198 protein-coding genes, 2 tRNA genes and 2 pseudogenes (2 of these 202 running past the window's edge) are annotated in these 227,851 nt (G+C 71.8%); 117 read left to right on the top strand and 85 right to left on the bottom strand.

What is annotated here, in order from left to right:
- Positions 1–284, top strand: the final stretch of a protein-coding gene (locus ACFYS8_RS09265; RefSeq protein ID WP_387637983.1) for an NAD(P)/FAD-dependent oxidoreductase. 1,081 nt of this gene lie to the left of the window's left edge; only the last 284 of its 1,365 coding nucleotides appear in the window; its start codon lies off the left edge, out of view; it ends in the stop codon at positions 282–284.
- A 175-nt stretch (positions 285–459) separates the two neighbouring features.
- On the opposite strand, the gene ACFYS8_RS09260 is transcribed toward ACFYS8_RS09265, so the two are convergent.
- Positions 460–903 carry a DNA-binding protein gene (locus ACFYS8_RS09260; protein ID WP_387637980.1) on the bottom strand — a complete coding sequence of 148 codons (444 nt, stop codon included), beginning with the start codon at positions 901–903 and terminating at the stop codon, positions 460–462.
- Between the two features lie 124 nt (positions 904–1,027).
- The gene (locus ACFYS8_RS09255; protein WP_387638870.1) at positions 1,028–1,879 is read right to left on the bottom strand and encodes an IS5 family transposase; all 852 of its coding nucleotides are present in this window, start codon (positions 1,877–1,879) and stop codon (positions 1,028–1,030) included.
- 132 nt (positions 1,880–2,011) lie between these two features.
- Here ACFYS8_RS09255 and ACFYS8_RS09250 point away from each other — a divergent pair, with 132 nt between their 5' ends.
- Positions 2,012–2,194 carry a hypothetical protein gene (locus tag ACFYS8_RS09250; protein ID WP_387637978.1) on the top strand — a complete coding sequence of 61 codons (183 nt, stop codon included), beginning with the start codon at positions 2,012–2,014 and terminating at the stop codon, positions 2,192–2,194.
- Positions 2,195–3,052: 858 nt separating this feature from the next.
- Here ACFYS8_RS09250 and ACFYS8_RS09245 read toward each other — a convergent pair.
- Positions 3,053–3,134: transfer RNA gene (locus ACFYS8_RS09245), tRNA-Leu, on the bottom strand.
- Between the two features lie 337 nt (positions 3,135–3,471).
- On the opposite strand from ACFYS8_RS09245, the gene ACFYS8_RS09240 reads away from it, so the two are divergent.
- Positions 3,472–4,245 carry an ABC transporter ATP-binding protein gene (locus ACFYS8_RS09240; protein WP_043915787.1) on the top strand — a complete coding sequence of 258 codons (774 nt, stop codon included), beginning with the start codon at positions 3,472–3,474 and terminating at the stop codon, positions 4,243–4,245.
- Positions 4,246–4,291: 46 nt separating this feature from the next.
- A complete protein-coding gene (locus tag ACFYS8_RS09235) occupies positions 4,292–6,847 on the top strand; it encodes an ABC transporter permease (protein WP_387637975.1) in 2,556 nt (851 codons plus the stop codon).
- Between the two features lie 83 nt (positions 6,848–6,930).
- On the opposite strand, the gene ACFYS8_RS09230 is transcribed toward ACFYS8_RS09235, so the two are convergent.
- The gene (locus ACFYS8_RS09230) at positions 6,931–7,455 is read right to left on the bottom strand and encodes a peptidylprolyl isomerase (RefSeq protein WP_387637972.1); all 525 of its coding nucleotides are present in this window, start codon (positions 7,453–7,455) and stop codon (positions 6,931–6,933) included.
- A 172-nt stretch (positions 7,456–7,627) separates the two neighbouring features.
- Between ACFYS8_RS09230 and ACFYS8_RS09225 the strand changes: the two genes are divergently transcribed.
- A complete protein-coding gene (locus ACFYS8_RS09225; protein ID WP_387637969.1) occupies positions 7,628–8,512 on the top strand; it encodes a Bax inhibitor-1/YccA family protein in 885 nt (294 codons plus the stop codon).
- A gap of 89 nt (positions 8,513–8,601) precedes the next feature.
- Positions 8,602–8,940: a hypothetical protein gene (locus ACFYS8_RS09220; protein WP_387637965.1), complete on the top strand. Its 339-nt coding sequence runs from the start codon at positions 8,602–8,604 to the stop codon at positions 8,938–8,940.
- A gap of 95 nt (positions 8,941–9,035) precedes the next feature.
- Here the strand turns inward: ACFYS8_RS09220 and ACFYS8_RS09215 are convergent, their stop codons facing one another.
- From ACFYS8_RS09215 to ACFYS8_RS09205, 3 genes are all read right to left on the bottom strand, one after another.
- A complete protein-coding gene (locus ACFYS8_RS09215) occupies positions 9,036–9,947 on the bottom strand; it encodes a hypothetical protein (RefSeq protein WP_387637962.1) in 912 nt (303 codons plus the stop codon).
- 289 nt (positions 9,948–10,236) lie between these two features.
- The gene (locus tag ACFYS8_RS09210) at positions 10,237–11,508 is read right to left on the bottom strand and encodes an acetyl-CoA C-acetyltransferase (RefSeq protein ID WP_387637960.1); all 1,272 of its coding nucleotides are present in this window, start codon (positions 11,506–11,508) and stop codon (positions 10,237–10,239) included.
- Positions 11,509–11,565: 57 nt separating this feature from the next.
- Positions 11,566–12,675, bottom strand: a complete 1,110-nt coding sequence (locus ACFYS8_RS09205) for an SGNH/GDSL hydrolase family protein (protein ID WP_387637957.1) — start codon at positions 12,673–12,675, stop codon at positions 11,566–11,568.
- Between the two features lie 324 nt (positions 12,676–12,999).
- Between ACFYS8_RS09205 and ACFYS8_RS09200 the strand changes: the two genes are divergently transcribed.
- The 5 genes from ACFYS8_RS09200 (at position 13,000) to ACFYS8_RS09180 (ending at position 18,941) form a co-directional block, all read left to right on the top strand.
- Complete coding sequence (locus ACFYS8_RS09200; protein ID WP_387637955.1) at positions 13,000–14,400, top strand: cystathionine beta-synthase; 1,401 nt, start codon at positions 13,000–13,002, stop codon at positions 14,398–14,400.
- A gap of 472 nt (positions 14,401–14,872) precedes the next feature.
- A complete protein-coding gene (locus tag ACFYS8_RS09195; protein WP_387637952.1) occupies positions 14,873–15,202 on the top strand; it encodes a hypothetical protein in 330 nt (109 codons plus the stop codon).
- A gap of 155 nt (positions 15,203–15,357) precedes the next feature.
- Positions 15,358–16,623, top strand: coding sequence for an Ig-like domain-containing protein (locus ACFYS8_RS09190; protein WP_387637949.1), 1,266 nt, complete (start codon positions 15,358–15,360; stop codon positions 16,621–16,623).
- A gap of 110 nt (positions 16,624–16,733) precedes the next feature.
- Complete coding sequence (locus ACFYS8_RS09185; RefSeq protein ID WP_387637946.1) at positions 16,734–18,095, top strand: hypothetical protein; 1,362 nt, start codon at positions 16,734–16,736, stop codon at positions 18,093–18,095.
- 354 nt (positions 18,096–18,449) lie between these two features.
- Entirely contained in the window at positions 18,450–18,941 is a 492-nt protein-coding gene (locus ACFYS8_RS09180; protein WP_387637944.1) for a DUF1203 domain-containing protein, read from the top strand.
- 7 nt (positions 18,942–18,948) lie between these two features.
- Here ACFYS8_RS09180 and ACFYS8_RS09175 read toward each other — a convergent pair whose 3' ends face one another.
- From ACFYS8_RS09175 to ACFYS8_RS09165, 3 genes are all read right to left on the bottom strand, one after another.
- Complete coding sequence (locus ACFYS8_RS09175) at positions 18,949–19,314, bottom strand: cupin domain-containing protein (protein ID WP_387637941.1); 366 nt, start codon at positions 19,312–19,314, stop codon at positions 18,949–18,951.
- 115 nt (positions 19,315–19,429) lie between these two features.
- The gene (locus ACFYS8_RS09170) at positions 19,430–20,545 is read right to left on the bottom strand and encodes a hypothetical protein (RefSeq protein ID WP_387637939.1); all 1,116 of its coding nucleotides are present in this window, start codon (positions 20,543–20,545) and stop codon (positions 19,430–19,432) included.
- Between the two features lie 19 nt (positions 20,546–20,564).
- Positions 20,565–22,214, bottom strand: a complete 1,650-nt coding sequence (locus ACFYS8_RS09165) for a M48 family metalloprotease (protein ID WP_387637937.1) — start codon at positions 22,212–22,214, stop codon at positions 20,565–20,567.
- 166 nt (positions 22,215–22,380) lie between these two features.
- Between ACFYS8_RS09165 and ACFYS8_RS09160 the strand changes: the two genes are divergently transcribed.
- Positions 22,381–23,535 carry a cystathionine gamma-synthase gene (locus ACFYS8_RS09160; RefSeq protein WP_387637934.1) on the top strand — a complete coding sequence of 385 codons (1,155 nt, stop codon included), beginning with the start codon at positions 22,381–22,383 and terminating at the stop codon, positions 23,533–23,535.
- Between the two features lie 100 nt (positions 23,536–23,635).
- Here ACFYS8_RS09160 and ACFYS8_RS09155 read toward each other — a convergent pair whose 3' ends face one another.
- On the bottom strand, positions 23,636–24,076 hold the full coding sequence (locus tag ACFYS8_RS09155) for a MarR family winged helix-turn-helix transcriptional regulator (RefSeq protein ID WP_387637931.1): 441 nt from the start codon (positions 24,074–24,076) through the stop codon (positions 23,636–23,638).
- Positions 24,077–24,165: 89 nt separating this feature from the next.
- Here ACFYS8_RS09155 and ilvA point away from each other — a divergent pair, with 89 nt between their 5' ends.
- The 3 genes from ilvA to ACFYS8_RS09140 all read left to right on the top strand — a co-directional run bounded on the left by ilvA (position 24,166) and on the right by ACFYS8_RS09140 (position 27,473).
- Entirely contained in the window at positions 24,166–25,377 is a 1,212-nt protein-coding gene (gene ilvA, locus ACFYS8_RS09150) for a threonine ammonia-lyase (RefSeq protein ID WP_387637928.1), read from the top strand.
- Positions 25,378–25,600: 223 nt separating this feature from the next.
- Complete coding sequence (locus tag ACFYS8_RS09145) at positions 25,601–26,611, top strand: ATP-binding cassette domain-containing protein (RefSeq protein WP_387637925.1); 1,011 nt, start codon at positions 25,601–25,603, stop codon at positions 26,609–26,611.
- Position 26,612: 1 nt separating this feature from the next.
- Positions 26,613–27,473 (top strand): ABC transporter permease, encoded by an 861-nt coding sequence (locus tag ACFYS8_RS09140; protein WP_387637923.1) that lies wholly within the window; start codon positions 26,613–26,615, stop codon positions 27,471–27,473.
- 78 nt (positions 27,474–27,551) lie between these two features.
- On the opposite strand, the gene greA is transcribed toward ACFYS8_RS09140, so the two are convergent.
- The gene (gene greA, locus ACFYS8_RS09135; RefSeq protein WP_387637920.1) at positions 27,552–28,049 is read right to left on the bottom strand and encodes a transcription elongation factor GreA; all 498 of its coding nucleotides are present in this window, start codon (positions 28,047–28,049) and stop codon (positions 27,552–27,554) included.
- Positions 28,050–28,351: 302 nt separating this feature from the next.
- Positions 28,352–28,774 (bottom strand): DUF4307 domain-containing protein, encoded by a 423-nt coding sequence (locus ACFYS8_RS09130; protein WP_387637918.1) that lies wholly within the window; start codon positions 28,772–28,774, stop codon positions 28,352–28,354.
- A gap of 160 nt (positions 28,775–28,934) precedes the next feature.
- On the opposite strand from ACFYS8_RS09130, the gene mca reads away from it, so the two are divergent.
- Together mca and ACFYS8_RS09120 are read left to right on the top strand one after the other, a co-directional pair.
- The gene (gene mca, locus ACFYS8_RS09125; protein WP_387637915.1) at positions 28,935–29,804 is read left to right on the top strand and encodes a mycothiol conjugate amidase Mca; all 870 of its coding nucleotides are present in this window, start codon (positions 28,935–28,937) and stop codon (positions 29,802–29,804) included.
- Positions 29,805–29,862: 58 nt separating this feature from the next.
- Positions 29,863–30,054 (top strand): hypothetical protein, encoded by a 192-nt coding sequence (locus ACFYS8_RS09120; RefSeq protein ID WP_387637913.1) that lies wholly within the window; start codon positions 29,863–29,865, stop codon positions 30,052–30,054.
- A gap of 3 nt (positions 30,055–30,057) precedes the next feature.
- Here the strand turns inward: ACFYS8_RS09120 and ACFYS8_RS09115 are convergent, their stop codons facing one another.
- On the bottom strand, positions 30,058–30,621 hold the full coding sequence (locus tag ACFYS8_RS09115) for a Uma2 family endonuclease (RefSeq protein ID WP_387637911.1): 564 nt from the start codon (positions 30,619–30,621) through the stop codon (positions 30,058–30,060).
- Positions 30,622–30,915: 294 nt separating this feature from the next.
- On the opposite strand from ACFYS8_RS09115, the gene ACFYS8_RS09110 reads away from it, so the two are divergent.
- A complete protein-coding gene (locus tag ACFYS8_RS09110) occupies positions 30,916–31,272 on the top strand; it encodes a hypothetical protein (RefSeq protein WP_387637909.1) in 357 nt (118 codons plus the stop codon).
- A gap of 40 nt (positions 31,273–31,312) precedes the next feature.
- Here ACFYS8_RS09110 and ACFYS8_RS09105 read toward each other — a convergent pair whose 3' ends face one another.
- On the bottom strand, positions 31,313–32,266 hold the full coding sequence (locus ACFYS8_RS09105; protein ID WP_387637906.1) for a hypothetical protein: 954 nt from the start codon (positions 32,264–32,266) through the stop codon (positions 31,313–31,315).
- Positions 32,263–33,675: a phenylacetate--CoA ligase family protein gene (locus ACFYS8_RS09100; protein ID WP_387637903.1), complete on the bottom strand. Its 1,413-nt coding sequence runs from the start codon at positions 33,673–33,675 to the stop codon at positions 32,263–32,265. The genes ACFYS8_RS09105 and ACFYS8_RS09100 overlap by 4 nt, the downstream gene beginning before the upstream one ends.
- A 398-nt stretch (positions 33,676–34,073) precedes the next feature.
- Here ACFYS8_RS09100 and ACFYS8_RS09095 point away from each other — a divergent pair, with 398 nt between their 5' ends.
- Together ACFYS8_RS09095 and ACFYS8_RS09090 are read left to right on the top strand one after the other, a co-directional pair.
- Positions 34,074–34,931 (top strand): helix-turn-helix domain-containing protein, encoded by an 858-nt coding sequence (locus ACFYS8_RS09095; protein ID WP_387637900.1) that lies wholly within the window; start codon positions 34,074–34,076, stop codon positions 34,929–34,931.
- Positions 34,932–34,967: 36 nt separating this feature from the next.
- Positions 34,968–35,095 (top strand): annotated as a pseudogene (locus tag ACFYS8_RS09090) (DUF255 domain-containing protein); the annotation flags it as partial.
- A gap of 51 nt (positions 35,096–35,146) precedes the next feature.
- Here the strand turns inward: ACFYS8_RS09090 and ACFYS8_RS09085 are convergent.
- Positions 35,147–36,145 carry an ArsR/SmtB family transcription factor gene (locus ACFYS8_RS09085; RefSeq protein ID WP_387637898.1) on the bottom strand — a complete coding sequence of 333 codons (999 nt, stop codon included), beginning with the start codon at positions 36,143–36,145 and terminating at the stop codon, positions 35,147–35,149.
- A gap of 68 nt (positions 36,146–36,213) precedes the next feature.
- On the opposite strand from ACFYS8_RS09085, the gene ACFYS8_RS09080 reads away from it, so the two are divergent.
- The 4 genes and pseudogenes from ACFYS8_RS09080 (at position 36,214) to ACFYS8_RS09065 (ending at position 42,908) form a co-directional block, all read left to right on the top strand.
- Entirely contained in the window at positions 36,214–37,467 is a 1,254-nt protein-coding gene (locus ACFYS8_RS09080) for an MFS transporter (RefSeq protein WP_387637895.1), read from the top strand.
- 43 nt (positions 37,468–37,510) lie between these two features.
- Positions 37,511–37,669, top strand: a pseudogene (locus tag ACFYS8_RS09075) (DUF255 domain-containing protein); the annotation flags it as partial.
- Positions 37,670–38,206: 537 nt separating this feature from the next.
- Positions 38,207–38,971 (top strand): DUF3800 domain-containing protein, encoded by a 765-nt coding sequence (locus ACFYS8_RS09070; RefSeq protein WP_387637893.1) that lies wholly within the window; start codon positions 38,207–38,209, stop codon positions 38,969–38,971.
- 490 nt (positions 38,972–39,461) lie between these two features.
- Positions 39,462–42,908: an AAA domain-containing protein gene (locus ACFYS8_RS09065; protein WP_387637891.1), complete on the top strand. Its 3,447-nt coding sequence runs from the start codon at positions 39,462–39,464 to the stop codon at positions 42,906–42,908.
- A gap of 113 nt (positions 42,909–43,021) precedes the next feature.
- Here ACFYS8_RS09065 and ACFYS8_RS09060 read toward each other — a convergent pair whose 3' ends face one another.
- Both ACFYS8_RS09060 and ACFYS8_RS09055 read right to left on the bottom strand, forming a co-directional pair.
- The gene (locus ACFYS8_RS09060) at positions 43,022–44,836 is read right to left on the bottom strand and encodes a UvrD-helicase domain-containing protein (RefSeq protein WP_387637889.1); all 1,815 of its coding nucleotides are present in this window, start codon (positions 44,834–44,836) and stop codon (positions 43,022–43,024) included.
- Complete coding sequence (locus ACFYS8_RS09055; protein ID WP_387637887.1) at positions 44,833–46,968, bottom strand: ATP-dependent endonuclease; 2,136 nt, start codon at positions 46,966–46,968, stop codon at positions 44,833–44,835. The genes ACFYS8_RS09060 and ACFYS8_RS09055 overlap by 4 nt, the downstream gene beginning before the upstream one ends.
- A 307-nt stretch (positions 46,969–47,275) precedes the next feature.
- Between ACFYS8_RS09055 and ACFYS8_RS09050 the strand changes: the two genes are divergently transcribed.
- Both ACFYS8_RS09050 and ACFYS8_RS09045 read left to right on the top strand, forming a co-directional pair.
- Positions 47,276–49,312, top strand: a complete 2,037-nt coding sequence (locus ACFYS8_RS09050; protein ID WP_387637885.1) for a thioredoxin domain-containing protein — start codon at positions 47,276–47,278, stop codon at positions 49,310–49,312.
- 66 nt (positions 49,313–49,378) lie between these two features.
- A complete protein-coding gene (locus tag ACFYS8_RS09045) occupies positions 49,379–50,230 on the top strand; it encodes a GNAT family N-acetyltransferase (RefSeq protein WP_387637883.1) in 852 nt (283 codons plus the stop codon).
- A gap of 136 nt (positions 50,231–50,366) precedes the next feature.
- Here ACFYS8_RS09045 and ACFYS8_RS09040 read toward each other — a convergent pair whose 3' ends face one another.
- Entirely contained in the window at positions 50,367–50,903 is a 537-nt protein-coding gene (locus tag ACFYS8_RS09040) for a MarR family winged helix-turn-helix transcriptional regulator (RefSeq protein WP_387637881.1), read from the bottom strand.
- Between the two features lie 95 nt (positions 50,904–50,998).
- Here ACFYS8_RS09040 and ACFYS8_RS09035 point away from each other — a divergent pair, with 95 nt between their 5' ends.
- Both ACFYS8_RS09035 and ACFYS8_RS09030 read left to right on the top strand, forming a co-directional pair.
- On the top strand, positions 50,999–51,715 hold the full coding sequence (locus tag ACFYS8_RS09035; RefSeq protein ID WP_387637878.1) for a DUF4386 domain-containing protein: 717 nt from the start codon (positions 50,999–51,001) through the stop codon (positions 51,713–51,715).
- 5 nt (positions 51,716–51,720) lie between these two features.
- Complete coding sequence (locus ACFYS8_RS09030; protein ID WP_387637876.1) at positions 51,721–52,485, top strand: SDR family NAD(P)-dependent oxidoreductase; 765 nt, start codon at positions 51,721–51,723, stop codon at positions 52,483–52,485.
- An 18-nt stretch (positions 52,486–52,503) separates the two neighbouring features.
- On the opposite strand, the gene ACFYS8_RS09025 is transcribed toward ACFYS8_RS09030, so the two are convergent.
- On the bottom strand, positions 52,504–53,433 hold the full coding sequence (locus ACFYS8_RS09025; protein WP_387637873.1) for a hypothetical protein: 930 nt from the start codon (positions 53,431–53,433) through the stop codon (positions 52,504–52,506).
- Between the two features lie 238 nt (positions 53,434–53,671).
- Between ACFYS8_RS09025 and ACFYS8_RS09020 the strand changes: the two genes are divergently transcribed.
- Positions 53,672–54,340 (top strand): papain-like cysteine protease family protein, encoded by a 669-nt coding sequence (locus ACFYS8_RS09020; protein ID WP_387637871.1) that lies wholly within the window; start codon positions 53,672–53,674, stop codon positions 54,338–54,340.
- Positions 54,341–54,351: 11 nt separating this feature from the next.
- Positions 54,352–55,170, top strand: a complete 819-nt coding sequence (locus ACFYS8_RS09015) for a hypothetical protein (RefSeq protein ID WP_387637869.1) — start codon at positions 54,352–54,354, stop codon at positions 55,168–55,170.
- On the opposite strand, the gene ACFYS8_RS09010 is transcribed toward ACFYS8_RS09015, so the two are convergent.
- Complete coding sequence (locus ACFYS8_RS09010; RefSeq protein ID WP_387637866.1) at positions 55,167–56,165, bottom strand: GlxA family transcriptional regulator; 999 nt, start codon at positions 56,163–56,165, stop codon at positions 55,167–55,169. The two genes, ACFYS8_RS09015 and ACFYS8_RS09010, sit on opposite strands and share 4 nt — an antisense overlap.
- A 43-nt stretch (positions 56,166–56,208) precedes the next feature.
- Here ACFYS8_RS09010 and ACFYS8_RS09005 point away from each other — a divergent pair, with 43 nt between their 5' ends.
- Complete coding sequence (locus ACFYS8_RS09005; protein ID WP_387637863.1) at positions 56,209–57,153, top strand: NADP-dependent oxidoreductase; 945 nt, start codon at positions 56,209–56,211, stop codon at positions 57,151–57,153.
- Between the two features lie 4 nt (positions 57,154–57,157).
- On the opposite strand, the gene ACFYS8_RS09000 is transcribed toward ACFYS8_RS09005, so the two are convergent.
- Both ACFYS8_RS09000 and ACFYS8_RS08995 read right to left on the bottom strand, forming a co-directional pair.
- Positions 57,158–57,805, bottom strand: coding sequence for a TetR family transcriptional regulator (locus tag ACFYS8_RS09000; protein ID WP_387637861.1), 648 nt, complete (start codon positions 57,803–57,805; stop codon positions 57,158–57,160).
- Positions 57,802–59,445 (bottom strand): MFS transporter, encoded by a 1,644-nt coding sequence (locus ACFYS8_RS08995; RefSeq protein ID WP_387637859.1) that lies wholly within the window; start codon positions 59,443–59,445, stop codon positions 57,802–57,804. The genes ACFYS8_RS09000 and ACFYS8_RS08995 overlap by 4 nt, the downstream gene beginning before the upstream one ends.
- Before the next feature lie 213 nt (positions 59,446–59,658).
- Between ACFYS8_RS08995 and ACFYS8_RS08990 the strand changes: the two genes are divergently transcribed.
- Entirely contained in the window at positions 59,659–59,931 is a 273-nt protein-coding gene (locus tag ACFYS8_RS08990) for a hypothetical protein (RefSeq protein WP_387637856.1), read from the top strand.
- 42 nt (positions 59,932–59,973) lie between these two features.
- Here ACFYS8_RS08990 and ACFYS8_RS08985 read toward each other — a convergent pair whose 3' ends face one another.
- Positions 59,974–60,630, bottom strand: a complete 657-nt coding sequence (locus tag ACFYS8_RS08985) for a hemolysin III family protein (protein ID WP_387637853.1) — start codon at positions 60,628–60,630, stop codon at positions 59,974–59,976.
- 272 nt (positions 60,631–60,902) lie between these two features.
- Between ACFYS8_RS08985 and ACFYS8_RS08980 the strand changes: the two genes are divergently transcribed.
- Positions 60,903–62,729 carry a phosphoenolpyruvate carboxykinase (GTP) gene (locus ACFYS8_RS08980; RefSeq protein WP_387637851.1) on the top strand — a complete coding sequence of 609 codons (1,827 nt, stop codon included), beginning with the start codon at positions 60,903–60,905 and terminating at the stop codon, positions 62,727–62,729.
- A 129-nt stretch (positions 62,730–62,858) separates the two neighbouring features.
- Here ACFYS8_RS08980 and ACFYS8_RS08975 read toward each other — a convergent pair whose 3' ends face one another.
- The gene (locus ACFYS8_RS08975; RefSeq protein ID WP_387637848.1) at positions 62,859–64,073 is read right to left on the bottom strand and encodes a pyridoxal phosphate-dependent aminotransferase; all 1,215 of its coding nucleotides are present in this window, start codon (positions 64,071–64,073) and stop codon (positions 62,859–62,861) included.
- A gap of 119 nt (positions 64,074–64,192) precedes the next feature.
- Between ACFYS8_RS08975 and ACFYS8_RS08970 the strand changes: the two genes are divergently transcribed.
- Positions 64,193–64,861, top strand: a complete 669-nt coding sequence (locus tag ACFYS8_RS08970; protein ID WP_387637845.1) for a prepilin peptidase — start codon at positions 64,193–64,195, stop codon at positions 64,859–64,861.
- A gap of 88 nt (positions 64,862–64,949) precedes the next feature.
- Here ACFYS8_RS08970 and ACFYS8_RS08965 read toward each other — a convergent pair whose 3' ends face one another.
- Positions 64,950–66,557, bottom strand: coding sequence for a chitinase (locus ACFYS8_RS08965; RefSeq protein WP_387637843.1), 1,608 nt, complete (start codon positions 66,555–66,557; stop codon positions 64,950–64,952).
- A 338-nt stretch (positions 66,558–66,895) separates the two neighbouring features.
- Here ACFYS8_RS08965 and ACFYS8_RS08960 point away from each other — a divergent pair, with 338 nt between their 5' ends.
- The 4 genes from ACFYS8_RS08960 to ACFYS8_RS08945 all read left to right on the top strand — a co-directional run bounded on the left by ACFYS8_RS08960 (position 66,896) and on the right by ACFYS8_RS08945 (position 72,155).
- Positions 66,896–67,690, top strand: a complete 795-nt coding sequence (locus tag ACFYS8_RS08960; RefSeq protein ID WP_387637841.1) for an isoprenyl transferase — start codon at positions 66,896–66,898, stop codon at positions 67,688–67,690.
- A 212-nt stretch (positions 67,691–67,902) separates the two neighbouring features.
- The gene (locus ACFYS8_RS08955; protein WP_387637838.1) at positions 67,903–69,234 is read left to right on the top strand and encodes a PhoH family protein; all 1,332 of its coding nucleotides are present in this window, start codon (positions 67,903–67,905) and stop codon (positions 69,232–69,234) included.
- A gap of 405 nt (positions 69,235–69,639) precedes the next feature.
- Positions 69,640–70,314, top strand: coding sequence for a transglycosylase SLT domain-containing protein (locus tag ACFYS8_RS08950; RefSeq protein ID WP_387637835.1), 675 nt, complete (start codon positions 69,640–69,642; stop codon positions 70,312–70,314).
- 413 nt (positions 70,315–70,727) lie between these two features.
- Positions 70,728–72,155, top strand: coding sequence for an AI-2E family transporter (locus ACFYS8_RS08945; RefSeq protein WP_387637832.1), 1,428 nt, complete (start codon positions 70,728–70,730; stop codon positions 72,153–72,155).
- Between the two features lie 170 nt (positions 72,156–72,325).
- Here ACFYS8_RS08945 and ACFYS8_RS08940 read toward each other — a convergent pair whose 3' ends face one another.
- Both ACFYS8_RS08940 and ACFYS8_RS08935 read right to left on the bottom strand, forming a co-directional pair.
- Complete coding sequence (locus ACFYS8_RS08940; RefSeq protein ID WP_387637829.1) at positions 72,326–72,856, bottom strand: alkyl hydroperoxide reductase; 531 nt, start codon at positions 72,854–72,856, stop codon at positions 72,326–72,328.
- A 5-nt stretch (positions 72,857–72,861) separates the two neighbouring features.
- Positions 72,862–73,413: a peroxiredoxin gene (locus ACFYS8_RS08935; RefSeq protein ID WP_387637826.1), complete on the bottom strand. Its 552-nt coding sequence runs from the start codon at positions 73,411–73,413 to the stop codon at positions 72,862–72,864.
- Between the two features lie 177 nt (positions 73,414–73,590).
- On the opposite strand from ACFYS8_RS08935, the gene ACFYS8_RS08930 reads away from it, so the two are divergent.
- The 3 genes from ACFYS8_RS08930 to ACFYS8_RS08920 all read left to right on the top strand — a co-directional run bounded on the left by ACFYS8_RS08930 (position 73,591) and on the right by ACFYS8_RS08920 (position 77,408).
- Positions 73,591–74,562 (top strand): LysR substrate-binding domain-containing protein, encoded by a 972-nt coding sequence (locus ACFYS8_RS08930; RefSeq protein ID WP_387637823.1) that lies wholly within the window; start codon positions 73,591–73,593, stop codon positions 74,560–74,562.
- 1,200 nt (positions 74,563–75,762) lie between these two features.
- Positions 75,763–76,686, top strand: coding sequence for an AAA family ATPase (locus ACFYS8_RS08925; protein WP_387637821.1), 924 nt, complete (start codon positions 75,763–75,765; stop codon positions 76,684–76,686).
- Positions 76,683–77,408 (top strand): HNH endonuclease, encoded by a 726-nt coding sequence (locus tag ACFYS8_RS08920; RefSeq protein ID WP_387637818.1) that lies wholly within the window; start codon positions 76,683–76,685, stop codon positions 77,406–77,408. The genes ACFYS8_RS08925 and ACFYS8_RS08920 overlap by 4 nt, the downstream gene beginning before the upstream one ends.
- A gap of 6 nt (positions 77,409–77,414) precedes the next feature.
- On the opposite strand, the gene ACFYS8_RS08915 is transcribed toward ACFYS8_RS08920, so the two are convergent.
- The 3 genes from ACFYS8_RS08915 to ACFYS8_RS08905 all read right to left on the bottom strand — a co-directional run bounded on the left by ACFYS8_RS08915 (position 77,415) and on the right by ACFYS8_RS08905 (position 83,325).
- Entirely contained in the window at positions 77,415–79,133 is a 1,719-nt protein-coding gene (locus ACFYS8_RS08915) for a SpoIIE family protein phosphatase (RefSeq protein WP_387637815.1), read from the bottom strand.
- Between the two features lie 57 nt (positions 79,134–79,190).
- Positions 79,191–79,928, bottom strand: a complete 738-nt coding sequence (locus ACFYS8_RS08910) for a methyltransferase (RefSeq protein WP_387637813.1) — start codon at positions 79,926–79,928, stop codon at positions 79,191–79,193.
- A gap of 424 nt (positions 79,929–80,352) precedes the next feature.
- Complete coding sequence (locus ACFYS8_RS08905) at positions 80,353–83,325, bottom strand: BTAD domain-containing putative transcriptional regulator (protein WP_387637810.1); 2,973 nt, start codon at positions 83,323–83,325, stop codon at positions 80,353–80,355.
- Positions 83,326–83,533: 208 nt separating this feature from the next.
- Between ACFYS8_RS08905 and ACFYS8_RS08900 the strand changes: the two genes are divergently transcribed.
- Complete coding sequence (locus ACFYS8_RS08900; protein ID WP_387637807.1) at positions 83,534–83,734, top strand: hypothetical protein; 201 nt, start codon at positions 83,534–83,536, stop codon at positions 83,732–83,734.
- 66 nt (positions 83,735–83,800) lie between these two features.
- Here ACFYS8_RS08900 and ACFYS8_RS08895 read toward each other — a convergent pair whose 3' ends face one another.
- On the bottom strand, positions 83,801–85,462 hold the full coding sequence (locus tag ACFYS8_RS08895; protein ID WP_387637805.1) for a fumarate hydratase: 1,662 nt from the start codon (positions 85,460–85,462) through the stop codon (positions 83,801–83,803).
- A gap of 234 nt (positions 85,463–85,696) precedes the next feature.
- Here ACFYS8_RS08895 and ACFYS8_RS08890 point away from each other — a divergent pair, with 234 nt between their 5' ends.
- Together ACFYS8_RS08890 and ACFYS8_RS08885 are read left to right on the top strand one after the other, a co-directional pair.
- Positions 85,697–86,434, top strand: coding sequence for a DUF1707 domain-containing protein (locus tag ACFYS8_RS08890; RefSeq protein WP_387637801.1), 738 nt, complete (start codon positions 85,697–85,699; stop codon positions 86,432–86,434).
- A 244-nt stretch (positions 86,435–86,678) separates the two neighbouring features.
- Positions 86,679–87,032: a WhiB family transcriptional regulator gene (locus tag ACFYS8_RS08885; protein WP_387638868.1), complete on the top strand. Its 354-nt coding sequence runs from the start codon at positions 86,679–86,681 to the stop codon at positions 87,030–87,032.
- Positions 87,033–87,180: 148 nt separating this feature from the next.
- Here ACFYS8_RS08885 and glpX read toward each other — a convergent pair whose 3' ends face one another.
- Positions 87,181–88,221 carry a class II fructose-bisphosphatase gene (glpX, locus tag ACFYS8_RS08880; protein ID WP_387637798.1) on the bottom strand — a complete coding sequence of 347 codons (1,041 nt, stop codon included), beginning with the start codon at positions 88,219–88,221 and terminating at the stop codon, positions 87,181–87,183.
- 183 nt (positions 88,222–88,404) lie between these two features.
- Between glpX and ACFYS8_RS08875 the strand changes: the two genes are divergently transcribed.
- Positions 88,405–88,932, top strand: coding sequence for a DUF4245 domain-containing protein (locus tag ACFYS8_RS08875; protein ID WP_387637796.1), 528 nt, complete (start codon positions 88,405–88,407; stop codon positions 88,930–88,932).
- 70 nt (positions 88,933–89,002) lie between these two features.
- Here the strand turns inward: ACFYS8_RS08875 and ACFYS8_RS08870 are convergent, their stop codons facing one another.
- Together ACFYS8_RS08870 and ACFYS8_RS08865 are read right to left on the bottom strand one after the other, a co-directional pair.
- The gene (locus ACFYS8_RS08870; RefSeq protein WP_387637794.1) at positions 89,003–89,596 is read right to left on the bottom strand and encodes a malonic semialdehyde reductase; all 594 of its coding nucleotides are present in this window, start codon (positions 89,594–89,596) and stop codon (positions 89,003–89,005) included.
- A gap of 129 nt (positions 89,597–89,725) precedes the next feature.
- Positions 89,726–89,956 (bottom strand): exodeoxyribonuclease VII small subunit, encoded by a 231-nt coding sequence (locus tag ACFYS8_RS08865; RefSeq protein ID WP_387637792.1) that lies wholly within the window; start codon positions 89,954–89,956, stop codon positions 89,726–89,728.
- Positions 89,957–90,017: 61 nt separating this feature from the next.
- On the opposite strand from ACFYS8_RS08865, the gene ACFYS8_RS08860 reads away from it, so the two are divergent.
- Positions 90,018–90,506, top strand: coding sequence for a GNAT family N-acetyltransferase (locus ACFYS8_RS08860; protein WP_387637789.1), 489 nt, complete (start codon positions 90,018–90,020; stop codon positions 90,504–90,506).
- 4 nt (positions 90,507–90,510) lie between these two features.
- Here ACFYS8_RS08860 and xseA read toward each other — a convergent pair whose 3' ends face one another.
- Together xseA and ACFYS8_RS08850 are read right to left on the bottom strand one after the other, a co-directional pair.
- Positions 90,511–91,725, bottom strand: coding sequence for an exodeoxyribonuclease VII large subunit (gene xseA / locus ACFYS8_RS08855; protein WP_387637787.1), 1,215 nt, complete (start codon positions 91,723–91,725; stop codon positions 90,511–90,513).
- 76 nt (positions 91,726–91,801) lie between these two features.
- Complete coding sequence (locus ACFYS8_RS08850) at positions 91,802–93,199, bottom strand: APC family permease (RefSeq protein ID WP_387637785.1); 1,398 nt, start codon at positions 93,197–93,199, stop codon at positions 91,802–91,804.
- 73 nt (positions 93,200–93,272) lie between these two features.
- Between ACFYS8_RS08850 and ACFYS8_RS08845 the strand changes: the two genes are divergently transcribed.
- Together ACFYS8_RS08845 and ppgK are read left to right on the top strand one after the other, a co-directional pair.
- Positions 93,273–94,247, top strand: coding sequence for a 4-hydroxy-3-methylbut-2-enyl diphosphate reductase (locus ACFYS8_RS08845; protein ID WP_387637783.1), 975 nt, complete (start codon positions 93,273–93,275; stop codon positions 94,245–94,247).
- A gap of 177 nt (positions 94,248–94,424) precedes the next feature.
- The gene (ppgK, locus tag ACFYS8_RS08840; protein WP_387637781.1) at positions 94,425–95,171 is read left to right on the top strand and encodes a polyphosphate--glucose phosphotransferase; all 747 of its coding nucleotides are present in this window, start codon (positions 94,425–94,427) and stop codon (positions 95,169–95,171) included.
- A 29-nt stretch (positions 95,172–95,200) separates the two neighbouring features.
- On the opposite strand, the gene ACFYS8_RS08835 is transcribed toward ppgK, so the two are convergent.
- Positions 95,201–95,788 (bottom strand): DUF6542 domain-containing protein, encoded by a 588-nt coding sequence (locus ACFYS8_RS08835; RefSeq protein ID WP_387637778.1) that lies wholly within the window; start codon positions 95,786–95,788, stop codon positions 95,201–95,203.
- Between the two features lie 179 nt (positions 95,789–95,967).
- Between ACFYS8_RS08835 and ychF the strand changes: the two genes are divergently transcribed.
- The gene (gene ychF / locus ACFYS8_RS08830) at positions 95,968–97,041 is read left to right on the top strand and encodes a redox-regulated ATPase YchF (protein WP_387637775.1); all 1,074 of its coding nucleotides are present in this window, start codon (positions 95,968–95,970) and stop codon (positions 97,039–97,041) included.
- 63 nt (positions 97,042–97,104) lie between these two features.
- Here the strand turns inward: ychF and ACFYS8_RS08825 are convergent, their stop codons facing one another.
- The 3 genes from ACFYS8_RS08825 to ACFYS8_RS08815 all read right to left on the bottom strand — a co-directional run bounded on the left by ACFYS8_RS08825 (position 97,105) and on the right by ACFYS8_RS08815 (position 101,453).
- Positions 97,105–98,985 carry a DNA/RNA helicase domain-containing protein gene (locus ACFYS8_RS08825; RefSeq protein WP_387637773.1) on the bottom strand — a complete coding sequence of 627 codons (1,881 nt, stop codon included), beginning with the start codon at positions 98,983–98,985 and terminating at the stop codon, positions 97,105–97,107.
- A 113-nt stretch (positions 98,986–99,098) separates the two neighbouring features.
- On the bottom strand, positions 99,099–101,162 hold the full coding sequence (locus tag ACFYS8_RS08820; RefSeq protein ID WP_387637770.1) for a DNA/RNA helicase domain-containing protein: 2,064 nt from the start codon (positions 101,160–101,162) through the stop codon (positions 99,099–99,101).
- A 162-nt stretch (positions 101,163–101,324) separates the two neighbouring features.
- The gene (locus ACFYS8_RS08815) at positions 101,325–101,453 is read right to left on the bottom strand and encodes a DUF6408 family protein (RefSeq protein ID WP_387637767.1); all 129 of its coding nucleotides are present in this window, start codon (positions 101,451–101,453) and stop codon (positions 101,325–101,327) included.
- A gap of 257 nt (positions 101,454–101,710) precedes the next feature.
- On the opposite strand from ACFYS8_RS08815, the gene ACFYS8_RS08810 reads away from it, so the two are divergent.
- From ACFYS8_RS08810 to ACFYS8_RS08795, 4 genes are all read left to right on the top strand, one after another.
- Positions 101,711–102,292, top strand: a complete 582-nt coding sequence (locus ACFYS8_RS08810; protein WP_387637765.1) for a TetR/AcrR family transcriptional regulator — start codon at positions 101,711–101,713, stop codon at positions 102,290–102,292.
- Positions 102,289–103,632, top strand: a complete 1,344-nt coding sequence (locus tag ACFYS8_RS08805; protein WP_387637762.1) for an MFS transporter — start codon at positions 102,289–102,291, stop codon at positions 103,630–103,632. Before ACFYS8_RS08810 ends, ACFYS8_RS08805 begins: the two co-directional genes overlap by 4 nt.
- A gap of 569 nt (positions 103,633–104,201) precedes the next feature.
- Positions 104,202–104,585 carry a VOC family protein gene (locus ACFYS8_RS08800; RefSeq protein ID WP_387637760.1) on the top strand — a complete coding sequence of 128 codons (384 nt, stop codon included), beginning with the start codon at positions 104,202–104,204 and terminating at the stop codon, positions 104,583–104,585.
- On the top strand, positions 104,582–105,301 hold the full coding sequence (locus ACFYS8_RS08795; protein ID WP_387637758.1) for an alpha/beta hydrolase: 720 nt from the start codon (positions 104,582–104,584) through the stop codon (positions 105,299–105,301). Before ACFYS8_RS08800 ends, ACFYS8_RS08795 begins: the two co-directional genes overlap by 4 nt.
- Positions 105,302–106,213: 912 nt before the next feature.
- Here the strand turns inward: ACFYS8_RS08795 and ACFYS8_RS08790 are convergent.
- From ACFYS8_RS08790 to ACFYS8_RS08780, 3 genes are all read right to left on the bottom strand, one after another.
- A complete protein-coding gene (locus ACFYS8_RS08790; RefSeq protein WP_387637756.1) occupies positions 106,214–106,873 on the bottom strand; it encodes an HAD-IA family hydrolase in 660 nt (219 codons plus the stop codon).
- 74 nt (positions 106,874–106,947) lie between these two features.
- Positions 106,948–107,394, bottom strand: coding sequence for a deaminase (locus ACFYS8_RS08785; RefSeq protein WP_387637754.1), 447 nt, complete (start codon positions 107,392–107,394; stop codon positions 106,948–106,950).
- 31 nt (positions 107,395–107,425) lie between these two features.
- On the bottom strand, positions 107,426–108,013 hold the full coding sequence (locus ACFYS8_RS08780; protein WP_387637752.1) for a pyridoxamine 5'-phosphate oxidase family protein: 588 nt from the start codon (positions 108,011–108,013) through the stop codon (positions 107,426–107,428).
- A gap of 84 nt (positions 108,014–108,097) precedes the next feature.
- Between ACFYS8_RS08780 and ACFYS8_RS08775 the strand changes: the two genes are divergently transcribed.
- From ACFYS8_RS08775 to ACFYS8_RS08695, 17 genes are all read left to right on the top strand, one after another.
- Positions 108,098–108,955: a methyltransferase domain-containing protein gene (locus ACFYS8_RS08775; protein ID WP_387637749.1), complete on the top strand. Its 858-nt coding sequence runs from the start codon at positions 108,098–108,100 to the stop codon at positions 108,953–108,955.
- 61 nt (positions 108,956–109,016) lie between these two features.
- A complete protein-coding gene (locus ACFYS8_RS08770) occupies positions 109,017–109,226 on the top strand; it encodes an SPOR domain-containing protein (protein ID WP_387637746.1) in 210 nt (69 codons plus the stop codon).
- An 80-nt stretch (positions 109,227–109,306) separates the two neighbouring features.
- The gene (locus ACFYS8_RS08765) at positions 109,307–109,777 is read left to right on the top strand and encodes a CYTH domain-containing protein (protein WP_387637743.1); all 471 of its coding nucleotides are present in this window, start codon (positions 109,307–109,309) and stop codon (positions 109,775–109,777) included.
- A gap of 45 nt (positions 109,778–109,822) precedes the next feature.
- Positions 109,823–110,218, top strand: coding sequence for an NUDIX domain-containing protein (locus ACFYS8_RS08760; protein WP_387637740.1), 396 nt, complete (start codon positions 109,823–109,825; stop codon positions 110,216–110,218).
- Positions 110,219–110,434: 216 nt separating this feature from the next.
- Positions 110,435–113,245, top strand: coding sequence for a SpoIIE family protein phosphatase (locus ACFYS8_RS08755; RefSeq protein WP_387637738.1), 2,811 nt, complete (start codon positions 110,435–110,437; stop codon positions 113,243–113,245).
- Positions 113,246–113,320: 75 nt separating this feature from the next.
- Positions 113,321–115,861: a SpoIIE family protein phosphatase gene (locus ACFYS8_RS08750; RefSeq protein WP_387637735.1), complete on the top strand. Its 2,541-nt coding sequence runs from the start codon at positions 113,321–113,323 to the stop codon at positions 115,859–115,861.
- Positions 115,862–116,062: 201 nt separating this feature from the next.
- Positions 116,063–117,967 (top strand): translational GTPase TypA, encoded by a 1,905-nt coding sequence (gene typA, locus ACFYS8_RS08745; protein WP_387637733.1) that lies wholly within the window; start codon positions 116,063–116,065, stop codon positions 117,965–117,967.
- Between the two features lie 345 nt (positions 117,968–118,312).
- Complete coding sequence (locus ACFYS8_RS08740; protein WP_387637730.1) at positions 118,313–119,938, top strand: ABC transporter substrate-binding protein; 1,626 nt, start codon at positions 118,313–118,315, stop codon at positions 119,936–119,938.
- Between the two features lie 138 nt (positions 119,939–120,076).
- Positions 120,077–121,003 carry an ABC transporter permease gene (locus ACFYS8_RS08735; RefSeq protein ID WP_387637728.1) on the top strand — a complete coding sequence of 309 codons (927 nt, stop codon included), beginning with the start codon at positions 120,077–120,079 and terminating at the stop codon, positions 121,001–121,003.
- Positions 120,996–121,919, top strand: coding sequence for an ABC transporter permease (locus tag ACFYS8_RS08730; RefSeq protein WP_387637725.1), 924 nt, complete (start codon positions 120,996–120,998; stop codon positions 121,917–121,919). The genes ACFYS8_RS08735 and ACFYS8_RS08730 overlap by 8 nt, the downstream gene beginning before the upstream one ends.
- Positions 121,920–121,936: 17 nt before the next feature.
- On the top strand, positions 121,937–122,989 hold the full coding sequence (locus ACFYS8_RS08725; protein WP_387637722.1) for an ABC transporter ATP-binding protein: 1,053 nt from the start codon (positions 121,937–121,939) through the stop codon (positions 122,987–122,989).
- Positions 122,982–123,998: an ABC transporter ATP-binding protein gene (locus tag ACFYS8_RS08720; RefSeq protein ID WP_387637719.1), complete on the top strand. Its 1,017-nt coding sequence runs from the start codon at positions 122,982–122,984 to the stop codon at positions 123,996–123,998. Before ACFYS8_RS08725 ends, ACFYS8_RS08720 begins: the two co-directional genes overlap by 8 nt.
- 234 nt (positions 123,999–124,232) lie before the next feature.
- Entirely contained in the window at positions 124,233–125,855 is a 1,623-nt protein-coding gene (locus ACFYS8_RS08715; protein ID WP_387637716.1) for an ABC transporter substrate-binding protein, read from the top strand.
- 78 nt (positions 125,856–125,933) lie between these two features.
- A complete protein-coding gene (locus tag ACFYS8_RS08710; RefSeq protein WP_387637714.1) occupies positions 125,934–126,860 on the top strand; it encodes an ABC transporter permease in 927 nt (308 codons plus the stop codon).
- On the top strand, positions 126,853–127,866 hold the full coding sequence (locus tag ACFYS8_RS08705) for an ABC transporter permease (RefSeq protein ID WP_387637711.1): 1,014 nt from the start codon (positions 126,853–126,855) through the stop codon (positions 127,864–127,866). Before ACFYS8_RS08710 ends, ACFYS8_RS08705 begins: the two co-directional genes overlap by 8 nt.
- A gap of 16 nt (positions 127,867–127,882) precedes the next feature.
- Positions 127,883–128,935, top strand: coding sequence for an ABC transporter ATP-binding protein (locus ACFYS8_RS08700; RefSeq protein WP_387637708.1), 1,053 nt, complete (start codon positions 127,883–127,885; stop codon positions 128,933–128,935).
- The gene (locus ACFYS8_RS08695; protein ID WP_387637705.1) at positions 128,925–130,007 is read left to right on the top strand and encodes an ABC transporter ATP-binding protein; all 1,083 of its coding nucleotides are present in this window, start codon (positions 128,925–128,927) and stop codon (positions 130,005–130,007) included. Before ACFYS8_RS08700 ends, ACFYS8_RS08695 begins: the two co-directional genes overlap by 11 nt.
- 54 nt (positions 130,008–130,061) lie before the next feature.
- Here ACFYS8_RS08695 and ACFYS8_RS08690 read toward each other — a convergent pair whose 3' ends face one another.
- The 10 genes from ACFYS8_RS08690 to ACFYS8_RS08645 form a co-directional block, all read right to left on the bottom strand.
- Positions 130,062–131,126, bottom strand: coding sequence for an ABC transporter ATP-binding protein (locus tag ACFYS8_RS08690; RefSeq protein ID WP_387637702.1), 1,065 nt, complete (start codon positions 131,124–131,126; stop codon positions 130,062–130,064).
- 10 nt (positions 131,127–131,136) lie between these two features.
- On the bottom strand, positions 131,137–132,210 hold the full coding sequence (locus ACFYS8_RS08685; RefSeq protein ID WP_387637700.1) for an ABC transporter ATP-binding protein: 1,074 nt from the start codon (positions 132,208–132,210) through the stop codon (positions 131,137–131,139).
- Between the two features lie 64 nt (positions 132,211–132,274).
- Positions 132,275–133,252, bottom strand: a complete 978-nt coding sequence (locus ACFYS8_RS08680; protein ID WP_387637697.1) for an ABC transporter permease — start codon at positions 133,250–133,252, stop codon at positions 132,275–132,277.
- 81 nt (positions 133,253–133,333) lie between these two features.
- Complete coding sequence (locus ACFYS8_RS08675; RefSeq protein ID WP_387637694.1) at positions 133,334–135,097, bottom strand: ABC transporter substrate-binding protein; 1,764 nt, start codon at positions 135,095–135,097, stop codon at positions 133,334–133,336.
- 89 nt (positions 135,098–135,186) lie between these two features.
- On the bottom strand, positions 135,187–136,224 hold the full coding sequence (locus tag ACFYS8_RS08670) for an ABC transporter permease (RefSeq protein WP_387637692.1): 1,038 nt from the start codon (positions 136,222–136,224) through the stop codon (positions 135,187–135,189).
- Positions 136,225–136,708: 484 nt separating this feature from the next.
- Positions 136,709–138,436: an ABC transporter family substrate-binding protein gene (locus ACFYS8_RS08665; RefSeq protein WP_387637690.1), complete on the bottom strand. Its 1,728-nt coding sequence runs from the start codon at positions 138,434–138,436 to the stop codon at positions 136,709–136,711.
- Between the two features lie 193 nt (positions 138,437–138,629).
- A complete protein-coding gene (locus tag ACFYS8_RS08660) occupies positions 138,630–141,011 on the bottom strand; it encodes a hypothetical protein (RefSeq protein WP_387637687.1) in 2,382 nt (793 codons plus the stop codon).
- 300 nt (positions 141,012–141,311) lie between these two features.
- Positions 141,312–141,767, bottom strand: a complete 456-nt coding sequence (locus ACFYS8_RS08655; protein WP_387637685.1) for a DUF6113 family protein — start codon at positions 141,765–141,767, stop codon at positions 141,312–141,314.
- Entirely contained in the window at positions 141,764–142,651 is an 888-nt protein-coding gene (gene mshB, locus ACFYS8_RS08650) for an N-acetyl-1-D-myo-inositol-2-amino-2-deoxy-alpha-D-glucopyranoside deacetylase (protein WP_387637682.1), read from the bottom strand. Before mshB ends, ACFYS8_RS08655 begins: the two co-directional genes overlap by 4 nt.
- A gap of 67 nt (positions 142,652–142,718) precedes the next feature.
- On the bottom strand, positions 142,719–142,913 hold the full coding sequence (locus ACFYS8_RS08645) for a DUF2304 domain-containing protein (protein WP_380487809.1): 195 nt from the start codon (positions 142,911–142,913) through the stop codon (positions 142,719–142,721).
- A gap of 229 nt (positions 142,914–143,142) precedes the next feature.
- On the opposite strand from ACFYS8_RS08645, the gene ACFYS8_RS08640 reads away from it, so the two are divergent.
- The 5 genes from ACFYS8_RS08640 (at position 143,143) to ACFYS8_RS08620 (ending at position 148,935) form a co-directional block, all read left to right on the top strand.
- Complete coding sequence (locus tag ACFYS8_RS08640) at positions 143,143–145,260, top strand: alpha/beta fold hydrolase (RefSeq protein WP_387637678.1); 2,118 nt, start codon at positions 143,143–143,145, stop codon at positions 145,258–145,260.
- Positions 145,261–145,381: 121 nt separating this feature from the next.
- Complete coding sequence (locus ACFYS8_RS08635; protein WP_387637676.1) at positions 145,382–146,335, top strand: ABC transporter ATP-binding protein; 954 nt, start codon at positions 145,382–145,384, stop codon at positions 146,333–146,335.
- Positions 146,332–147,054 (top strand): ABC transporter permease, encoded by a 723-nt coding sequence (locus tag ACFYS8_RS08630; protein ID WP_387637673.1) that lies wholly within the window; start codon positions 146,332–146,334, stop codon positions 147,052–147,054. The genes ACFYS8_RS08635 and ACFYS8_RS08630 overlap by 4 nt, the downstream gene beginning before the upstream one ends.
- Positions 147,055–147,062: 8 nt before the next feature.
- The gene (locus tag ACFYS8_RS08625; protein WP_387637671.1) at positions 147,063–148,295 is read left to right on the top strand and encodes a sensor histidine kinase; all 1,233 of its coding nucleotides are present in this window, start codon (positions 147,063–147,065) and stop codon (positions 148,293–148,295) included.
- A 67-nt stretch (positions 148,296–148,362) separates the two neighbouring features.
- Complete coding sequence (locus tag ACFYS8_RS08620) at positions 148,363–148,935, top strand: response regulator (protein ID WP_387638866.1); 573 nt, start codon at positions 148,363–148,365, stop codon at positions 148,933–148,935.
- A 241-nt stretch (positions 148,936–149,176) separates the two neighbouring features.
- Here ACFYS8_RS08620 and ACFYS8_RS08615 read toward each other — a convergent pair whose 3' ends face one another.
- Positions 149,177–150,046: a transglutaminase family protein gene (locus ACFYS8_RS08615; RefSeq protein ID WP_387637669.1), complete on the bottom strand. Its 870-nt coding sequence runs from the start codon at positions 150,044–150,046 to the stop codon at positions 149,177–149,179.
- Positions 150,047–150,096: 50 nt separating this feature from the next.
- Positions 150,097–151,008, bottom strand: a complete 912-nt coding sequence (locus tag ACFYS8_RS08610) for a GNAT family N-acetyltransferase (protein ID WP_387637666.1) — start codon at positions 151,006–151,008, stop codon at positions 150,097–150,099.
- Positions 151,009–151,228: 220 nt separating this feature from the next.
- Between ACFYS8_RS08610 and fdxA the strand changes: the two genes are divergently transcribed.
- A complete protein-coding gene (fdxA, locus tag ACFYS8_RS08605; RefSeq protein ID WP_350511846.1) occupies positions 151,229–151,555 on the top strand; it encodes a ferredoxin in 327 nt (108 codons plus the stop codon).
- Positions 151,556–151,572: 17 nt separating this feature from the next.
- Positions 151,573–152,718, top strand: a complete 1,146-nt coding sequence (gene dapC, locus ACFYS8_RS08600; RefSeq protein ID WP_387637663.1) for a succinyldiaminopimelate transaminase — start codon at positions 151,573–151,575, stop codon at positions 152,716–152,718.
- Positions 152,719–152,774: 56 nt separating this feature from the next.
- Here dapC and ACFYS8_RS08595 read toward each other — a convergent pair whose 3' ends face one another.
- A complete protein-coding gene (locus ACFYS8_RS08595; protein WP_387637660.1) occupies positions 152,775–153,503 on the bottom strand; it encodes a hypothetical protein in 729 nt (242 codons plus the stop codon).
- A gap of 347 nt (positions 153,504–153,850) precedes the next feature.
- Positions 153,851–154,804 (bottom strand): hypothetical protein, encoded by a 954-nt coding sequence (locus ACFYS8_RS08590; RefSeq protein WP_387637658.1) that lies wholly within the window; start codon positions 154,802–154,804, stop codon positions 153,851–153,853.
- 156 nt (positions 154,805–154,960) lie between these two features.
- Here ACFYS8_RS08590 and dapE point away from each other — a divergent pair, with 156 nt between their 5' ends.
- Together dapE and ACFYS8_RS08580 are read left to right on the top strand one after the other, a co-directional pair.
- Positions 154,961–156,034, top strand: a complete 1,074-nt coding sequence (dapE, locus tag ACFYS8_RS08585) for a succinyl-diaminopimelate desuccinylase (RefSeq protein ID WP_387637655.1) — start codon at positions 154,961–154,963, stop codon at positions 156,032–156,034.
- 81 nt (positions 156,035–156,115) lie between these two features.
- The gene (locus ACFYS8_RS08580) at positions 156,116–156,898 is read left to right on the top strand and encodes a TIGR00730 family Rossman fold protein (protein WP_387637652.1); all 783 of its coding nucleotides are present in this window, start codon (positions 156,116–156,118) and stop codon (positions 156,896–156,898) included.
- A gap of 16 nt (positions 156,899–156,914) precedes the next feature.
- On the opposite strand, the gene folP is transcribed toward ACFYS8_RS08580, so the two are convergent.
- Positions 156,915–157,727, bottom strand: coding sequence for a dihydropteroate synthase (gene folP / locus ACFYS8_RS08575; RefSeq protein WP_387638864.1), 813 nt, complete (start codon positions 157,725–157,727; stop codon positions 156,915–156,917).
- A 207-nt stretch (positions 157,728–157,934) separates the two neighbouring features.
- Between folP and ACFYS8_RS08570 the strand changes: the two genes are divergently transcribed.
- Positions 157,935–158,390: a DivIVA domain-containing protein gene (locus tag ACFYS8_RS08570; RefSeq protein ID WP_387637649.1), complete on the top strand. Its 456-nt coding sequence runs from the start codon at positions 157,935–157,937 to the stop codon at positions 158,388–158,390.
- The gene (locus ACFYS8_RS08565) at positions 158,387–158,953 is read left to right on the top strand and encodes a DNA-3-methyladenine glycosylase I (protein ID WP_387637647.1); all 567 of its coding nucleotides are present in this window, start codon (positions 158,387–158,389) and stop codon (positions 158,951–158,953) included. The genes ACFYS8_RS08570 and ACFYS8_RS08565 overlap by 4 nt, the downstream gene beginning before the upstream one ends.
- A gap of 102 nt (positions 158,954–159,055) precedes the next feature.
- On the opposite strand, the gene ACFYS8_RS08560 is transcribed toward ACFYS8_RS08565, so the two are convergent.
- Positions 159,056–159,856, bottom strand: coding sequence for an enoyl-CoA hydratase/isomerase family protein (locus ACFYS8_RS08560; RefSeq protein ID WP_387637644.1), 801 nt, complete (start codon positions 159,854–159,856; stop codon positions 159,056–159,058).
- Positions 159,857–160,148: 292 nt separating this feature from the next.
- Here ACFYS8_RS08560 and ACFYS8_RS08555 point away from each other — a divergent pair, with 292 nt between their 5' ends.
- Positions 160,149–160,316, top strand: a complete 168-nt coding sequence (locus ACFYS8_RS08555; protein WP_014137929.1) for a DUF3117 domain-containing protein — start codon at positions 160,149–160,151, stop codon at positions 160,314–160,316.
- Between the two features lie 105 nt (positions 160,317–160,421).
- Here the strand turns inward: ACFYS8_RS08555 and ACFYS8_RS08550 are convergent, their stop codons facing one another.
- The gene (locus ACFYS8_RS08550; RefSeq protein ID WP_387637642.1) at positions 160,422–161,099 is read right to left on the bottom strand and encodes an O-methyltransferase; all 678 of its coding nucleotides are present in this window, start codon (positions 161,097–161,099) and stop codon (positions 160,422–160,424) included.
- A 247-nt stretch (positions 161,100–161,346) separates the two neighbouring features.
- Between ACFYS8_RS08550 and sigE the strand changes: the two genes are divergently transcribed.
- The 4 genes from sigE to ACFYS8_RS08530 all read left to right on the top strand — a co-directional run bounded on the left by sigE (position 161,347) and on the right by ACFYS8_RS08530 (position 164,307).
- On the top strand, positions 161,347–162,054 hold the full coding sequence (gene sigE / locus ACFYS8_RS08545; RefSeq protein WP_387637639.1) for an RNA polymerase sigma factor SigE: 708 nt from the start codon (positions 161,347–161,349) through the stop codon (positions 162,052–162,054).
- Entirely contained in the window at positions 162,051–162,887 is an 837-nt protein-coding gene (locus ACFYS8_RS08540) for an anti-sigma factor family protein (protein WP_387637636.1), read from the top strand. The genes sigE and ACFYS8_RS08540 overlap by 4 nt, the downstream gene beginning before the upstream one ends.
- Positions 162,888–163,018: 131 nt before the next feature.
- The gene (locus ACFYS8_RS08535; protein WP_387637633.1) at positions 163,019–163,441 is read left to right on the top strand and encodes a sec-independent translocase; all 423 of its coding nucleotides are present in this window, start codon (positions 163,019–163,021) and stop codon (positions 163,439–163,441) included.
- Between the two features lie 209 nt (positions 163,442–163,650).
- Positions 163,651–164,307, top strand: coding sequence for a hypothetical protein (locus ACFYS8_RS08530; protein ID WP_387637631.1), 657 nt, complete (start codon positions 163,651–163,653; stop codon positions 164,305–164,307).
- 79 nt (positions 164,308–164,386) lie between these two features.
- On the opposite strand, the gene ACFYS8_RS08525 is transcribed toward ACFYS8_RS08530, so the two are convergent.
- The 4 genes from ACFYS8_RS08525 to ACFYS8_RS08510 all read right to left on the bottom strand — a co-directional run bounded on the left by ACFYS8_RS08525 (position 164,387) and on the right by ACFYS8_RS08510 (position 168,172).
- Positions 164,387–165,547 (bottom strand): Mrp/NBP35 family ATP-binding protein, encoded by a 1,161-nt coding sequence (locus ACFYS8_RS08525; protein ID WP_387637628.1) that lies wholly within the window; start codon positions 165,545–165,547, stop codon positions 164,387–164,389.
- Between the two features lie 56 nt (positions 165,548–165,603).
- Positions 165,604–166,233, bottom strand: a complete 630-nt coding sequence (locus ACFYS8_RS08520; RefSeq protein WP_387637625.1) for a DUF1003 domain-containing protein — start codon at positions 166,231–166,233, stop codon at positions 165,604–165,606.
- Positions 166,223–167,506 carry a magnesium transporter MgtE N-terminal domain-containing protein gene (locus ACFYS8_RS08515; protein ID WP_387637622.1) on the bottom strand — a complete coding sequence of 428 codons (1,284 nt, stop codon included), beginning with the start codon at positions 167,504–167,506 and terminating at the stop codon, positions 166,223–166,225. Before ACFYS8_RS08515 ends, ACFYS8_RS08520 begins: the two co-directional genes overlap by 11 nt.
- Before the next feature lie 135 nt (positions 167,507–167,641).
- A complete protein-coding gene (locus tag ACFYS8_RS08510; RefSeq protein ID WP_387637620.1) occupies positions 167,642–168,172 on the bottom strand; it encodes a hypothetical protein in 531 nt (176 codons plus the stop codon).
- A 120-nt stretch (positions 168,173–168,292) separates the two neighbouring features.
- Here ACFYS8_RS08510 and ACFYS8_RS08505 point away from each other — a divergent pair, with 120 nt between their 5' ends.
- Positions 168,293–169,210 (top strand): DMT family transporter, encoded by a 918-nt coding sequence (locus tag ACFYS8_RS08505; protein ID WP_387637618.1) that lies wholly within the window; start codon positions 168,293–168,295, stop codon positions 169,208–169,210.
- 18 nt (positions 169,211–169,228) lie between these two features.
- On the opposite strand, the gene ACFYS8_RS08500 is transcribed toward ACFYS8_RS08505, so the two are convergent.
- Complete coding sequence (locus ACFYS8_RS08500) at positions 169,229–170,344, bottom strand: magnesium and cobalt transport protein CorA (RefSeq protein WP_387637614.1); 1,116 nt, start codon at positions 170,342–170,344, stop codon at positions 169,229–169,231.
- A 436-nt stretch (positions 170,345–170,780) separates the two neighbouring features.
- Here ACFYS8_RS08500 and ACFYS8_RS08495 point away from each other — a divergent pair, with 436 nt between their 5' ends.
- Positions 170,781–171,431: a suppressor of fused domain protein gene (locus ACFYS8_RS08495; protein WP_387637612.1), complete on the top strand. Its 651-nt coding sequence runs from the start codon at positions 170,781–170,783 to the stop codon at positions 171,429–171,431.
- Between the two features lie 40 nt (positions 171,432–171,471).
- Here the strand turns inward: ACFYS8_RS08495 and ACFYS8_RS08490 are convergent, their stop codons facing one another.
- From ACFYS8_RS08490 to ACFYS8_RS08465, 6 genes are all read right to left on the bottom strand, one after another.
- Positions 171,472–172,089 (bottom strand): MarC family protein, encoded by a 618-nt coding sequence (locus ACFYS8_RS08490; protein WP_387637610.1) that lies wholly within the window; start codon positions 172,087–172,089, stop codon positions 171,472–171,474.
- A 53-nt stretch (positions 172,090–172,142) separates the two neighbouring features.
- On the bottom strand, positions 172,143–172,991 hold the full coding sequence (locus ACFYS8_RS08485) for a PHP domain-containing protein (RefSeq protein WP_387637607.1): 849 nt from the start codon (positions 172,989–172,991) through the stop codon (positions 172,143–172,145).
- 46 nt (positions 172,992–173,037) lie between these two features.
- Positions 173,038–173,676: a DUF6758 family protein gene (locus ACFYS8_RS08480; protein ID WP_387637604.1), complete on the bottom strand. Its 639-nt coding sequence runs from the start codon at positions 173,674–173,676 to the stop codon at positions 173,038–173,040.
- Between the two features lie 259 nt (positions 173,677–173,935).
- A complete protein-coding gene (locus ACFYS8_RS08475; RefSeq protein ID WP_167349416.1) occupies positions 173,936–174,079 on the bottom strand; it encodes a hypothetical protein in 144 nt (47 codons plus the stop codon).
- Between the two features lie 418 nt (positions 174,080–174,497).
- On the bottom strand, positions 174,498–175,352 hold the full coding sequence (locus ACFYS8_RS08470) for an alpha/beta fold hydrolase (RefSeq protein WP_387637601.1): 855 nt from the start codon (positions 175,350–175,352) through the stop codon (positions 174,498–174,500).
- A 192-nt stretch (positions 175,353–175,544) separates the two neighbouring features.
- Entirely contained in the window at positions 175,545–178,280 is a 2,736-nt protein-coding gene (locus tag ACFYS8_RS08465; RefSeq protein WP_387637598.1) for a DEAD/DEAH box helicase, read from the bottom strand.
- Positions 178,281–178,517: 237 nt separating this feature from the next.
- Between ACFYS8_RS08465 and ACFYS8_RS08460 the strand changes: the two genes are divergently transcribed.
- Positions 178,518–179,243, top strand: coding sequence for a ferritin-like fold-containing protein (locus ACFYS8_RS08460; RefSeq protein WP_380487407.1), 726 nt, complete (start codon positions 178,518–178,520; stop codon positions 179,241–179,243).
- A 7-nt stretch (positions 179,244–179,250) separates the two neighbouring features.
- Here ACFYS8_RS08460 and ACFYS8_RS08455 read toward each other — a convergent pair whose 3' ends face one another.
- From ACFYS8_RS08455 to ACFYS8_RS08445, 3 genes are all read right to left on the bottom strand, one after another.
- Positions 179,251–179,532 carry a hypothetical protein gene (locus ACFYS8_RS08455; protein ID WP_387637594.1) on the bottom strand — a complete coding sequence of 94 codons (282 nt, stop codon included), beginning with the start codon at positions 179,530–179,532 and terminating at the stop codon, positions 179,251–179,253.
- 121 nt (positions 179,533–179,653) lie between these two features.
- Positions 179,654–179,881, bottom strand: a complete 228-nt coding sequence (locus ACFYS8_RS08450; protein ID WP_387637592.1) for a DUF3107 domain-containing protein — start codon at positions 179,879–179,881, stop codon at positions 179,654–179,656.
- A gap of 141 nt (positions 179,882–180,022) precedes the next feature.
- On the bottom strand, positions 180,023–180,679 hold the full coding sequence (locus tag ACFYS8_RS08445) for a TetR/AcrR family transcriptional regulator (RefSeq protein ID WP_387637590.1): 657 nt from the start codon (positions 180,677–180,679) through the stop codon (positions 180,023–180,025).
- 226 nt (positions 180,680–180,905) lie between these two features.
- Between ACFYS8_RS08445 and ACFYS8_RS08440 the strand changes: the two genes are divergently transcribed.
- The 6 genes from ACFYS8_RS08440 to ACFYS8_RS08415 all read left to right on the top strand — a co-directional run bounded on the left by ACFYS8_RS08440 (position 180,906) and on the right by ACFYS8_RS08415 (position 188,100).
- Positions 180,906–181,823 (top strand): alpha/beta fold hydrolase, encoded by a 918-nt coding sequence (locus ACFYS8_RS08440; RefSeq protein ID WP_387637587.1) that lies wholly within the window; start codon positions 180,906–180,908, stop codon positions 181,821–181,823.
- A 316-nt stretch (positions 181,824–182,139) separates the two neighbouring features.
- A complete protein-coding gene (locus ACFYS8_RS08435; RefSeq protein WP_387637585.1) occupies positions 182,140–183,672 on the top strand; it encodes a DUF3492 domain-containing protein in 1,533 nt (510 codons plus the stop codon).
- On the top strand, positions 183,669–184,742 hold the full coding sequence (locus ACFYS8_RS08430; protein WP_387637582.1) for a hypothetical protein: 1,074 nt from the start codon (positions 183,669–183,671) through the stop codon (positions 184,740–184,742). The genes ACFYS8_RS08435 and ACFYS8_RS08430 overlap by 4 nt, the downstream gene beginning before the upstream one ends.
- Complete coding sequence (locus ACFYS8_RS08425; protein ID WP_387637580.1) at positions 184,739–185,683, top strand: NAD-dependent epimerase/dehydratase family protein; 945 nt, start codon at positions 184,739–184,741, stop codon at positions 185,681–185,683. Before ACFYS8_RS08430 ends, ACFYS8_RS08425 begins: the two co-directional genes overlap by 4 nt.
- A gap of 161 nt (positions 185,684–185,844) precedes the next feature.
- A complete protein-coding gene (moeZ, locus tag ACFYS8_RS08420; RefSeq protein ID WP_387637578.1) occupies positions 185,845–187,023 on the top strand; it encodes an adenylyltransferase/sulfurtransferase MoeZ in 1,179 nt (392 codons plus the stop codon).
- Between the two features lie 150 nt (positions 187,024–187,173).
- Positions 187,174–188,100, top strand: coding sequence for an NAD-dependent epimerase/dehydratase family protein (locus ACFYS8_RS08415; RefSeq protein WP_387637575.1), 927 nt, complete (start codon positions 187,174–187,176; stop codon positions 188,098–188,100).
- Here the strand turns inward: ACFYS8_RS08415 and ACFYS8_RS08410 are convergent.
- Positions 188,097–190,904 (bottom strand): lysylphosphatidylglycerol synthase domain-containing protein, encoded by a 2,808-nt coding sequence (locus ACFYS8_RS08410; RefSeq protein ID WP_387637573.1) that lies wholly within the window; start codon positions 190,902–190,904, stop codon positions 188,097–188,099. The two genes, ACFYS8_RS08415 and ACFYS8_RS08410, sit on opposite strands and share 4 nt — an antisense overlap.
- 143 nt (positions 190,905–191,047) lie before the next feature.
- Here ACFYS8_RS08410 and ACFYS8_RS08405 point away from each other — a divergent pair, with 143 nt between their 5' ends.
- The 4 genes from ACFYS8_RS08405 (at position 191,048) to ACFYS8_RS08390 (ending at position 199,331) form a co-directional block, all read left to right on the top strand.
- Positions 191,048–191,386 carry an MGMT family protein gene (locus ACFYS8_RS08405; RefSeq protein WP_387637571.1) on the top strand — a complete coding sequence of 113 codons (339 nt, stop codon included), beginning with the start codon at positions 191,048–191,050 and terminating at the stop codon, positions 191,384–191,386.
- A gap of 111 nt (positions 191,387–191,497) precedes the next feature.
- Complete coding sequence (locus ACFYS8_RS08400; protein WP_387637568.1) at positions 191,498–194,770, top strand: ATP-dependent helicase; 3,273 nt, start codon at positions 191,498–191,500, stop codon at positions 194,768–194,770.
- Complete coding sequence (locus ACFYS8_RS08395) at positions 194,757–197,945, top strand: UvrD-helicase domain-containing protein (RefSeq protein ID WP_387637565.1); 3,189 nt, start codon at positions 194,757–194,759, stop codon at positions 197,943–197,945. The genes ACFYS8_RS08400 and ACFYS8_RS08395 overlap by 14 nt, the downstream gene beginning before the upstream one ends.
- Positions 197,946–198,143: 198 nt before the next feature.
- The gene (locus tag ACFYS8_RS08390) at positions 198,144–199,331 is read left to right on the top strand and encodes a PP2C family protein-serine/threonine phosphatase (protein ID WP_387637563.1); all 1,188 of its coding nucleotides are present in this window, start codon (positions 198,144–198,146) and stop codon (positions 199,329–199,331) included.
- 4 nt (positions 199,332–199,335) lie between these two features.
- Here the strand turns inward: ACFYS8_RS08390 and ACFYS8_RS08385 are convergent, their stop codons facing one another.
- A complete protein-coding gene (locus ACFYS8_RS08385; protein WP_387637561.1) occupies positions 199,336–200,247 on the bottom strand; it encodes an endonuclease/exonuclease/phosphatase family protein in 912 nt (303 codons plus the stop codon).
- A gap of 78 nt (positions 200,248–200,325) precedes the next feature.
- On the opposite strand from ACFYS8_RS08385, the gene ACFYS8_RS08380 reads away from it, so the two are divergent.
- The 6 genes from ACFYS8_RS08380 to ACFYS8_RS08355 all read left to right on the top strand — a co-directional run bounded on the left by ACFYS8_RS08380 (position 200,326) and on the right by ACFYS8_RS08355 (position 208,029).
- On the top strand, positions 200,326–200,940 hold the full coding sequence (locus ACFYS8_RS08380; RefSeq protein WP_387637558.1) for a PadR family transcriptional regulator: 615 nt from the start codon (positions 200,326–200,328) through the stop codon (positions 200,938–200,940).
- Between the two features lie 16 nt (positions 200,941–200,956).
- Positions 200,957–201,721: an ABC transporter ATP-binding protein gene (locus ACFYS8_RS08375; RefSeq protein WP_387637555.1), complete on the top strand. Its 765-nt coding sequence runs from the start codon at positions 200,957–200,959 to the stop codon at positions 201,719–201,721.
- Positions 201,718–204,558, top strand: a complete 2,841-nt coding sequence (locus tag ACFYS8_RS08370) for an FtsX-like permease family protein (RefSeq protein ID WP_387637552.1) — start codon at positions 201,718–201,720, stop codon at positions 204,556–204,558. Before ACFYS8_RS08375 ends, ACFYS8_RS08370 begins: the two co-directional genes overlap by 4 nt.
- 84 nt (positions 204,559–204,642) lie before the next feature.
- Positions 204,643–206,040, top strand: coding sequence for a dipeptidase (locus ACFYS8_RS08365; protein WP_387637550.1), 1,398 nt, complete (start codon positions 204,643–204,645; stop codon positions 206,038–206,040).
- 55 nt (positions 206,041–206,095) lie between these two features.
- On the top strand, positions 206,096–207,037 hold the full coding sequence (nudC, locus tag ACFYS8_RS08360) for an NAD(+) diphosphatase (protein WP_387637547.1): 942 nt from the start codon (positions 206,096–206,098) through the stop codon (positions 207,035–207,037).
- A 212-nt stretch (positions 207,038–207,249) separates the two neighbouring features.
- Positions 207,250–208,029 carry a GntR family transcriptional regulator gene (locus ACFYS8_RS08355; RefSeq protein WP_387637544.1) on the top strand — a complete coding sequence of 260 codons (780 nt, stop codon included), beginning with the start codon at positions 207,250–207,252 and terminating at the stop codon, positions 208,027–208,029.
- Between the two features lie 22 nt (positions 208,030–208,051).
- Here the strand turns inward: ACFYS8_RS08355 and ACFYS8_RS08350 are convergent, their stop codons facing one another.
- On the bottom strand, positions 208,052–208,303 hold the full coding sequence (locus ACFYS8_RS08350; RefSeq protein WP_387637542.1) for a mycoredoxin: 252 nt from the start codon (positions 208,301–208,303) through the stop codon (positions 208,052–208,054).
- Between the two features lie 158 nt (positions 208,304–208,461).
- Between ACFYS8_RS08350 and ACFYS8_RS08345 the strand changes: the two genes are divergently transcribed.
- From ACFYS8_RS08345 to ACFYS8_RS08325, 5 genes are all read left to right on the top strand, one after another.
- Complete coding sequence (locus tag ACFYS8_RS08345; protein ID WP_387637539.1) at positions 208,462–210,768, top strand: ATP-dependent DNA helicase UvrD2; 2,307 nt, start codon at positions 208,462–208,464, stop codon at positions 210,766–210,768.
- Positions 210,769–210,927: 159 nt separating this feature from the next.
- The gene (locus tag ACFYS8_RS08340) at positions 210,928–211,347 is read left to right on the top strand and encodes a hypothetical protein (RefSeq protein ID WP_387637536.1); all 420 of its coding nucleotides are present in this window, start codon (positions 210,928–210,930) and stop codon (positions 211,345–211,347) included.
- A 171-nt stretch (positions 211,348–211,518) separates the two neighbouring features.
- Entirely contained in the window at positions 211,519–211,884 is a 366-nt protein-coding gene (locus tag ACFYS8_RS08335; RefSeq protein WP_387637533.1) for a WhiB family transcriptional regulator, read from the top strand.
- The gene (locus ACFYS8_RS08330; RefSeq protein WP_387637530.1) at positions 211,881–212,291 is read left to right on the top strand and encodes a hypothetical protein; all 411 of its coding nucleotides are present in this window, start codon (positions 211,881–211,883) and stop codon (positions 212,289–212,291) included. Before ACFYS8_RS08335 ends, ACFYS8_RS08330 begins: the two co-directional genes overlap by 4 nt.
- Positions 212,292–212,469: 178 nt before the next feature.
- Positions 212,470–213,543 (top strand): phosphotransferase, encoded by a 1,074-nt coding sequence (locus ACFYS8_RS08325; protein ID WP_387637527.1) that lies wholly within the window; start codon positions 212,470–212,472, stop codon positions 213,541–213,543.
- 43 nt (positions 213,544–213,586) lie between these two features.
- On the opposite strand, the gene ACFYS8_RS08320 is transcribed toward ACFYS8_RS08325, so the two are convergent.
- The 3 genes from ACFYS8_RS08320 to ACFYS8_RS08310 form a co-directional block, all read right to left on the bottom strand.
- Positions 213,587–214,726 (bottom strand): hypothetical protein, encoded by a 1,140-nt coding sequence (locus tag ACFYS8_RS08320; protein WP_387637525.1) that lies wholly within the window; start codon positions 214,724–214,726, stop codon positions 213,587–213,589.
- Positions 214,727–214,763: 37 nt separating this feature from the next.
- The gene (locus ACFYS8_RS08315) at positions 214,764–216,098 is read right to left on the bottom strand and encodes an ABC1 kinase family protein (RefSeq protein ID WP_387637523.1); all 1,335 of its coding nucleotides are present in this window, start codon (positions 216,096–216,098) and stop codon (positions 214,764–214,766) included.
- A 320-nt stretch (positions 216,099–216,418) separates the two neighbouring features.
- Positions 216,419–217,528, bottom strand: coding sequence for a ThiF family adenylyltransferase (locus tag ACFYS8_RS08310; protein ID WP_387637521.1), 1,110 nt, complete (start codon positions 217,526–217,528; stop codon positions 216,419–216,421).
- A 229-nt stretch (positions 217,529–217,757) separates the two neighbouring features.
- On the opposite strand from ACFYS8_RS08310, the gene ACFYS8_RS08305 reads away from it, so the two are divergent.
- Positions 217,758–218,417: a M48 family metallopeptidase gene (locus ACFYS8_RS08305; RefSeq protein ID WP_387637518.1), complete on the top strand. Its 660-nt coding sequence runs from the start codon at positions 217,758–217,760 to the stop codon at positions 218,415–218,417.
- A 102-nt stretch (positions 218,418–218,519) separates the two neighbouring features.
- On the opposite strand, the gene ACFYS8_RS08300 is transcribed toward ACFYS8_RS08305, so the two are convergent.
- Together ACFYS8_RS08300 and ACFYS8_RS08295 are read right to left on the bottom strand one after the other, a co-directional pair.
- On the bottom strand, positions 218,520–219,083 hold the full coding sequence (locus tag ACFYS8_RS08300; RefSeq protein WP_387637516.1) for an NUDIX hydrolase: 564 nt from the start codon (positions 219,081–219,083) through the stop codon (positions 218,520–218,522).
- Positions 219,080–220,636 carry a zinc-dependent metalloprotease gene (locus ACFYS8_RS08295; RefSeq protein WP_387637514.1) on the bottom strand — a complete coding sequence of 519 codons (1,557 nt, stop codon included), beginning with the start codon at positions 220,634–220,636 and terminating at the stop codon, positions 219,080–219,082. The genes ACFYS8_RS08300 and ACFYS8_RS08295 overlap by 4 nt, the downstream gene beginning before the upstream one ends.
- 202 nt (positions 220,637–220,838) lie before the next feature.
- On the opposite strand from ACFYS8_RS08295, the gene ACFYS8_RS08290 reads away from it, so the two are divergent.
- From ACFYS8_RS08290 to ACFYS8_RS08275, 4 genes are all read left to right on the top strand, one after another.
- On the top strand, positions 220,839–221,987 hold the full coding sequence (locus ACFYS8_RS08290; protein WP_387637512.1) for an NAD-dependent epimerase/dehydratase family protein: 1,149 nt from the start codon (positions 220,839–220,841) through the stop codon (positions 221,985–221,987).
- An 87-nt stretch (positions 221,988–222,074) separates the two neighbouring features.
- Positions 222,075–222,515 (top strand): molybdenum cofactor biosynthesis protein MoaE, encoded by a 441-nt coding sequence (locus ACFYS8_RS08285; protein ID WP_387637510.1) that lies wholly within the window; start codon positions 222,075–222,077, stop codon positions 222,513–222,515.
- Between the two features lie 160 nt (positions 222,516–222,675).
- Positions 222,676–222,855, top strand: coding sequence for a hypothetical protein (locus ACFYS8_RS08280; RefSeq protein WP_387637507.1), 180 nt, complete (start codon positions 222,676–222,678; stop codon positions 222,853–222,855).
- An 82-nt stretch (positions 222,856–222,937) separates the two neighbouring features.
- Positions 222,938–224,020 carry a PDZ domain-containing protein gene (locus tag ACFYS8_RS08275; RefSeq protein WP_387637504.1) on the top strand — a complete coding sequence of 361 codons (1,083 nt, stop codon included), beginning with the start codon at positions 222,938–222,940 and terminating at the stop codon, positions 224,018–224,020.
- 93 nt (positions 224,021–224,113) lie between these two features.
- On the opposite strand, the gene ACFYS8_RS08270 is transcribed toward ACFYS8_RS08275, so the two are convergent.
- The gene (locus tag ACFYS8_RS08270) at positions 224,114–224,674 is read right to left on the bottom strand and encodes a PPA1309 family protein (protein ID WP_387637502.1); all 561 of its coding nucleotides are present in this window, start codon (positions 224,672–224,674) and stop codon (positions 224,114–224,116) included.
- Between the two features lie 169 nt (positions 224,675–224,843).
- On the opposite strand from ACFYS8_RS08270, the gene ACFYS8_RS08265 reads away from it, so the two are divergent.
- Together ACFYS8_RS08265 and ACFYS8_RS08260 are read left to right on the top strand one after the other, a co-directional pair.
- Positions 224,844–227,759 carry a UPF0182 family protein gene (locus tag ACFYS8_RS08265; RefSeq protein ID WP_387638861.1) on the top strand — a complete coding sequence of 972 codons (2,916 nt, stop codon included), beginning with the start codon at positions 224,844–224,846 and terminating at the stop codon, positions 227,757–227,759.
- A gap of 65 nt (positions 227,760–227,824) precedes the next feature.
- Positions 227,825–227,851, top strand: a tRNA-Met gene (locus ACFYS8_RS08260) (it continues 147 nt past the right edge of the window).

Genomic DNA, 227,851 nt, shown 5'->3' with positions numbered 1-227,851 from the left:
CCGGCCTCGGCCTGCACAAGGGTGTGGCGATCCTGTTCGGCAAGGTCAAGCTCAAGGGCCGCCTCGCCTGGTACTTCCACCGCGCCTACCACGGTGCGATGGTCCCCACCATGAACCGCAAGATCCGGGTCTTCACCGACTGGACGCTGGCGATGTTCCTCAAGCGCGAGACGGTCGGTCTCTCCGAGATGGAGAAGCCGTTCGACGCGTTCCAGGAGGCCACCGCTCCGCCGAAGCCCGCCGCCGCCGCGGAGCCGAAGAAGGAGCTCGCCTCCAGCAAGTAAGCGACGAGACCCGTCACTTCGGGTTACGAGTCGGAGGCCCTCCGCCCGGCAACGCCGCCGGACCACGTCCTCCGTGGTGCTCAGCCGGCCTTGCTGTCGGGCGGAGTACAGCACTCAGTTGACGAAGGCCCCCACCCCCGCCGGGTGGGGGCCTTCGGGCTTTCCCGGGGTGCCGTCAGCCCTGGTCGGTGGGCGTGGTGCGGTCGCTGAGGCGCTCGTGGCGCTGGCGGGCGGCCTGCGGGGTGCCGAGGCCGAGGCCGAAGGCGATCTCCTGCCAGGTCATGCCGCGGCCGCGGGCCATGGTGAGCAACCCGGCCTCCAGCTCGTCGAGTTCGGCGCGGACCAGGGGGAGCAGGGTGAGCGCGGCGGTCAGGTCGGCGCGGTCCACCTCGGGTTCGCCGTCCTCGGCGAGAGCGGCGCCGCTGAGCAGGAAGGCCACCAGCCGGACCGCCTCGTGCGGGGCGAGCATCGCCGGGTTGGTCTGGCGGCGGCGCTGCTCGTCGGTGGCGGCGTGGCGCTCGGCGATCCGGAACAGCGAGGCGTAGACGCGCTGCGTGCGGGCGGCCTCCGGGTCCGGCGGGGAGAACGGGTCGGCGGGCTGCGAAGGGGTGTCGGTCATGGGGTCAGCATGCTCCGGTGAACGGGGCGGCGTCAACGGGATTCGTTGAACGAAGTGTTCATAATCGGGCCCGGGAAGTGGATTGATCATGCGAATCCGGCCGCTTAGGGCGTCCGCCGGTAGGTCATCGGATGCGGGGACTTTGAGGGCGGGTGTTCCAGCGGTAGAGGGTCCAGGCACGTCGGATCAGGCAGCGGACCGTGATGACGGTGGCGGCCAGGGCGAGGAAGAACTCGACGGCCGCTCTCCGGCGTTCGGTGCAGCGCCGAAGCTTGCCGAAGTTGTTCATCCACGAGTTCGTGCGTTCGACGACCCACCGGCCGCCGGTCTGGATCGGGGTCTTCGTGCCGCGCGGGGCGATGCGGGCCTCGATCCTCCGGTCGGCCAGGTCGCCGTGGACGGGCCGGTAGTCGTAGCCCGCGTCCAGGACGAGTCGCGGGTGCTCGGGCAGCGGTCCGAGGGCCGTCTCGAGGGCGGTGAAGCGGTCGAGGGTGGCGGGAAGCAGGGTGTGGTCGGGGGTGTTGGCCGGTGCGGGCTCGGTGACCAGGGGTATGCCGGTGCCGTCGGTCAACTGCGAGCGTTTCAGGCCGAGTTTGGCGCGGTCGACCGGGCTCTTGCCGGCGCATTCACCCCCGGAGGGCGCCTTGGTGATGCAGCCGTCGGCGTTCAGGCGGTCGAGTTCGAGGCCGATCATGCGGTCGTAGGCGGCGAGTGCGAGCAGACGCAGGCTCTCCATCACGCCGGCGGCGATCCACTCGTCCCGGCGTCGGCGCAGAGTGGTGGCCGAGCAGTGCTCGTCGGCTGCGCGTTCGTATCCGCAGCCGAAGACCAGGACCTGTACCAGCCGGTCGAAGACGACGGCGTCGCTGATCCGCGGGTTGTGGCAGCCCAGCGGGTGCCGGTCCTCGCGCAGGGGCAGGAGCGCGAGGAACTGGTCGCGGATCGGGTCGAGAATGCATGATGGGACGGCAGGCACGGATCCCCCGGTGATCATGAAGCGTAGAGAACTCCATGATCGGGCGAGCCGTGCCTGCCCTGCTGCCAGCACCTAATGGCGGACGCCCTTAGCATGACGATCACCAACCACGCTCAATCTGGGGGAACCGCAATGGAACTGACCACTCGTCAAGCCGCCCTGATCGCCGCCGCCACCACCGCACTCGCCGCCGCGGCCGTCGTCGGCACCGCTGCCACCGCCACCGCCGCCGAGCGCCCCGTCGACCAGGCCGCCGGCCAGGTCGTGGTGCCCGACCACATGGCGCTGGTCACGCCCGACCACATGGGGCTCTGACCCGCCGTGCGGGCAGCGGCCGACGACCCGGCGGCGAGCCTGGTCGCGCAGACCGCCGAGCGCCTGATCCGGCTCTGGGCCGAGCGCGGCGAACTCCACCACCCCGGCTGGGGACGGCCGTTCCGCCAGCTCGCCGAGCTGCTGCCCGCACCGGACGTCGAATTCGCCGTCCACAACCCGCAGATGGTGCCACTGCTCTGGTACCCGGCGCTGCGTCGCGAGGGCCCGCACGGCACCGTCGTCGAGGTGTTCGACCACCTCCCGGCGGACGCCGGCCCGCCGCTGCCGCGCCGGCAGGAGCTGTCCCGGATCTACAGCTGGGCGCCCGTCACCCGCACCGCCCTCGACTGGATCGCGGAGCGGCTGGCCGGCCGCGGACTGCTCGAAGTCGGCGCCGGCAGCGGCTACTGGGCCGCGCGGCTGCGCGCCCGCGGCGTCGACGTGCTGGCCACCGATGCCGAGGCCCGCACCGAACTCAACGGTTGGACCGACCGGTTCCGCTGGACCGACGTGCGCCCCGGCCGGGCCGCCGAGGACGCCGCCGCGCACCCCGACCGGGCCCTCGCCCTGATCTGGCCGCCGTACCGCGATCCGATGGCCCTGGACGCCCTGCGGGCCTACCGCGGCGATCATCTGATCTATCTGGGCGACCGCCCGGGCGGTCTCTGCGCCGACGACGCCTTCTTCGCCGAGCTCGCCACCCACTGGCACCCGGCCGCCCGCTGCCCGCTCACCCTGCGCTGGCTGGGCAATCACGACACCCTGACCCACTGGATCCGCAGGGAATCCGCGGGGGTAGGTCGGGGCATCGGTCGTGATCGGGTCATTACCGCAGGTCACGATGGGTGGGCAGAAGAGTGCCCAGAGCCGGACTCGAACCGGCACGACCTTCCGGCCAAGCAGTTTTAAGCTGCCCGTGTCTGCGTTCCACCATCTGGGCCTGGGAGCGCGTGAACTCGGTTACTGAGCCTAGTCGGCCGGGCGAGGGTTTCGCATAATTCTCGGGACGGAAGTTGTCATGCTTCCATGCGATCTGACGAAGCGTCTGTCATTTCGGCCACCCTCCGACAGTTCTCGGCCACCGCCGGCCCTCGGGGTGCGGGTCATACCGAAGGAGGAGAGGGCGGCGGCGGCCGTACATCTCGGGGCGGGGCGGCAACCGTTCGGCGGGGCGACGAATTCCATGATCATCGAGGAGAGGATGGGATAGCGGTCGCAGGCACGTCCCGGCCGCAGCCCAGTGACGAGCCAGCACCTCCCCGACAGGAGTCCCCTTCGTGAGCACCTCGACCGCGTACGCAGCCCACACCGGTCTGGCGGCGGCCCGCGCCACCGGTCTCAACAAGGTCTACGGCGAAGGCGACACCCGCGTCGTCGCGCTCGACAACGTCTCGGTCTCCTTCGGCCAGGGCGAGTTCACCGCGATCATGGGCCCGTCGGGCTCCGGCAAGTCCACCCTGATGCACTGCATGGCCGGCCTGGACACGGTCAGCTCCGGCTCGGCGACCATCGGCGAGACCGAACTGGTCGGACTGAAGGACAAGCAGCTGACCAAGCTCCGCCGCGACAAGATCGGCTTCGTCTTCCAGGCGTTCAACCTGCTGCCGACGCTGACCGCGCTGGAGAACATCACGCTGCCGATGGACATCGCCGGCCGCAAGGTCGACAAGGCCTGGCTCGACCGCGTGGTGGAGACGGTCGGCCTGTCCGGCCGCCTCTCGCACCGCCCGGCGCAGCTCTCCGGCGGCCAGCAGCAGCGCGTGGCCTGCGCCCGCGCGCTGGCCTCCAAGCCGGAGATCATCTTCGCCGACGAGCCCACCGGAAACCTGGACTCCCGCTCCGGCGCCGAGATCCTCTCCTTCCTGCGCAACTCGGTGCGCGAGCTCGGTCAGACCGTGGTGATGGTGACGCACGACCCGGTGGCCGCGTCCTACGCGGACCGCGTGGTCTTCCTCGCCGACGGCCGGATCGTCGACGAGCTGACCAACCCCACCGCCGACTCGGTCCTCGACCGGATGCGTCGTTTCGACGCCAAGGGCCGCACCAGCTGACGGCCCCTCAGCAGCCGACCGTCCACACCACCCCAGGACTGACCCCATGTATCGCACCGCACTGCGCAACGTGCTGGCCCACAAGGGCCGACTGCTGATGACGGCACTCGCCGTCATGCTGGGCACCGCCTTCGTCGCCGGCACCCTGGTGTTCTCGGACACCATGGGCCAGGCCGTCCGCAACAGCTACTCCAAGAGCTACTCCGACGTCTCCGTGCTGATCTCCGACAGGTGGTCCCGGAGCGCCGACGAGGGCCCCAAGGAGGCCGGCCAGAAGAAGCGTGACGCGCTGACCGACGCCACCGTGAAGGACCTCGCCGCCCTGCCGGGCGCCGAGCGGGCCCGCGGCGTGGTCACCGGCTTCACCGCCGTCGCCGACAAGAAGGGCAACCTGATCGGCGAGGCGTGGAGCGCCCAGGGCTCCAACTTCGCCCCGGACGCCTCCGGCAAGGACCCGCGCTACCCGATGGCGGAGGGCCGCGGCCCGAAGGCGGCCGGCGAGATCGCGCTGAACAAGCAGGCCGCCGACAAGGCCGGCTACAAGGTCGGCGACAAGGTCCGGGTGGCCGGCAACGGCGCCGCCGAGGACACCACGCTCACCGGTGTGTTCACCTCCGACGACCCGCAGGTCACCTCCGGCGGTTCGCTCGTGCTGATGGACACCGCCACCGCCCAGCAGCGGCTGCTGGAGCCCGGCCACTACAGCTCGATCGCGCTGACCGCCAAGTCCGGCGTCTCGGAGGACGCGCTGCTAGACGCGGCCAAGGCGAAGCTGCCCGACACCTTCGACCTGGAGACCGGCCAGAAGCTCAAGGACGAGCAGTCCAAGATGGTCGAGCAGTCGGTCACCGGCATGAAGAGCATGCTGCTGGTGTTCGCCGGCATCTCGCTGTTCGTCGGCATCTTCATCATCGTCAACACCTTCACCATGCTGATCGCTCAGCGCCTGAAGGAGCTGGCGCTGCTGCGCGCGGTCGGCGCCAGCCGCCGCCAGGTCACCAACTCGGTGCTGATCGAGGCGCTGCTGATCGGCGTGATCGCCTCCGTGTCCGGTCTGCTGCTCGGCATCGGCATCGGCGCCGGCATGCAGTCCCTGCTGGCCGGCATGAACGAGGGCATGCCCACCGGTTCGCTGGTGATCGCCCCGGCCACCATCATCGGCACCCTGGTGACCGGCATCGTGGTGACCGTGCTGTCCGCGCTGATCCCCGCGATCCGCGCCTCCCGGATCCCCCCGGTGGCGGCGATGAGCAGCGGTGACCTGCCCAGCACCCAGCGCGGCCTGGTGGTCCGCAACTCGATCGGCGCGGTGCTGGCCGGCGGCGGCATCGCCCTGATCCTGGCCGGCGCGTTCAGCAAGGGCACCGGCGGCCGGACGTACCTGGAGCTCGGCGCCCCGCTCACCCTGATCGGCGTGTTCGTCCTGCTGCCGCTGCTGTCGCGCCCGGTGGTCGCCCTGGTCGGCCCGCTGCTGGCCAAGGTGTTCGGCACTCCCGGCAAGCTGGCCCGTCGCAACGCCGTCCGCAACCCGCGCCGCACCGCCAGCACCGCGGCCGCGCTGACCATCGGCCTGACCCTGGTCACCGCCGTGACGGTGATCGGCGACTCGGTCACCAGCACGGTCACCCGCCTCGTCAGCGGCTCGATGAAGGCCGACTACACGGTCTCGATGGCCAACCACCACTCGCTGTCGAAGGACCTGGCGCCGCTGATCGCCAAGGCGGACGGCGTGACCGCCGTCAGCCCGGTCAGCAACGTGATGTGGACGATCAACGGGGACAGCCGGGCCGTCGAGGGCTTCGACGCCGCCGCCTTCGACCAGCTGGTCACGGTGAAGATGGCGTCCGGCTCGACCGGCGCGCTGAAGCAGGGCCAGATCCTGGTCAACGACGAGTACGCCGCCAAGCACAACCTCACCCAGGGTGCCACCGCCAAGGTCGAGGTGGCCGAGGGCAAGACGCTGGACCTCACCGTCGGCGGCGTGTTCGAGCACAACGCCACCCTGTCGAACGTCATCGTGCCCAACGCGCTGATCGACCAGCACGACCCCGACTCGTTCATCAGCGAGATCCTGGTCAAGGGCAAGGACGGCGAGACCGCCGCGCTCAAGCAGTCCGTCAAGGCGGCCACCGGCAGCAACCCGGTGATCGAGGTGCTGACCGAGAAGGACAAGGTCGCCGAGTTCAGCCGGATCATCACGACGATGCTGAACATCATGTACGGCCTGCTCGGCATGGCGGTGCTGGTCGCCGTCCTCGGTGTGATCAACACGCTGGCGATGTCGGTGTTCGAGCGCAAGCGCGAGATCGGCATGCTGCGGGCGATCGGCCTGGACCGGCGCGGCATCAAGCGGATGGTCCGCATCGAGTCCGTGGTGATCTCGCTCTTCGGTGCCGTGATCGGCGTGGGGCTCGGCGTCTTCCTGGCCTGGTCCGCCGTCCGGGTGCTGGCCGCCGACCTGACCGGCCTGACCACCTCGATCCCCTACGGCAGCGTGCTGCTCTTCCTGGCCCTGTCCGCGCTGGTCGGCGTGATCGCCGCCCTCTGGCCGGCCCGCCGGGCCTCCCGGATGGACATCCTCGCCAGCATCAAGACCGACTGACGTCCGGTCGGCAGAACGCCGCGCCGCCCGTTCCCGGAGCAACCGGGGACGGGCGGCGCGGCGTTTGCGTGGGGCGGCCCGGGTCAGCGGGTCTCGATCGCGACCTTCTCGATCTTCACGTCCTGCAGCGGGCGGTCGTTGCGCCCGGTCTCGACGCCGACGATCGCGTCCACCACACGCTGGCTGGGCGCGTCCACGACCTCGCCGAAGATGGTGTGCTTGCCGGTCAGCCAGGTGGTCGGGCCGACCGTGATGAAGAACTGCGAACCGTTGGTGCCCGGGCCGGCGTTGGCCATCGCCAGCAGGTACGGCTTGGTGAACGCCAGGTCCGGGTGGAACTCGTCGGCGAACTTGTAGCCCGGGCCGCCGGTGCCGTTCCCCAGCGGGTCGCCGCCCTGGATCATGAAGCCCTGGATGACCCGGTGGAAGATCGTGCCGTCGTACAGCGGCTCGTTGCTGGGCTTCCCGGTCTTCGGGTCGATCCACTGGCGCTCGCCCGTCGCCAGCTCGACGAAGTTCTTCACCGTCTTCGGGGCGTGGTCCGGCAGCAGCCGGATCACGATGTCGCCCTTATTGGTCTTCAGGGTGGCGTACAGCTCCTCGGCCATCCGGGGGGCCGCCTTTCTGATCGTCTGTCAGTTGCGCCCCCCACCCTGCCCTCTCAAGGGCCCCTCGCGCAGGCGACACGGGATCCTCCTCACGGCTGACGCGGAATACTTTGCCAAACCATTACTCTTGTGCTCTGTATGGGTGGTGCTGTGCCACCCCGGAGGGAATGTGATGAGAAGCAGAAACCCGGTCTTCTCGCGGGAGGGGTCCTTCACCCGCGACAACCAGTACGCGGGGTTCGGCACGCAGCCGGCCGGGCACCAGGGCCAGGCGTACGGCAACCCGTACGCCAACAACCCGTACGCCAACAACGCCTACGCGCAGCCCGGCGGTCAGGCCATGACCGACGAGCAGCTCTACGAGCTCTACCAGGGCCCTGACGCGGGCCCGGCCCAGACCGGCCGGATGACGCTGGACGACGTGGTCGCCCGCACCGCGATGACGCTGCTCACGCTGGTCATCACCGGCGCGGTCGCCTGGTTCGTGGTGCCGGTCGAGAACTACGCGCTGGCCGGCGTCGCCGCGTTCGCCGCGATGGTCATCGGCCTGGTCATCAACTTCAAGCGGAGCATCAACCCGGCGCTGATCCTGACGTACGCCGGCCTGGAGGGCTTCTTCCTCGGCGCGCTCAGCAAGGCCTTCAACACCCTGCTGCAGGGCATCGCCATTCAGGCCGTGCTGGGTACCGCCGCGGTGTTCGCGGCCACCCTGATCGCCTACAAGAGCGGCAAGATCCGGGTCACCCCGCGGTACACCCGGATCGGCATCTCGATCGCGATCGGCTTCGTGATCCTGATGTTCGTCAACCTGATCGCCACCATGTTCGGCGCGGACTTCGGGTTCCGCTCCGGCCCGCTCGGCATCGTGGTCGGCCTGGTCGGCATCGCGCTCGGCGCGTTCTTCCTGACCCTCGACTTCAACGAGATCCAGGAGGGCATCCGCAATGGCGCCCCCGAGCGGGAGGCCTGGCGGGCCGCCTTCGGCCTGACGCTGTCGCTGGTGTGGATCTACCTGGAGATGCTGCGCCTGATCGCCATCCTGCGCGGCGACGACTGATCGCGCGGCTGTACACGCGGCGGGCCCCGGAGGACTTCTCCGGGGCCCGCCGCGTTCCGTCCCGCCCCGGTTTGGCTACCCTCGGGGCCATGTCCGAGCACCACCCCGTCACCCCCGCCCAGTTGACCGCCGCCGTGGACCGGCTCGCCGACCGCTTCCGGGCGATGCCACAGAGCCGCCTGCTGGTCGCCGTCCCCGGCCACCCCTCGCGGGCCGCCGCGCTGCTCGCGCTGGCCGGCCGGCTGGCCGACGCCGCCCGCGCGCTGGAGGGCCTGCCGCCGCTGCCCGTCCCCGACTGCGGGGCGTTCGCGGTCGGCGACCAACTCGCCGTCACCGGCCACGACCTGGCCGCCGCGGCCGCCGAACACCCGGAGGCGCTGGCGGTCGCGCTCACCGACGTCGAGGACACCGACCGGCTGACCGCCTGACGCAGGGTCGGGAACGCCGAAGGGGCGCCGGTCCGCCCGGGCAACCCCTTGCCGTGCGGATCGACGCCCCTGCGCGTGGCTCGGACGCGCGTGGTTCAGATCGAGGCGACCACCCGGTCGGCGAGCACGTAGACGGTGTCGCCGTCGGTGGAGAAGGTCAGCGAGTACGAGCCGGAGAAGCGGGAGCCGCCCAGCAGCCGGACGTCCTCGTCGGCCCGGACGGCGTCGATCAGCCGGTACGCCGCCTCCCGGTCGCCGGGGGCCACGCACAGCGTGGTGCCGTCGGCGAACGCGTACACGTCCAGGGTGCCGAGCGGGCCGGGGCGCACGTCGGTGAGGGCGATCCTGTCCTCGGCGAGGGCGGCGAGCCGGTCGTCGGTCCACTCGCGGGACGGGGTGGGACTGGGCACGAAGTCCGGGTGCGAGGGGTGGCGGCGCGGGTCGGGCGCGGTGGCGGGCTCGCTCTCGGCGTCCAGCAGTCCGGACTCGAGGCCGGTGGCCAGCAGGTCGGCCTCGCGGCGGGCCTTCACGTCACCGTTGTCGCCGGGGAGCGGGAAGCTGCCGCCCCGGATGCCGCCGTCCGCCGAACCGCCGTCCGCGGAGCCGTCCTTGGCGAGGTCCTCCAGTGCGTGGCGCAGCGCCTCGCCGAACTCCGGGTCCATCACCCCGTAGTTGTCGGCGGCCTCCTGCGGCCCGGTCGGGCGCGGGAAGAAGATCGGCCACTCCTCGCCGGCGGCCGTGAACGGGGTCTCGAACAGCGGCGCGTCCTCGGCGGCGCGCGCCTCCTGCTCGGCCCAGAACGCCCGGGCCTCGGTGATCTCCCGCTCCCGGTCGGCGGCGAGCGCCTCGGCGACGGCGCGGCGTATCAGTGCCTCGTCGAGCTGCGGGGCGGGCTGCGCGGTGGGCTGCGCGGCGTCCAACTTCCGCCCCAGTGTGCGGAGGTGGAGCAGGACGGCGGCGGTCAGGGCGATCAGGGCCAGCAGCAGGGAGGTGTAGACGACGCTCACGGAACGTACTCCCAACGAGGAGCGGAACGGGGTTACGGCTCCACACTGCCGTATTCCCGCCCGTTACTGCAGAGGCTGATGTCCGATTTGGCGGTGACTTTCCGACTTGTCCTTAAATTGCTGGGTAATGCCCTTCTACGCAGCGGAGTTGATCCAATCCGGTGCGTCGATATTTCGGTCCCGGAGGGCAAAAAAACGGGCCGGATCGCACCATGAGTGTGATCCGGCCCTCAATTACGTACGGTGACTCCGGACGGGTGAGACGTCCGTCACGGTGCCGACGCGGAGGTCAGCTCAGCCGCTCGATGACCATCGCCATGCCCTGGCCGCCGCCCACGCACATGGTCTCCAGGCCGAACTGCTTGTCGTGCCACTGGAGCGAGTTGATCAGCGTGGTGGTGATCCGGGCGCCGGTCATGCCGAACGGGTGGCCCACCGCGATCGCGCCGCCGTTGACGTTCAGCCGGTCCAGGTCGATGCCCAGGTCCCGGTAGGACGGGATGACCTGCGCGGCGAACGCCTCGTTGATCTCCACCAGGTCGATGTCGCCGATCGACAGGCCGGCCCGCTTCAGCGCCTGCTTGGACGCCTCCACCGGGCCGTAGCCCATGATCTCCGGCGACAGTGCCGAGACGCCGGTGGAGACCACCCGGGCCAGCGGGGTGATGCCCAGCTCGCGCGCCTTGGTGTCCGACATGATCACCAGCGCGGCCGCGCCGTCGTTCAGCGGGCAGCAGTTACCGGCCGTCACGGTGCCGTCGGGGCGGAACACCGGCTTCAGGCCGGACACGCCCTCCACCGTCACGCCCGCGCGCGGGCCGTCGTCCGCGCTCACCACGGTGCCGTCCGGGAGCGTCACCGGGGTGATCTCGCGCTGCCAGAAGCCCGCCTTGATCGCGGCCTCGGCCAGGTTCTGCGAGCGGACGCCGAACTCGTCCTGCTCGGCGCGGGTGATGCCCTTCAGTGCCGCCAGGTTCTCCGCGGTCTGGCCCATCGCGATGTACGCGTCCGGCAGCAGGCCGTCCTCGCGCGGGTCGTGCCACTCGCCCGCCCGTCGCCCACCACCACCCTCGTTCGAGGCGCTGCGCGCCGCCCCCGTGTTGCCCGTCTCCGCGCGGTGCTTGGTGCGTGCCATCGCCTCGTCGAACAGCGGGTTCATGGTGCCCGGCATGCCGTCCGAGGTGCCGTTGATCGACCGCGAGACGGTCTCCACACCGGCGGAGATGAAGATGTCGCCCTCGCCGGCCTTGATCGCGTGCAGCGCCATCCGGGTGGTCTGCAGCGAGGACGAGCAGTAGCGGGTGATGGTGGCGCCCGGCAGGTAGTCCATGCCCATCTGGACGGCCACGATCCGGGCCAGGTTGTGGCCCTGCTCGCCGCCCGGCAGGCCGCAGCCCAGCATCAGGTCGTCGATCGTGCGCGGGTCCAGCTCCGGGACCTTGGCGAGTGCGGCACCGATGATCTGCGCGGTCAGGTCGTCCGGGCGGACGTCCTTCAGCGAGCCCTTGAAGGCCCGGCCGATCGGCGAACGGGCGGCGCTGACGATGACGGCTTCGGGCATGACGGGCTCCTCGCTGAGTGACCTCGGGATGCGATCCGACGGATCTCCCGGGGAAAGTTACCGCTTGGTAGCTCCGGCGTCATCCGCCTCCGGATGTGAGTTGGCCGACGCGATCGCCCGCGGCCACTCCTGGTCCGCGACCGCCCCGGGATCCTGCCCCGCCGCGTTGCCGCCCGGCAGCGCCAGCCGGAAGCGCTGCTTGAGCGTCGCCCACCGCCAGGTGCCGTTCGACGGGCCCGCCGCCGTCACCTCGGTGCCCGAACGCCCCGCCGCCGCGGCGGCCGCCACCGCCACCGGCAGCACCGCCTGCGGCTCCAACGGCCCGCCCACCGCGGACGGCGTGTCCTGCGGCCACAGGTCGAGCGCCGCGCACACCGACGGCAGCAACGCCATCGACGCCGTCGCGTACCCCTGCGCGGACGGGTGGTAGCGGTCCGCGGCGAACAGTTCCGGACGGGTCGCGAACTCAGGGCCCAGCAGCGACCCCAGCGAGACCGTCCGGCCGCCGGCCTCCACCACCGCGATGGTCTGCGCCGCCGCGAGCTGCCGGCTCAACCGGCGCGCCACCCAGCGCAGCGGCGGCCGCACCGGCTTGATGGTGCCCAGATCCGGGCAGGTGCCCACCACCACCTCGCAGCCCGCCGCGACCAGCCGGCCCACCGCCTCGCCCAGCTCCCGCACACTGGTGGCCGCCGGAGCGTGCCTGGTCACGTCATTGGCACCGATCATCAGCACCGCGATGTCCGGACAGTGCGGCAGCGCCCGCTCCACCTGCCTCGCGAGATCGCCCGAGCGGGCACCCGACTTCGCCACGTTCACCAGCCGCACCCGGCGCTCGGCGACCGACGCCAGCCCCGAGGAGAGCAGCGCGCCCGGCGTCTCCTGCGCGCGCTGCACGCCCAGGCCCGCGGCCGTCGAATCGCCCAGGAACGCCATCACCAGCGGCGGACGCGAATCCAGCGGATCGGCGAACGCCTCGCCGTGCATCCCGTCCGCGCGCGGCGGATCGCCGCCCAGGATCCCGATCGCCCGGACCGCCATCCGGCTCTCGGTCAGCAACACCCCCGCCAGCCCCACCCCGAGCAGCCCCAGCCCGCCACCGCCGTACGCGGCCGCCGTGGCGATCCGCCGTGCCACCCGCACCCTCGACGCCTGCGAGCCGGCCATCGGCCACCCCCTCTCCTCTTACACCCAGACTCGTACCCGCCCACGTACCCGCCCACCCCGCCCCGCTACCCGGCCACCCCCACCAACCACCCACCCGGAGCCCCGGTGGGGCCTGGTGCGCTGAGGTCGTTTTTCCGAAGTCTGTGCGGCGGAGGGCCTTCTCCGTGGGCTGATGTTCGGTGGTGGTGGAGTGCCGGTGGGTGCCGCGAGCGGTTTGTTCGGGCGGGGCGGGAGACATGGGGTGGATGCGCACGGTGGGTGCGAAGGGGGCCCTAGGCTGGGGGTTTCGGCAATCAGGGCATGCCATGGACCGGGAGGACCCCCGTGCGGTACCACAATTCGATCATCGAGCTGGTCGGCGACACCCCGTTGGTGAAGCTCAACAAGGTCACCGAGGGCATCACCGCCACCGTGCTGGCGAAGGTCGAGTACTTCAATCCGGGTGGTTCGGTCAAGGACCGGATCGCGATGCGGATGATCGAGGCGGCGGAGGCCTCCGGCGCGCTCAAGCCGGGTGGCACCATCGTCGAGCCCACCAGTGGCAACACCGGGGTGGGGCTGGCGATCGTGGCCCAGCAGAAGGGCTACAAGTGCATCTTCGTGTGCCCGGACAAGGTGTCCACGGACAAGATCAACACCCTGCGGGCGTACGGCGCCGAGGTCGTGGTGTGCCCGACCGCGGTCGCGCCGGAGCACCCGGACTCGTACTACAACGTCTCGGACCGGCTGGTCCGTGAGACCCCGAACGCCTGGAAGCCGGACCAGTACTCGAACCCGGAGAACCCGGCGTCGCACTACCACTCCACCGGCCCGGAGCTGTGGGAGCAGACGGACGGCCGGATCACCCACTTCGTGGCGGGCGTCGGCACCGGCGGCACCATCTCGGGCACCGGCCGGTACCTGAAGGAGGCGTCCGGCGGGAAGGTCCAGGTGGTCGGCGCGGACCCGGAGGGTTCGGTGTACTCGGGCGGCACCGGCCGTCCGTACCTGGTGGAGGGTGTCGGCGAGGACTTCTGGCCGACCGCCTACGACCGCGAGGTCGCGGACCGGATCGTCGCGGTGTCCGACAAGGACTCGTTCCAGATGACCCGCCGCCTGGCCAAGGAGGAAGGCCTGCTGGTCGGCGGTTCCTGCGGCATGGCCGTGGTGGCCGCGCTGGAGGTGGCCCGCGAGCTGGGGCCGGACGACGTCGTGGTGGTGCTGCTGCCGGACGGCGGCCGCGGTTACCTGTCGAAGATCTTCAACGACGACTGGATGGCCGACTACGGCTTCCTGCCGACCGCCACCGACGAGGCGCACATCGGCGAGGTGCTGGCCCGCAAGGACGCGGTGGAGCACGAGGGCATCCCGCAGTTCGTGCACATGCACCCGGGCGAGACGGTCGCCGAGGCGGTGCGGGTGCTGCGCGACTTCGGCGTCTCGCAGATGCCGGTGGTCTCCCCGGGCGCCGGGCACCCGGACATCATGGCGGGCGAGGTGGTCGGCTCGGTGGTCGAGCGCGAGCTGCTGGACGGCCTGTTCAACGGACGGATCGAGCTGACCGACACGCTGGACAACGTGATGTCCAAGCCGCTGCCGGTGGTCGGTTCCGGCGAGTCGGTGACCAACCTGATGACGGTGCTGGAGAAGGCCGACGCGGTGGTGGTGCTGGTGGAGGGCAAGCCGCAGGGCATCGTCACCCGCCAGGACCTGCTGGCCTTCCTGACAGCCCGGGGCGGTCACTGACGTTCCCTCAGGGGCGGCGCCCCGCCCGGTACGTGGACGTCACAAGCGCGCATCATCCGGTTAACACGGCTCGGGCATGGTGGTGGACACGGCAAGAAAAGCCGGGAAAACGGTGACGGCGGGGGTCGGGAGCGGCTCTCCGGCCGCCGCGGTCACCAGGGGTTCCGACGGTCGGCCTGACCCGTCCGCCGGGCCCGGTCCGCGGGGCTGCCGTCGTCCCGCCCCTGGCAGGTTCAGGGTGTGACGGCGCCCGTGGCGAACATCGCGTCGTGAGGCGCGGCTTCCGCGTACTCCCGGGTGGGGGAGTGCGCGCGGAGGCGGCAGGGCCGGTCCGGGTTGTTGCCCGGCCCGGCCCTCGCCGCGTCCGGAGCCGCGCGCTGATCCGACAAGATCGACCGGACAGACCCTGGCCGCGTCCGGAGCCGCGAGGGCCGTTTCCGGATGGGCCGTGCGACCCCCTACGCTCGCTGTCATGACCAGCAGCATTGACCTGCCCGAGCAGGACGCCCCCCGTTACGTTCGCCTCACCATCGAGCTGATCGCCGAGATCACCGACGAGCAGGCCCTGAAGGCCGCCGCCCTGACCCAGGTCGCGGACGACGAGTACCTGGACGACGAGGAGCGCGCCCAGGCCGTCGAGGCGATCGAGGTGGACCCGACCGGTTCGCTCGCCCACTTCGTCGACCCGGTGGCGCTGCTCGGCGGCGTTCCCGGCGTGGAGCTCGCCTCCGCGACCTGGGAGTCCGCCACCACCGACTACGACCCGGACGACGAGGGCTGGGACGAGTACGAGGTGAAGTGAGCCCTGGCGCTTTCGCGCTCAGGCCCGGTCCGGAGATCCCTGGAACCCAAGGATCTCCGGGCCGGGCCTTTTTGTCCGTTCTTTGGACCTCTTGAGTATTCTCGTATGATCTGCACATTTTTGAGTGATCTTGAGAGATCCAGGGACCGAGGAGCGTGGACGTGACCGCAGCCGAGAAGCAGGACGGGCCGCTCGGCGGCAGCTGGAGCCGGCGCGGCGTACTCGCCGGGCTGCTCGGCGCCCCCGTGCTGCTGCTGGCCGCGTGCCAGAGCGGCGACGGCAAGTCCACTCCGGTCGGCAGCGGTGCGAGCGCGGGCGGCCAGAGCCCGTCGACCAGCCCGAAGGCGTCCGTCGCGCAGATCGCCATCACCCCGGCCGACGGCGCGACCGCCGCGCCGTTCACCGCGCCGGTCACCGTCACCGTGCAGGACGGCACGCTCACCTCGGTCACCGTCACCGACGGCGCGGGCAAGCAGATAGCCGGCCAGCTGGCCGCCGACGGCGCCAGCTGGACCACCACCGCGCCGCTCATCAGCGGCAGCAAGTACACCGTCGCCGCCGCGGCCGAGGACAAGGACAAGCGCCCCGCGGACGCCAACGCGCGCTTCTCCACCGCCTCCCCGGCCAACACCTTCGTCGGGTACTTCAACCCCGAGGACGGCACCACGGTCGGCGTCGGCATGCCGGTGACGATCAACTTCAACAAGGCGATCACCGACCGCAAGGCCGTCCAGCAGGCGATCACCGTGGTCTCCGACCCGCCGGTGGAGATCGTCGGCCACTGGTACGACTCGACCCGGCTGGAGTTCCGTCCGCAGCAGTACTGGGCCAAGGGCACCACCGTCACGCTGAAGCTGCGACTGAAGGACGTGGCCGGCGCCAAGGGCGTCTACGGCACCCAGTCCAAGGACGTCACCTTCACCGTCGGCCGCAGCCAGACCTCGGTCGCCGACCTGAAGGCCGACACCCTCACCGTCACCACCGACGGCAAGGTCACCGCCACCTACCCGGTGATCGGCGGCTCGCCCGACCACCGCACCTGGGGCGGCAAGATGGTGATCTCCGAGCGCTACAAGGAGACCCGGATGAACTCCGCCACGGTCGGCCTGGGCAGCGAGTACGACATCCCGGACGTGCCGCACGCGCAGCGGCTCACCACCTCCGGCACCTTCATCCACGGCAACTACTGGTCGGCGGCGTCCCAGTTCGGCAACTCCAACACCAGCCACGGCTGCATCGCGCTGCAGGACGTGCAGGGCGGCAACAGCACGACCACCAGCGCTGCCCGGTTCTTTGCGAGCTCGATGGTCGGCGACGTGGTCGAGGTGGTCAACTCCGGTGACCGCACGGTGAATCCGTCGAACGGACTGAACGGCTGGAACATGTCCTGGGCGGACTGGAAGGCCGGCAGCGCGCTCTGACGCCCCGTCAGGCGGGGGAGTCTCTCACGACAAGGTGGGGGCGCCGTGAGAGTGTCCTAAACGAATGGTAAAAATATTCGCATGCGGGGGGGCATGCGGGTGTGTTGAGCTTGCCTCCGCGGCAGGGCCGATCGGGCCCGAGTTCCGCCTTCAGGCACAGGAGTTCAGCCATCAACACCGCCACCAGCCGGTCTGTCCGCGCCGGCATAGCCGTCACCACCGGAGCCGTCCTGATCGCCGCGGGCGTCACCGCCTGCGGTACCGCCGAGAAGCTGAGCGCCGGCCAGAAGGTCACCGGGGCGTTCAAGAAGCTCGGCGACGCCAAGTCGATGAGCCTCCAGCTCTCCTTCGACGCCACGTCGGACCAGATCGTCGCCTTCGGCAAGGCAGTTGACGACCCGATCGAGAAGAAGAGCGCGGACCTGCTGTCCGACCTGGTGCTGAATGTGTCGCTGAGCGCCGACAAGCCGCTCAAGGACACCGAGGTGTTCAAGTTCAACACCTCCGACACCACGAACGACTCGTACGACCTCAAGGGCGTGGCGGTCGCTTACTCGCTGAGCGCCAAGAAGTCCGGCAAGACCTACGCGGACGTCCGCCTGGTCGGCGAGCGGATGTACCTGAAGGCGGACGTCCGCGGCATCGCCGAGCTCGCCGGCAAGGACACCAAGGAGGTCGACGAGTTCGTCTCCGTGCTGCCCGCCGAGGCCGGTCCGATCAAGGACGTGGTCGACGGCAAGTGGGTCTCGCTGGACGTGAAGAAGATGCAGGACGAGATCAAGAAGTCGAAGGCCCCCGGCGCCGACGCGGGCGTCAGCTCGGGCTCGCCGCTGGACGCGATGCCCGGGATGGACCCGGCGGAGCTCCGGAGCCTGGTCAAGTCGGTGAAGGCCGTGATCTCCAAGAACACCTCGGTGGAGGACAAGGGCAAGTCCGGCGACGCCGACGTCATCGAGGTCTCCGCCCAGGCGCGTCCGCTGATCGAGGGCCTGGCGAAGACCGTCGAGAAGGCCGCCACCGGCAAGGACGCCCTCCCGTCGCTGCCGACCGGCGACTTCGAGGACATCCCGGACCGCAAGATCGCCGCCGACGTGATGATCAAGGGCGGCAAGGCGCAGGCCATCACCTTCGACCTGATGCAGCTCGCCGACAAGCCCGACGCCTCGGCGCACTTCCCGCTCCGGCTCGGCATCAACTCCGACGCGCCGGCCATCGACGCCCCCAGCGGCGCCACCGAGCTCGACCTGCAGAAGCTCGGGGAGGCCTTCCTGTCGATGGCCGCCCCCGGTGGCAAGGCCGGCGGCAAGGGCAGCGGCTTCGGCTCGGACGGCCCGGACGCCACCCCGCTGACCGACGCCCAGTACGCCGAGCTGGCCGCCGCCGGCATCGACCACGACAAGGCCAAGAACCTCAACGCGGCCGGCCTGTCGTTCCAGGACATCAAGGACTTCGCGGACGCCATCAAGGGCTGACCATCAGTCAACCCCCGTTCGCCTCACGGCCCGTCGCAGCCCCGGTTGCGGTGGGCCGTCGCCTTGCTCCGGCTCGGCCCGGCCAGTCCATCTCCGCGTAGATCATCTCGCCCATGTCGCAAGTGATCGCGACGCGAACACAAGTGATCACGGCGAGGAGGTCATCCCTGCGGAGACTATCTCCGCGTAGATCATCTCCCCCCGGCGCCAACGCGGACACGATCGCTGCAGCCCCCGCCACCGACAACGCCGACCCCGAGCGTGCCGCGCAGCTCGCCCGCCAGCAGGTGGTGCCGCAGCGCGACGTCCGGAACCCGCCGGACCGCCGCGCCCGGTTCGCGCAGGCTGGGGGCCATGAACACCACCGACACCACCCTCGACGTGCGGGCCGTCCCCGCGCAGACGCTCGCCGAACTGCGGCGGCTCGACGACAGCGGGCGCTGCCACCCCGTCACCGTCACCGAGGACGGCGGCTCGCCGCTGCGGTGCTGCCTCACCCGGGCCCGCCCCGGCGACCGGATCGTTCTGCTGTCGTACGCGCCGCTGCGGCGCTGGGCCGAGGAGACCGGCTGCGACCCGGGAGCGTACCTGGAGACCGGGCCGGTGTTCGTGCACGCCGACCCGTGCGAGGGCTTCGCGGGCGGCTGGCCGGACGGCTTCCACGGCGGGCAGCGAGTGCTGCGGGCCTACTCCGCGGACGGCCGGATCCTCGGCGGCCGGGTCGGCGAGCCGGACGAACTGCCCGAGCTGGCCGCCGAGTTGCTGACCGACCCGGAGATCGCCGTGGTGCATGTGCGGGCCGTCGAGTACGGCTGCTTCATGCACGAGGTGCGGCGGGCCGGCTGAGCGGGAATCAGCTGCGCTTCGCGTAGTCGGTGAAGCCCTGCCAGTCGAGGACCACGCAGGCCACGTCGCCCAGCACCCAGGCGTCGTGGCCGGGCGGGCAGATCATCACGTCGCCCGCGCCGAACTCCTCGGCCTGGCCGTCGTCCATCTCGATCCGCATCCGGCCCGAGATCACGTACCCGGCGTGCGAGGCCTGGCAGCTGTCGGTGCCGGCGATCGGCTTCACGTGCTTCGACCAGCGCCAGCCCGGCTCGAACACGCCCCGGCCGACGCCGCCGGACTTCAGGTTCACCAGCGACACCTGCCCCTTGCCGTCTTCGAACGGGCGGACCTCCTCGGGGGAGTCCAGATTCATCCGTACCAACCCGGCCATTACCACTCACCTCCGGCCGACAACGCCCCGTGCCCCCGTCGCCGGGCTCGGCAACGGGGGCACGGCTGACGTTCCCATCCTCGGCAACCGTCGCGGATCGCGCCAGGCACGGCGGTCAGTCCGCGGTGGCCGCCAGCACGATGTCGATGCGACGGGTGACGAACCTGTCGACCGGGTCCGCCCAGTACGTCCACGGCTCGGGGACGATCGGGCCGAGCGCCCGCAGGTGCGGCATCGCGTCGGCGGGCCGGCCTGCCTGGGCCAGCACCCAGACCAGCCAGCCGTGCGCGTAGCGGCGGTGGCGGTCGTCGGGGTCGGCCAGTTCCAGGTCGGCCAGCACCGCGGCCACGGCGGCCTGCACCTCGGGGGCGGTGTACGGCTCCTTGTTCCCCTCGAACTGCTCGAAGTACGCCTCCAGCTTGAGCGCGGACAGCAGGCTGCCCTTCGGGGCGGCGGCGATCGCGGCGTCCACGAAGGCGTGCATCTCCTCGTGGCTGCCCTTCCACTTGGCGCACCAGTACTGCAGGGCGCCGGTGTGGGCGGAGAAGTTGTGCGGGTCGCGGGAGACGATCTCCTGCCAGAGCGCCCGGAAGCGCTCGTTGTCCCAGCTCTGGCCCATCGCCAGCGGGATCTGGGCGACGAACGGCAGCGGGTCGGCCGGGTCGGCGAGCCGGACGGCCTCGGCGGCGGCCGCCTCGGCGTCGCCCAGCACCTTGCGGAACGCGGCCCAGCGCTCCGAGGTGACCGCGGCGGCCCGCTGGCTGGTGCGCACGTTCCAGGCCAGCACGACCAGCGAGTCCTGGGCGAGGATCGCGGCGTCCGCGTTGTCCGGCTGCTCGGCACGCCAGGCCAGCAGCCAGGCGTCGTTCTCGGCGGCGGGCTCCGCGAAGCGGCGCATCAGGCCCCGGCGCCGGTCGTGGTCGCCCGCGGCGGCGGCGAGCAGGTCGGCGACCGGGTGCCAGTCGCCCGCCTCGAGGGCGGCCAGCGCCGCGTCCACGTCCGGGCCGGCCAGGCCCGGATCCAGGATCAGCTCGTCCCCGGGGACCAGTCCGTGGTCGGCCGGGTAGATGGTCCGCCGCTTCCGCTCCGCCTCCTCGTACCGGGCGATGGTGGCCTTGGCCTCCTCGGTGCGGGCGTTCAGGGTGGCGACGCGGCGCTTCATCAGCCAGGGGGCCAGCTTGAGGGCGGCGATCAGGACCAGCGGGATGAGCAGGATCAGACGAGCGTCCATCGAACGGTTCTCCGGGGGGTCAGGACTGCGGGTCGGCCGGGGCGGCGGCCTCGGCCAGCAGGGCGCGCAGCGGGGCGGTGTCGGGTACGTCGGCGACGGCGGCGTCGAGCGCCTCGGGCAGCCGCTCGCCGGTGTCGCCGGGCAGCACCAGGGCGGCCGGACGGCTCCAGGACAGCTCCCAGCGGGCCTGCTGCTGCGAGGCCAGGGCGAGCACCGTCAGCGCGCGCAGGGCCCGGCGCAGCAGCGGGCGGTGGAACTCGCGGGCGGCCCGGCCGGTGGCCTGCGCGGACTCCTGGCTCTGCGGCAGCCGCCCGGCGATCTCCGCCGAGCGCCCGGCGTCCAGCGCGTCCAGCATCGCCTCGGCGGTGCCGGGCAGGCCGCTGTCGGTGAGCGCGCGCAGCACCGGCTCGGCCTCCTCGCGGGCGTACGCGAGCATCGCTTCGTGGACCAGCTCCGGCCAGTCCAGGCGGCGCATCTGCGCGGCCTCCGGGATCAGCGCCAGCGTCTCCAGCTCGGCCAGCCGCCGCTGCGGGTCGCGCAGCAGCCCGAGCGCGGGCCGGTCCTCGCCGAGGCCGGGCAGGCCCGGGGTGTCCGGCAGGGCCTCGACGGCGGCGACCCGCTGCTTGATCGGCGGGTGCGAGTCGTACGGGTCGGGCTGCTCGTCGGGCAGCTCCATGCCCATCCCGGTGAGCTCCTCGCGGCGCTCGGGGTCGGTCAGCAGGCGGTCCAGGCCGCCGAAGAACTGGCCGGGCAGCGGGAGCAGTCCGGCGCCCACGCCCATGGTGGCGTAGCTGTTCAGGTAGAAGCCCTGCGCGGCGTCCAGCACGGGGATGCGGCGCAGCGCGGAGGCGGTGGCGTCGCGGCCGGCGATCCGGGCGGCGTGCCGGTCGGCGGCGTACTCCTGGCTGCGGCTGATCGACTCGGACACCCGGAAGTACAGCTTGGCGTACAGGGTGAACAGCTTGGCGAGGTAGCGCTCGACGCCGCCGTTGCCCGCGTCCGTGTCGCGGGCCTTGCGGCCGCGGGCCTCCCGGGCGGCGTTCTTCGCGGCGATCTCGGAGGTCCGCTCGGCGACGTTCTGGTCGGCGCCGTGGTGCAGGGTCGCGATGGTGTGCCCGATGGCGGCGCGGCCGGCCACGGTGGCGGCCGCCAGGCGGACGTCGTTGTTGGCGTAGTGGCCGAACTCGTGGGCGAGCACCGAGTCCAGTTCGGCCTCGGTCAGGCCGATCAGCAGCGGCGCGCCGATCACCAGGTGGCGGGGGCCCGGTATCAGGCCGAGCAGCTTGGTCTCCTCGTACACGCCGGCGTTGACCTGCGGCACCAGGCGGATCTCGGCCGGGCCACGGACACCGGTGGCCGCGGCGATCCGGTCGACCCGGTCCCACAGCTCGGGCTGCTCCTCGCGGGTCAGCGGCAGGCCGTCGTGGCTGTCGTCACGCGGACGGCGGGTCAGGAACACCACCCGCACCACCGGGTAGGCGATGGCGGCGCTGAACAGCACGATCTTGGCCGTTCCCAGGCTGAACCGGCCGGTGTTGACGATCAGTTCGAAGTTCAGCCAGACCAGGCCGGCCACGATGGCCGCCGCGAGCAGGTAGAACCCGGCGAGCAGCGTGACCGCCAGCAGGGCCCGGGTGGAAGTGCGCATGCCGGTGCGCTCGGTGGACATTCCGCGCCCCCAAGAAGTCGATCGTGTGTGCGGCTGGCAGATCGTAGCGGTACGACCTGGCCTTTCGCGAAGCGATTGCGATGGCAGCACGGCCGCCTGACGCGCCGCCACGACGGACCCGCCCAACCACCACCCGTGATCCGTCCGCCGCACTAGGCTCGACCGCATGACCGAGCACCAGCTTTCCCACGGCTTCGAAACCCTCGCCATCCACGCGGGCCAGGAAGCGGACCCCCGGACCGGGGCAGTCGTGACGCCGATCTACCAGGTGTCCACCTACAAGCAGGACGGCGTCGGCGGACTCCGCGAGGGCTACGAGTACAGCCGCTCCGCGAACCCCACCCGCACCGCCCTGGAGGAGTGCCTCGCCGCGATCGAGGGCGGCTCCCGCGGCCTCGCCTTCGCCTCCGGCCTGGCCGCCGAGGACACCCTGCTGCGGACCATCCTCAAGCCCGGCGACCACATCGTGATCCCCAACGACGCCTACGGCGGCACCTTCCGGCTGTTCGCCAAGGTGCTGACCCGCTGGGGCGTCGACTTCTCCGTCGCCGACACCCACCACCCCGAGAAGGTGCGCGAGGCGATCCGCCCCAACACCCGCGCGGTGTGGGTCGAGACCCCCTCCAACCCGCTGCTCGGCATCACCGACCTGACCGCCGTCGCCGAGATCGCGCACGCCGCCGGCGCCCTGCTGATCGTCGACAACACCTTCGCCAGCCCCTACCTGCAGCAGCCGCTGTCGCTCGGCGCCGACGTCGTCGTGCACTCCACCACCAAGTACATGGGCGGCCACTCCGACGTGGTCGGCGGCGCCCTGGTGGTCGCCGACACCGGCCTCGCCGAGCAGGTCGCCTACCACCAGAACTCGATGGGCGCCGTCTCCGGCCCGTTCGACGCCTGGCTGGTGCTGCGCGGCATCAAGACCCTCGGCGTCCGGATGGACCGTCACTCCGACAACGCCGCCCGGATCGCCGAACTGCTCTCCGCGCACCCGAAGGTGACGCAGGTGCTGTACCCCGGCCTGCCCACCCACCCCGGGCACGACATCGCCGCCAAGCAGATGAAGGCGTTCGGTGGCATGGTCTCGTTCCGGGTCGCCGGTGGCGAGGAGGCCGCCGTCGAGGTGTGCAACCGCGCGCAGCTGTTCACCCTCGGCGAGTCGCTGGGCGGCGTCGAGTCGCTGATCGAGCACCCCGGCCGGATGACCCACGCCTCCGCGGCCGGCTCCCCGCTCGAGGTGCCCGCCGACCTGGTGCGCATCTCGGTCGGCATCGAGTCCGCCGCCGACCTGCTCGCCGACCTGGAGCAGGCGCTCGGCTGATCGCCGTTCCGGCGCGGTTCAACGGCGGCTGTGCGGACCGCCGTTGGACCGCGCGGATGGTAATACCGGTGGTGTATTTGATGGTTGAACCGCGTGGGCGTCAACGCTGGTTGCGCAGGCCGTCGTTGAAGCGTTCCAGCAGCGCGCAGAACAGCGTCCGCTCGTCCGCCGTCCAGTCGGCCGTCAGTTCGGCGATCAACTGCCGCCGCTGCTCGTGCACCTGCGCCAGGCGCCCGGCCCCGAGCGGGGTCAGTGCGAGCAGTGCCGCGCGCCGGTCGGCCGGGTACGGCACCCGGGCCAGCAGGTGTTCGCGCAGCAGCGGCGCGGCCTGCCGGGTCACCGTGGAGGAGTCCACGCCCAGCGCGGCCGCCAGTGTCTTCACATTGGCCGGCCCGCCGGCGGCGAGCTGGTCCAGCAGCAGGAACGCGGCCCGGTCGAGCGCCGCGGCGGCACTGATCCGCCGGGCGAACACCGCGACCTGGTAGGGGAGTCGGCAATCGGGGTCGGGGGCGTCGGGCACGTCGGGCGGGGGCAGGCTCATCGCGGCTCACGGGGGTGCGGGCGACTCGTGCCCAGCAGCGTACGCGCGCCCGGCGGGCATCGGAACCGCCTCGGCCTAGGCTGATCTTCATGCAGAACTGGCCGATCACACTCGACGACGTCCGCGGCGCACAGAAGATGCTCGCCGGGGTGGCCAGGGTCACCCCGATGCAGAGCAGCCGCCACCTGTCCGGGCTGGCCGGTACGCCCGTCCACCTGAAGTGCGAGAACCTCCAGCGCACCGGCTCGTTCAAGCTGCGCGGCGCGTACCTGCGGATCGCCGGCCTGCTGCCGGTGGAGCGGGCCGGCGGCGTGGTCGCCGCCAGTGCGGGCAACCACGCGCAGGGCGTGGCGCTGGCCGCCGCGCTGCTCGGTGTGCGCTCCACCGTCTTCATGCCGCTCGCCGCGCCGCTGCCGAAGGTCGCCGCCACCCGCGAGTACGGCGCCGAGGTGCGGCTGCACGGCGCCAACGTCGACCAGGCGCTGCAGGCGGCGCGCGAGTACGCCGACGCCACCGGCGCGGTGTTCATCCACCCCTTCGACCACTGGGACGTGATCACCGGTCAGGCCACCGTCGGCCTGGAGATCCTGGAGCAGTGCCCCGAGGTGCGCACCGTGCTGGTCGGCACCGGCGGCGGCGGGCTGCTGGCCGGCGTGGCGATCGCGATCAAGGCGCTGCGCCCGGACGTCCGGGTGATCGGCGTGCAGGCGGCCACCGCGGCGGCGTACCCGTTGTCGCTGGCCGCGGGCCGCCCGGTCTCGCTGGAGCGGTTCTCCACCATGGCCGACGGGATCATGGTCGGCCGCCCGGGCGACATCCCGTTCGAGGTGATCAACTCGCTCGCGGACGGGGTGCGGACGGTCTCCGAGGACGAGCTGTCCCGGGCGCTGCTGATCGGCCTGGAGCGGCTCAAGCTGGTGGTCGAGCCCGCCGGGGCGGCGCCGATCGCCGCGCTGCTGGGCGAGCCGGGCCGGTTCGAGGGCCCGGTGGTCGGCGTGCTGTCCGGCGGCAACATCGACCCGCAGCTGATGCAGCGGGTGCTGCGGCACGGCCTGGCCGCGGCGGGCCGCTACCTGTCGCTGCGGGTCCGGCTGGCCGACAAGCCGGGCGCGCTGGCGGACCTGCTGGGCGTGCTGACCCGGGTGGACGCCAACGTGCTGGACGTTGCGCACGTGCGGATCGACCCGCAGCTGGGCCTGACCGAGGTCGAGGTGGACCTGCACCTGGAGACCAAGGGCCCGGAGCACTGCGCGGCGGTGATCGGGGAGCTGCGCGAGGACGGCTACGTGGTCTCGCACTGACGGCGAGGCACCGGGCGCGGCGCCGAGCCCCGGCGCCGAGATGCGGATCACCTGTTCGGGTTGACGCGATATATCGCGAGTGGCAGCATCTTGCGATGTATCGCGAGCTTGCCGTTGGCGCGCTCAGGTAACAGAGTGGGTGATCTGCGCCCAAAACGGGCTCGTCCACCGACTCCACACCTCCGACTTCAGGACCCCGACTTCAGGGAGATGAGGCAGGACCATGGCGTCAGCCATCGAAGCCGAGAACCTGGTCAAGACCTTCGGTGACGTACGCGCCCTCGACGGCGTCAGTCTGGACGTCCCCGAAGGCACCGTGCTCGGACTGCTCGGCCCCAACGGCGCCGGCAAGACCACCGCCGTGCGCGTTCTGACCACCCTGCTCCAACCGGACTCCGGGCGGGCCACCGTGGCCGGCGTCGACGTCCTCAAGCACCCCAACCAGGTGCGCAGCCTGATCGGCCTGTCCGGCCAATACGCCGCCGTGGACGAGTACCTCACCGGCCGCGAGAACCTCCAGATGGTCGGCGAGCTCTACCAGATGAGCGCCCGCGACGCGAAGAAGCGGGCGGTGGAGCTGCTGGAGTGGTTCAACCTCACCGAGGCGATGGACCGCACCGCCAAGACCTACTCCGGCGGCATGCGCCGCCGCCTCGACCTGGCCGCCGCGCTGGTGGTCCGCCCGCCGGTGATGTTCCTGGACGAGCCCACCACCGGCCTCGACCCGCGCAACCGGCTCGCGCTCTGGGAGGTCATCGAGACCCTGGTGGAGCAGGGCACCACGCTGCTGCTCACCACCCAGTACCTGGAGGAGGCCGACCGCCTCGCCCACGACATCGCGGTGGTCGACCACGGCAAGGTGATCGCCCGCGGCACCGCCGACGAGCTGAAGGCCCAGATCGGCGGCGAGCGCATCGAGGTCGTCGTGCACCGCTCCGACCTGATCCCCGAGGCGGTCGCCGCGCTCACCCCGTTCGCGAAGGGCGATCCGGCGGTGGAGAAGAACACCCGCCGGATCACCGTCCCGGTCAGCGGCGGCGCCAAGGTCCTCGCCGACGCCATCCGCGAACTGGACGCCCGCTCCATCGAAATCGACGACATCGGCCTGCGCCGCCCCACCCTCGACGACGTCTTCCTCTCCCTCACCGGCCACGTCACCGAGGGCGACGGCGGTGCCGACGAGGGCGAGCAGCCGGCGAAGAAGGGCCGTCGCGGCCACGGGAAGGACGCCTGAGATGACCACCGCACTGCCGGATGCGGCGATCGGCCCCGTCCCCGTAGCCCCCCGCCGCGGCGTCTCCGCCACCCTGCACGACTCCTGGGTGGTCGCGAAGCGCAATTTGCGGCGAATGACCCGAATTCCCGAAATCGTGGTCTTCGGTCTCATGCAGCCGGTGATGTTCGTGCTGCTGTTCTCGTACGTGATGGGCGGCGCGATCGCCATCCCCGGCGCCCAGCCCAGCCACGAGGTGTACATCGAGTACCTGATGGCGGGCATCTTCGCGCAGACCGTCACCTTCGCGGTGGCCGGTGCCTCGGCCGGTATTGCGGAGGACATGACCAAGGGCCTGGTCGACCGGTTCCGCTCGCTGCCGATGTCGCGTGCGGCGGTGCTCACCGGCCGCACCCTCGCCGACCTGGTGCAGACCGCGTTCACGGTGGTGGTGCTCGCCCTGGTCGCGCTGCTGGTCGGCTGGCGGATCCACGACGGCATCCTGAAGGCGCTCGCCGCGTTCGGCCTGCTGCTGCTGCTCGGCTACGCGTTCTCCTGGATCGGCGCGCTGATCGGCCTGTCGGTGCGCAGCCCCGAGGCCGCCACCTCGGCCGGCCTGATCTGGCTGTTCCCGCTGACCTTCATCTCCAACGCCTTCGTGCCGGTCAGCTCGATGCCCGGCTGGCTGCAGCCGATCGCCTACTGGAACCCGTTCTCCGCCACCGTGCAGGCCTGCCGCAGCCTGTTCGGCAACCAGCTCGGCCCGACGCCCGACGCCTGGCCGATGCAGCACGCCGTGCTGGTGTCGATCGGCTGGTCGCTGATCATCATGGCGCTGTTCTCCTGGCTGTCGGTGCGCAAGTACCGCCGCGCCGCAGGCTGAGCTTCCTGCTGGTGAACGACCGGACGGCCGCCCCCCCCCCCCGGGGGAGCGGCCGTCCGTCGTCGTGCTGCGGGAGGCTCAGCCGGAGAACGGCTTGGCGTCGACGATCTTCACGCCGGCCTTCTTGCCGTTCGGCAGCTCGTACACGGCGTCCTCGCCGACCGACTTGCCGGTGATGGCGCGGCCCAGCGGGGACTGCGGCGAGTACACGTCGATGTCGCCGTCGGTGACCTCGCGGGAGGCCAGCAGGAACTCCATGGTGTCGTCCAGGTCGCCGTCGAAGGCCACCGTCACCAGCATGCCCGGCGCCACCACACCGGAGTCGGCCGGAGCCTCGCCGACCTTCGCCCGCTCCAGCAGCTGGGACAGCTGACGGATGCGCGCCTCGGTCTTGCCCTGCTCGTCCTTGGCCGCGTGGTAGCCGGCGTTCTCCTTGAGGTCGCCCTCCTCGCGGGCGGCCTCGATCTTCTTCGCGATCTCGATGCGCCAGGGCCCGGTCAGGTGGTCAAGCTCGGCCTTCAGCTTGCTGTAGTGGTCCTGAGTGAGCCAGGTCACGTCGTCGTTGGTCTGGGTCACAGGGTGCTCCTCGTCGTGCTGGCGCTGCTGCGAGGGTGGTTCGGCAGCAGTGGGCGATTTTCTGGGCAGATGCAAAGCAACGCCCGCTTCCGTGCCATTCGGCAGGGAAGGGGCGAAATCACGAGCCTAACAAGTTCCCCGTACAGGCGGGAAGGGCTGCGGGGGGCGAGGCCGTCCCGCACCTTCGACTATGCGCTCGAAAGGGTGAGCGGAGCAAAGAGTGTTCGCTCACCCTTCCCGGCGGCTCCGGGCGTCTTCCGGCGCCTTCCGGCGCCTTCCAGCGCCTATTCGGGCGCGGGCCGCTACTTGTTGGGCGTGCAGCCGAGCAGCTCTGCGGTGGAGCCCCGGGAGGTGGTCCGCAGCGTCACGACCTTGTCGTAGCTGGTGCCCTCGGCCGGGATCTGGAAGTCCGACTGGCCGACCACCGCGCCGTCCGCGCCCTGCGTGCGGACCGTGCACACGCCGGAGGTGCCCTCGCTCTTGCGCACCGACAGCTGCAACTGGAGCTCGCTGTCGGACACCGGCTGGAAGGTCGGCACCGTACCGTTCAGCTTCGTCTCGCGCAGCAGGTAGGACGTGCCGAGCCAGGCGATCAGGCCCACCAGCAGCACCCCGAACACGACACCGGCGATCCGCAGCCGGCGGTCGGTCGTCCGGTCGTCGGACCGGCTGTAGCGGCCCACCGGGGGCGCGAGGGGCTGCTGGGGCGTAGGGCTCTGGTCCATGGCGCGGCTCGGTCCTTTCGCGGAGGAACGCTCGGCCGTCCGCGGGAATGGACGCGCCCTCCAGTCCGTCACTATAGGAGGGGCACGTCCGCGCCAGAGGCGGCGGGGGAGCCGGCCCGACGAAGCGGACATTTTTTGTTACCTGGAAGGGACCCAGGCGTTGAGCGAGCAGTTGCGGTTGATGGCGGTACACGCGCACCCGGACGACGAGTCCAGCAAGGGCGCCGCCACCATGGCGATGTACGTGGCCCAGGGGGTGGAGGTCCTCGTCGCCACCTGCACCGGGGGCGAGCGGGGGTCGATCCTCAACCCCAAGCTGCAGGGCGACCCGTGGGTCGAGGAGAACATTCACGAAGTGCGCCGCAAGGAGATGGACGCCGCCCGGGAGATCCTCGGCGTCCAGCAGGCCTGGCTCGGCTACGTCGACTCCGGCCTGCCCGAGGGCGACCCGCTGCCCCCGCTGCCCGAGGGCTGCTTCGCCCTCGAGGACGTGGACGTGGCGGCCGGCACCCTGGTCAAGCTGATCCGCGAGTTCCGCCCGCACGTGATCACCACGTACGACGAGAACGGCGGCTACCCGCACCCCGACCACATCATGACCCACAAGATCACCATGGCGGCCTTCGAAGCCGCCGGGGACCCCGAGGCCTACCCCGAGGCCGGCGAGCCCTGGCAGCCCCTCAAGCTCTACTACAACCACGGCTTCCCGATGGGCCGGATCCGCGCCCTGCACGCCTACCTCACCGAGAACGGCCACGACTCGCCCTACGGCGAGTGGATCGAAGGCTGGGAGAAGTCCGGCCGCGCCGAGCGGGAGATCACCACCCGGGTCGACTGCGGAGAGTACTTCGAGATCCGCGACAAGGCCCTGATCGCCCACGCCACTCAGATCGACCCGGACGGCCCCTGGTTCCGCGTCCCGATCGACATCCAGCGCGACGTCTGGCCCACCGAGGACTACGAACTCGCGAAGTCCCTGATCGACACCGACCTCCCCGAGACCGACCTCTTCGCCGGCCTCCGGAAGTAACCCGTACGACCCACCCCCCGGTGACCCGGCCCGCGTAGGGCCGGGTCACCATGGATGAATGAGCACCCCCGTGAACGTCACCCAGCTCGCCGCCGACCTCGCCCTCGACGAAACCAAGGTCACCCCCGGCCTCCTCGGCTTCGTCGTCTTCGCCGTCCTCGGCATCGCCACCTGGTTCCTCCTGAAGTCCATGAACGAGCGCTTCAAGAAGATCGACTTCACCGAGCAGCCCGACCCCAAGGACGAGTGACCCTCACGGGGTGAGATCCACCTCCACGGCGAACGGCGCCGCGACCCGCACCTCCCCGGTGAACACCGGCCCGTCGCGATAGTTGCCGCTCGCCGGGTCGCGCACGTGCGTGTACACCAGCGGCAGCCCCGTCGCGGCCTGCTCGACCCGCCAGTAGAACCCGATCCCGGCCCGCGCGTACTGGTCGACCTTCACCACCCGGTCCGTGGTCTCCGACCCCGGCGACACCACCTCGACCACCAGCAGCACATGCTCCGGCCTGATCGGCACCACATCGATGGCGTCCGCCCGGTACACCACCACGTCCGGGCGCCGGTTGTTCAGCGGCACGTCCTGCAGACGGACGTCGAAGTCCGTGTCCGCGTTCCACTCCGCCCCGCCCGCGGCGTCCAGCGCGTTCGCCAGGACCCGGGCCAGCCGGTTGTGCCGAATCGACGCACTCGGGCTCACGACGACCATCCCGTCCACGATCTCGATTCCGCTGCACTGCTCGGCAGACCAGGACTCGTACTCCGATGCCGTGATCTGACGGTGCATCCAGGCGGGGGTGATCATCTCGGCCGACATGCCGTACCTCCTGAGCCGGGTCGAGCAGCCGTGTGCGCTCAGCGTATCGAGAGGGTCTGACTTCTAATCGGCGGAAGAGCTCTGCTCCGCCCGGGGTTGGTGCCTGGCGCGGACGTGGACGCGTTCTCAAGGAGCCCCCGCATGTCCGCACACGCCCCCCCACCAGGTGGACCCCGTCACCGAACACCCGGTGGAGTGGTGGCCCCGGGGCCGGAGGCCGTTTCCGGAGGCGGAGCGGTGGGGGAGTGCCGGGGCGGTAGCGTGGGGGGGGCGGACCGAGCGTACGGAGGAGAAGTGGCCGCGCCGCCGGAATTTCCCATCGGTGAGTTGATCCCACGTCCGGAGCGGACGGCCGCCGCGCTCAAGGCGGCCCTGGCCGTGGTCGCGCCGGAGCGGCTGCCCGAGATGCTGGCCGAGCAGACGGAAGCGATCACGCCGGCTGTCGAGTCGGACAGCCTCGATCCCCTCCGCGGCTTCCTGCTGCGCTGGGCCGCCGTGGTCGAGATCGAGCGTGACCCGCAGACCGCGTCCAGGCTGCGCCGGGCCGAATACCTGATGCACGCGGCGACGGACCCGGCCGAGTCCCGCGGTCACGCCTTGGCGGTGAGCGAGATCATCCGCGGCGCATACCGGGCATGTTCGAGTACCTGACGGTCGTTCGGCACGAGCAGAGCTACATCGTCCAGGTCACCTATTGCTGAACCGCCCCTCGCGTCCCGTTTCCGGCCGCGGCAGGGGCCGCCAGGTCCGGTGACCTGCGGGCCGGCTGCCGGCCCGGGGTTCCGATTCGGTCGCGGCGGAACGTGAGTTCGGCCATCCGGCGTTCGGGGCCCCGGCGGCGGAGGAGGAGGTGGCCGATGAAGGCTGCCGGGCCGAAGAAGACCTGGGCCGGGATCAGGGCCGCGGGGTGCCCGGTGACGGCGTCGATGAGGTGCAGGGTGGCTACCGGGGCCACGGCGCCGAAGAGCACGACCAGCGTGATTCCGGTGCGCAGGCCCGCCTTGCCGTAGGCCTTGTAGGCGGCGGTGGTGAAGAGGGCGTAGGCCAGCAGGTCGCCCATGCCGAGTACGGAGCCGAGGTTCTCCCCGATTCGGAGCCCGGCCGCGGGGGCGAAGGGGTAGCCCTGGATCGCGTCGGACAGTTCCTCGGTCAGTGGGACGACCCAGGCGAAGAACGCGTCGTAGGCGGCGAGTGCGAGCAGGAACCACGCGACGTTCTTCAGCCGCATCCCGCCCTGGACGTTGATGTTGGTGGCGGAGACGACGACCAGGCCGACGACGCAGCTGTTGGCGATCCAGTACGGCGCGGAGGTGTCGCCGAAGGCGAGGTGGGTGCCGAGCACGGCCGCGATCAGCGTGGCGATCAGCGCCCAGCGCAGCCGTCCGTCACCGATGACGGGCTGGTAGCCGACGGACAGCCCGCCGGCGAAGGCCAGCGCGAGTACCGCCGGCAGGACCGCGCCGGGCAGCGCCAGGTAGAGGTACGGCAGCGCCAGGACGAAGCCCATCATCATGAAGATGTCGGCGCCGTTGAAGACCCCGATCGGCGGCCGGGGGGTGCGGACGGTGCGGAAGTAGCCGACGGCGCCGACGCACACCGCGAGCGCCAGGGTGCAGCTGACCGCGAGCTGGAAGAAGACCGTCATGCGTGGCTCCGGGTGAAGGTGTGCTCCAGCAGGTCGCAGCGGAGCGGGAAGCGCAGTGCCGCTTCCGCGTCGTCCAGCGGCAGGACGGTGACGTCGGCGTCGATGCCCTCGGCCCGCAGTCGCATCGTCACGTCGGCCGCGCCGAGTTCCTTGGAGACGACCTCCACGTGCAGCCGGCCCCGGTCGGTGATCTCGGCCCGGTGGCGCAGCGGCCACGGCAGGCCGGGGGTGCCGTCCAGCGCCTCGACGATGTCGCGCGGGGTGACGATGGTGTCGGCGGTGCGGTAGAGCTGTCCGGCCTTGCCGAGGATGTGGGAGACCGCGGGGACCGAGGCGAGTTCGCAGGTGGGCTCGCCGTCCAGGGTGCGGACCACGTCACCGGTGTTGTACCGCAGGACGGGCATGCATTCCCGGTAGGGGAAGTACGGGGTGACCGTCAGCTCGCCGAGGCGGCCGGGCCCGGCGGGCTCGCCCGTCTCCAGGTCGGGGACCTCCGTGTACCCCATGTTGGGGTCGATGTGCAGGTGATGGTGGGTGCAGGTGCGGCCGCTGACGGGCAGCAGCTCGGTCATGCCGAAGGAGTCGCCGACGGTGCGTGCGCCGAAGGTCTCGCGGAAGGCGGCCGCCAGGTTGCGCGACAGCATCTCCCCTCCCGCGTAGACCGCGCGCAGCCCGAAGTCCTGCGGCCCGTATCCGCGTTCGCGGGCGACGCTCACCATGCGGGCGAGGTAGCTGGGGTTCCCGGTGAGCACCGTCGGCCGGGGGCCGGAGCGCCCGAGCAGGTGCTCGACGGACTCCTCGGGCGGGATCTGTCCGACGACGTGACAGGCGGCGTTGGCGAGGCGGCACACCTCGACGTCCTCCTGTACGGCGGCGGTCGCCCGCGAGCTGAGGTTGATCTGCATCCGGTCGCCGGGGCCGAGGTCGCCGCGGAGCACCAGGGACAGCGCGATCAGGGCGGGCCACAGCTCCATCTCGTAGCGGGAGAGCCAGATCTGGACCGGCGCGCCGGTGGTGCCGGTGGTCTGCGTCACCAGGTACGGGTCGCTGCACAGGAAGTCGGCGGGGCGGGCGAGCAGGTCGGCCTTGCGGGTCACCGGGATGCGGGTGAGCGTCTCGGTGGTGATCCCGTCCGGGTCCACGCCGGTGAGCCGTTCCCGGTAGAAGGGCGAGCGTTTGGCGAGCCTGCGCACGGTGCGCTGGAGCGCCCGGTTCTGCAGGTCGCGGCGCTCGGCCGGATCGGTGAACGGTCCGTCGGCCAGTTCGTCGACGTCGTCGCCGAGCGAGCCGAACTCCTCCAGCGTGACGAGCGCGTCGGCGACCAGCCGTTCCACGGCCCGTACGTTCAGCCGCCGGCCGAACACCATGGCCGTGGCCACCTGCACCTGCCGGACAGCGGTCTCCAGCACTGATGCCTCCCTCGTACCTCGAACAGGACGAAGGGGTGGGGGCGGCTCGCCGCCCCCACCCCCGGGGTTCTACGTCAGCTGGCCGAGCAGGCGCCGAAGAAGACGGCGGTCAGCGCGCCCATGACGTACTTGAACTGCTTGGCGCTCGTCTTGATGGAGCTCATAGCTGCCTCCTTGTGTGGTGCGAGTGGACGGCCCGCCAGAGCTCCGCAGGAGCTCCGGCGTTCCGTTCCCGGATGAAAAACACAGTGGCGCGATCATCGCGAGCGGGCAATGATCGGGTCCGTTCAACGGACCGGCGACTGAAGGGAACCCATACCGAAACCCCAACTGACCTGGTCCGAACGGGGAGTTGTGGGGCCGTCCGATCGGCGGCCCGGCATGAGAGGGGGGCCCTCATGGCGAGATCCGGCGCCGAGGGGCGCGGCGTGCTGGACGGCGCGTTCGCACTCATGGAAGTACTCGCGCACACCGACGAGGTGGGGCTGACCCGGCTGGCGAGCGACGCCGCGCTGCCGAAGGCCACCGCCCACCGGCTGCTCGGGCAGCTGGTCGCACTGGGCGCGGTGCAGAGTCACGAAGGCCGCTACCGGCTGGGCCCGCGAACGTTCCGGCTCGGGCAGGCCTGGCATCCGGCGCGCGCGCTGCGCGCCGCAGCGGCCCAGCCGCTACGGGAACTCGCGGCGGTCAGCGGCGGGGTGAGCCTGAGCCTGTCGGTGCCCGAAGCGGGACAGATCATCGTCGTCGGGGGCATGCGGGGCGAGGTGGACGAGGTCTTCCCGCTGTACTCCGGAGTCGTCCTGCCGCCCGGCAGCGCGGCCGAACTGGTCCTGGCGGCGGCCGCCCCGGTGCCGAAGCGGCCCGCGGGGTGGACGGAGGCCGCCTGGGCGCGCGAGGTCGCCGGGGTCCGGGAGCGGGGGCTCGCGTTCGACTACGAGCAGTGCGTGGATTCGCTGTCGTGCGTGGCGGCTCCGGTGCACTCGGCGTCCGGCCAGGTGGTGGCCGCCGTCGCGGTGACCGCCCTGGACGCGAAGCTGATCCCCCCGCTGGCCGACGCCGTGAGCCGCGCGGCGTCGATGATCAGCGGGAGGCTGGCCCGCCGGCCGGAGCCCGCGCCCAAGCCCCGCAGGGCCGCGCCGGCCCCGAACCGGGCCGTCAAGGGCTTCGCGGCCCCGGCCGACCCCGCCGCCGAGCCGGCGGGTGCTGCCGGGATCCTCCTGCCCCGGCCGCGCGCCCCGCACCGCCGGAGCCGCTGACCTGTCGCCGAGCCCCCAGGACCCACCCGAAAGCCGTTGCCGTGTCTGCTGCGGCATGCCGACAATCCGGCGGAGTGGTGGCCCTGGGGGCCGGAGGCTTTCGAGGACGGCGGAGCGGCGTGCCCGTTCTGCTGTCGGTCGGGTATGCGGTTTGTCACTGGTGCCAATGACTTGACGCAACCAGGTGGTCCTGACCTGGAGCGTTGCCAGACGACTCACGGGCCCGCCGCGCCGCCGACCAGCGCGTCCCCGAGCGCCGTACGCCGGTAGAGCACCGAGCGGCCGGACCGGGTGCGCGCCAGCAGCCCGCTCGCGAGGAGCACGGCCAGGTGGTCGCCGACCGCGCCGGGGGCCATCACGAGGCTGCGGGCCAGCTGACTGGTGCTGGCCGGTGCGCCCAGCTCCACCAGCAGCCGCGCCCGGGAGCGCCCGAGCAGCGCCGCCAGCGCCGCCGGATCGGGCGCCGCCCGCTCCCACAGGGAGGCGGTGCCGCGCGCCCGGTAGATCAGGGCCCTCGGCCACGGCTCCTCGTGGAAGGCCGCGACACCGGGCCACACCATCACCGAGGGCACCAGCAGCAGCCCCTGCCCGGCGAGGCTCACGTCCTCGTACACGCGGCGCAGCGGCACCGCAAGGTGCTGTCCCTGCCAGGCCAGCCCGTTCTGCAGGCCCTCGACCGCCTCCTTCCAGCCGCGCTCGCCGATCACCCCGACCCGGTGCACGACATCGCGTTCGCAGACCGCCCGCAGCTGCGGCCAGTCCGGGGCGAGCAGTTCGTGCCAGGCGCGGTCCAGCGCGTCGGCGACCGTCTCCACCACGCCGTCGGACTCCAGCAGTTCGCGCACCCGCGGATCACGGACACCCAGGTCACCGCCCGCCCGCCCGCGCAGCACGGCGTCGATCTCGGCGCGGGCCACCGCGACCGGCGTGGACCGGATCGCCGCGAGATCGTCGGCCCAGCTCTGGGCGAGCCCACGCGGCGGCGGGGCGACGAAGTTGGCGCCCGCCCTGCTGACCTGAAGCGCCAGCACGGCGTCCAGATGCGTCTCGCCGCGCAGCCGCGCGAAGCCCGGGGCGAGGCGCGCCGCCCAGTCGGCCGGCAGCGCCGCGTCCCGGCCGCTCAACCGGCGCAGCAGTCCGCAGAGCTCGAAGGCCGGGGAGAGCGCGAACCGGCTGTGCAGCAGGTCCTCGGTGGTGGCGGTGAAGCGGAGCACGCCGCCAGACCTTACGTCCCCGGGCGAATCTCTCGCACGCCCGCACGGCCCGCACCAGGCTGCCGGGCATGACCACCACATCCCCGCCGCTGCCGGCCCCGGCGCCGCGAACCACCTACGGCCAGGTGCTCGCCGAGCCCCGATTCCGGCTGCTCTTTCTGACCCGCACCATCGGCATCACCGCCGACTCGCTGCGCATCACCACCTTCTCGGCACTGGTCTACTCCGGCACCGGCTCCGCGCTGCTCAGCGCGCTGGCCTTCGGCGCGGGCTTCCTGCCGCAACTCCTCGGCTCGCTGCTGTTCGGCTCCCTCGCCGACCGGTTCCCGCCCCGGGCACTGATCGCCGGCGGCTACCTGCTGGAGGGCACGGCGGCGGCCCTGCTCGCCCTGGTGCGGATGCCCGTCGCGGCGGGCCTCGCCGTCGTCGCGGTGCTCGCCCTCGCGACCCCGGCGTTCGGCGGCGCCTCCGCACGGCTCGTCGCCCGCTGGCTGAGCGGCGACGCGTACGTGCTGGGCCGCTCGCTCAACAGCATGGCCTCCAGCGGCGCCCAGCTCTTCGGGCTGACCCTCGGCGGCGCCGCCGTCGCGGCCGTCGGCCCGCGCGCGGCACTCGCGGTCGGGGCCGTCATGCACCTGCTCTGCGCGGCCGCCGTCCGGCTGCGGCTGCCACGGCTCGCGGCGGAACCCGAAGCGGGCGGCGGCGGCGCCATGCGCACGAGCCTGCGCGGCACCGGCGCGCTGCTGCGCCACCGCCCGGTCCGGCGGCTGCTGTTCGCCCAGTGGCTCCCGACCGCGTTCGTCACCGGAGCGGAGGGCCTGATCATCGCCTACGCGGGCAGCCACGGCTTCCCGTCCGGCTCCTACGCGGTCCTGATGGCCGCCCTGCCGGTCGGCATGCTGCTGGGTGACCTCCTCGTCGGACGCCGGCTGCGGCCCGCCACCCGCGAACGCATGGTGGTGCCCCTCATCGCCCTCATGGGCCTGCCCCTGGCCGGCTTCGCCGCCGACCCGGGCCGCCCGCTCTCCGCCGCCCTGCTCCTGCTCTCGGGCAGCGGCTTCGCCTACGGCCTCGGCCTGCAACGCGAGTTCCTCGCCGCCCTCCCCGAACAGGGCCAAGGCCAGGCCTTCGGCCTGCTGGGCTCCGGCAACATGACCCTCCAAGGACTGGGCCCCGCCTTCTTCGGCACCATCGGCGCCTTCACCGGCACCGGCTGGGCCATGGCCCTGGCCGGCCTCGGCGCACTCCTCACCGCCACCTGGATCCTCACCTGGCGCCGCACCAACCCCGGCGAGCCGACCCACCCCACCCCCGAGCCGTGAGTCACGGCCCCCGGCACCACTCCCGATGCGTCAGGATGGGCACATGCCGAACCGTCTCGCGGGCGCGACCTCGCCGTATCTGCTGCAGCACGCCGACAACCCTGTCGACTGGTGGCCCTGGGGGCCGGAGGCGTTCGAGGAGGCGGAGCGGCGGGGTGTGCCCGTTCTGCTGTCTGTCGGGTATGCGGCTTGTCGTTGGTGCCAGTGACTTCGTACAACCAGGTAGTCCTGACCTGGTTTCCGGAGAGTGTCGGCACGGATGCGCATGATGAGTGACTTGGGCAGGACGTGGACGCCTGGGTCGGAGACCAATTGACTGCCTCACCTGAGGGGACGCCCGAGCAGTGCACCGGCGTCTGTCAGCACTTGGAGGGTGACACCTCCACTGCCGTTGGTGTCGAGGAGGGGCGCGAGATTGCGGTGCGCACCACACTGGCCGGTCGGGAGATCGGCAGGGCTCGGGGCAGAATCGGAGTCCACCGACCTGGTTGGATGGTGATCGGCTCGGCGTGTCTTCCTCTTCGGTATCAGCTGGAAGATGTAGGCGTCTGACCTGCACCGATCTTTCGCACCTGCTTCGGCCGGTCTTGGCAGGTGACAGCTGTCGGGTTCCGAGCTCAGGCCGGTGGCGCGGGCGTCATCGAAGTTGGTGATTGCCTGTTGTCACAGGGCCTGTGGCCGAGCAGGTGGAGCGTTGGGCGGCGGGTCGAGCAGAAGCAGGCGCGTACTATTCCATCCCGTGTATCTCTGCTACGTCGATGACTCGGGGACCGGCGATGTTCGGACCATGACGGGTCTGCTGATTCCCGCCACTGGCTGGAACGATCTTCTTCACTGCTGGCTGGAGGGCCGCCGTGAGGTCGAGAGGACCTGGGGGGTGCCGAAGAATGCAGAGCTTCATGCGGTCAAGCTGGTCAAAGGCCGGGGCACCTTCTGCAGCACAGCCGAACAGGAGAAGCAGTTCGGCAAACCTGCCCGGATCAGGGCACACGAGATGATGCTTCAGCGCCTGGCGCGGTGCGAGCAGTTGGTTGTGACCACGGTTGCATGCCGTACGAAGGTCCACACAGCTGTCTATCGATGCTTCGTCGAACACATAGAACGGTGGGCGGCCGAGCGCGACACCCACGTGTTGATCGTCCTTGACGGAAACCCAGGCCCGGAAGACAGCGACAGGCTTTCTGGTGAGGCTGCGGCCGAGGCATGGAGGCAGGCCGTACGCAGTGCAGCGCCGTACCGGGACACCCACCGCGGGCTTCCCCTAGCGTCGCGGCGGGTGCTGGAAGACCCGGTTATGCAGGACAGCGCCTACAGCCAGCTCATACAGGCTGCTGACATGGTGGCCTATGCGGCGTTTCACCATCTCGCCCTGGCTGATGCGACACTGTGGCCGAAGCTCAGTCCCGTTGGCCCCATGTCGCGCTCCTACAAGCGCCTCAGCACGCGATGGATGGGGGATCCCGAGCTGGAAGGGTTTGTGTGGGGAGATGTAGAGGCCCGTTGAGGGCCTGACTCTCAGGCTGCCAGGCCCGGGAACGCAGAAACCCCCGGGAGAACCGGGGGCCTACGAGGGCAAGATCCCCTGGGCACTCTCAATCGAATGCATGGGACCTTGCATCAATGATTATTGCTTGAGGTCGCTACTCAGGCAAGCGGGCACGAGCATCGGTTCTGCAGCTACCCGACCAGGTAGGCCGTGTGAGGTGCCCTGCGCCTAGCCACTGACCTGCCCTGATGGGTCTCGGGAGGTGCCTAACTCTCGCTGATTTCAATCAGCCGCTACTGAAGAGCTGACCGCACCAGACAGCCACGGTTCCCAGGGCTGGGAGCCGCAAGGTCTTGATGCGAGGTCTCCCAGAGGCCCGCCGGTCGGCGTGCTGGCGCGTGGCGAGTTGTATAACAACTGCATACAGGGAGTGATCGACATGGGATAGTTGTCGGACATGGTGTTGTTGTATCCAGGTGGGCCAGGTGGGGGAACGTTGGCGCAGTGGATGGAGCAGCTGGTCCAGGCAGTGGACGAGGTGCTGGCCGGTGAGAGCCGCAAGGGCGGTCGTGCGGAGTCTCCCAGGCACACGCGGGTCGGAGACGTGCACTACCTGGAGGACGGCTGGTATGGGTTGCCCACTTATGCGAGCCGGATCGACCCTGATGATCTTCAGGACATGCGGTTGGCGACGGGGGCCGGCCCCGATGATCGGCAAGGTCGGTCGTTCACCGTCCTCGGCTGGCGGGTCGAGTCGGAGCGGGTGCGACTCCAGGTGGCGACCCATGCACCCCGGAGCGGAATGTCGCTGTGGGCGGTGCGACGACCGCCCGACTTCCTGATTCGCTCGCTGCGCGAGGCATTGGCGACCCTGCCGGTCAACGGACTCACGGAGCGACTGGTCGGCGGCCGGATCGACGCGGTCGCACCATCGGATGCCTCGGCCTGCGGTGGTGTTCTGAAGGGCGGCCAGGCGCAGGCGTATCTTGCCTGTACCTCGCCGGGCCTGCGGTTGGTCTGGGGGCCGCCCGGTACCGGGAAGACGACCGTGCTGACCAGGGCGCTGAGTGACCTGGCCTTGCGGGGCAAGCGGGTCCTGCTGGTCTCCGGCACCAATGTGGCGGTGGACAACGCACTGGAGGGGGTACTCAAGGAGCGCTCTTCGCTGCAACCCGGTCTGATGGTTCGGGTCGGCTCTCCCGCGCTCCGCCACGTGGCTGAGGACTCGAGGGTATCGCTGCCCCTGCTGGTACGGGCGAAGGTAGCGGAGGCCGAGCAGGCGGTGGAAGGCGTCGCCGAGCAACTCACCGCCCTAATGAGCGAACCGACACTGACCGAACTGCGCGAGACGGAGGCCCGACTCGCCGGATTCGATCCCGGCACGTACGAGCAAGCCAAGGAGCGCCTTGCCCACGGCCGCCTGGTGGAGCGCCTCGCGACCGAACTGGAAGCGGGCGAAGCGGGCGAGGACGACGCCAGGGCCCGGAGCGAGCAGGCTGCCATCGAGCACCGGGAGGCGCGGGGGCGCTGGGAAAGTTGGGCACCTCAGCGGTCCCTGCTGGAGCAGGTGGCGCAGTGGCGGGCCGAGATCGGGAAGGGCGAGCAGAGTCAGCAGCAGTTGAGGGCAGCCCTGCTCGACGCCGAGGCCGCTCTGGCCGCTCTGGACACGGAGGAACGCGAACTCGACGGGCGGAGCCGTCTGTGGACCAGGCGGCGGCGTGGCGAGATCCAGCGCGAACGAGCTGAGCAGACCGGGCGCCGGGTTGCCCTCCAACAGCAAGTTGCCCAGGCCGCCGAGACCTACTCCGCCCACCATGACGTGCTGCGTCGGTACATCGCTCAGGCACGGGCGGCGGCCCATCCCGTCGATGACACCGCGCTGCGCCTACAACTGGCGCTGATCGATTCGACCGCTGCCGACCAGGCCAAGGTGGACCAGGACCTCGCCCTCGCCCAGCAGACGGCGCAGACCGCCGGACACCGGCTGCGTGCGGCCCAGCAGGACTACCATCCTCAGCCTGGGGACGTCGATCTGGTGGCCACCTCTGACAACGCCGGCCTTCCTCAGTTGGCTGTCCGGCTTCGGGGACTGCGGGCTTCTTGCGCTGGACTGCTGGCCAGGCAAGGTGAGTTGGAGCGCGAACACGAGCGGCTCGTACGCGAGCTGGCACGCCGACGCTCCCAAGCCGAGCCCGAGCTGATCCGCGGGGCGAGTGTGGTGGCCACCACACTCGCCCGGCTGCGGCTCAACCGGACCGTGGCTGAAGGGCCTTATGACGTCGTCCTGGTCGACGAGGCCGGGGCCGCGCTGCTGCCCGAACTGATCGTCGCGGTTGCCAAGGCCCAGGAGACCGTCGTCCTGTTCGGTGATTTCTGCCAGCTCGGCCCGGTCATGCCCAAGCGAGTGCCGAAGCGGCCGGACCTGGAGCGGTGGATTCGTACGGACTGTTTCGAGCTGGTGGGCATCCGCACACCCGCCGACGCGCTGGCGCACCCCGGCTGCGCGGCGCTGCTCACCACGCACCGGTTCGGACCCGACACCACCGACCTGGTCAACCGGATTGTCTACGGCGGCATGCTCAAGTCGGCCCGCCCGGTGCGGGACCGGGCCCTCGACCCGGAGATTGTCCTGGTCACGACCGACGGGCTCGGCGAGGAAGACGACGGAATCGCTTCCGCAAGGCGGGTACCGGGCGAGAAGGGCCGCTGGTGGGTGGCTGGCAGCCTGCTGGCCACCGCGCTGGCCGAGCGTCACCACGACGAGGGCGAGAGCGTCGGCATCGTCACGCCATACAAACTGCAGGCCCAGGTGACGCACGACTGGCTCCACGACCAGGGCCACCTCTTCCGAACCCCCGAGGTGGAGGTGGGCACCGCGCACCGGTTTCAGGGCCGGGAGTTCGACGTGGTCATCCTGGATCTGGTGGAGGACGGTGTGCTTGCGGGATGGGCTGCTGTCGGCGATTTCAAGGACCTGCGGTCGTACCCCAGGGACGGGGCCAGGCTCTTCAACGTGGGTGCGACGCGCGCCCGCCAGCGTGTCTATGTACTCGCGGCCTGGGACGCGGTCGCCAGAGCGGCGAACGGGACGGTCCTGGCCCAGTTGCGGGACATGGCGAGAGCGGAGCCCGAGGCACTGGTGCGCGGAGTCCGTTCCGATCATCTCCTCGGCCTGCCAACTGCTGATTCGCCGGGGCTGAACCCGTTGCAGCAGGAGATCTGGCGGGCCTTCGAAGGCCACGTCCGGTACACCGCCATCCATGACGAGGACACCTACTACCCCGACGCCCTCGATGCCATCGACCGGGCCCGCCACAGCATCTGGCTCTGGTCCCCCTGGTACACCAAGCGCATGTGGGAGGTGCTCCCGCGCCTTCACGACGCGCGCCGCCGCGGTGTGCGGATCCACCTCTTCGTCACCAACGAGAGCGACAGCCTGCTGCAAGGCCAGCTGGCGAAACCGGATACTGCGGCCGACGCTGCCCGCCGACTGCCGGAACTCAAGGCGGTGGCCGACACGGTGGTGGAGATCAAGGACATGCATCAGAAGATCCTGGTGATCGACGAGCAGCTATGCTTCCTCGGCAGCCTCAACACCTTGTCCCACGCGCCCGGCGGGCAAGGCCGGCGCGAGATCATGGTCCCGTTTCGGGGACTCCGCTTCGCCCGCCACATCCTCGACCACGAGAATGCTGAGCTCTTGCTCCACCCGCCCGCCTGCCCCGACCACGGAGACCAGGCTGAGCTGCGCAAGTACACGATTCCGTCCAAGCAGCGCCCCGCAAGGGCCCCGCACACGACCAACCACCCGGCCCAGCGCTACTTTGTCTGGGCCTGTCCCGCACGCATTGCGGTCGCCAAACCCGACGGCACCACCGGCACGGTCGGTTGCGACAGACGGAAGGCTCTGCGCGCGGAGGAGAGCGGGTACCTGGGAAAGCAGCCATCACTGTAGGCGTCAAGCTCGTGCTCGCCCTCCGGGCGGGCTCGGTTCCCGGAGACGCAGTCCGGGGCTGTGGTTCCCGTCACCTGTTGGCCGGCGGCATTCCCGCTTCGGGAAGAAGGCTTTCATCGGGCGGGGCCTGGACTGGCATCGCCCGGACGGCAGATCCTAGGAGTGCCGTCAGGGGAGTAGTCGACCGCAACGATGTTGAGTGGACCGACCCATTCCTCCATGATCTTCAGAGCTTCCTCGGGGAGCTCAGTGGTGAAGAGCAGGGCGAGGTTCTCTTGAGCGCGCGAGCATGCGACGTAGAAGAGGTTTCGCGACCGCTCGAACCTCTTGCGATCCTCATCGTCGAGCAAGTGACGGCGAGAGAAGTCAGCCAGCATCTTCGGGAAGTTGTACAGGGACCAGCCGCCGAACACAGCCAGTACGGATGGGTATTCCGCGCCCTTGACACCATGCTGAGTGGAGAATGGTGTCTTTTCTTCCACGTACTCGCGGAGAGCTATTATCTGGCGATAATGGACTTCTCGGAGATTTCCGTACTCGACGATCTGCCGCGGCTCTGATAGTACCTGTCCGGGCTCCAGAACGCTCAGCGCTTCCGCCAACTTCCGCTGACGGTCGTGAACGGCCCGAGGAGGGGAGAAGTAGCTCTGCTGCAGCACGATGTCCAGGACATCTCCGACCGTGCCGCTGTTGCGGGCCTCGTCGAGTCGATGGAAAAGATCTGCCCAGCCGGTTTTGTCGCCGCGGTGTTTCATGCGAGGGCGAGAGCGCTTCAGAGTGTCGAACATCAGGCCGTACCGCTTATTGCGAAAGTACTCGCAGGCTGGCTCCAGAGCCTCCAGCAGGAACGCTACGACCTCGTCCTGTTTGCGGACGTAGTCGTCATTGTACCGGAAAACTTCATTTATTTTGCCGAATCCTAGCTCGCCAGCGATCGATGAATGGGTGAGCATGAGAGTCTTAAGTGGTTCATCTCGGGGGATCGGATTTCGCAGCCGGGCGTCCTCTGTGACGAGGCGAAGAGTTTCCTTCAGGGTTATGTCGGGGATCTGTCCCTTCTTCGAACGTGACTCCCTGGGGCCGGCCCAGGAATTCGTGTGATAGACCACGACAGAGCCGGTCTTGCGAGCAGGTACCGGAGCTTGGGGAAGCTCAGGCCGCATGTGGTTAAGCAGACTCACGACGGCCGGGCTGGAGCGCCAGTTCGCTCGTTTGTCGATCGCGGTCACTGGAAGGTGGTCTATCGTTCCGCAGGTTCGATCGTAGATCTGCTGCCAGTGGTCCCCGAAGAATCCGTATGTTGACCCGGTGGACTGTGGCGCGGTATTGCCGATCATGGCTTCTGCCAAGCCGGCGGGAGTGTCCTGATATTCGTCGATGAAGATGATGGGAAACCTATCGGCGACAAGCGACCGGAATTTCTTCCGCTCGAAGAGCCTGATGGCGAGCGCCGGGACATCGTCGTGATGGAGTCGGACAACGCCGTCCCTGATACGGCGAAAGCCCAGATCATAGCTGACCGAGAAGTCATCTATGGGGCCTTCTTCGGCCAGCAGGCGACCCCAACTGGGAAGCGTGCTGACCTCTTGTGCGAGTGTTTTTTGAAAACCGGAAATAATTTCCCACAGAAAACCGTGGATCGTCCCAGCGAAGACATGGGGACTGGCGTCGGTGCGGCTTATGATCTCATCGCGGGCGACGTTGGTATAGGTGACGCATGCTACCTGTTGGTCATCTCGCGGCAAGTATTCCGAACGGTTTTCCAGAATGTGCCGAAGCGTGTCGATGAGCGAGTGGGTCTTGCCTGCACCGGCGCCAGCCTCCAATTTGAAGTTGCGGCGACTTCCCAGGGAAGCGAGGATCTCCCGCAGCGCATTCTGGCTTTCTTGGTCCGCAGTGGTATCGCCTTGGAAGGTTGAGGTCTTCATCTAACTGCCACCTGGCTTTCTGGCGGTGTTTCACTGTGTTCGGCGTTGGGCTCCGGCATGTTCGTCTTGGCTGGCGTAGGTGTCTGGCGAAGCAGCCATTCGAGACCGCGCCTGATGTAGAGCGGGGTATTCCAATTCTCCTCCATGACAGCAAAGCGGAGGGCGAAGTTGCTTTTCTTCTGCCCCTTCGCCAAGTCTCTGGCCTGCTGCTCCTGCTCCGCGATGCTCTTGGTTGCGAAACCTTCCAGGTTGAAGATTTCAGGGTTGGCCAGGATGAACGCATCCTCGAATGTTCGCCCGCATGCGTCGCCGGGAATTTCCGACACCTGGTAGGCGAGCCCGCGCCTCTCGATCACGGGCATCTCTTCAGCGGCGAACTTTTCCAGTTCGGTGAGGGTGATTTCCTCGTTGTTGAACCACTTTTTGATCCCCTCGTTCGAGGTTGTGGTTCCCTCGGTCACGCAGCAGCTTTTGAGCTTTTTGGAGGAGTCGGGCTTCACCGCGTCGAGGTCGGTGATGACGAGCGTCGGAAGTCCCAAGAAGTCCAGGAACGGGTAGAAGAGGTGGGCGTAAGCGCCGCCGACCTCCATGACGGTGACGTACTGGCTCGCCAGGCTCCCTCCCCCTTCCCCGCCGGCCTGGTCGAGCTTCGCGATTGCGGCGGGAATGAAGAGGCGTTCGCTCGTTCCCTCGATCAGGATGGCCTTGTCGGCGAAGAAGAGGTCGGCCCTCGTCAAGGTCAGGTACTTGTGCAGGAACTCCTTGCTCACTCCCGGGGCATCGGCAAGGTTCAGAACCTGTGAGCTCGTGGCGCCATCCGGCTCGCTGTGCTCATCCAGTCGGAAGTATCGAACCGCGGAAAACCCTACCCTGTTGGCGATATGAGCGGAGTGAGTAGTTACGAGGAATTGCGCGTTCCAGGAATTCGGCTTCTGGTCCGTGGCGGGGAAGTTCTTCTTGAAGACCCCGAGCTGGTGAATGAAGATCTCCTGCATCTGGGGGTGCAGGTGGGCTTCGGGTTCCTCAATGAAGATCAAGTGAATGCAGGACTGGTTGCGTTGGGCTGCGTAATCCCGATAGTAGCTGAACAGCGTGAGCAGGATGAGGAGGAGATTTCGAGACCCCAGGCCACTGTACGACTCGGGTAGTTCGATTCCGGCTGATCCGGGGTACCTGATGCTCGTGAAGTTCGCTAGAAGGCGTTTCGTATCGAGAGTGGTCCGTGTGGAGAAGTTTCGGTTCCCCAGGCCGGGATATCCGAAGTCGGAGACGGTGGGCGCCACCTTGTCGTACATGTCCTGGATTTTTCCGTCCAGGTTAGAAAAGATCTCCCCCAAGGCGGCTTCCGCTTCATCAGCGAAGTCCCTGAGGGGAGAGTTATCGTCTGCCTTCGATGCGCCAATGAAAAGCGATTCGAAGACCTTTCCGATTGGCTCCTTGGGTCGCTCCGTTTCGTCGTCGAGGCCGCGTTGCGCCTTGACGAAATCGACCTTGATTGCTTTGGCAACCTCGCTCATCGAAACGTGGCGGAAGTTTGTTGGATCGGCTGGGTCCACGGCCATGGCGGACCGCTCGAAGAGGTGAGGGATTCGAGGCCCTATCAGGGAGAGGAAGAATGAATCGCCCCAACCCTCCGCCAAGTCGTCCGGTCCGTCACGGAAGAACTCTTTCATTGCACCGGGCTTCAGCGCGTAGCGAACAGTCACAACCACTTCGGTGCAGTCCGGGTCGAGGTCGACGATGAGCGAGCCGAGAGAGCCGTACTCGGTGGTCTCCTTGTCGTAGCTGATGAAGACGGTCAGCGAGATCTCCGGTAGCAGCTTCCGCGCCGCTTCCTCGTCTCCAGTGGTGAACGTCTTGTATGCCTGGGAGAACTCCGAGTAGGCCTCTGTGGAGAAGTCCTCAACACGGAGTCTGATGTCGCCGGGGCGGAGGAACCTGCTCAGAACCTCCGCCAGTGACGTCTTGCCGGTGTTGTTACGGCCTACACAGACCGTGACGTCCTGGTCGAAGACGATGCTGACGTCCCGCAGAAGACGGAAGTTCTTGACGTCAACCCTCGTGGCCCTGGGTGGGCGTACCTCCGGCACCGTCTGTGGTTGTTCGGATGACTCTGGCTGACTTGCGCTCACGATCGCTCCTGTCAGGGCGCGCACTTGGCTCAGAACAGTAGCCTCGCAGCGGTCGGCCGTCTGACTGTTCGGACGGTTGCTCACTCTTGGTCGACTGGGAGGGGATCGTGATCGCCGGTATTGGGGAACTGGCCGGTTGAGGCAGGTGCCTGTTTGACTCGGGGCCACGCTTTGGCGGGAGAGGACTAATTGACGCGCGGAGACCGGAGCCGTTGCGAGGCGTCGATACAGGTGGTGAGAGGCATGACTTCGGCGAGTTGGCGGACCGGTCCGCACGAGTGGCTGACGGGCCGGGATACTTGCGGGCATGGTGAACCGCCTGGCCGATGCCACGTCCCCGTACCTTCAGCAGCACGCAGACAACCCCGTCGACTGGTGGGAGTGGTCTCCCGAGGCGTTCGCCGAGGCGGAGCGGCGGGGTGTGCCCGTTCTGCTGTCCGTCGGGTATGCGGCTTGTCACTGGTGCCATGTGATGGCACATGAGTCGTTCGAGGACGAGGCGACGGCCGGGTACCTGAACGAGCGGTTCGTGGCGGTGAAGGTCGACCGGGAGGAGCGGCCCGATGTCGACGCCGTGTACATGGAGGCGGTGCAGGCGGCCACGGGGCGGGGCGGGTGGCCGATGACCGTGTTCCTGACGCCGGAGAAGGAGCCGTTCTACTTCGGGACGTACTTCCCGCCGGAGCCGCGGCACGGGATGCCGTCGTTCCGGCAGGTGCTGGAGGGGGTGGACACGGCGTGGACGGGGCGGCGCGCCGAGGTCTCGGAGGTGGCGGCGCGGATCGGGAAGGATCTCGCGGACCGGGCCTCGGTGTACGCGGTGGGCAGCGGGATCGCGCAGCCGCCCGGCGAGGGTGAACTGCACGCGGCCGTCGTGGAGTTGACGCGGTCGTTCGACGAGCGGCGGGGCGGGTTCGGCGGGGCGCCGAAGTTCCCGCCGTCGATGGTGCTGGAGTTCCTGCTGCGCCACCACGCCCGGACGGGCTCGGAGGCCGCGCTGGAGATGGTGCAGCGCACCTGCGAGGCGATGGCGCGCGGCGGGATGTACGACCAGTTGGGCGGCGGGTTCGCGCGGTACGCGGTGGACGCCACCTGGACGGTGCCGCACTTCGAAAAAATGCTTTATGACAACGCGCTGCTGCTGCGGGTGTACCTGCACCTGTGGCGCGCCACCGGCGACGAGCAGGCCCGGCGGGTCGTGCTGGAGACCGCCGACTTCCTGCTGCGTGAACTGCGCACCCCGCAGGGCGGGTTCGCCTCCGCGCTGGACGCCGACTCGCTGGACGAGGCGAGCGGGAAGACCGTCGAGGGCGCGTACTACGCGTGGACACCCGAGCAGTTGACGGAGGTGCTGGGGGAGGCGGACGGCGCCCTCGCGGTGGAGCTGTTCGACGTCACCGGCACCTTCGAGCACGGCACCTCGGTGCTGCAACTCCTGCGCGACCCGGAGGACTTGGCCAAGCACCGGGAGATCCGGGAGAAGCTCGGGGAGGCCCGCGCGCAGCGTCCGGCCCCGGCCCGGGACGACAAGGTGGTCGCGGCCTGGAACGGCCTGGCGATCGCCGCCCTCGCCGAGGCGGGTGCGCTGCTGGAGCGCCCGGACCTGATCGAGGCCGCCGAGCGTGCCGCCGACCTGCTGATCGCCGTGCACCTCACGGCGGACGGGCGGCTGCTGCGGACCTCCCGGGACGGCGTCGCGGGCGCCAACGCGGGTGTGCTGGAGGACTACGCGGACACCGCGGAGGGGTTCCTCGCGCTGTACGCGGTCGGCGGCGAGTCGTCCTGGCTGCAACTCGCCGGGGAGCTGCTCGACCTGGTGCTGCTGCACTTCACCGACGAGAAGTCCGGCGCGCTGTACGACACCGCCGACGACGCCGAGCAGCTGATCCGCCGCCCGCAGGACCCCACCGACAACGCCGCCCCGTCCGGCTGGACGGCCGCCGCCGGGGCGCTGCTCACGTACGCCGCGTACACCGGCTCCGAGCGTCACCGCACCGCTGCGGAACGGGCGTTGGGCATCGTCTCGTCGCTCGGCACCCGCGCGCCCAGGTTCACCGGCTGGGGCCTGGCCGTCGCGGAGGCGCTGCTGGACGGGCCGCGCGAGGTCGCGGTGGTCGGCCCGGCCGGGGACGCGGGGCGGGCGGCGCTGCACCTGGCCGCGCTGCGTTCGACCGCGCCCGGCGCGGTGGTCGCGGTCGGCGAGGTCGGCGACACCGAGGTGCCGCTGCTCGCCGACCGTCCGCTGCTGGACGGGAAGCCCGCCGCGTACGTGTGCCGGCACTTCGTCTGCGAGCAACCGACTGCGGACGTCGCCGAGTTGACGGAGCGCCTGCGCGCCCAGTGAGCAGGGACGCCGCCGTTGGCCGGGAAAGTGCTGGTCAACGGCGGCGTCAGCGGGGGAGGATGCGCCATGGGCTGGACACTCACCACGTCACTGGACGACTTCCGCAGCGCAGCCGGGGAGTTCCTCGCGGCCGACCCCGTCGAGAACACCGTGCTGCTTACCATCCTCGACCGCCTCACCCGGGACGGCCTGCACGCGTACGGCGAACAGCCGCCGCGCTTCGGCTGGTGGCAGGGCCCGGACGGCGCCGTCGCCGGCGCCTGCCTGCGCACCCCGCCGTACGGGCCGCGGCTCGGCCGGATGCCGGTGGCCGCCGCCGAGGAGCTGGCCCGCCGGCTCGCCGCCGACGGCGAACGCCCCGACATGGTGGCCGGCGAGCACGGCACCACCCTCGCCTTCGCCGCCGAATGGCACCGGACCACCGGCGTCAACTGGCACATCGAGCGCAACGAACGGCTGTTCCGGCTCGGCGAGTTGACGCCCCCGCCGGCCCCGCCCGCCGGCCGTTCCCGGCTCGCCGCGCCCGCCGACCGGGAGACCGTCGCCCGGTGGCTGGTCGACTTCTGCGTGGAGGCCGAGGTCCGGCCGCCCGGCGACCCGTTCGCCGACACCGACCAGCGGATCGCCGCCGAGACCCTGGTGCTGTGGGAGACCGAGGACCAGCGGGTGGTCGCGCTCGCCGGGGCCAGCCCGGCCGTCGCCGGGATGTCCCGGATAGGCCCCGTCTACACCCCGCCCGCCGACCGCGGCCACGGCTACGCCAGCGCGCTGACGGCCGCCGCCACCGTGCACGCGAAGTCGCGCGGCGCGGACGAGGTGCTGCTGTACACCGACCTGTCCAACCCCGTCAGCAACGCGATCTACCAGCGCCTCGGCTACCGGCCGGTCAACGACGCGGCCGAGGTCGCGTTCAAGTAGCGGAGGCCGCGTTCAAGTGGCGGAGGCCGCGTTCAAGTGGCGGAGGTCGCGTTCAAGTAGCGCGCCACGAAAGGGCCCTGAGGAAGACCCCCTCGGGGCCCTTTCGCATGCCCGGGCGCGAGAAACGGCAGCGGCGTCAGCGGCCGCGCAGGGTGCGGTAGCCCGGGTGGACGCCGGGGGTGAGCTGCTGCTGGGCGGCGATCCGGCCGAGCAGGGCGATCAGCTGGGTGTGCTCCTCGGGGGTGAGGGCCTGGGTGACGTCCTGCTCGTGGGCGATGGCGGTGTCGCGCAGGCGGGCCAGCAGGGCCAGGCCCTGGTCGGTGAGGTGCAGGGCGTACAGCCGGCGGTCCTCCGCGTTGCGGCGGCGCTCGATCAGGCCGCGCTGCTCCAGGCCGTCGGCGAACGGGACGAAGCGGCTGGGCGGCATGCCGAGCGCGTCGGCGAGCTCGCGCTGGCTGCGGCCCGGGTTCTGCACCAGCAGCCGGAGCAGGCCGGCCTGCGCGGGGGTGAGGTCGAGCTCGGCGATCCGCTGGGCGAACCGCTCGGCGGCGTGCGCGCCGAGCTGGGCCAGCAGGAACGCCGCCCCGCCGCCGGGCGGGCTGCCCGGGCCGGGTGGGCCCTGCGGGGGGCCGCCGTGCCAGTCCTTCTGGTCCGCCGCTCGATCCATGCTCATGCCGACATCGTACCCGTTTGACAATCGTTCCACGGTGTAATCATTATTCGGAGTGTATCGATCGGTGCGTGTCGACGAACGCCACGGGAGGAACCATGAGCACCACCGCCCAGCCCCGCCCGGCCCCGGCCGGACGGCCGAAGAGCCGCCCGCAGACCGGCCCGCCGCTGCTCGCGCCGACCATCTCGGTCACCGCGCTGACGGTCGCCTACACGGTGGTCAACCGCGCCACCCCGCATCCGGACGCCACCGGCGCCGAGGTGGTGCGGTACGCGCAGGAGCACGGCGGGGCCGCCCGGCTGGGCGCGCTGCTGCTGCTCGCCGCGTCGGTGCCGCTGGCGCTGTGCGCGGCGCTGCTCTACCGGCGGCTGCGGGCGCTCGGAATCACCGCACCCGGCTCGGCGATCACGCTGGTCGGCGGCGTGTTGGCGTCGTCCGCGCTGGTGCTGAGCGCGGCGGGGGCGTGGGCGGGCGGCCGGCTGCCGGCCGACGCGCCGCCCGCGCTGGGCCGGGCGCTGGCGGACGTGTCCTTCCTGGCGGGCGGGCCCGCGTTCGCGGCGGGCTTCGGCCTGCTGGCGGCGGGGGTCTCGGTGTCGGCGATGCTCGCCGACCTGCTGCCCCGCGCCGTGACGTGGGCGGGCCTGGTGGTGGCCGCCGCCGCGATGCTCGCGCTGTTCGCCCTGCTGGCGGACGGCTTCATGTACCTGCTGCCGGTGGTCCGGTTCGGCGGCCTGGTGTGGCTGCTGTTCGTGGCCGCCCTGCTGCCGAAGACCCGCCGCCGCGGCACCGACGACCGACCGATGGGGAGTTGAGCGAGATGACCGGAATGTACGCGGAGCTGAAGGGCCGGACGGTGGTGGTCACCGGCGGTTCGCGCGGGATCGGCGCGCACACCGCGCGGGCGTTCGCCGCCCAGGGCGCGGCCGTGTGCGTGGTCGGCCGGGACGCGACGGCACTGGCGGCGGTGGTCGAGCAGATCACCGGCGCGGGCGGCGAGGCGATGTCCGCGGTGGCCGACGTGACGGACGGCCAGGCGCTGGACGAGGTGCGGCAGGCGGTGACGGAGCGGTTCGGCGAGGTCGACGTGCTGGCGGCGTTCGCCGGCGGCCAGGGCTTCCCGGTGCCGGTGGCGGAGCTCACCGAGCAGCGCTGGCGCGAGGTGCTGGACTCCGACCTGACTTCGGTGTTCCTCACCGTGCAGGCCTTCCTGCCGGGCATGCTGGCGCGCGGCGCGGGCTCCATCCTGACGATGTCCTCGGCGGCCGGCCGCCAGCCCAGCGGCGCCAACCTGGCGTACGGGGTGGCCAACGCGGGCGTGGTGATGCTGACCAGGTACCTGGCCACCGAGCTGGGGCCGCACGGCATCCGGATCAACTGCCTGGCCCCGTCGGCGATCCTGACCGAGAGGGTGCAGGCCCGGATGCCCGCCGAGGTGCAGAGCCAGGTCGCGGCCACCCACCCGCTGGGCCGGCTCGGCACCCCGACGGACGTGACGGAGGCCGCGCTGTTCCTGTCCTCCGACGGCGCGGGCTGGCTGACCGGGCTGACGGTCGATGTGGCCGGCGGCCGCATCACCAACTAGCGCAGCACGAACTGAGCGTCACTCCCAGTCCCAGCGCAGCCCGAGCAGGCAGGGCGGCAGCCCCTCGGCCACCAGGTGTGCGCAGTGGTGCCCGTCGAGGGTCAACTCCTCGGTCTCCAGCGGGGACTGGCCGGGGGTGCGACGGGTGAAGCGGTCGCAGCGGACGGGGAGGGCGGCCGGGTCGAAGGTCACCTGGAGCACGTACTGGCCGGCGCCCGCGTTGAAGCCGCGCACGTACTCGCGGCTGGGCTGCGGCGACGGCGACTCGTCGAAGCCGTAGCCCAGTAGGTGGGTGTCGCCGGTGCGCAGCCGCCGGTCCAGCAGGAGTTCGGCGACCAGCAGGTGGGCGGCCGGGTCGCGGCGGATCCGGCCGGGCCGGCAGTTCTCCTCGGCCCGGACCCGGACCCGGTCGATGTCGCAGCCGGGGTCACCCTGGTAGATCGCCAGGTAGCGGTCTATGCCGTCGCGGTGGGCGCGCAGCACGTGCTGGGAGTCGCGGCGTTGCAGCCGCCGGTCCGCGCCGACCTGGATCCGTTCGATGTGGGTGACGGTGTGCAGGCCGGTGTCGGGCGGGCCGGAGAGGACGGCGAGCAGACCGTCCACCGCCTCGGCGGGGGTGATCAGGTCGCGGTAGGGGCGGACGGGCGGCGCGGCCGGGTCGGGAGTGCCGCGGCGGGGGCCGAGCAGCCGGGTGAGCGAGTGTTCGGGCAGTTCCAGCACTTCTTCGAGCATGGCGACGGCGCGCAGCGACTCGGCCCGTTCGGGGCGGCGGTGGCCCTGCTGCCAGTAGCTGAGGCTGGTCACGCCGACGTGCACGCCGCGCTGCGCGAGGCGCTCGCGCAGCCGGTGGAGTGCCAGGCCCCGGGCGGCGATGGCGGCCCGCAGGGCGAGGTGGAACGGTCCGGTGCGCAGAGCGAGGGCGAGTTCGGGCGGTGCGGTCGGCTGCAAGGCCACCTCCTCAACTGAGCGTGAATATTCACACCTTGTGGACGGCTTGTCACCGCCCCGGTCGATATCCGCGCTGCCCAGCGCGGTCGCGTTCACACCCGGGCGGGGGCCGTTCACACCTCGACTCCGGCGCCCGCGGGGCCCGTTGACCGCCTGGCGTCAACGGCCGGATGCTCGTCGGCAGCGCATCCGGACGCCGCCCCCCACACCCACTCCTCTGCCAGGAGGGCATTCCCCCATGCCACTCACCCCGATGCGGCTGCGTCGGACGGTCGCCGCACTCGCCCTGGGCATCCTCGCCCCGGCGCTGAGCGCGGCCGCCACCACCCCCGCCGCAGCCGCCACCACCCCCGCCGCAGCCAATTCCGCCCCGGCCGCGATACAGTCCGCCACCGCCGCGAAGCCGCAGGCCCCGCTGGCGGCCGGCACCGCGCGGACCCTCAACCTGACCATGCAGGCCCAGCAGCAGAGCAACTGGTGCTGGGCGGCGTCCGGCAACACCATCGCCGCCTACTACGGCTACAACTACAGCCAGAACCAGTTCTGCAACGCGGCGTTCGGCCGCGCCGCCAACACCACCTGCCCGAACAGCCAGGCCAGCCTGGCCGAGGTGCAGAACGCGCTGTACTCATTCGGCATCAACCCGGGCTCGTACGTCAGCGGCTACCTGCGCTACGCCACCGTGCAGGGCGAGATCGACGCCGGGCGGCCGGTGGAGACCCGGATCCAGTGGAGCTCCGGCGGCGGCCACATGAACGTGCTGTACGGCTACGACAGCGGCAGCAACTACCTGTACTGGGGCGACCCGTGGCCGTCCAACTACCGCTACAACTGGGGCGACTACAACTACTACGTGAGCAACGGGTCGTTCTCCTGGACCCACTCCCTGTACCGGATCGGCGCGTGAGGAGCCCCGTCATGAGCAGCCACCGCGTCCGACTCGCCCGCGCCGCCGCGGCACTCGCCGCGGCCGCCGCCCTCGGCCTCGCCACCGCCCCGCTGGCGCAGGCCACCGACCAGCAGCCGGGGGCGGGCGACCTCGCCGCCGCCCGGGCCGCCGCCCAGAACCCGTCCGTGCTCGACCAGTTGGGGCACTTCTTCGCCCGCAAGGGGGTGCCGCCGACCCAGCCGCCGGCGATCGGCCCGAGCGACGAGACGCAGGCCGCCCGCGCCGCCGCGCCCCGGCTCAGCGGCGACACGGTGCCGGTCCGCACCCTCGACGCCGGGTTCGTGGCCGGCAAGCCCGGCGCGCCCGTCGCCACCGTCGAGTTCACCGCCACCAAGGCCGTCGCCGCCGACGGCCAGGCCGCCTCGGTCTGGACAGCTCAGCAGAACGGCAGCTGGCGGGTGGTCAACATCGCCTCCGGCAGCGACGAGACCGACTACGCGGCCCGGGCCGCCGCCGACGGCGGCACCGCCTTCCGTGAACCGCAGCTCGGCGCCTGGTACGAGCTCAAGGACGGCCGGATCCTGCCGCTCGACGACACCGCCCGCCGCTCGGTCGGCGCGCACGGCACCACCGTCGCCGCCTACCAGCAGCTGGTCCACCAGCGGTACGGCGACAAGCTGCCCGGCTCCGCGTACGACACCGCCGGCAAGGCGGGCGGCTTCCAGGCCGATGCGGCCTCCGCGTCCGGGAGCAGCGGCGCACCGCTGCTCACCGCGGGCACCGCGCTGGGCGCAACCGCCCTGGCGGGCGCGGTGATCGGGGTGCGCAGCCGCCGCCGGAAGGGCTAGGCGCCGGCGAAGGTCTTCCGGTAGGCGAGCGGTGAGACGCCGATCGCCGAGTGCAGGTGCTGGCGCAGCGACACCGCGTTGGCGAAGCCGACCCGGCCGGCGATCTGGTCGACCGTCAGGTCGGTGGCTTCGAGCAGGTGACGGGCCAGGGCGACGCGCTGCTGGGTGAGCCAGCGGCCGGGGCTCTGGCCCGTCTCGTCGTGGAAGCGGCGGGCGAAGGTGCGGCTGCTCATCGCGGCGTGCCCGGCCAGTTCGGCGAGGGTCAGCGGCTGGTGCAGCCGGGCCAGCGCCCACTCGCGGGTGGCGGCGGTGCCGGTGGCGCCGGCCGCCGGGACGGGCTGCTCGATGTACTGGGCCTGGCCGCCGTCGCGCCAGGGCGGGACGACGGCCAGCCGGGCGGCGTGGTTGGCGACGGCCGCGCCGTGGTCGCTGCGGAGCACGTGCAGGCACAGGTCGACGCCGGAGGCGGCGCCCGCCGAGGTGAGGATGTCGCCGTCGTCGACGAACAGCACGTCCGGGTCGAGCCGCACCTTGGGGAAGAGCTCGCGGAACCGGTCGGCGAGCGCCCAGTGGGTGGTGGCGGGCCGGCCGTCGAGCAGGCCGGCGGCGGCGAGCGCGAACGCGCCGGTGCAGATCGAGATCAGCCGGGTGCCGGGCCGGATCAGCGCGAGTGCCTCGGTCACCGCGGGGTCGAGCGCGCCGGTGGCGAGCGCGAAGTCGAAGGGCGGGATGACCACGGTGTCGGCCGTGCGGAGGATCTCCGGGCCGTGCGCGACGGTGATGGTGAAGTCGGCGTCCGAGCGCACCGGTTGGCCGTCGACGGTGCAGGTGGCCAGCTCGTAGCTGCCACCGGCGGCGGCGAACACCCGCCGGGGGATGCCGAGTTCGAAGGGGTACACGCCCTCCAGGGCGAGCACCGCGATCCGGTGCGGCGACGTCTTCGTGGGCTTCGGCACGGCCACCCTCCTGGCAGGATCCCATCGGACAGTGACCATCATGCCACTGCCGCGGGCGCCCCGGGCAAGCCAGGCTGGGGGCATGACGACGAACACGATGCGAGCGATCAGCCAGGACGTCCTGGGCGGCCCCGACGTCCTCAAGGTGGTGGAACTCCCGCGCCCGGAGCCCGGGTTGAGCGAGATCCTGGTGAAGGTCCGGGCCGCCGGCCTGAACCCGACGGACTGGAAGCACCGGGAGGGCGGCCTGTTCCTCGGCGAGCCCCCGTTCGTGCTCGGCTGGGACGTGGCCGGCACCGTGGAGGCGGTCGGCTTCGGCGTCACCCTGTTCAAGCCCGGCGACGAGGTCCTCGGCATGCTGCCCTACCCGCACGGCGTCGGCGGCCACGCCGAGTACGTGACCGGCCCCGCCCGGGCGTTCGCCGCCCGGCCCGCCGGCGTGGACGTCGTCCAGGCCGGCGCGCTGCCGCTGGCCGCGCTGACCGCATGGCAGGCGCTGGTGGACACCGCGCAGGTCAAGGCCGGCGACCGGGTACTGGTGCACGCCGCGGCCGGCGGCGTCGGACACCTCGCCGTGCAGATCGCCAAGTCCCGCGGCGCGTACGTGATCGGCACCGCCGGCGCCGCGAAGCACGACTTCCTGCGCGGCATCGGCGTGGACGAGCCGATCGACTACCGGAGCACCGACTTCGCCGAGACGGTCCGCGAGGTCGACGTGGTGCTGGACGCCGTCGGCGGCGAGTACCAGCTGCGTTCGCTGCGGACCCTGCGGCGCGGCGGCCTGCTGGTGTCGATCCTGCCCGTCCCCTTCGAGGGGCTGGCCGAGGAGGCCGAACGGCTCGGCGTGCGCACCGCGATGATGATGGTGGAGGCCGACCACGCCGGGATGGCGGCGATCGCGGATCTGGCCGAACGCGGCCTGCTGCGCGCCGAGATCGCCGGGACGTTCCCGCTGGAGCACGCCGCGAAGGCGCACGCGCTGGGCGACACCGGCCGCACCACCGGCAAGCTGGTGCTGGTGAACTGACCCGTCAGAGGCTCTGCAGGTGGGCCAGGGCCCGGTCGAGCAGGTCGGCGAGGTCGTCCTGGCCCTCGTGGTCGGCCCAGTACAGCGAGGTCTCGGTGAGCGCGGCGGCGACCGCGGCGGCGGTGATCCGCAGTTCGAGGGTGGGGGCGTCCAGGCCGGCCCGTTCGGTGAGCAGGTCGAGCATCATCGTGCGCGGCTGACCGGCGGCGTCGAGCATCCGCAGCCGCAGGGACGGGACGGAGGCGGTCAGCCGCATCCGCGCGTACAGCTCCTCCCGCTCCTGCTCGGCGATCCGGCGGACCAGCCCGACCAGCACCTCCCGGGCGGAGGCGAGGAACGGCTCGTCCGCCGGCCGGGCCCGGATCGCGGCGGCCATCATCGGGTCGTACTCGTCATTGAGGACGATGTCCTCCTTGGTCGGGAAGTACCGGAAGAAGGTGGCCGGGGAGACCTCCGCCGCCGCCGCGATCTGGTCGACGGTGGTGGCCTCCCAGCCCTGCTCAGCGAACAGCCGGAAGGCCTCCCGGCGCAGGGTCTGGCGGGTCTTCAGCTTCTTCCGCTCGCGCAGCGACATCGGGGCTTCGACCAGCTCCTCCAGCGAACCGGAGGAGCCTTCGGACGGGCGGGGCCGGGCGCTGCGCGGGGTGCTCATGCGGACGATTCTCCGGGATCACCGCCCGCCGCGGCCAGCGGCCGCGCCTCGGGAGCGGCCGGGGCCAGCGGCCGTGCCTGGGGAGCGGCCGGGGCCAGCGGCCGTGCCTGGGGAGCGGCCGGGGCCAGCGGCCGTGCCTGGGGAGCGGCCGGGGCCACGGGGTCGCCGCCGCCCGGCATCCGGGCCGCGACCAGCACGGCGGACAGCGCCGCCAGCACCCCGGCGGCCAGCAGCACCAGGTCCATGCCGTGCACGTACGCGACGTGCGCGGACGCGGCGAGCGACGGGTCGCCCAGCCGTTCGGCGACCGCGTCGGCGGCGATCACCGAACCGCGGACCCGGTGCGCGGCGTCCCCGGGGAGCGCCGGAAGGTGCAGCGCCGAGCGGTAGCCGGCGGCCAGCAGGCTGCCGAACACGGCGACGCCGACCGCGCCGCCCACCTGGCGGAGCGTCTGCACCAGCCCGGAGCCGACCCCGGCCTTGGCGGGCGGCAGCAGGAGCAGCGCGGAGGCGGTCGCGGTGATCAGCACCAGGCCGAGCCCGGCACCGAACAGCGGCAGCCACAGCGCCGTCCACCCGTAGCCGTCGCCGGGCGCGGTGCGGCTGCCGAGCAGCAGGGCGAGGGCGGTCAGTGCCAGCCCGGCGGCGATCACGCCGCGCGGGGCGAAGCGGCGCACCAGGCGTTCGCCGAGCCGGGCGGCCACCAGCAGGCCGCCCATCATCGGCATCAGCCGCAGGCCACTGCCGAGGGCGTCGGTGCCCAGCACGCTCTGGAAGTAGGCGGGCAGCACGAAGAATCCGCCGAGCAGGGCGACCGAGACCAGGGTGACGGCGATCGCGCACCAGCGGAACACCGGTTCGCCGAGCAGCCGCAGGTCGAGCATCGGGTGGTCCTCCCGGCGGCTGCGCAGCACCAGCGCGGTCAGTGCGCCCACCGCGCCGAGCAGCGCGGCGAGCACCAGGGCGTCGCCCCAGCCGCGCTCGGCGCCCTCGATGATGCCCCAGGTGAGCGCGGCCAGGCCGCCGGCCGCGAGGGCCGCGGACCGCAGGTCGATCCGGGGCGCGGCCGGGTCGGCGGACTCGGGGAGCAGCAGCAGGCAGGCCAGCACGCCGAGCACCACCAGCGGCACGTTGATCAGGAAGATCGAGCCCCACCAGTAGCCGCGCAGCAGCAGCCCGCCGACGACCGGCCCGAGCGGCACGCCGATGGCCGTCATGGTGGTCAGCAGCGCGGTGGCGCGGCGCTGCTCGGCGGGCGGGAAGACGGCGGGGATCACCGCCATCGACATCGGCATCACGAACGCGGCGGCCAGGCCCATCCCGGCGCGGGCCGCGATCAGCGTGGCGGGGCTGCCGGCCAGGGTGCCGAGCACGGAGGCCGCGCCGAACAGGGCGAGGCCGGTCACCAGGGTGCGGCGGCGGCCGAAGCGGTCGCCGAGCAGGCCGGCCGGGAGCAGGGCGGCGGCGAACACCACCGTGTAGGCGTCGACGATCCACTGCTGCTGCCCGGTGCCGGCGTCCAGCTGCCGGGCCAGGTCGGGCAGGGCGACGTTCAGCACGGTGGTGTCGAAGCCGATGACGAGCACGCTGAGCGCGACCGCTACCAGCGCGATCCAGCGCCGGGGGTGCGGAGCGGGCATGACGGACCTCCATCCGAGTGAATCTCTCAAATGAGAGTAACTCTCAAAAGATGGTGAGTGTCAACCGAAGCCCGCGCTGCGGGATCCCCACTTCTGGAATTGATGCGCTGTTGATCCCCCGTTCGCCCGCGCTGCGTGCCGAACGTGTCACTGTAGGTGGGGAGTTCTCTGACGACTCGTCAGATGACCTGTCGGCCGGTGGGAGGTTTGCCAATGGAGTACGGAGCGACCGGGTTCTGGAGCGGCGTGGTCGGTGTGCTGGCCGCGCTGGCCGTCATAGCCGGGTACTTGATCGGCGGGGCCCGCCTGGTCTGGGTGGTCTCGGCGGTCGAGGTGCTGGCGGTGATGGCCTGGGTCGCGTACCGCTTCCGCGGCCGGGCGCACCAGCGCACGGCAGGCGAAGGGCCCGACGCGGCGCACTGCGAGCGCTGCCGTCGGGCCCGGGAGCGGCTGGAGGCGAGGGCGGCCCAGCCGGTGCGGTACTGACCGAATGGGTCGGTTCCGCGGGGGATCGTTTCTGCGGGGGGCTCAGGTGGCGGTGTACGCCACCAGCGAGATCCCCACGTACTGCACGATGAACGCGCCGAGGGTGAAGGCGTGGAACACCTCGTGGAAGCCGAACAGGCGCGGTGACGGGTTCGGGCGCTTGAGGCCGTAGATCACCCCGCCGATGGTGTAGAGCGCGCCGCCGACGACGATCAGCGTCAGGACGGCCGCGCCACCCTTGTGCAGGAAGTCCGGCAGGAAGAACACCGCCGCCCAGCCGAGCGCCACGTAACAAGGGGTGTACAGCCAGCGCGGGGCGCCGACCCAGAACACCCGGAACGCTATTCCGGCCAGCGCGCCGCCCCACACCAGCCACAGCAGCACCTGCTGCCGCGCGCCGTCCAGCAGCAGCATGGTGAACGGGGTGTACGTCCCGGCGATGATCAGGAAGATGTTGGCGTGGTCCAGTCGGCGCAGCACCGCCTCGCCGCGCGGTCCCCAGGTGAAGCGGTGGTACACCGCGCTCACGCCGAACAGCATCCAGGCGCTCACCGAGTAGACGACGCAGGCGATTCGCGCCGCCGTCGACTCGGCCAGGCAGATCAACACGATTCCGGCGGCCAGCGAGGCCGGGAACATGCCGGCATGCAGCCAGCCGCGCCACTTGGGCTTTGCGAGATCGAGGGCTTCCGCGGTCATGGCAGCATCTTACGGAACCGTAGGTTACCGGCGCGTAGGAAAGTGGCGATCCTCACTTTTAGACGTTCTGGAGTGTTCGGGGGGTGTCAGGGAGGGTCGAACCGGGTGTGTGGAGGGTGACTCGGAGTCCCCGAATCAGACACTCTGGAGTAAAGATCTCGTCAATGACGACAGTTTGACGAATGGAGGGCGGGTCGCCAGGTCTACCGTGTAAGGACCCTCAACCCCCGCGATGCCGTCTCCTGGCCGAGATGGTGTGAAACGGAGCGATCGTGTCGACTCAGATCTCTGCGCGCGCCGAGTCCGCGCCCACCCGCCACCAGCGCCTGGTGGAGTGGGTCAACGAGATTGCCGACCTCACCCAGCCCGACCAGGTGGTGTGGTGCGACGGTTCCGAGGAGGAGTACCACCGTCTCGCCGAGCAGCTCGTCGCCCAGGGCACCTTCACCAAGCTCGACGAGACCAAGCGGCCCAACTCCTACTACGCGGCCTCCGACCCGTCCGACGTCGCCCGCGTCGAGGACCGCACCTTCATCTGCTCGGAGAAGGAGGAGGACGCCGGCCCGACCAACCACTGGAAGGCCCCCGCCGAGATGCGGGACATCTTCTCCGGTGAGAACGGCCTGTTCCGCGGCGCGATGAAGGGCCGCACCATGTACGTGGTGCCGTTCTCCATGGGCCCCGTCGGCTCCCCGCTGGCCGCGTACGGCGTCGAGATCACCGACTCCGCCTACGTCGCCGTCTCGATGCGCGTGATGACCCGCATGGGCCAGGCCGTGCTTGACCAGCTCGGTGAGGACGGCGAGTTCGTCAAGGCCGTGCACACCGTCGGCGCCCCGCTCGCCGAGGGCGAGGCGGACGTCGCCTGGCCGTGCAACACCACCAAGTACATCTCGCACTTCCCGGAGACCAAGGAGATCTGGTCCTTCGGCTCCGGCTACGGCGGCAACGCCCTGCTCGGCAAGAAGTGCTACGCGCTGCGCATCGCCTCCACCATGGCCCGCGACGAGGGCTGGCTGGCCGAGCACATGCTCGTCCTCAAGCTCACCCCGCCGTCCGGCGAGGCGAAGTACGTCACCGCCGCGTTCCCGTCCGCCTGTGGCAAGACCAACCTCGCCATGCTCCAGCCCACCATCCCGGGCTGGAAGGTCGAGACCATCGGCGACGACATCGCCTGGATGCGCTTCGGCGCCGACGGCCGGCTCTACGCCATCAACCCCGAGGCCGGCTTCTTCGGCGTCGCCCCCGGCACCGGCGAGGACACCAACGCCAACGCCATCAAGACCCTCTGGGGCAACACCGTCTTCACCAACGTCGCCCTCACCGACGACGGCGACGTGTGGTGGGAGGGCCTCACCAAGGACGCCCCCGCCCACCTCACCGACTGGCGCGGCAACGACTGGACCCCCGAGTCCGAGGCCCCCGCCGCCCACCCGAACTCCCGGTTCGCCGTCCCCGCCGCGCAGTGCCCGACCATCGCCCCCGAGTGGGAGGACCCGGCTGGCGTCCCGATCTCGGCGATCCTGTTCGGCGGCCGCCGCGCCACCGCCGTTCCGCTGGTCACCGAGTCCTTCGACTGGCAGCACGGCGTCTTCCTCGGCGCCAACATCGCCTCCGAGAAGACGGCTGCGGCCGAGGGCACCGTCGGCGAGCTGCGCCGCGACCCGTTCGCGATGCTGCCGTTCTGCGGCTACAACATGGGCGACTACTTCGCGCACTGGCTGAAGGTCGGCGCCGAGGCCGACGCCACCAAGCTGCCGAAGATCTACTACGTCAACTGGTTCCGCAAGAACGCCGGCGGCAAGTTCGTGTGGCCCGGCTACGGCGAGAACAGCCGCGTCCTGAAGTGGATCGTCGAGCGCCTCGAAGGCACCGCGGAGGGCGTCGAGACCCCGATCGGCGTGCTCCCGACGGTCGAGGGCTTCGACCTCGACGGGCTGGAGATCCCGGCCGCCGACCAGGAGCTGCTGTTCACGGTCGACCGCGAGATCTGGAAGCAGGAGGCCGCGCTGGTCCCGGCCCACCTGGAGATGTTCGGCGAGCACACGCCGAAGGAGCTGTGGGACGAGTACCAGGCCCTGGTGAAGCGACTCGGCTGACGCCGGACGACCACTACGGCAAGGTCCGGTCGAAGCGGGGAGTCCCGTCCTCGGCCGGACCTTGCTGTACGTTCCGGGTTGCTCGCGCAGTTCCCCGCGCCCCTGGTTTCGCGCCCGCCTGCCGTGCCCCTACGCCTGTACGTAGCCGGAGAGGAAGTCTCCGATGCGGGTGACCGCGCTGGTGATGTCGTCCGGGTGGGGGAGGGTGACCAGGCGGAAGTGGTCGGGGGCGGGCCAGTTGAAGCCGGTGCCCTGGACGATCAGGATCCGCTCGGCGCGGAGCAGGTCGAGGACCATCCGCGCGTCGTCCTTGATCTTGTAGACCTGCGGGTCGAGCCGCGGGAACGCGTACAGCGCGCCCTTGGGCTTCACGCAGGAGACGCCGGGGATCTCGTTGAGCAGCCGGTACGCGGCGTCGCGGGAGGCGAGCAGCCGGCCGCCGGGCAGGATCAGGTCGTGGATGGACTGGCGTCCGCCGAGGGCCGCGGCGACGGCGTGCTGGGCGGGCATGTTGGCGCACAGGCGCATCGAGGCGAGGACGTTGAGGCCCTCGATGTAGGAGCGGGCGCGCTGCCGGTCGCCGGAGAGCACCATCCAGCCGCTGCGGAAGCCGGCCACCCGGTAGGACTTGGACATGCCGTTGAAGGTGACGCAGAACAGGTCCGGGGCGAGGGTGGCGAGCGGGATGTGCTCCACGCCGTCGTAGAGGATCTTGTCGTAGATCTCGTCCGCGTAGATCACCAGCTTGTGCTGCCGGGCGAGTTCGACGATCCCCTCCAGCAGTTCGCGCGGGTAGACCGCGCCGGTGGGGTTGTTGGGGTTGATCACGACGATCGCCCGGGTGCGGTCGGTGATCTTCGCGGCGATGTCGGCCAGGTCGGGGTACCACTCGGCCTGCTCGTCGCACCGGTAGTGGACGGCGGTGCCGCCGGCCAGCGAGACCGAGGCCGTCCACAGCGGGTAGTCGGGGGCGGGGACGAGGACTTCGTCGCCGTCGTCGAGGAGGGCGGTCATGGCGAGCTGGATCAGCTCGGAGACGCCGTTGCCCAGGTAGACGTCCTCGACGGTCTGGCCGTGCAGGCCGCGGTCCTCGTAGTGCATGACCACGGCGCGGCGGGCCGACAGGAGGCCCTTGGAGTCGCCGTAGCCGTGCGCGGAGGACAGGTTGCGGAGGATGTCCTGGAGGATCTCGGGCGGGGCTTCGAAGCCGAACGCGGCCGGGTTGCCGGTGTTGAGCTTGAGGATGCGGTGGCCCTGCTCCTCCAGCCGCATCGCCTCGTCGAGCACCGGGCCGCGAATGTCGTAGCAGACATTGGCGAGTTTGCTGGACTGGATGACCTGCATGCCCGATTACTTTACGGGCGCGCCGGGCCCGTCTCCGCGTGGTGTTCGCCACCTGGACACGGACGGGTGAACGGTGGTGCGGCGGTAGGGTCGCGGCGGGCCGTCAGGGGAGGCGTCGGATGCTCGGGGCAGTGCTGGGTGCGGTGCTGGGTCTGCTGGTGGGGGTGCCGCTGCGGTCGGCGGTGGTGCGGTACGCGGTGCCGGGCGGCGAGCCGTGGCGGGCCTGCGCGGTGACGCCGCTGGGCCGTTGCGTGCGCTGCGGGGAGCGGGCCGGACCGCCGCCGCTGGCCGTGGAGCTGACCGCCGGGGCGGTCGGCGCCGCGCTCGCCGGGTACGCGCCGGGTCGGTGGCTGCCGCTGCTGGCGTGGGTGGCGCTGTTCGGCGTGGCGCTGGGGTTCGTGGACGCCGCGGTGAAGCGGCTGCCGGACGCCCTGACGCTGCCGCTGCTGGCGGGCACGGCCCTGCTGGTCCCGCTCGCCGACCACCGACCGGAGGTGTGGCTGCGCTGCGCGCTGGCGGCGGGCGCACTCGGGGGCGTGTTCCTGCTGCTGGCGCTGTTCTCGCCGATGGGCCTGGGGGACGTCAAACTCGCCCCCTCGCTCGGCGCCGTGCTCGGCCTGGCCGGCTGGCGGACGTTCTACGCCGGTCTCCTCTACATGTGGCTGATCGCCGCGCTGTGGGCGGTCGCCCTGCTGGTGCTGCGCCGGGCCGGCCGCCGCACCGAACTGGCCTTCGGCCCGGCGATGCTGCTGGGCACCCTGGCGGCCGTCCTGGTCACCGTCCGCTGAAAAGGGGCGGGGCCCGTCGTACCCCCAGTGGTACGACGGGCCCCTGTGCACCTGCCCCACCCTCAAGGAGCGGTGCACCGGCGGAGAGTCACGGCATGTTGCGGAGGAAGGCCCCGACGTTGTTGGAGAACTCGTTGCCGTTGTTGGCGTCCCAGTTGGTGGACCAGGTCATCGCGCCGCGGATGGTCGGCCACTTGGCCGGCGGGACGAAGGTGCCGCAGTGGTTGCCGGTGGCCAGGCAGTCCAGCGCGTTGTTGACCACGGTGGAGTTGACGTAGCCGCCGCCCGCCGCCTTGCTGGAGGCGGGGACGCCGATGCCGACCTGGTCGGGCCGCAGGCCGCCCTGGATGTGGGTGCAGACCTGCGCGGTGATGAAGTCGACGGTGCCCTGGGTGTAGACCTTTCCGTCGCAGCCGTTCATGCCACCGGAGTTGTAGAACTGGGTGTTGACGACGGTCAGGATGTCCTTGGTGGCCAGCGCCAGCTGGAAGTACGCGCCGGCGGTGGAGTACATCCCGATGGTCTCGGGGGCCATGGTCAGCACGAAGCCGGAGCCGACCTTGGCCTGCAGGGTGTGCAGCGCCTGCGCCATGTAGGTGGCGTTGACGCCGTTCTCCAGGTCGACGTCGATGCCGTCGAAGCCGTACTGCTGGATCAGCTTGTACGCCGAGTCGGAGAACGCGGTCGCGGCGGCCGAACTGCCCACCGAGATCGCGCCGTTCTGGCCGCCGATGGAGAGCACGACCTTCTTGCCGGCCGCGTGCTTGGCGGCGATGTCGGCCTTGAAGTCGGCGTCGGTGTAGCCGCCGAGCTTGGTGGCCAGCGCCGGGTCCAGGGTGAAGGAGATCGCGCCCTGGGTGGTGGTCGCGTCGGCGAAGGAGACCGCGATGATGTCGTACGCGGACTGCACGTCGCGCAGCCTCTGCACGGTCGAGCCGTTGTCGAAGTTCTGCCAGTAGCCGGTCATCGCGTGCTTGGGCAGGCCGGTGTTCGGCGGCGGGGTGGTCGCCGAGCCGGACGGGCTGGGCGAGTTGGACGCCGACGGGGAGGCGCTCTGCGACGGCGAGGCCGAGGCGGACGGCGAGGCGCTCTGCGACGGGGAGGCCGACGCGGAGGTGGACGGCTTCGGCGAGACGGAGCTGGCGGACGGCGACGGGGAGGCGGTGCCGCCCGGGCCGATCAGCTGGATGTCGTCCGCGTAGTAGGCGGGCTGGCCGTACCAGCCGTGGATGTACAGGGTGACGCTGGTGGTGTTGGCGCCGGTGGTGAAGGTGGTGTTCAGCTGGTTCCAGCTGCTCTGCGCCGACCAGGTGGACGGGTCGGTGCCGCCGGTGCCGCGGGCGCCCAGGTAGACGTACGAGCCCTGGACCCAACCGTTCAGAGAGTAGGCGGTGTTGGGGAGCACCGAGACGGTCTGGGTGCACTCCGCGGTGTCGCCGGCGCCCGGGGTGGCGGCCAGCGCGCCGGTGCCGGAGTGGACCGGGGTGGTGACCGCGCCGGCGTTGCCGGTGCAGGTCCAGTCGGCGAGGCCGGAGTCGAAGCCGCCGTTGGTCACCAGGTTGCCGACCGCGGCGTTCGCGCCGCCGGCCGACAGCGCCAGGCCGGTGCCGGCCAGGGCCAGCGCGGTCGCGGTGGCCAGCACCGCCGGGAACTTGTTGCGGCGCCGGTGGGACGGCTGCTGCAGGGTACGGGCCATGACAGGCTCCAGTGCAGGAGTGGGGGAGGGGGGCGTGGGGGGAGAGCAGACGTGGCGGGGGAAGGAAGAGCCGCCGCGGTGGGGGTCGCGGCGGCTCCGCTGTGGGGGTGGGTCCGCTGTGGTGCTGACCACACGCTGGACTAGACCAATGGCAAGCGTCAAGACCCGGAATCCGGTTTAGGGACCGTTTAAGGATTCGGAGACCGTTCCGTATCCCGCCCCGTGCGCGCACTGTGACAAGACCGGTACCTGCGGTTTTACCGCCGGTAATGCCGGGCGGAGTAGGCTGCGCCAGGGGATTCGCACCCGGAGCAATCAGCACGGAGGGGCCGTTCACGATGGGTCTGCGCGATGTGGTCGAGCGCACGCCGGGACTGCGCATCCTGCTGGACCGGGCCTACCGGCTGTACGGCCGCCGGGTCGAGGTGCACCTGGCCAACACCCCCCGCCACATCGGCGTGATCCTGGACGGCAACCGCCGCTGGGCCAAGGCCACCGGCGGCACCACCGCCTACGGCCACCAGCGCGGCGCCGACAAGATCAGCGAGTTCCTGGGCTGGTGCGAGGAGACCGACGTCCGCGTCGTCACCCTCTGGATGCTCTCCACCGACAACCTGGCCCGCCCCGCCGAGGAACTCGTCCCGCTGCTCGGCATCATCGAGGACGCCGTCCAGGGCCTGGTCGACGCCGGCCGCTGGAAGGTCCACCCGGTCGGCGCGCTCGACCTGCTGCCCGCCCCCACTGCCGAGGTGCTCAAGCGCGCCGAGCAGCAGACCGCGCACATCGACGGACTGACCGTCAACGTCGCCATCGGCTACGGCGGCCGGCAGGAAATCGCCGACGCCGTCCGCTCGTTGCTCCAGGAACACGCCGGCCGCGGCACCTCGATCGAGGAACTGGCCGAAATCCTCGACGTCGAGCACATCGCCGAGCACCTCTACACCAAGGGCCAGCCCGACCCCGACCTGGTGATCCGCACCTCCGGCGAGCAGCGGCTGTCCGGCTTCCTGCTCTGGCAGTCCGCACACAGCGAGTTCTACTTCTGCGAGGCCTACTGGCCCGCCTTCCGCAAGGTCGACTTCCTGCGGGCACTGCGCGACTACCAGCTGCGCAACCGGCGGATGGGGCGCTGACGCCCGGCCAATTCCCTTGGGTGCCCGGTCGGTTCCTCATACCCGTGCTGCCCATGGGAAAACGTTCACCCGTTGTGATCCCGCCGTTCGTCCAGGCGCGAATGCGGGCCTCCTCGCCTGGGAATACTCCGCTCAGACCGTCCCCCCGGCCAGCGGGGCCGCGGGGACCGGTGGGCCGCGGGTGACGTCGGGTCACCCGCTCTGGAGGGCTAGTGGTCAGTACCAAGAGCCGCCGGACACCAGACCGGCGCACGTACGTCCTCGACACCAGCGTGCTCCTGGCCGACCCTCTCGCCATGACGCGCTTCGAGGAGCACGAGGTGGTCCTCCCGGTGGTTGTCGTGACCGAGTTGGAGGCCAAGCGGCACCACCCGGAGCTCGGCTACTTCGCCCGCCAGGCGCTGCGCCTGCTGGACGACTACCGGATCCGCTACGGCCGGCTCGACGAGCCGATCCCGGTGGGCGAGTTGGGCGGCACCATCCGGGTCGAGCTGAACCACTCCGACCTGACGATCCTGCCGGCCGGCTACCGGACGGGCGGCGGCGAGGCGGACACCCGGATCCTCGCGGTCGCCCGCAACCTGCAGGCCGAGGGCTACGACGTCACCGTGGTCTCCAAGGACCTGCCGCTGCGGATCAAGGCGAGCTCGGTCGGGCTGCTGGCCGAGGAGTACCGGGCCGAGCTGGCGATCACCTCCGGCTGGACGGGCATGACCGAACTGCACGTCCCCGCCGACCAGGTGGACGAGCTGTTCGCCGGCCAGGAGCACGCCCTCTCCGTTGACGGCGCCGAGCAACTCCCGGTCCACACCGGCCTGGTGCTGCACTCCGAGCGCGGCCGCGCGCTGGGCCGGGTGGCCCCCGACGGCCGGGTGCGGCTGGTCCGCGGCGACCGCGAGGCGTTCGGCCTGCGCGGCCGCAGTGCCGAGCAGCGGATCGCGCTCGACCTGCTGCTCGACCCGGAGATCGGGATCATCTCGATGGGTGGCCGGGCTGGCACCGGCAAGTCCGCGCTCGCCCTGTGCGCCGGCCTGGAGGCCGTCCTGGAGCGCCGCCAGCACCGCAAGGTGATGGTGTTCCGCCCGCTGTACGCGGTCGGCGGCCAGGAACTCGGCTACCTGCCGGGCAGCGAGGCCGAGAAGATGGGCCCCTGGGCGCAGGCGGTGTTCGACACCCTCTCCGCCGTCACCACCCAGGACGTGATCGAAGAGGTCATCTCCCGCGGCATGTTGGAGGTGCTGCCGCTCACCCACATCCGCGGGCGCTCGCTGCACGACGCCTTCGTGATCGTGGACGAGGCGCAGTCCCTGGAGCGGAACGTGCTGCTCACGGTGCTCTCCCGGATCGGCCAGAACTCCCGTGTGGTGCTCACCCACGACGTCGCCCAGCGGGACAACCTGCGGGTCGGCCGGTACGACGGCGTGGTCGCCGTGGTGGAGAAGCTGAAGGGCCATCCGCTGTTCGCCCATGTCACGCTCACGCGTTCGGAGCGTTCGCCGATCGCCGCACTGGTGACCGAGATGCTGGAGGACATCCAGCCGTAGGCATAACCGGACACATCGGGGCAAAGGGGTCTGGCGCGTACCGTCAGGCCCCTTCGCTGTCAGCCCTGTTGACGACCCCTCTGCCGATCGCCCGCCAAACGCCCAGGTGGCGAAGTTTGTGAGATCCGCCACGGCACAGGGAATTGCGTAGACACCGTCGCGTGCGGCATGGTGAGGGTTCTGTCAGGCCCCGCGTACGGCAATTCCTCGCCCGGCAACTCCGGTCGGCGGGCGGAAAACTGAACACCGCAAGGCCGTACGCCGCTCGATTCCACCGCCGCTCCGGGCCCGCCCGGGGGGACGGCCGAGCCAGCGCCTCCCGTGACCAGAGTTCGACGGAGGCCAGTGACCAGGGGCATCTTGCGCCCGGAGGTCACACGCCGGGCGACGCTGGAAGGAAACCATGTGACTCGGATCTCGGTCCGGGGAGTCGCTGTCGCCTCCGCCACTGCGGTGACCGCCGTCGGTGCTGTCGTAGGTGCGGCCTCTGGCAGTGAGGGCAAGACCGTTCAGACGGTCGACGTCGCGAGCGCCACCCTGCTCGCCGACGCGCCCACCGGTGCACAGGCCCAGAACGTCAGCGACGGCATCAGCCGCCAGGCCAACGCCCAGCAGGTCTCCGCCGACGCCGCCGCCAAGAAGGCCGCGGAAGAGGCTGCCCGCCAGAAGGCCGCCGCCGACGCCCAGGCGAAGGCCGACGCGGAGAAGGCCGCCAAGGCGGCCGAGGAGAAGCGTCAGAAGGAGGAGGCCAGCCGCGCCTCCGCCCGCAGCGTGCTCGCCACCGTCCCGGCCGGCTCGGTCCAGGACATGGCGCTGCAGATCGTCGGCGACGCCAACCAGTTCCAGTGCTTCAGCCAGATCGTCAAGCGCGAGAGCGGCTGGGACTACACCGCCACCAACGCCTCCTCCGGCGCCTACGGCCTGGTCCAGGCGCTGCCGGGCTCCAAGATGGCCTCGGCCGGCGCGGACTGGCGCACCAACCCCGCGACCCAGATCAAGTGGGGCCTCAACTACATGAACAGCCGCTACGGCAGCCCCTGTGGCGCCTGGTCGTTCTGGCAGTCGCACCACTGGTACTAGGCCCAACGGCTGGTACCAGGCCCAACGGCTTCGTATCGAAGGGCCCCGTTTCTCGCACGGCCGAGAACGGGGCCCTTCGTGCTGCCGCGAGACAGCGGCCTCTGAGCGGGCCGTGCCGCCCGGGCGGCGCTGACCAGTGCGCTGCGGGCGGCGACGGTCCGGTGCGGACGCGGGGGAGCGGAGCGGGTCCTGGTTCCACCACTCCCGGCCGGTCCGCCGACAGAAGGTCCGTTGAAGCGCCTTCCCATCTTTGGCCGGACGAAACGGGCGCATTGATGATGATTTGCCCGGAACCTCCTGGAACCGGTCCTTGATACCACCGCGCCCCGGGGCCCCGTCGGCAGGTAGCGTTTCTGGCCGACGGCCGCGCGACCCGCGGCCGCGGAGCAGACGAACACGGGGGAGACCGGGCAGTGACGGAAGAGACGAACGGCGGCCGCTGGCGCGGTGTCGCCAAGATAGGGGCGTTGGCGGCCGGGCTGTTCGCCGCCGTCGAACGCCGCCGCCGCGCGGCCATCACCGCCGAGGCGCAGGCGCTCGCCACCGAGCAGGCCGTCGAACTCGCCGCCGAGCGGGCCGCCCGGCGCACCGTCGAGCAGACGGCCCGTCAACTCGCCGGACACGAAGGCGCATCGGCCGAAGGCCTGGCCGTCGCCGTCGCGTCCCAGGAGCCGGCGGCCGGGCCGACCGTCCCCGCCCCGCGCAGCGTCGAACAGCAGACCGGCGCGCCCTCGTTCGGCCGTCCCGCCACCCCCGCGGACGCGGTGCCGTGGACGCTGCGGGTCGCCGCCGAGTCCACCTGGCGGCTGCTGCTGATCGGCGTCGCCCTCTACGTGGTCTTCCGGGTCATCGACACGCTGCGGCTGGTCGCCTTCTCGGCCCTCGCCGCGGTGCTGATCGCCGCGCTGCTGGAACCCACCGTCTCCTGGCTGCGCCGGCACGGCGTTCCGCGCGCGGTGGCCGCCGCCGGCACCTTCATGTCCGGCCTGGCCGGCATCGGCCTGGTCGGCTGGTTCGTGTTCTGGCAGGTGTCCACCAACCTCGACTCGGTCACCGTCAAGGTGCAGGACGGTGTCCGGCAGCTGCGGGACTGGCTGCTCAACGGCCCGTTCCACCTCACCCAGGACCAGCTGAACAACTTCACCAACCAGATCACCACGGCCATCGGCAAGAACTCCGACCAGCTGACCTCGGCCGGCTTCACCGGCGTCAGCATCGCCGTCGAACTGCTCACCGGCATCGCGCTGGCCGCCTTCACCGTCTTCTTCCTGCTCTACGACGGCGCCGGGATCTGGAACTGGACGCTGCGCGGCCTGCCCCGGCACTCCCGGTACGCGATGGCCGGCGCCGGGCCCAAGGCCTGGGCCACGCTGACCGCGTACGTCCGCGGCACCGTCACCGTCGCCTTCATCGACGCGCTGTGCATCGGCATCGGGCTCCAGCTGCTCGGGGTGCCGATGGCGATGCCGCTCGCGGTGATCATCTTCCTGGGCGCGTTCGTGCCGCTGGTCGGCGCGCTGGTCACCGGCACCATCGCGGTGCTGATCGCGCTGGTCACCGTCGGACCGTTCAAGGCGCTGATGGCGCTGGTCGTGCTGGTCGCCGTCCAGCAGCTGGAGGGACACATCCTGCAGCCGCTGATCCTCGGCCGGGCCGTGCGGGTCCACCCGCTGGCCGTGGTGCTCGGCGTCGCCGCGGGCTCCATCGTCGGCGGCATCGCCGGCGCGATCGTGGCGGTCCCGCTGATCGCCGTGACCAACACCGTCACCGGGCACCTGCGGCAGCGGAACGCCGCCGGGCAGGAGGTCTTCCAGGCGATAGAGGCGGCCCGCAAGCAGTAGGGCCGCCCGCAGGCAGTGGAGCCACCCGCAGGCGGTAGATGCGGCAAACGGAAAGGTCCGCCCGCAGGCGGTAGATGCGGCAAACGGAAAGGTCCGCCCGGGGAGGGGTTCCCTCCGCAGGCGGACCTTTCCGTCTGTTCGTCGCGCAGATGTCCGTCGCGCGTCGACCGTCAGGCCAGCTGCGCTTCGGCGTCCAGCACCGAGGCGACGGCCTGGACGGTCGCGGCGATCTTGACGGAGGCCTGGATGACCTCACGCTCGACGCCGGCCTTGCGCAGCACGCCCTCGTGCGAGTCGAGGCACTGACCGCAGCCGTTGATCGCGGAGACCGCGAAGCACCACAGCTCGAAGTCGACCTTGTCGACGCCCGGGTTGCCGATGATGTTCATCCGCAGACCGGCCCGCATCGTCCCGTACTCCTTGTCGGAGAGCAGGTGCAGCGTCCGGTAGTAGACGTTGTTCATCGCCATGATCGCGGCGGCGCCCTTGGCGGCCTGGTAGGCCTCCGGGGACAGCTGCGACTTGGCCTCGGGCTCCAGCTCGCGCAGCACGGCCGGCGAACCGGTCGCCATCGCGCAGGCCAGCACGGTGCCCCAGAGCTGCTGCGCCGGCAGGTCCGAGTTGCCGATGACCGAGCCCAGGTTGAGCTTCAGGTCCTTGGCGTAGTCCGGCAGCGCGGCCTTCAGTTCGTCGAGAGCCATGGGGGTCAGCCGGCCAGCAGGGCCTGGGCGTCGAGGGTGTCCTCGCCCTTGTTCCAGTTGCACGGGCACAGCTCGTCGGTCTGCAGGGCGTCCAGCACCCGCAGGACCTCCTTGGGGTTACGGCCGACGGAGCCGGCGGTCACCATGACGAACTGGATCTCGTTGTTCGGGTCGACGATGAACACCGCGCGCTGGGCGGTGCCGTCCGCGCCCTCGACGCCGCAGGCGCGCATCAGGTCGTGCTTGATGTCGGCGAGCATCGGGAAGGGCAGGTCGCGCAGGTCCTTGTGGTCCTTGCGCCAGGCGTGGTGGACGTACTCCGAGTCACCGGACACGCCGAGGACCTGGGCGTCACGGTCGGCGAACTCCTCGTTCAGCTTGCCGAACGCGGCGATCTCGGTCGGGCAGACGAAGGTGAAGTCCATCGGCCAGAAGAAGACGACCTTCCACTTGCCCTCGTAGGTCTTGTGGTTGATCTCGGCGAAGGCGTTCGCGGCGTCGAGGTCAACGCAGGCGTTGAGTTCGTACTCGGGGAACTTGTCGCCGATCGTCAGCACGTCGTTACTCCAAGGGTTGAGATGAGGGTTGTCCGTATTGCGGACATTTCAAGCGTCGCACAGGGGCTACTGATCAGTGAAATCGGATCTGCTGCTTTGCCTGATAGGCAATCCCGATCAGTGCGGCACACTGGAGGCAGCATCGGACCACATCGGATCACCGCAGGAAGCGCCGTCGTGAAGCACCCTACGCAACGCACCCCCACCCTCTCCCAGCTGCGGGCCTTCGCTGCCGTCGCCGAACACCTGCACTTCCGCGAGGCCGCCGCCGCGATCGGCACCAGCCAGCCCGCGCTGTCCGGCGCCGTTGCCGCGCTCGAGGAGACCCTCGGCGCGCAACTCGTCGAACGCACCACCCGGCGCGTCATGATCACCCCGCTCGGGGAACGCGTCGCCGCCCATGCGCGCCAGGTGCTGTCCGCGCTGCACGCCCTCACCGAGGAGGTCGAGGCCGCCCGCCGCCCCTTCACCGGGCCACTGCACCTCGGCGTGATCCCCACCGTCGCGCCCTACCTGCTGCCGACCGTCCTGCGACTCGTCCGCGACGCCTACCCCGACCTCGAACTGCACGTCCACGAGGAACGCACCCCCTCCCTGCTCGACGGCCTCGCCACCGGACGACTCGACCTGCTGCTGCTCGCCCTGCCCGCCGGCGGGAGCGCCCCCGTGGCCGAAATCCCGCTGTTCGACGAGGACTTCGTGCTGATCGTGCCGCCCGAACATCCGCTCGCCGGACAGTCCGACGTCCCGCGCGACGTGCTGCTCGACCTCGACGTACTGCTGCTCGAAGAAGGCCACTGCCTGCGCGACCAGGCCCTCGACATCTGCCGCGAAGTCGGCGCCGACGCCTCCGGCGGCAGCACCCGCGCCGCCGGGCTCTCCACCCTCGTCCAGCTGGTGGCCGGCGGGCTCGGCGTCACCCTGCTCCCCGCCACCGCACTCGCCGTCGAGACCGGCCGCACCGACCGCCTTGCCGCCGTCCGCTTCGCCGCCCCCACCCCCGGCCGCCGCATCGGCCTCGCCCACCGGCCCGGCTCCGCCCGCACCCCGGAATACGACCGCTTCGCGGCGGCCCTCTGCGACGCGCTGCGGGGCTTGCCGGTACGCATCGCGCCCACCCACCCGCCCGTGACCCCACCGCCGAGGTGAACCCCCGAGGGCGCTGGCGCTCGGCGGTTGCCGTGCACGTTGCCCCGGCCCGCCCACCCGCCCGTGACCCCTCCGCAGAGGTGGGACGCGGGGACCCTGCCGACGGCCACGGGCGTTCGCATCGCCCCGGCCCGCTCGCTCGCGGCCCCGCCGCCGCCGGCCGCAGGTGCCGCCCCTCCCCACCTGCCCGTGACCCCACCGCCGAGGTGAACCCCCGAGGGCCGCTGGCGCTCGGCGGTTGACGCGCACGCCATCCCGGCCCGCCCACCCGCCCGTGACCCCTCCGCAGAGGTGGGGCCAGGGGGCGCTGCCGGCGGCCACGGGCGTTTCGGATCGCCCCGGCCTGCTCGCCCGCGGCCCCGCCGCCGCCGGCCGCAGGCGCCGCCCCTCCCCACCTGCCCGTGACCCCGCCGCCGGGGTGAACCCCCGGGGGGGCTGGCGTTCGGCGGTTGACGTGCATGTTGCCCCGGCCCGCCCACTCGCCCGTGACCCCTCCGCAGAGGTGGGACGCGGGGGCGCTGCCGGCGGCCACGGGCGTTCGCATCACCTCGGCCCGCTGGCCCGTGGCCCCGCCGCCGCCGGCCGCTGGCGCCGCTCCTGTCGGTCTGCCCGCCCGTGACCCCGCCGCCGAGGTGAACCCCCCCCGGGGGGGGGCTGGCGTTCGGCGGTTGACGTGCACGCCATCCCGGCCCGCCCACTCGCCCGTGACCCCTCCGCAGAGGTGGGACGCGGGGGCGCTGCCGGCGGCCACGGGCGTTTCGGATCGCCCCGGCCCGCTGGCCCGTGGCCCCGCCTCCGCTGGCCGCAGGCGCCGCCCCGGCCGGTTTGCCCGCCCGTGACCGCGCCGCCGCCAGCCGCAGGCTTTGCCCGGCGGGCCTTCGCGCCTGTGGCCCCCGCTTCTGCTGGCCGCAGGCGCCGTCGCGGCCTGCCGCCCCGCTCGTGTTCCCGCCGCTGCTCGCCGCAGGCGCCGCCCCTGCCGGTCTGCCTGCCCGTGACCGCTGCCGCCGACCGCAGGCGCCGCTCCGCTCGTGGTCCCGCCGCTGCTCGCCGCAGGCGTTGCCCCGCCCGTCTGCCCGCCCGTGGCCCCGCCGCCGTCGGCCGCAGGCGCCGCCCCGGCTCTCTTCGCCTTCTGCTGTCGGGGTCACGGGTGGGTGGGCGGGCGAGGGCTGGGCATAACACCCCGCAGGGGGTGGTGGCCCGGTGTATGTGTCGCGGATCAGGGTTTCCGGCGTGAAGTGTTTCGGCGGGGCGCGGGAGGTGGATCTGGCGCTCCCTCCGGGGCCGGGGTGGAACGTGGTGGCGGGGCCGAACGGGAGCGGGAAGAGCACGCTGCTGCGGGCGGTCGCGATGGCGCTCGGGGCGTTGCCGGGTGGCGAGAGAAGCGCATGGGGCGACGGCTGGGTGGAGGCGGAGCCCGCGCCGCGCTGGCGGGTCGGTGAGGCGCAGGGCGCGCGGCAGGCGCGTTTCGTGGAGCCCGGCCAGGGCCGAGAAGTCCCGTTGGACGCCGAGCTGGTGGCCGGCGTGCTGCCCCCTGGTTGGCGGGTCAGCGATCCGGAGCGGCAGTACGTCGCGCACGGCGCGCTGGAGCTGCCGCTGGACGAACTGGGCGACGGCGTCGCCGCGTTGGCTCGCATGGTCGGTCAGGTCGCGGCAACCCCGCACGCGGGCCCGGTGCTGATCGACGATGTGGACCGCCACCTGCACCCGGTGTGGCAGCAGCGTCTCGGCCCGTGGCTGACCGAGCACTTCCCGCGCACCCAGTTCCTGGTCGCCACCCACAGCCCGTACGTCTGCCAGGCCGCCGACCCGGGCGCGCTGATCCGTCTCCCGGGACCCGGCGAGGAGTTCGCGCCGCACCGGCTGGACGAGGACCTGCGGCAGCGGGTGCTGTACGGCAGTGGGGAGGACACCGTCCTGTCGGAGCTGTTCGGGCTGCCGAGCGCCTACTCGCCGGCCGCCGAGGCCGAACGCAGGCTGCTGGTACGGCTGGAGCGCAAGATGTACGCGGGCCGGGCCACCGACGCGGAGCTCGCCGAGTACCGGGAGCTCGGGGCGAAGCTGAACAGCTCGCTGACCGCCCGGGTCGACGAGGTCACCGCGCGGCTGCTCGGCCGGGACCAGTGATCCCGCTCCAGCGGCCGGCCCTGCAGCCGCGGCTGGCCGCCGACCTCGAGCGGGCCACGGCCGGGATCCGGACGGCGGGCCCGAGCACCGCGTCCGGCCGTGCCGCGTGGCGCAAAGCCGTCCGTCCGAAAGCCCAACTGCGGTTGATGCTGCGGCAGATGGCGCCCGGGCTGGAGCGCTGCATGTACTGCGGGGACAACCTGGGCACCGACATCGACCACTTCGAGCCGATCGCCCAGGCGCCGCTGCGCACCTTCGACTGGCAGAACCACCTGCTGGCGTGCGCGCACTGCAACAGCAACCGCAAGCGCGACCGCTTCCCGCGTGACCCGGCCACCGGCGACGCGCTGCTGGTCGACCCGTGCCGCGAGGATCCGGCCGACCACCTGCGGCTCTACCTGGACTCCGGCGCGTACGACCCGCTGACCGTCCGCGGCGAGGCCACCATCGAGGTGTTCGGCCTCAACGAGCGGCCCGAACTGGTGCGCGGCCGACGGCTGATGTTCGCCGTGGTCAAGGCGCTGCTGCTGACCTGGCAGATGGCCGACGGGGCCGCGGCCGAGGAGTATGTGGCGGCGCTGCGCGAGATCCACCACGCCGACGTGCTGCGCACCGTCCTCGGACTGCGCCGCAGCCGCCCGCTGGCGCTCGCCGTGCTCGGCCCGGACGTCCTCGGCGCACTCGACCAACTTGCCGCCGCCGACCCAAGGTTCAGTACCTGAAGGCGCTCAGATGCGCTGTTCGAACCAGACCACTTTGCCCGCCCCCAGCCGGGTCGCACCCCACCGGTCCGCACACCGGGCGACTATCTGGAGGCCGCGCCCACGCTCCTCGTCGGGGCCCGCCCGGCGGGTGCGGGGCAGCGCCGCCGAGTCGTCGCCGACCTCGCAGCGCAGCCGCGAGGTGCGCACCAGCCGGAGCGTCACCGGGCGGGTGGCGTGCCGGATCGCGTTGGTGACCAGCTCGCTGACCATCAGTTCGCAGTTCTCCCGCAGATGGTCCAGGCCCCAGTTGTGCAGCGCGTGCCCGGCCAGCCGGCGCGCCCGGCCCGGCGTCTCGTGCCGCGGCTGGAGGTACCAGTAGGCGACGTCGGAGGCCGGGATCCCGTCGAACGCGGCGGCCAGCAGCGCGATGTCGTCGGCCCGGTCGCCCGGTGGCAGGATCCGCAGCGCCTCCTGGCACAGCTGCTCGGGGGTGAGCCGGTTCGCCCCCTCCAACCGGGCCCGCAGCAGTTCGAGTCCGGTGCCCAGCGGGCGGCGGCGGGTCTCCACCAGGCCGTCGGTGAACAGCAGCAGCGAGGATCCGGGCGGCGCGGCCAGCTCCACCGAGGTGAAGTCCACGCCGCCGACGCCGATCGGCGCGCCGGGTGGCAGGTCCAGCAGCTCACTGGTGCCGTCCGGGCCGACCAGCACCGGCGGTACGTGCCCGGCGTTGGCGATCACCACCCGGCCCGCGATCGGGTCGTACACCGCGTACACGCAGGTCGCCAAGTGGTGCTCGCGGCCCAGGCGTTGAGCCTGCTCGTCGAGGTGGTACAGCACCTCGTGCGGCGGCAGGTCCAGGCCCGCCAGGGTCTGCGCGGAGGTGCGCAGCTGGCCCATCACCGCGGCCGAGGTCAGCGAGTGGCCCATCACGTCGCCGGCGATCAGTGCCACCCGGTTGCCCGGCAGCGGGATCGAGTCGTACCAGTCGCCGCCGACCTGCGCCCCGCGCTCGCCCGGCAGGTAGCGGTGCGCCAGGCGCACGCCGTGCGGCTGCGGCAGGTGCGCGGGCAGCATCGAGCGCTGCAACTCGTCCGCGATCTCCCACTCGCGGGTGTAGCGCAGCGCGGTGTCCACGGCCAGGCCCGCGTGGGTCGCCAGGTGCGCGGCCGTCGCGGTGTCCGCCGGGTCGAACGACACCGGCTGCCCGTCCGCAGCCGGGCGCCGGATCAGCAGCAGCATGCCGAGCGCGGCCTGCCGCCCGTGCAGCGGCAGCGCCAGCAGCGCCGTCCCCGCCGGCAGCCGGCCCAGCGCCCGGGCGCCGAGCAGCTCGGCGGGCAGGCCGCCGCGCCGCTCGTCCAGCACCGTCGGGCCGTGCGGGGCGCGCCGCTCCAGGGCACGCTCCAGCGCGCTGCCGGGCGGCACCGGGCGCAGGCCGCCGGAGCGGCCCAGCTTCGTCCCGGCGGTGTGCCGCACCCGCAGCGCGCGCGGACGCCCCAGGTCGCGCTCGACGTCCGGCAGGGGATCGCGGACCAGCACCACCAGGGCGTCCGCGAGCTCCGGCACCAGCACCCGGCCCAGGTTGCGCAGGGTGGCCGTCAGATCCAGCGAACTGTTGATCCGCCGGGCCGCACCGTCCAGGTACGCCAGGCGCTCGGCAAGCCGGGGCAGCCCGTCGGGCGGCGGATGCCGCTGGACGGGGACGGCGGGCTGCTGCCCCGCCAGGGGCTCCAGGTGGTCGCGCACGGGCTGCCCGATTCTGTGCAGATGTGGAGGACGTCGAAGGCGGCGGCTGACTCCCGGTCAGCCGGTGCGCCGACAGCGCAGGTACAGCTGGGTCTCCGGCGGCTGCGCAGACCCCGCCGGGGCGTAGGACTGGCTGTCCACCGCCTCCACGGCGAAACCGGACCGCTCCAGCAGGCCGGTCAGGTCCTCACGCAGATAGCCGCTGACCCGGATCCGCTGGTCCAGGAACGGCAGCGCCGCGTCGTCCAGGTCCGCCTCCACCATGCCCAGCGCCAACAGGCCGCCCGGGCGCAGCAGTTCACGGATCCGGCCGAGCGCCTCGGCGATCTCCGCCCGCGGCAGCATCAGCAACGAGAAGAACGCCGCCGCACCGTCCAGCGTCCCCGCCCCGGCCGGCCCCAACTCGGGCACGCCCCACAGTTCTTCGGCGTTCCCGGTGGCCAGGTCGACGACGTCGAAGCGGTGGAACACCGCCTCCGGCACCGCCTTCCGGGCCTGCTCCAGCATGCCCGCCGAGAGATCCACACCGATCACCCGCAGCCCACCGTCCGCCAGCTGACGCGCGGTCGGTTCACCCGCGCCACAGCCCACGTCCAACACCACGGCCCCGGCCGGAAGCTGCTCCACCAGCCACCCGGCACACGCCAACTGGCCCGACCTGGCCGGAAACACCTCCTGGTACCGCTCCCCCATCGCATCGAAGGCAGCGGCCTGGCCGGCCCGCTCGGCCCGGCGGCGCTCCCCCGCGGACGCCCGCTCGGCGTCGGCGGGGACTTCAGTCTGTTCGTCCGTCACCTGATCTGGGCACCTCTCCCGCGCGCGTCCTGCCCCACCCGTCGTGGTCCGCACACCACTCCCGACCCTGGTTTATGAGAATAAACGCGATCACCGCACCGTGGAGTCCGTTTCCGGCCAACTCGTTCGCCGTTGGGCGATTATCGCCCGCCGACCGAAGCACACCGTCGCCCGCAACGGAGCGCACCAGCCCCCCGCACGCCGCCCGCCACGCCCGCACCACACCCCTGACCAGCCCCAATACCCCATCAACCACCCAGCCGCCGGCGTTTATCGAACGTCAATCGCGGCCTGGCAGAGTCTTCCTCAGCGCCGGGGAAGCGTCAAAGCGTTCCCGCAGCCGGGGGGCTGCGGGAACGCTGACGCCCCGGGGGGACAGGCCTTCGCCGGGGGACCAGGGGGGTACCACGGGGGAGCGAAGGCCTTACGGCGCGGGGGGAGGAGAAGGCTCGGTGTGCCGAGAGTCGATGAGGTCCTGCACGGGCTGGGCCTCGGGCACACCGAGCCGCGTGAACACCGTCAACGCCTCCTGAAGACACGCCAGACCGCGGGAAGGCTGCCCGAGTTCGAGCAGCGCCTCGCCGAGAGCGGCGTTGGCCATGCCCTGGCAGTACGCCGCCTCGATCTCCTGCGCGATCGACAACGACTCCTCCGCCGCCTCCGCCGCCGCCGCGAACTGACCGTCGGCCAGCAGGCAGGCGGCGAGGCGGGCGAGGGAGTAGCCCTCCCAGATCGGGTGCTGGTGGGCGCGGTACAGCTGATGAGCTTCACGCAGGTGTATGGCCGCCTCGCCCGGCTCGCCGGTGGACCGCAGCACCACGCCCAACTGGTAGAGGGTGTCCGCCAGACACGGCACGTTGCCGGACGCCCGGGCAGCCGTCACTGCCGCGCGGGCGGCCTCCACTGCCTCCTCGTGCCGGTCCAGGCCGACGTAGGCACGAGCCATATTGGCGAGCAGCCGGGCCTCGTTGATCGGCGCGTCCATTCGGGACACGATCAGGCGGGCCTGCTCGTAGAACGGCAGCGCCTCCGCCGGTCGACCCGCCATGATCAGAACGATCGCGAGTGCATTGGTCGTGACCAGCCGCAGCATGGTGGCCCGATCACCCGAAAGAAGTGCCAGGCTGGCGGCCAAAGCCTCTTCTGCCTCGGCGAGTTCGGCTGCCACCTGATGCATGTGACCGAGCGCGTAGTGCACCCGGGCCAGGGTCGCCGCGTCTCTCCGCGCTGCCGGATTCGCTGCGACGCCGTGCAGCACACTTCGGATGCGCGGGGCGAGCGATGGGTCCTCGACCACGCTGGTCATGCTCTGCAGGATGTCCACTGCCGGCTGCAGCAGCTCCAGCGGGGCACTGGCCGTCGCCTCCACCGCGCCGAGCAGGACCGCAACCTCGGAGCGGAGCCACTCGCGGGCCGTTGCGGTGTCGGAGAACGTCAGCCCGGACGACTGCGCGACGTGCAGTGGCTCTACCGAGATATCGTCAGGTTCGAGTACCTGCTCGGCGTTCCGCATGGTGGCATGAACCAGATCCAACAGCCTCAGCAGCGCATCCTGTTGGAGCTCAATGTCCGCGATCTTCGCATTCTGCCGCTGAGCGTAGAGCCGCAGCAGGTCGTGGTAGCGGTACCGGCCGGGCGTGAAGCACTCCAGCATGTTGGCCTCGACCAGCGCCTCCGCCAGGTCCTCCGCTTCCTGCTCGGGAGCGCCGAGCAGCGCGGCGACGGCCGCCAGCGGGAGGTCCGGCGAGTCCACCAGCGCGAGCAGCCGGAACGCCCGGGCCTCCTCGGGCTGGAGCTGGGCGTAACCGAGCCCCAGGGTGGTCTCCACGGCGAGGTTGCCGAGTTGGAGCTCCTGGAGACGGTTGCGCTGGTCCGCTAACCGGCGTGCGAGGTCCGAGACGCTCCAACGCGGCCGGCTGGCCAACCGGGCGGCGGCGATGCGGACCGCCAGCGGCAGGAAGCCGCAGGAGGTCACCACCTGGAGCGCGGCCTCGGGTTCGGCGGCCACCCGCTCGACACCGACGATCGCGGAGAACAGCGCCAGCGCCTCGTCCGGGGTCAGCTCCTCGATGTCCACCAGGTGCGCGCCGGGGATCTCCGCCAGCCTCGAACGGCTGGTCACCATCACGGCGTTGCCGGAGACACCAGGGATCAGCGGCCGCAACTGCTGGGCGTCGCGGGCGTTGTCGAGCAGGATCAGCATCCGCTTGTCGGCCAGCAGCGAGCGGTACATCGCGGAGCGCTGGTCCAACGAGTCGGGGGCGTCGGGCGTGCCGAGCGCGTGCAGGAAGTCACCGAGCACGACAGCCGGGTCGGCCGGGGACGCACCCGCGCCGCGCAGGTCCACGTACAGCTGCCCGTCCGGGAAGTCCGGCCGCAGCAGGTGTGCCACGTGCACCGCGAGGGTGGTCTTCCCGACACCGCCGATGCCGGCCAGCGAGGTGACGACCACGGCTTGGCCGGAACCTGCCCTCAGCACGTCCCGGAGCTCGTTCACAATCTTGCTGCGACCGCTGAAGTCCGATACGTCGGCCGGGAGTTGAGCAGGCGGGACGAACGGGGTCGACTCCTCCGCGGCGGCCTTGGACGGTGCGGCGAGGACCGCCATCAACTCCGGGTCGCCAGCCAGGATGCGGGCGTGCATAGCGGCCAGCGCGGTGCCGGGCTCCACGCCCAGTTCCTCGATCAGCAGCTTCCGGGTGTCCGCGTACACACCCAGGGACTCGGCCTGCCGGCCGCTGCGGTACAGCGCCAGCATCAGCAGCTCGCGCAGCCGTTCGCGCAGCGGATGGGCGGCGGAAAGCGAGTTGAGCTCGGCCACCACGTCGGCGTGCAGGCCGATCTCCAGCGCCATCGCGCAGCGCTCCTCGGCGACTGCGAGTCGACGTTCCGTCAACCGACTGCGCTGTGACTCCGCGTAGGGCCCCGGCACTCCCGGAAGCGGGCGGCCGCTCCACAGGTCGAGCGCCGACACCAACCCGTCGTGGGCGGAGCGGAACGCACCCTCCGCCCGCGCGTTCGTGGCCTCGGCGACCCGCTGCTCGAAGACCGCCAGGTCCATGGACTCCGTCGGAATCCGCAGCGCGTAGCCGTCGCTCACCGAGACTAGGACCTCGGCGGGCTTGCGGACTTCGCGGTTCGGTTCCAGTACCGAGCGCAGCCGGGAGATGTACGTGCGCAGTGCGGCGACCGCCTGCGGCGGGGTTCGATCACCCCAGATGCCGTCGACCAGGTCGTCGGTGGTCACCGGGCGGCCCTCGCCGAGCAGCAGGGCGACCAGGACCGCCTGCTGTTGCGGCGATCCGAGTGCGAGCGGTGCATCACCGCGCCATGCCTGGACAGGGCCGAGCACTTGGAAGCGCAACGCCTCGGCGGAGCGCGTGCCCTGAAGCTCCATGTCCTCCCCTGTGGCCGATGAACCGTCTGTTCCCCACGCTGACACCGGTCGTGTGGGGGCGTCAGCTTATGAGGGTGCGAGCAAACGTCCACCAAGCGGATGCAGGGTACGACGTTTATGAGACATTTAGCGCCCCCTACGATACTGGCCGCGAGCCCGGGGAGAGTCGTCCGGGCAATCACCCTTTAGCTGAAAGGCGGCCCACCCCATGGCCGACGAGACCATCACGGCTGCGCCCGCGACCGAGCACACCGCTGCCCCCGCCGACCCGAACTCGATCGAGAAGGCCCTCGAGGTGCTGGCCGAGCAGCCGGCTGCGGCCCCGGTCGAGAAGCAGATCGAGAAGCCGATCGCGCCGAAGGACGACGAGACCTTCGAGCCCCTCGGCACCATCATCAACTGCCCGTGACCAGTACCCACGTCACCAGAACGAGCCCCGACCCTCACCGGCCGGGGCTCGTCCCGTTTCAGCGGGTCACTGCGCCGAGCGCACCCGCAGGTTGGTGATCAGCGGGCCGTCCGTGACCTCGGCGAAGAAGTCGTTGCCCTTGTCGTCCACCACGATGAACGCCGGGAAGTCCTCGACCTCGATGCGCCAGACGGCTTCCATGCCGAGCTCGGGGTACTCCAGGACCTCGACCTTCTTGATGCAGTCCTGCGCGAGCCGCGCCGCCGGGCCGCCGATCGAGCCGAGGTAGAAGCCGCCGTGCTCGTTGCAGGCCTTGGTGACCTGCTTGGAGCGGTTGCCCTTGGCGAGCATGACCATCGAGCCGCCCGCGGCCTGGAACTGGTCGACGTAGGAGTCCATCCGGCCGGCCGTGGTGGGGCCGAAGGAGCCGGACGCGTAGCCCTCGGGGGTCTTGGCGGGGCCGGCGTAGTAGACCGGGTGGTCCTTCATGTACTGCGGCATGCCCTCGCCGGCGTCCAGGCGCTCCTTGATCTTGGCGTGCGCGATGTCGCGGGCGACGACCAGCGTGCCGGAGAGCGAAAGCCGGGTCTTCACGGGGTACTTGGAGAGCTGCTCGCGGATCGCGGCCATCGGCTGGTTGAGGTCGACCCGGACCACGTCGCCGTCCAGGTGGGCCTCGGTGGTCTCCGGCAGGTACTTGGCCGGCTCGGTCTCCAGCTGCTCCAGGAACACGCCCTCGGCGGTGATCTTGCCGAGCGCCTGGCGGTCGGCCGAGCAGGAGACGGCCATCGCGACGGGCAGCGAGGCACCGTGGCGGGGGAGGCGGATGACGCGGACGTCGTGGCAGAAGTACTTGCCGCCGAACTGGGCGCCGATGCCGATCTTCTGGGTGAGTTCGAAGACCTTCTGCTCCAGCTCCAGGTCGCGGAAGCCGTGGCCGGTCTTGGCGTCGCCGCCGGTCGGCAGGTTGTCCAGGTAGTGCGCGGAGGCGTACTTCGCGGTCTTCAGGGCGAATTCGGCGCTGGTGCCGCCGACCACGATCGCCAGGTGGTACGGCGGGCAGGCCGCGGTGCCGAGCGAACGGATCTTCTGCTCCAGGAAGTTGAGCATCGACGATTCGTTGAGGATCGCCTTGGTCTCCTGGTACAGGTACGACTTGTTCGCCGAGCCGCCGCCCTTGGCCATGAACAGGAACTTGTAGGCGTCCCCGTCGGTGGCGTACAGCTCGATCTGGGCCGGCAGGTTGTTGCCGGTGTTCTGCTCGTCCCACATGGTCACGGGGGCCATCTGGGAGTAGCGCAGGTTCAGCTTGGTGTACGCGTCGTACACGCCGCGGGCGATCGCCGACTCGTCCTGACCGGAGGTCAGCACGTTCTGGCCGCGCTTGCCCATCACGATCGCGGTGCCGGTGTCCTGGCACATCGGGAGGATGCCGCCGGCCGAGATGTTGACGTTCTTCAGCAGGTCCAGCGCGACGAAGCGGTCGTTCGGGCTGGCGTCCGGGTCGTCCAGGATGCGGCGCAGCTGGGCCAGGTGGGCCGGGCGCAGGTAGTGCGAGATGTCGTGCATCGCCTCGGCGGTGAGCAGCCGCAGGGCCTCCGGCTCGACCTGCAGGAAGGTGCGGCCGCCGGCCTCGAAGGTGGAGACGCCCTCGGAGGTGAGCTTGCGGTACGGGGTGGTGTCCGCACCGAGCGGGAGCAGGTCGCGGTAGGCGAACTCTGAAGCCATGGGGGAGATCCTTCAGTTCTTTCGGCGTCGTCGACGAGGCACCCTCCAGGTTAGGCGCACGGAGCACGGCCCCGGCGCTCAGGTCGGCCTGCGTGACGCGGGTCACGCGTGCGCGCCCGTGAGTGAGCCGCCCGCTCGCGCCATCCGTACGCGCCCGCCGCGCTTCCGGTCCGTGCCACGCGCATTGCGTCGAACCGGCGTTCGGGCCGGGAGTGGGCTCGCTAGGCTTGTGACGTGGACAACTCTCCCGAGCAGCAGCAGCCGCAGGGCCAGCCGCCCGCCCCGATGAAGAAGAACGAGCCCGCGCCGGCTCCCGGCACCGACCTGGCCGGCGAGCTCCGGGCCGCCGACGCCGACCGCGAGCGGGTCGCCGACCTGCTGCGGGACGCCTACGCGGAGGGCCGGCTCACCGTCGACGAGCACGCCGAACGGATCGAGGCCGCCTACAACGCCCGCACCTTCGGCGAACTGGAGCCGCTCACCCGCGATCTGCCCAGCCACCCGGGGCCGATCCGGCACAACCTGACCAAGCCGCCGCTGGACGCCCCGGCCCCCGCCCCGCAGCAGCAGCCGCCGCTGCCGCCGGCCCGGGCCGAATCGCCCACGATGCTCGCGGTGTTCGGCGGCGCCGCCCGCAAGGGCCGCTGGCGGGTGGGCTCGCACCTGAAGGCCGTGGCCGTGTTCGGCGGCGTCGAGATCGACCTGACCGACGCGGTGTTCGAGTCGCCCGAGGTGGTCATCGAGGTGATCGCGGTGTTCGGCGGCGTTGAGATCCGGGTCCCGGAGAACGTCACCCTGCAGGGCAGCGGCGCCGGCATCTTCGGCGGTTTCGACGTCCGCGAGCAGACCTCGCCGGACCCGTACGCGCCGGTGGTGCGGATCAAGGGCGCGGCGGTGTTCGGTGGCTGCGAGGCCAGGCCGAAGCGCGGCAAGAAGCTCAAGGAGTGGGTGCGCCGGCAGCTGGAGGGCTGACCTGCGGAAACCTCACGGGGCGTCAACTCACCTGGCGGCACTCGTCGTTGTTCCGAGTGCACTGGGTAGTCGATTGCGTGCGGTGTGCATGAATCCGGGGGCGGCGGGGTAGTTCCAATCGCACATCGTTCCTGTACGGCTGTGACCCCGCGGGTCGGCGACGGTGCCACGGCGAGGGAGCACGGGGCAGTCGGGCAGGAGGCGACCGATCCCCGAGCCTTGAGCCTGGTCAGGAGTCACCGTGCTGCATCCGATCGAGTCCACCGCCGCCGCCCGCCGCCCCGCGGCCCCGCCGGATCAGGACGACAGCCCCTGGCACACTTCAGCCGCCTGCCGCAGCGACGAGGCCGGGTTGTTCTTCGCTCCCTCCAAGGAGCCGACGGCCACCCGGCTCTCCCGCGAGGAGCAGGCCAAGCGGGTCTGTGCACGCTGCCCGGTGCTGCTCGAATGCCGCGAGCACGCGCTGGCCCAGCCCGAGCCGTACGGCGTCTGGGGCGGGCTGACGGCCGCCGAGCGCCGCGTGGTGCTCGCCCGCCGGCGCCGCCGGGAGGCCGAACTGCTGGACGCCAGGCGCCTGACGGGCCGGATAGCCGGCTGAGAACGGACGCGGGGCCGGCCGGGGAGGTTCTCCCCGGCGGCCCCTGAACGCCTGTTCGTCATCGCCGACCGGTCAACGCCGATCCGTCAACGGCGACCGGTCAACGCCCGTTCGCGGGCGTCTCGTTCGCGTACGCGCCGGTCCGGCCTCAGTTGGCCCGGCCGAAGTCGATCGCGCTGTAGGCCCGCAGCTTCGACAGCTTGTGGGTGGAGTCGATCTGCCGGATCGTTCCGCTCTTGGAGCGCATCACCAGCGACGAGGTGGTGGCGGTCTCCGAGCGGTAGTGGACGCCGCGCAGCAGCTCGCCGTCGGTGATGCCGGTGGCGACGAAGAACACGTTCTCGCCGCTGACCAGGTCGTCGGTGTGCAGCACCCGGTCCAGGTCGTGGCCGGCGTCCAGCGCCTTGCGCTTCTCGGCCTCGTCCTTGGGCCACAGCCGGCCCTGGATGGTGCCGCCCATGCACTTCATCGCGCAGGCCGCGATGATGCCCTCGGGGGTGCCGCCGATGCCCATCAGCAGGTCGACGCCGGTGCCCTCGCGGGCCGCCATGATCGCGCCGGCCACGTCGCCGTCGGAGATGAACTTGATCCGGGCGCCGGCCTCGCGGATCTCCCTGACCAGGCCGTCGTGGCGGGGCCGGTCGAGGACGACGACGGTGACGTCCTCGACGGCGGAGCCCTTGGCCTTGGCGACCCGGCGGATGTTGACGGCCGCGGGGGCGGTGATGTCGACGAAGTCGGCGGCCTCGGGGCCGCAGACCAGCTTGTCCATGTAGAAGACCGCGCTGGGGTCGAACATGGTGCCGCGGTCGGCGACCGCGAGGACCGCGACGGCGTTGTTCATGCCCTTGGCGGTCAGCGTGGTGCCGTCCACCGGGTCGACCGCCACGTCGCATTCGGCGCCGGTGCCGTCGCCGACCCGCTCGCCGTTGTACAGCATCGGGGCTTCGTCCTTCTCGCCCTCGCCGATGACGACGACACCGTTCATCGAGACGGTGGACACCAGGGTGCGCATCGCCTTCACGGCCGCGCCGTCGGCGCCGTTCTTGTCGCCCCGGCCGACCCAGCGGCCGGCGGCCATCGCGGCGGCCTCGGTGACCCGGACCAGTTCGAGGGCCAGGTTGCGGTCGGGGGCTTCCGGCGCGACCTCCAGGGCGCTGGGAAGGTGGTGCGGGTACTGCGTGGTCATCGTCGTTACCTCTCTGTACGCGACGACAAGTCAGCATCGGGTCACGGAGGGTCACCGGCGCTGCTGCGAGGGTTGTTGCGATCGTATCGGCAGGTGGAACGGGAGTCTGCGGCGCACTCCTCGCGCACCGTGACGGGGCGGCCCGAGCGCCGGTCTTTGGTAAGCGCCGCCTACCATGGGCGGGTGGCAGGCAACAGCAGCAAGAAGGGCCGTCAGTCGGTACGGGACATGGTCCTGTCGATGGCGGCGGTCGGCGTCGTGGTGGCGGTCGCGTACTTCAGCATCCCCAGCGCGGACGGCAAGGGCGGCGTGCACCGGGTGCCGTTCCAGGCGGAACTGTCCTCGGCGAAGCGCGCCGCGCCGTACCCGCTGCTCGGCCCGCAGCCCCTGCCGGAGGGCTGGCAGGCCACCTCGGTGAGCTACAGCCCGAGTGACAAGGGCCACGCCGTCTGGCACCTGGGCCTCAGCACCGCCTCCGGCCAGTACGCGGCGGTCGAGCAGAGCGACGGCAAGCCCGACGACGTGGTCGCCAAGAACGTGCCCGGCGGCAAGCCGGACGGCACCTCCACGGTGGCCGGCCAGGAGTGGCAGCGGGTGCAGGGCGACCACTACCGGGCGCTGACCCGCCCGGCCGGCGACAAGGGCACCACGGTGCTCACCGGCACCGCCTCGTACGAGGAGCTCGCGCAGCTCGCCGAGTCGCTGAAGTAGTCACGCGAGCACGCGGAAGGCCCCCGCCGGGGAACGGCGGGGGCCTTCGCTGTCACGGTGCCGAGCGGACTCAGACGGTGGTGACGACCTCGTCGTAGGCCAGGCGCGGGCTGCGCGGGAACCAGGCGTCCTCGCCCGGCTTGCCGATGTTGACGACGGCCAGCACCGAGTGGTCGCCGTCGCCGAAGAACTCCTTGTTGATGCCCTCGGCGTTGTAGCCGGTCATCGGGCCCGCGGCCAGGCCGGCGGCGCGCACGCCGATGATGAAGTAGGCGGCCTGCAGGGCGCCGTTCAGCGCGGCGGAGGACTCGCGGACCGGGCGCTCGCTGAAGAACATGTCCTTGGCCTGCGGGAAGTGCGGCAGCTGCGAGGGGAGCTCCTCGTGGAACTCGTTGTCGGCGGCCAGGATGGCGACCAGCGGCGCGCCGGCGGTCTTGGCCTGGTTGCCCTCGGCCATGTGCTGCACCAGGCGGGCGCGGCCCTCCTCGGAGCGGACCAGGACGATGCGCAGCGGCTGCTGGTTGAACGCGGTCGGGCCGAACTTCACCAGCTCGTAGATCGCCTGGATCTGCTCGTCGCTGACCTGCTCGTCCGAGAAGGTGTTGGCGGTGCGGGCCTCGCGGAAGAGCAGGTCCTGGGCGGCGGCGTCGAGGGCCAGGGTCATGGCGTTGTCCTACCTCAAAGCTGTGGGGCGGTTCGGGGCACGGCCGGTGCCGTACAGACCGATTCAACTTCGGTGAAAGTTAAACCATTCCCAAGATCCACTGTGATGCGCGCCACACCTCCGGCGCGGCTACTCGCCGGCGGACTCCTCGGCCGCCAGCGCCGCGTCCAACCGGGCCCGGGCACCGTCCAGCCAGCGCTGGCACACCTTCGCCAGCTGCTCGCCGCGCTCCCACAGCGCCAGCGACTCCTCGAGCGTCGTCCCCCCTGTCTCCAGCCGCCGGACCACCTCCAGCAGCTCGTCCCGCGCCTGCTCGTACCCGAGCACCTGCTCGACATCCGCACCCTGCTGATCAGCCATGCCGCCCACCCTAGGGGCTCGCCCGGACAAAGCACTTGCGCCCCCGCCTACGCTGCCGCACATGAGCACCCCACGCCCGGCCCGCCCCGAGGACGCCGCCGAACTCGTCCGCCTGCGCACGCTGATGTTCGAGTCCATGCAGGGCGAATCGCGCCCCGGCCACTGGCAGCACACCGCCCACGACCTGATGGCCCGCCGGCTCGCCGAGCCCGACCGGCGCCTGCAGGCGTACGTGATCGACGACCCGGACAACCCCGGCCGGCTCGCCAGCTGCGCCGTCGGCACCCTGGAACAGCGACTGCCCGCCCCCGGCCACCCCGACGGCCTGTTCGGCTTCGTCTTCAACATCTGCACCGACCCCGACCACCGCGGCCGGGGCCACGCCCGGGCCTGCACCGAGGCGCTGCTCGCCTGGTTCGACGAACGCCGCGCCACCCGGATCGACCTGCACGCCACCGAGGGCGGCGAGGCGCTCTACCGCAGCCTCGGCTTCCACGAGCACTCCACCGCGCTCTCCCGCCAGCGGCTGCTCACCGACCTCCCCGACTGAGCCGTCAGCCCTGTTCGGGCACCCGCACCTCGAACGCGCCGCCCGCCACCCGGGCGTGCAGCGCCTCGCCGCCGGCGACCTGCGCCGGGTCCGTCACCACCGCGCCGTCCTCGCGCTGCAGCACCGCGTACCCGCGCTCCAGGGTGGCCAGCGGCGACAGCGCCACTACCCGGGCCAGCGCGTGGCCGAGGTCGGTCTGCGCGTGGTCCAGCCGGTGCCCCAGCACCCGGCGGGCCCGCTCCACCAGCGCCGTCACCTCCGCGCCGCGCGCCGCCACCGCCTCGGTCGGTGCCGCCAGCGCCGGACGGCTGCGCACCGACGCCAGGCCCGCCGCCTCCCGGTCCACCCGGTGCACCACGTACCGCCGCGCCCGGTCCCGCAACTGCCGCACCCGGGCCAGCTCCTCGCCCACGTCCGGCACCACCCGCTTCGCCGCGTCGGTAGGCGTGGACGCCCGCAGGTCCGCGACGAAGTCCAGCAGCGGCTGGTCCGGCTCGTGCCCGATCGCGCTCACCACCGGCGTCCGGGCCGCCGCCACCGTCCGCACCAACTCCTCGTCGGAGAACGGCAGCAGGTCCTCCACGCTGCCGCCGCCGCGCGCCACCACGATCACCTCGACGTCCGGATGCGCGTCCAGCTCGCGCACCGCGGCACTCACCTGCGACACCGCCTGCGGCCCCTGCACCAGCACGTTCCGCACCTCGAACCGCACCGCCGGCCACCGCCGCCGGGCGTTCTCCAGCACGTCCCGCTCGGCCGCCGAACCCCGACCGGTCACCAGGCCCACACAGCCCGGCAGGAACGGCAACGGCTTCTTCCGGGACTCCTCGAACAGCCCCTCGGCGAACAGCTTGCGCTTCAACTGCTCCAGCCGGGCCAGCAGTTCACCCAACCCGACGAGCCGGATCTCGGACGCCCGCAACGACAGCGTGCCGCGCGCCGTGTACCACTCCGGCTTCGCCAGCACGATCACCCGCGACCCCTCCTGCACGGCATCCGCGACCTGCTCGAACACCGACCGGAAGCACGTCACGGTCAACGAGACGTCCCGATCGGGGTCGCGCAGCGTCAGGAACACCATCCCCGCCCCCGGCCGCCGCGAGAGCTGCGCGATCTGCCCCTCCACCCACACCTCGCCCAGCCGATCGACCCACCCGCCGATCAGCGCCGAGACCTTAGCCACGGGCAGGGGCGCTTCGGGACTGCTCGCATTAGCCATTCCCAGAGGCTATGCGAACAGGGCGACAGGGCGGGGGCAAGGAGCGCACGTCCGCAAGGTCGCGATCACGTGCGGGTCATTGTCCTGCGTCGCGATCTTGCGGTCGGGTGCCTCCCGCTTCGCGCCGTTCCCCGCGCCCCTGACCTCGCATCCCCGCCAGCAACACCAACAAGCCCACCGCCAGCCAGATCCCGCCAACGATCAGCGCCGTGTGCGAAGCCTCCACCAGCACCGCGACGATCACCGCGATGCCCAGCAGCGGAACGACGGCGTGGCGCAGCCAGTCGCGGGAGTGGCCGCGCACCATGTACCAGCCCACCACCGAGGCGTGCAGCAGGATGAACGCGGTGAGCGCGCCGACGTTGACCACCGAGGTGAGCCGGTCGAGTCCGTCGTCGCGGCGGGCGGCCCAGACGGCGGCCACCAGCGTGATGACGGCGGCCGTCAGCAGCGCCCGCCGCGGGGTGGACGTGCGTTCCTCGACCACGCCGAGCCGCCGGGGCAGCCGCCCCTCCCGTCCCATCGCGAACACCAGCCGCCCGGCGGCGGCCTGCCCGGCCAGCGCGGCGAATGCGGCGCCGATCGCCTTGGACGCGGCGATCAGCACGTGCAGCCAGTGCCCGACGGCGGCTTCGACGGTGTCGTAGAACGCCGACCCCTGCGCGGCCGGGTCGGCGGCCAGCTGGCTCGGTGTCATGGGTTCCAGCACCGCCGCAAGGTAGGTCTGGACGACGAACAGCAGGCCGGCCAGCGCCAGGCACCACAGCACGGCCCTGGCGACCGCCGCCGACGCGCCGACCGCTTCTTCCACGAACGAGGCGATCGCGTCGAAGCCGAGGTAGGAGAGCACGGCGACGGACACCGCCGACAGCACCGCCGTCAACGAGAACCCGCCGGTTCCCCCGAACGGGGACCCCCAGTCCCGGGCCGCCCCGTGCAGCGCGAGTTCCACCGAGGCCGCGACCACGAACACCGTCAGCACCACGATCTCCATGGCCAGCACCGCGAAGCCGACCACGGCCGCCGTCCGTACCCCGATCAGGTTGAGCGCGGTGGTGATCAGCACCGCCAGCGTGGTCCACACCCACCGGGAGACGCCCGGCACCAGCGAGTTCAGCGCGATGCCGGAGAACAGGTACGCGACCGCGGGAATCAGCAAGTAATCGAGCATCGCCATCCACCCGGCGATGAACCCCGGCCCCTCGCCCAGTCCGGCCCGCGCGTACGCGAACACCGACCCGGCCCGGGGCACCGCCCGCACCATCTCGGCGTAGGACAGGGCGGTGAACCCCATCGCCACGGTGGCCACCAAGTAGACGGCGGCCACCGCCCCGTGGCTCTTCGCGTCCAGCACGCCGAACACGCCGACCGGCGCCATCGGGGCGATGAACAGCAGGCCGTACACCATCAGATCGCGCACCCCGAGAGTGCGCCGCAGTTCCGTCGAAGCCGCCTGTGTGCTCACCCTCGCCATTCCACCGGCCGCACCCGCCCCGACAGTGGCGACTCGCGTCCGTGCGGGCGGGACTCGCCCGTACGATGGAGCCATGTCCGCCAGTGCTCAGCGCCGTGTCCTGCTCGCCGCCCCCCGTGGCTACTGCGCGGGTGTCGACCGCGCCGTGATTGCCGTGGAGAAGGCCCTGGAGCAGTACGGGGCGCCCATCTACGTCCGTAAGCAGATCGTCCACAACAAGTACGTCGTGCAGACCCTGGAGAAGCAGGGCGCGATCTTCGTCGACGAGACGGAGGAGGTGCCCGAGGGCGCGATCGTGGTGTTCTCCGCGCACGGTGTCGCCCCGTCGGTGCACGACGAGGCCGAGGCCGGCAAGCTCGCCACCATCGACGCGACCTGCCCGCTGGTCACCAAGGTGCACAAGGAGGCCCGCCGGTTCGCCGACGAGGACTACGACATCCTGCTGATCGGCCACGAGGGCCACGAGGAGGTCGTCGGCACGATGGGCGAGGCCCCGGACCGGATCCACCTGGTGGACGGTGCCGAGGACGTCGCCAACGTGAAGGTCCGCGACGAGTCCAAGCTGGTCTGGCTCTCCCAGACCACCCTCTCCGTGGACGAGACCATGGAGACCGTCGGCGCCCTCAAGGAGCGCTTCCCGCTGCTGGTCTCGCCGCCCAGCGACGACATCTGCTACGCCACCCAGAACCGCCAGGTCGCCGTCAAGCAGCTCGCCCCCGAGGCGGACCTGCTGATCGTGGTCGGCTCGAAGAACTCCTCCAACTCGGTCCGCCTGGTCGAGGTCGGCCTGGAGTACGGCGCCAAGGCCGCCCACCTGGTCGACTTCGCCGACGAGATCGACCTCGCCTGGCTGGAGGGCGTGCAGACGGTCGGCCTGACCAGTGGCGCGTCCGTGCCGGAGATCCTGGTCGACGGCGTGCTGCAGCTGCTCGCCGCCCACGGCTTCGAGGACGTGCAGATCGTCAAGACCGCCGAGGAGCACCTGATCTTCTCGCTCCCCAAGGAGCTCCGCCGCGACCTGCGCGCCGAGGCCGCCGGCAAGCTCTGACCGCCCGTCAGCCCACGTAAGCCGTCCGACGCCCGGATCCCTCTCCCGAGGGGCCCGGGCGTCGCTCGTGCGGGCGCCGACCGTCCGGGAACGGCTGCGCCCGCCCCCGCACCCCCGTACGTTGGTGCGAGAGCAGGCGGGCAGCGGAGGCCCCCGGCGGTACGGAAGGCGACGGCAGTGACGACGGTCTTCGGCGTGGACATCGGCGGCTCGGGCATCAAGGGCGCACCGGTCGACCTGGACAAGGGCGTGCTCGCGCAGGAGCGGCTCAAGGTGCTCACCCCGCACCCGTCCGGCCCGGACGCGGTGATCGACGCGGTCTGCGAGGTCGTCCGGCACTTCGGCCACCACGGGCCGGTCGGCCTGACCTTCCCCGGCGTGGTCGTCGACGGGCAGACCCGCACCGCCGCCAACGTCGACAAGAGCTGGATCGGCCTGGACGCCGCCGGCCGCTTCACCGAGGCGCTCGGCATGCCCGCCACCGTGGTCAACGACGCCGACGCGGCCGGCCTCGCCGAAGTCACCCACGGCGCCGGCCGCGGCCGCTCAGGCGTGGTCCTGCTGCTCACCTTCGGCACCGGCATCGGCAGCGCGCTGTTCTCCGACGGCGTGCTCGTCCCCAACACCGAACTCGGCCACCTCGAGATGCGCGGCAAGGACGCCGAACGGCGCGCCTCCTCCGCCGCCAAGGAACGCCACGACCTCAGCTGGCCGCAGTGGGCCGGGAGGGTCGACGAGTACCTCGACCTGGTCGAGATGCTCTTCTCCCCGCAGCTGGTGATCGTCGGCGGTGGCGTCAGCCGCAAGCACGAGAAGTTCCTGCCCCTGCTCAAGGACCGCCGTGCCGAGATCGTCCCCGCCGAGCTCCGCAACGACGCGGGCATCGTCGGCGCGGCGATGGCCGCCGCCCGCTCCCTGACCTAGCGAGTGCGGTGGCGGCGGCGCTGGGCGATCTAGCGGGTCCGGTGGCGGCGGCGCTGGGCGATGTAACGCGCGGTGACGATCGCGGCGGCCAGGCCGGTGCCGGTGAACAGCCAGCCCGCACGCAGCGCCAGTCCACCGGCCAGCGCCACCACCTGCCCGGTGACGCCGTTGGTGGCACCCGGCTGCAGCAGCACCAGCGCCGCCGCGAACGCGATCGGCCCGCAGATCGGGGCCGCCGGGAGGTCCGGGTACCGCACCCGCACGGCCAGCTGGAAGCACACCACCAGATAGCCGAGCCCGAACAGCACCCCGAGCCCCCCGAACACCAGCCGGTCCACCCCCGCGGCCACCAGCGTCCCGGCCACCGCGACCACCCCGGTGCCCACCGCCGTCAGCCGGGCGGGCCGCCCGCCGGCCCGCCTCCGGCGGGCAGTCAGCAGCCGGTGCGGCAGCCGCTGCAGCCACTGCACGGCGGGCGGCCCGGTCCGGCCGTCGGCGGCCGTCCGCAACCGGGACTCTGGGGGCCGGCTCTGCCCCGGAACGGCGGCCTCGTCGGCGCCGCGCCCCGGCGCTCGTCTTCTCGGCCCTGGCGGCTGGGTACGGATGCTCTGCTCCACCCGACCAACGTACGGTCCGATCATCGACACCCTGTGTAATGGCTTCCCGGCAATTGGTCCGTGTCCGGCCGGTGCACGCCCCACCACGCTGCTTCGGGCCCGCGCACGCCCCGTAGACTGGGGGATCGGCCCGCACCGGGCCACCTCGACGCCCTCCAAGCCACGGGACACCACTCTCCATGTCGCTCACGATCGGAATCGTCGGCCTGCCGAACGTCGGCAAGTCGACCCTGTTCAACGCCCTGACCAAGAACGACGTGCTGGCGGCCAACTACCCGTTCGCCACCATCGAGCCCAACGTGGGCGTCGTCGGCGTCCCGGACCCGCGGCTGGACAAGCTCGCCGAGATCTTCGGCTCGCAGCGCATCCTGCCCGCCACCGTCGACTTCGTGGACATCGCCGGCATCGTCCGCGGCGCCAGCGAGGGCGAGGGCCTGGGCAACAAGTTCCTCGCCAACATCCGCGAGGCCAACGCGATCTGCCAGGTCGTCCGTGCCTTCACCGACCCCGACGTGGTCCACGTCGACGGCAAGGTGTCCCCCAAGGACGACATCGACACCATCCACACCGAGCTGATCCTCGCCGACCTGCAGACCATCGAGAAGGCGCTGCCCCGGCTCCAGAAGGAAGCCCGGCTCAAGAAGGACACCGCCCCCGTCCTCGCCGCCGCCGAGGCCGCCCAGGCCGTCCTGGAAACCGGCAAGACCCTCTTCGAGGCCGGCTTCGACACCACCCTCGTCCGCGACCTGCACCTGATGACCGCGAAGCCGTTCCTCTACGTCTTCAACGTCGACGAGGACGCCCTCTCCGACGAGGACTTCAAGAACACCCAGCGCGCCCTGGTCGCCCCCGCCGAGGCCATCTTCCTCAACGCCAAGATCGAGTCCGAGCTCATCGAACTCGAGGACGACGAGGCCCTCGAACTCCTCCAGTCCATGGGCCAGGACGAGCCCGGCCTCGCCACCCTCGCCCGCGTCGGCTTCGCCACCCTCGGCCTCCAGACCTACCTCACGGCAGGCCCCAAGGAAGCCCGCGCCTGGACCATCAAGCAGGGCGCCACCGCCCCCGAGGCCGCCGGCGTCATCCACACCGACTTCCAAAAGGGCTTCATCAAGGCCGAGGTCACCTCCTTCGAAGACCTCGTCGCCACCGGCTCCATCGCCGAAGCCCGCGCCAAGGGCAAGGCCCGCATCGAAGGCAAGGACTACGTCATGCAGGACGGCGACGTGGTGGAGTTCCGCTTCAACGTCTGACGCCTGACCGACACCGAACAGGGCCGGCCCTGCATGGGTCGGCCCCGTCGGTGTTCGTTCAGGTCAGACGACCGCGAGCGCGGCGAGCCGGCTGGTGAGTTCGCGCAGCTTCTCGCGGGTTTCGGCGTCGGTCGAGTACACCACGGTGCCGATCATTCCTCGTGTCAGCAGGACCTTGTAGGTGTTGCGGATCAGCCGGTCCACATCCGCGTCCGGTGTCGTGGACTTGAAGACCGGATCCTTGGACGCTGTCCGGTCGGTGACCCAACGGTCGCCGCGCCAGATCAGATCGGGGCCGAGTACAACGCCGCTCCAGTCGTACTCGAATCCCTGGGCCGTGTAGACACAGCCGACCTGGCCGAACCCCGCTGGATCGGTCGCCCAGAGAGCCGCGGGCGGGGCGCCGGCGACCGACCGCTCGCCGAAGACGTTCCAGGGCCGTTCCCAGTCGCCGATGACGACATCCGCGGGCAGCGCCTGCCCGACCGGCACCTTCTTCGTCCACTTCCAGCAGTAGCCCGCCGACATCCGCGCGCTGTGGCCCTGTGCGCGCTGCGCCTCCAGGATGGCCTCCATCTCCTGCGGGGTGGAGGCGTGGACGAGTTGCATCCTGCCGTCCGGCTCCCAGACCTCGGGCCCGCCGGGCTCAAGGCCCAACAGCCGTACCACCCAGCGGAGGTAGGCATCGCTTCCGCCGCAGCGGAACTGGCTGTCGAGCGGGACCACCCGGCAGTCGAGCCCCTTCGCGGCCGCGGCGGCCTGGATCTCGGCGACCGTGCCCATCTCGCCGGGGCGGACCACCTGGTGCTCGTCCAGCAGGAACACCGGCACTCGGGCGGCGTCGATGAGCTCCTCGATCTGGGCCTTGCCCGACCGGTTGGCCGCAGGCGTGTAGCGATTGGCCGACGTCTGTCGCATGCGATGGGCCTCGTCGCAGAGCAGGACGTCCAGGCCATTGCGTTCGGCGGTCATGAAGCTGTTGAAGTACTTGAAGAGGTCGCGCACTTCGCGTTTCCGCGTGCCGGCGACCTTTCGCATGGTGGTGGTGAAGGAGTTGGAGCCGGTGGCGTGCAGCGCGGTGATGCCCTGCCGGTAGCACTCGCCGAGGAGTGACAGCGCGATGACGCTCTTGCCGGTGCCCGGCCCGCCGGTGACAACCACGACCTCCTTGTGATCAGCCTGTCGGGCACGGCGGATCGCGTTGAGCACCGTTCGGTACGCCACCTTCTGTTCGTCCAGCAGCACGAACTGCTCGCGCTCACGAACTTCCGTCGCGGCCACTGCCATCAGCTGCTTGGACGGTCCGATCTTTCCGGCGAGAAGTTCGTCCGCTGCTGCGGCACCGGAGGCGGGCCCGAATCTGGCGCGCAGGAAGTCCATGAACTCGCCGCGTTGGGCGAGGGTGAAGAGCATGCCGAACCGGTCCTGGTCGGCTTCGCGGAGGCCACCGGCCCCGGGTTCGGTGGCATTGTGCAGGTACGCGACCCCGTGGAGGCGATTCGGGTGCTCCGCCAGCACCGAGTTGAAGGAGACCAGGTACTCGCAGTAGCCGCGGACCTGATCGACGGGGTGCAGTACCGGTCGGGTGTAGCCGCCGACCCAGCAGAGCGAGGGATCCTCGTCGTCCGGTTCGGCACCGCGCCACTGCTTGAGTTCCACGACCACGTACGAGGGCAGGCCGGTCTCGGGGTGGACTCCGGCGAGAACGGCATCTGCCCGCTTGCTGTTCAACGGGAGCCCGTACTCCAGGAGCACCTCCACCTGGCCGAGGCCGGCATCGTTGAGCACGCCGACGAGCATCGGGATGCTCCGCTCCCACGACTGGTACTCGGAAAGGCTGGGCCGGTGGCCGTGTGTGCGAACGAACTGATCCGTGAGGCGAAGGAACAGGCCACCGGACAGACACTCGGCAGCAACCGTGGCAGCGGAGTCGCGGAACAGCAAGAAAGGCCCCCCAGGCAGCACGCAGGAACTCGTGCGGGTGGGGGCATGTCCTTCATGGCTCCACCAGGAGTGGAGCGGAAGCCCGGCGGGCCGCAGCTACGACGGGAGCAAGATTACCGTTGGTGGTTGCGGTAGGCAGGCGGTAGTTGCGCTCCTTCGGGGGTGAGCGGCTGAGTCCGGGAGCCCTTGATGTTCTGCCTTCCGATGGTGCCTGGGATGAGCGTGCGCAGGGCGTTCTGGGTCTCCGGGTCGACCGCGTAGACGATGGTGCCGGCGACGCCGCGAGTGAGGAGTACGTGGTAGGCGTTGCGGATGCACCGGTCCACGACTCGGTCCTCGATCCCGCTGTGGAAAGCAGGGTCACGGGAAGCACTCCGATTGACGACGAACTTTCCGTCACGGAACAGCAGATCGGGCCCGATGATGACGCCGTTCCAGTCGTATTCGAAGGTCTGGGCCGTGTAGACACAGCCGAGTTGACCGATGCCTCGGGGGTCGGTCGACCACAGGTACGACGGCGGCGCATCCGGTACGTGGTGTGTGGGCTTCACGTTCCACGGTCGGTGCCAATCCCCGATGCGCACATCTGCGACGAGCTGGTTCTGCTTCGGGTTGCTCCACTTCCAGCAGAAGCCCGCGGTGATGCGGGACGTGAATCCTTGCTGGCCGCACGTATTGATGAGCTCCTCCAGGTTGTCCGGGGAGTCCGCCACCATCAGCGTCATCCGACCGTCCGAGTGCCAGACCGTCGGATCGGACGAGGTGCCCAGCCCCAGAAGCTGTTGGACCCAGCTCTGGTACTGCTTACTGCCACCCGCGCGGAACGTCCCTTCGAGGTCGTTCACCTGGACCTGGTGGCCGAGGCTCTCGGCGAGTTCCTTGAGGTAGTCGGCCGTGCCGACCTCGTCGGGCCGGATCGACTGGTGGTCGTCCAGCAGGAAGACCGGAACCCGTGCCACGTTGAGCAGTTCGGTCGCCTGTGGCCGGTCGTCGTCGCGGAGTTCCCTCGGAGTGTTGCGATGGGTTGAACTGCGGCGCATTCGATGTGCTTCGTCGCAGATCAGGATGCCGATGCTGTCGGGCGCGCTTCCGGTGAAGCTGTTGAAGTACTGGTAGAGCCTCTTGGCCGACTTCTTCTTGTCCGATGTCCGGCCCTGTCGTGCTGCGCCGATCATGATCTCGCGAAGTGTCTCGGTGTACGCGCGGGATCCGCTCGCCAGTACCGCCTCGTGATTGTCGTTGCCGAGCAACCGCTGCAATTCGAGGGCCACGGCACTCTTTCCGCTGCCCGGACCGCCCCGCAGGATGAAGACGCGCTTGCGTTCCCGATCGCTGCCGACAGGTTCGGGGACGGCGTCGGGATCGCCGAACAGGCCCACATCGAGTGCACCGTGCGGGTCGGCCCGCTTCAGGCGCCGGACGATCAGGTCGGTTGCGAGTTGCTGTTCGTCGAGAAGTATCAGACCGCCTCCCGCCACCGACCGCTGGCGCGCCAGGTCAGTCACCTTGAGCAGCGGACGGAGCCGAGACTTTCCCAGGGCCTCTGCAGCACGGAGTCCGGAAGCGGGAGAGAACCTCGATGTGAGAACGCGGCGAAACCGGTGCAGGTCGTCCAGGGTGTAGAGCGCTCCGTAACGACTCTCGGGCAGGTCGAACAGCGCCTCGACGTCCGTGTCTCGCGCATTGTGCAGGAACGCGGCCCCCATCAGGCTGTCCTCGTTCTCCCGGAGGTGGGAGATGTAGCGCACCATGTACTCGCAATAGCACTGGATCTGACGTACCGGGTGAAGCTTGTTCCTGCCGTCACCGAACCCGAGGTCCACGGCGATCGGACAGCCGGGGTCGACGACGGCGTGCCGGGCCTGCTTCAACTCGACCGCGAGATAGGAGTCTGCGCCGGTGCCCGGGTGCTGACCGCACAGCACCAGGTCGACCGCCGAATTGGTGTGCGGCAGAGCCACTTCGATCTGCACGACGACTTCGCCCAGACCGCAGTCCAACAGGGCCTTGACCACGACGGGAATGCTGTTGTTCCAGGCGTTGATGTCACCGGTTCCCGCCTGGCGCCCGTGGAACTCGGCGTGTAGGTCGATCAGCCGCTCGGTGAGTGGGAGCCGCGCCGAATCCGTGGGTTCAACGAGTCGACCGAGTTCGGCCGCCGAAAGCTGTAGAAGCACAAAGATCCCCAGGCACGAGACAACTCGTGCGGGTGGGGGCATGTCCTTCGTGACTCCACCGGGGCGGAGCGGAAGCCCGGCGGGCCGCAATGACGATTCGAAGACTAACCTGTGCGCGGATCGCACAAGGGCGGGCCCCGAAGGACCCGCCCGGCGCTCGGCTCAGCCGAGACGATGCACCACGATCAGCACCAGCGTCCACAGCAGGTTCGAGCCGATGCTCGCCGCGATGCCCACCAGGACGTCACGGATCCAGCTGTGGTGCTTGCGGGTGTACTCGACGATTGCCACGGGGAGCGTCCCTTCGGTGGGCCGATGGCGGATGCCGGATGGCTCCCACCGGGAACGCACCGAGTGCATGCCGTCGGACCGAAGGTCGATTCCTCCGAGGTCGCGCGTCGCGTCCACCCCTGGAGGTGGCGCAGTGCGAGCTGAACGCTAGCCCATATCGAGGTTCGTACGACAGCGACTTGTTCTTCGGCAGCGCCGTGTCCGATCACTCGGGCAGGACGTAGACAGTGTCTACGCGATGTTGGTAGACAGTGTCTATGGATGAGGAGCAGACGTCCCTGCGTGAGCGCCTGGTGGATGCCGGGGTGGAGTTGGTGCTGGCGGAGGGGTCGGGGGCGGTGGGGTTGCGGGAGATTGCGCGGCGGGCGGGGGTGTCGCACGGGGCGCCGCGGCGGTATTTCGCTACGCATCGGGAGTTGTTGTCGGCGGTGGCGCGGCGGGGGTTCGAGGAGTTGGGGCGGCGGTTCGCGGGGGTGCGGGCGGAGGGGGCCAGGGGGCAGTTGGAGGGGGTGGCTCGGGAGTACTTGGCGTTCGCGGCGGAGCGGCGCGGGATGTTCGAGCTGATGTTCCGTCATGACCTGCTGAGCAGTGACGGGCGGGAGCCGGAGGGGCCGAGGCTGCGGGAGTCGACGGGGCCGCTGTTCGGGGGGATGGCCGGGCTGGTGGCGGAGTGCACGGGAGACGGGGAGCGGGCGCCGGTGGCGGCGGCGGCGTTGTGGGCGAACCTGCACGGGCTGGCGCAGTTGCAGGGGTGGGGGAGCGTCGAGTTGATGCTGGGGGCGGGGCGGGAGGACGCGCTGCTGGAGGCGGTTCTGGTGGCGCACCTGGGTGAGCGGTGAGCCGGTTCGCGTTGCCGGTGAGCGTCGCGGCCGCGATGCTGGTGGCCCTGGACGGCACCGTGCTGCTGATCGCCCAGCCGAGCATGCGGCGCGAACTCGGGGCGGGTGCGGCCGAGTTGCAGTGGACCAGCACCGGCTACCTGGTCGCGGTCGCCGCCCTGCTGGTGGTGGCCGGCCGGCTCGGCGACCGGTACGGGCACCGGGGGACGTTGCTGGCGGGGGTGCTGGGGTTCGGCGCGGCCTCGGCCGGGATCGCGGTCGCCCCCGACGTCGGCTGGGTGATCGGGTTACGGGTCGCCCAGGGCGCGTTCGGGGCGCTGCTGCAGCCGGGAACGCTCGCGCTGCTGCGGCTGTACTGCCCGCCGGAGCGGCTCGGTCGGGCGATCGCGGTGCGGACGGGCGCGATCGCGGTCGCCGCCGGCGCGGGCCCGCTGCTCGGCGGCGCGCTGGTGGCGCAGTTCGGCTGGCGGGCGGTGTTCTGGATCAACGTGCCGGTCGCCGTCCTGATCGCGGCGATGACGCTCGCACTGCGGCCACCCGAGGTCGAACGGGGCCGCCAGCGGCTCGACCTGGCGGGCGCTGCGCTGCTCGCCGCCGCGCTCGCCGTACTGGTGCACGCCCTCGCCGGGATTCCCGACCGGGGTTGGCGCGACGCCGGCATCGTCGTCGAACTGGCCGTTGCCGCCGGTCTGTTGGTGGCGTTGGTCGGCCACGAGCGGCGCGCCGTCGAGCCGGTGGTGCCGCGTCCGGTGGCCCGGTCGCGGCCGGTGATCGGCTCGCTGGCGTTGCTCCTGACGTCCTCCGCCGGGCTGTTCGGCACCCTGTTCAGCACCACGTTCCGGCTCCAGGACACGTTGCGCCTCGGCCCGCTGGACACCGCGCTGCGCATGCTGCCACTGACCGCGCTGATGGTGCTGGGCGCCCCGGCCGCCGCGCGGGCGCTGCGCCGGTACGGTCCGCGCCGCACCGCGTTCGGCGGAACGCTGCTGCTGGTGACGGGAATTGCCGCACTCGCCGGCCCGGGCGGCGGCGGGGCGGCGCCCGTCGCGACGGCGGTGGCCTCGGCGCTGCTGGGAGCGGGGTTCGCCGGGGTGATGGTGACGGCTACCGGCAGCGTGGTCGGCGACGCCCCGCCGGGGTACGCGGGCGCGGTCGGCGGGCTGAAGCAGACCGCGATGAACGTCGGCCCCACCCTGGGCATCGCCACCGCCTCCGGTGCCGGCCCGCACGGCGCCCTGCCGACCCTGGCGCTGCTGGCCGCCGTCGGACTGCTCCCGGCCGCGACGCTGCCTGCCGCACGGCACCGGCCGGGCGAGGGAGTTGCTGCCGCGGGTGGGTGACGCGCCGGGGGTGATGCGGCAGTGCGGTAGGTGCCGGGTCGCGGGGCTCGGTGAGGTCGGCTGCCCTTGGCGTGCTTGCGGTGATTGGGGAGTCGTTGCTCGGGCGGGTGAGGTGTCGGGCTGGTGGTGGAGGTGCTGGCGGCAGTGCGGCAGGTCGTCGCCCGGGTATCCGCCCGGCCCGGTTGTGGTGCCGCACTCGCAGTGTCGGGAGTTGCTGTCGTGGGTGGGGGACGCGTCGGGTGGCAGGTGTCAGGTCGTTGCCTGGGGCCTCCGTCCAGCCTGGTCGCTACGCCGCACTCGCAGTGTTGGGAGTTGAGGTCCCCCGCGGTGACGTGTCGGGGTGGTGGCAATGCGGCAATTGTCGGGTTCGGCGGTGCAGGCTGCCTGCGGTCTCTCTCCCGCCCGCCTGCTGTGCCGCAGGTGCCGCGCTGGGGACTTGCTGCCCCTGGGGAGGTGGCAGGCAGGGCATCCGCCGCTTGCGGTGGGGCCGGCCGTCCGTTGCCGCGCCGGTCGTGCGACGCCTGTCGTGTCGGGAAGTCGCTGTCGGTGGCGCGTGACACGCTTGGCCCGTGACAGAAGAGCAGATGGCAGAGCGCCGGGCGGTCGGGGCGCTGAGTTCGACGGTGCTGGACTGCCCGGACCCGGAGCGACTGGCGGCGTTCTACCGCCTGTTGACGGGCTGGGAGGTGACGTACCGCAGCGAGGCGTACGTGTTCATCGGGGACGGTCCGGTGCGTATCGGCTTTCAGCGGGTCGGCGAGTTCCGGCCTCCGGCCTGGCCGTCCGACGGGGCCCGCGCTCATCTCGACTTCACCGTGCCCGAGTTGGCGTCGGCGGTGGCCGAACTGCTGGCGGCGGGCGCGACGAAGCCGGAGCACCAGGCGGGCGGCGACCACTGGGTGACGCTGCTCGACCCGGACGGGCACCCGTTCTGCCTGGCGATCCCCGAATGACGACGGCCGGTGCGGCCGTACTGGAGGCGGACGGCGAGCGTCTGGCCTGCACGGTGGTCGAACCCGTCGGGCCGGCCCGGCCCGGTACGGCGCTGCTGATGCACGGTGCGGGGAACAGCGGGAGACACCGATGCCTGCCGTTGGCGCGGGAGTTGGCGGCTGCGGGCTGCCGCTCGGTGGTGTTCGACTTCGCCGGGCACGGCGAGAGCACCGGCGAGCTCGGGAAGCTCTCGCTGGCCCGCCGCGCGCGTCAGGCCCGTGCGGTGCTGGAGCGCCACGCGCCGGACGGGCCGCTGCTGCTGGTCGGGTTCTCGATGAGCGGCCAGACCGTCGCCGACCTGCTGGGTGAGCCCGACATCGGCGACCGGGTGCGGGCGATCGCCCTCGGGGCCCCGGCCGCGTACGCCCGCGACGTGCGGGAACTCCCGTTCGCTGCACCGGAGTTCACGGCCACCTTGCGCAACCCGGGCAGTTGGCGCAGCAGCACGGCGTTCGAGACCTTCGCGGCGTTCGACGGCCGGGCGGTGCTGGTACTGCCCGAGACGGACGAGGTGATCCCGGCCGAGGTAACGAACGCTCTGGACGCCGCCCTGCGCACCCGTGCCGCGTACACCCGCCTCGTCCTGCCGGGCGCCGATCACATGCTCGGCACCTGGCTGAGCGGCCACCCGGAGCACCGCGTCCAGGTAGCTGCCGCGCTTCTCGGCGACGCCTGAACGGCTGTTGGGGCAGTTGCACGGCCGATCCCGCTGCCGGTCGGGTCGGCACAGACCTGGGCGGTTTGGAGCGTCGCGCCCAAGTGGCTGCCGGGCTTCTCGCCGGGGCCTGATCGGCTGTTGGGGCAGCCGCACGGCCAGTCCGCCGCTGGCTGGGTCGGCACCTGGCTGAGCGGCCACCCGGAGCACCGCGCCCAGGTAGCTGCCGCGCTTCTCGGCGACGCCTGAACGGCTGTTGGGGCAGTTGCACGGCCGGTTTGCAGACGCCTGAACCCATCAGGGCAGCCGCACGGCCAGTCCGCCGCCGGTCGGGTCGGCACAGACCTGGGCGGTCCGGAGCGTCGTGCCAGGTGCCTGAACGGCCGTCGGGGCAGCCGCACGGCCGATCCCGCCGCCGACCGGGTCGGCACAGACCTGGGCGCCCACCGGAGCGCCGCGCCCAGGTGGCCACCGCGTCTCTCACCGATGCCTGAACGGCCGTCGCGCCCAGCCGCATGGCTGGCCCGCCCCGCCGACGCCTGAACGGCCGTCGCGCCCAGCCGCATGGCTGGCCCGCCCCGCCGACGCCTGAACGGCCGTCGCGCCCAGCCGCACGGCTGGCCCGCCCCGCCGACGCCTGAACAGTCGCAGGAGGGGGCATAGTCGGCCCGCCGCTGCCTGGTTGGGCGTCAGGGAGGCCGTACTGCCAGCGGACCGCCGCCTGAACGGCCGCCAGGGAGGTCGCACGGTCAGCCCGTCGACCACACGCTCGGCACCTGGCTGAGCGGCCACCCGGAGTGCCGCATCCAAGTGGTTGCCGCGTTCCTCGCCGACGCCCGAGCATCCGCCGGAGCAGCCCCGCGACAGTCCGCCGACGCCTGAACGCCCGCCCGGGAGGCCGCACGAGCAGCCCGCCCAGCGCCCGAGTGCCCGTCAGGGCAGTCGTACGACCAGTCCGCCGCCGTTCGGGTCGGCGGTGATGGTGACGCCGGTGAGGTCGTCCACCCAGTGATCAGGCCGGTGGGCGGCGGCGCGTGGGCCGATGCCGAGGACTGGCATGCCGGCGGCGCGGGCGGCGGTGATGCCGGCTTCGGAGTCCTCGAGGACCAGGCATTCGGCGGGGGCGACGCCGAGTTCGGCGGCGGCCTTCAGGAAGCCCTCGGGGTCGGGCTTGCTGGCGCCGACGTGTTCGGCGGTGATCATCAGCGGGGGCAGCGGGACGTCGGCGGCGGCCATCCGGACTCGGGCGAGGCGGTCGTCGGCGGAGGTGACCAGGGCGTGCGGCAGTCCGGCCAGTGACTCCAACAGGCGTCGGGCGCCGGGGACTTCGACCACGCCGTCGGTGTCGGCGGTCTCCTCGGCGAGCATCTGCCGGTTCTCGGCGAGGTTCTGTTCCATCGGGCGGTCGGGCAGCAGCAGGGCCATGGTCAGGTGGCCCTGCCGGCCGTGGACGGTGCGCATCGCCTCGTCCGCGTCGAGGCCGTTCCGTTCGGCCCAGCGGCGCCAGCAGCGTTCGACCACGGCGTCGGAGTTGACCAGGGTGCCGTCCATGTCGAGCAGGACGGCCCGGACCGGCGGGGTGAGGACGGGCATCGGGGCTCCTCGGGGGCCTCGGACGAGTGTTTGTTCCACAATCGTACAAAACCGGGGCCGAGGGCCGTCCGGGCTCACCCCAGCAGGTGCGCGTTGACCGCCCGGGCCTCCGCGGCCAGCTCCGGCAGCTCCACCACCTCGACGCCCGCCGCGGTGAGCAGCGCGCCGCCCCGGCCCTCGGTGACGAACAGCGCGGGCTCCAGCCAGGCCACCACTACCCGCGGCACCCCGGCCGCGACGATCAACTCGGCGCACGGGTGCGGCCGGGAGGCGCGCTGCCCGCACGGCTCCAAGGTGCTGTAGACGGTGGCGGTGCGCAGCCGCGGATCGCCGGGCGCGAGCTTGCCGAGTGCGGCCTCCTCGGCGTGGTTCACCGCGTCGACCTCCCGGCTGAAGCCTTCGGCCAGCACCTCGCCGTCCGCACCGACGATCACCGCGCCCACCGAGAACGCCGTCCGGGACGGCGGGCAGCGCCGGGACAGTTCGATCGCGTGGCGCAGCCACTCCTGGTCGGTGGTCATGGGGGGCTCCTTCGGTACGGGACGGCGCCCCTCACCGTACGGGCCGCGGCGGCAGCGGGAGCGGCAGGGAGGGCAGGCCGTCGATGCTGACGGCGACGTGGTCCTTGCCCTCGCAGTAGGCGCTGAAGTTCTCCTCGCCCTTGCGGGTGAAGAACTGCTCGTGCAGGCCCCGTTCGGAGCGGTAGTCCATGAACGGGACGGCGTACCCGCAGGAGTCGCTCACCCTTTCCGCGCGCACCAGGACGATCGCGCGCAGTCCGACGCCGTCCGCGGACGGGTCGAAGTGCCCGAGCAGTTCGGCGAACCGCGGGTCGTCGCGGAACACCGGCTCGCCCCGGCCGTGCACCCGCAGCACCGTCGGCGGGCCCTCGAAGGCGGTCCACATCAGGGTGATCCGGCCGTTCTCCCGCAGGTGGGCGATGGTCTCGGCGTGCGAACCGCCGAAGTCCAGGTAGGCGACGGTGAGTTCGTCGAGGACGGCGAGGGTGCCGGCCCGGCCCTTGGGGGAGAGGTTGACGTGTCCGTCGCCGGAGAGCGGGGCGGTGGCCACGAAGAACACGGGCTGCCTGTCGATGAACGCGCGCAGCCGGTCGTCGATGCGTTCGTAGGTCTTTCCCATACCCGCGATTCTGCGCCCGGCCGAGCCCGGCGGGCGAGGGGAATTCGAGAGCGTCCCACAGTGCGAGACATGAATGTCCGACCCATGGAACGTCTTCCTATCCTGGGAGGGTCGTTTTCGAGGGAGAGGGGAACCGCCGTGGCCGGCTACACCCACGGGCACCACGCCGCCGTCCTGCGCTCGCACCGCACCCGCACCGCCGCCAACTCCGCGGCCTATCTGCTGCCCGAACTGCGCCCCGGGCAGCGGCTGTTGGACGTCGGTTGCGGGCCCGGCACGATCACCGCCGACCTGGCCGACCGGCTCGGCCCGACCGGCCGGGTGATCGGCATCGACCCGTCCGCCGAGGTGCTCGCCCAGGCCGCCGCGCTCGCCGCCGAACGCGGGCTGGAGCGGCTGACCTTCGAGGCCGCCGACGTGTACCGACTCCCGTACGCCGATGCCTCGTTCGACGTGGTGCACGCCCACCAGGTGCTCCAGCACCTCGCCGACCCGGTCGCCGCGCTGCGCGAGATGCGCCGGGTCACCGCCCCCGGCGGGGTGATCGCGGTCCGCGACGCCGACTACGCCGCGATGGCCTGGTACCCCCAACTGCCCGAACTGGACGAATGGTTGGCGCTCTACCGGAAGACCGCCCGGGCCAGTGGCGGCGAACCCGACGCCGGCCGCCGACTGCTGTCCTGGGCGCACGCCGCCGGGCTGACCGACGTCCGGCCGTCCTCCGGCACCTGGACGTACGCCACCGAGGCCGAACGTGCCTGGTGGTCGGAGAGCTGGGCCGAGCGGACGGTGCACTCCAACACCGCCGCCACCGCCCTGGCCGAGGGCCTCGCCACCCCCGCCGACCTGGACCGGATCGCCGCCGGCTGGCCCCGCTGGGCCGCGCATCCGGACGCCTGGTTCGCCGTACTGCACGGTGAACTCCTGGTGCGCGTAAGCTAGTTGGCCCCGCCGAGCGGTCCGACCCGCCCCCCATCGGGCCGGACCGCTACCGTGTGGCGCCATGGGACAACCGGACCGCACGCCCGCCACGCACCGCGTCATGCGGCAGGACGACAACGGCAATCGCTTCCTGCTCGCCCGCGGACTCACCCGCCCCGCCGCCGAGGCCCTGGCCGCCGAGTACGAGTCCCGCGGTCACAAGCAGCTCTACTGGATCGAAGCCGAGGACCCCGACGGACCCGCCCAGCCCGAGGGGACCCGCGCCCCGTAGCTTCCGGGCCCTGCCGCCCGCGGCCGCGTAGCGTGGCGGCCACCGGGAGAGCCGGAACGCGGAGCGAGGAGGGCCTTTCGTTGGCTGAGGAGATCGAGCGCAAGTTCCTGGTGCCGTCGGGCGAAACCGTCCCCGACGGGCGGGAGTTCGAAGTCCGGCAGGGCTACCTGGTGATCGGGCCGGAGGGGTCCGAGGCCCGGGTGCGCGACCAGGGCGGGGCGTGCTCCCTGACGGTCAAGCGCGGCACCGGCCTGGTGCGCGGCGAGTGGGAGACCCCGCTTACCGCCGAGCAGTTCGAGGCTTTGTGGCCCGCCACCGAGCAGGCCCGGGTCGCCAAGACCCGCCGGGTGGTGCAGCTCGGCCGGTGCGAGGCCGTGGTCGACACCTTCCACGGCCGGCTGGCCGGACTGCGCACCGCCGAGGTCGAGTTCACCGACCGGGAGGAGGCCGCCGCCTTCACCCCGCCGCCCTGGTTCGGACCCGAGGTCACCGACCGCCCGGACCTGAAGAACCAGCACCTCGCCACCGCCGCCGGGCCGCCGAGCCCCTGACATAGGGTCGGGAGCCGACGAGCGGTACGAACGGCAAGGGCGGCCATGGCAGAGCTGATCGACACGGTGGCGTGGGTGCGACTGGAGGGCGGGCGGATCCTCTGCGCGCGCCCCCGCGGCAAGGACGTCTTCTACATCCCCGGCGGCAAGCGCGAGGGCGACGAGACCGACCTGCAGACGCTGACCCGCGAGATCGCCGAGGAACTCACCGTCGCCATCCGCCCCGACACCGTCACCCACGCCGGCACCTACCACGCCGACGCCCACCCGGGCGGCCCCACCGTCCGGATGGCCTGCTACCGCGCCGAATACACCGGCACCCTCGCCGCCAGCAGCGAGATCGAGGACGTCGAATGGTTCGGCTACGCCGACCGCGACCGCGTCCCCCCGGTCGACCAGCTGCTCTTCGACGACCTGCACCGCGACGGCCACCTGCACTGAGCACGGGAGACCCCGGCCGCGCAGGGAAATGCCCGTTCTGTACGCCAATCGGACAGACGACCCGTATGCCGGGATAGCTGCGCGTTTCCCTGGGTATGGCAGTGTTCGGCTTGATTCGTCACGATCAGTGGGCCGGGTTCGGCGCGGCCGTGGCGACGGCCCATGCCCCGGCAGCCCGTCGGCGGCGTGTTCCAGCGACGGCCGGAGGCCCCGTAGGTGGCGAAGCCGGGTGACGGCGGGGAAGAGCACGAGGCGTCGGGCCTGCCCCCGCGCGGGCCGCGGCGGCCGAGCGGCCCCGCACTGCCCCGGGGCGCCGACCGGTCCGGCAGCGCGGCCGCCCGCGCCCGCCTGCGCCGCCGCCCCGGCCACGAACCGCCGCCGCCCACCCCCGGGCCGTCCGCCGGCCCCGTCGCCGGGCAGCGCCCCGCCGGGCTCGAACCGTCCGCCCGGAGCAGCGGTACGTCCCGCGGCCGCCCCGCCCGGGCGTTCCCCGGCGGGCCCGGCCAGTACCCGGCCGCGCGCTCCGAGGCCGCGCCGACCACGCTGCACCCGAGCCGCCGCACCGAGGGCGGCAGCCTGCTCGACGTGGTGCGGGTGGCGATCGTCATCCTGGACACCGCGGGCCGGGTGGTGCTGTGGAGCCCGACCGCCGAGGAGATGCTCGGCTGGCCCAGCGAGGTGCTGGTCGGCCGGGCGATCGAGGACCTGCTGTCCGACCCGGCCGACCAGCAGCGCGCCAGGGCCGCCCTCCAGGAGACGCTGAGCCGCGGCTCCTGGCACGGCTTCACCGGCATCAGCGACCGGTACGGCATGCCGGTCGAGGTGGAGGTCCGGCTGTCGCTGCTGGTGGACGGCGACGGCGCGCCCTACGTGCAGGCCGCGCTCACCGAGGCCGCCGCGCTGCGCGCCGTCGAACGCGACCTCGCGGTCCGCGACGCGCTGTTCGAACAGTCCCCGCTGGGCATCGCCGTGCTGGACACCGACCTGCGCTACACCGCCGTCAACCGCACGCTGGCCGAGATGAACAACCTGCCCGCCGAGGCGCACATCGGCCGCACCACCGGCGAGACCATGCCGGAGCGCTCCACCGACGAGATCACCGCCCTGCAGCGCCAGGTACTGGCCACCGGCGAGCCCGTCATCGACGTCACGCTGGCCTCGCCGAACAGCGGCCGGGGCGGCTACCGGTCGATCTCGTTCAGCCGGATGACCGACCGGGCCGGCCGGGTGCTCGGCATCTCCGGCACCGCGATGGACGTCACCGAGCGCTACCGGGCGGTGGCCAAGGTGGAGGGCGCCCGGCGGCGGCTGTCGCTGCTCAACGAGTTCGGCTCCCGGGTCGGTGACCTGCTGGACGCCTCGATGATCGCCCAGGAACTGGCCGGCGCGGTGGTCCCGCGGCTGGCCGACTACGCCGCGGTGATCCTGCTGCAGGCCGTCGCGCACGGTGACGACCTGCCCCGGCACGGCCACGACCGGCGCACCTCGCTGCTGCAGCTCGGCGTGGCCGGCGTCGAGGACGGGCCGGCGGTGGAGACCATGCTCCGGCGCAGCGCCCGGATCACCTTCGAGGACGACTCGGTGTTCGGCCGCGTGCTGCGCCGCGGCGTCCCCGAACTGCTCACCGGCGCCGAACTGGAGGCGCTGTCCTTCCCCGGCGACCCCAAGGTGGAGGCCGCCCGCGACCTCGGCATCCACTCCCGGCTGGTGGTGCCGCTGCGGGCCCGCGGCATCGTGATCGGCCTGCTGGTGGTCAGCCGGGCCGGCTACCGGGAGGGCTTCGACCGCGACGACCTGGCCTTCACCGTCGAACTCGCCGACCGGGCCGGCAGCTCGCTCGACAACGCCCGGCTGTACGCCCGCGAGCGGACGGCCGCGCTCACCCTGCAGCGCACCCTGCTGCCCCAGCAGGTGCCGCAGCCGGCCGGCGTCGAGGTGGCGTACCGGTACGTTCCGGGCTCCAGCGGCACCGAGGTCGGCGGCGACTGGTTCGACGTCATCCCGCTGCCCGGCGAGCGCACCGCGCTGGTGGTCGGCGACGTGATGGGCCACGGCCTGCGGGCCGCCGCCACGATGGGCCGGCTGCGCACCGCGGTCCGGGTGCTGGCCGCCCTCGACCTGGCGCCCGAGGTGGTCCTGCGGCACGTCCACGAGCTCGCCGACGACCTCGCCCAGGGCCCCGACGAGGCCCTGCTCGCCACCTGCGTCTACGCGGTGTTCGACCCCGCGCGGCGCAACCTGACCGTCACCAAGGCCGGCCACATCCCGCCGGTCCTGGTGGTGCCCGGCGCCGACGCCGAGCCGGCCCGCTCCGGCGGCCCGCTGCCCGGCGGCGCCGGCCAGGTGCTCGACCTGCCCTCCGGTGCGCCGCTCGGCGTCGGCGGGGTGCCGTTCGAATCCATCGAGATGGAGATCCCCGACGGCAGCCTGCTCGCCCTGTGCACGGACGGGCTGGTGGAGTCCCGGGACAAGGATCTGGACGTGGGACTCGGGAGGTTGATCAGCGTGCTCGAACAGCCGTACGCCTCGATCCAGCAGGCGTGCGAGGCCGTCCTCGACACCATGGAGCAGGGCCGCGAACCCGACGACGTGGCGCTGCTGCTGGCCCGGCTGGGCCGGGAACGGGAGGACGCCCCCACCGCCGGCTGGACCCTGCCGGCCGAGCCGACCGCGGTCTCCCGGGCCCGCCGGCTGGTCCGCCACACACTCGCCGACTGGGGCGCCGAAGCACTCACCGACACCGCCGAACTGCTGGTCAGCGAACTCGTCACGAACGCCGTCCGGTACGCCAGCGCCCCGATCGGGGTCCGGCTCACGTTCGGCGAGGTGCTGCTGGTGGAGATCTCCGACCCGCTGCCGGACCCGCCCCGGGAGCGGCACGCGAGCGCCGGCGACGAGGGCGGGCGCGGTCTCGAACTGGTCCGCCGGCTCGCGCTGCGCTGGGGAACCAGGGCGGAGGGGCTGGGCAAGGTCGTCTGGTTCGAACTGGCAGACTCGGACGTTCAACCACCCGAGTCGATGTTGTGACGTTGAAGGGCGTGTGCGTCCACGCCCGAATGATGAATACTCGGACATCGAAATACTCGGTCGTCTCGACACCGGATGGGCGCGCGGGTTGGAGGGGTCGGTCCGTTGAACAGCTTCCCGGCACGGAACACGACGCACGGCAGCAGCGGCCGAGCCGCACTGCCGGAGCAGCCGGGTGCCCCGACGGTGCCTGCCACCCTCCCTGACGGCTGGGAACAGGCCTCCTCGGGCACCATCTACGACTACATCCGGGTCGCCACCTTCGCGATCGGCCCCGACGGGCGGATCGCGCAGTGGAGCGACCGGGCCGCCGAATTCTTCGGCGTGCCCGCCGCCGAGGCGGTCGGCGCGGACCCGATCACCGCGTTCGTCCCGCGCGAACTGTGGCAGCGCGGCCGGGCCCGGCTGGAACGCATCCTGTCCGGCGAGGAGTGGGTCGGCACCGCCCCCTACCGGGACCTGTCCGGCGCGGAGAGCCTCGCAGAGGTCTACGCGATGCCCGACAGCGCCGACGGCTCCGCCACCTGCCTGGCCGTCGACCTCGGCCGGCTGCGCGCCATCGAGACCGACCTGGCCGCCTCCGAGGCGGTCATCGGCCAGACCCCCACCGGGTTCTTCCTGTTCGACACCGACCTGAAGCTGCAGCGCGTCAACGCCGCCTTCGCCACCGGCGTCGGCCGCAGCCCCGCCGCCCTGCAGGGCCTCGCCCCCGGCGACGTGTTCCGGCCCTCCGACGCGGACCGGCTGCTGCTCGCCCTGCGCAAGGTCCTCACCGGCCAGGAGCCGGTCCTCGACCTGCGGCTGTCCGGCCCCGCCCGCCCCGGCCGCCCGGCCGCCCGCGAGGACGACCGCACCTGGGCCGTCTCGCTGTACCGCCTCACCGCCGCCGGCGGACGCCCGATCGGCGTCGCCGGACAGGTCCAGGACGTCACCAGCCGGCACATCGCCGAACGCGAGGCCGCCGGCGTGCGCCGCAGCCTCGCCCTGCTCAACGAGGCGTCCACCCACATCGGCTCCACCCTCGACCTGGAGACCACCGCCAAGGAACTGCTCGACGTGATCGTCCCGCAGTTCTGCGACGTCGCCACCGTCGACCTGTACACCGCGCTGCTCACCGGCGACTCCTCGCTCACCGCCAACCCGGAGAACGGCGAACTGCGCCGGGTCGCCGTCTCCAGCGTGGTCGGCAACGCCCCGTCGGTGCTCGGCAGCGAACGCGGCGGCGTCCGGGTCGCCGAGGCCGGCGGCACGCTCTGCTACCCGCCGCGCTCCCCGCACGCCCGCGCGCTGCGCACCGGCCGCAGCGTCGTCCCGCAGCCCGGGCCCGACCCGCTGCTGCGCTCCACCCTGGTGGTGCCGCTGGTCGCCCGCGACCAGGTGCTCGGCCTGGTGCAGCTGTCCCGGGCCATCGGCAGCGAGCCGTTCGACGCCCGCGAGGTCGCGATCGCCGAGGAACTCGTCGCCCGCGCCGCCGTCTGCGTCGACAACGCCCGGCTGTACCGCCGCGAGCACGAGCGCGCGCTGATCCTGCAGCGCAGCCTGCTGCCCCCGGGCAACCCGGCCGCGTCCGGCCTGGAGATCGCCCGCCGCTACCTGCCCAGCAACAACAACACCGAGGTCGGCGGCGACTGGTTCGACGTCATCCCGCTGCCCGGCAGCCGCACCGCCCTGGTGATCGGCGACGTGATGGGCCGCGGCCTGCGCGCCGCCGTCGCGATGGGCCAGCTGCGCACCGCCGTGCGCACCCTGGCGATGCTCGACCTGGACCCGGAAGAGGTGCTCTCCGCCCTCGACGAGATCGCCCGGGGCCTCGGCAACGACGACGCCGAACCGGACCGGGCCGGCGCCGAGGTCTACCTCGCCACCTGCGTGTACGCCGTGTACGACGCCGTCAAGCAGCGCTGCACCTTCGCCAACGCCGGCCACCTCCCGCCGGTGCTGCTCGCCCCCGGCGAGCGCGCCCGGATGCTCGACGTGCCGCCCGGCCTGCCGCTCGGCGTCGGCGGCGAACCGTTCGAGGAGGTCACCGTCGACCTGCCCGAGGGCGCCGTCCTCGGCCTGTACACCGACGGACTGGTGGAGTCCCGCAAGCACCAGCTGGACGAGGGCCTGAAGGCCTTCCGCACCGCCCTCACCAACGGCTCCGACCAGTTGGAGGAGCTCTGCGACCAGGTGCTGGAGGAGCTCAACCCGCACCACGGCGAGGACGACATCGCGCTGCTGATGGCCAAGGTCCACGCGCTGCCCAAGGGTTCGGTCGGCGACTGGCGGCTGCCGCCCGAGCCGACCTCGGTCGCCCGGGCCCGCGAGGCCGCCTGCGGCTGGCTGCTGGAACGCGGCCTCGACGAGCTCGTCGACACCTCCGAACTGCTGGTCAGCGAACTCGTCACCAACGCCCTGCGGCACGGCCGCGGCGAGATCCGGCTGCGCCTGCTGCGCGACAAGACCATGGTCTGCGAGGTCTGGGACGACGCCTACGCCCAACCGCGCCAGCGCCGCGCCCAGGAGACCGACGAGGGCGGCCGCGGCCTGCAGCTCGTCTCGCTGCTGGCCGAGCGCTGGGGCAGCCGCCGCACACCCAAGGGCAAGATCGTCTGGTTCGAGCTGTCCCTCTAGGCTTCGGCGTCCGTTCGTACCGGAAGCGGGTGCCGGGCCGTTGTGATTCAAACCTCGACCGGCTGCCCGTTTCTGCTCCATTGCGGGCTTCCCCGTACGATGGGGAGAAGCCGAGGCATGTGCCGTGCCCGGTGGGTGGACCGGTGAATGCTGACGCGGGCCGGGCACCGTGACCCACGATTCCGGGAGAATCAGCGCCGCATGCCCACGCGCAACGACATCCGCAACGTCGCCATCGTCGCCCACGTCGACCACGGCAAGACCACTCTGGTCGACGCCATGCTCAAGCAGGCCGGTGCTTTCGCGGCCCACCAGCAGCTCGACGACCGCATGATGGACTCGAACGACCTGGAGCGCGAGAAGGGCATCACCATTCTCGCGAAGAACACCGCGGTCAAGTACCACCCCAAGGACGGCGGCGCGCCGATCACCATCAACATCATCGACACCCCGGGCCACGCCGACTTCGGTGGCGAGGTCGAGCGCGGTCTGTCGATGGTGGACGCGGTCGTCCTGCTGGTCGACGCCTCCGAGGGCCCGCTGCCGCAGACCCGCTTCGTGCTGCGCAAGGCGCTCTCCGCGCGCCTGCCCGTCATCCTGTGCATCAACAAGACCGACCGTCCGGACGCCCGGATCGACGAGGTCATCAACGAGACCTACGACCTGTTCCTGGACCTGGACGCGGACGAGGACCAGATCGAGTTCCCGATCGTCTTCGCCTGCGCCCGTGACGGCGTGGCCTCGCTGACCAAGCCGGAGAACGGCACGGTGCCGGCCGACTCCGAGAACCTGGAGCCGTTCTTCTCCACCATCCTGGAGCACGTCCCGGCCCCGACCTTCGACGAGAACGCCCCGCTGCAGGCGCACGTCACCAACCTGGACGCCGACAACTTCCTCGGCCGCATCGCGCTGCTCCGCGTCGAGCAGGGCGAGCTGCGCAAGGGCCAGACGGTGGCCTGGATCAAGCGCGACGGCTCGATCCAGAACGTCCGCATCTCCGAGCTGCTGATGACCGAGGCGCTCACCCGCAAGCCCGCCGAGGTGGCCGGCCCCGGTGACATCTGCGCCGTCGCCGGCATCGGCGACATCATGATCGGTGAGACCCTCGCCGACCCCGAGAACCCGATCGCGCTGCCGCTGATCACCGTCGACGAGCCGGCGATCTCGATGACCATCGGCACCAACACCTCGCCGCTGGTCGGCAAGGGCGGCTCCGGCAAGGGCGCGGACGCCAAGTCCGCCGGCAAGGTCGACCGCAAGGTGACGGCCCGCCAGGTCAAGGACCGCCTGGACCGCGAGCTGATCGGTAACGTCTCGCTGCGCGTGCTCGAGACCGAGCGTCCCGACGCCTGGGAGGTGCAGGGCCGCGGTGAGCTGGCGCTGGCCATCCTGATCGAGACCATGCGCCGGGAAGGCTTCGAGCTGACCGTCGGCAAGCCGCAGGTCGTCACCCGCGAGGTCAACGGCAAGACCCACGAGCCGGTCGAGCGCCTCACGGTGGACGTCCCCGAGGAGCACATGGGCGCCGTCACCCAGCTGATGGGCATCCGCAAGGGCCGGATGGACAACATGTCCAACCACGGTTCGGGCTGGGTCCGGATGGAGTTCGTGGTGCCGTCCCGCGGCCTGATCGGATTCCGGACGGAGTTCCTCACCAACACCCGCGGCACCGGCATCGCGCACTCGATCCACGAGGGCTACGAGCCGTGGTTCGGCAACCTGACGACCCGTAACAACGGTTCGCTGGTCGCCGACCGCTCCGGCGTGGTCACCGCCTTCGCGATGACCAACCTGCAGGAGCGCGGCGTGCTGTTCTGCGACCCCGGCACCGAGGTGTACGAGGGCATGATCGTCGGCGAGAACTCGCGCTCCGACGACATGGACGTGAACATCACCAAGGAGAAGAAGCTCACCAACATGCGTTCCTCGAACGCTGACGTGGCCGAGTCGATCGTCCCGCCGCGCAAGCTCTCGCTGGAGCAGTCGCTGGAGTTCTGCCGCGAGGACGAGTGCATCGAGGTGACCCCGGAGACCGTGCGCATCCGCAAGGTCGTCCTGGACGCCAAGGACCGCGGCCGCACCGCGTCGCGCGCCAAGAAGGGCTGACGCCCGCCAGTTTCGGCCGACCGGCCGGTGTCCTTCGGGACGCCGGCCGGTCGTGTTTTTGGTGACTCTCCGTCATGGACGGCCAGAGAGGGGGTGTTCGTTAATCGGACGTCACTGATCGTCATCTGTGACAACTGTCCGTTTCGCCCCTGTCTGGCTATGTCTGTAATGTCCGATTTTTGAGATTCATCCAACATTCATGTGACCAAATTGAAATCTGGATTGGTCAATTCCGTATCCAAGGGTGACCGATAGTGGGTGCAGTCGAGCTCGGGTCGAGGCTCCTGCGCAGGGGTGCGCGCCAGGCCGCGAGCGATCTGTAACACGATTTCAGGAGGCACACCCATGCGCGGTGCCAGCCAGGCCAAGTGGGTTGTCGCGGCCGTCGCGGTCGCCCTCGCCGCCACTGCTTGCGGCAGCGGCTCTTCGGACGGCGCTTCCGGGCCGGCCAACGCTCAGGGCACGTTCAGCTACCAGAGCACCGAGCCGCAGAACCCGCTCCAGCCCGCCAACGCCATGGAGGTCGGCGGCGGTCGCGTCATCAAGAACCTGTTCAAGGGTCTGGTGGACTACGACCCCAGCAACGGCCAGCTGCGCAACCAGGTCGCCGACAAGATCGAGACCACCGACGCGCAGAACTACACCGTCACCCTGAAGTCCGGCTGGACCTTCCACGACGGCACCCCGGTGACCGCGCAGTCCTTCGTGGACGCCTGGAACTGGTCCGCCAACGTCAAGAACAACCAGATCAACTCCAACTGGTTCTCCGACATCCAGGGCTACGACGCGGTCCACCCGGCCAAGGGCGACCCGACCGCCGACACCATGTCCGGCCTGAAGGTCGTCGACGACACCCACTTCACCATCGCGCTGACCGGCCCGGTGTCGTACTTCCAGTACAAGCTCGGCTACACCGCCTTCGCGCCGCTGCCGAAGGTGTTCTACACCGACCCGGCGAAGTACGGTCAGGCGCCGATCGGCAACGGCCCCTACAAGTTCGTCTCGTGGGAGCACAACAAGGCGATCACCCTCGCCGCCTACGACAACTACGCGGGCGTCGACAAGCCGAAGAACGGCGGCGTCGTCTTCAAGAGCTACTCGCAGCCCGAGGCCGCGTACAAGGACCTGGTCTCCGACAACCTGGACGTGCTGGACCAGGTCGACCCGAGCGACCTCGCCTCCTACAAGAGCGACCTGGGCGACCGGGCCGTCGACCAGCCGCAGGGCTCCATCCAGGCGCTGTCCTTCTCGCTCTACCAGGACTCCTGGAAGGGCCAGGACAAGGCCAAGGTCCGGCAGGGCCTGTCGATGGCGATCGACCGCGACACCATCACCAAGACGGTGCTCAACGGCTCCCGCCAGCCCGCCAACACCTGGGTCGCCCCGGGCGCCATGGGCTACAAGGACAACACCTGCGGCGAGGCCTGCACCTACAACCCGGCGAAGGCCAAGCAGCTGATCGCCGAGGGCGGCGGCGTCCCCGGCAACAAGATCACCGTGCTGTACAACTCCGACGGCGGCCACAAGGACTGGGTGGACGCGGTCTGCAACTCCATCCGCCAGGCCACCGGCGTGGAGTGCGTCGGCGACCCGAAGCCCGACATGAAGAGCGCCCGTGACCTGATCAAGGGCAAGAAGGTCGACGGTCTGATGCGGACCGGCTGGCAGCAGGACTACCCGCTGAACGCCAACTTCCTGCGCGACGTGTACGGCACCGGCGCCGACGCCAACGACGCCGGCTACTCCAGCCCGGAGTTCGACAAGCTGGCCGCCGCGGCGGACAAGGCCACCACCGTCGAGGAGACCGCCGCCCTGTACCAGCAGGCCGAGGCCCAGCTGGCCAAGGACATGCCGGCCATCCCGCTCTGGTACTACAAGACCACCACCGGTTACTCGAAGAACGTGCAGAACGTGAAGTACGACTCGTTCGGCGACCCGGTGTTCACCCAGGTCGAGGTCAAGCAGAAGTAACCGAGCCGGCACCGCGCGGCTCGAACCGACACGGCCGGTGTCCGTCCCCGCCCCACCGGGCGGACCGGCACCGGCCGTTGTCACGCCAAGAACTCTGATCGGGATGACGGCCCGTCAGAGCAGTAAATTGGAGGCACGATGGGGCGCTTTGTCGCTAGGCGACTGCTCCAGATGATCCCGGTGTTCCTGGGCACGGTCACGATCATTTTCTTCATGACCCGCATGCTGCCCGGCGACCCGGCGGCGGCCATGTGGGGAGACAAGGCCGCCGACCCCGCACAGCTGGCGGCGTTCAAGCACCGGATGGGACTCGACGTCTCCATCGGCCAGCAGTACCTCAACTACATGGGGGACCTGTTCCGGGGAAACTTCGGTGAGACCCTGTCCGGCCGCAAGGTCGTCGACGTCATCGGTGAGGCCCTTCCGGTCACCATCCGACTGGCGCTGCTGGCCTTCCTCTTCGAGCTGGTGGTCGGCGTCGGCATCGGCCTGCTGGCCGGCCTGCGCCGCGGCAAGGCGTTCGACAAGAGCACCCTGGTGTTCACCCTGCTGCTGATCTCGATCCCGGTCCCGGTGCTCGGCTTCATCTTCCAGAACGTCTTCGCGATCCAGCTCAAGTGGATCACCCCGACCGTTCAGGACTCGATGAACCTCGGCCAGCTGATGCTGCCCGCCATCGTGCTCGGCTCGCTGTCCCTCGCGTACGTCGCCCGACTGACCCGCACCTCCATCGCGGAGAACATCAAGTCGGACTACATGCGCACCGCGATCGCCAAGGGCCTGCCCCGGCGCAAGGTCATCGGTACCCACCTGCTGCGCAACTCGATGATCCCGGTGGTGACCTTCCTGGGCACCGACCTCGGCGCCCTGATGGGCGGCGCGATCGTCACCGAGGGCATCTTCAACGTCAAGGGCGTCGGCAACGCGCTGTACCACGCCATCAACCTCAACGAGGGCGCGACCGTCTCCGGTTTCGTCGTCGTGCTGGTGCTGGTGTACCTGGCCGCCAGCCTGATCGTCGACCTGCTCTACGCGGTCCTGGACCCGAGGATCCGGTATGCCTGACCTGATCGAGAAGACCGCCCCGGCGCAGGGCTCCGCCGAGCCCAAGCCGGAGAAGCCCCGCAGCCTCGGCTCGGACGCCTGGCACGACCTGCGCAAGCGGCCGATCTTCATCATCTCGGCGGCGCTGATCGTGCTGCTGATCGCCTTCGCGATCGCCCCCAGCCTGTTCACCTCGGTGGACCCGCGGGCCGGCGACCTGCGCCTGCACTACCTGAGCAAGCCGAACTACCTGCACTTCTTCCAGGCGGACTGGTTCGGCTACGACGGCCAGGGCCGGTCCATCTACGCCCGGATGATCTACGGCGCCCGCGCCTCCGTGGTGGTCGGCATCTGCGTCACCGCCGGCGTCACCATTCTCGGCGGCCTGGCCGGCATGGTCGCCGGCTACTACGGCGGCTGGGTCGACGCGGTGATCTCCCGGGTCACCGACATGTTCTTCGGCATCCCGCTGCTGCTCGGCGCGCTGGTCGTGCTGAACGCCTTCACCACCCGCACCGTCTGGTCGGTGGTCTTCGCCCTGGTCGCCCTCGGCTGGACCCAGATGACCCGCGTGATGCGCGGCTCGGTGATCACCGTCAAGCAGTCGGACTACGTGACCGCCGCCAAGGCGCTCGGTGCCGGCACCGGCCGGATCATGCTCAAGCACATCCTGCCGAACGCGATCGCCCCGGTGATCGTGGTCGCCACCATCGCGCTCGGCGGATACATCGCCACCGAGGCCACGCTGAGCTTCCTCGGCATCGGCCTGCAGGACCCGACCATCTCCTGGGGCATCGACATCAACTCGGCCCAGAAGGTCCTCCGTACCGCGCCGTTCGCGCTGTTCTTCCCGGCCGGCATGCTCAGCATCACCGTGCTGGCGTTCATCATGCTCGGCGACGCGGTGCGCGACGCCCTCGACCCGAAGCTGCGCTGAGAGAGGCGGCCCGCATCATGACCACCGCACCCGAGAAGACCACTGCCACCAAGGACCGCCTGGTCCCCGGCACCCCGCTGCTCGAAGTCCGCGACCTGCACGTCGAGTTCAAGACCCGGGACGGCATCGCCAAGGCCGTCAACGGCGTCAACTACTCGGTCGCCGCCGGCGAGACCCTCGCCGTGCTCGGCGAGTCCGGCTCCGGCAAGTCCGTCACCGCGCAGACCATCATGGGCATCCTCGACATGCCGCCCGGCCGGGTAACCGCCGGCGAGATCATGTTCCGCGGCCGGGACATGCTCAAGATGTCGAACGAGGAACGCCGGAAGATCCGCGGCCGCAAGATCGCGATGATCTTCCAGGACGCGCTGTCCTCGCTGAACCCGGTGCTCTCCGTCGGCTACCAGCTCGGCGAGATGTTCCGCGTCCACGAGGGCGCCTCCCGCAAGGAGGCCAAGGCCAAGGCCATCGAACTGATGGACCGGGTCCGCATCCCCGCCGCCGCGCAGCGGGTGAACGACTACCCGCACCAGTTCTCCGGCGGCATGCGCCAGCGCATCATGATCGCGATGGCGCTGGCCCTCGAGCCGGACCTGATCATCGCGGACGAGCCCACCACCGCGCTGGACGTCACCGTCCAGGCGCAGGTGATGGACCTGCTGGCCGAGCTCCAGGCCGAGTACCACATGGGTCTGATCCTGATCACCCACGACCTCGGTGTGGTCGCCGACGTCGCGGACAAGATCGCCGTCATGTACGCGGGCCGGATCGTCGAGACCGCCCCCGTGCACGACCTGTACGCCAGCCCCGCGCACCCCTACACCAAGGGCCTGCTCCGGTCGATCCCGAGCCTCGACCAGAAGGGCGAGGAGCTCTACGCGATCAAGGGCCTGCCGCCCAACCTCTACAAGGTCCCGGCCGGCTGCGCGTTCAACCCGCGCTGCGACGTGGCCACCGACCTGTGCCGCACCGAGATCCCCGCCCTGCACCAGGTCACCGACCGGGACGGGGCCGAGCTCGCCGGCCGCAAGAGCGCCTGCCACTTCTGGAAGGAGACCCTCCATGGCTGAGCCCATCCTGGAGGTCCGCGACCTGGTCAAGCACTACCCGCTCACCCAGGGCGTCCTCTTCAAGAAGCAGGTCGGCGCGGTCAAGGCCGTCGACGGCGTCTCCTTCACCCTCGACAAGGGCGAGACCCTCGGCATCGTCGGCGAGTCCGGCTGCGGCAAGTCCACCCTCGCCAAGGTCCTGATGAACCTGGAGCGGGCGACCGCCGGCCAGGTCCTCTACAAGGGCGAGGACATTTCGCGCCTGTCGGGCTCTGCTTTGAAGGCGGTGCGGCGCAACATCCAGATGGTGTTCCAGGACCCGTACACCTCGCTGAACCCGCGGATGACGGTCGGCGACATCATCGGGGAGCCGTTCGAGATCCACCCCGAGGTGGCTCCGAAGGGCGACCGCCGCAAGGCCGTTCAGGATCTGCTGGACGTGGTCGGTCTCAACCCCGAGTACATCAACCGGTACCCGCACCAGTTCTCCGGCGGCCAGCGTCAGCGCATCGGCATCGCCCGCGGTCTGGCGCTGAAGCCGGAGATCATCATCTGCGACGAGCCGGTCTCCGCGCTGGACGTGTCGGTGCAGGCCCAGGTGATCAACCTGCTGGAACAGCTCCAGAGCGAGTTCGAGCTGTCCTACATGTTCATCGCGCACGACCTGTCGATCGTCCGGCACATCTCCGACCGCGTCGGCGTGATGTACCTCGGCAAGATCGTCGAGATCGGCACCGATGCCGAGATCTACGAGCACGCCACCCACCCCTACACCCAGGCGCTGCTGTCCGCCGTCCCGGTGCCCGACCCGACCGGCCGCGAGAGCCGCGAGCGGATCATCCTCACCGGCGACATCCCGTCCCCGGCGAACCCGCCGTCCGGCTGCCGGTTCCGCACCCGGTGCTGGAAGGCGGAGGAGCGCTGCTCCACGGAGCTGCCGCTGCTGGCCGTTCCGGAGCTGCTGACCGGCGAGGCCAAGCACGAGTCGGCGTGCCACTTCGCTGCGGAGCGCGAGGTCGCGGCGGCGTAGCGCACAACCACGGGCACGAGTAACCAGGCACCCATCAGCCGGGTCGCGATCAACGGCAAGTCATTGCCCGCGACGCGATCTTGCTGGTGGGTGCCTTCCGCTTCGCGCAGTTCCTCGCGCCCCTGGTTGTGCTCTCCCTGGTGTGCTCCGTCCGGCTGCGCTGTGGTCGCGTGACCGCTCGGCGGCACTTCTCATGAGGTGAGATGCGTCATGCACCCTTGAGGAGGAAGCTCCATGCCTTCAGGCACCCGTGTGCGCCGGGCCGTGGTCAGTGCGACGTCCGTGGCCCTGATGGCCACGGGTTGTGGTGGTGGCGGCAGTTCGAGCAACGGTCCGTCGGATGCCGCCAAGACGTTCACGTACCAGGGCTCCGAGCCGCAGAATCCGTTGCAGCCGGCGAACGCCAACGAGGTTGGTGGCGGGCGCATCGTGCAGAACCTGTTCAAGGGCCTGGTGGACTACGACCCCGCCACCGGGAAGCTGCGCAACCAGGTCGCGGACACCATCGACACCACTGACGCGCAGACGTACACCGTGGCGCTGAAGTCGGGTTGGACGTTCCACGACGGGACGCCGGTGACGGCGAAGAGCTTCGTGGACGCGTGGAACTGGGCGGCGAACACCAAGAACAACCAGATCAACAGTTCGTGGTTCGAGGACATTCAGGGCTACCCGGACGTCCACCCGGAGAGCGGCAGTCCGACGGCGGACACCATGTCGGGGCTGACCGTCCAGGACGGGACGCACTTCACGATCAAGCTGAACCACAAGGTCTCGTACTTCCCGTACAAGCTGGGGTACGTGGCCTTTTCGCCGCTTCCGGAGGGGTTCTACCAGGACCCGGCGGGCTACGGGCAGAAGCCGGTGGGCAACGGGCCCTACGAGTTCGTGAGTTGGGACCACAACTCGCAGGTGGTCACCAAGACGTTCGCCAACTACCAGGGGGTGGACAAGCCGAAGAACGGCGGCGTGGTGTTCAAGATGTACACCAACGCGGAGGCGGCCTACGCGGACCTGCAGTCGAACAACCTGGACGTGATGGACCAGGTGCCGCCGTCGGCACTGGCGAACTACAAGGGAGATCTGGGCTCTCGGGCGATCGACGCTCCGCAGGGTGGGATCCAGAACGTCGGGTTCACGCTGTACCAGCCGGAGTGGCAAGGGGCGGACAAGGCCAAGGTCCGGCAGGGACTGTCGATGGCGATCGACCGGAACACCATCACCAGAACGGTGCTCCAGGGTTCGCGGGCGCCGGCGTCGGCGTGGGTCGCGGAGGGGGTGGAGGGCTACAAGGCGGGGACGTGCGGGGACTTCTGCACGTACAACCCGGACAAGGCGAAGCAACTGATCCAGGAGGGCGGTGGCGTCCCCGGGAACTCGCTGAAGATCACCTACAACGCGGACGGCGGTCACAAGGAGTGGGTGGACGCGGTCTGCAACTCGATCCGGCAGACGACCGGGGTGAACTGCGCCGGTGACCCGAAGACCGACTTCAAGACCGCCCGGGCGGCGATCACCGGGCACCAGATCAACGGCATGTTCCGGACCGGCTGGGTGCAGGACTACCCGTTGAACGCGAATTTCCTGGCGGACGTGTACCGCACCGGCGCGGCCTCGAACGACACCGGCTACTCCAGCCCGGAGTTCGACAAGCTCGCCACGGAGGCCGACAAGGCCGCGTCGATCCAGGACACCGCGACCGGCTACCAGCAGGCCGAGGCGCAGCTGGCGACGGACATGCCGGCCATCCCGCTCTGGTACTACCGGACGAACTCCGGCTACTCCAACAAGGTGCAGAACGTGTCGTTCGACTCCTTCGGCAACCCGGCCTGGACCCAGGTCGAGGTCAAGAGCTGATCCCGTCCGGCGCCGGCCCCGCCCTCCCCGCACGGAGGGCGGGGCCACACCGGTCACCCCCTCGGAGGGAGGGCTCCCATGGGTCATTACGTCCTGCGGCGCGTGCTCCAGATGATCCCGGTGTTCTTCGGGGCCACGCTGCTGATCTTCCTGATGGTGTACAGCCTGCCGGGCGACCCGATCGCGGCGATGTTCGGCGACAAGGCGGCCGACCCGGCGACCGTGGCCCACCTGAAGCACCAGTACTACCTCGACCAGCCGCTGTGGAAGCAGTACCTGCACTACATGAACAACATCTTCCACCTGGACTTCGGCACCAGTTTCACCGGCCGCCCGGTCTCCGAGATCATGAAGGACGCCTTCCCGGTCACCATCCGGCTCGCGCTGGTCGCGTTCTTCTTCGAGATCGTGATCGGCCTGCCGCTGGGCCTGATCGCCGGCCTGAAGCGGGGAAGCGTCGCGGACACCGCGGTGCTGCTGCTGACCCTGATCGTGATCTCGATCCCGGTGTTCGTGCTCGGGTACATCGCGCAGACGGTGTTCGCGATCAACCTGGGCTGGGTGACGGCGACGGTCCAGGACTCCCGGGACATCACCCAGTTGATCCTGCCCGGCCTGGTGCTGGCCTCGCTGTCGCTGGCGTACGTGGCCCGGCTGACCCGGACCTCGATCGGCGAGAACCTGCGCGCCGACTACATGCGCACAGCGGTGGCCAAGGGCCTGCCGCGGCGGACCATCGTCGGGCGGCACCTGCTGCGCAACTCGCTGATCCCGGTGGTGACGTTCCTGGGTACCGACCTGGGCGCGCTGATGGGCGGCGCGATCGTCATCGAGGGCATCTTCAACATCACCGGTGTCGGCAACGTCCTCTACCGGGCGATCAACCAGAAGGAAGGCCCGACGGTGGTCGGCATCGTCACGGTGCTGGTGATGGTGTACCTGCTCGCCAGCCTGATCGTCGACCTGCTGTACGCCGTCCTGGACCCGAGGATCCGTTATGCCTGACCGCAACGAGTCCCTCCCGGACGACCACGATCCGCTGCGGAACATCAACCCCACCGACAGCGACCACCTGGACTACGTCGGCCAGCAGGGCCTGGCGGTGGAGCGGGACTCGCTGATCGAACCGGACCCCGGCAAGCGGGAGCAGGCCCGCAGCCTGTGGGGCGACGCCTGGCGGGATCTGCGGCGGCGGCCGATCTTCCTGGTCTCGGCGGCGCTGATCGTGCTGCTGATCCTGATCGCGATCTTCCCGCAGCTGTTCACCAGCACCGATCCACGGGCCTCCGACCTGCTCCACAACTACCTGCGCCGGCCGAACTGGACGGACTTCTTCGGGGCCGGCTGGTTCGGCTACGACGGGCAGGGCCGGTCCATCTACGCCCGGGTGATCTACGGGGCGCGGGCGTCGATCACGGTCGGCATCTGCGTCACCCTGGCGGTCACCCTGCTGGGCGGCCTGACCGGGATGGTCGCCGGGTACTTCGGCGGCAGCGTCGACGCGGTGCTGTCCCGGGTCACCGACATCTTCTTCGGCATCCCGCTGCTGCTCGGCGCCCTGGTGCTGCTGAACGCGTTCGCCACCCGCAACGTGTGGTCGGTGGTGATCGCGCTGGCCTTCCTCGGCTGGACCCAACTGGCGCGCGTGATGCGCGGGTCGGTGATCACCGTCAAGCAGTCGGACTACGTGGTGGCCGGGCGGGCACTGGGCGCCGGGACGGGGCGGCTGATGTTCCGGCACATCCTGCCGAACGCGATCGCCCCGGTGATCGTGGTCGCCACCATCGCGCTGGGCGGGTACATCACGGCGGAGGCGACGCTGAGCTTCCTCGGCATCGGCCTGCAGGACCCGACCATCTCCTGGGGCGTGGACATCTCCTCCGCGCAGAAGGTGATCCGGCAGGCGCCGTTCGTGCTGTTCTTCCCGGCCGCGGCGCTCTCCATCACCGTGCTGGCCTTCATCATGCTGGGCGACGCGGTGCGCGACGCCCTCGATCCGAAGCTGCGCTGAGCGAGGGGAGAGGCACATGACCACCGCCGCCGACCAGGCCCGCCCGGCCCGCGAGGAGCCGTACACCGGCCCGCTGCTGGACGTGAAGGACCTGCACGTCGAGTTCAAGACCCGCGACGGCGTCGTCCGGGCCGTCAACGGCGTCAACTACAGCGTCAGCGCGGGTGAGACGCTCGCCGTGCTGGGCGAGTCCGGCTCCGGAAAGTCCGTCACCGCGCAGGCCGTCATGGGCATCCTCGACATGCCGCCGGCCAGTATCCCCAAGGGGGAGATCCTGTTTCGTGGCCGGGACATGCTGAAGATGTCCAAGGACGAGCGCCGGAAGATCCGCGGGCAGAAGATCGCGATGATCTTCCAGGACGCGCTGTCCTCGCTGAACCCGGTGCTCTCCGTCGGCTACCAGCTCGGCGAGATGTACCGGGCGCACCGCGGCAGCAACCGGAAGGACGCCAGGGCCAAGGCCGTCGAACTGATGGACCGGGTGCGGATCCCCGCCGCCGCGGAGCGGGTGGACGACTACCCGCACCAGTTCTCCGGCGGCATGCGGCAGCGCATCATGATCGCGATGGCGCTGGCCCTGGAGCCGGACCTGATCATCGCGGACGAGCCGACCACGGCGCTGGACGTCACCGTCCAGGCGCAGGTGATGGACCTGCTGGCCGAACTCCAGGCCGAGTACCACATGGGTCTGATCCTGATCACCCACGACCTCGGTGTGGTCGCCGACGTCGCCGACAAGATCGCCGTCATGTACGCGGGCCGGATCGTCGAGACCGCCCCCGTGCACGACCTGTACGCCAGCCCCGCGCACCCGTACACCCGCGGCCTGCTGGACTCCATTCCGCGTCTCGACCAGAAGGGCCAGGAGCTCTACGCGATCAAGGGCCTGCCGCCCAACCTGCTGCGGATCCCGGCCGGCTGCGCGTTCAACCCGCGCTGCCCGCGGGCGCAGGAGGTGTGCCGACAGGAGGTGCCGCCGCTGGCGCAGGTGACCGAGGACGACGGGACGCCGCTGGCCGGGCGGGGCAGCGCGTGCTTCTTCTGGAAGGAGACCCTCCATGACAGCTGACGGCGCCACACCGTTCGGGGCGATCACCCCCGAGGAGGTCGCGTTCGCCCAGGAGGTGCGGCGCGGCGAACCCATCCTGGAGGTGCGGAACCTGGTCAAGCACTTCCCGCTGACCCAGGGCGTCCTGCTCAAGAAGCAGATCGGCGCGGTCAAGGCCGTCGACGGCGTGTCCTTCGACCTGATGCAGGGGGAGACGCTCGGCATCGTCGGCGAGTCCGGCTGCGGCAAGTCCACGCTGGCCAAGGTGCTGATGAACCTGGAGCCCGCGTCCGGCGGGTCGGTGAAGTACAAGGGCGAGGAGATCTCGCGCCTGTCGGGCTCCGCGCTGAAGGCGGTGCGGCGCAACATCCAGATGGTGTTCCAGGACCCGTACACCTCGCTGAACCCGCGAATGACGGTCGGCGACATCATCGGGGAGCCGTTCGAGATCCACCCCGAGGTGGCTCCGAAGGGCGACCGCCGCAAGGCCGTTCAGGATCTGCTGGACGTGGTCGGTCTCAACCCGGAGTACATCAACCGGTACCCGCACCAGTTCTCCGGCGGCCAGCGTCAGCGCATCGGCATCGCCCGCGGTCTGGCGCTGAAGCCGGAGATCATCATCTGCGACGAGCCGGTCTCGGCACTGGACGTGTCGGTGCAGGCGCAGGTGATCAACCTGCTGGAACAGCTCCAGAGTGAGTTCGAGCTGTCCTACATGTTCATCGCGCACGACCTGTCGATCGTCCGGCACATCTCCGACCGCGTCGGCGTGATGTACCTCGGGCGGATGGTGGAGATCGGCACCGACCTGGAGATCTACGACCACGCCACCCACCCGTACACCCAGGCGCTGCTGTCCGCCGTCCCGGTGCCCGATCCGACCGCGCGGGAGTCCCGGGACCGGATCGTGCTGATCGGGGACGTGCCCTCGCCGGCCAACCCGCCGTCCGGGTGCCGGTTCCGCACCCGGTGCTGGAAGGCCCAGGAGCGGTGCGAGCGGGAGGACCCGGCGCTGACCGTCCGGGAGTGGCTGGAGGGCCGGGCCCGGCACGACTCGGCCTGCCACTTCGCCGCCGAACGCGAGAACACCTGACACGAAGAGGGCCCCCACCGAGCGGTGGGGGCCCTCTTCGGGCGTGACGCGGGATCAGGCGCGCTGCTCCGGAACGGCGGCCGTCGAGCCGTCCTCCGGGAAGTGGCACGCGGTCAGGTGACCTGCGACGTTGCCGGACAGCTGGATCAGCGGCGGCTCCTCCACGGAGCACTTCTCCTGCGCCTTCCAGCAGCGGGTGCGGAAGCGGCAGCCCGACGGCGGGTTGAGCGGCGACGGGACGTCACCGGTCAGCCGGATCCGCTCGCGGTTGTCGTCCGGGTCGGCCTCGGGCACGGCGGACAGCAGCGCGTGGGTGTACGGGTGGCGGGGCGACTCGTACAGCGACTTGCGGTCGGCGATCTCGACGATCTTGCCGAGGTACATGACCGCGACGCGCTGCGAGAAGTGGCGCACCACCGACAGGTCGTGGGCGATGAACAGGAAGGCGATGCCCAGCTCGCGCTGCAGCTCCTGGAGCAGGTTGACGACCTGCGCCTGGATGGAGACGTCCAGCGCCGAGACCGGCTCGTCCGCGACGATCAGCTTCGGGTTCAGCGACAGCGCGCGGGCCACGCCGATGCGCTGGCGCTGGCCGCCGGAGAACTCGTGCGGGAAGCGGTTGTAGTGCTCCGGGTTGAGACCGACGGTCTCCAGCAGCTCCTGCACCCGGCGCTGGATGCCGCCCTTCGGGTTGATCCCGTTGATCTCCATCGGGGCGCCGATGATCGTGCCGACGGTGTGCCGCGGGTTCAGCGAGGAGTACGGGTCCTGGAAGATCATCTGGATCTCGGACCGGATCGGCGCCAGCTCCTTGCGGGAGGCGTGCGTGATGTCCTGGCCGTTGTAGCGGATCTCGCCGCCGGTCGGCTCCAGCAGGCGGGTCACCAGCCGGCCGAGGGTCGACTTGCCGCAGCCGGACTCGCCGACCAGGCCGACCGACTCGCTGCCGTAGACCTCCAGGTCCACGCCGTCCACCGCGTGCACCGCGCCGACCTGGCGCTTGAACAGGAAGCCGTCCATCACCGGGAAGTGCTTCTGCACGCCCTTGATGGTCAGCAGCGGGTCACCGGAACCGGTGGCGGCGCCGCCCGGCTTTTCGAGGGTCAGTTCGTTGCTCATGATGTCCCTCTCAGCCGAGCCGCGGCTTGATCTGGTCGATGAAGATGTCCTGCCGCTTCGCCGCGCTCAGGTGGCAGGCAGCGGCGTGCCCGGTGGCCGGGGCGAGCGGCGGGCGCTCCGAGGTGCAGCCGCCGCCGATGACCTGCTCGACGAAGTCGCAGCGCGGGTTGAACGGGCAGCCGGTCGGCAGGTTGATCAGGCTCGGCGGGGTGCCGCGGACCGGACGCAGCGGCAGGTCCACGTCGCCGGTCAGGCTCGGCATCGAGGACAGCAGGCCCCAGGTGTAGGGGTGCTGCGGGGCCTTCAGGACCTCGCGGACGGTGCCGCGCTCCACGGCCCGGCCCGCGTACATCACCATGATGTTCTGCGCGGTGCGCGCCACCACGCCCAGGTCGTGGGTGATCAGGATGATCGCGGTGCCCATCTCCTGCTGAAGGTCCTTCAGCAGGTCGAGGATCTGGGCCTGGACGGTGACGTCCAGCGCGGTGGTCGGCTCGTCGGCGATCACCAGCTTGGGGTCGCAGACCAGCGACATGGCGATCATCGCGCGCTGGCGCATACCGCCGGAGAACTGGTGCGGGTAGTCGTCGACCCGGGTGGTGGGCTGCGGGATGCCGACCCGGGTCAGCATCTCGATGGCCCGGTCCCGGGACTCCTTCTTGGAGGCACCGGTGTGCTTGCGGAACGTCTCGCCGATCTGCTTGCCGATGGTGTGGTACGGCGACAGCGCGGTCAGCGGGTCCTGGAAGATCATCGACATGGTCTTGCCGCGGAGCTTCTCCAGCTCGCGGTTGGACGCGCCGACCAGCTCCTGGCCGTCCAGCTTGATCGAGCCGGTGATGTCGGTCCGGTCCGGGTTGTGCAGGCCCAGCACGGCCAGGTTGGTCACCGACTTGCCGGAGCCGGACTCACCGACGATGCCGAGCGTGCTGCCCGGGGACACGTCGAAGGAGAGGTTGTCCACGGCCCGGACCACGCCGTCCTCGGTGCTGAAACGGACCGAGAGGTCGCGGACTGAGAGGAACGGCTTGTCGCCGCCGCTGCCGGCGGACGAGGCCTCCTCGGGCTTGGCCTGGGTGGTCATGGACTGGGCTCCTCGGTGCGGTACGTGAGGTCGGGACTGCTGGGTCGGCCTGGGGTGCGGCCGGTCAGGCCAGGCGGATGCGCGGGTCGATCAGGGCGTAGGCGGCGTCGACGATGATGTTGAAGAACACGATCAGCGTGGCGGCCACCACGGTGACGCCGACCAGCAGCGAGAGGTCGGAGTCGTTGAAGGAGTGGATCGCCAGCTCACCCAGGCCGTGCAGGCTGAAGGTGGTCTCGGTGATGATCGCGCCGCCGAGCAGGACGCCGAGGTCGATGCCGAAGACGGTGACGATGGTGCCCATCGCGCCGCGCCAGGCGTAGCGCATGAAGACCGAGGTACCGGACATGCCCTTGGCGCGCGCCGTCCGCACGAAGTCCTCGGACAGCTGCTCGACCATCGAGGAGCGGGTCATACGGGTGTAGTTGGCCGTCCAGATCAGCGACAGGACGATCCACGGGACCAGCAGGCCGGTGAACCAGCCGACCGGGTCCTGGGTGATCGGCACGTAGGTGGGCTGGTCCAGCAGGTCGGTGCTGTAGACCAGGGCGACCAGCGCGAGCGGACCGGCCACGTAGATCTGCATCGAGGAGACGATCAGCGAGGCGGCACTGGCGATCTTGTCGGCCGGCTTGCCCTGCTTGTGGGCGGCCAGCATGCCGGTGCCGATGCCGAAGATCAGGAAGATCACGGCGGAGCCGGCGGTCAGCGACAGGGTGGTCGGGAAGCGGTCCGCCAGGATGCTGCCGACCAGTTCCTTCTTGTCGAAGGAGTAGCCGAAGCACGGGGCGGAGCAGGCCACGTTGTTGTAGGTGCCACCGGTGAAGATGGCGCTCAGCCAGTTCCAGTACTGGACCGGCAGGGACTTGTCGAAGCCCATGTCGTGCCTGATCAGGGCGAGGTTCTCGGGCGTGCAGATCTTGCCGCAGTAGAGCCGCGCCGGGTCCGCCGGGATCGCGAAGAACAGCGCATAGGTGACCATCGAGACGATCACCAGAATGACGAGAGCGCCGAGTGATCGGCGGACGAGGAATCGGAGCATCGGACGGGCTCTCCTGATCGGGGAGGGGCACCGGCAGGTCGTGCCGGTGCCCCACCGTGAGCTACTGCTCGGTGATGACTACTACTTGACGTAGATGTTGAGCGGCGACTGCAGGCCGGCCAGGGTGTCGAACTTGACGCCGCCGAGGCCCGAGCCGTACAGGCTCAGCGAACGCTGGTACACGTCCGGGATCGAGTACGCCTTGTCCTGCAGCTTCTTGTCGATCGCGGCCCACGCCTTGCCCTGGGCGATCGGGTCGGCGATCTTGACCGCCGCGTCCATGGCGGCGTTGATCTCCGGGTCGTTCACGTGGGCGTAGTTCTGACCACCGTCGGCGATCATGCGGCCGTCCCACACCGGCTGCAGCGAGGTGTAACCGGTCGGCCAGTCGGCGCCCCATCCACCCCAGTACAGGTCGAACTCGTTGTTGACCTGCTGGATCGCGTCGTAGTAGGTCTTCGAGTCCAGCGGGTGCGGCACGAACTTGAAGCCGGCGGCCTCGAGGTTGGTGCGGATGGCCTCGGTGACCTTCTGCTGGATCGGGGTGTTGTTGTAGGCGTAGACGATGGTCTGGCCCTGGGCGTTCGCCTCGGTCAGCAGCTTCTTGGCCGCCTCGATGTCGCCCTGCGGCTTCTTCTTGATGTCGAACGGGTCGTACGACTCGAAGCCGAGGACGGTCGGGCTCATGTACGAGGTGGCGTAGTCACCGTAGGAGGTGCCGCCCTGCAGCTGGCGGGTCTGCTGGTGCGGGAACGCCTTGACCAGCGCCTCGCGGACCTTCTGGTCCTTGATGCGGCTGTTGTTGATGTAGTAGTAGTCCACGTACGGGGTCAGACCCTCGAGCGTGCGGGACTTCAGCTTCTCGTCGCCCTTGACCTTGTCCACGTAGGTCGGGTTGACCGTGTTGTGGAAGGTGAAGGTGTTCTTGTCGTCGCCGTTGTCCGCCATGAAGCGCTCGGTGGACTGCTGGGTCTGGACACCGAAGGTCATGTGCCACTTGTCCGGGTACGCGTTCCGGATCGGGTCGGTGGCGCCGTCCCAGTTCGGGTTGCGCTCCAGGTCCAGCGAGCGGTCGGTGACGTGCTCGGTGATCTGGTACGGGCCCGAGGAGAACGGCTTCTTGTCGTACTCCTCCTTGGTGTCGTGGGCCTTCGGCACGGCACCGTAGCCGGTCATGGCCAGGGTGAAGTTGGCGTCCGGGTGGACGTCCTGGAACGCGATGATGACGGTCTTGTCATCCGGGGTGGTGATCGCGTCGAGTTCCTTGCCGTCGTACGGACCGGTGTAGGCGGCGCGGTAGTTGTCACCCGAGATCCACTGCTGGATGTAGGTCGGGCCACCCTTGATGAACGAGGCGTAGGTGCGCTCGATCGAGTACTTGATGTCGGCCGAGGTGATCGGCGCACCGTCCTGCCACTTCACGCCGTCCTTCAGCGTGAACTTCCAGGTCTTGCCACCGTCGGTGGTGGTGCCGGTGTCGGTGGCCAGGTCGCCGACCAGCTTCTGCGAGCCGTCCGCGGCGGTCTTGTAGCCCGTCAGCTGACGGGTGAACAGCAGCGAGGCCTCGGCGTTGTAGTTCATGTAGACCATGGCCGGGTCCAGGTGCGAGAAGTCGTCGCGGTCGATCATGTTGACCGTGCCGCCCTTCTTCGCGCCGGGCTCGGGGATGGCCGGACCCTTCGAGTCCTCGGCGGTGCCGACGGAGATCGTGGTGGCGGCAACCGGGTCCTTCGAGCCGCTCGCCTTCGGGTCGTTGTTGGAGTGGCCACTGGAGCACGCCGTGGTGACGGTCAGGGCCCCGGCGACCATGATGGCTGCAGCGAGCCGCGACTTGCGAGAACTCATCTTCATCCTGCCTGGGGTAGGTGTAGTGACTATGTGCAGTGGGGTGCCCGGGGCTGGCTTTCCCATCCCCCCGGAGTCTTGAGGACCTGCTAGCGGTTGGCCTTCGGGTCGAAGGCGTCCCGGACGGAGTCGCCGAGCAGGTTGAAGGCGAGAACGAAGATCACCATGGCAAGGCCCGGGAAGAGCAGGAAGGTGACGTCGGTCCGCAGGTAGTTCGCCGCGTCGGCGATCATCCGGCCCCAGTCGGGGACCGGCTCGCTGACGCCCACACCGAGGTAGGACAGGCCGGCTTCGGCGGTGACGAACGCCGGGAGCGCGAGGGTGGCCTGAACCAGGATCGGGGTCCACAGGTTGGGCAGGATCTCCTTGAAGATGATCCGCATCGGAGAGGCACCGGTGACCTTGGCGGCCTCGATGAACTCCCGCTCGCGCAGCGCCAGCGCGGTACCGCGCAGGATGCGGGCCAGGCCCATCCAGCCGAGCAGCGACAGCACGATGGTCACCGCGACGAACGGCAGCCACTCCGGGACCTTCTCGTTCTTGCTCACCAGCAGGCTGGTGACCACCGGCATGGTGGCGATCAGGAAGATCTGCGACGGGAACGACATGAGCACGTCGATGACGCGGCCGATGAAGAAGTCGGCCTTTCCGCCCAGGTAGCCGGCCGCGATGCCGAGCGCGACACCGATCACGGTGGTCAGGATCGAGGTGGCGAAGGCGATGATCAGCGAGGTACGGATGCCGTAGACCAGCTGCATCATGATGTCCCGGCCGAGGCCCGGCTCCAGGCCGAACCAGAAGTCACCGCTCATGCCGCCGTTGGGGGCCACCGGAAGACCGGAGTCGGTCAGCAGGGTCGGGTCGTCCTGGCCGTAGTGGGTCTGCGCGTCGTTGCCGTAGATCATCGAGATGAGCGGCGCGAAGATCGCCACCAGGATGAAGAACAGCACCACGCAGGCGCTCACTACGCCGGTGCGGTCACGGAGGAAGCGGCGCCACATCAGCTTCCCGGGAGAGAGGCCGCGGAAGCCGGGTTCGGCGGGCGCGTCGGCCGAGGCGTTGTCCGCGAGGTCCGACGTGGACCCGGGGGTGTCCCCGTCCGTCGTGGCCCCAGTAGGCGTCGTCATGGTGCTAAAGCTCCCGACCGTGGTCCGTGCAGAAGCAAGGAGTAAGAACTTGGATGAATGGACTCTTGCAAGTCGTTTATCGAACGTCAAGAGTTCCTCAGTTGTCAGGGGCCCATTTCCTGCTTCGTGCTGGAATGTCAACCACTTTGTAGTTCCTGAACTCTTGACAGCCTCCGATCGAGACGGTCAAAACCGGACAAACGTGATCAAGGCTCGTTCACGTGTCCGTAACGATGAACTGTCAGGTCCGCTATCTGGACAGCGAGTTCAGCGGGCCGATCTTGCGACGCGCGTAGACCCCGTGTCCGTTTTGGTGTTATTCGGTGGAATTGGGCTCGGCAATTGAGTGTCCGATAATCGGACACCTGCGTTTTCGGGCATGCCGGAGCGAATTCATGGGTAGGGGTCACCCAATTCGGGCGGCAGGCCCGGCGTCGACCGCCTGGCAATTTCTCGCCATTGGCGGGACTTCGCCGCGCGGGCGTTACTTCAGCAGCCCGATGTTCTCGTAGACGAGGTCGCCGAGCCCGGCCGCGCCGAGGTTGGCGAGGTTCTTCCGGACGCCGTAAATGGCCGGGCGCTGGTACAGCGGAACCATGCCGGCCACCTCCCACGCCTCGGCGTCGGCCCGGTTGAGCGCCGTCGTCCGGTCGTCCACGCTGTCGGCCTTGGCGGCGTCCGCCATGGCCCGGTCGAGCGCCTTGGTGCCCACCTGGGACCAGTTGGAGCCGGAGTCCTGCTGGAAGGTGCTGATCGAGTTGGAGACCGGGAAGGGGGTGCCCATCAGCGCGAACGCGGTCAGGTCGAAGTCGTGCTTGTACACGTAGCCGTCGAAGAACTCACCGGCCGGCACGGTCTGCACCGTCACCTTCACCCCGACCTGTCCCAGCATCCGGGTGACCAGCGCGCTCTCGTTGGCGGCCAGGTTGTTGTCGGCCGGCGCCACGAACCGCAGCGTCAGCTCCTTGCCGTCCTTCGTGCGGACGCCCGAGGGCCCGAGCTTCCAGCCCAGCGAGTCCAGGGACGCCTTCGCGGCGTCGGGGTCGAAGCGGCTCAGGCCGCTCGAGTTGTCCTGGTAGCCGTGCTGGGACGGCACCAGGAAGTGGTTGTTCATCGGCACGTACGGCCAGTCCAGGCCGGCCAGGTCGGTGCGGGTGATCTCCGCCCGGTCGATCGCCCGGACCAGCGCCTGCCGGAGCTTCGGGTCGGCCAGCAGCGGGCTGCGGCCGTTCAGCACCAGGTGCCGCAGGTTCGGACCGCCGGCCCGGCGGGCCTCCCCGCCAGGGGTGGACCCGATGATCCGGTAGCCCTCGGCGTTGGGCCCGTTGTTGTAGTAGTCGACCGTGCCGGCGGCGAACGCCTGCGGCATCTTCCCGGTGTCGATCGCCTTGAAGACGATCCGGTCCAGCAGCGGCTTGTCGCCCCACCAGTCCGGGTCGGCGACCACCGTGACGGTGCGCGCCTCCGGGTCCATCTTCTCCACCTTGAACGGACCGGCGGTGACCGGGAAGCGTCCCTTGAAGGAGGTGTTGAACAGCTCTGGCGTGGCGATGTACTTCGCGGGCAGCAGCGGGGCGTTGCCGGCGTTGTTGAACATCGCCTGCCACTCCGAGTACGGCTCCCGGAAGGTCATCACGGCCTGGTGGTCGTCCTGGCCGCGGACCACGCTCTCCACCTGGTCGAAGCCGTTGCTGAAGGCGGTCCGGTACGCCGGGTCCTGGCCGTTCAGCGCCTGCCAGTCGGCCTGCAGGTCGCGCCAGGTGATCGGGGTGCCGTCGGACCAGTGGGCCTTCGGGTTGAGCGTCCACACCACGGTCTGCTTGCCCTGCCGCAGTTCGCTCGTGGCGTCGGTCAGGTAGGCCGGGTTGGGGGTCTGCATGCCGCCCGCGTCGGAGCGCCAGAAGGTCGGCAGCAGCGCCTTGGCCACGTCGTTGGTGGAGACCTCGGGGCCGTCCGCCTGGATCGGGTTCCACTGGCCGGAGTACTGGTCGATCGCCCAGTTCAGGGTGCCGCCCTGACGCAGTGCCGTGCGCGGCTTCGCGTTCAGCGCCTGCTGCGTCATCCGGGGGGCGTCGCCGCCCGTCGGAACCCTGGATCCGCCGTCGTCCGACCCGCTCTTCGAAGCGCAGGAGCACAGCGCGAAGGACAGTACCGCCACCGAGGCGGTCAGGGCGAGGGCGCGGCGGCTTCGCGGGGCGGAGGGTCTCGGCACGCGGCACATCTTGCGTATCGGTACGACAAGTTGTCGACCAGCGGTCGATCAAGTCTTGATAACGCGGCGCGGCCACCCCGCCCGCCGCCCGTTTCGTCCCGTTCTGGGACGCCACTGGCGAGGATCCGCCAGCATGCCGAAGGCCGGGGCTCCGACGGTGGAGCCCCGGCCCGGCGCGGGTGTTGACGGCGGGTCAGCCGGCGAACTTGTACGCCCGGTCCCGGCCCGTCTTGGCGATGGTCTGGCCGACCGCGTCCGCCACGTCCTGCGCGGTGATCGCCGAGGACTGGCCGGCCTTGGTGATCTTCACCTTGTCGAAGGTGGTGCCGAGGGCCTTGGTCAGTTCGTCCAGGTCCCACTTCAGGACGACGTTGCCGGAGGCGTCCGGCACCAGCGTCAGCGCCTTCGCCGCGGTGCTCTTGCCGAAGTTGAACTGCTTGGTGCCCGCGGAGATGGTGATCTGGCCGTTCAGCACCTGCTTGCCGATGCTGTCCGCGGCGGCCTGCAGGGCGTCCTGACCGACCTTCGGCTTGGCGTCGGTCAGCGGCAGCGCCACCTCGGCGTCCGGCTTGCCGGCCGCCCGGTCCCGGTAGGACTGCTCGACCTTGTCGGCGGCCGACGAGGAGTCCAGGCCCTGTCCGGCCTTGCCCGGCACCACGACGGCGGCGCCCGCGCCCGCCTCGGTGAACTTGACGTAGCCCTCCTGCAGGCCCTGCCCGGACTTCGAGGCCAGGTCGTCCAGCGCCGCCTTCAGCTTCGCCTTGTCCACCCGCACCTGCGGCTCGACCGCCTTGCTGCTGCCGGTCAGCGAGGAAAGCACCTCGACCGGGTTGTAGCTGTGCTTGGTCAGCCCGTCCACGGTCGCCGTGGTGTCGAAGCTCAGACCGGCACTGGCCGGGTCCAGGGTCACCGACTGCTCACCGATCTTCAGCCGCAGCGGCTGCTGCCCGGCCTTGCCGACCGAACCGTCCAGCGCCGTCACCGCCTGGTCGCGGGAGTCGCCGCCGATGTCGGTGCCCAGCACCGTGATGCCCTTGGGAATGTCGGACTGATTCATCATCAGGCCCGCGCCGTACGCCGCCGCGCCCAGGAACACCAGGCCGGCGACGCCCGTCACCATGAGCTTCTTGGCCTTGCCGCCACCGGACTTCTTGGCGGCCGGCTTCTTCGGGGCGGGCTTCTCGGCCTCCTCCGGCTCCACCGGCGGCTGGTCGTTCGACAGGTCGCGCCTGGGCGTCGCCGCCCGCGGCCCGCCGGGGAACGGCTGCGCCTCGGGCAGGTCGGCGAACCGGCCGCCGCCGTTGCCGCCGTTGCCGCCGCCGTTGCCGTTGCCGTTCGCCGGACGGGGCCGGTCGGCGGCGAAGGGGTCGGCCGCGGCCGGACCGGACGGCGTCTTCGGGGCGTTCAGGAACAGCTGGGTGGTCGGCGGGTCAGCGGCTATCGCACCGCCCCGGGGCGACTCCTCGCCGGTGATCGGGTCGAAGCCGCCGATCTGGGTGTCCTCCGGCTCCGCGCCCGGGCCCTGGGCGGCGGCCGGCTCGGCCGCGAACGGGTCCTGGCCACCGGGGAACGGGGCCGGGGCGCCCTGGCCGCCCGGCACGCCACCGCGCTGCGGCCGGGCCGCGCCCGGGGCCTCGGCGGCGAACGGGTCCTGGGGGCCCGCGAAGGGCTCGCCCTGCGGCTCCTGGGCGGCGTACGGCTCCTGGGCGGCGTACGGCTCCTGGGCACCGGCGTACGGCTCCTGAGCGGCGTACGGCTCCTGGGCACCGGCGTACGGGTCCTGGGCGGCGGCGAACGGCTCGCCCTGCGGCGCCTGCTGCTGCCGGCGCTGCGGCGTGGCGGCCCGCGGACGGCCCGCGAAGGGGTCCTGAGCGGCCATTGGCTGCTGCTGGTGGTGCTGCTCGGGCTGCTGCTCGGCCGCGTACGGGTCCTGAGCGGCCATCGGCCGCTGCTGCCCGGGCACCGGCGCCTGCTGCTGCGACGGCTCGGCGGCGGGGGCGAACGGCGAGGCCGGGGCGCCGGACGGGCGCGGCGCGGCCTGCGGGCCGCCGGCCGGGCCGCCCGCCACCGGGGCCGCGGGGGCGGCCGGCGCGGGAGCCGGGGCGGGCTCCTGACGGCTCTTCTGCCGGGGCTTGAACCACTCGCCGGTGGACTCCGACTCGGAGGCCTTGGGCGCGGCGGGCTCCTGCCACTCCGGCGGCAGCTTCGGCGGGGTGGCCGTGCCGCGGCCGGCGCCGGCGTCCATCACGCCGAGCACCGGGTCGCCGCCGGCCCCGCCGCGGTGGCGCGGGCCGGCCGGCTCGGCGGGCTTCTCGTCCTTGACCTTGCTCTGCACCACGACCGGCGGGATCGGCCGGGAGCCGGGGATGTTGATCCGGATCCGGGTGGTCAGCGTGGTCTCCGTCTTCGGCCCGTCGGCCTCGTCGGCGCGGGCGCCGGGAGCGGTCCGTGCGGCGGCGGGGTCCGGAAGTCCACCGGGCAGGCCGGTGCCGTACGGCGGGGTGCCCGACGGGTACGCGTCGGGGCCGCCGCGGCGGGGCTGCGGGTGGGCGTTGTCAGATTCGCGGCTGCTCAATGCTGCTCTGCTCCGGATTCGCGGCCGGGCCGACTGGGCCGTCCGCTGCGTATGGGGCGGGTTGGGCCGCCGTACGGCGGCGCGTGCGGCGTGCGGCGGGCCGAACGGCCCCGGGGACATCGGCTGTTCACATGTCGGCTGCGGCAACGCCCCGTCACGCGAGTGGTGCCGAAGGTACCGCCCGGCCCGGTTCGGGCCAAACGGAGGGGGTGGCCCGCCGAAGCACCACCATACCGACTGCGCATACGACCCGTCGGACGGCCGGGGGATGCCGATGGTCCGGATCCCCCCGGTACGGCGCTACTTGCCGCCGTCCTTGACGGCCTGTCGGGGCTGCGGCGCCGGTACGCCGAACAGGAACCCGGAGCGGGTCGGCAGGGTCGCGCACACCACGCCGAGCACCGAGCCGCCGAACAGGTAGGCGTACGCGGTCGCCGTCGCGGAGAGCACCAGGTCGCCCTCCGGGCGGGGCGCCAGCAGCACCGCCAGCACCACGAACCAGCCCGCCAGCGGGGCGCCCGCGCCGAGTTTGGTGCCGGTCGCCCGCAGCCCGCCGTAGAACAGTCCGGCGCAGGCCAGCAGGGCCAGCAGCACGCCCAGCGGCGCCCACAGAGCCTGCACGAAAGCTCCGCACACCGAGACCGCCGCGCCCAGCAGGAACAGCACCGCGTAGGCGGCGATCCGGACGCCGCGCGGCGGCATCCGCTCGCCCAGGCGGTCGTCGCGGCTGCCGAAGAAGGGGTGGAGGAGCTTCACCGGGCCACCCCGGCGAACAGGTCGCTCTCCGGGCCGCCGGGGCCGAGCGCGCCGCGGACCAGCTGGTAGTACTCGGTGGCCAGCAGCGGCTGGCCCAGGTCGTTGCTGAGCGCGAAGTGCTGCCCGTCCACCACGATCTGGGTGGCGTGCGCCCGCATCGCGGCGGCCTTCGCACCGGCGTGCGCCGCGTTGTCGAGCGCGGTGGTGATCAGCAGGTCGTCGACCACGCCGGGGATCTGGTCGACCGGTGCGACGCCCTTGAACGGGGCCTCGTCGGCGGTCCGGCGCAGCCCGGCCTCGATCACCGAGCGGGGCATCCGGTTGTAGTAGACCTTGGCGATCCGCCAGGGCTCGCCCAGCTCCGGGCGGAACGCCGGGTCGGCGGCCAGATCGTAGCCGCGCAGCGCGACCCGGTGGGCCTGGATGTGGTCGGGGTGGCCGTAGCCGCCGTTCTCGTCGTACGTCACCAGCACCTGTGGGCGGGTCTCGCGGATCACCGCGACCAGGTGGCCGGCGGCCTCGTCCACGTCGGCCTGCCAGAAGCAGGACGGGTCCTCGTTGTCCGCGACGCCCATCATCCCGGAGTCCCGGTAGCGGCCCGCGCCGCCCAGGAAACGGTGGTCGGTGACTCCCAACTCCTGCATGGCGGCGGCCAGTTCGACGATCCGGTGGGCGCCCAGGGTGTTGTCCCGGTCCTGCGCCAGGTGGGCCAGCTCCGGCGGGATCACCTCACCGCCCTCGCCCAGGGTGCAGGTCACCAGGGTGACCCGGACGCCCTCGGCGGCGTAACGCGCCATGGTGGAGCCGTTGTTGATCGACTCGTCGTCGGGGTGGGCGTGCACCAGCAGCAGCCCGCGCGCGTCGGCCGGGGGTACGGAGGTCATGTCCGGCAGCTTACGGCCTGCCCGGAGGGGACTCCCCGGACAGGCCGTGGCGGCACGCGGGCGGCGGTCAGAGCTTCAAGCTGTTGATCATTCCGGCCAGGTTGGCCGTCACCTCCTGGATCGACGGTGCGATCGAACTGGAGGCCAGGTAGAAGCCGAGCAGTGCGCACACCAGCGCATGGCCCAGTTTCAGGCCCGAACGCCGGACCAGGAGCCAGACCACGAAGAGCATCAGGACGGCGGCGGAGACGGACAAAGCCATGACGGCTCACACCCTTCCTCGGGTGCGCCGCCCCGGGGAGGGGCAGCGGGCGGAACGATGGTCAACTGATACCGGATCGGTGACCTCCGGGTGACGTTCCGTGAGCCCGTCCGGGGTGTCGTGGCGGCCTCGTCCGGGTACAGCGCCGCCGGTCAGGGGCGGTCCGAACGGCCGTACGCCGCGGGTGCGGCGGGCTGCTCCGAAGGAGTGAGGCCCTAGGGTCTGCGGCATGACCACCGAGAAGCCGCACGACACCTTCCCCCGGCAGTACGCGCGCACCAACCGGTTCACCACCGGCGCGCCCCGGTCGTTCAGCGTCACCCCGGACGGCGCGCGGGTGCTGTTCCTGCGCTCCCGGGGCGCCGGGGCGCCCGCCAACCTGCTGTGGAGCCTGGACGTCGCGACCGGCGCCGAGACCGTGCTCGCCGACCCGGCGGTGCTGCTCGGCGGCGGCGCCGAGGAGCTGTCCGCCGCCGAGCGGGCCCGTCGCGAACGCAGCCGGGAGACCTCCGCCGGCATCGTCGGCTACACCCTGGACTCCGCCGGGCGCACCGCGGTCTTCGCCCTCTCCGGGCGGCTGTTCGCGGTCGCGGTGGAGACCGGCGAGTACCGCGAACTACCGGCCGCCGCACCGCTGTTGGACCCGCGCCCGAGTCCGGACGGCAACCACGTCGCGTACGCCACCCCCGGCGGCGAGCTACGGGTGACGGCCCTCGACGGCAGCGGCGACCGGCTGCTCGCCGGGCCCGAGGGCGAGGGCATCAGCTGGGGGCAGGCCGAGTTCATCGCCCAGGAGGAGATGGGCCGCGACCGCGGCCACTGGTGGGCCCCCGACGGCAGCGCGCTGCTCGCCGCCCGGGTCGACGACACGCCGGTGCGCCGCTGGTGGATCGCCGACCCCGCCAACCCCGGGCGCCCGCCGGTCGAGATCGCCTACCCGGCCGCCGGCACCCCCAATGCCGAGGTCGGACTCTGGCTGCTCGGCCTGGACGGCACCCGCACCGAGATCCGCTGGGACCGTGCCGCCCACCCCTACCTGGCCCGCGTGCACTGGTCGGCCGGCGGCCCGCCGCTGCTCCAGGTGCAGGCCCGTGACCAGCGCGAACAGCTGGTGCTCGAGGTAGACCCGGCCACCGGCGACACCACCGTGCTGCTCACCGAGCGGGACGAGGACTGGCTGGAGCTGTTCGGCGGCGTCCCGGTACGGCGCGCCGACGGGCAGCTGGTGCGGATCGCCGACCACGGCGACGCCCGGGTCCTGATGGTCGGCGAACAGGCCGTCACCGACGCCGAGTTGCACGTCCGCTCGGTGCTCGGCCTGGACGGCGAGCAGGTGCTGTTCTCGGCCTCTTGCGGCGCCGCCGAGTTCGAGCGCCGCCCGCCCGGCTGGCTCGGCGTCTTCACGTACGGCCCGGACGGCGTGCGGGAGCTCGGCGAGGGCGCGCTCGGCGCGGTGCGCGGGGGCGGTACCACCGTGCTCACCACCGCCGACCCGCGCCGGCCCGGCACCACCGTCACCGTGCTGCGGGACGGCGCCGAACCGCTGGTGATCGCCTCGCACGCGGACACCCCGCTGCTGACCGCCCGCCCGGTGTTCCGGTTCGCCGGCGAGCGGCGGATCCCCTGCGCGGTGCTGCTGCCCACCGGCTACGACCCGGACGTGGACGGCGACCTGCCGGTGCTGATGGACCCGTACGGCGGCCCGCACGGGCAGCGCGTGGTGCAGGCGCACAACCCGCACCTGACCTCGCAGTGGTTCGCCGACCAGGGCTTCGCGGTGATCGTCGCCGACGGGCGCGGCACCCCCGGGCACAGCCCCGCCTGGGAGAAGTCCATCAACCGGCGCACCGCCGAGATCACCGTCGCCGACCAGGTCGACGCGCTGCACGCGCTCGCCGAGGAGTTCCCGCTCGACCTCGGCCGGGTCGCCATCCGCGGCTGGTCCTACGGCGGCTACCTGGCCGCCGCCGCCGTGCTCCGCGAGCCCGACGTGTTCCACGCCGCGGTGGCCGGCGCGCCCGTCACCGAGCACGACCTGTACGACACCCACTACACCGAGCGCTACTACGGCGACCCCGCGGTGGAACCGGAGGCGTACGAGGCCAACTCGGTGGTGGCGCTGGCTCCTTCGCTGCGCCGGCCGCTGATGATCGTGCACGGCCTGGCCGACGACAACGTGGTGGTCGCGCACAGCCTGCGGCTGTCCACCGCGCTGCTCGCCGCCGGCCGCCCGCACACCGTGCTGCCGCTCTCCGGGGTCACCCACATGACGCCGCAGGAGGAGGTCGCGGAGAACCTGCTGCTGCTCCAGGTCCGGTTCCTGAAGGACGCCCTGGGCATGGCGTAACCGGTGCACCCGTGACATCCGTCATGCGGACGTCACGACGGTGCACACTGCCGACGGCACCCCCGTTCCGAGGAGTCTTGAGGAGTCGCAGAGAGACGGCTCCGAAGGGACTGAGAGACAGATGGGTACGGGAACGGGGGAGGTCGCGGCCTTCCGGAACGTCAGCAAGAGCTACGGCCGGGTGAAGGCGGTGAACGGACTCGACCTGGTCCTGCGACCGGGCGAGACGGTCGCCCTGCTCGGCCCGAACGGCGCGGGCAAGTCCAGCAGCCTCGACCTGCTGCTGGGCCTGCGCGAACCCGACAGCGGCACCGTCGAACTGTTCGGCGGCACCCCGCGCGAGGCGATCACCGGCGGCCTGGTCGGCGCGATGCTGCAGAGCGGCGGCCTGATGAGCGACGTCAAGGTCCGCGAACTGGTCACCCTCGCCTGCAAGGTGCACCCCAAGGGGCACAAGCCGGGGGAGGTGCTGAAGACCGCCGGGATCGCCGACCTCGCCGACCGCCGGGTCGACAAGCTCTCCGGCGGCCAGGAACAGCGCGTCCGGTTCGCCCTCGCGGTGGCCGGCGCCAACGACCTGATCGTGCTGGACGAACCCACCACCGGCATGGACGTCTCGGTCCGCCAGCAGTTCTGGGCCACCATGCGCGCCCAGGCCGACGCCGGCCGCACCGTCCTGTTCGCCACCCACTACCTGGAAGAGGCGGACTTCATCGCCGACCGGGTCCTCGTCCTGCACAAGGGCCGGCTGATCGCCGACGGCACCTCCGCCGAGATCAAGGCCAAGGCCGGCGCCCGCCGGATCGGCTTCGAACTGCACCCCTCCGACGGCGGCCCGCTCGACGAGGCCGTGCTGCGCGCCCTGCCCGGCACCGTCGGACTGGACGTCAGCACCCGCACCGACGGTGTGCACACCGTCCGGATCCGCTCCACCGACGCCGACGCGGGCGTCGCCGCGCTCTACAAGGCCGGCCTGTACCCGCGCGGGCTGGAAGTCACCAGCCTCGGCCTGGAACAGGCCTTCCTGACCATCACCGGAGAGCAGGACAAGGACGACGAGGAGAGCGCGCGATGACCACCCTGATCCAGCTGGAGATCCTGCGCACCCTGCGCAACAAGAAGTACCTGATGCTCATCGTCCTCTACCCGGCCCTGCTGTACGTGTTCTTCATCAGCGCCTACGGCAGCGGCGGCACGGTGGCCGGCGGAGTCTCCGTCAAGTCGTACTTCATGGTCTCGATGGCCACCTTCGGCGCGGTCGGCGCCGTCCTCACCGGCTCCGCGCAGCGGATCTCACTGGAACGCAAGGCCGGCTGGACCCGCCAACTCCGGCTCACCGCACTGCCCGGCCGGGCCTACACCATCGGCAAGATCGCCGCCTGCGCCGTCACCACGCTGCCCGCCATCGCCGTGGTCTTCGCGGTCGGCGCGATCGAAGGCGTCGACCTCACCGCCACCCAGTGGCTCGGCCTGGCCGCCGTCCTGTGGCTCGGCAGCTTCGTGTTCGCCGCGCTCGGCGTCGCCCTCGGGTACGCCGCCCAGCCGGACGCCGTCCAGCCCGTCGTGATGATCGCCTACATGCTGATGGCACTGCTCGGCGGCACCTGGTTCCCGGTCAGCGACTCGCTGAAGACCTTCGCCCGGTTCAACCCCGTCTACGACTACAACCAGCTGGCCTCGTTCATCCACGGCCAGGGCGTCGCGGGCTCCGCGATCGCCGCCCTGGCCGGCTTCCTGGTGCTGTTCACGGCCGTCGCGGCCTACCTGTACCGCAAGGACTCCCGGCAGGCATGATGGCCCGCATGCAGACCACCGGCCCGGCCCGCCGCCCCGACAGCCTCGGGGAGGACGGGCCGACCGGCCGGTGGACCACGTACCCGGGCGCGCCCGTCGAAACCCGCCGGCAACTGCTGGTCAAACTGACCTGGACCGCCGTCTGGGCGTTCTACCTGCTGTACCCCGTCCAGGACCTGGCGACCGGCCGGCACACCACCGCCGCCACCGCGGCCGGAGCGGCGCTGCTGGTGGTCTTCCTGGCCGCCTACATGTCGCTGGTGGTGATCCGCCACACCCACCGGATCGCCCGATCCCGGCAGTACGTGCCGTTCGCGCTGATCCTCGGCATCGCCATCGGCACCTCGATCGGCCTCGGCGACGCCTGGCTGACCCTGTTCACCTACACCTCGGTCTGCGCCGCCATCGTCCTGCCCGGCCGCACCGCCCTCGGCGGCATCGCCGCCGTCACCGCCGTCTTCGCGGTGATCGGCCTCAGCACCGGCGCCGACCACCGGACCCTGATCGAGATCGGACTGCCCTGCCTGCTGGCCGGCGTCGCCATGTACGGCATGCAGCGCCTCGTCACCACCATGCGCGAACTGCGCGAGGCCCGCACCGCCGTCGCCCACCTCGCCGCCTCCGAGGAACGGCTGCGCCTCGCCCGCGACCTGCACGACCTGCTCGGACACTCGCTCTCGCTGATCGCCATCAAGAGCGAACTCGCCGGCCGCTTCATGGACGCCGAGAAAGCCGCCGAGGCCCGCGCCCAGGTCGGAGACATCGAAAAGGTCGCCCGGCAGTCGCTCACCGACGTCCGCGAAGCCGTCAGCGGCTTCCGCCGCCCCACCCTGGCCGTCGAACTCGCCGCCGCCCGCACCGCCCTGACCGCCAGCCGGATCGAACTCGACGCCGACCCCCGCCTGACCGACGAACGCCCCGGCCTCGGCCCCGAGGAGACCGGCGCCCTCGCCTGGGCCCTGCGCGAAGCCGTCACCAACGTGGTCCGGCACGGCGTCGGCGCCACCCGCTGCTCCGTCCACCTCGACGAGACCTGGGAGGACGACGGCCGCCACGCCGTCCTGGAAGTCGTCGACAACGGCCCCGGCCCCGGCAAGTCCCACCCCGGCAACGGCCTCTCCGGCCTCCGCGAACGCCTCGAACAGGTCGGCGGCCACCTCGACGCCGGCCCCGCCAACCGCGGCAAGGGCTTCCGGCTGCGCGCCCTCGTCCCCCTGCGACCCGGCCCCAGCGGGGAATAGGCTGCGCCCCGTGACGGACCGAACCGGCGACCAGCAAGTACGCGTACTCCTGGCGGAAGACCAGAGCATGGTGCGGGAGGCCCTCGCCGCACTCCTCTCCCTGGAGGACGACCTCGACGTCGTCGCCCAGGTCGCCCGCGGCGACGAGGTCGCGGCCGCAGTGACGGAACACCGGATCGACGTCGCGGTCCTCGACATCGAGATGCCCGGCATGACCGGCATCGACGCCTGCGCCGAGATCCGCCGCGTTCACCCCCGCACCAAGGTCGTCATCGCCACCACCTTCGGCCGCCCCGGCTACCTCCGCCGCGCCATGGAATCCGGCGCCGACGCGTTCCTGGTCAAGGACGCGCCGGCCGCGGAACTCGCCGAAGCGATCCGGCGCGTCCTGCGCGGCGAGAAGGTCATCGACCCCACCCTGGCCGCCGCCGCACTCGCGGAAGGCGCGAACCCCCTCACGGGACGCGAACGCGACGTGCTGGCCGCGGCGGCGGACGGCTCCGTCAACGCGGACACCGCGGCCCGGCTGCACCTCTCCGAGGGGACGGTGCGGAACTACCTGTCGATGGCGATCCAGAAGACCTCGGCGCGCAACCGCGCGGAGGCGGTACGGGTCGCCCGCGAAAAGGGCTGGCTGTAACAGGATGAGGTGAACCACCAGGGGCGCGGGGAGACTTGCGCGAGCAGGCGGGTGCGAAAACAGGGGCGCTGGGGGTACCCCCAGGCGAAGCCGAGGGGGCGGAACTGCGCGACCAGCGCAGACCACGTCCCCAAGGTCGCGATCAAGTGCAGGTCATTGTCCTGCGTCGCGATCTTGCGGACGGGGTGCCTCCCGCCTCGCGCAGTTCCCCGCGCCCCCGGTTTCGCACCCTCTCGCGCCCTCAGTTCAGCCGGTGCCGCGCCGATTTGGCCTCGTCGCGGACGCGTCTCGCGCTGTCCGGGTCGAACGCGTCCAGGATCTCCGCGTACGAGTCCATCTCCGCGGCCCCGCCCAGGAAATCGCCGGTCTTGACCAGCAACTCGGCGCGCTCCAGCCGGAGTTGTGCGGGGTGGCGGGGGAGGAGCAGGGCGAGTTCCGCGGCCCAGAGCTGGGTGCGGGCGTGTTCGGGGCGTTCGGCGGCCCAGTGGCGGATGTTGCCGAGGACGCGCAGGACGGTGTCGAGCGGCTGGGCGGGGGTGAGCAGTTCGGGGGTGTAGGGGTGGCCGGACGCGGCGACCAGGCGTTCGACGTCGGGGATGTCGAGCAGGCGGCCGCCGTGGAAGGGGTCGGCGAGGACGTAGTCGTCGCTCCCGTCGGGCCCGCCGACCGCGACGATGAAGTGGCCGGGCAGGGCGATGCCGTGAACGGTCAGGCCGGCCCGGGCGGCGACCGCCGACCAGACCAGGGAGAGCATGATCGGCAGCCCGCGGCGGCGACGGAGCACCTCGGGGAGGAGGGAGGACTCCAGCCGCCGGTAATCGGACTGGCGGCCGTGGAAGCGTTCCCGGCCGCCGAGCACCGCCGCGAGGAGCGCGGCGGTCTCCTCGGGGCCGCGCGGGCGGCGTTCGGCGACGGCCTCGCGGATGGCGGCGGCGTGCCGGTCCAGGGCGGTCTGGCAGGCGCTCAGGACGGCGTCGAGGTCGGGCGGTTCGGCGCTGTCGCCGGGGTCGCCGAGGGTGTGCTCGGCGGCGGCGAGCAGGCACAGCAGCACCGGGTCGGGGTTGTCGGCCCGGGCCTCGGCTCGGAAGCGGGTTCTGCTCTGCTCGGTCACTGCGGCCTTCGGTTCAGCAGCGGTTCGTGGCTCGGTTCAGGTGGTGCACGCTACCGCTGGGGAAGGCGCGCGTAATGGTAAGTGTGACTGGTCGTGAAGCCCCGGTGGTCGTAGAGCGCCTGAGCGCCGTGGTTGTCGGCCTCGACCTGCAGGTAGGCGCCGGTGGCGCCCTCTTCGGCGGCACGCGCGGCGAGTACCGCCATCACGGTGGTGGCCAGGCCGCTGCGGCGGGCGGCCGGGACGACCTCGATCGCGGAGAACCCGGCCCAGTCGCCGTCCACCGCCATCCGGCCGATCGCGAGCGGGGTGCCGTCGGGGCCGGGCACGTGGGCGAACCAGACCGACGGCCCGCCGTGCAGGACGGCGCCGGCGGCGGCCTCCAGGGCGGGGTCGTCGCCCACCCGGCGGTACAGCGAGAGCCAGTCGCGGTCGGCCGTGCGGGACAGCCGGACCTGCCGCCAGCTGTCAGGTGCGGCCGCCCTGGTCAGTCCGCCGAGCCGGGCCTCGCGGACCGTGGTCGGGGCCAACCGGTCGCCCAGCCCGTCGAGTTCGGGCGGCGAGGCGCCGTCCACCACCTCGACGAGTGCGGGCAGGCCGCGGGCCGCGTACCAGTCGCGGACCAGGTCCAGCGCCTCGTCCAGCGGCAGGCCGGGGTCGCCGATCGCCTGCACCGAGTTGGCGCGCTTGGTGAAACCGGCGGAGGCGCGCAGCACCCAGTCGCCGAGCGGCTGCTGTTCGACGGCGGGCCAGCCGCGTGCCGCGGCCCGCTGGAGTTCGGCCGGAGTGATGCCGGGCATCGGGACGTTCCGGGCGGGGAACGGCGGCACCGGCTTGCCCGCGACCAGCAGATCTGCGGCGAAACGCGCCGACACGCCGTGCCGGGACTCGATCGTCAACCCGCCGCCGTCCCAGGAAGTGAGCACGCCGATCACATCGCGGAACACCGGCCGTCCGTCCGCCACGCCGTCAGCACGCCGCGCCGAGACGCGTCTTCCCACGTCAGACGGGTCTATCCGGACCTCCGGACGGGCCTCCAGCGGTACTCCGCCGACCATCAACCGCACCTCCTGTGCATTTGCGTCCCCCGACCCGCGATACTAGGGGCGGGCATCGACGACGCCGCGCGCACCGCGCGACCGAGTAAACAGTAGGGCGGCAGCCCTTCCGAGGAGGAACGACAGCGTGACCTACGTCATCGCGCAGCCTTGTGTCGACGTGAAGGACAAGGCGTGCATCGAGGAGTGCCCCGTCGACTGCATCTATGAGGGTTCGCGTTCCCTCTACATCCACCCGGATGAGTGTGTGGACTGCGGTGCGTGCGAGCCGGTGTGCCCCGTCGAGGCGATCTTCTACGAGGACGACACTCCGGAGGAGTGGAAGGACTACTACAAGGCGAACGTCGAGTTCTTCGACGACCTGGGCTCGCCCGGCGGCGCCTCCAAGCTCGGCCTGATCGAGCGTGACCACCCGTTCATCGCGGCCCTGCCCCCGCAGAACGCCGACCACTGATCGGTGGCATCCACGCTGTGAGCACCAACGACAGCACGCACGCGCCGTTCCCGGGACACCCGGGGGCGGCGCGCCGCGTATCCGACCGCCTGCCGGTCTTCCCGTGGGACAAGCTCGAACCGTACAAGCGCACCGCCGAGAGCCACCCGGACGGGCTGTGCGACTTCTCCGTCGGCACCCCCGTGGACCCGGTGCCGGAGCTGATCCAGCAGGCCCTGGCCGTGCACACCGACACGCCCGGCTACCCGACCGTGTGGGGCCCGCTGGCCCTGCGCGAGGCGATCGCCGGCTGGCTGAACCGCCGGGTCGGCGCCGAGATCGGCCCCGCTGCGGTGCTGCCCACCGTCGGTTCCAAGGAACTGGTGGCGTGGCTGCCCGGCCAGCTCGGCCTCGGCCCCGGCGACCAGGTCGCCTACCCGAAGCTCGCCTACCCCACCTACGAGGTCGGCGCGCTGCTCTGCGGCGCCGAGCCGGTCGCGTACGGGGACATCGACGAGCTGGACGGCAGCAAGGTCCGGCTGCTCTGGCTGAACTCGCCGTCCAACCCGACCGGACGGGTGCTCGGCGCCGACGAGCTGCGCCGCGCCGTCGAGTGGGCCCGGGAGCACCGGGTGCTGCTGGTCAGCGACGAGTGCTACCTCGAACTCGGCTGGGAGGCCGAGCCGGTGTCGGTGCTGCACCCGTCGGTGTGCGGCGACTCGCACGAGGGGCTGCTCACCGTCCACTCGCTGTCCAAGCGTTCCAACCTCGCCGGGTACCGGGCCTCGTTCGTGGCCGGCGACCCGGTGGTGGTCCGTGAGCTGCTGGAGATCCGCAAGCACGGCGGCATGATCGTGCCCGCGCCGGTGCAGGCGGCCACCGCGGCCGCGCTCGCCGACGACGTGCACGTCGCCGAGCAGCGGGAGCGGTACGCGAAGCGGCGCGGCGCGCTGCGGGCCGCGCTGGAGGCGTACGGGTTCCGGATCGAGCACTCCGAGGCGAGCCTGTACCTGTGGGCGACCCAGGACCGGCCGTGCTGGGAGACCGTGGCCGAACTCGCCGAGCTGGGCATCCTGGTGGCCCCCGGCGACTTCTACGGCCCGGCTGGCGACCGCTTCGTGCGGGTGGCGTTCACCGCCACCGACGAGCGGGTGGCCGCCGCCGTGGAGCGGCTCAAGCGCTAGGCATGCGGAAGGGGCGGAGCCGGTCGGCTCCGCCCCTTCCGCGTTCGTGCGACGGATCAGCCGGCGAGGTGGCTGCCGCCCGCACCGCCCAGCCCGCCGAGCAGCCCGCCCAGCGGGGTGGCGCCCAGCAGGCCGCTCAGCGGGTTGTTGGTGCCGCCCATCGGGGGCATCCCGCCCAGGCGGTTGGCGGACTCGTGCTCGGCCAGGCCCGCGACGGCGCCGGTGACCGGCAGCGACTGGACGGCGCCGAGGACCGGGGCGAGCTTCTCGGCGGCCGGCAGGCTCTGCGCCAGGCGGTCCACCGGCAGGTTCTTGGCGACGCTGCCGAGCGGGGTGGCGGTGGCCTTGCGGGCGGCCGGGAGGACCTTGTCGGTGACCGCGGGGCCGACCTTCTGCTCGACGGCCGGGACGACCCGGTCGGACAGCGTGCCGAGCGCACCGGTCAGCTGGTCGGCGTGGGCGGCCGGGCCGAGGTGGCCGAGCGCCTCGTCGGTGGAGGGCAGGGCGTGCGACACGGTGCTGCCGGCCGCGTCACCGACGGCCGGACCGCCCGCCGCGAGGGCCGCGGAGCCGGTGGTGCCGACCATGTGGCCGAGCTCGTGGCTCGCCCCCTGCACCGTGTCGCCCGAGTTGGGGACGTTGGCCAGCTTGGTCACTCCGGCGCCCAGGTCGGTCTGCGGGACCACCTCGGAGGCGGAGGCGGCACCCGCGGCCGCGAGCGGCGCCGCGGTGGCGGCGACGAGCAGCGCGGCCTGGGCGAGCCGGCGCGTGAGGGGGAGGGACATGGTGCTCCTAAGAGGTGAGGTCTACGGTCCGCCGGGCGGACGGCCGGTACGGCTGTCCGCCCGGCGGGCGACGTGTATGACCGCAAGAGCACCGGGAAGGTTTCGGCCGGTCAAGGTCAAGGGTTGGTAAAGATCGGACGATCCGCTTTCCGGCAAACCGGGTGGATCGTCCACGATGCGACGGTTGAAGAATCGTCACTTCCCTTGGCGGGCACGGAAACCCTCGTCCGCGTCCCGGACCGGCGTGTCGGCGGTTCGCCGACTGCCGTGCCGTCAGCGGGAGTTGACGCGAATCACCCGGTGGGCCGTCACCCGGGCATTTGTGCGTCAATGCACCGCCGGCGCCGTCACTTCTTCTTCGGCGGCGCGCCCAGCGTCACCAGCACCCGGTCCGTCGGGGCGGTCGGCAGCGGCTTCCAGCCGTCGTTGGGCCGGTCCACCCGCCACACCTTGCCGTCGTAGGCGACCTGCCCGATGCCCAGGTCCGCCGCCCGGGCCACCGACCACTGGGCCAGCGCCCAGCCGGTCTGCTGGGTGCCGCCCGCGCTCGCGGTGCTCGCGGTGGGCTGCGGGGTGAAGGCCAGCACCTCGCGCGGGTCCTTGGCTGCCTTGTCGGCGGTCGCCACCGTCACCGCCTTGCCGAACTCCCGGCGCACCCGGTCGGACACGCCGGTGGCCGGCGGGGCCGCCGCGTCCGGCTGCGGAAGCTCGTGCACCACGCAGTTCAGCGCCGCCGGCTCGCGGCCCATCAGCACGGTGGCCAGCAGCGTCGCGTTGTTCTCGTGCTTGGCGTACGCCTGCGGGTAGCCGCTGCGCTGCACCTGCTGGGCGGCGTCGGTCAGCGGCATCTGCGCGTAGCCGTTCACCTTCACCAGCGCGTCCAGGAACTTGTTGGTCGCGTACACCGGGTCCATGATCTGCTCGACGGTGCCCCAACCCTGCGACGGGCGCTGCTGGAACAGGCCCACCGAGTCCCGGTCGCCGCCCTCCAGGTTGCGCAGCTTGGACTCCTGTATGGCGGTCGCCAGCGCGATCGTCACCGCCCGCTCGGGCAGGCCGCGGGACATCGCCACCGCCGTGATGGTCGCCGCGTTCGCCGCCGCGCCCAGCTCCATCGACCCGGAACCGGACGTGGCGGTGACCTTGCAGCCCTCGTCCGGGACGGTGATCTTCTCGCGGTTCAGCCACACCACCAGGCCGCCGACCACCGCAAGTGCCAGCACCCCCACCAGGATTCGCCGCCACGGCCGCCGACGGCGCTCCTCGGCGCCACCCTCCGAATACTCGGCGTCTGTGGCCACCGTGGCCCCTCTCCTCGTCGTCCGTCGTCCACGCAGCGGTCCGCTTTCCGATTCCGCGCCGTCCGCGGACACCGTAACCGTTCGGACGGTCGTACGGGTCCGCGCGGTTGCGTGCCAGGCCCCGGGGCCGCCCGGCCGCTCGGTAGGGTGGCCGCCATGAGCAGCCCGAACGAGCCCCTCGACCTGACCCTCGACGGCGGCACGCTGACCGCCCGCCTCGTCGACTTCCCGTCCGTCAGCGGCGAGGAGACCGCCCTCGCTGACGCGGTCGAGGCCGCGCTCCGGGCCTACCCGCACCTCACCGTCGACCGGTTCGGCAACAACGTGGTCGCCCGCACCCACCTCGGCCGGGCCGCGCGGGTGGTGCTCGCCGGACACCTGGACACCGTCCCGATCGCCGACAACGTGCCCTCGCACGTCGAGGGCGACCTGCTCTACGGCTGCGGCACGTCCGACATGAAGTCCGGCGTCGCGGTCCAACTCCGGCTCGCCGCAACGGTGGAGGAGCCCAACCACGACGTCACCTACGTGTTCTACGACAACGAGGAGGTGGAGGCCGAGCGCAACGGCCTCGGCCACCTGTTCGCCACCCACCCCGACTGGCTGGCGGCCGACTTCGCGGTCCTGATGGAACCCAGCGGCGCCGTCGTCGAGGGCGGCTGCCAGGGCAGCCTGCGCGCCGACATCACGCTCACCGGCGTGCGCGCCCACGCCGCGCGCAGCTGGCTCGGCGACAACGCCATCCACAAGGCCGCCGAAGTGCTGCGCCGGCTGGTCGAGTACAAGCCCCGACGGGTCGTCATCGACGGCCTGGAGTACCGCGAGGGCCTGAACGCCACCCGGATCGACGGCGGCGTCGCCGGGAACGTCATCCCCGACGAGTGCCGGATCCACGTCGCCTTCCGGTTCGCCCCCGACCGCAGCCTGGAGCAGGCCGAGGACCACCTGCGGGAGGTCTTCGACGGCTACCAGCTGGACATCGTGGACGCCTCCCCTGCCGCTCTCCCCGGTCTCTCCCAGCCCGCCGCACAGGCCTTCCTGGCCGCCGTCGGCGGCGAGCCGCGGGCCAAGTTCGGCTGGACCGACGTCGCCCGGTTCTCCGCGCACGGCGTCCCCGCGGTCAACTACGGCCCCGGCGACCCGAATCTGGCACACAAGCGCGAGGAGCACTGCTCGCTGACCGCGATCGCCGAGGTCGAGGCCCGCCTGCGGGCCTGGCTCACCGCGTAGCCGCCGCACGGCCTTTGGCGGACGGGCAGCCGTTTCCCGTTGTTCCTCGGAAAGTTGCCTTGTCAGGCGTAGGGTTTCGTCATGACAGCCAACGGAGATGAACCCGTCCGCAGGGCCAGGAAGCCGTGGCCCGAGAAGCGCAAGGGCCCGGTGCTGCTGCGGCGGGACCAGGTCGAGACGAAAACGACGGACCAGGCCCTGCTGGACACCACCGGGCCGACCGACTGGTTGCACACCGACCCGTGGCGGGTGCTGCGGATCACCTCGGAGTTCGTCGAAGGCTTCGGCGCGCTCGCCAAACTGCCCACCGCCATCAGCGTGTTCGGCTCCGCCCGGACGCAGGTCGGCTCGCCCGAGTACCAGACCGGCGTGGAGATCGGGCGGGCCCTCGCCGAGGCCGGCTACGCGGTGATCACCGGCGGTGGGCCCGGTGCGATGGAGGCCGCCAACAAGGGCGCCGTCGAGGCCGACGGGCTGAGCGTCGGCCTCGGCATCGAGCTGCCCTTCGAGCAGGGCCTGAACGAGTACGTCGACCTGGGCCTGAACTTCCGCTACTTCTTCGTCCGCAAGACGATGTTCGTGAAGTACTCCCAGGGCTTCGTGGTGCTCCCCGGCGGACTCGGCACCCTGGACGAGCTGTTCGAGGCGCTCACCCTGGTGCAGACCCACAAGGTCACCCGGTTCCCGGTGATCCTGTTCGGCAGCGCCTACTGGGGCGGGCTGGTGGAGTGGCTGAAGTCCACCCTGGTCGCCCAGGGCAAGGCCAACCCCGAGGACCTCGAACTGTTCCACGTCACCGACGACGTCGCCGAGGTGCTGAAGGTCCTGGAAGAGGCCCGCAAGCCGCAGGGCACGCCCGCCTAGCCGAGGCGGACGGACCCTAGGCGAGCCCCCGGCGGGCGACCGCCGGGGGACGGGTGCCGCGGATCGACGCCACCATGTCCAGCACCTGACGGGTCTCCGCGACCTGGTGCACCCGGTAGACCTGCGCGCCCAGCCAGGCGGAGACGGCGGTGGTGGCCAGGGTGCCGAGCAGCCGCTCGTCCACCGGCTTGTCGAGCGTCTCGCCGACGAAGTCCTTGTTCGACAGCGACACCAGCACCGGGAACCCGGTCGCCGTCATCTCCGGCAGCCGGCGGGTCGCCTCCAGCGAGTGCCGGGTGTTCTTCCCGAAGTCGTGCCCCGGGTCGATGATCAACCCGTCGCGGCGCACCCCGAGTTCGATCGCCCGCTCGGCCAGCCCGACGGTCACCCGCAGGATGTCCGCCATCACGTCCTCGTACCCCACCCGGTGCGGACGGGTGCGCGGCTCCGCGCCGCCCGCGTGCGTGCACACCAGGCCCGCGCCGTACCGGGCCGCGACCTCGGCGAGCTTCGGGTCGAAGCCGCCCCAGGCGTCGTTCAGCAGGTCCGCACCGACCTCGCAGACCGCCTCGCCGACCTCGTGCCGCCAGGTGTCCACGCTGATCACCGCGTCCGGGTGGCGCTTGCGCAGCTCCGCCACGAACGGCACCGTGCGCCGCAACTCCTCCTCGACGGTGACCTCTTCGCCCGGCCCGGCCTTCACCCCGCCGATGTCCAGGATCGCCGCGCCCTCGGCCATCGCCCGGTCCGCCGCGGCGAACGCGGCCTCGTCGGCGAAGGTCGCCCCCCGGTCGAAGAACGAGTCCGGGGTGCGGTTGACGATCGCCATGACGACCAGCTCATCCGGGCCGAACTCCCTTGTGCCGAGGCGTAGTGCCACCGTTGTCTCCTCCTCAGCGCTCCCGGGTGCAATGATGGGCCCCGGCCTGTACCGGACCATGATCCCACCTGATCCTGACCGCGGGCCGAAGCCGACCGTAACTGCCGGGCCGGAACTGCCGGAGCCGGAACTGCCGGGGACTGACGGAGGACGCTCGTGTTCTGGGTGATCGTGGTTGCGATGGCCGTGGTGGTCGGCGGTGCCGCGCTGGTGGCACTCGGCGGCGGCGGATCCCTCCCCGAGGCGGAGCACGACCGCCTCACCGCACGCCTCCCGCAGGACCGCCCGCTCAGCCGCACCGACGTCGACGACCTGCGCCTGCCGATGGCGCTGCGCGGCTACCGGATGGACGAGGTCGACGACGTCCTCGACCGCCTCGGCGCCGAACTCGCCCTCCGGGACGCGAAGATCGCCGAACTGGAGGCCGTCGGCGCGGTGCGCGGCTCGGTCGAGGCGACGGGCGGCGCGTCCGGCGAGCCGCTGCCCGGGCTGGAGTCGTTCACGGCCGTGCTGGAGAAGAAGCCCCTCTCCGAGGGCCCTGCCGACGCCGCTTCCGAGAAGTCCGAGAAGTCAGAGACGTCCGAGAAGTTCGAGAAGGGTGACCAGTCGTGACCGGTGCCGTGCTCGGTGAGGACGGGCTGCTGCGCTGCGGATGGGGCGACTCGTCCGACGACTACCGGGTCTACCACGACACCGAGTGGGGCCGTCCGGTCCACGGTGACCAGGCGCTGTTCGAGCGGATCTCGCTGGAGGCGTTCCAGTCCGGGCTGTCCTGGATCACCATCCTGCGGCGCCGCGAAGGCTTCCGGGCGGCGTTCCGGGACTTCTCGATCGCCGAGGTCGCGGAGTTCGGGGACGACGACGTGGAACGGCTGCTGGCCGACACCGGAATCATCCGCAACCGCGCGAAGATCGTCGCCACCATCGCCAACGCCCGCGCCGCACGTGAACTCGACGGCGAGCTGGACGCGTTGGTCTGGAGCCACGCCGGGGACCCGGCCCGGCCGGCGCCGAAGACGCTGGCGGAGGTGCCGGCCGTGACGGCGGAGTCGACGGCGCTGGCGAAGGCGCTGAAGAAGAACGGGTTCCGGTTCGTGGGGCCGACGACGGCGTATGCGCTGATGCAGGCGTGCGGGCTGGTGAACGATCACCTGGCCGACTGCCACGCGCGGTAGCCCGCCCGGGCAGCCACGGCTCGCCGTCCACGGACCTTACCGAGGGTGCCGTTCCCCTTCGCGCAGTTCCCCGCGCCCCTGACGGGGCGCGGGGGTTGAGAGCTACTTGCCCACGAAGGTGGGCTTTTCCTTGGCCACGAACGCATCGACCGCGATGCGGTGGTCCTCGCTGTTGCCGGCCATGGTCTGCAACTCCTCCTCCTTGTCGAGGAGTTCGTCCAACGAGTGGGACGCGCCGTACGCCAGCGACTCCTTGATCGCGCCGTAGGCGACGGTCGGGCCGCTCGCCAGGGTGAGGGCGAACTCGTGGGCGGTGGCGGCGAGTTCGGCGGCGGGGACGACGCGGGTGGCGAGGCCGAGGGTGAGGGCCTCGTCGGCGCGGACGGTGCGGGGGAGCATCAGGAGTTCGGTGGCGCGGGCGTGGCCGACCAGGCGGGGGAGGGTCCAGGAGGCGCCGGAGTCGGTGGTGAGGGCGACGCCGGCGAAGGAGGTGTTGAAGCCGGCGGTGTCGGCGACGATCCGGAAGTCGCAGGCGAAGGCGAGCGAGGCGCCGGCGCCGGCCGCGATGCCGTTGACGGCGGCGACGGTGGGCTTGCGCATCCCGGCGAGGGCGCGGACCAGCGGGTTGTAGTGCTCGGCGACGGTGCGCAGCGCGCTCTCGCCGGTCTCCTGCTGGTGGTGCAGCAGTCCGAGGTGTTCCTTGAGGTCCTGTCCGACGCAGAAGGCCTTCTGGCCGGCGCCGGTGAGCAGCACGGCCCGCACGTCGGGGTCGGTCGCGGCGGTGGTGACGGCGTCCCGGAGGGCGACCTTGGTGGCGACGTCGAGGGCGTTCATGGCGTCGGCGCGGTCGATGGTGAGGACGGCGAGGGCGCCGTCGCGGTGGTAGCGCACGGTGTCGGACATCGGTGAGGGCTCCCGGGTCGCGGTGGGCTGTCGTGGGCACAGCATGCCGGAGTGCGGCCGGGTGGGGGAGTGTGAGGTGGCGCACCCCTGGCGGGCGTGTCGGAGTGCGGCGGGATGCGGCTTCTGGCCGGTAATCGGCGCTTTGGTGCGGGTTCGGGAGGCTTGGCGGAGAGAGTGATGTTGGTCATCGAGCGGTCGCATGCGGGATAATGGCTTCCGATCAATGCGTTCGATACCGGCGGTGGACGGACTGCCGGTGCGTACCTGAACGGTTGCAGGAAGGGGAACGAGCATGGCGGCCATGAAGCCGCGGACGGGTGACGGCCCGCTGGAGGTAACCAAGGAGGGGCGGGGCATCATCATGCGAGTTCCGCTCGAAGGGGGCGGGCGCCTGGTGGTGGAGCTGACGCCGGACGAGGCGGACGCTCTGGGCGAGGCTCTGAAGAAGGCCTGCGGCTGACCCGAGCGGGTACTGCCACTCGCACGTCCCGGGCGCTCCGGGAGTGTTCGACGGGCCCGGTCCCCCGGTGCGGGGAGCGGGCCCGTTCCGCGTGTCCGGGCGGGTTCAGCGTTTGACGGCGCAGAGCAGGCCGTCGCTGACCGGGAGCAGCGCGGGCAGCAGGGTGTCGCCCTGTTCCCGGATGTCGGCGACCAGGTCGCGCACCGCGCGGGTCTGCGGGTCGTCGGCCTCGGGTTCGGCGAGCCGGCCCTCCTGGAAGACGCCCTCGAAGCAGACCACGCCGCGCGGCCGGAGCAGCCGCATCGCCTCGGTGAGGTGGAAGCCGGAGTCGGCAGGGTCGCCGTCGCAGAACACCAGGTCGTACTGCCCGTCGGCGAGCCGGGGCAGCACGTCGCGGGCCCGGCCGGGGATGAAGCGGGCCCGGTTGGCGGCGAATCCGGCGGCCAGGTACGCCTCGCGGGCGTACTGCTGGCGGACGGGTTCGGAGTCGACGGTGGTGAGCACGCCGTCGGGCCGCATGCCGCGCAACAGGTAGACGCCGGAGACGCCGGTGCCGGTTCCGATCTCGACCACCGCCTTGGCGTCGAGCGCGGCGGCCAGCAGGCGCAGGGCCGCGCCGCCGCTGGGTTCGATCGCGCGTATGCCGGTGCGGGCCGACTGGGCCCGGGCGTAGGTCAGCACCGCGTCCTCGCCGACGTAGGTGTCGGCGAGGGCCACTCGCTGGGGCCCGAACTCGGTGATGGCTGCCTCTTCCGGAGCGCCGATGTCGATGGAAGTCGACAAATTCCAGCGACAGACTACTGGCCGTCCGGGAACCGCGTTCGACGGCTGGCCGTTGAGTTGTCGTGGGTGGCCGGACCACCCGCGGCGGTCGCTGTTCGACCGCTCTTATCCGGGCTTGACGTGTGAGGTGGATATGGTGGTGGCTCTGCTGGGCAGAAGAGCCGACCGAGGAGGTGTGGCCGAGGGCGACGTCCCTGTGCAGCGGCACGTCCGCGGCACCACGTCGGCCCGTACGCCGAAGCCCGTGATGAACCAGTCTGTGCACTCCCCCCTGGACAAGTCGACCGCAGCCGACGACTCGGTGGCCGAGGCCCCCGGCAAGCTCGCGTCCTTCGCGGAGGGGCCCGACGCGCAGAGCTGGACGCCGCCCAGCTGGGAGGAGATCGTCGAGGCGCACAGCGCCCGGGTCTACCGCCTCGCCTACCGGCTGACGGGCAATCAGCACGACGCCGAGGACCTCACGCAGGAGGTCTTCGTCCGGGTGTTCCGCTCGCTGTCCACGTACACCCCCGGCACGTTCGAGGGCTGGCTGCACCGGATCACCACCAACCTGTTCCTGGACATGGTGCGCCGCCGCCAGCGGATCCGCTTCGACGCCCTCGCCGAGGACGCGGCGGAGCGCCTGGCCAGCCGTGAGCCCAGCCCCGCCCAGCACTTCAGCGACACCCACTTCGACGCGGACGTCCAGCAGGCGCTGGACACCCTCGCCCCGGAGTTCCGTGCCGCCGTGGTGCTGTGCGACATCGAGGGCCTCTCCTACGAGGAGATCGCCGCCACCCTCGGGGTGAAGCTCGGCACCGTCCGCAGCCGGATCCACCGCGGCCGCTCGCACCTGCGCGCCGCCCTCAAGCACCGGGCGCCGAACGCCGCCGCGGGCCGTTCGCGCCGGGGTGGCTCCGTCGAGCCCGTGGCGGTCGGTGCCGAACCGGGCGGAAGCGACCGGAGGGGGTCATGAGCGATCACGCCCCCGAGCGCGCGGACGCCACCGGCCGCTCGCGCTGGGCGTCGCTGCGCCGCGCCGCCGAGCAGGCCCCGGCGGCGGCCGAGCTGCGGCCCGTGACGATCCGTCCGGTCGAGCCGGCGGCCGAGGAGCACCACCACCTCGGCGACCGCCTCACCGCGTACCTGGACGGCGAACTCGGCCACGACGCCCGCGAGCGGGTGCAGGCCCACCTGGCGACGTGTCCGGAGTGCCTGGCCGAGGCGGAGGGCGCCCGCGCGGTCAAGCGGACGCTCAGCGACGCCGGCGCGCCCGGCCCGTCCGCGGCGCTGATGGCCCGGCTGCTGGCCGTGGCCGCGCTGCCGGAGGACGAATCGGGCCCTGATGGGCCGTCGGGTGCCGTGTTCGGCGGCAGCAGGCTCACCGGCGGCTCCTTCGGCCGGGGCGCCGGCTTCGGCGGCGGCGCGCTGGGCGCCGACGCCCCGATACCAGGGATCGACCCGCGGGCCGGTCTGTTCGGTGCCCGCCCGTCCGCCGCACCGCGTCCGCTGGCCGCGCTCGCCGAGCTGCCCACCCCCCGCCCGGTTCCGCCCCGCGGTCGCCGGCTGGTGTTCGCCGCCGCCGGGGCGTTCTCGGTCGCCGCGGTCACGCTCAGCGGCGTCGGCGGCCTCACCACGGGCCAGGGCGGCCCCAACCGGCAGCCCACCAGCGTGACCCCCGTCGGCGGCGCGATCGTCCCCGTCAACGCGCAGCAGCAAATGGACGCCCCGGACTTTCCGATGCGGGCCCGGCTGCAGGCCAGCCCGCAGCCGTCGCCCAGCGGTGACCAGCTCCAGGTCCTGCGCTAGCCTGCCTTCACCGGCACGCCGTCGACGCCGGTCGCCCAGGTGGTCTTTACCACGGATTCACCTGAGGAAGGCCGGGGAACGGCCGCCCGCGTTTACCCTTGGTTCAGCGTTGTCGGGTGCTGGGAGTTCAGGTGTTCGGAGACATAGGCGGACTCGAGGTCCTGACGATCGTCATCATGGCCATCGTGATCTTCGGGCCGGACAAGCTTCCGAAGCTGATTCAGGACACCATGGCGTTCATTCGCAAGATCCGCTCCTTCGCGGACAACGCGAAGGACGACATCCGCAGCGAGCTCGGGCCGGAGTTCCAGAACTTCGATTTCGAGGACCTCAACCCGAAGACCTTCGTCCGCAAGCAACTGCTCGGCGACAACGACGACCCGCTCGGGCTGAAGGACCTCAAGGACAGCGTCGACCTCAAGTCCGCGCTGAACGGCGAGCCGACGCGCACCCCGAGCGCCTCGGTCGACTTCTCCAAGCCGGCCTCCCCGTTGAGCAACGGCCCGGCCCTCGCGGCCGGCGAGCGCCCGCCGTTCGACCCGGACGCCACCTGACCGACGCTCCCCGCCCGACCCCGACGCCCCGCCCGGCAGGCGGGGCGTCGTCGTCCGCGCCGCTATCGTGTCCACTACCTCCCCGGACGGCGGGCGCTGTGCGGTCCGTCACGCCCGGCCGTGTCCGGCCCGGTTTTCCCGGACGGAGGGGCCGCGGTGCGCCACCATGGAGCCCGCCCGTGGCAGGAGCACAGCCGAGGAGGCCCGCAGTGGACGCCACGCAAACGACCGCAGAACCCGCCGCCACGCGTCGGCCCGCCGCCGACCCCCTCGCCCCCTACCGCGCCGCCGACTTCCCCTGGTACGGCCTGGACGAGGGCTGGACCGGCCGCCGCTGGCTCGGCCAGGTCGGCACCGGCCAGAACTCACGTGCCGCGCAGTCCGACCTCCCCGACTACGGCACCCTCGGCCACGGCGACGAACCCGCCCGCGGACCCGAACCGCGCGACACCCGCCGCTTCGCGCTGGTGGTCACCGTGGCCCGCCGCGAGGTCCGCCGCAGCGCCGACAACACCGGCACCCTGGAAGCCACCTCCGCGTCCTCCGCCGCCTGGCTGGCCGGCTCCGGCCTGCTCGCCGCCACCTGGCCCGGCAACCTCGACCGCACCCTGCGCCAGCACTGGCTCGACCAGCAGTCCACCCTCGCCTGGGATCTGGCCGACGACCTCGACGGCCCCGCCTGGTCCTCCCTCACCCTCCCCGTCAACGGCGTCCCGCAGCCCTTCCGCTACCGCGAATCCGAATACGGCTGGGTCCTGGCCGGCGAGGCCCCCGGCGTCCTCATCGGCGCCTACGGCCGCTCGGTCTCCGCGTACGGCATCGGCTTCAACACCGTCCCCGACCTGGCGACCTACGACGGACGGTAGGCCCGGCCGGACACCCTACGGCTCCAGCAGAAACGGCCCCGGGCAGGTGCCCGGGGCCGTTCGTGGTGCTGGGGGTCCGTCAGAACTTGTTCTTCGGGGTCAGGCCCAGGGAGAGGCCGGACAGGCCGCGCTGGCGGCCGGAGAGCTTGCCCGCGATGGTGCGCAGGGCGGAGCCGGCGGGGGAGTCCGGGTTGGAGAGGACGACCGGGCGGCCGTCGTCGCCGCCCTCGCGGAGGCGGACGTCGATCGGGATGGAGCCGAGGACCGGAACGGTCGCGCCGACGGTGCGGGTCAGGGCGTCGGCGACGGTCTGACCGCCGCCGGTGCCGAAGACGTCGATCATCTCGTCGCAGTGCGGGCACGGCATGCCCGACATGTTCTCGATGACGCCGACGATCTTCTGGTGGGTCTGCAGCGCGATCGTGCCGGCCCGCTCGGCGACCTCGGCGGCGGCCATCTGCGGGGTGGTGACGATCAGGATCTCGGCGTTCGGGACGAGCTGCGCGACCGAGATCGCGATATCGCCGGTGCCGGGCGGCAGGTCGAGCAGCAGGACGTCCAGGTCGCCCCAGTACACGTCGGCGAGGAACTGCTGCAGCGCGCGGTGCAGCATCGGGCCGCGCCACACCACCGGCGCGTTGCCCGGGGTGAACATGCCGATCGAGATGACCTTCACGCCGTGCGCCGCCGGCGGCATGATCATGTCCTGCACCTGGGTGGGCCGACCCTCGACGCCCAGCATGCGGGGCACGCTGTGGCCGTAGATGTCGGCGTCCACCACGGCGACCTTCAGGCCGTCCGCGGCCAGCGCCGCCGCCAGGTTGACCGTCACCGAGGACTTGCCGACGCCGCCCTTGCCGGAGGCGACCGCGTACACCCGGGTCAGGGTGCCCGGCTTGGCGAACGGGATCTCCCGCTCCGGGGCGCCGCCGCGCAGCAGCTGCGACAGCTCGCGGCGCTGCTCCTCGCTCATCACGTCGAGCTCGACGGAGACGGCGGTGACGCCGGGAACGGCGGACACCGCGTCGGTGACCCGCTGGGTGATCGTCTCGCGCATCGGACAGCCCGAGACGGTGAGGTACACCGCGACCTTCACCGCGCCGCCGTCGCCGATCTCGACGGACTTCACCATGCCGATCTCGGTGATCGGACGGTTGATCTCCGGGTCGTGGACGGTCGCCAGGGCTTCCTGGACGGACTGCTCCGTCACCCCGGCCGCCACCTCTGTCTCGTTGGCCATGTGTTGATGGTACGGCGCTGCGCCCCGCCCCCGACTCGCCGGTAGCGTGCCGCGGGTCACAACGGGTCGGCGGGCTCCCGCCGTTCGTCGATCTCCCGGAGCAGCGACTGCAGTTCGGACCGGATGAAGTCGCGGGTGGCGACCTCGCCGAGGCCCTGCCGCAGCGCCGCGACCTCGCGGGTCAGGTACTCGGTGTCGGCGATGTTGCGGTCGCTGCGGGCCCGGTCCTGCTCCATGTTGACGCGGTCGCGGTCGTCCTGGCGGTTCTGCGCGAGCAGGATCAGCGGGGCCGCGTACGAGGCCTGCAGCGACAGCACCAGGGTGAGGAAGATGAACGGGTAGCTGTCGAAGCGCACGCCGGGCGGGAGCAGGGTGTTCCACGCCACCCAGGCGATGATCACCACCGTCATCCAGACGATGAACCGGCCGGTGCCCAGGAAACGGGCGATCCGCTCGGAGAGCTTGCCGAACGCCTCCGGGTCCCAGGCGGGCAGGTGGATCAGGCCCGGGCGGCCGGTGCGCGGCTGGTCGAGCCGGGAACGGGAGCCCGGGGACTGGCCGGGGCGCTCCTCGCGGCGGACGCGCTGCTCCCGGGTCCGCAGTTCGCGCAGCTGGCGCAGCTGGCGCAGCTCGCCCTGGATCCGCTGGCCCGGCGAGTCGTGGTGGCGCTTGCGGTCACTGTCCATCGAGCACCTCGTCGGTGGGGATGCCGTGCGCCGAGCCCTCGCGCCAGTCGTCCGGCAGCAGGTGGTCCAGCACGTCGTCCACGGTGACCGCGCCCAGCAGGTGGTCGTCCTCGTCGACCACGGGCGCCGCCACCAGGTTGTAGGTGGCCAGGTAGGACGTGATCAGCTGGAGCGGGGTGTTCGGCGGCAGCGGGTCGAGGTCGTCGTCCACGATCGAACCGACCAGCGTGTACGGGGGCTCGCGCAACAGCCGCTGGAAGTGCACGGTGCCCAGATAGGTGCCGGTCGGAGTCTCGTTCGGCGGGCGGCACACGTACACCTGAGCGGCCAGCGCCGGCTTGGTGTCGGAGATCCGCACCCGGGCGAGCGCCTCGGCGACCGAGGCATCGGGTTCCAGGACGATCGGCTCGGTGGTCATCAGGCCGCCCGCGGTGTCCTCCTCGTAGGAGAGCAGCCGGCGCATCTCCGCCGCCTCGGCGGGCTCCATCAGACGCAGCAGCCGCTCGGCGTCCTCGGCGGGCAGTTCGGAGAGCAGGTCCGCGGCGTCGTCCGGGTCCATGGTCTCCAGGATGTCCGCGGCCCGCTCCTCCTTGAGCTTGCCGATGATCTCCACCTGGTCGTCCTCCGGGAGCTCCTCCAGGACGTCCGCGAGCCGGTCGTCGTCGAGCGCCGCCGCGACCTCCGCCCGGCGCTTCGCCGACAGGTGGTGCATGACGTTCGCCAGGTCGGCCGGACGCAGCTGCTCGAACGTGGCCAGCAGGTTGGCCGCGCCCTGACCCTCCTCCGACAGCGAGAAACCGGTGACGGCGGACCAGTCGAGCAGCAGCTGCTCGCCCTTGGCCTTGCGCAGCCGGGACGGAGGCTTCCCGACCTGGACGAAGACCTTGTCGATCTCCCACTCGCGCAGGCGGGTCTGCACCATCGCGACGTCCAGCACGGTCACCTCGTCGGCGGTCTTGGTGCGGGTGACGGTGCGGTCGAGCAGCTCGGCCAGCACCAGCGTCTCCGACGGACGCTGCTCGAACCGACGCATGTTCAGCAGGCCGGTGGAGAGCACCTGGCCGGACTCCAGACTGGTCACCCGGGTCATCGGCAGAAAGATCCGGCGGCGGCCGATCACCTCCACCACCAGCCCGAGAACCCTGGGCGGGCTGCCACCGAGACGCAACGAGACCACCACGTCACGGACCCGGCCCACCTGGTCGCCGTTCGGGTCGAACACCGCGACCCCGGAGAGGTGGGAGATGAACACTCGGCTGCCTGGCCCCGCCATGCGACTCCCTCGGGGGAAACGGACACAACCACCCAAATCTATCGGTGGCGCGTCGGGGCGGCAGGTCATTGAGGTGCCGCGATCTTCCTGGCGGGTGCCTTCCGCTTCGCGCGGTTCCCCGCGCCCCGGTTGCGCTCAGCCCCTGCGCTTCTTGAACAGGAGCTTCGGGAGGCCGGCCGGGATCGGTTTGCGGGTAGTGGCCGGGGTGGGCACGGGGGTGGCGGTGAGGGCGCCGTCGGGGTGGGGGGCGAGGGGGCCGGCGGGCTCCAGGCGGAGGATGCGGCACTCGCGGGCCCAGCGGTCGCCGATGGTGTCGGTGTCGGGGGCGTTGAGGCGCTTGCCCTTGAGTTCCTCGACGGCGCCGTCCCAGGCGGGGGTGCCGGGGGCGACGGCGGTGACGGTGGCGGGGAAGGTGACCAGTCGGCCGCCCTTGTCCTTGCTGCGGACGGTGAGGGTGGCGGTGGTGCCGGCGGCGAGGCCGTGCAGGGGCTGTTCGGCGCCGTCGCCGACGACGATCACGGCGCCGTCGTGCCAGGCGTGCCAGAGCGGACGGGCGTGCGGCTGCCCGGCGGGCTGCACCCAGAGCAGGCCGGACTTCTTGGCGGACTCCTCCACCAGGGCCCGGTCGAGGAAGTCTGCCGGGCTCGCGGTCGTCGTACGCTCCATGCCGCACAGCGTACGGCCTGGTCCTCGGGGGACGGTTCCATCCCCCGGGACGACAGTGCCATGAGGGGCAGACAGCCCTTACGGTGTTTCCTGCCCCGCCCCGTCCGCCGAAGGAGAACCGTGCTCGCCACCAGGACCGCCCCCGCCGCGCCCGCGGTGGCCGATCAGCAGCGGGTGTTGCCGCGCACCGACCTGCTGCTGCTGGCGGTGTCGATCGCGGGCATCTCGCTGTCCGCCCCGCTGATCAGCGCGACGGCCGCGCCCGCGCTGGCGATCGCGTTCTGGCGCAACGGCATGTCGGTGGCGGTGCTGGGCCCGTACGCGCTGTGGCGGCACCGGGCCGAGCTGCGCGGGATCTCCCGGCGGTCGCTGCTGCTGGCGATGGCGGCGGGTGTGCTGCTGGCGCTGCACTTCGCGCTGTGGATGCCCAGCCTGCGGATGACGTCGGTGGCGTCCGCGACCGCGCTGGTGACGACCACTCCGCTGTGGACGATCCTGCTGATGCGCCTGCTCGGGGTGCGCGCGCCGCGGCTGGTGTGGCTGGGCACGGGGCTGGCGTTCGCGGGCGTGCTGGTGCTGACCGGCGTCGATCTGTCGGTGTCGATGCGCGCCCTGCTCGGGGACGGTCTGGCGCTGGCCGCGGGCGCCGCGGCGGCCGGGTACGTGCTGCTGGGCGCGGAGGTGCGGCGCACCCTGTCGACCACCGCGTACACCCTGATCTGCTACGCGACCTGCGCGGTCGCACTGCTGGCGGTGTGTCTGCTGATGGGTACGCGGCTGTCGGGCTGGCCGGCCGGCGCGTGGTGGCAGATCGTCCTGCTGATGGTGGCGGCGCAGCTGCTCGGGCACTCGCTGAGCAACCGGGTGGTGCGCACGCTGGGCCCGTCGATCACCTCGACGGCGATCCTGCTGGAGACCCCGGGCGCGGCGCTGATCGCGGCGGTGTGGCTCGGCCAGTGGCCGCCGGTCGCCGCCTACCCGGCGGTCGGGATGATCCTGCTGGGCCTGGTCCTGGTCGCCCGGGCGGAGCGCCGTTGACGCTCCGCCCGGTCGGCCTCACAGCCAGCCGTTGCGGCGGAAGCCCCGGTACATGCCGACGCAGATCAGCGCGATCACGCCGAGCACGGTCGGGTAGCCGTACGTCCACTGGAGTTCCGGCATGTGCTCGAAGTTCATGCCGTACACGCCGGTGATCATGGTGGGGACGGCGAAGATCGCCGCCCACGCGGTGATCTTGCGCATGTCCTCGTTCTGGGCGACCGAGACCTGTGCCAGGTTGGCCTGGAGCAGCGAGTTGAGCAGTTCGTCGAAGCCCTGCACCTGCTCGCTGACCCGGGCCAGGTGGTCGGCGACGTCCCGGAAGTACTTCTGCATCTCCGGGTCGACCAGCCGCGCGACGGGCTCGGCCAGTTGCAGCATCGGCCGCAGCAGCGGGGTGACGGCGCGCTTGAACTCCAGCACCTCGCGCTTGAGCTGGTAGACCCGGCCGACGTCGGCGCCGCTGCCGCCGCGGTTGGCGAACACGCCGTACTCGATCTCGTCCACGTCGTTCTGCAGCCGCTCGGCGACCAGCAGGTAGTTGTCCACCACGTGGTCGGCGATCGCGTGCAGCACCGCCGCCGGGCCGAGGGCGAGCAGGCCGGTGCCTTCGGCGTCGGCCTCCAGCCGCAGCCGCAGGGCGCGCAGCGAGGAGTGCGCGCCGTGCCGGACGGTGATCACGAAGTCGGGGCCGGCGAACACCATCAGCTCGCCGGTCTCGACCACCTCGCTGGTCGGGGTGAGCTGCTCGTGCTCGATGTAGCGCACGGTCTTGAACACCGCGAACAGCATGTTGTCGTATCGCTCGACCTTGGGACGCTGGTGCGCGTGCACCGCGTCCTCCACCGCCAGCGGGTGCAGGCCGAAGCGCTGGGCGATGCCCTCGAACTCGGCCTCGGTGGGCTCGTGCAGGCCGATCCAGCTGAACGAGCCGGGCCCGCTCTGGTGGGCCGCCTTCACCTGCCGGGCCGCCTCGCGCGGGCTGCAGGTCTCGCCGATCCGCTTGCCCTGCTGGTAGACGGCGCAGTCCACCACCGCGGACGGGCTGGTACCGGAGGGCAGTCCGAGATCGTCACCGGCCCGGCGGCGGGTCGGGCGGACGACGGCGGCGCGCAGGTTGTTGATCATCGACATGGCGCGGACTCCTTGGGCCGGACCGGCGCGCACCCCGGCAGGGCAGGGCGAACGCGACGGCGGAAAACACCGGTGGACACGCCGGAGCCGATGGTGCGCCAGAAAGCCGTTGCTGGGCGGGTTTCGACGGCTCGACCCCGGGGAAGGTGCTCTCCCGGCCGGACGCCACGCTGCGTGTGAGCCCAGGTCAGCCGTGAAGGCGGCGGGCCAGGGTGGGCCGGAGAGAGCTGCCGGTACTGCATGGTCGACTGCTGTCCACCGTGACCACCTCCTCCACGCCGGGGCCCGCGCGGGGGCCGTCGCGGCCCTGGTTCGTATTCACAAGGCCGACCGCTCACATTAACAGCTCTTCCCCGTACTGAGCCCCGGAGTTCGGCGTCCGCCGGGTAAAGGTCGCGCCAAAGCTTGCCCGCGCGCCGCGCGCTAAGGTCGCGGCATGGCGCACGACTTCCCGCTCTTCGGCGACTTCTCCGATCCCGACGCCGGCCACGGCTCCGGCCCGACCCGGCAGACCGTTCTGGCCGCCGTCGAGGCGCGGCTGATCAGCACCTTCGGCGATCCCTCCGGCCGCGCCGCGGTCACCTTCGTCGGCGCGGACCGCATCGAGGTGCTGCGCTTCGGCCCGGACGCCGAGGGCCTGGTCCGATACGCGACGCTCGGCATGGCCGCCGCCCCGATGGCCGACCCGTCCTCGCCCGTCGCCGACCCGGTGCGCGGCCCGCGCGCCGAGCTGGTGCTGACCGTGCGCGGCGGGCGGGACGAGGTGCACAAGGCGCTGGTGGTGTTCGCCGCCAGCCCGCAGGTCGAGGGCCTGGTGGTGGCCCCCGGCGGCTCGCTCGACCTGGGCTCCCCGCTGTGGACCGGCGCCCCGTTCACCTCGGTGCTGGCCGCCGAGCCCGGCGGCCTGGTCGAGGACCTCGAACTCCCGGCCCCCGCCGAGGCGGTGCGCTTCCTGCCGCTGCTGCCGATGACGCCCAACGAGGCCGCGTTCAAGCGCGTCCAGGGCGCGGGCGCCCTGGAGGAACGCTGGCTGAAGCACGGCACCGACCTGCGCGACCCGAACCGCCGCGGCGTCCCGCTGGACTGAGCCCGCGTCGGCCCGGGGGTGGAGGCCCAGGGGTGCGGGCCTAGGGGTGGAGCTCGATGAAGCCGAACACCCCGTTGGCCACCAGCTGCGCCGCGATCGCCGACAGCAGCAGGCCGGCCAGCCGGGTGATCAGGACCACGCCGCCCTCCTGGATCACCCGGATGATCGACAGTGAGAACCGCATGGTCAGCCAGAGGATCAGATGCATGATGACGATCGCCGACCAGAGCGCCAGGTGCTGCGTTCCGGTGCTGGCCCCCTGTACGGCCAGGATGACCGCGACGATCGCACCGGGCCCGGCCAGCAGCGGGGTGCCCAGTGGGACCAGGGCGACGTTGACGTCCTTGGTCTGGGTGGGTTCTTCGATCCGGCCGGTCAGCAGGTCCAGCGCGATCAGCAGCAGGAGGACCCCGCCGGAGGCCTGGAGGGCCGGGATCGAGACGTGCAGGTAGTCGAGGATCTGGTGCCCGAACAGCCCGAAGCAGGTGATCACCCCGAGTGACACCAGCGTGGCCTGCCAGGCCATCCGGCGCTGCACCTTCTGCGTCCGGCCGGAGGTGAGCGCCAGGAAGATCGGCATGATGCCCGGCGGGTCCATGATCACGAACAGCGTGATGAAGAGTGAGCCGAAGACCTTGCCGTCGATGACGGTGAGCATGCCGGGATTGTGCGCGCTTCGGACCCCGGGTGCGGCAGGACGCGCCGGGTCTTTCAGCCGGTGATGGGAGTGGCTCCGGTCGCCTGGGACACCAGTGCTTCGTACACCTCTGGCGCAGTGGTGTACTCGCCCAGTCGGACGATCTTGCGGCTGCCGTGGTAGTCGCTGGAGCCCGTCACAAGAAGCCCCAACTCGCTTGCCAGCGTGCGGAGTCGGGCCCGGGTCGGTTCGTCGTGGTCGGTGTGGTCGACCTCCAGGCCGGCCAGCCCGGCCGCCGCAAGATCGGCGATCACCTGGTCCGACACCGTCCGGCCCCGCTTGTCCGCTCCGGGGTGAGCGAAAACCGGTACGCCCCCCGCCGCCCGTACAAGCCGCACCGCGAGCGCCGGGTCGGTCTCGTGCTTGCGGACGTCCGCCCTCCCGTCGTTGGCCAGCCACTCGGGCGTGAACGCGTCCGAGACGCTCGCCACCACGCCCGCCTCCACCAACGCGGACGCGATGTGCGGACGGCCCACCGAACCGGCCCCGGCGATCCGCTGCACCTGCTCCCAGCTGATCGGCGCGCCCAGCTCCCGGCAGCGTTCCACGATCGCCCGCGCGCGCCGGAACCGGTCGGTGCGCACCAGCTCCCGCTCGGCCGCGAAGGCCGGCTCCGCCGGGTCGAACAGGTACGCCAGCAGGTGCATGCTGATCCCGCCCACCTGGCAGGAGAGTTCGGCGCCCGGAATCAGGGTCAGACCCGTCCCGGCCAGCGCGGCCGTCGCCTCGCCGTACCCGGCCACCGTGTCGTGGTCGGTCAGCGCCACCACGTCCAGGCCCGCGGCCACCGCGTTGGCGACCAGTTCGGCCGGGGAGTCGGTGCCGTCCGAGGCATTGCTGTGGGCGTGCAGATCGATACGCATGGCGCCCAGGATAGGTAGCCGCCGGGCGGCAGGGGCGGGGAGTGGCTCAGCCTAGCAGACGGGGGGAGAGCGCCCCGCAGGGCAGCAGGCCGAGTTCGGCCCCCGCGTCGCGCAGGTCCGTCAGCACCAGTTCGTCGTGCATCAGCAGCGCCGACTGCTCGGGCCAGGCGATCGCCCACAGCCACAGGCCGCGCGCCTCGCCGACGTACACCGCCCGGTCGTCCGGGGCGCCGGGGACGTGGAACATCGGGGTCGGCCGGCCGGCCGCCATCAGCTTGGCGTCCGCGGGCTTGTACAGCGCGACGTCCTCGCCCGGGTCCGGCCCGTCCAGTCCCGCGTAGCGGGCGCCCAGGCCGATGCCCAGTTCCTCGGCCACCAGCACCAGTTCGCCGAACCCGCCGAGCGGGGCCGGCCCCGAGCAGGCGACGGCGGTGGCGCGCGCCCCCGACAGGTCGTCACCCGCGTGCGCGATCCCGGTGAACAGCCAGCCGACCGGCAGCGGCCAGGGCATCCAGACGGGCACCTGGGAGCGGTTCACGGCAACGTTCAGGGCTTCGATACTGGGGGGCAGTACCGGCTGCATCGGGTGTACGGCACCGTGCCGGTCGCACTGCCAGGTGTCGGAGAAGAGGCCGGGGGCGCGGACCCGACCGGCACATCGCGGACAGCTTGGCTCGCCCCTCATAACCGACAACGGTCCTCCCTCCGGACTGCTGCGTCAAGGACGATCACCCGGAAGGAGTCCGCCACGAGCCGCCACCCGCCGCCCCGGCAACGGCCCGGGTCCGGCAGGGTAGATGTCCCGGGCGGCAGGGCACCAAACCCCCCGCAGGTCGCGGCCCCCGAACACACTGACGCCCCGTCGTCCCAGGGGTCTCCTGTGGTGACGGGGCGTCAGCCGGGTATCGGAACGTCGGACGGCTCGGCGGCTCGTCCGCGTTCGGTCACACGGCCTTGCACGGCCGGATGTACAGGCGTTCGCCCGTTTGCGCGGCGGTCTTCAGGTACTCGGAGACGGTCGCCGCGTCGGCGATCAGTCGATCGGTCTCCGCTCCGGCGTGATCCAGACGAAGGATCTCGAAACGCATGGGCCTCTCCCTTCCCGTCCTCGGGCTCCGAGGCGGACTCGGCCGGCGGTAGGCCATCGTGCGATGGCCTGCCGGCACTGGCTGGGTCGGACGTCCGGCAGGTGCAGTCACCCGTCGCTCCCCCCACTCTCAAGCAGGACTTCTTCAGCGGCACTTACAGTGCGGCAGCCGGAGTGGGGCGACGATGCCCCTGTCTCACTGTGCCGCGACGCTGCTACCCGGCGGTTTCCCGCCGGTAAATCCGTCATTTCGACGGCCGGAGGAGGGTGCGGCCGTCGGAGGGTTCTGATTCCGGACTGAATCAAATATTACCCGAGCTAACGATCCTTGTCGCGCGAAAACGGGAGCCGACTTCTGATCGACCGTCAGAAGGCCCGCCCATGGCCCGGATCCGCCGGGAAAACGGTGCGCCCCGCCGTCACGCGCCCTGCGCGGACCAGAACGAGGCGAGGGCCGCCGCCGTCTCGGCCGGGCGCTCCGCGTTCGGCGAGTGCCCCGCGCCGGGGACCACGGTGCGCAGCGCGCCCAGGCGCTCCGCCATCCGCGACTGCTCCTCGACCGGCCAGGCGTAGTCCCGCTCGCCGGACAGCACCAGCTTCGGCAGCCCGACCGCCGCCAACTCGTCCACCCGGTCCGGCGCGGCCACCAGGTGCGCCGCCGCCGCCTTCAGCGCCTGCGGCAGGTTCGCCAGCCAGCGACGGTGCAGAAAGTCCGCGATCTCCGGATCCAGCGGCGGCACCCGCTCACCCTCCAGCTGCCGCATCACCTGCCAGATCGACTCCAGGTCCATCGACTCCAGCGCGTCCAGCAGCAGCCTCGTCCGCGCCGCCTCCGCCGGATCGATCGCCCCCGGCCCCGTCGACATCAGCGTCAGCGACGCCCACAGCAACGCGCCGGGCGCCGACAGCACCGCCTCCCGCACCACCTGACCACCGAACGAGTGCCCCAGCAGGTGCAGCGGCCCGCCCTCGGCCTCCAGCTCCGCGGAGAGCGCCCGGACGTCCGCCCCCAGCGCTCGCACCGAGTACGCCTCAGGGTCGGCCGGGCCACCCGACTCGTACTGGCCGCGCTGATCCACCGCGACCACCCGGAACCCGGCCCCGGCCAGCGGCTCCAGCAGTGCGATGAAGTCCTCCTTGCTCCCGGTGAACCCCGGCACCAGCAACGCCGTCCCCCGCGCCGGCCCCACCGGCTCCCCCCACAACGCCGCCAGCCCACCCACCCGGACCGCCCGCACACACCCCGGCAGCTTCAGAAACGGCGGCGTACTCATATCTCCGTGCCCTCCCGGCAGATCACCCGACAACCCGGGGCCACCCTACGCAGCACAAATCCGCCTCCGGCGGCCGGAGCCGGGGGAAACGCCGAGGGGGCGGGGCGGCGCTGGGGCAGGGCGGCGGAAATGCCGCCGGGGAGGGCGCGACCTGGCGGTCGGGCCCTCCCCGGCGGGTGGGGTGGTGCGGTGTTACTTCTCCACGGCCTTGCGGGTCCGGCGCGGGGCCGGGATCTCCTCGGTCGTGGCCTTCTTGACGGCGCGCTTGCGCGGGGCCGGCGCGGCTTCCTCGGTCGCGACCTCGGCAGCGACGGCCTTCTTGGTGGCGCGCTTGCGGGGAGCCGGGGCGGCTTCCTCGGCGACGGCCTCGACGGTGGCGGCAGCCTTCTTGGTCGTCCGCTTGCGCGGCGCCGGGATCTCCTCCGCCGCGACCTCGGCGGCGACGGCCTTCTTGGTGGCGCGCTTGCGGGGAGCCGGGGCGGCTTCCTCGGCGACGACCTCGACGGCGGCGACGGCCTTCTTGGTGGCGCGCTTGCGGGGAGCCGGGGCGGCTTCCTCGGTCGTGGCCTTCTTGACGGCGCGCTTGCGCGGCGCCGGAGCGGCTTCCTCGGTCACGGCCTCGACGGCGGCGACGGCCTTCTTGGTGGCGCGCTTGCGGGGAGCCGGGGCGGCTTCCTCGGCGACGACCTCGACAGCGGCGGCAGCCTTCTTGGTGGCGCGCTTGCGCGGAGCCGGGGCCTCGACGGTCTCCTCGACCACCGGCGCGGCCGCGGCCTTGCGGGTGCGCTTGCGCGGGGTCTCGGCGACCGGCTCCGCGACGACCGCCGGGGCGACCGTCTCGACGACGACCTCGGCGACCGTCTCGACCGCGGGGGCGGCAGCCTTGCGGGTGCGCTTGCGCGGGGTGCGGGCGGCGGGGGTCTCGGCGACCGGTTCCACGACGACCGCCGGGGCAGCCGTCTCGACGACGACCTCGGCGACCGTCTCGACGACCGGCGCGGCAGCCTTGCGGGTGCGCTTGCGCGGGGTGCGGGCGGCGGGGGTCTCGGCGACCGGCTCCGCGACGACCGCGGGGGCAGCCGTCTCGACGACGACCTCGGCGACCGTCTCGACCACGGCCGGCGCGGCGGCCGCGGAGTTGCGACGGTTGCGGTTGCGGCGACGCGAGCTGCGGCCCTCACCGGGTGCGGCCGGAGCGGCGGTGGGCTGCTCGGCGGTGGTCACCTCGGGGGTGGCCGGAGCGTCGGCGACGGAGCTGCCGCCGCGGGTGCGGCGACGCTCGCGGCTGCGACGGGACGGACGCTCGGCGGGAGCCGGGGTCTCGGGGGCGGCAGCGCCCCGTCCACCGCGGCCGCCACCGTTGCGGCCCGCGGCGCGCTGGCCGCGGCCGCCGGTCTCGCCGAGGTCCTCGACCTCTTCGGCGGCGAGGCCGGCCCGGGTGCGCTCGGAGCGGGGCAGGATGCCCTTGGTGCCGGGCGCGATGCGGAGCAGCTCGTACAGGTGCGGGGAGGTGGAGTAGGTCTCCTCCGGGTCGTTGAACGGCAGGTCCAGCGCCTTGTTGATGAGCTGCCAGCGCGGGATGTCGTCCCAGTCGACCAGGGTGACGGCGGTGCCCGAGGCGCCGGCCCGGCCGGTGCGGCCGATCCGGTGCAAGTAGGTCTTCTCGTCGTCGGTGCACTGGTAGTTGATGACGTGGGTGACGCCTTCGACGTCGATGCCGCGGGCGGCGACGTCGGTGCAGACCAGGACGTCGACCTTGCCGTTGCGGAAGGCGCGCAGCGCCTGCTCGCGGGCGCCCTGGCCGAGGTCGCCGTGGACCGCGCCGGCCGCGAAGCCGCGCTTGGTGAGCTGGTCGGCGACGTCGGCGGCGGTGCGCTTGGTGCGGCAGAAGATCATCGCCAGGCCGCGGCCGTCGGCCTGCAGGATCCGGGAGACCATCTCGACCTTGTCGAGCGAGTGCGCACGGAAGATGTGCTGCTCGATGTTGGCGACGGTGGTGCCGGTGTCGTCCGGTGCGGCGGCCCGGATGTGGGTGGGCTGGCTCATGTACCGGCGGGCCAGCGAGATGACCTGGCCGGGCATGGTGGCGGAGAAGAGCAGGGTCTGCCGCTTGGCGGGCAGCATGGTGATGATCTTCTCGACGTCGGGCAGGAAGCCGAGGTCGAGCATCTCGTCGGCCTCGTCCAGCACCAGCGCGCGGACCTGGGACAGGTCGAGCTTGCGCTGGCCGGCCAGGTCGAGCAGGCGGCCGGGGGTGCCGACGACGATGTCGACGCCCTTCTTCAGGGCCTCGACCTGCGGCTCGTAGGCGCGGCCGCCGTACACGGCGAGGACGCGGACGTTGCGGACCTTGCCGGCGGTCTGCAGGTCGTTGGTGACCTGGGTGCACAGCTCGCGGGTGGGGACCACGATGAGCGCCTGCGGGCTGTCGGTGAGCTGCTCGGTGGTGGCCCGGCCGGCGGCGACGTCGGCCTTGACCACGACCCGCTCGATCAGCGGGAGGCCGAAGCCGAGGGTCTTGCCGGTGCCGGTCTTGGCCTGGCCGATGACGTCGTGGCCGGTCAGCGCGACCGGCAGGGTCATCTCCTGGATCGGGAAGGGGTGGACGATGCCGACGGCCTCCAGGGCCTCGGCGGTCTCCGGGAGGATCCCGAGTTCCCGGAAGGTCGTCTTGATGGGTTCGGCGGTGGTGGACAGGGTGCTGCCTCTTCCGTGTGGAGGGGCCGAGTTCGAGCGCGTCCTGCCGTGCCCGCGCTGCCCGGTGAGGGGCGCGTCGGGCGGGCGGCGCGGGGGAGGGCGTCCCGTTGACGGGGGCGTGCGGCCCGGCGCGTCCTGGCGCGGTCCGCGGCGGCCCTCGCTCGGCCTGATGCGGTGCCTGGGCCCGAGGCTCGGGCCAGGTCGGAGCCGATCGGGTCTCCGACCGGGCATCCGCGTACGTGAGCGCCGGGAGCGGTGCACCGGGCGGCGGAAACGCCACCGGGTACGACTGCGCGGCCTGCCGATGAACGGACGGGCCGCGCGGGTTCACACCTGGCCTCACTACCTACCATACAGTCAAGCGACGACTCGAACACGTGACGGCGAATACTCCGACCGGCCGTGCCGGGGTGGCGGGACGGCTGCGGGCGGTCCCCGGACCTGTCGGGACCACTAAGGTCAGGTGCCATGGAGACTCAGGAACCCGGTGACGGGATCACCGACTCGATCGGGCCCTGGACGGCCCGGGCCGCCGACCCGCAGTACCGCGCGGCGGTGCTCGACCTGCTGGGCGCGCTCGCGTACGGCGAGCTGAGCGCCTTCGAGCGGCTCGCCGAGGACGCCAAGTTCGCGCCCGGCATCGCGGAGAAGGCCGCGCTGGCCCGGATGGCCTCCGCCGAGTTCCAGCACTACCAGCTGCTGCACGACCGGCTGGCCGAGGTGGGCGCCGACCCGGTCGCGGTGATGGAGCCGTTCGTCGAGCCGCTGGAGGCCTTCCACCGGATGACCGCCCCGTCCGACTGGCTGGAGGGCCTGGTCAAGGCGTACGTCGGTGACGCCATCGCGACCGACTTCTACCGCGAGGTGGCGGTCCGGCTGGACGACGACACCCGGGACCTGGTGCTGCGCGTGATGGCCGACACCGGGCACGGCGAGTTCGCGGTGGACCGGGTGCGGCAGGCGATCGAGGAGGACCCGCGGGTCGGCGGGCGGCTCGCGCTGTGGGGCCGGCGACTGATGGGCGAGGCGCTCAGCCAGGCGCAGCGGGTGGTCGCCGAGCGGGACGCGCTGTCGAACCTGCTGGTCGGCGGCGCGCACGTGCGCGGCTTCGACCTGGTCGAGGTCGGCAAGATGTTCAACCGGATCACCGAGGCCCACACCAAGCGGATGGCCGCGCTCGGGCTGGCCTCCTGAGCGGTGGTCAGGCGTGCCGGTGCCGGCCGCCGCGCCGGCGCCGGTCCGCGAGGTCCGGCCGGGCCGGCACCGACACCAGCAGCACCGCCACCAGGACGGACACCATCAGCTGCACCGCCGGGACGTGCCCGTCCATCACATAGTGGGTGAGCCGCCCGGCCAGCACGGCGGACACCAGGGCGGTGCCGACCGGCAGGGCGCGCGACCCGGGGAACAGCTCGGGCCGGACCAGCAGGGCGCCGAACCCGACGGCGAGGCCGATCAGGACGAACGCGGTCGTCTCCCACACGGCTGCCTCCCGGGGTTGTGCGGCGCTGCGGCACCCACCGCCTACCCGCCCGGGGCCGCCGGTACACAGCACGGCGCCCCGTCCCCCCAGGTGGGGGAACGGGGCGCCGGTGAACGCAGACTCAGAGCGTGCCGAAGCCGACCTTGCGGACGGACGGCTCGCCGATCTCGACATAGGCGAGGCGGTCCGCCGGGACCATCACCTTGCGGCCGTGCTCGTCGGACAGGGTGAGCAGCTTAGCGCTGCCGTCCAGGGCCTTGGCGACCGCTTCCGTGACCTCTTCGGCAGATTGCGCGCTCTCCAGGACGATCTCCCGGTTCGCGTTCTGCACGCCGATCTTGACCTCCACGGCTTCCGTCCCTCCGGTAGCTGGCCGCGCGCGCTCGAACCGCATTTCGCGGGCGGCGCGCCGTACGGGCTTCACCTTAAGGCAGCGGAGCGGCTCGGAGGCGAACGTCCCGGGTCGGTCCGCTCAGGGCCGAATCGGCGCTCACTCGCCGCCGGCGCCGGAGCCCTCCAGGGCGGGGTGCATCGGGAAGCCCTTCAGACCGCGCCAGGCCAGGCTGGCGACCAGCCGGATCGCCTCGTCGCGCGGGATCTCGGACTCCTGGGACAGCCAGTACCGGGCGGTGATCTGGGCCATGCCACAGACACCGACCGCGAGCAGCTTGGCCTCCGCCTCCGGCAGGTCGGTGTCCTCGGCGATCACCTTGGAGACCAGGGTGGCGCTCAGGTCGGTGGCCCGCTCGACCCGGTCGCGCACGGCCGGCTCGTTGGTCAGGTCCGACTCGAAGACCAGCCGGAACGCGCCGGACTCGCTGGAGATGTAGTGGAAGTACGCCTCCATGGTGGCGGCGACGCGCTGCTTGTTGTCGTTGGTCGCCTCCAGCGCCGCCCGGGTGCCGTCCACCAGGGCGTCGCAGTGCTTGTCCAGCAGCGCGAGGTAGAGCTCCAACTTTCCGGGGAAGTGCTGGTACAGCACCGGCTTGCTGACGCCGGCCCGCTCGGCGATGTCGTCCATGGCGGCCGAGTGGTAGCCCTGGGCGACGAACACCTCCTGGGCGGCTCCGAGCAGTTGTTCACGGCGGGCGCTTCGCGGCAGGCGGGCACCGCGCGGGCGCTCCTGCGCCTCCTGGATGGCCGTCACGGCGCTCCTCACTTCACGGTCTGCGATGGCTGGCAAGGTGTTGATTCTACTTTTCGGTAACCCGCTCGTGCGCGGGTGAAGCCGAGTAAAGCGCACCACCGCCCTTGTCGGGAGCCCACAATACGGCCCGGACCAGGGGTGTCCACAGGTCCGAACGGGCCCGGGAACGGGTCGGGACGGGCCGAATCGCACCGGTGGCGAGCCGTCCTCACTACCATCGTGCTCCATGAGCGCCGCCCAGCACCCTCCCGCCGCCCTGGAGCCCTACCGCACCGTCGAGGTGCCCGGAGCGGAAGTGGCCGTCAGCCGCCATACCGAACCCCGCGACGGACTCCCGCCCGCCCTGTTCGTGCACGGGCTCGGCGGCTCCGGTGACAACTGGCTGGAGCTGCTCGACCAGCTCTCCGACGACGTCGACGGCGAAGCGGTCGACCTGCCCGGCTTCGGCTGGTCCGCGCCGCCGCTGGACGGGAACCTGAGCGTCTCCGGACACGTCCGCGCCGTCATCGGCTACCTCGAGGAGACCGGCCGCGGACCGGTCCACCTGTTCGGCAACTCGCTCGGCGGCGCGGTCTCCGTCCGGCTCGCCGCGCTCCGGCCCGACCTGGTGCGCAGCCTCACCCTGATCTCCCCGGCACTGCCCGAACTGCCCCCGCAGCGCACCGCCTGGCCCACCGGGCTGCTGGCCGTCCCCGGCGTCGCCGAACTGATCCGCCGCCGCAACGCCGGCAGCGACCCGGAGAGCGTCACCGCCGAACTGCTGCGGCTGGTCTACGGCGACCCCGACGGCATCCCCGCGCACCGCCGGGCCCGCGCCGTCGCCGAGTACCGGCGCCGCACCGCGCTGCCGTACGGGCTGCACGCGATGGCCGGGTCCGCGCGCGGCATCGTCAGCGCCTACACCGAGCGCGGCGAGCAGTCGCTGTGGCGGCAGGCCCGGCAGGTCGAGGTGCCGGTGCTGCTGGTGTACGGGCTGAAGGACAAGCTGGTCTCCTACCGCTCCGCCCGGCGGGCCTGCGCCGCGTTCCGGGACGCCCGGCTGCTGGTGCTCCCCGAGTCCGGGCACGTGGCGATGCTGGAGCACCCCGAGCCGGTGGCCCGCGCGGTGCGCGAACTGCTCGCGGAGGTCGACGCCGGGCGCTGAGTACCTCGGGCGCTGAGTACCTCGGGCGCTGAGCACCCCGGGCGCTGAGTACACCGGGCATTGCGGGCGAGAACGCAGCTGAGGCGCGTGAGGTCACGGCCGTTCACTCGATCAGGTGGCAAGCCGGGCCGGGCCCCCAAGGGGTCCGGCCCGGCGCTCTACCGTCGTGTTGTCGGACCGAACAGGTGTGGGGGGCGAGACGGCGACGGCGGTGGACGCGGGGAGCGGACGCCGGCCGGACGGCCGTCGAGCACGGACGCACTTCCTGTGTCGTAGGGCCGGAACCCCGTCGAAACGCTCTTGCTCAGGAGGCGTCGTGCGCATAGCTCTGCTCACCGAGGGCAGTCACACCAACGCGCAGCGTGGTGGAGGAGGCTGGTGCGGCCGGCTGGTCGGCGGCCTGCCCGAGCACGAGTTCCGGCTCTACCGGCTGCTCCCCGGTGACGGGCCCGCCCTGCCCACCGGGGTGCGCGGCCTGCACGGCGTCCACGAACTGCCCATCTGGGGCCGCCGCCCGGCCGGCCGCGGGCCCACCGCGCTGCGCCGCCGCGGCTACCTCCGGGCGTACGAGGAACTGGTCCGCGCACTGGTGATGCCCGGCGAGCGGGCCGGGTTCGGGCCCGCGCTGTACCGGCTGGCCGCGCTCGGACGGGAGGACGACGCGCTGCCCGCGTTCCTCGCCTCCGGCCACGCGCACCGTGCGCTGGAGCGGATCTGGCGGATGCCCGGCGCCGACACCGCGGGCGGCGGGCCGCAGGTCTGCGACGTGCTGGTCGCCGCCGACCTGCTCGAACAGTGCCTGCGGCCACTGTCCGCGCCCTGGTACGGCACCGGACCGGCCGGGCTCGGCGGCGCCGACCTGTGCCACGTGGTCGGCGGCGGCCCGGCCGCGCTGCCCGCGCTGGTCGCCCGCGAACTGCACGGCGTCCCGTTCGTCGTCACCGAGCACGGCCTGCACCTGCGCGAGCAGTACCGCGGCTACCGCTCGGCCCCCTACCGCTGGCCGGTGCGCGCCCTGCTGCTGTCGTTCTTCCGGCAGCTCACCGAGGAGACCTACCGGCAGGCCGCCGTGCTCACCCCCGGCAGCGAATACGACCGGCAGTGGCAGCGGCACTGCGGTGGCGACCCCGTCCGGACCCGGATCGTCCACGAGGGCACCCCCGCCACCGGGCGGGACGCCGCCGGGGCCGAACCCGAGGCGCCCACCCTGGTCTGGGCCGGCGCGCTGGAGCCCGGCCGCGACCCCGAACTGATGCTGCACGCCTTCGCGCAGGTCCGCGCCGAACTGCCCGAGGCCCGGCTGCGGATGTACGGCGAGGAGGGCGCGCCCGGCTACCTGGCGCACTGCGAGGCGATCGCCGATCGGCTCGGCATCGCCGGGGCCGTCGAGTTCGCCGGACGGCCGGAGAGCCTGGCCGCGGCCTGGGAGTCGGGCAGCGTCGTGGTGTTCAGCGCGCTCGCCCAGCGCAGCCCCCGGTTGCTCGCCGATGCGATGCTCAGCGGCCGCGCCGTGGTCGCGACCGAGGTCGGGGTGGCCGGCGAGGTGCTTGGGGCCGGGCTGCTGGTGCCGCCGCGCAGCCCGCGTGCCCTCGCCGGGGCCTGCCTGGCGCTGCTGCGCGACCGGGAGCGGCGCTCCCGGCTGGGTCTGGCCGGTCGGCTGCGGGCGCAGGAACGCTTCGGCGTGGAGCCCGTGGTCGGCGCGTTCCGCGAGATCTACCTCGAACTGGTCTCCCGCTACCCGGCCTTCCCGGCCGGGCCCGGCACCCTGGCGCGGCCGTTCGCCCGCCCTGCCGAGTACTGGGTGGCCGCCGGCGGGACACCGCTGCCCGCGCTCGCGGAGGCGGTGTGACCACGTCGCCATCAGCGGATCCGGTCCGCGAACTCCTGGATGCCAACCGCGAGTTGTGCGAGCGCGCGGTGGACCCGCTGGAGATCGCCGCCGCCCTGGAGGACTCCGGCCTGGCCGCCGATGGCGCTGCCCGTTACCGGCACGCCGACGTCTTCGGCCTCGCCGAGGAGCTGTACGCCCGGGTGCCGCGCCGCCCGCCCGCGCCCGAACCGCTGCCGGTGGCCCCGGCCCGGCTGCCCGCCGCGCTGTGCGGCGCCGCCGTCCAGCTGCTGCCGCTGCTGCCGGCCGCCGCGCTCGGCGGGGTGGCGGGCGGGGTGCTGGCCGTGCTGGTCGGCGCGGGCGGGCACGCGCTGGTCGCCGACCGGCGCGGAAGCGTGCCGGGGCCGGTCGCCGGGTGGCAGCCGGACGACGGGCTGCTCGACGACCCGGCGCAGGCCGGACCCGGGCCGTCCGGATGGTGGACCGGCCAGTGCGCGCAGCAGTCCGCGCTCGGCGAGGGCGCCGGCAGCGGACTGCTGCTCGCCCTGCTCTGCGCCGCCGACCCCGGCGCGGCGCTCGTGGTCGCGCTCGGCGGTGCGGTCGCCGGGTGGGGTGCGGCCCGGGTGCGCCGGTTCGGGCAGCGGCAGACGGGGGTCGCCACGCTGCGGGAGTTCCGCTCCCGGCTGCGGCCCGTGCTGCCGCTGGCCGTACTGGCGCAGCTGGCCGTGCTCGCCGTGCTGGGCCGGGTGACGGTCGGGGGCCGGTCCGGCACCGTGCAGGCCGCGCTGCTGGTGTGCGGCGTGCTGCCGCTGCTGGCCGGCGTGGTGCGCGGCGCGGGGCGGCCCGGCACCGCCGCGATCGCGGTGCTGACCGCCGCGGTCGGCGCCGCCGTCCTCTCGCTGCCCGGCCCCGCGCACTGGCTCGGGGCGCCGCCGTCGGGCCCGGTGCTGGCCGCCGCGCTCGGCCCGGCCGTGCTGCTGGCCGGGCACGCCTGGCCGCTCACCACCCGGCCGGGCGCGTACTCCGACTTGTCGATCAGATCTCGTTGCCCGGCCGGTGCCGGGCCTGATGGAAGGACTTGGGCCCGATGAGGGTGCTGCTGCTGGGAGCCGACGGGTTCATCGGCCGGCGGGTCGCCGACCGGCTGCTGGCGGAGGAGGGGCTCCAGGTGACCGTGCTGGGCCGGAGCGATTCCGCCGACATCAGGTTCGACCTGGCCTCGGGGAGTCCGGGCGCGCTGGCCCGGTTCCTGGACGCGGTCGCCCCGCAGGTGGTGATCAACTGCGCGGGGGCGACCTACGGGACGTCCCGGGCGCTGATCCGGGCGAACACGCTGGCGGTGGCCACGGTCTGCGAGGCGATCCGGCGAAGCCGGGAGCCCGCCCGGCTGGTGCACGTCGGGTCGGCCGCGGAGTACGGTCCGGCCCAGCCGGGCGGGCCGATCCCGGAGGGCGCGGAGCCGCGTCCGGTCGGGCCGTACGGGGTGTCGAAGCTGGCGGGCACCGAGCTGGTGCTGAGCTCGGGCCTGGACGCGCTGGTGCTGCGGGTGTTCGACGTGGTCGGCCCGGGGTCCCCGACGGCCTCGCTGTTCGGGCGGCTGGCGGAGGGCCTGCGGCGGGCGCTGGAGCAGGACGAGGCCCAGGTGCGGATGCCGGACCTGTCCGGCTACCGGGATTTCGTGGACGTCCGGGACGTGGCGCGGGCGATCCAGGCGGCGGCGGTGTCCGCGGCCACCGGGGTGATCAACATCGGCAGCGGCCACGCGGTGCGGGCCCGGGAGGCGGCACACCTGCTGGTCAGGGCGTCCGGTTTCGAGGGGACGATCAGCGAGGACGCCCGCCAGGTGGTGCTGCCCGCGCAGCAGACGGCCGCGGAGGGCGTCCGGGCGGCCGAGGCGCGGGCGGCCGCCGAGCCGGTGCACTGGCGGCAGGCGGACGTCCGGACCGCCCGGGACCGTCTCGGATGGCGGACACAGGTGCCGCTGGAGGAGTCGCTCGGGGACGTCTGGCTGGAGACCGCCTGCCGGGTCTGATCCGGTTGGGCGCGGCTTGACCAGGGGGTTCGGCGCGGGGTGCGAAGTCTCGCCATCCGGCGCCGGCCATCTCAGCAAATGGACCTGCTGTCTTGGAATACCCCCGGCGCGTGACACTGTTGGCGTAGTCGAACGAGAAACTGACGACCATCGGAGTCCCCGTGTCGCTGCCACCCCTGGTCGAGCCGGCCGCCGAGCTCACTGTCGAAGAGGTCCGCCGGTACTCCCGCCACCTGATCATCCCCGATGTGGGCATGGACGGGCAGAAGCGGCTCAAGAACGCCAAGGTGCTCTGTGTCGGCGCCGGCGGCCTCGGCTCGCCGGCCCTGATGTACATGGCCGCCGCCGGTGTCGGCACGCTCGGCATCGTCGAGTTCGACACCGTCGACGAGTCGAACCTGCAGCGCCAGATCATCCACGGCCAGTCCGACATCGGCCGTTCCAAGGCCGAGTCCGCGCGCGACTCCGTCAAGGAGATCAACCCGCTGGTCAACGTGGTGCTGCACGAGGAGCGCCTCGACAACGACAACGTGATGGAGATCTTCTCCGGCTACGACCTGATCGTCGACGGCACCGACAACTTCGCCACCCGGTATCTGGTGAACGACGCCGCGGTGCTGCTCGGCAAGCCGTACGTGTGGGGCTCCATCTACCGCTTCGACGGCCAGGCCAGCGTCTTCTGGGCCGAGCACGGCCCGTGCTACCGCTGCCTCTACCCGGAGGCCCCGCCGCCGGGCATGGTCCCGTCCTGCGCCGAGGGCGGCGTGCTCGGTGTGCTGTGCGCCTCGATCGGCTCGATCCAGGTCAACGAGGCGATCAAGCTGCTGGCCGGCATCGGCGAGCCGCTGGTCGGCCGGCTGATGATCTACGACGCCCTGGAGATGCAGTACCGCTCGGTGAAGGTCCGCAAGGACCCCAACTGCGCGGTCTGCGGCGAGAACCCGACCGTCACCGAGCTGATCGACTACGAGTCGTTCTGCGGTGTCGTCTCGGAGGAGGCCTCGGCCGCCGCGATCGGCTCCACGATCACCTCCAAGCAGCTCAAGGAGTGGATCGACAACGGCGAGGACATCGACATCATCGACGTCCGCGAGGTCAACGAGTACGAGATCGTCAGCATCCCGGGCGCCCGTCTGATCCCGAAGAACGAGTTCCTGATGGGCAACGCCCTGCAGGACCTGCCGCAGGACAAGCGGATCGTGCTGCACTGCAAGACCGGTGTCCGTTCGGCCGAGGTGCTCGCCGTGCTCAAGGCCGCGGGCTTCGCGGACGCGGTGCACCTGGGCGGCGGCGTGATCGGCTGGGTCAACCAGATCGAGCCGGAGAAGCCCGTCTACTGACGCCACGCCCCGCGCTGATGCGCAGTCATCGAGCCGCCCGACCAGGGGAATTCCCCCGGTCGGGCGGTTTTGCGTGACCATGGGTGCGGAACAGCACCCCTGCGCCGGCCGTGGCGCAGGCGTTCGAGTTCGAGGGAGCGGGGGAGTCCGATGGGCAAGCATGTGGTGGTCGGGGCCGGGCCGGTCGGTTCGGCCACCGCGCGGCTGCTCGCCGAGCGCGGCGAGGAGGTCGTGGTGGTCACCCGCACCGGCGCCTCCGCCGCCCCGCTGGAGGGCGTGCGGCGCCTGCAACTGGACGCGTCCGACCCGCAGGCACTCGGCTCCGCCGCCGAGGGCGCCGCGGCCGTCTACAACTGCGCCAACCCGCCGTACCACCGCTGGCCCGAGGTGTGGCCGCCGCTCGCCGCGTCGCTGCTCGCCACCGCCGAGCGCGGCGGCGCGGTGCTGGCCACCGTCTCCAACCTGTACGGCTACGGCGCGGTGGACGGGCCGATGAGCCCCGACACGCCCCTGCGGCCGGTCTCCACCAAGGGCGAGGTGCGGGCCACGATGTGGCGCGACGCGCTGGCCGCGCACCAGGCCGGGCGGGTCCGGGTCACCGAGGTGCGCGGCTCCGACTACCTGGCCGCGAACGCGGTCGGCGCGCTCGACGACCGGGCGTTCTCCCGCGCCCTGGCCGGCCGCACCGTCCAGGTCCTCGGCGACCCGGACGCGCCCCACAGCTGGACGGACCCGCAGGACGTCGCCCGCCTGCTGGCCACCGTCGCCGCCGACGAGCGCGCCTGGGGCCGGGCCTGGCACGTGCCGAGCAACGCGCCGCGCAGCCAGCGGCAGGTGGTCGCCGAGCTGTGCGCCGCCGCCGGGCGGCCCGCCGCGAAGGTCACCGGCATCCCCCGCCCGGTGCTCGTCCTGCTCGGCCTGGCCGACCCGACGATCCGCGCCGCCCGGGAGACCGCCTACCAGTTCGAGCGCCCGTTCGTGATCGACGACAGCGCCACCCGCGAGACCTTCGGGCTGGCGCCGACACCTTGGGAGGAGATGCTCGCCGGGATCGTCGCCGCGTACCACAGCGCCTAGAGCGCACTCCTGCGCTGGAGGACGTTGTAGGCGATCCAGCCCGGGAGGACGGGGAGCCAGAAGGTCAGCAGGCGGTACAGGAACACCGCCGGGGTGGCCGCCGTGAGCGGGACGCCGGCCGCGGTCAGCGCACCGATCAGGGCGATCTCGACCGGGCCGATGCCGCCCGGGGTGGGGATCGCCGAACCGGCCGCGTTCGCGGTCAGGAACACCACGGCGACGGCCGAGTAGGTGACGTGCCCGCCGCCGCCGAACGCCTGCACCGAGGCGTCCAGGCAGGCGGTGAAGGACAGCGTCAGCAGCAGGATGCCGCCGAAGCCGGTGACCAGCTTGCGCGGGGTCTGCATCAGGTCGAGCATCCGCGGGATCACGCCGAAGAACAGCGAGCGGACCCGGGTCACCACGAACCGGCGCAGCGGGGCCACCGCGGCCACCACCAGGGCGAGCACCGCGGCGGACAGCACCCCGATGATCACCGCCCGGGAGGCGCCCAGGTCCCCGTTGGTCTGGGTGCCGGTGATCAGGCCGAAGGCGAACAGCAGCAGCAGGTGGCCGCCGAGCCCGGCCAGCTGGGAGGCGCCCACCGAGGCGGCGGCCTGCACCGGCCGGATCCCGGCCTTCTGCAGGTAGCGGGTGTTCAGCGCGATGCCGCCGACCGCCGCAGGCGCGACCAGCTTCACGAACGACCCCGCGACCTGCGCCGCGACCGTCCGGCCGAACGGCAGCTTCTCCGGGACGAAACCGGTCAGGCTCATCGCCGCGGCGACGTACGAGGCGGCCGCGGCGGCCAGCGCGGCCGCCGCCCAGGCCCAGTTCATCTGGGAGACCTTGAACTGGTCCGGCCGGATCGTGGTCAGCGCCAGGTAGGCGGCGAAGGTCAGCGCCACCAGCATGATCAGCGTCTTCGGCTTGAGCCGCTCCAGCTTGGCCGGGGCCAGCGGCGCCTCGGGGGCGATCTGCAGGATCTGCCCCCGCAGCTTGGACAGCAGGTCCTCGTTGGCCTGCGCGATGTCCTCCTCGGCCTGCTGCTGGGTGCGCTCGCCCGACGCGACCTGCTTGAGCGCCAGCGCCTTCGCGGCGGCCTTCCGCTCCTTGGTCATCCGTTTCAGGTCGCCGCGGGTCTGCCGACTCAGGCCGACCGGTTGCAGCAGCGGCAGCGCCTCGGCGATCCGGGTCGGGCCGAGCGCCTCGGTGGCGGCGGCCACCGCCCGCTCCGGGCCGGTGCGCAGCGCGAAGGTGGTGAGCAGCTGGGCGATGTCGATGCGCAGGGTCAGGTCGCCGGCCGCGATGTCGCCGCCGGACAGGTTGATCAGGCAGCCGGTGCGGTCGTCCACCACCAGCAGGGACTCGCCGGTGAGCCGGCGGTGGGCGATCCGGCGCTCGTGCAGGGTGGCGACCGACGTCCAGAACGAGGTCATCACCGCGTCGGTGACCTCCTCGTCGGCGAGCTCGTCCAGGGTGCGGCCGGCCACGTTCTCGTAGACCAGGATCGCGGCGTCCGGGCCGAGCTCGGAGGTGGCGACCAGTTGCGGGGCGCGGGCCCCGGAGGCGGCGGCCGCGTACGCGATCAGCGCCTCCTGTTCGAGTGCCTGGCGCAGCGACTGCGGGCTGCGGCGGACCGCGACCGAGCGCAGCCGCAGCCGCCGCCAGGCCCGGTAGAAGAAGCCGGAGGCCTGTTGCTCGCGGTCGATGATGTGCACGTCGAGCAGCGGCCCCTGTTGTTGCACGACCAGGTAGCGGCGGGTGCCGCCGGGGCCGTCGGGGGCGGTGTGCGCGGCGGACGGGGTGAAGCCGACCTTGCGCAGGCCGATCATCAGGTGCTGCCCGGTCGGCCGGATGTTCGGCGAGCCGATCGCGTACAGCGTGCCGTACGCCACCGACCAGCCGATCAGCACGGTGAGCAGCAGCGACAGCGGGGTGGTGTAGCCGTTGACCAGTTCGGTCGCGCCGGAGAGGATCACCACGATCCACAGCGCGACCCGCCAGCGCGGCCGGCTCGACATGCCGACGGCGGTCATGTACGCGATCACCGGGGCGAGGTAGCCGTGCACCGGGTCGGTGAGTTGCTCGCCGTCGCCCGGCGGGAACTGGGTCAGCGCGTTGCGGATCTCCTCGGGGGCGCTGGCCGCCACCCACCAGTCGACGCCCAGTGAGACGCCGTACGCGAGCACCGAGGCGAGCACGCCGTCGGCGACCCGCAGGCCGTCGCGTTTGATCAGCCGCTCGACCGCGAACGCCAACGGCACCGCCAGCACCGCGACCGAGGAGACCAGCGCGGCGATGGTGGACAGCAGGTCCGGGATCCGCTTGGCATTGATCGTGATGTCGCTCTCGATGCCGCTGGTGGTGGAGACCGCCACCTGCGCCAGCACGAACACCGCGACGATGCCGAGCAGCCCGGCGAGGAACCGCAGCAGGTCCGAGGGCCGGTGGGCGCGCGGCGGCAGCAGCGGTTCGTCGACCGCCAGGTACTCGCCGCCCGGCTCGCCCGCCTCGGGCTGCTCGTCGTCGGGTCGCTCGTTGTCGGGTCGCTCGTTGTCGGGCTGCTCGTCGTCGGGTCGCTCGTTCTGTCCGTTCCCGTGCTGGTCCGGTCGCTCCGGCGGCCGGTCCGGTGTGTCCGGACGGTCCGACCCGTCGTCCGGCGGCAGCTGAGCGGCCACCGCGTCCTCCCCCGTGTGGTGCGCGTCCCGCGCCCGGTGGCGCAGGTCGACCGGTGGTGGGGCGTCCTTGCCCCGCGGGGCGGAACCGTCGGTGGCGGACTCCTCGGAGCCCTTGTCCACGTTCAATTCAGCCGTCCCGGTCATCTGGTCTTGTTTCCTCGCGTGTCGCACTGCCCCGAAGATGCTGCCATGCCCGGAACCCCGGTGCGGTCCAGGGGCGGTATCCCGCGTGCCGCATCGCTCGCACGGGGTGCTGGAAATCGACCGGATGGGGAAGAATACGTCGGATGACCGAGCCGGACGAGGTGCCCGAGATCCCGCCGTACGCGGAGGCGGTGCTCGACCTGACCGAGCGGATCCCGCCGGGCCGGGTGATGACCTACGGTGACGTCGCCGAGTACCTGGGCCGCGGCGGCCCCCGCCAGGTCGGCCGGGTGATGGCGATGTACGGCGGCTCGGTGCCCTGGTGGCGGGTGATCCGCGCGGACGGGCGGCCGCTGCCCGGCCACGAGCACCGGGCGCTGCCCGAGTACCGCGCCGAGGGCACCCCGCTGCGCACCGTCGCCGGCGAGCCCAGGGTCGATCTGCGGGCCGCCCGCTGGGACGGGACAGCCGCACAGCCCTGACCGGGGAACGTGCGCGGGAGGGGTCTGTGGGTGCAGGATCGTAGGCTCGATGCGGCGGGCCCCACTCTCCCCACCGCCCGCCACTGAACCGCCGTACGACCCTGGACCGCAGTGACCTCACCGTTCCGCCTGGTGCGCAGCCCCCTCGCGCAGCCCGACCCGCCCGTGCTGGACGACTTCCAGCAGGCGGTGGTCGAGCACGCGTCGGGGCCGCTGCTGGTGCTCGCCGGGCCCGGCACCGGCAAGACCACCACGCTGGTCGAGGCGGTCGCCCGGCGGATCGCCGACGGCGCCGCCCCCGAGCGTGTGCTGGTTCTCACCTTCAGCCGCAAGGCCGCGATGGAACTGCGCGACCGGATGACCGCCCGGATCGGCACCACCGCCCCGCAGGCCACCACCTTCCACTCGTTCTGCTACGCCCTGCTGCGCGCCCACCAGCCGGCCGAGGAGTACGCCGAGCCGCTGCGGCTGCTGTCCGGCCCCGAGCAGGACGTGATGGTCCGCGAGCTGCTGGCCGGCGGCGCCGAGGACGCCAAGGCGGGCACCGCCACCATCCGCTGGCCGCTCGACCTGCGGGCCTGCCTGACCACCCGCGGCTTCGCCGACGAAGTCCGCGCGGTGCTCGCCCGCAGCCGCGAACTCGGCCTCGGCGAGCAGGAGCTGCTGCGCTTCGCGGAGGGCGTCCAGCGCCCCGACTGGGCCGCCGCCGCGCACTTCCTGGCCGAATACCTGGACGTGCTCGACCTGCGCGGCGTCCTCGACTACGCCGAACTCGTCCACCGCGCCGTACTGCTCGCCGAACGCGAGGACGTCGCCGGGCAACTTCGCGACCGCTACGACGTGGTGTTCGTCGACGAGTACCAGGACACCGACCCGGCCCAGGTGCGGCTGCTGCAGCGGCTGGCCGGCGGCGGCCGCGACCTGGTCGCGGTCGGCGACCCCGACCAGTCGATCTACGCGTTCCGCGGCGCCGACGTGAACGGCATCCTGGAGTTCCCCGACGCCTTCCGGCAGGCCGACGGCCGGCCCGCCGAGGTCAAGGTGCTGCGGGTGTCCCGGCGTTCCGGCGCGGTACTGCTGGCCGCCTCCCGGGAACTCGCCCGCCGGATGCCGATGGGCCGCCTCCCCGCCGACAAGCTCGCCGCGCACCGCGCCCTGCTGCCCTCCCGCGAGGGCGGCGCCGTCGAGGTGTACACCTACCCGACGCCCGGCGCCGAACTCGACTCGGTCGCCGACCTGCTGCGCCGCGCCCACCTGGAGGACGGCGTCCCGTGGGGTCAGATGGCGGTGCTGGTGCGGGCCGGCTCCCGGTCGATACCGGCCGTGCGCCGCGCGCTGGCCGCCGCCGGCGTCCCGCTGGAGATCGACGGCGACGACCTGCCGCTGCGCGAGGAACCCGCCGTCACCCCGCTGCTGCTGGCCCTGCGGGTGTGCGCCGAGGGCGAGGGCGCGCTCACCGCCGACCTCGCGCACACCCTGCTCACCGGCCCGCTCGCCGCCCTGGACGGCTCCGACCTGCGCCGCCTCGGCCGCACCCTGCGCGAGGAGGAACGCCGGGCGCTGGCCGAGGAGGGCGTGGCCGGCGTGGTCCGCCCCGCCGAGGAACTCGTCCGCGAGGCGCTGGAGCAGCCCGAACTGCTCGCCCTGCTGGACGCCCCGTACGCCCGCCGCGCCTACGAGTTCGGCGTGCTGCTGCGCAAGGTCCGCGAACTGCTGGCCGGCGGCGCGTCCGGCGAGGACGCGCTGTGGGAGCTGTGGGACGGCTCCCGGCGCTGGCGCGAACGGCTGGAACGGGCCGCGCTGCGCGGCGGCGCGGCCGGCCGCAACGCCGACCGCGACCTGGACGCGTTGTGCGCCCTGTTCGAGACCGCCGCCCGCGCCGAGGAACGGGTCTCCGGCCACCGCGGCGCGCTCGACCTGCTCGCCGAGGTCGAGGCCCAGGACATCGCCGCCGACACCCTGCGGGTGCGCGCCGTCCGCCCCGACGCGGTGCGGCTGATGACCGCGCACCGCTCCAAGGGCCTGGAGTGGCGCCTGGTCGTGGTGGCAGGCGTCCAGGAAGGGCTCTGGCCCGACCTGCGCCGCCGCGGCTCGCTGCTGGAGGCCGACCGGATCGGCCGCGACGGCCTCGCCGAACCGCTGTCGGCCGCCGCGCTGCTCGCCGAGGAACGCCGGCTGTTCTACGTCGCCGCCACCCGCGCCAAGGAACGCCTGGTGGTCACCGCCGTCAAGGCCCCCGCCGAGGACGGCGACGAACCCTCCCGGTTCCTGCGCGAGCTGTACCGCGAGACCCTCGACGCGCGCACCGGCCGGGTGCTGGAACGCGTCCCGCAGGTGAAGGTCGCCGACATCACCGCCCGCCCGCGCCGCCCGCTCGCGGTGCCCGCGCTGGTCGCCGAACTGCGCGCCGTCACCGTCGACCCCACCCGCTCCCCGCAGCTGCGCCGGGCCGCCGCCGAACGCCTCGCCACCCTCGCCGCCGCCGTCGACGAGGAGGGCCGCCCGCTGGTCCCCGCCGCCCACCCCGACCAGTGGTGGGGCCTGGTCGACGCCACCGCCGCCCCGGAGCCGCTGCGCGAGCCCGGGCTGCCGGTGCGGCTGTCCGGCAGCGGCCTGGAGCAGCTGGAGTCCTGCGCGCTGCAGTGGTTCCTGGAGAAGGACGTGAAGGCCGGGCACACCGCCTCCGCCGCCCAGGGCTTCGGCAACGTGGTGCACGCCCTCGCCGACGAGGTCGGCTCCGGCCGCACCCCCGCCGACCTGGCCGTCCTGATGGAGCGCCTGGACACCGTGTGGGACGCCCTGGCCTTCGACGCGCCGTGGAAGTCCCAGCAGGAGAAGACCGAGGCCCGCGCCGCCCTGGAACGCTTCCTGCGCTGGCACGTGCTGGAACGCGAGCGCACCACCGTTGCCACCGAGCACGGCTTCGACCTCACCCTGGACGTCGGCGGCGTCGCGGTGCGCATCCGCGGCTCGATGGACCGGGTCGAGGCCGACGCGGTCGGCCGCGCCTACGTCGTCGACTTCAAGACGGGCAAGCAGATCCCGACCGACAAGTCGCTGCCCGAACACCGCCAACTCGCCGTCTACCAGCTGGCGGTGCGCGGCGGCGCGCTCGACGGCCTGCCCGGCTTCGAGCACGGCGCCGTCCCGGGCGGCGCCGAACTGGTCCACCTGCGGGAGCCCGCCAAGGGCGAGCCGGACGCCCCGAAGGTGCAGCGGCAGCTGCCGCCCGACGGCGACCCGTGGATCGAGAACCTGCTCGCCGACACCGCCGGCCGGGTGCTCGCCGAGCGGTTCACCCCCACCGCGGGCGAGCGCTGCGGCCGCTGCGCGTTCCGCGGCAGCTGCTCCGCGCAGCGGGACGGCCGGCATGTCGTCGACTGAGCTGCTCGAACACCCGGACCAGCTCCGCGAACTCCTCGGCATCCCGTTCAACACCGAGCAGTTGGCGGCCATCGGCGCGCCCATGGCCCCCGGCGTGATCGTGGCCGGCGCGGGCTCCGGCAAGACCACCGTGATGGCCGCCCGGGTGGTCTGGCTGGTCGGCTCCGGCGCGGTGCGCCCCGAACAGGTGCTCGGCCTGACCTTCACCAACAAGGCCGCCGGGGAGCTCGCCGAACGCGTCCGCGCCTCGCTGCTGCGGGCCGGCGTGCGCGAGGACGACTCGCTCGGCGACCCGCAGATCTCCACCTACCACGCCTTCGCCGGCACCCTGCTCAAGGAACACGGCCTGCGCCTGGGCATCGAACCCGACGTCCGGCTGCTCGCCGACGCCACCCGTTTCCAGCTCGCCGCCCGGGTGCTGCGGCAGGCCCGCGGCCCCTACCCGGCGCTCACCGGCACCTTCTCCGCGCTGGTCGCCGAACTGATCGCGCTCGACTCCGAACTCGCCGAACACCTGGTCGAGCCGTCGCAACTGCGGGACTGGGACGAGGAGTTGCTCGACCACCTGGCCACCGTCAAGCTGAGCAACGAGGACCTCCGGGCCGTCCCGAAGGCCGCCCGCGGCCGGCAGGAGCTGCTGCACCTGGTCGAGGACTACCGGGCCCGCAAGCAGAAGCTCGGCCTGCTCGACTTCGGCGACCAGATCGCCGCCTCCGCCCGCCTCGCCCAGCAGCGCCCCGAGGTCGGCCGGCTGCTGCGCGAGCAGTACCGGGTGGTGCTGCTGGACGAGTACCAGGACACCTCGGTCGCCCAACGCCTCATGCTGGCAGGCCTGTTCGGCGGCCCCGACAGCGCCGGACACCCTGTCACCGCGGTCGGCGACCCCTGCCAGGCGATCTACGGCTGGCGCGGCGCCTCGGTCGCCAACCTGGACGACTTCCCGCAGCACTTCCCGCAGGCCGACGGCAGCCCGGCGCACCGCTTCGCGCTCAGCGAGAACCGCCGCAGCGGCGGCCGGCTGCTCGCCTTCGCCAACGAACTGGCCTTTGATCTACGCGAGATGCACGAGGGCGTGGAGGCGCTGCGGCCCGCGCCCGGCGCCGAACTCGACGGGTACGTGCGCACCGCGCTGCTGCCCACCCACGCCGAGGAGGTGGACTGGCTGGCCGACTCGATCGCCCACCTGGTGCGCACCGGCACCGCGCCCGGCCGGATCGCCGTGCTCTGCCGGGCCGGCACCGCCTTCCCCGACATCCACGCCGCGCTGGTGGCGCGGAGCGTCCCGGTGGAGGTGGTCGGCCTCGGCGGACTGCTCCAACTCCCGGAGGTCGCCGACCTGGTGGCCGTCTGCGAGGTACTCCAGGACCCGACCGCGAACGCCGCCCTGGTACGCCTGCTGATCGGCCCGCGCTGGCGGATCGGCCCGCGCGACCTGGCCCTGCTCGGCCGCCGCGCCGCCGACCTGGTGCGCACCGCCCGGCTCGGCGACCAGGACCCCCTCGCCGCCGCCGTCGCCGAGACCGACCCCACCGAGGTGGTCTCGCTGGCCGACGCGCTGGAGACCTTCGTCGACGCCGAACAGCCCGACGAGCTGCCGTTCTCGCCCGAGGCCCGGGTGCGCTTCGCCCGCTTCGCCCGGGAGATCCGCGACCTGCGCCGGGCGCTCGCCGAGCCGCTGATGGACGTGCTGCACCGGGTGCTGACCGTCACCGGCCTGGAGGTCGAACTGTCCGCCTCCCCGCTGGCACTGGCCGCCCGCCGCCGGGAGACCCTGCACTCCTTCCTGGACATCGCCGCGTCCTTCGCCGACCTGGACGGCGACCCCGGCCTGGCCGCCTTCCTGGCCTTCCTGCGGGCCGCCCAGGAGTACGAGCGCGGCCTGGACGCCGGGCTGCCGGGCGGCGAGGACACCGTCAAGGTGCTCACCGCGCACAAGTCCAAGGGCCTGGAGTGGGACGTGGTGGCCGTCCCCGGCCTGGTCAAGGGCGGCTTCCCGTCCGGGCAGGGCCGGGAGCGCTGGACCTCCACCCGCAAGGTGCTGCCGCACGCGCTGCGCGGCGACGCCGCCACGCTGCCCGCCGACCCGGCGTGGAACGCCAAGGGCATGGGCCTGTTCAAGAAGGAGATGGCGCACCACGCCGAGGTCGAGGAACTGCGGCTCGGCTACGTCGCGTTCACCCGCCCGCGGTCGCTGCTGCTGGCCTCCGGCCACTGGTGGGGGCCATCGCAGAAGCGGCGGCGCGGGCCGTCCGAGTTCCTGCTGAAGCTGCGCGCGCACGCCGAGCGGCCCGGCAACGGCGAGATCGAGCACTGGGCCGAGGAGCCTGCGGGCGATGCGCAGAACCCGGCGTTCGACGTGTCCGTGGAGACCCCCTGGCCGCTGCCGCTCGACCCGTCCGCGCAGCGCGCCCGCCGCCGGGTCGCGGACGTGGTCCGCCGCCGGCTCGCTGGGGCGCCCGCGCCCGAGGCCGAGCAGATGGGCGTCGAGGACCAGCGGACGGTGGCCTCCTGGGACCGCGATCTGAGCGCGCTGATCGGCGAGTTGGAGCGCTCCCGGCGCACCGTCCGGGAGGTCGAGCTGCCCGCCTCGCTGTCCGCCACCGAGCTGATGCGGCTGGCCGCCGACCCGGACGGCTTCGCCCGCGAACTCGCCCGCCCGATGCCCCGCCCGCCCGCACCCGCCGCCCGCCGCGGCACCCGCTTCCACGCCTGGGTGCAGGCCCGGTTCGACCAGCCGCTGCTGCTCGGCCCGGACGCGCTGCCCGGCCTGGACGTCGACATCGACGAGATCGAGGACGAACGCGACCTGGAGCGCCTCAAGGAGGCCTTCCTGCGCGGCCCGTACGCCGGCCGCACCCCCTACCGGGTCGAGGCGCCGTTCCAACTGGTGCTGGCGGGACGGGTGGTGCGCGGCCGGATCGACGCGGTCTACCGGGACGCGGACCGTGGCGCAGGGTCACCGCGCTACGAGGTGGTGGACTGGAAGACCGGCCGGGAGGACAGCGGCGACCCGCTGCAACTCGCCGTCTACCGCCTCGCCTGGGCCGAGCAGGCGGGCGTCCCGGTGGAGCAGGTCACGGCCTCGTTCTGCTACGTGCGCAGCGGCCGGATCGAAACACCGTCAGGACTTCCCGGCCGAAAAGAGTTGAGCGATCTTCTGATCGGGAATAGGTAGAAAAGAGTCACTCAGAGCATTCAACCCGTCACGAGATCAAGTGAAACCTGTGCGCCCTGCACGTTTCGTGCCTATTGTGGGGTCGGTAACCGGTCATCCTCCCGTACTCCGGCCGCCGTCAGGGCCCCGACCCCCTGACCTCCCGTCAGACCCGCAGGTGCCGAGCAGCACCCGCACCTTCCGCTGGAGAGACCGACGTTGAGCGCGACCGGATGGATCAGGGACGTCCTCCACGGCCCCACCCCAGGGCCGGTACCCAACACCGTCACCGGTACATGGCCCAAGACCTCGCACGCCCTGCCGCTGATCGGCATGGCGCTGGTCGTCTCCCTCGACCTGCTGACCAACAGCCACGTCACCGTCGAACCCGCACTGACCGCCGTCCCCGCCCTCGCCGCCGTGGTCTCCCGGCGGACCTGGTACCCGCTGCTGACCGGCGCGCTCGCCGAAGTGTGCGCCTTCGGCATGGCCTGGTACAACGGTGTGCTCGGCCAGTCCGTGCACACCGCCACCGTCGCCGCGATCGTGCTCATCGCCGGCATCGGCCACCTCAGCGCCACCCTCCGGCTGCGCCAGGAACTCGCCCTCGCCGAGGCCCAGTTGGTCGCCGAGGTCGCCCGCCGGGTGCTGCTGCGCCCGGTGCCCGAACGGGTCGGGCCGGTACGGGCCGCCGTCCGCTACGCCGCCGCCGCCGCGCACGCCTCGATCGGCGGCGACCTGTACGAGGTGGTCAACACCCGGCACGGGGTGCGCGCCGTGATGGGCGACGTACGCGGCAAGGGCCTGGCCGCGGTGGAGACCGCCGCCGCCGTGCTCGGCGCGTTCCGCGAGGCCGCCCACCAGGAACCCGCGCTGGACCGGGTGGCGGGCTGGCTCGCCGTCAGCCTGGACCGCGCCCTGCACGAGAACGACCACCCCGGCGTCGAGGAGGAGTTCGTCACCCTGGTGCTGATCGGGGTCCGCCCCGACGGCGCCCTGGAGATCGCCAACTGCGGCCACCCCGCGCCCGTCCTGCTGCGCGGCGAGGACGCGCCCCGGCTGCTGACCGCCGACGAGACCGTCCCGCCGCTCGGGGTGCTCGACCCCGTCGACGTCTGCCCGCCGCTGCAACTGCTCATCACCGAACCCGGCGACCGCATCCTGCTGTACACCGACGGCGTCATCGAGGCCCGCGACCACCTCGGCGCGTTCTACCCGCTCACCGACCGGCTGCCGCTGCTCGCCGACAGCGGCCCGGTCGAGGTCCTGCACCGCCTGCACGAGGACGTCGTCCGGCACGTCGGGCACAAGCTCGGCGACGACGCCGCCATGCTGATGCTCCAGTTCGATCCGGTGCAACTGCCCGCGCAGCAGCAGGCCGAGGCGCCGGTCGGGCACATCCTCTGAACGCCTAGACGTCGATCTCCACCACCAGCGGCCGGTGGTCGGACACCCCGGTGCGCGGCGCCGACACCGAGCCGACCGTGCTGCGCGGCACGCCGATGCCCAGGATGTGGTCGAACTGCACGGTCGGCCGGTGCGCCGGGTAGGTGGGGGTGCGGGCCAGGTCGTACCAGCCCTGCAGGCGGGTGCGGCGGGCGGTGCGGACCCGGTCGCGGGCCGCGGTGCGCTGGATCGCGTGCGCCGAGCCGAGCACGGTGCGCGGCACCGCGCCGATCAGGTTGAAGTCGCCGAGCACCAGGTACGGCTGCGGCAGGTCGGCGATCCAGCGCCGGATCGCGGCCAGCTGCGCGACGTTCCAGCCCGGCACGAACGACAGGTGCGCGGCGACCACGGTGAACTCCCCGGCCGGCCCGGCCAGTACCGCCGCCAGCGCGGCCCGCGGCTCGTCCGGCACCGCCGTCAGCCCCCGCCGCCCGGCCACCCGCAGCGGCAGCCCGAACGGGGCGGGCGCGAACCGGCGGGCCCGCCAGTGCAGCACCGGCAGCCTGGTCAGCAGCGCGGTGCCGTACGACGGGCGGTCGGCGCCGTCGTCCGCCTCGGCGGGCCCGTACACCTGGAGGCCCGGGACGGCCGGGTCGGTGACCCAGCCGGCCGACCGGGCGGGGGTGCCGTGCAGGGCGGCGGCGAAGCGCCAGTCGGCGGCGCCCATCGCCTTGGCGGCGACGGCGGCCTGGTCGGTGCGGCCGGAGCGCTCCTGGCCGCGGTCCACCTCCTGGAGGGCGAGGACGTCGGCGTCCAGCGCGGCGACGGCCTCGGCCAGCGGGCCGCCCGGCTCGACCGGGTAGGGCGCGGGGCTGCCGTCGGCGGCGAGCGGCTGGCCGTGCAGCAGGTTGTACGTGGCGATCCGCAGAGTGGTCACGGAGCCGACGGTACCGGGTGGGTGTGACCGGGGTGGCGGCTTGAGCAGGTCAGGCCATACCGGGTATACATACTCAGTATGTCGATCCGTCACGGCCTGCTCGCCCTGCTCGACCAGGGCCCGCGCTACGGCTACCAGCTGCGATCCGAGTTCGAGGCCCGTACCGGGGCGACCTGGCCGTTGAACGTCGGCCAGGTCTACACCACCCTGGGCCGACTGGAGCGCGACGGCCTGGTCGAGTCCGCGGGGGAGGACGACGAGGGCCACCAGTTCTACGCCGTCACCGACGAAGGACGCGCGGAACTGCTCCGCTGGTTCGACACCCCGGTGCCGCGCACCAACCCGCCGCGCGACGAACTGGCCATCAAGCTGGCGATGGCGGTGACCGTCCCGGGAGTGGACGTCACCGGCGTCGTCCAGGGCCAGCGCCGGCACAGCATGCAGGCGCTGCAGGACTACACCCGGCTCAAGGGCCGGGCGCTGGCCGCCGACACCGGCGACGGCGCGGACCTGGCCTGGCTGCTGGTGCTGGAGCAGCTGATCTTCCAGACCGAGGCGGAGATCCGCTGGCTGGACCACTGCGAATCCCGACTCGGCAAGCACGCCGAGCGACAGGCCGCTGCCACGGCCGAACCCGCCGCCGCGCCGCCCGCGCGCCGCGGCGTCAAGAGCCGCGCCCGCGGCCGCCTCTGAAACTCCTGGGGGAGCGATGACCGAACAACTCAAGCCGGCCCAGCCCGTGCTGCACCTGGACCGGGTGAGCCGCGTGCACGGCCACGGCGCCGCCGAGGTGCACGCGCTGCGCGCCGTGGACCTGAAGGTGTACCCCGGCGAGCTGGTCGCCGTGATGGGGCCCTCCGGCTCCGGCAAGTCCACCCTGCTGACCCTGGCCGGCGGCCTCGACAGCCCCAGCGACGGCCAGGTGCTGGTCGAGGGCATCGTGCTCGGCAGCCTCGACCGCAAGAAGCTCGCCGCGGTCCGCCGCCGCTCCGTCGGCTACGTCTTCCAGGACTACAACCTGATCCCGGCGCTCACCGCCGCCGAGAACATCGCGCTGCCCCGCGAACTCGACGGCATATCCGCCCGCGCCGCCCGCAAGGAGGCGCTCGCCGCGCTCGAGGAACTCGGCATCCCAGAACTCGCCGACCGCTTCCCCGACGACATGTCCGGCGGCCAGCAGCAGCGCGTCGCCATCGCCCGCGCGCTGATCGGTGAGCGCCGCCTGGTGCTCGCCGACGAGCCCACCGGCGCCCTCGACTCCACCACCGGCGAATCCGTGCTCGCCGTCCTGCGCGCCCGCTGCGACGCCGGCGCCGCCGCCATGATGGTCACCCACGAGGCCCGGCACGCCGCCTGGGCGGACCGGGTGGTGTTCCTGCGCGACGGCCGGCTGGTCGACGAGACCGCCCGGCAGGACGCCGGCACCCTGCTGGTCACCGCCGCCGCCAACGCGCTGAAGGGCGAGGACCAGTGAGGCTGACCGCCTGGCGGGCAGCCCTGCGGATCGCCCGCCGCGACGCGATGCGCGCCAAGGGCCGCAGCGCCCTGGTGGTGGCGATGATCGGCCTGCCGATCCTCGGCGTGGCCGGCGTCGACGTGGTCGCCCGCAGTGCCCAGCTGGAACCGGGCGAGAAGGTCGCCCGGGTGATGGGCACCGCCGACGCCCGGATCGCGGTGAGCCAGCGCGGCGACATCGTCCTGCAGGCGCCCAACCCCGACGACGAGACCCAGACCGGCGGGCCCGGCCCCGACGGAAAGCCGCGGGCGAAGACGCCCGAGGAGCAGCGCAGCGCGAGCACCGAGCCCGCCGACCTGATCAAGGAACTGCTCCCGGCCGGCACCAAGCTGGTGCCGATGCCCGCCGGACCGCGCACCACGGTCACCACCAAAGAGGGCCGGATGACGGTCGAGGCCGTCGAGGTCGACCTGTCCGACCAGGTCTGGCACGGCATGGTGAACAGGATCCGCGGCACCGCCCCGGCCCAGCCGAACGAGATCGCCGCCACCCAGGAGTTCCTGAACCAGTCCGGGCTGCGGCTCGGCGACTCCACCGCGATCCACGGCCTGGAGTCCAAGCCGTTCACCATCACGGCCGTCGTCGAGCTCCCCGCCGAGCTCAAGCGCGCCGAACTGTTCGCCCGCCCCGGCAGCGTGATCGCCCCGCTCGCGCAGGCCGACCCGGACCGGGCGGTCGTCCCGGAGAGCCGCGACAGCTGGCTGGTCCAACTGCCCGCCGGAGCGGCCGCGCTGGACTGGCCGAAGGTGCTGGAGCTCAACAAGTACGGCTTCGCGGTCGCCTCCAAGGCAGTCCTGATGAACCCGCCCGCCCGCTCCGAGGTGCCGCTGTACCAGCAGCCCGGGCGGCAGGACTACGGCGGCATCGACAAGGTGACCGTCGCGATCGTCGGCACCGTGGTCGGCATGGCCCTGCTGGAGATCGTGCTGCTCGCCGGACCGGCCTTCGCGGTCGGCGCCCGCCGCTCGCGCCGCCAGCTCGGCCTGCTCGCCGCCGGCGGCGGCGACCGCGGGCACGTGCGCGCCGTGGTGCTCGGCGGCGGAGTGGTGCTCGGCGTGACCGGCGCGCTGACCGGCCTGGTGCTCGCGATCGTGCTGGTCGCGGTGTTCCGCGACAACGCCGAACAGTTCGCCGGACGCCGCTTCGGCCACTTCGACCTGCAGCCGCTCGACCTGTTGGCGATCGTCGTGGTCGGCCTGGTCACCGGCCTGCTCGCGGCCGTGGTGCCCGCCGTTCAGGCCTCCCGGCAGGACGTGGTGGTGGCGCTCACCGGACGCGGCGGCAGCAAGCCCCCCAGCCGGATCGTCGCCGTGCTCGGCCTGATCATGATCGGCGGCGGCGCCGCCCTGGCGCTGGCCTGCGCGGCCACCGGCACCGCCGTGGTCTACGGCCTGCTCGGCGGCTCGGTGATCGCCGAGATCGGCATGCTGATGTGCACCCCGATGCTGATCGGCCTGTTCGGCCGGCTCGGCCGTCACCTGCCGCTCAGCCCGCGCCTCGCGCTGCGCGACTCGGTGCGCCACCGCGGCCGCACCGCCCCGGCGGTGGCCGCGGTGATGGCCGCCGTGGCCGGTGCCGTCGCCGTGGGCATCTACACCACCAGCAGCACCGAGCAGCAGCGCCGCGAGTACATGCCGTCGGCGCCCCCCAACACCGTCGCGCTGTTCGCCGGCTGGGGGCCGACCGCCGACCAGAACCGGCTGCCGATGATGCGCGAGGTGATCGAGGGCAACATCCCCGACCTCGGCGAGCGCGCCGACGTGTGGGACGCGACGCCGACCGCCAAGTGCAACCCCGGCGCGCCCTGCGGCTGGGTCCAGGTCGTGCTGCCGGAGTCCAAGCGCTGCCCGGCCGACGCGGCCCGCTCCTCCGAGGAGTACGAGCGCCTGCACACCGACCCCCGCTGTGAGGTGAACCGGAACCGGGAGTCGCGCCGGAGCACCATGTTCGGCGAGACCCTGGTCGGCGACGCCGCCCTGCTGCACACCCTGTTCGGGGTGCGCGACCAGGCCGCCGAGAAGGCCCTCGCCGACGGCAAGATCCTGGTGTTCCGGCCCGACTACGTGGAGAACGGCAAGGTCGACCTGCTGGTCACCGACCCCTTCGACCAGAAGAAGATGCGCGAGGACAACAACTACCGGCCGGCGGAGCGCCACCTGCTGGCGGACGCGGTCGAGGTGCCCGTCCAGGCGCCGTTCGGCAACGCCATGATGACCCGCCAGACCGCCGAGAAGATCGGCCTGGGCGCCCGGGCGGCCGGCTCGCTCTGGATGCCCACCGCGGAGCCGTCCGACAAGGCGTACCAGAAGGCCAACGGCGCGCTGGCCAAGCTGGACGACAACGCGATGATCACGGTCGAGCGGGGCTTCCACCCGGACGTCGACCTGATCACCGTCGGCCTGACGGTGTTCGCCGGACTGGTGGCGCTCGGCGCGGCCGGCATCGCCACCGGCCTGGCCGCCGCGGACTCCCAGCAGGACCTCGCCACGCTGGCCGCGGTCGGCGCGAGCGGCGGCATCCGGCGCCGGCTGTCCGGCTTCCAGTGCGGCGTGATCGCCGCGATGGGCGCGGTGCTCGGCCTGTTCTGCGGTGCCGTCCCGTCCATCGCGCTGCGCATCTTCCAGGCGCAGGACCAGGCGAAGTGGGCGATGCCGGGCCAGCCCGCTCCCGAAGCGGTGATCGCGATCCCGTGGGGCGAACTCGCGGCGATGGTGATCGGCCTGCCGGTGTTGGCGGTGCTGCTCGCGGCGGCGCTCACCCGCTCCAAGATCGCCATGGGCCGCCGGGCCGTCTGAGGCCCGGCAGAGGCAGGGTGACCGTGCTCACGGCTGAGGGAGGCCGTGGGCACGGACCCATCCGGGCGAACTAAAGTCGTCCGCATGACGAAAACCCCGGACAGCGCCGTCCGCTCCTTCATCGACCAGCACGAGGACACCTTCCTGGCCGACCTCGCCGACTGGCTGCGCATCCCCTCCGTCTCGGCCGACCCCGGCCGGGCCGGAGAGGTCCGCCGCTCCGCCGAGTGGCTGGCCGACAAGCTGCGCGCGACCGGCTTCCCGGTCGCCGAGGTGTGGGAGACGGACGGGCTGCCCGCGGTGTTCGCCGAGTGGCCGTCCGGCGACGAGGGCGCGCCGACCGTGCTGGTCTACGGCCACCACGACGTGCAGCCCGCCGCCAAGGAGGACGGCTGGGACACCGAGCCGTTCACACCCACCGTGGTCGGCCGCCGGCTGTACGCGCGCGGCGCCGCCGACGACAAGGGCCAGGTCTTCTTCCACACCCTCGGCGTCCGCGCCCACCTCGCCGCCACCGGCCGCACCGCGCCCGCCGTCAACCTCAAGCTGCTGATCGAGGGCGAGGAGGAGTCCGGCTCGCCGAACTTCGCCGCCCTGGTGCGCCGCGAGGCCGACCGGCTCGCCGCCGACGTGGTGATCATCTCCGACACCGGCATGTGGTCCGAGACCACCCCGACCGTGTGCACAGGCATGCGCGGCCTGGCGGACTGCCAGATCGACCTGTACGGCCCGGACAGCGACATCCACTCCGGCTCGTTCGGCGGCGCCGTCCCCAACCCGGCCGACGTGGCCGCCGCGCTCGCCGCCGGCCTGCACGACGCGGACCGCAAGGTCGCGGTGCCCGGCTTCTACGAGGGCATCGTCGAACTCACCGACGAGGAGCGGGCGCTGTTCGCCGAACTGCCCTTCGACGAGGCGCAGTGGCTGAAGGTCGCCAAGTCGTACGGCACCCAGGGCGAGGCCGGCTACACCACCCTGGAGCGGGTCTGGGCCCGTCCGACCGCCGAGGTCAACGGCATCTGGGGCGGCTACACCGGACCCGGCGGCAAGACCATCGTCCCGGCCGAGGCGCACCTCAAGCTGTCCTTCCGGCTGGTGGCCGGCATGGAGGTGGAGAAGGTCCGGGAGGCCGTCGCCGCCTGGGTTTCCGCGCAGGTCCCGGCGGGCATCCGGTACGAGATCGTCTTCCCGGGCGCCACCCGCCCGTGCCTGACGCCGCTGGACCACCCCGCCCTGCAGTCCACCGTCCGGGCGATGGGCCGGGCCTTCGAGCAGAAGATCCTGTTCACCCGTGAGGGCGGTTCCGGCCCGGCCGCCGACCTGCAGGACGTGCTGGGCGCGCCGGTGCTGTTCCTCGGCATCTCGGTGCCCTCGGACGGCTGGCACTCGATCAACGAGAAGGTGGAACTCGACCTGCTCCGCAAGGGCGTCGAGACCTCCGCGTACCTGTGGGGCGACCTCGCGGAGAACTTCCGGCCGTGAGTGCGCGTCCCGAAGCGGCGAAGGCGCCGTACCTGCCGTACCGAAGCGAACGGGGATGGACGAGTTGAGCAGCGCCCCTGACACCAAGCACCTCGCGCTGACCCGCGCCGGGGTGGACCGGTCGGCGCACCGCCGACTCGACGAGCCGTGGCTGGCCGCGGCCTGGAGCCACCCCACCACCAAGGTGCTGCCGATCGCCGGCGGCGAGGCGTTCGTGGTGGACACCGGCAGCGGCACCGAACTGGTGCTGCTGCCCTCCTTCGAGGCCCCGCAGAACGGCTCCCGCTACTTCCTGGGCACCGACGACGACGGCGTCCACTACTTCGCGCTGGACTGCGAGTCGCTGCCCGGCCGACTGGACGGCGACGCCCGCCCGGCCGGGCTGCGCGAGGTCGGCGGCTCGCTCTCCGACCGGGACTCCGGGCTGCTGGTGCACGCCGTCGCCCTGGAGCACTGGCACCGGCTGCACACCTTCTGCTCCCGGTGCGGCCACCGCACCGAGAAGGCCGGCGCCGGCCACCTGCGCCGCTGCACCTCCTGCGCGGCCGAGCACTACCCGCGCACCGACCCGGCGGTGATCATGCTGATCACCGACGGCGAGGACCGCTGCCTGCTGGGCCGGCAGGCGCTCTGGCCGGAGGGCCGCTGGTCGACGCTGGCCGGGTTCGTCGAGCCCGGCGAGTCGATCGAGCAGACGGTCGGCCGCGAGGTGCTGGAGGAGGCGGGCGTCCGGGTCGCCGAGGTCGAGTACGTGGCCAGCCAGCCCTGGCCGTTCCCGTCCAGCCTGATGCTCGGCTTCCTCGGCCGGGCGCACCCCGACGGCACCGGGATCACCGTGGACGGCGAGGAGCTGTCCGAGGCCCGCTGGTTCACCCGGGAGGAAATGCGGGCGGGCATGGCGGCCGGCGAGATCCTGCCGCCGTCCGGCATCTCGATCGCCCGGCACCTGGTCGAACTCTGGTACGGCGAACCGCTTCCGGCAGCCGCCCGCTGGTGAGCGAAAAGCGGTACCTGTAGGGGCGTGCGGAGCACTCCGCGCGCCCCTGCGGTGCATCCGACCGACCCGGGGGACCGGCCGGGTCCCGCTCCGCCGAGCGGAAATGTTCGAATCCCCCGGGGCGGAATCGCCAGGGTTTCCCGAACAGACCCGCGACCATGGCTGCCCGGTTCGGCTGAAATGCCACAAAAGGCCTGACTACATTCGCTCGCGTGACGATCCCCCGCGCCGCCGCGACCCCGCCCAAGTACCAGCGCATCGCCGCCGACCTGCGCCGCCGCATCGACTCCGGCGAATGGGAGGACGACGGCCGGCTCCCCGTCGAGAGCGAACTGGAGGAGCAGTACCGGGTGGCCCGCAACACCGTCCGCCTCGCCGTCGACGTCCTGGTCAACGAGGGCCGGCTGGTGCGCGTCCAGGGCAAGGGCACCTTCCTGCGCCGCCGGGCCCGGCACGACCACCGGGTCTACCCCCGGCCGCACCGCCGCGGCGCCCTGCCGGCCGGCGGCGAGACGTACGCCGCCGAAGCCCGGGCAGCCGGACTGGACCTCAGCTTCGAGTACGAGGTGTGGGCCGTCCGGGCCCGCCGCGACATCGCCGACTGGCTCGGACTCCAGCCCGACGACAGCGTCATGATGCGCCGCCAGCTCTGCCGCGTCGCCCAGGAGCCCTACGCCATCGAGGACAGCCACTACCGGCCCGGACTGGCCGCCGGCACCCCGCTGATGGAGGACCTGCCCGCCCCCGGCGGCGACGAACGGACACTGGCCGACCTCGGCCGCACCGAGACCGCCGCCACCGACCACCTCACCGCGCGGATGCCCGACCCCGCCGAGGCCGCCTGGTTCGGACTCGGACCCGGCGTGCCACTGCTGGTCAACACCCGCGTCACCCGCGACCGGCGCGGCCCGATCCGGGTGGTGGAGACCCGCTACGCAGCCGACCGGGCCCGGCTGCTCTACGAACTCGGCGACCCGGCCCCGGCCGGCTGACCGGGGCCCGGGCGCCCAGTGGTCAGACCAGCGCGGCCTGGACCTGGCGCAGGCTCGGGTTGGTCATCACGCTCTGCTCGCCGGAGGCGCCGACCACCACGACCGTCGGGACCGTCTGGTTGCCGTCGTTCACCGACTCCACGTAGGACGCCGAGGCCGGGTCCTGCTCGATGTTGACCTCGGTGTAGGCGATGCCCTCGCGGTCCAGCTGGCTCTTGAGGCGGTTGCAGTAGCCGCACCAGGTCGTGCTGTACATCGTGACGGTGCCGGACATGGTGAGGGACTCCTTCGGTCGACGAACGGGGCGTGCAGCCCACGGAACAAACGTCCGGCGGGCCGCCCCCATTCCAGGACGGGTAACAGTGGCACGATCCGATCATCCGAGCGGGCCTGTGGACAACACCGTCCGGACTGTCCGGCGCGCCTGCGAGGATGGAAGGCATGCAGGATGACCTCCCCGGCCTCGGCGGCCCCAGCCAGCAGCACCGCCCCGGCGGCTTCGCCCCCCTCGGAGCGGACGCCGTGCTGGCCGGACTCGACCCCGAACAGCGCGCCGTGGCCACCGCCCTGCACGGCCCGGTCTGCGTGCTGGCCGGCGCCGGCACCGGCAAGACCCGGGCCATCACTCACCGGATCGCCTACGGCGTGCGCAGCGGCGTCTACCAGCCCGCCCAGGTCCTCGCCGTCACCTTCACCGCCCGCGCCGCCGGCGAGATGCGCGGCCGGCTGCGCCAGCTCGGCGCCGAGGGCGTCCAGGCCCGCACCTTCCACTCCGCCGCGCTGCGCCAGCTCCAGTACTTCTGGCCGCGCGCCATCGGCGGAGACGTCCCCCGGCTGCTGGAGCGCAAGGTCCAGCTGGTCGCCGAGGCGGCCGGCCGCAGCGGCCTGCGCGTCCAGCGCACCGAACTGCGCGACCTGACGGCCGAGGTCGAATGGGCCAAGGTCACCCAGGTCGTCCCCGACGACTACCCGACCGCCGTCGCCAAGTCCGCCCGCGAGGCCCCGCGCGACCCGGCCGAGATCGCCCGGGTCTACGCCGCCTACGAGCAGACCAAGCGCGACCGCGGCCTGATCGACTTCGAGGACGTGCTGCTCCTCACCGCCGCCATCCTGGAGGACCGCCCGGAGATCGCGGACCGGGTCCGCGCCCAGTACCGGCACTTCACCGTCGACGAGTACCAGGACGTCTCCCCACTCCAGCAGCGCCTGCTGGAGCAGTGGACGGGCGGCGACGGCGGCGCCAGCCTCTGCGTGGTCGGCGACGCCAGCCAGACCATCTACTCCTTCACCGGCGCCACCCCCGACTACCTGCTGAACTTCCGTCAGCGCCACCCCGAGGCGACGGTGGTCAAGCTGGTGCGCGACTACCGCTCCACCCCGCAGGTGGTGCACCTGGCCAACGGCCTGCTCGCCCAGGCCCGCGGCCAGGCCGCCCAGCACCGCCTGGAGCTGATCTCCCAGCGCGAGGCCGGCCCCGAGCCGGTCTACCGCGAGTACCAGGACGAGCCCACCGAGGCCGAGTCCACCGCCCGGCTGATCCGCGACCTGCTCGGCACCGGCGTGCGGGCCAGCGAGATCGCCGTGCTGTTCCGCACCAACAGCCAGTCCGAGGTGTACGAGCAGGCGCTCGCCGACCTCGGCATCTCCTACCAGCTCAAGGGCGCCGAGCGGTTCTTCGAGCGGCCCGAGGTCCGGGAGGCCGGGGTGCTGCTCAAGGGCGCCGCCCGGGCCGCCGACGACCCGCTGACCGCCGGCGCGCCCGACCTCGCCGCCCAGGTCCGCGCGGTGCTCGCCACCCGCGGCTTCTCCGCCACCGCCCCGGCCGGCTCCGGCGCCGTCCGCGAGCGCTGGGAGTCGCTGAACGCGCTGGTCCGCCTCGCCGAGGAGTTCGAGACCGCCCGCACCGCCGCCGGCGAGCGCGCCGACCTCTCGGCCTACGTCGCCGAACTCGACGCCCGGGCCGCCGCCCAGCACGCCCCCGCCGTCGAGGGCGTCACGCTGGCCTCGCTGCACGCCGCCAAGGGCCTGGAGTGGGATGCGGTGTTCCTGGTCGGCCTCACCGAGGGCACGCTGCCGATCATCTACGCCAAGACCGACGAGCAGGTCGAGGAGGAGCGCCGCCTGCTGTACGTCGGCGTCACCCGGGCCCGCCGCTTCCTCACCCTCTCCTGGTCGCTGTCCCGCTCGCCGGGCGGCCGCGCCTCCCGCAAGCCCACCCGCTTCCTGGACGGCCTGCGCCCCGGCTCCTCCAGCTCCGGCCCGCGCACCCGCGGCGGGCGCGGGGGCATCGAGTCCGGCGCGGAGCGCCCGGCCGCGCGCCGGGTGCGCGGCCCCGTCAAGTGCCGGGTCTGCGACCGCACCCTGACCGAGGGCCGCGAGCTCAAGCTCCGCCGCTGCGAGGGCTGCCCCTCCAACATGGACGAGGCGCTGTTCGAGCGGCTGCGCGAGTGGCGCCTGGCCAAGGCCAAGGAACAGGGCGCCCCGGCCTACGTGGTGTTTACCGACGCCACCCTGGAGGCCATCGCGGAGGACGTGCCGGGCAGTCTCGCGGAGCTCTCCCGGATCTCCGGGGTGGGGGCCATGAAGCTGGACAAGTACGGCGCCGACGTGCTCTTGTTGTGTGCGGGGGAGAGTCCGGAGCTCGTGGGGGAGCCCGACGGGGAGCAGGTGCAGGACTCACCCGGGGACGAGGCCGCCGAGCAGGCCGAGAACTCACCGGAAAACTCGCCGGAAAAATAGTTTGCGCGCCGCGCGTACGGCGCAATAGCCTGCCGGAGCGGTCAAGGGGACGAGACCGCAACGCTCGCAGAGGGCTTGTTTCTGCGTGCGCTGACCATCAACCAGATATCGGAGCCCGGGGGACTGGGCACCGCGAGACGCCGAGAGGAGGCGAGTTCAGTGTCGACGAAGACGATCACCAAAATGATTGACCCGATGTCCACCCTCGCCATGCCCGCGCGCGTCCTCGTGCCGGGTCTGGGTCTCGACGTGGCCGGCGGCAACGCCGGAGTCCTGCTGATTGCCGAGCACTGCCTTGTCAGTGGTCGTGGCAATGCTGAGGGCACCAGTGTCGAGGCGGGTCCGTCCCGTGACCGGTCCATGTTTATCGATGGCATCACGCTGTCCGATGAGCGACCGACCAAGGCACCGAAGGCAGTAGTGGCAGAAGCGGCCCATGGTCGCTATGCGGCCGTCGTCGGTGCCGGAGTCAAGCAGCAGAAGCAGCAGAGCATTCTGGCCACGGCCGCCGTTCACGGCGCCGGAGCCGTCCGGAAGCAGGCTTTCCGCGGGCCTGGACCCTGGAGCGAACGACCCTGACGCAACCCGTCAGGGCGGTGCCTCCAGGGCCGCGGAAACCCAGCAACCGGGTTCCGCGGCCCTTCTGTTTTGTCCGGTACGCACGACCCACCCAGGCCCCACGCGGGCCTCCGGCCGAACTCGAACAACGAGCCCGGCCGGACCCATCAAAAGACGAGGAAGACGCCAACAGTGTCCACGGTCATCACACCGCCGCCCCTCCCGTCCGTACCCGACAAGACCATCAAGGCCGACCAGGCCGACCCCCCGGAGGTAACACTCATGCAGCTCACCGCCATCGACGAGGCTGACTCGCTCGGGCTTCCCATTCCGTGCCGGGCCTTCGACCCGGAGGTCTTCTTCGCGGAGACGCCCGCCGACGTCGAGTACGCCAAGTCGCTGTGTGGCACCTGCCCCGTCAAGGCCTCCTGCCTGACCGGCGCGCTCGAGCGCCGCGAGCCGTGGGGCGTCTGGGGTGGCGAGCTCTTCGTCCAGGGCGTCGTCGTCGCCCGCAAGCGTCCCCGTGGCCGTCCGCGCAAGACCGAGGTCATGGCGTGAACCCCGCAGCCCGTTCCCGCACCGAAGCCGCAGCCGTCCGCAGGGGAGAGCAGCCCCCGCTGGACACCGCACTGCGCGACTCGGTACGCCTCGCGGCCGCCAAGGCCGACTCCGAACTGACCCGTCCCTTCCCGACTACGCACCACGAGCAGGACCACCACATGAACCCCGCCGGCATCGATCCGACCGTCCGCTCCGAGCAGACCACCGAACTTCAGATCCAGAACAGGACCCTCGAGATGAATCTCCTTCAAGAATCCCTGGCGCGTGCGCATATGCAGGAACGCCTCCACGAGGCCGAGGAGCAACGCCTCGGCCTGCGGGTGATGCGCGCGACGCGACTGCGTCGTAAGGCCGAACAGGCCTCCCTGCGCGCCCGCAAGGCCCTTGCCGTCGCCCTGATGTGACGGACGCTCCACCCCCGCCGACCGGGCCCGTGCCCACGTCGGTGACCAACCCCTGAACGCCGATGGCCGACTCCTCTCCCGGGAGCCGGCCATCGGCGCGTCCAGGCGTTTCCCCGTCCAACTCCACAGGGTCGTACTGTCGTTCGTCGCTCGAACGTGACGTGCGAGGATGTGCCGCATGTGGTCCTCCCTTCCGCTCGGCGAGCGGCTGCGCGCCGAGCTCGGTTCGCCGCGCAAGGTCCGCCGCCTGGCCAGCAGTCCGCGCTCCCGGGTCTGGCGGGCCGAACTGTCCGGCGCCCCGGTGGTGGTGAAGCAACTGGTCGACTCGCCCGGCGCCGACGACCGCTACGCCCGCGAGGCGGCCGCACTGTCCCTCGCCTCCCGGCGGGCCGGCCGCGCCGGTCGCCCCGTGGTGCCCACGCTGCTCGGTACCGACCCCGACGCGCGCATGGTGGTGCTGGAACGCCTGGAGAACCGCACCCCCGGCCCCGGCTGGCAGATCGACTACGCCGTCGCGCTGGCCGGGCTGCACGCGAGCGCCCCCGCCGACCTGGACGACCTGGCCGGGACGGCCCCCGGCACCGCGCTGCCCGCCTGGACCGGACCGACCGGCCGCGACCTCGGCTGCTTCCTCGCGCTGGCCCGCGCCCTCGACGTCCCCGCCCCGCCCGGCGCCCGCGCCGAGGCCGAGGCACTGCTCGCCCGGCTCTCCGCCACCCCCGTCCGGCACGCGCTGCTGCACGGCGATCCCTGCCCCGGCAACGACCTGCACACCGCCGAGGGCGTCCGGTTCATCGACTTCGAGCAGTCCTCGCTCGGCCCGGGCGCGGCCGAATTCGCCTATCTGCGAATAGGTTTCCCCACCTGCTGGTGCTCCACCGCCCCGCCCGCCGACGTACTCACCGAGGCCGAGGCCGCCTACCGCACCGCCTGGCGGGCCGCCACCGGCACCGCGGCCGCCACCGACACCGAGCTCGCCGACGCCTGCGCCGGCTGGCTGCTGCGCGGCGACGCCCTCGTCCCCAAGGCCGAACGCGGCCTCGCCGACCAACTCGCCCGCGTGCACCACGCGGACTGGACCTGGGGCAACGCCACCGCCCGCCGCCGCCTGGCACACCGCCTCCGGGCCGTCGCCGCCCTGGCCGGCGAGGACAGCGCCCTCCCGGTCTTCGGCCGCTTCTGCGCCACCCTCGCCACCCGCGTCCGGACCGCCTGGCCGGCCGCCGGGCCGCTGCCGAGCGAACGCTCCTGACCCGCCGTCGGCTCCCGCTCGCCGGGCGCTCCCCGGCGGACCGTCAGGCGCGGACCACCCGCACCTTGCGGTACTCCATCGCCCTGGCCAGGAACTCCGGGTAGCTCCGCCCCGCGGGCAGGTCGGTCTCTTCCGCCAACTCCCGCTCCGTCGCGGCGAAGTCGTGCCAGACCAGGGTGAACGGCGGGACCGCGCCGAAGCCGCCGCCCAGGCAGTCCTCGAAGCCCGTCGACTCCCGCCCGTAGTAGCCGCCCGGGCCGTTGATCGCCTCGCCCAGGGCGCAGTGCAGGCCGGTCTCGTCCTCGACGCCCGCGCCCGCCAGGTGGTACTCGCCACCGGAGCGGTCCGGCTCGGGATCGCGCCGATTCAGCGCCAGCGACTGCCACTCCTCCTTGGCGGCGACGCTCAACCCGCGCCAGCTGCCCGGCTGCTGCGGCGGCCCGGGCTGCCACTGCCGCCAGACCTCGCGGGCGGCCGAGCCGGGCAGTCGGCCGGGCGAGACCGACAGATCCACGTCCAGCAGGCCGCCGCGGAGCACCGACGGCGAGGTGCCGTCGATGCTCAGCCCGGTGGGGACGCGGGCCATGACCCGGCCGGTGTCGTCCAGTGCCCACAGCTCGGTGTAGGCGGGCCAACGCTGACTCCCGCTGTCCAACTGCGCCCGCAGCGGCTCGGTGGGCTCGAAGCCGATCAGCCGCACCGGCAGCGACGTGCACCCGGGCCGGCTCTTCAGCAGCCCCGCCACCAGCACGCACGTCGTCAGGGGCTCGTCCTGGCTGCTCACCAACTCGAAGCTCTCGCACGGGTCCTGGGCGAAGCGGAAGTCCTCCACCTTGCCGATCGCCGCCGAGACCACCAGGTTGACCAGCGCCGGATCAGCGGAGTACGGCCCGACCACGAGGACTTCCGCGTCCAGCAGTTCCCACCAGTGCTCCCGCCCGGCGTCCGACCGCCCCCTGATCATGGCCGACCCCAGCCATCCCGCCGTCACGCCCGGCGTGCAGCCGCGCAGTACCAGGACCTCGCGCGGTGGCGGCGGCGGGTCGGCGAACAGCCCCTCGACGGCGGCGCACCGGCCGAGCAGCAGGTCCACACCGGTCGCGTCCTCGTCGTCGCGCTCGCCGACGATCAGGAACCGCACCGGGAACGGCTGTTCCCACCGCGTGTGGTCCGTCACCTGCATGCCCGTGCCCTCTTCCGTCCGTCCGTGCGGCGGGCGTCTATTCGGGCTCGGCGAAGCCGGGCAGCCAGTGGAGGAGTTCTTCGTGCAGGCGGACAGTGGCGCCGAGCTGGCAGAGCACACCGATGGTGGAGAGCGTAACGCGGTGAATCAGCAGGTAGGAGGGCGGGAGGTTGAGCTGCTTGCCGAGGTTGTAGGCGGGGGAGCGCGGGTCGGCGATCCGGGCGGCCTGGGTGCGCATCCACTCGCGGCTGAAGGTGAACTGCTCGGCACGGGTGGGTTCGATGATCGGCAGCAGGTAGTCGAGCACCGCGTCCGGATCGAGCGAGATGGTCGGGCGGACGAAGCCCTCCTGCTTGAGCAGGTCGTAGACGGCGCCTGCGTCGCCCGCCAGGGCGAGCCGCAGGGAGGTGCCGATCGGGCGGGGCAGACCGCCGGGGAGGCGGTCGACGGTGCCGAAGTCGAGCACGCCGAGCTGCCAACTGGAGGCGGCCCGGCCGGTCTTGACGAGCCGGAAATTGCCAGGGTGCGGGTCGGCGTGCAGCAGGCCGGTGCGGGCCGGGCCGGCGAACAGGAAGCGGGCGAGCAGCTGCCCGGCCCGGTCGCGTTCGGTCCGGGTGCCGTCGGAGATGACCTGGGACAGCGGCTTGCCGTCCAGCCACTCGGTGACCAGCACCCGCCCGGACTGGGCGACCACCCGGGGCACCCGGATGTCGGCGTCGTCGGCGAACTCCTGGGCGTGCAGCTGCTGCGACTCGGCCTCCAGCTGGTAGTCGAGCTCCTCGGTGACCCGCTCGCGCAGTTCGGCGATCAGCGGCTTGATGTCCATGCCCGGGATCAGCGGGCCCAGCATCCGGGCCAGCCGGGCGAGTTGGCCGAGGTCGCTGAGCAGGGCGTCGCCCGCGCCCGGGTACTGGATCTTGACCGCGACGTCCCGACCGTCCTGCCAGACGGCCCGGTGCACCTGGCCGATGGAGGCGGCGGCGGACGGCTGGTCGGAGAAGGAGCGGAAGTTGGCGGCCCAGTCGTCGCCCAGGTCGGCGGCCAGCACCGAGTGCACGGTGCGGGTCGGCATGGCCGGGGCGGAGTCCTGGAGCTTGGTCAGTGCGGCCCGGTAGGGGCCCGCCACGTCCTCCGGGAGGGCCGATTCGAAGACCGACATGGCCTGCCCGAACTTCATCGCACCTCCCTTCAACTTGCCGAGCGTGGCGAAGAGTTGCTCGGCGGTCTGGGCCTGGAGCTCGGCCGCGACCTCCTCCGCCGGACGCCCGCCGAGCCGCTTGCCCAGGCCGAGCGTGGCACGGCCGGCGAAGCTCAGCGGCAGCGCCGCCAGCCGGGCCGTACGGGAGACCGCCTTGCGCGGCATCTCAGACATCGGCCGTCTCCGTTCGGACCGTGCGGTCAACAGCGGCCGTCGCCGTCGCCAAACCAGCCGTCGCCACATGCCGCCGGGCCGCCGCCGGGCGCGGGTGGGCGACCGGTCGCGCCGTGCCGGTCACTGCCTTGCGCGGTAGATCGCTCACCGGACCTCCAGATCAGCCGGACCGACCGGCGGCCCCCCGCCGGCGGTGGTGCGTGGACTCCCGGGGCCCGCCCGGCGCTCCTCCCCGCCGGGCCGCGCGCTCCGGAGGCGTGCACCGGGCAGGGCGTGCGGTGGATCGGCTGGGTCTCGCCGGACGGACCCGAAGGCATGTCCTATGCCATTGTGCCCGCTTGGGCGGGTGTGACGGACTGCCACAGGCAACCGCAGTCGGGGTGACTGCGCAGCCGCAGCCTCCGCACCATGCCGTCGGCCGCGGACAGTTCGCACCAGCCGTCCACGCTCGGTGGCAACACCCCGTCCAGGTACAGCTGGACGTGCAGGGCGGCGAGCCCGGCGATGGAGGCGGCGACCGCGCCGTCGCAGGCCGGGGCGCGGGGGCGGCCGGGGCCTTCGTCGATCAGCTGGGCGAGCAGCCGGGGCCAGGCCTCGTCCTCGTCCCGCCGGGCCAGGGTGGCGCAGCTGCCGCAGGCGGAGGCCCCCGGGACGACCAACGGGCCGACCACGCCGAGGTGTTCGAGCACCCCGGTGTACAGGTGCGGAATGCCGGCCCGCATCAACTCCTGGGCGTCGACGGCGGCGCCGGTGTACGCGGCCGAGCCGTCCCGCGGGGCGAGCACCACCAGGGTGGGCGGTGGGGGAGTGGCGGGCGGCCGCTTGTAGCGCTCGCCGACCGGGGCACCGATGGCGCGGTGCACCAACTCGCGGGCGGCGGTGGCACGCAGCCGCCCGACGTCTCCCGGCGGGAAACCGCCGGGTGCGCAGTCCCGGACGGTGACCCGGCCGCGGTCGAGCACGGCGACCTCGCCGATGCCGCCGGCGGCCAGCGCGGTGCCGACGGCCGCGCCGACCCGCCCCGCACCGCGCACCTCGACCCGGGCCGCGGCGCGGCTCTGCACCACGGCGGCGGCCTCCTCGGGCGCGGGGTGCACCAGGGAGAGCGAGGCGAGGTCGGGCCCGAGCAACTCCCGGCGGGCCGGCGGGTGCAGCTCCAGCACGTTGGCCAAGGCCTCGGTGTCGTCCAGCAGTTCACTCCGGGCGAGCGAGTCGAGCATGCCCTGGCAGTACTCGGAGCTCAGGCCGATCCGCTTCCCGGCGGCGACCAGCGCGGGCCCGTCCCGGGTGCCGTCGATCAGTTCCAGGAACATGGCGAGCTTGCGGTCGACGCCTTCGATCAGGCGGGCGTGCCGCCGGACGGTGCCGAACTGCAGGGTCTGCTTCTCCCGCCAGAGCCGGGACAGGGCGGGCTTGATCACGGGGCGCATGTCGGTCCTCCAAGCGTCGGTCTCCGGCGTCCCGGTCGAGGCGTCGGATCAACTGGTGACCGCAGCATGCCCGCGACCTTCCGTACATGAAAGCGCGTTGTCCACAGGCCCGTACTGACAATCCGGTCATCACCGTGCACAGCCTGTGGACAACGCGCCCGGGTGGTCCCCGGGGCCGCGCCGTCCCGGTGCCGGACTTCTGTCGCGAGGACGGGGTAACGTCCATGCCATGGCAGCCGAACGCGACTCCCATCGGTCGGCGTCGCGTAGGCGTGCCCGGGCGGCCTCCGGGTCCACGGCCGCGGCGCCCGGTGCGCATGCCAGCACCGAGGCCGACCGGGCCCGCGGCCCCGAGCGGGGCATCGACCGCAGCAAGGTCGAGGTGCGCCGCAGCGCCCGCCGCAGCCGCACCGTCTCCGCCTACCGCGAGGGCGACCGCACCGTGGTGCTGATCCCGGCCCGGATGTCGCACGCCGAGGAACAGCGCTGGGTGGCGCAGATGCTGGACAAACTGGCCGCGCAGGAGAAGCGCCGGGTGCTCGGCGACGAGGCCCTGCAGGCCCGGGCCACCGAGCTCTCCGAGCTGTACCTGGGCGGCCGCGCCGAGCCCGACCAGGTCCGCTGGGTGACCAACCAGAACTCCCGCTGGGGCTCGTGCACCCCCAGCGAGCGCACCATCCGGCTCTCCCACCGTCTCCAGGGCATGCCCGAGTACGTGGTGGACTACGTGCTGCTGCACGAGCTCGCCCACCTGCTGGTGCCCGACCACGGCCCCCGGTTCTGGGCGCTGCTGGACGCCTACCCGCGCACCGAGCGGGCTCGCGGCTACCTGGAGGGCGTCGCCTCCGCCGCCCGGCTGCCGCACATCCCCGGCGCCCGGAACACCTGACGGTCTCCCGGACGCGCGACGACCCCTGCCGGACCCGTCAGGGCCCCGCAGGGGTCGAAAGCGAGTGGCCTCGAAAGTGAGTGGCCTCGGAAGCGAGTGGCCTCAGACCAGCGCCCGGGCCCGCGCCACCAGGTCGCGCACCGAGTGGTCGGTGTCGGCCGGCAGCTGCTCCCAGCCGAACCAACGCAGGTCCAGCGACTCCTCGCTGATCAGCTCGCGCGCCCCGGCCGGGGCGAGGGCGACGTACTGCACGTCCAGGTGGATGTTCTCCGGCCGGTCCTTGCCCAGGCAGTGCACGTGGTGCCGGTCCAGCTTCACCGGCGCGGTGCGGCCGCCGACCGCGAGCAGCTCCAGTTCGGCGATGCCGGACTCCTCGACGGCCTCGCGCAGCGCCGCCGCGGCCAGCGTCTCGTCCCCGGGCTCGCAGTGGCCGCCCATCTGCAGCCACCTGCCGACCTTGGGGTGCAGCGTCAGCAGCACCCGCCCCTCGGCCGGGTCGACCACCAGCGCGCTGGCGGTGATGTGGCCGGGCAGGCAGGCCCGCCACAGGCCGTCGGGGTGGGCCGCCAGGTGCGCCAGGTAGTCGCGGCGCAGCTCCTGCTGGCCGTCCTCGTCGGGCGCCCAGTCGGTCAGCGCGCGGACGGCGTCGGTGTGCAGCGACGTCACTTGGTGTCGCCCTCCGTGCCGTCGTCGTCCTTGTCCGGGGCGGACTTGCCCGAAGCGGGCTTGTCGGAGTCGCCCTCGGTGGAGGCGTCGCCCCCGGTGGAGGCGTCGCCCTTGGTCAGGTCGGGCTTCCCGGCGCCGCCGCCCGCGGCCTCGCCGAGCAGCTTGTTCAGCGCGTCGAAGTCGAAGCCGCCTTCGGTCTCGGCGGTGGTGTCGCGGTGCACGAAGCCGTCCGGGTCGTCCAGGTCGGCGGCGGTGGGCAGCATGTCGGGGTGGCTCCAGAGCGCGTCCCGGCCCTCGACGCCGCGGGCGTCGGCGAGTGAGGCCCACAGACGGGAGGCGTCGCGCAGGCGGCGCGGGCGGAGCTCCAGGCCGACCAGGGTGGCGAAGGTCTGCTCGGCGGGGCCGCCGGTGGCGCGGCGACGGCGGAGCGTCTCGCGCAGGGCGGCGGCGTGCGGCAGGTGCGGGGTGGCGGCGGCGTGCACGACGGCGTCGACCCAGCCCTCGACCAGGGCGAGCGCGGTCTCCAGCCGGGCCAGCGCGGCCTTCTGCTCGGGGGTGTCCTCGGGCTGCAGCAGGCCGCCGGCCAGCGCGTCCTGCAGGGCCTCGGGGTTGCTCGGGTCGAGCTGGCCGACCAGCTCCTCCATCCGCGAGGTGTCGACCTTGATGCCGTGCGCGTACGCCTCGACGGCGCCGAACAGGTGTGCCCGCAGCCACGGCACGTGGGCGAAGAGCCGCTGGTGGGCGGCCTCGCGCAGGGCCAGGTAGAGCCGGACCTCCTCGGCGGGCACGTTCAGGCCGTCACCGAACTCGGCGATGTTCTGCGGCAGCAGCGCGGCCTTCCCGGCGGGGGCGAGCGGCAGGCCGACGTCGGTGGAGCCGAGCACCTCGGCGGCCAGCGCGCCGAGCGCCTGCCCGATCTGGGTGCCGAACATGGCGCCGCCCATGGAGCGCATCATGCCCATCAGCGGCCCGGCCATGGCCTGCATCTCCTCGGGCAGCACGCCGCCCATGGCGTTGCCGACCCGCTCGGCGACCGGGTCGACCAGGTCCTTCCACACCGGCAGGGTGGCCTCGATCCACTCGGCGCGGCTCCACGCCACGGCCGCCGAGGAGGTGGACGGGAACTCGGTCGCCGAGTCCAGCCACAGGTCGGCAAGCCGGACCGACTCGACGACGGCGGTGCGCTCGGCGGCGCCCACCGAGCGGTCCTTGGTCTTCCCCTCGGGCTGCTCGGCGACCACGGTCTGCCGGGCGATGTTCTTGGCCAGCTCCCAGTTCACCGGGCCGCCCTCGAACGAGAGCATCTGCCCGAGCTGCTGGAACGCCGCGCCCAGGTCGTTGGGGTTGAAGCCGCCCATCATCGCGGCGAACGGGTTGTCGCCGCCCGCCCCGCCGGCGCCGCCCATGCCGAACAGCGCCCCGAAGGGGTTTCCGTTGCCGAAGCCGAACGGCTGCGGGGTCGAGTCGCCCTGCTCGCCGTCCTTCTTGCCCTTGTTCTTGCCGTCCTCGGGCTCCTCGGGGGGAACGCCGAATCCGAAGGGGAGGTCGCTCACGGGGTCCTCGATCTGATCGGCCGTCACGCGGGTGTGGCGGGAAATTCTGTTGCCCGGAGGCTCCGGGCAGTTTCAATAGTCTCGCGGCCAATGGTCTCGCGGCCGACCGCGCCGGGTGCACCGCTGGGGCCGAGCCTCGGGCAGGATGGACAGTGCGTGACACTCGTGCGTACGCACTTAAGCTAACCGTGGAGGATGGCCGGTGAGTTCCCCGCCTTCGGACGTTCGCTCTGGGCTGACCGAGGGCGAGGACGTGCCGGCCGACGCCGGTTCGCCGCCTCCAGCCTACGGCGGCAAACCGCTCACCGTGGCCGTCACGGGCGCCGCCGGCGTGCTCGGCGAGCGCGTCGCCCAGCGCCTGGTGGCCTCCCCGCACGTCCGCCGGGTGCTCGCGGTGGACGACCGCCGCGGCGAAGTACCCGGCGTGCACTGGCGGGTACTCGACGTGCGCGACCCGGCGGTGGCCGAGCGGCTGTCCGGCGTGGACGTGGTGGTGCACCTGGCGATGGACCTCGGCATGGAGTCCGACCCGCGCACCCGCAGTGCCTACAACGTGCGCGGCGCACAGACCGTGCTGACCGCCGCCGCGGCGGCCGGCGTGCACCGGGTGGTGCTGTGCACCTCCGCGATGGTCTACGGGGCGCTGGCCGACAACGAAGTCCCGCTCGCCGAGGACTCCGAACTGCGGGCCACCGAGGAGGCCTCGCTGGTCGGTGACCTGCTGGAGATCGAACGGCTCGCCCGCCGCGCCCCGCGCGCCCACCCCGGGCTGCAGATCACCGTGCTGCGCCCGGCCGTGGTGGTCGGCCCCGGCATCGACACCGTGCTCACCCGCCACTTCGAGGCCCCGCGCCTGCTGGTGGTGGCCGGCTCCCGCCCGTGCTGGCAGTTCTGCCACCTCGACGACCTGGCCTCGGCGCTGGAGTACGCCGCCCTCGGCCTGGTCGAGGGCGAGGTGACGGTCGGCTGCGACGGCTGGCTGGAGCAGGAGGACGTGGAGGAGCTGTCCGGGATCCGCCGGATGGAACTGCCCGCCTCGCTGGCCCTGGGCACCGCCGCCCGGCTGCACCGCCTCGGCCTGACCCCGGCCCCGGCCGGTGATCTCGCCTACACCATGTACCCGTGGGTGGTCTCCGGCAGCCGGCTGCACGAGGCGGGCTGGCGGCCCAAGCACACCAACGAGGAGGTGCTGGCCGAGCTGCTCGCCCAGGTGTCCGGCAAGCACGCGGTGGCCGGTCGCCGGCTGGGCGGCAAGGAGGCCGCCACCAGCCTGGGCGCGGCCGGTGCGACGGTGGCCCTGATCGGTACGGCGGCGCTGGTCCGCCGGGCCCGCAAGCACCGCCGGATCTGACCGTCGGGTTTGTCGCACCGCGGACGGCCGTTCCGCGGTCCGAAGCCTGCTGCCGGGGCCCGGGTCGGATGCGGAATGATGAGGGGCATGTCCGAGAACCACGACCCGATCCGGCTGCTCGCCGTCCGTGAGACGCCGCTCTCCCTCGACGAGGTGCACGCGGCGGTCGGTGACGACGCGGCGGGCGGCACCACGCTGTTCGTCGGCACGGTGCGCGACCACGACGGCGGGAAGGCGGTCACGGCGCTGGAGTACAGCGCCCATCCGACCGCCGAGCGGGAGCTGCGCCGGATCGCGGAGAAGGTCTGCGCGGACTTCCCGGTCCGGGCGCTGGCGGCTGTGCACCGTACCGGACGGCTGGAGATCGGCGACGTCGCGGTGATCGTCGCGGTGTCCTGTCCGCACCGCGGCGAGGCGTTCGAGGCCTCGCGTCGGCTGATCGACGACCTCAAGCACGAGGTGCCGATCTGGAAACACCAGGTTTTCGCCGACGGCGAGGAGGAATGGGTCGGAGCGGGGTCCTGCTGACCGCCCGTGTCCGCTTCGCGTCCCGCTCGTTCCCCGTTCGGGGGTATCTCGGAACGGTGGGCACGCCACGCCGTCCCGTAACTCGGACACCGCACGCGCCGTTCCCCCAGTAGGCGGCTAATCTGCTGATACGCATGACGAGCCTGTGGGGAGTTCGAAGATGGCTGCGCTTGCCTGGTTGATCATTCCTGTAGTGGCCGGACTGCTGGCCTCCGTCTGGGCGGGATGGGCGGCACGACCGCCGCGCTCCATCACCGACCCGTCCTCGCTCGCCGAACACGAACGCTTCCGCGCCGCGATGGAGCGCAGCACCGGCAGCGAACGTTCCGGCGGCAAGTAGCGCCGCGGGAGGCGCTGGTGGGAGCACAGCGGCGGGCCGCAGAGCGGTGCATCGCGACCCGGACTTCCCGTACTGTCGTGCCATGCCACGCCGATCGGCGACGATGCTCGCCGCCACCCTGCTGCTGATAGGCCTGCTCTGTGCCTCGGTCCTGATGAAGGTGCCGTTCACCGAGATGAGCCCGGGGCCGACGTACAACACCCTCGGCGTGCAGGACAAGACCGGCACCCCGGTGATCACCATCACCGGGCGCGACACCTACCCGACCAGCGGTCACCTCAACATGACCACGGTCCAGGTCACCGGGGCGAACTACCAGCCCAGCCTGATCTCCGCGATCGTCGGCTGGATGCGGGGCGACGTGCTGGTGGTGCCGCACGACAACGTGTACCCGAAGGGCCAGACCGACCAGGAGGCCCAGCAGCAGAACGCGGAGGAGTTCGCCTCCTCCGAGGACAGCGCGAAGACCGCCGCGCTGAAGCAGCTGGACATCCCGGTCACCACCCAGATCATCGTCTCCTCGGTGACCTCCGGCGGCCCCTCGGAGGGCAAGCTGCACGCGGGCGACCAGATCGTCGCGGTGGACGGGACGGCGATCACCAGCCGGACCCAGGTCGCCGAGCAGGTGATGAAGCACAAGCCCGGCGAGACCGCCGTCTTCACCGTCGTCCCGCACGCCAAGACCGGCTCGACGACTCCGGATCCGGCGGACCAGCAGCAGGTTTCCATCACCACCGGCAAGGCACCGGACGAGGAGCGGGCCATCGTCGGCATCACGCCCGGCGTCGACCACGTCTACCCGTTCAAGATCGACATCGGCCTGCAGGACGTCGGCGGCCCCAGCGCCGGCCTGATGTTCGCCCTCGGCATCGTCGACAAGCTCACCCCCACCGACCTCACCGGCGGCAAGTTCGTGGCGGGCACCGGCACCATCGACGACACCGGCGCGGTCGGGCCGATCGGTGGCATTCAGATGAAGCTGATCGCGGCCCGCGACAAGGGCGCCGAGTACTTCTTCACCCCGGCGGACAACTGCTCGGAGGCGACGAAGGGGACGCCGTCCGGGCTCACGCTGGTGAAGGTCGACAATCTGGCGGGGGCGGTCAAGGCGCTCGACTCCATCCGGAGTGGGGACAAGGCGGCGCTGCCCAGCTGCAACAAGTAGTGGCTGTCCCGGAAAGGTCGCGACGGACGGCAAGTCATTGCCCTGCGTCGCGACCTTTCCGTTGGGTGCGTTCCCCGCGCCCTCGGTCTGCCCTTACTGGAACGTCGCGAGCAGGGCCTGGGTGAGGTTGGGGACCAGGTCGGGGCCGGTGAGGACCTCGCGGGCGATGTCCTTCTCGCGCAGGCGCAGGGCGACCTCGCGGGCGCCGTCGCGCAGGACGGCGGCGGTGATGCGGACTTCCTGGCGCTGGGGGTGGGTGGCCACCCAGTCGTTGATCTCCTGCTCGGTGGCGTTCTTCGGGCGGGAGGATTCGGCGCCGGGCGGGAGCATGAGCCGTTCGACGACCAGGGCGCAGCCGACCACGCCGTCGGGCCAGGCGATGGTGCCGAGGAAGCGGTCGAGCTCGGTGCCCGCGGGGATCTCCTCCTGCTCGACCGGGGTGAGGCCGGTCGGGTTCTCGTCCAGGCCGAGCTGGGTGGCGAGCCGCGGATTGGCCTTGCGCATCTGGGCGTTGTCGACCAGGGCGAAGAGGCGGGCGGGGTTGTCCCAGCCGAGGGTGGCGGCGTGCTCGTCGATCTCCAGCGCGGCCCGGGTGAGGGGGGTGGCGGCGGGCATGCCGGCGGCGGCGGAGGTCAGGTCAGGGGAGTCGGGCATGGGGCCATCCTCACATGTCCGGGGGGGCCGTCTCCAACTCCGACGCAGTGTCCGGGAACTCCGGTAAAGACTGTTTAAGTTGCATTGGAGTCCGGTGTCCGCCCGTCCACGGCGCGGCACTGTCATCCCCAACGACAACAACAGCTGAGGTGGCGTCTTGACCTTCCAGATGCCGGATCGTTCCGATCCGGGTTTCCGAGCGAGAGTCGGGCCGCCGCCGCGCCGGACGAAGGTGCTGCTGCTGACGGTCGGCGTGCTCGCGGTGCTGTTCCTGCTGTTCGGCATGTTCGCCGGGCTGTGGACCGACTGGCTGTGGTTCAAGTCGGTCAAGTACGGCTCGGTGTTCACGTCGCAACTGGGCGTGAAGGTCGGCCTGTTCGCGGTGTTCGGGCTGCTGATGGCGCTGGTGGTCGGGGCCAACCTGTGGCTGGCGTACCGGCTGCGGCCGCCGTTGGCGGCGATGTCGGTGGAGCAGCAGAGCCTGGACCGCTACCGGATGGGCGTGGCGCCGTTCCGCAAGTGGCTGCTGATCGGCCTGTCGGTGCTGGTCGGCCTGGCGGCCGGCGCGGCCGCGGGCGCGCAGTGGCGGACCTGGATGCTGTGGATCAACGGCACCTCGTTCGGGCAGAAGGACGCGCAGTTCCACCTGGACGTCTCGTTCTACGCGTTCCAACTGCCGTGGTACCAGTTCCTGCTGAGCTTCGCGTTCAGCGCGGTGATCGTGTCGCTGCTGGCGGCGACGGCGGTGCACTACCTGTACGGCGGTCTTCGGCTGCAGGGGCCGGGCCGTCGGGCGAGTGCCGGGGCGCAGGGTCATCTGGCCGTGCTGCTGGGCGTGTTCGTGCTGCTGAAGGCGGTGGCGTACTGGCTGGACCGGTATGCGCTGGCGGTGAAGAGCGAGTCGTACAAGGGCGTCGAGGGCTGGACCGGTCTGCGGTACGTGGACGCGAACGCGTTCCTGCCGGCCAAGACGATCCTGTTCTTCGTGGCGATCATCTGCGCGGTGCTGTTCTTCCTGACGCCGGTGCGGCGGACCTGGGCGCCGGCGCTGATCGGTTTCGGGCTGATGGCGCTGTCGGCGGTGCTGGTCGGCGGGCTGTACCCGGCGATCGTGCAGCAGTTCCAGGTCAAGCCGAACGAGCAGGCCAAGGAAACGGCGTACATCCAGAAGAACATCGACGCGACGCGGCAGGCGTACGGCATCGCCGACACCGAGGTGAAGCAGTACACGCCGACCGATTCCACGGACGCGGAGAAGCTGAAGCTGGACGCGCAGACCATCTCCGACATCCGGCTGCTGGACCCGAACGTGGTGGCGCCGACGTTCCAGCAGAACCAGGCGCTGCGCCAGTACTACGCGTTCCCGAAGACGCTGGACGTGGACCGGTACGGCGACCAGGACACCGTGCTGGGCGTGCGTGAGCTGGACCTGACGGGCGTGCAGCAGCGCAACTTCATCAACGACCACTTCAAGTACACCCACGGGTACGGCGTGGTCGCCGCCAAGGGCAACCAGGTGGACGCCAACGGCAACCCGGTCTACACGCAGCAGTCGCTGCCGACCACCGGGTCGCTGGGCGACTACCAGGAGCGGGTGTACTACGGCGAGAAGTCCACCACGTACTCGGTCGTCGGCCCCGGCATGGACGAGATCGACTACACCCGGGACTCCGACCCCGACCGGACGTACCAGTACACCGGCGGCAGCGGCGTCTCGCTGGACAACCCGCTGACCCGGGCCGCGTACGCGGTGAAGTTCGCCGAGCCGCAGCTCCTCTACTCCGGGGCGATCAAGGACGGCGCGAAGATCCTCTACGACCGCACTCCGAAGGAGCGGGTGGAGAAGGTCGCGCCGTGGCTGTCGATCGACGCCGACCCGTACCCGGTGGTGGAGAACGGCCGGCTGGTGTGGGTGCTGGACGGCTACACCACCTCGGACGGCTTCCCGTTCTCGTCCAAGACGGTGCTCGGCGACGCCACCAAGGACTCGCTGACCGACCAGCGCGGCCGCACCCTGAGCGCCGTCAACGAGGTCAACTACATCCGCAACTCGGTGAAGGCCACGGTCGACGCGTACACGGGTGAGGTGACGCTCTACCAGTGGGACGACGCCGACCCGGTGCTGAAGACCTGGATGAAGGCGTTCCCGGGCACCGTCCAGCCGAAGGCGGACATCCCGGCGGAGCTGCTGCCGCACCTGCGCTACCCGCAGGACATGTTCAAGGTGCAGCGAGACCTGCTCGGGATGTACCACGTGACGGACGCGACGGCGTTCTTCAACGGCACCGACATCTGGGAGGTGCCGGTCGACCCGACCGTCAACGCCGACGAGGTGCAGCCGCCGTACTACCTGACGCTGCGGATGCCGGACGCGAAGAAGGCCAACTTCTCGCTGACCACCTCGTTCGTGCCCTCGGGCCGGAAGAACCTGGCCGCGTTCATGGCCGCGGAGGCCGACCCGGGGCCGGACTACGGCAAGCTGCGGATCCTGCGGATGACGGCCGAATCGGGCGCGCTCGGTCCGGCGCTGACCCAGGCGAAGTTCAACTCCGACACCGACGTCGCCCGCCAGCTGACCCTGCTGCGCAGCGGCAGCGACTCGGACCTGGTGTACGGCAACCTGCTCACCCTGCCGGTCGGCGGCGGCATCCTCAACGTCGAGCCGGTGTACCTGGTGGCGCGCGGCGCGAAGGTGCCGGTGCTGAAGAAGGTGCTGGCGGTGTACGGCGACCACAACGTGGCGCTGGAGGACACCCTGGACAAGGCGCTGGTGAAGGTGCTCGGCTCGGCCGGCGCCGGGGCCACCACCCCGACCGCCCCCGCCGACCCGGGCAGCGGCAGCACCACGCCCACCACCCCGACCCCGCCGGCGACGCCCAAGCCGGGCGACAACCCGGCGCTGGCCAAGGCACTGGCGGACGCCCAGAAGGCGTTCACCGACGGTCAGGCCGCGCTGAAGAACGGCGACTGGGTGGCGTACGGCCAGGCCCAGCAGGCGCTGCAGAAGGCGCTGGATGCCGCGCTGGCGGCCGAGTCGAAGAACGACTCGGTCAGTTCCTCGTCGGCGCCGCCGACGACCGGTTGACCGGCTGAGCTGCGGGAACTGATTTGCTGTTCCACCCCGCGACCGTGCTACGGTTGTTTCACCGACGCGGGGTGGAGCAGCTCGGTAGCTCG

Origin of the sequence: Kitasatospora sp. NPDC004615 (genome assembly GCF_042873545.1) — a bacterium.
GTDB lineage: Bacteria > Actinomycetota > Actinomycetes > Streptomycetales > Streptomycetaceae > Kitasatospora.
The sequence above is the reverse complement of the archived record's forward strand: the minus strand, read 5'-3'. Positions and strand labels throughout refer to the sequence as shown.

Excerpts from the sequence above, each read along its gene's own strand:
- ACFYS8_RS09260 (WP_387637980.1), bottom strand. The coding sequence starts at position 903 with ATGACCGACACCCCTTCGCAGCCCGCCGACCCGTTCTCCCCGCCGGAC.
- ACFYS8_RS09250 (WP_387637978.1), top strand. The coding sequence starts at position 2,012 with ATGGAACTGACCACTCGTCAAGCCGCCCTGATCGCCGCCGCCACCACC.
- ACFYS8_RS09235 (WP_387637975.1), top strand. The coding sequence starts at position 4,292 with ATGTATCGCACCGCACTGCGCAACGTGCTGGCCCACAAGGGCCGACTG.
- ACFYS8_RS09230 (WP_387637972.1), bottom strand. The coding sequence starts at position 7,455 with ATGGCCGAGGAGCTGTACGCCACCCTGAAGACCAATAAGGGCGACATC.
- ACFYS8_RS09225 (WP_387637969.1), top strand. The coding sequence starts at position 7,628 with ATGAGAAGCAGAAACCCGGTCTTCTCGCGGGAGGGGTCCTTCACCCGC.
- ACFYS8_RS09220 (WP_387637965.1), top strand. The coding sequence starts at position 8,602 with ATGTCCGAGCACCACCCCGTCACCCCCGCCCAGTTGACCGCCGCCGTG.
- ACFYS8_RS09210 (WP_387637960.1), bottom strand. The coding sequence starts at position 11,508 with ATGCCCGAAGCCGTCATCGTCAGCGCCGCCCGTTCGCCGATCGGCCGG.
- ACFYS8_RS09205 (WP_387637957.1), bottom strand. The coding sequence starts at position 12,675 with ATGGCCGGCTCGCAGGCGTCGAGGGTGCGGGTGGCACGGCGGATCGCC.
- ACFYS8_RS09195 (WP_387637952.1), top strand. The coding sequence starts at position 14,873 with ATGACCAGCAGCATTGACCTGCCCGAGCAGGACGCCCCCCGTTACGTT.
- ACFYS8_RS09180 (WP_387637944.1), top strand. The coding sequence starts at position 18,450 with ATGAACACCACCGACACCACCCTCGACGTGCGGGCCGTCCCCGCGCAG.
- ACFYS8_RS09175 (WP_387637941.1), bottom strand. The coding sequence starts at position 19,314 with ATGGCCGGGTTGGTACGGATGAATCTGGACTCCCCCGAGGAGGTCCGC.
- ACFYS8_RS09170 (WP_387637939.1), bottom strand. The coding sequence starts at position 20,545 with ATGGACGCTCGTCTGATCCTGCTCATCCCGCTGGTCCTGATCGCCGCC.
- ACFYS8_RS09165 (WP_387637937.1), bottom strand. The coding sequence starts at position 22,214 with ATGTCCACCGAGCGCACCGGCATGCGCACTTCCACCCGGGCCCTGCTG.
- ACFYS8_RS09160 (WP_387637934.1), top strand. The coding sequence starts at position 22,381 with ATGACCGAGCACCAGCTTTCCCACGGCTTCGAAACCCTCGCCATCCAC.
- ACFYS8_RS09155 (WP_387637931.1), bottom strand. The coding sequence starts at position 24,076 with ATGAGCCTGCCCCCGCCCGACGTGCCCGACGCCCCCGACCCCGATTGC.
- ilvA (WP_387637928.1), top strand. The coding sequence starts at position 24,166 with ATGCAGAACTGGCCGATCACACTCGACGACGTCCGCGGCGCACAGAAG.
- ACFYS8_RS09145 (WP_387637925.1), top strand. The coding sequence starts at position 25,601 with ATGGCGTCAGCCATCGAAGCCGAGAACCTGGTCAAGACCTTCGGTGAC.
- ACFYS8_RS09140 (WP_387637923.1), top strand. The coding sequence starts at position 26,613 with ATGACCACCGCACTGCCGGATGCGGCGATCGGCCCCGTCCCCGTAGCC.
- ACFYS8_RS09130 (WP_387637918.1), bottom strand. The coding sequence starts at position 28,774 with ATGGACCAGAGCCCTACGCCCCAGCAGCCCCTCGCGCCCCCGGTGGGC.
- ACFYS8_RS09120 (WP_387637913.1), top strand. The coding sequence starts at position 29,863 with ATGAGCACCCCCGTGAACGTCACCCAGCTCGCCGCCGACCTCGCCCTC.
- ACFYS8_RS09115 (WP_387637911.1), bottom strand. The coding sequence starts at position 30,621 with ATGTCGGCCGAGATGATCACCCCCGCCTGGATGCACCGTCAGATCACG.
- ACFYS8_RS09105 (WP_387637906.1), bottom strand. The coding sequence starts at position 32,266 with ATGACGGTCTTCTTCCAGCTCGCGGTCAGCTGCACCCTGGCGCTCGCG.
- ACFYS8_RS09095 (WP_387637900.1), top strand. The coding sequence starts at position 34,074 with ATGGCGAGATCCGGCGCCGAGGGGCGCGGCGTGCTGGACGGCGCGTTC.
- ACFYS8_RS09080 (WP_387637895.1), top strand. The coding sequence starts at position 36,214 with ATGACCACCACATCCCCGCCGCTGCCGGCCCCGGCGCCGCGAACCACC.
- ACFYS8_RS09065 (WP_387637891.1), top strand. The coding sequence starts at position 39,462 with ATGGAGCAGCTGGTCCAGGCAGTGGACGAGGTGCTGGCCGGTGAGAGC.
- ACFYS8_RS09060 (WP_387637889.1), bottom strand. The coding sequence starts at position 44,836 with ATGAAGACCTCAACCTTCCAAGGCGATACCACTGCGGACCAAGAAAGC.
- ACFYS8_RS09050 (WP_387637885.1), top strand. The coding sequence starts at position 47,276 with ATGGTGAACCGCCTGGCCGATGCCACGTCCCCGTACCTTCAGCAGCAC.
- ACFYS8_RS09045 (WP_387637883.1), top strand. The coding sequence starts at position 49,379 with ATGGGCTGGACACTCACCACGTCACTGGACGACTTCCGCAGCGCAGCC.
- ACFYS8_RS09040 (WP_387637881.1), bottom strand. The coding sequence starts at position 50,903 with ATGAGCATGGATCGAGCGGCGGACCAGAAGGACTGGCACGGCGGCCCC.
- ACFYS8_RS09035 (WP_387637878.1), top strand. The coding sequence starts at position 50,999 with ATGAGCACCACCGCCCAGCCCCGCCCGGCCCCGGCCGGACGGCCGAAG.
- ACFYS8_RS09030 (WP_387637876.1), top strand. The coding sequence starts at position 51,721 with ATGACCGGAATGTACGCGGAGCTGAAGGGCCGGACGGTGGTGGTCACC.
- ACFYS8_RS09020 (WP_387637871.1), top strand. The coding sequence starts at position 53,672 with ATGCCACTCACCCCGATGCGGCTGCGTCGGACGGTCGCCGCACTCGCC.
- ACFYS8_RS09015 (WP_387637869.1), top strand. The coding sequence starts at position 54,352 with ATGAGCAGCCACCGCGTCCGACTCGCCCGCGCCGCCGCGGCACTCGCC.
- ACFYS8_RS09010 (WP_387637866.1), bottom strand. The coding sequence starts at position 56,165 with ATGGTCACTGTCCGATGGGATCCTGCCAGGAGGGTGGCCGTGCCGAAG.
- ACFYS8_RS09005 (WP_387637863.1), top strand. The coding sequence starts at position 56,209 with ATGACGACGAACACGATGCGAGCGATCAGCCAGGACGTCCTGGGCGGC.
- ACFYS8_RS09000 (WP_387637861.1), bottom strand. The coding sequence starts at position 57,805 with ATGAGCACCCCGCGCAGCGCCCGGCCCCGCCCGTCCGAAGGCTCCTCC.
- ACFYS8_RS08995 (WP_387637859.1), bottom strand. The coding sequence starts at position 59,445 with ATGCCCGCTCCGCACCCCCGGCGCTGGATCGCGCTGGTAGCGGTCGCG.
- ACFYS8_RS08990 (WP_387637856.1), top strand. The coding sequence starts at position 59,659 with ATGGAGTACGGAGCGACCGGGTTCTGGAGCGGCGTGGTCGGTGTGCTG.
- ACFYS8_RS08985 (WP_387637853.1), bottom strand. The coding sequence starts at position 60,630 with ATGACCGCGGAAGCCCTCGATCTCGCAAAGCCCAAGTGGCGCGGCTGG.
- ACFYS8_RS08975 (WP_387637848.1), bottom strand. The coding sequence starts at position 64,073 with ATGCAGGTCATCCAGTCCAGCAAACTCGCCAATGTCTGCTACGACATT.
- ACFYS8_RS08970 (WP_387637845.1), top strand. The coding sequence starts at position 64,193 with ATGCTCGGGGCAGTGCTGGGTGCGGTGCTGGGTCTGCTGGTGGGGGTG.
- ACFYS8_RS08965 (WP_387637843.1), bottom strand. The coding sequence starts at position 66,557 with ATGGCCCGTACCCTGCAGCAGCCGTCCCACCGGCGCCGCAACAAGTTC.
- ACFYS8_RS08960 (WP_387637841.1), top strand. The coding sequence starts at position 66,896 with ATGGGTCTGCGCGATGTGGTCGAGCGCACGCCGGGACTGCGCATCCTG.
- ACFYS8_RS08940 (WP_387637829.1), bottom strand. The coding sequence starts at position 72,856 with ATGGCTCTCGACGAACTGAAGGCCGCGCTGCCGGACTACGCCAAGGAC.
- ACFYS8_RS08905 (WP_387637810.1), bottom strand. The coding sequence starts at position 83,325 with ATGGAGCTTCAGGGCACGCGCTCCGCCGAGGCGTTGCGCTTCCAAGTG.
- ACFYS8_RS08900 (WP_387637807.1), top strand. The coding sequence starts at position 83,534 with ATGGCCGACGAGACCATCACGGCTGCGCCCGCGACCGAGCACACCGCT.
- ACFYS8_RS08895 (WP_387637805.1), bottom strand. The coding sequence starts at position 85,462 with ATGGCTTCAGAGTTCGCCTACCGCGACCTGCTCCCGCTCGGTGCGGAC.
- glpX (WP_387637798.1), bottom strand. The coding sequence starts at position 88,221 with ATGACCACGCAGTACCCGCACCACCTTCCCAGCGCCCTGGAGGTCGCG.
- ACFYS8_RS08870 (WP_387637794.1), bottom strand. The coding sequence starts at position 89,596 with ATGACCCTGGCCCTCGACGCCGCCGCCCAGGACCTGCTCTTCCGCGAG.
- ACFYS8_RS08865 (WP_387637792.1), bottom strand. The coding sequence starts at position 89,956 with ATGGCTGATCAGCAGGGTGCGGATGTCGAGCAGGTGCTCGGGTACGAG.
- ACFYS8_RS08860 (WP_387637789.1), top strand. The coding sequence starts at position 90,018 with ATGAGCACCCCACGCCCGGCCCGCCCCGAGGACGCCGCCGAACTCGTC.
- xseA (WP_387637787.1), bottom strand. The coding sequence starts at position 91,725 with ATGGCTAATGCGAGCAGTCCCGAAGCGCCCCTGCCCGTGGCTAAGGTC.
- ACFYS8_RS08850 (WP_387637785.1), bottom strand. The coding sequence starts at position 93,199 with ATGGCGAGGGTGAGCACACAGGCGGCTTCGACGGAACTGCGGCGCACT.
- ACFYS8_RS08845 (WP_387637783.1), top strand. The coding sequence starts at position 93,273 with ATGTCCGCCAGTGCTCAGCGCCGTGTCCTGCTCGCCGCCCCCCGTGGC.
- ychF (WP_387637775.1), top strand. The coding sequence starts at position 95,968 with ATGTCGCTCACGATCGGAATCGTCGGCCTGCCGAACGTCGGCAAGTCG.
- ACFYS8_RS08810 (WP_387637765.1), top strand. The coding sequence starts at position 101,711 with ATGGATGAGGAGCAGACGTCCCTGCGTGAGCGCCTGGTGGATGCCGGG.
- ACFYS8_RS08795 (WP_387637758.1), top strand. The coding sequence starts at position 104,582 with ATGACGACGGCCGGTGCGGCCGTACTGGAGGCGGACGGCGAGCGTCTG.
- ACFYS8_RS08790 (WP_387637756.1), bottom strand. The coding sequence starts at position 106,873 with ATGCCCGTCCTCACCCCGCCGGTCCGGGCCGTCCTGCTCGACATGGAC.
- ACFYS8_RS08785 (WP_387637754.1), bottom strand. The coding sequence starts at position 107,394 with ATGACCACCGACCAGGAGTGGCTGCGCCACGCGATCGAACTGTCCCGG.
- ACFYS8_RS08780 (WP_387637752.1), bottom strand. The coding sequence starts at position 108,013 with ATGGGAAAGACCTACGAACGCATCGACGACCGGCTGCGCGCGTTCATC.
- ACFYS8_RS08775 (WP_387637749.1), top strand. The coding sequence starts at position 108,098 with ATGGAACGTCTTCCTATCCTGGGAGGGTCGTTTTCGAGGGAGAGGGGA.
- ACFYS8_RS08770 (WP_387637746.1), top strand. The coding sequence starts at position 109,017 with ATGGGACAACCGGACCGCACGCCCGCCACGCACCGCGTCATGCGGCAG.
- ACFYS8_RS08760 (WP_387637740.1), top strand. The coding sequence starts at position 109,823 with ATGGCAGAGCTGATCGACACGGTGGCGTGGGTGCGACTGGAGGGCGGG.
- ACFYS8_RS08750 (WP_387637735.1), top strand. The coding sequence starts at position 113,321 with ATGGGCGCGCGGGTTGGAGGGGTCGGTCCGTTGAACAGCTTCCCGGCA.
- typA (WP_387637733.1), top strand. The coding sequence starts at position 116,063 with ATGCCCACGCGCAACGACATCCGCAACGTCGCCATCGTCGCCCACGTC.
- ACFYS8_RS08740 (WP_387637730.1), top strand. The coding sequence starts at position 118,313 with ATGCGCGGTGCCAGCCAGGCCAAGTGGGTTGTCGCGGCCGTCGCGGTC.
- ACFYS8_RS08735 (WP_387637728.1), top strand. The coding sequence starts at position 120,077 with ATGGGGCGCTTTGTCGCTAGGCGACTGCTCCAGATGATCCCGGTGTTC.
- ACFYS8_RS08730 (WP_387637725.1), top strand. The coding sequence starts at position 120,996 with ATGCCTGACCTGATCGAGAAGACCGCCCCGGCGCAGGGCTCCGCCGAG.
- ACFYS8_RS08725 (WP_387637722.1), top strand. The coding sequence starts at position 121,937 with ATGACCACCGCACCCGAGAAGACCACTGCCACCAAGGACCGCCTGGTC.
- ACFYS8_RS08720 (WP_387637719.1), top strand. The coding sequence starts at position 122,982 with ATGGCTGAGCCCATCCTGGAGGTCCGCGACCTGGTCAAGCACTACCCG.
- ACFYS8_RS08715 (WP_387637716.1), top strand. The coding sequence starts at position 124,233 with ATGCCTTCAGGCACCCGTGTGCGCCGGGCCGTGGTCAGTGCGACGTCC.
- ACFYS8_RS08710 (WP_387637714.1), top strand. The coding sequence starts at position 125,934 with ATGGGTCATTACGTCCTGCGGCGCGTGCTCCAGATGATCCCGGTGTTC.
- ACFYS8_RS08705 (WP_387637711.1), top strand. The coding sequence starts at position 126,853 with ATGCCTGACCGCAACGAGTCCCTCCCGGACGACCACGATCCGCTGCGG.
- ACFYS8_RS08700 (WP_387637708.1), top strand. The coding sequence starts at position 127,883 with ATGACCACCGCCGCCGACCAGGCCCGCCCGGCCCGCGAGGAGCCGTAC.
- ACFYS8_RS08695 (WP_387637705.1), top strand. The coding sequence starts at position 128,925 with ATGACAGCTGACGGCGCCACACCGTTCGGGGCGATCACCCCCGAGGAG.
- ACFYS8_RS08690 (WP_387637702.1), bottom strand. The coding sequence starts at position 131,126 with ATGAGCAACGAACTGACCCTCGAAAAGCCGGGCGGCGCCGCCACCGGT.
- ACFYS8_RS08685 (WP_387637700.1), bottom strand. The coding sequence starts at position 132,210 with ATGACCACCCAGGCCAAGCCCGAGGAGGCCTCGTCCGCCGGCAGCGGC.
- ACFYS8_RS08680 (WP_387637697.1), bottom strand. The coding sequence starts at position 133,252 with ATGCTCCGATTCCTCGTCCGCCGATCACTCGGCGCTCTCGTCATTCTG.
- ACFYS8_RS08675 (WP_387637694.1), bottom strand. The coding sequence starts at position 135,097 with ATGAGTTCTCGCAAGTCGCGGCTCGCTGCAGCCATCATGGTCGCCGGG.
- ACFYS8_RS08670 (WP_387637692.1), bottom strand. The coding sequence starts at position 136,224 with ATGACGACGCCTACTGGGGCCACGACGGACGGGGACACCCCCGGGTCC.
- mshB (WP_387637682.1), bottom strand. The coding sequence starts at position 142,651 with ATGACCTCCGTACCCCCGGCCGACGCGCGCGGGCTGCTGCTGGTGCAC.
- ACFYS8_RS08645 (WP_380487809.1), bottom strand. The coding sequence starts at position 142,913 with ATGGCTTTGTCCGTCTCCGCCGCCGTCCTGATGCTCTTCGTGGTCTGG.
- ACFYS8_RS08640 (WP_387637678.1), top strand. The coding sequence starts at position 143,143 with ATGACCACCGAGAAGCCGCACGACACCTTCCCCCGGCAGTACGCGCGC.
- ACFYS8_RS08635 (WP_387637676.1), top strand. The coding sequence starts at position 145,382 with ATGGGTACGGGAACGGGGGAGGTCGCGGCCTTCCGGAACGTCAGCAAG.
- ACFYS8_RS08630 (WP_387637673.1), top strand. The coding sequence starts at position 146,332 with ATGACCACCCTGATCCAGCTGGAGATCCTGCGCACCCTGCGCAACAAG.
- ACFYS8_RS08625 (WP_387637671.1), top strand. The coding sequence starts at position 147,063 with ATGCAGACCACCGGCCCGGCCCGCCGCCCCGACAGCCTCGGGGAGGAC.
- ACFYS8_RS08620 (WP_387638866.1), top strand. The coding sequence starts at position 148,363 with ATGGTGCGGGAGGCCCTCGCCGCACTCCTCTCCCTGGAGGACGACCTC.
- ACFYS8_RS08595 (WP_387637660.1), bottom strand. The coding sequence starts at position 153,503 with ATGTCCCTCCCCCTCACGCGCCGGCTCGCCCAGGCCGCGCTGCTCGTC.
- dapE (WP_387637655.1), top strand. The coding sequence starts at position 154,961 with ATGAGCAGCCCGAACGAGCCCCTCGACCTGACCCTCGACGGCGGCACG.
- ACFYS8_RS08580 (WP_387637652.1), top strand. The coding sequence starts at position 156,116 with ATGACAGCCAACGGAGATGAACCCGTCCGCAGGGCCAGGAAGCCGTGG.
- folP (WP_387638864.1), bottom strand. The coding sequence starts at position 157,727 with ATGGCGATCGTCAACCGCACCCCGGACTCGTTCTTCGACCGGGGGGCG.
- ACFYS8_RS08560 (WP_387637644.1), bottom strand. The coding sequence starts at position 159,856 with ATGTCCGACACCGTGCGCTACCACCGCGACGGCGCCCTCGCCGTCCTC.
- ACFYS8_RS08555 (WP_014137929.1), top strand. The coding sequence starts at position 160,149 with ATGGCGGCCATGAAGCCGCGGACGGGTGACGGCCCGCTGGAGGTAACC.
- sigE (WP_387637639.1), top strand. The coding sequence starts at position 161,347 with ATGAACCAGTCTGTGCACTCCCCCCTGGACAAGTCGACCGCAGCCGAC.
- ACFYS8_RS08540 (WP_387637636.1), top strand. The coding sequence starts at position 162,051 with ATGAGCGATCACGCCCCCGAGCGCGCGGACGCCACCGGCCGCTCGCGC.
- ACFYS8_RS08525 (WP_387637628.1), bottom strand. The coding sequence starts at position 165,547 with ATGGCCAACGAGACAGAGGTGGCGGCCGGGGTGACGGAGCAGTCCGTC.
- ACFYS8_RS08520 (WP_387637625.1), bottom strand. The coding sequence starts at position 166,233 with ATGGACAGTGACCGCAAGCGCCACCACGACTCGCCGGGCCAGCGGATC.
- ACFYS8_RS08515 (WP_387637622.1), bottom strand. The coding sequence starts at position 167,506 with ATGGCGGGGCCAGGCAGCCGAGTGTTCATCTCCCACCTCTCCGGGGTC.
- ACFYS8_RS08510 (WP_387637620.1), bottom strand. The coding sequence starts at position 168,172 with ATGGAGCGTACGACGACCGCGAGCCCGGCAGACTTCCTCGACCGGGCC.
- ACFYS8_RS08500 (WP_387637614.1), bottom strand. The coding sequence starts at position 170,344 with ATGTCGATGATCAACAACCTGCGCGCCGCCGTCGTCCGCCCGACCCGC.
- ACFYS8_RS08495 (WP_387637612.1), top strand. The coding sequence starts at position 170,781 with ATGGCGCACGACTTCCCGCTCTTCGGCGACTTCTCCGATCCCGACGCC.
- ACFYS8_RS08490 (WP_387637610.1), bottom strand. The coding sequence starts at position 172,089 with ATGCTCACCGTCATCGACGGCAAGGTCTTCGGCTCACTCTTCATCACG.
- ACFYS8_RS08485 (WP_387637607.1), bottom strand. The coding sequence starts at position 172,991 with ATGCGTATCGATCTGCACGCCCACAGCAATGCCTCGGACGGCACCGAC.
- ACFYS8_RS08480 (WP_387637604.1), bottom strand. The coding sequence starts at position 173,676 with ATGAGGGGCGAGCCAAGCTGTCCGCGATGTGCCGGTCGGGTCCGCGCC.
- ACFYS8_RS08475 (WP_167349416.1), bottom strand. The coding sequence starts at position 174,079 with ATGCGTTTCGAGATCCTTCGTCTGGATCACGCCGGAGCGGAGACCGAT.
- ACFYS8_RS08470 (WP_387637601.1), bottom strand. The coding sequence starts at position 175,352 with ATGAGTACGCCGCCGTTTCTGAAGCTGCCGGGGTGTGTGCGGGCGGTC.
- ACFYS8_RS08465 (WP_387637598.1), bottom strand. The coding sequence starts at position 178,280 with ATGCCCGGTCGGAGACCCGATCGGCTCCGACCTGGCCCGAGCCTCGGG.
- ACFYS8_RS08460 (WP_380487407.1), top strand. The coding sequence starts at position 178,518 with ATGGAGACTCAGGAACCCGGTGACGGGATCACCGACTCGATCGGGCCC.
- ACFYS8_RS08440 (WP_387637587.1), top strand. The coding sequence starts at position 180,906 with ATGAGCGCCGCCCAGCACCCTCCCGCCGCCCTGGAGCCCTACCGCACC.
- ACFYS8_RS08425 (WP_387637580.1), top strand. The coding sequence starts at position 184,739 with ATGAGGGTGCTGCTGCTGGGAGCCGACGGGTTCATCGGCCGGCGGGTC.
- ACFYS8_RS08415 (WP_387637575.1), top strand. The coding sequence starts at position 187,174 with ATGGGCAAGCATGTGGTGGTCGGGGCCGGGCCGGTCGGTTCGGCCACC.
- ACFYS8_RS08410 (WP_387637573.1), bottom strand. The coding sequence starts at position 190,904 with ATGACCGGGACGGCTGAATTGAACGTGGACAAGGGCTCCGAGGAGTCC.
- ACFYS8_RS08405 (WP_387637571.1), top strand. The coding sequence starts at position 191,048 with ATGACCGAGCCGGACGAGGTGCCCGAGATCCCGCCGTACGCGGAGGCG.
- ACFYS8_RS08395 (WP_387637565.1), top strand. The coding sequence starts at position 194,757 with ATGTCGTCGACTGAGCTGCTCGAACACCCGGACCAGCTCCGCGAACTC.
- ACFYS8_RS08380 (WP_387637558.1), top strand. The coding sequence starts at position 200,326 with ATGTCGATCCGTCACGGCCTGCTCGCCCTGCTCGACCAGGGCCCGCGC.
- ACFYS8_RS08375 (WP_387637555.1), top strand. The coding sequence starts at position 200,957 with ATGACCGAACAACTCAAGCCGGCCCAGCCCGTGCTGCACCTGGACCGG.
- ACFYS8_RS08365 (WP_387637550.1), top strand. The coding sequence starts at position 204,643 with ATGACGAAAACCCCGGACAGCGCCGTCCGCTCCTTCATCGACCAGCAC.
- nudC (WP_387637547.1), top strand. The coding sequence starts at position 206,096 with ATGGACGAGTTGAGCAGCGCCCCTGACACCAAGCACCTCGCGCTGACC.
- ACFYS8_RS08350 (WP_387637542.1), bottom strand. The coding sequence starts at position 208,303 with ATGTCCGGCACCGTCACGATGTACAGCACGACCTGGTGCGGCTACTGC.
- ACFYS8_RS08345 (WP_387637539.1), top strand. The coding sequence starts at position 208,462 with ATGGAAGGCATGCAGGATGACCTCCCCGGCCTCGGCGGCCCCAGCCAG.
- ACFYS8_RS08325 (WP_387637527.1), top strand. The coding sequence starts at position 212,470 with ATGTGGTCCTCCCTTCCGCTCGGCGAGCGGCTGCGCGCCGAGCTCGGT.
- ACFYS8_RS08320 (WP_387637525.1), bottom strand. The coding sequence starts at position 214,726 with ATGCAGGTGACGGACCACACGCGGTGGGAACAGCCGTTCCCGGTGCGG.
- ACFYS8_RS08315 (WP_387637523.1), bottom strand. The coding sequence starts at position 216,098 with ATGTCTGAGATGCCGCGCAAGGCGGTCTCCCGTACGGCCCGGCTGGCG.
- ACFYS8_RS08310 (WP_387637521.1), bottom strand. The coding sequence starts at position 217,528 with ATGCGCCCCGTGATCAAGCCCGCCCTGTCCCGGCTCTGGCGGGAGAAG.
- ACFYS8_RS08305 (WP_387637518.1), top strand. The coding sequence starts at position 217,758 with ATGGCAGCCGAACGCGACTCCCATCGGTCGGCGTCGCGTAGGCGTGCC.
- ACFYS8_RS08285 (WP_387637510.1), top strand. The coding sequence starts at position 222,075 with ATGTCCGAGAACCACGACCCGATCCGGCTGCTCGCCGTCCGTGAGACG.
- ACFYS8_RS08280 (WP_387637507.1), top strand. The coding sequence starts at position 222,676 with ATGGCTGCGCTTGCCTGGTTGATCATTCCTGTAGTGGCCGGACTGCTG.
- ACFYS8_RS08275 (WP_387637504.1), top strand. The coding sequence starts at position 222,938 with ATGCCACGCCGATCGGCGACGATGCTCGCCGCCACCCTGCTGCTGATA.
- ACFYS8_RS08270 (WP_387637502.1), bottom strand. The coding sequence starts at position 224,674 with ATGCCCGACTCCCCTGACCTGACCTCCGCCGCCGCCGGCATGCCCGCC.
- ACFYS8_RS08265 (WP_387638861.1), top strand. The coding sequence starts at position 224,844 with ATGCCGGATCGTTCCGATCCGGGTTTCCGAGCGAGAGTCGGGCCGCCG.